The sequence below is a fragment of the Micromonospora sp. NPDC049274 genome, assembly GCF_040678875.1.
Classification (GTDB): domain Bacteria; phylum Actinomycetota; class Actinomycetes; order Mycobacteriales; family Micromonosporaceae; genus Micromonospora.
Map to the genome: position 1 here is coordinate 58498 of NZ_JBFAQS010000008.1, position 230686 is coordinate 289183.

Consider the following 230686-nt stretch of genomic DNA (forward strand, 5'->3'; position numbering starts at 1 on the left):
CATGGTGCTCCTCGACGGTGGTCCGGCGGACGCGGCAGGCGCGCGTGCGCCGTGCCGGGACGGGCACCGAGCTTACGGGAAGAACGATGACGATCGCTCGGTGCCGGTCCGAATACTGCCCGAGTTGGAGTCTCGTCCATGGGACAGTTTGTGCGGTCAGTCAGTGGTTTCCGGCCCCTGGCGTACTACTCTCGGGTAGCGCGACTTCCCCGTGCACAGCCGGGAGGGACAGACAGATCGGGATGGGTTCGGCAGACGTATCACCGCAGATGGCTTTCGCCCGCTTCGTCCGGCGTGCCATCGATGACGCTCGCGACGAGCGCGGATGGACCGTGACCGATCTCGCCTCGCACACGGGCGTGGGCCGTTCCACCGTGTTCCGCTGGCTCGCCGGTGACTGGCAGGATTACCCCGAGCTGGCCAAGGTCCGCGGCTTCTGCGCCGCACTGGATCTGCCGGTGGCTGCCGCGTTCCGAGCGCTCGGGCTGCCCGACACCGGCTCGGTGACCAGGCGTCGCAGCGACGACGGCCCGGTCGAGGCCGACGTGCGGGCCATCCTGGACCGGCTGGCCGATCCCGCCGTTCCGGCCGAGGAGAAGCACCACATCCGCGACCTGCTGCGCTACCTGGCCCGCCGCCCCACCCGCCGCGCCAGCTAACCCCTAACCCCCCACCCCCACCCCCCCGGCGCGTTGATCATGAAGTTATTGCCCCGACACGCCGCGGGCAGTGGCAATAACTTCATGATCAACGCAGCGAGCGCGGGGGTCTACCAGCCGGTCAGGGGACTGTGAGGGTGAATTCGGCGGTGTGCACCTTGTTGGCTACCTGGAAGTCGAGGTAGAGGCGGTAACGGCCCGGCCCCGGGGTGGCCAGCCAGAACTTCACCTGGCCGTCGGCCAACTCAGGTTCCGGATGTACGTGCAGGTAGCCGAGGTCGCCCTCGCGCAGCGCGACCAGGTGCCCGTACGCCCCGAGGTAGCGCTGCAGCACCGCGCCACCGGCCGCGCCGTCGATCCGGAAGGTGAGCGGCACCGTGACGCCGGCCTGTGGACTGCCCTGGTAACCGACTGTGAACCCGTCCACGGTCGTCGAGGTGGCTGCCGCCGGCAGGGGACGAGGCTCGTATCGGCCCGGCACGACCAGGTCCACGCCGAGGGTCAGCGCGCTCTGGGCGCCGTTGTCGGCGACCACCGTGAAGTCGGCGTACGCCCGCCACGCGCCCGGCTGCGCGAGGGTCACCGGCACCGTCCAGGTGCCGTCCGGTGACATGGTGGGGTGCAGGTGCTGGTAGCCCGTCAGGTCCCGACGGACCACGATGAGGTGCATCGGCTTGTCGTGCACGACGGCGAACCGGGTGACCGGGCGTCGCTGCACGTCGCGGACCTGGAAGCGGAGTTGCCCGGGGCGGCCAGCCGGAAACTCGGTGGCCAGCGGGACGAACGTGTATCCGCCCGAGCTGACCGACAGGCCGCCCGGCTCGGCGGCAGCGCCCTGGTCGGCGCCCGTGACGGACCCGTGGTCATGGGCCCCGGTGCCGGGCGGATGGGTGTGGTCGGCGGTCAGCGCCGCTGCGCCGCCGCTGCTACCGCCGGTGGTGGTGCTGCCGTTCATGCGGCCGAGGCCGAAGCCGAGCAGCACGGCGAGCACCAGCCCGCCGACCACCAGCGCCAGCCGGACGGTGCTCCGGTCCGGCGTGACGGCGATCTGCTCAGGCACCGCCAGCGTCCAGCACGTAGCCGGCCTCGTCGACGGCCGCCCGCACCGACTCGTCGGACAGCGGGTTGTCGCTGGTCACCGTCGCGGTGCCGGACGCCAGGTCGACCTGGACCTGGCGCACACCGGGCAGCGCCGACAGCTCATCGGTGACCGCACGCACACAGTGCGCGCAGGTCATGCCAGTGACGGCGTACGCGCGGGTCACGGGCTGCTGATCGGTCATGCCGCCACCGTACCGCCGCGCCCGGCCAGCCCCGCCCGACGCCGGGACGGCGTGGCGACCGTCGCAATCCGCACAGCCGGGGAACTTTCCGCCCGGCGGCCGAACCGCTGGGCCGCTGGCTCCCGCCGCCCACCCCGCGCCAGTCCACGAGGCCCGGCCCGCCAGCACTCTCTGGCCCGGAGGCCGGCCCGCCGCCGGGCCACGAGCGCCACGAGCGCCACGAGCGCCACGAGCGCCACGAGCGCCACGAGCGCCACGAGCGCCACGAGCAGCGGATCAGCCGGCCACGGCGAGAGCCAGCGGCAGCACATCCGGAGCGCCGGACCGCCGCAGCGCACGGGCCACCATCGTCATCGTCCAACCCGAGTCGACCAGGTCGTCGACGAGCAGCACCGGCCCCTCCAGGGTGGCCAGCGCGTCGGCCAGGTCTGCCGGTACCGAGAAGGCGTCGTGCAGCGCGCGGACCCGCTGGGCGCTGTTGCCGCGCGGCCCGCCGGGACCGGTCGAGGTGACCGCGCCGAGCAGCGGCAGCCGACCCACGGCGGCGATCCGCTCGGCCAGCGAGCCGACCAGCCGGGGCCGCTGGCGGGAGCCCACCGCGACCACCCCGACCGGACGGCGGGGCCACGGGTCGTCGCCGTGCGCCCACGCCTTCAGCACCTCGACCACCGCGCCGGCGACGTCGTCGGGCACCGGCACGTCCGGTGCCTCCGGGCCGACCAGGTCGCGCAGCCGGCCACCCCAGCCCAGGTCGGAGAGGCGCCCGACCGCGCGGCCGGGCAGCGCCTGGTCCGCCGGGGCGATCCGGCCCTTCAGCGGTACGCCCACCGCGTCCAGCCCGGTCGGCCAGAGCTTCTTGGGGGCGATCTCCACGCCGGGGCGGCCCAGGAAGGTCTGTGCGGCCGCGAGCGCTGCCGTCGACACGTCGGCGGCGAAGAGCGGGTCGGCGCACCTGTCGCACCGGCCGCAGTCGGTCGCCTCGGTGTCGTCCAGGCGTTCCCGTAGATACCGCATTCGGCAGTCGGACGTGGTCGCGTACTCCCGCATGGCCTGTTGCTCGACGGTGCGCGCCTCGGCGACGCGGCGCAACCGGGCCTCGTCATAGACCCAGGGCTCGCCGGTGGCGAGCCAACCACCGCGCACCCGGCGGACCGCGCCGTCCACGTCGAGCACCTTGAGCATCAGCTCGAGGCGGGCCCGGCGCAGGTCGACGAGGGGTTCGAGGGCCTGGGTGGAGAGCGGGCGGTCGGTGTGCAGGGCGGCCAGCACGGCACGGACCTGCTGCTCCGGTGGGAACGCCAGGGAGGCGAAGTAGCGCCAGATGGCGGCGTCCTCGATGCCGGGCAGGAGCAGCACCTCGGCGTGCTCGACGGCGCGGCCGGCGCGGCCGACCTGCTGGTAGTAGGCGATCGGCGACGGCGGCGCGCCGAGGTGGACGACGAAGCCCAGGTCGGGCTTGTCGAAGCCCATGCCGAGCGCGCTGGTGGCGACCAGCGCCTTGATCTTGTTGTCGAGCAGGTCCTGCTCGGCGGCCCGCCGGTCGGCGTCGTCGGTCTGCCCGCTGTAGGAGGAGACCGGGTAGCCCCGGGAGCGCAGGAACTCGGCCGTCTCCCCCGCTGCCGCGACTGTGAGCGTGTAGACGATGCCCGAGCCGGGGAGCTGATCCAGGTGGTCGGCGAGCCAGGCCAGCCGGTGCGCCGGGCTGGGCAGGTCGAGCACACCGAGGCGCAGCGACTCGCGGTCCAGCGTGCCGCGCAGGACGAGGGCGTCGCCCAACTGCTCGGCCACGTCCTGCGTGACCCGGGCGTTGGCGGTCGCGGTGGTGGCCAGCACGGGGGTGCGCTCGGGCAGCTCGGCGAGGAACGTCCGCAGTCTGCGGTAGTCGGGCCGGAAGTCGTGCCCCCAGTCGGAGACGCAGTGCGCCTCGTCGACCACCAGCAGGCCGGTGGTCGCGGCCAACTTCGGCAGGACGCCGTCGCGGAAGTCCGGGTTGTTGAGCCGCTCGGGGCTGATCAGCAGCACGTCCACCGCGCCGGTCTGGATCTCTGCGGTGATCTCGGCCCACTCGTCGAGGTTCGCCGAGTTGATCGTGCGAGCCCGGATGCCGGCCCGAGCGGCCGCCTCGACCTGGTTGCGCATCAGCGCCAGCAGCGGCGACACGATGACCGTCGGCCCGGCCTGGTCGGCCTGCCCGCTGTCGCGCAGCAGGGCGGTGGCCACGAAGTAGACAGCCGACTTGCCCCAACCGGTCCGCTGCACGCAGAGCACCCGTCGCCTGTCGACGACAAGCGCCTCGATGGCCCGCCACTGATCCTCGCGCAGTCGGGCGTGCTCACCGGCCAGCCGGCGCAGCACCGCCTCGGCCCGCTCCCGTACCGCCGCCCGCTCGTCGCCCATCCGGCATTTCTACCAGCGCCGTACGTCAGAACCCCGGGCCGCGCGGGAGGTTCCGGTCACGATCCGGCCGTGCGCGCCTCGTCGGGCTGGGACGCCGGGGGTAGGAAGAGCAACAGGTCGCGAAGTGGCTCGGTGGCGTGCGGAGGCAGCAGGCAGCGCGCCGCGAGTTCTTCCATCGACGCGTACGGGCCGCGCAGCCACCGGTCCATCACGATCAACCGGCCCTGCTCGGGTGTCAGCCCGGGCAGCCCGGCGAGCGCCTGCTCCGGAACCGCGTTGACGTCGATCAGACCGCCGTCGTCGAAGGTACGGGGCAGGTCAGGCCGTCCGAGGCGCAACTCCCCGCGAGCGGCCGGGTAGTGGTAGAGCAGGTACCTGGCGTGTTCCCGACGAAGGCGTCGCTCCTCGCCGACACGATCCCGTGCGCTGCCCGGGCGGTCGATGATCGCCGTCCAGAGCGCACTGCCGAGCAGGGCCACCTGCGCCGCCCCGAACAGCCAGGTGATGAAGGCCAGGCCCAGGAACGACGCCGCGACCGGGCCGGACACCTCCTCCTCGGGGGCGTCGAGCTCGAGTAGGGCGATCTCGGCGACGAGCACGACGAGGTACCCGACGCCGGCCAAGGCGAGCCGCCAACTCCGCCGCCAGGCGGCGTAGGCCAGGACCACCAGCCAGGTCAGGCAGCCGAAGGAGAGCAGGACGAGCGCCGTACCGAGGATCCGGACGGTCTTGTTCGACAAGGGGGGCGCGTCCGGGCGGGCGGGCGCCGACGGTGGTGCTGTGGCGGACAGGTCCGCCAGGAGCGACGGGGGGACACCGGACGTGCCGCCGGTCCGCGGAGACGGCACCGGCGCCCCACCTGACGTCGGCGGTTCGGACGCGAGCCCGGTGGTCGGCGGCGACGTGCCCGGCCCGGCTTCGGGCGGCGTCGGAGTCAGCGTCGGCGTCGGCGTCGGCGTCGGCGTCGGCGTCGGCGTCGGTTTGGCAGGTGTCAGCCTGGGGTCCGAGCGGAGGATGCGCCGGTGCAGTTCCTGTAATGCCTCGCCCGGCTCGATGCCGTACTCCTCGCGGAGCAGCTCGCCGAACTCCCGGTAGGCGGCGAGAGCCTCCGCCTGCCGCCCACTGCGGTAGAGCGCCAGCATGAGCTGGTGCCGCAGCCGTTCCCGGACGGGGAACTCGGACACCAGTTCCACCAGCTCACCGACCGTCTCGCGGTGCCGCCCGAGGTCCAACGTCAGCTCGGCCCGGGTCTCCAGCGCCACGGCCCGCAACTCCACCAGCCGCTGCCGGGCCGCCTCGAAGATCGGCCCGGTGAAGCCGGTGAACGGCTCCCCCTGCCAGAGGTCCAGGGCGGTGGCAAGCTCACTCAGCGCCTGCTCCGTACGCCCTGTCGCGTGCCGCTGGCGGGCGGCCTGCACGCCCCGTTCGAAGCGGACCGCGTCCACGGCCTCGGGGTCCACCCGCAGCAGATAGCCGGCGTCGGTCAGGCTGAGCACCTGTCCCGGCGTACGCGGCGACCGGTCCGGTTCCAGTACCCGGCGCAGTCCGGCCACGTACTTCTGCACGACGTTCGGGCCGTTCGCGGGCGGCTCCTCCGGCCAGACCGCGTCGACGATCTGCCCGGTGGACACCGGACGGCCGGCGGAGAGCAGCAGTACGGCGAACACCGCGCGCTGCTTACCGGGACCGAGGTCGATCTCCCGGTCTGCGTACCAGGCCCGCTGAGGCCCGAGGATCTCGAAACGCAGCTGTCCTGACATGCGAGTTTCCGCTCCTGACACCCCCGGGAGCGCCGGACGGCAGTGCCCGGCAGCCGGACGGCAGCATATCGGCAGCCGATCCGCCGTGCCGGCCGGCAGCATCGTCGTCGGCAGAAGCCAGGCAGCGAGAAAGAGAAGTGTGATGACACAGGCAACGGGCACCCCCGGCACCATCCGACGGACGGTCGGTACGGCCGCCGCCGTGCTGGCCGCGACCACCCTGCTCGCGGGTTGCGGGCCGAAGAGCGAACCGGCTGCGGCACCGCAGAGCAGCCCGTCCGCCAGCCCGAGCGCCAGCCCGAAGGAGGCGCTCCTGGAGGCCGTTCCGGATGGCACCGAGGGGGCGTTCCGGTTCAGCGGCAAGGACGCGACGAGCACGATCAGCGGCCGGATCGACCCGGCGGCCAAGGGGTTCGAGCTCAACATGGCCATGCCGGCGGACTCCGACGGCATCGTCGTGAAGATGTCGTTCCTGGTGATCGAGGATCAGAACTGGGTGAAGGCGAAGTTCAGCGGCCGCCCCGGCCTCCCGAAGTTCCCCGACAAGTGGATGAAGCTGGACCCGAAGAAGCTGACCGGCGCCGTTGACATTCCCGCCTACGACGGCGTGGACCAGGGCAACGCCGGGCCGCTCATTCAGGCGGCCACCTCGGTCGAGGAGAAGAGTCCCGGCCAGTACGTCGGGTTCATCGACGTGAGCGAGACGGAGGCGGCGAAGGCGCTGGAGGACGGCGAGGCGGCCGCCCTCGGCGAGGCCGCCAAGAAGGTGCCGTTCACCGCCGTCGTCGGCGCGGACAAGCACCTGGCCTCGCTGACGCTGAAGATGCCCGCCGCCGGCAAGGCGAAGGCGTACGACTACGTCGTCAAGTACGCCGAATACGGCAGCGCGCCGAAGATCAGCGTGCCGACCGGCGCCGCCGCCACGAAGGCGCCGGCGATGGCGTACGAGATGCTGAACGGCTGACCCACGACACAGGAGGGCGGCGGCCGCACGGGGGGCCGCCGCCCTCCTCAGTGTCGCGGACAGCGGAGAACCCCGTCGATCATGAAGTTATCGCCATCCGATACGGCGTGTCGTGGCAATAACTCCATGATCGACGGGGGTGGGGGTGGGGTGGGGTGGGGTGGGGTGGGGTGGGGGTCAGCGTGGGGGGCGGAGGGTTCTGGTCAGGTGGGACAGGCGGGGGGCGAGGCGGGGGGCCAGGCTGGTTATGCCTCCGGGGAAGAAGTACACCGCCAGGATGAAGACCGTGCCCAGGACGAACAGGGGCTGGCTCAGCGGACGGCTGAGAAAGGCCGGGAGGTTGTCGACCGCGTCGCTCGTGCCGAAGGCGGTAAGCCGGTGGTCCAGGTACATGTAGAGGACGCCGCCGAGCACCGGCCCCCACCGGGTGCCCGGCCCGCCGAGCACCACCATGACCAGCAGCGACAGGGTCAGCTCGGAGGACGTGATGTGCGGTGACGCGCCGCCGACGATGAGGACGTAGACCACCCCACCCGCCGAGGCCAGCCCGCCGGCCAGGGTGAACGCCACCAGCTTGTAGCGGTACGGGTCCAGCCCGAGCACGCCGATCCGCCGCTCGTCGTCGCGCAGCCCGGCGAGCACCCGACCGGTAGGTGACCCGCTCACCCGGTGCACCACGAAGACCACGAGCGTCAGGTACGCGAGCGCGAGCCAGTACAGGTTGACCGTGTTGGTCACCCCCACCAGGCCGGCGGGCAGCCCGGACACGTCCAGCGGCAGGCCCTCCTCGCCGCCGGTGAGGCCGCCGAAGTCCCGGGCCACCAGGATCGCCCCGACCTGCGCGAAGGCGAGCGTCACCATGGCGAACGCGATGCCCACGGTCCGCAGGGCCACCGCGCCGAGCAGCGCGGCGAGGATCGTGCCGCCGGTGATGGTCAGCAGCGCCGCCTGCCACAGCGGCAGGCCGGCCCGGGTGACGAGGATGTCGGTGCCGTACACCCCGGCCGCGAAGTACAGCGCGTGCCCGAAGGACAGCATGCCGGTCCGGCCGAAGAGGAGGTCGTACCCGGCCGCCAGGCCGCCGAAGATCAGGCAGATGGCGAGCAGTTGCAGGGTGCCGGGTGAGTTGACCGGCCCCTCGAAGATCCCCGGCAGGGACATCGTCGAGTACGGCAGGATCGCCAGCACCGCCAGCGCGACGAGCGGCAGGAACGGGCGGATCCGGTGCCACCGCCCCCGCTGCGGACTCAGTTCGTCAGGCACCTGTGCGGGAGGCGCGTCGATCACCGTCATGCCGTTGCCACCTTTCCGGCGATGCCCTGCGGGCGCAGCAGCAGCACGACGGCCAGCAACCCGACCACGCAGATGTCGCCCAGCCCGGACGTGCCGTAGTAGTTGACGAACTGCTGCACCAGGCCCACGACGACCGCGGCGTACGCGGAGCCGACCACCGAGCCCATCCCGCCGATCACCACCACGATGAACGCGAAGATCAGCAGCGAGCCGCCCTGGCCGGGCGAGACGGTGCCGAAGTAGACCCCGCCGAGCGCACCGGCGAGCGCTGCTGCCGCCCCGCCGATGGCGAAGACAAGCGTGAACGCCTTGCGCACGTCGATGCCGAGCGCGGTCACCATCTCCCGGTTCTCCACACCGGCCCGGATCACCAGGCCGTACCGGGTCCAGCGCAGGAACGCCAGGATCGCGCCGAGCACCAGCACCGCCGCGACGATCAGCAGCAGGCCACCGTTGGGCACCTGCGCGCCGAGGATCCCGGTGACCTGCCGGGTCCAGTCGGGGCGGGGGAAGGTGCGCGCGTCCGCACCCCACGTGGCCTGCAGCAGCGCCACCCCGGCCAGGGACAGGCCGACGGTCACCAGCACCTGCTCGATCGTGCGGGAGTAGAGCGGGCGGATCAGCACCAACTCCACAAGGATCGCCACAAGCGTGCCGGCGGCCACCCCGAAGGCGACAGCGAACACGAAGCCGAACCCGTCCGGGCCGGCACCCGGCAGGTTGCCCGCAGCCCACCAGGTGCCGTACGCGCCGACGCCGAGGAACAGACCGTGCGCGAAGTTGAGCACGTCGGCCAGGCCGAAGACCAGGGACAGGCCCGACGCGACGAGGAAGTACAGCGCCGCCAGACCGAGCCCGGTCAACGCCAACAGGATCACGGTCCCCATCAGAGTCGGTCCTTCCTCGCGACTGCGGGGCTCGCAAGCTCACTCCTCGCGCTCGGCGAGCTCACCTCCGCCGAGCCGACACCCAGCAGCGACTTCGTCAACGCGGTCTCCAGCAGCAGCTCGTGGGCGTCGCCGGTCCAGGCCACCCTGCCGGCGGCCAGCACCACCGCGTCGCGGGCCAGTCGACGTACGACTGCCAGGTTCTGCTCGACGAGCAGCACCGGCACCGACTCCGCGACCCGTTCCAACACCTCGGCCACCTCGGTCACCACCTTTGGCGCCAACCCCTTGGTCGGCTCGTCGACAAGCAGCAGCCGGTTGTCGTTGAGCAGCACCCGCCCGATCGCGAGCATCTGCTGCTGCCCACCGGAGAGCGAGCCCGCCCGTTGCCGTCCGCGCCGGTCCAGCTCCGGGAAGAGCGCGAAAACCTTGTCGTACGCCGGGGTGGTGCCGCGCCGCTCGGCGAGCCGCAGGTTCTCGGCGACGGTGAGGCCGGCGAACACGCAACGGTCCTCGGGCACGTAGCCGAGCCCACCACGGACCAGCCGGTGCGTGGGCCGGGCCAGCAGGCTCTGCGCGCCCATGCGGATGGTGCCGCGGACCTCCCCGGCGGGCGGGGTGAGGCCGACGATCGCCCGCAGCGTGGTGGTCTTGCCGACCCCGTTGCGACCGAGCAGGACTGTCACGCCGGTCGGCGCGACGGTGAACGACACCCCCTGGAGAATGTGCAGCCCGGAGATCCGGACCGACAGGTCCTCCACGGTGAGAACGGGTTCGCTCACAGCGCCTCCCCGAGGTAGGCCTCTTGCACGGTGGGGTTCGCCATCACCGTCTCCGGGGTGTCGCAGGCCAGCAGCGCGCCGTGGTGCATGACGGCGATCCGGTCGGCCAGCTCCAGGATGACGTCCATGTGGTGCTCGACCATCAGCACCGCCCGGCCGCTGTCGCCGGTCAACGACTTGATGACGGCGACCAGCTCGGGCACGTCCTCGGCGCTGACGCCGGCCATCGGCTCGTCGAGCAGCATCACCCGCGGCTCACCGGCGAGCAGCAGGGCGATCTCCAGCTTGCGCTTCTCGCCGTGGGCCAGGGTGCCGGCCAGTGCCGTACCCCGGTGGGCGAGGCCGACCCGGTCGAGCGCCGCGTCGGCGGCGGCGGCGACCTCCCGGTCGGCCGCCGCCCGCCGCCACAGCGCCATCGAGCCCCCGCGGTGCGCCTGCACGGCGAGCCGGACGTTCTCCCGCACGCTCAGCGAGCCGAAGACCGAGGACGCCTGGAAGGTACGGCCCAGACCGAGGCGGGCCCGCCGGTGCGGCGGGAGCTCCCCGATGTCCTGCCCGTCCAGGACGACCCGGCCCTCCGTGGCCCGGCGCAGGCCGGTGATCAGGTTGAACAGTGAGGTCTTGCCGGCGCCGTTCGGCCCGATGACGCCCAGGAACTCCCCGGGCGCCAGGTCGAGGTAGACGCTGTCGACGATGGCGACCTCACCGATCCGCCAGGTCAGACCGCGGGTGGCGAGCATGGTCAGCCCTTCATGGCCACGGCCGGCGGCGCGGTCTCGTCACCGGTGAGGCTCTTCTGCGCGGTAGCCGTGAAGGCCGTGCCGCTTCCGGTCAGCTTCGCCTGGAACATCGGCTGGAGCAGCGCGTGGTCGGCCGCGCGGATGGTCATCTTTCCCTTGACCCCGTCGAAGCTCCAGCCCTCCAGCGCGGTGACCATCTTGTCGACGTCGTCGCCTCCCTCCTGCACCGCGCGGACCACCATCTGGGCTGCGGCGAAACCGTCCGGGTGGAAGAGGTCGATGGTGTTCACCTTGGCCTTGAGCGCCTTGCTGGCCTCGGTGTCCGACGCGCCGTCGAAGTAGTGCGACAGGAAGGAGATCTTCGCGCCGGCTGCCCCGAACGTCGGCCAGGAGGCCCGGATGTCCAGGCCGGTGACGACAGTGGTGGAGGAGAGCACGCCCTGCTGGTCGAGCGTCTGCCACATGGCCGGGGCGGTGGTGCCGGCCCAGGCGACGAAGAGCAGGTCCGGCTTGGCGGTCTTGATCTGGCTGGCGAACGGCGTGAACTCGGTGGCGCTCGCCGGCGCCCGGACGCTGCTCACGGTGGCGCCCGCGCTGCCGATGACGGCCTTGACGGCCGCCTCGTTGGCGTCGCCGAACGCGCCGTCCTGGGCGAAGACCACTACCTTCTTGCCGGCCGGGTCGCCGATGAACGACTTGGCGGTCACCACGTCCTGGTAGGACTGCCGCCCGGAACGGAACGTGTACTTGTTCGCCCCGGTCACCGCGTCGGTCGCGGCCGGGCCGGAGATGAACAGGACCTTGTTCTGCGCCGCGATCGGCGCGACCTGGAGCGCCACACCGGACGCGGTCGAGCCGGCAATGATCTTCGTACCCTTGCCGATCAGGTCCTTCGCCGCCGAGACGGCCTTGGCCGGGTCGCCCGCGTCGTCGACCTCGGTCAACTCGATCTTCCGGTCACCCACCTTGCCGGTGCCCTTGGTGGCGAAGTCCAGCCCCGCCTTGAACCCCTCCATGTACTGCTTTCCGTAGCTGGCCAGGGCTCCCGACTGGGAGTACACCAGGCCGACCTTGACCGGAGCGGCGCTGTCGCCGCCGCCGGTGGCGGTGTCCTGCGGGCTACCACAGGCCGTGGCGGCCAACGCCGCGGCCATCATCGTGGCGGCGGAGAGGAACGCCCGCCGCGTGTGCCGGACCGTCATCGCGACTCCAGGTGAGGACAGGATGCTGTGTTGTCGGCTCACGCTAGAAGTGACGTCACCCACGGGCTATGTGGCGGAAACACACAAGTAACGGGAGGGGGATGGCCGGCGGTTACAGCGGGCCGCACCGTCACCCGGTGACCCGCGCCCCCGATGGCCCGAACCCCCACGGACCGCCCGAGCCGTGTGTCGCCTCGCGCCATCCGGCCCGCCCGCTCAATCGCAGGGCCCGTCGTGGTCGGCCGGTCGCGGACACCGCCGACGTCCGCCGAGCAACCGGTCACAGAAAACCCGATGCCGTACGCCCTGAGCATCCTCTTCCGACACCGTCGTCTCGGCACGGTCCACGTCGGCGAGGAAACCCAGCGCCCTCGTGATCGCCCGAGCGAAGCGCACCGCCCCCGACAGGTCCTCCGCGACCACCGGCAGGTGCACCACGAACCGTTCCCGCCCCGCGCCCATCTTCACCTCGTCCACCCTCGCCTCGTCTGCTCCTCGTCGGCTTGGTGGGCGGTCCGGTGTGCGGGTAGGGGACGCCCACCGGACCGCCCGGCCCCACGCCCGCAGCCCATAACGGCGGTACGAACGCGGAGCCCATCTCACGCCCGCACCCCGAGGGTTTGCCGAACCAACCGGAGCCGGACACCAGCAACCTACACCAAATACTTGTGTAGGTCGACGGTATGAAGCAGCAACACCACAACCTGTTGCAGTAACTGGTGCAGGCCGGCATGATCGAAGACGCCGAACCGACCGGAGTCCTCACCATGCCCACCGCAGAAGCCCCATATCGTCGCATCGCCAACGAGCTCGCCGCGAAGATCAAGAGCGGTGAGCTGAAGCCGGGCGACAAGCTGCCCTCCACTCGGGAACTCGCCGAGAGCTACGCCGTGCACATGAACACCGCCTCGCGGGCGCTCTCACTGCTGCACGACCGCGAACTGATCACCGGCCAGCCCGGTCGCGGCACCTACGTAGCCGAGCACCCCGGCAGCTGACACTCCCACCCGGGCGCTCCCACCGGAGCGCACCCCCCTCGGACGCCCATTAGGCAAAGATCGCCGCAACATCGGCGAAGTTGCTGCCTTGATCGGCGAGGAGACAGCAACTTCGCCGATGTTGCTGCCTCAACCGGCCCCGATCCAGCAACGTCGGCGAAGTTGCGGTTCCGAACCCCGCTTCGCCCGATCAAGATCGTGCTCGATCGTGGATGTAGTGGCCTTGGGGCGTCGGCGATACCACTCGATCCAGGATCGAGCGTGACCTTGGACAGGCACACGTGCGTGGGCGTGGGGCGAGCGTGGGGGTCGGTGTCGGCGGACATAGGCGGACGTAGGCGGACGTAGGCGGACGTAGGCGGACGTAGGCGGACGTAGGCGGCGCGATTCGTTTACGGCATCAGCTCCATAGCGTCCGCGAGGTGCTGCCCGCGCCCGCGAAGCCACCTGCCCACGCCCGCGAGGCCACCTGACCGGGCACCTCAGCGGGTGCCTGGGCGGGCCGGATGTGTCGCTGGCCCGTCGTCCGGGTGGCGGACGACGGGCCAGCGGGTGGGCCGGGCGTGATCGGCCCGGCGGTCGACTCGGAGCGGATCAGCTCCGGGCCGAGGTCAGCTCGGCGGAGACACCCGCCGGGGATCGGACTGGGTCAGAGGCCGGCGCGGGCGGCGACGGCGGTGTCCGGGTGGTCGCTGAAGACGCCGTCCAGACCCAGGCCGAGGAAGAGTTCGTACTCGGCCGTGATGTCGCCGCGCGCGTTCGGGTCGGTGCCGATGCGGAAGTCCACGGGGAGGAACTGGTTCTCCGCGCGGAACGTCCAGGAGTGCACGAGCAGCCCGTCGCGGTGCGCGTCGCGTACCACGTTGGTCGGGGCGAGCAGAGCGCCGGCGGCGTCCCGGGGCACGATCAGGTTCTTGTTCGCCCCGATGCCGTCGGCGTACCCGGCGATCCACTTCAGGCCGGCCGCCGTGGCGAGGTCCTGGTAGCTGCGGGTGTCGCCGGCGGCTGTGAAGTCGTACGGGCGGCCGGTGGCGTCGAGCAGCTGGACGAGCTTCACGTCGGTCAGCCGGCTGAGGCGACGCAGGTTGGCCGTCTCGAACGACTGGATGAAGACCGGCGACTTCTTGTGGTCCAGCTTGTTCTGTCGCAGCACCTTCAGCAGCGGCTCCTCCAGCGGCAGGCCGATCGACGTGAAGTAGGTCGGGTGCTTGGTCTCCGGGTAGATGCCGATGGTGCGGCCCCGTGTCCGCCCCTCGGTCCGTGCCAGGTCGATGACCTCCTGGAGGGTGGGCACCTCGAAACGTCCGTCGAAGGCGGTGTTCGCGACGCGTACCTGCGGCAGCCGCTCCTTGGCCCGCAGCGTCTTCAGCTCGGCCAGGGTGAAGTCCTCGGTGAACCAGCCGGTCACGGCGGCGCCGTCGATGGTCTTCGTCGTCTTGCGGGCGGCGAACTCCGGGTGCGCCGACACGTCGGTGGTGCCGGAGATCTCGTTCTCGTGCCGGGCGACCAGAACACCGTCGGAGGTGGACACCAGGTCCGGCTCGATGTAGTCGGCACCCATCCGGATCGCCAGCCGGTACGCCTCCAGGGTGTGCTCCGGGCGGTAGCCGCTGGCGCCCCGATGACCGATCACGATCGGCCGGTCGATGCCTCGGGCGCGGGCCGCCCCGGTCGAGGGGTCGGCGGCGGCCATCGTGGGCACGGCCACTGCCGCCGCGAGCAGCACGCCGGCCACACCGAGGGTCGAGAGGGTACGTCGCAACGCCGTCTCCTGTCCTTGGGGGATGTCGCAGACAGCAGACCGCCCGCGATTGACCGGGAGTTGGTCGATGGCTGGACGGCAGGTGAATCTCCGGAATGGGCGTTCCCACTCGGGCGGGCACCCGGAAAAGGAAGATTGTCTGGTGCGCCGGTTACTCCGCAACCCCGTGCGGCTGGTGCCGCTAGGGTTCCTGGTGCCGATCCTGCTCGGCACCGGGCTGCTGCTGGCACGTTGGTCGACAGTCCAGCACCAGCGTCCACCCCTGATCACGGCCCTGTTCACCGCCACCTCGGCGCTGTCCGTCACCGGCATGGCCGTCACCGACACCCCCAACTACTGGTCCGGCTGGGGCCTGTTGGTGATCACCCTGCTCACCCAGCTCGGCGGTCTCGGCATCCTCACCGTCGCGGCGCTCGTCATCCTCGTCGTCTCGCGCCAGCTCGGTCTGCGTAACCGGCTGTTGGTGCAGGCCGAGACCGCGGAGTTCGGCATCGGCGACGTGGCCCGGTTGCTGCGCCGGATCGCGATCACCGTCTTCGCCTGCGAGGCGGTGATGACCGCGGTGGTCGCCGGCCGGCTCCGGTGGGCGTACGACTACACGCCCGGTCGGGCCCTCTGGTCGGGCGTGTTCCACGCCGTCCAAGCGTTCAACAACGGCGGTTTCTCGCTCTACACCGACGGCCTGTTGGCGTTCGATCGTGACCCGTGGGTGTCGCTGCCGCTGGCGTTCGGTGCCATCGTCGGCGGGCTCGGGTTTCCCGCCCTGTTCGAGGCCGTACGCGAGTGGCGTAGGCCGGCGGGCTGGGCGGTGGCCACCAAGCTGACCATCTGGGGCAGCGTGGCGCTGGTGCTGCTCGGTGTCGCCGGCCTGCTCGCCGCCGAGTGGACAAACGTCAGCACCATCGGCTCGTACGACGCCGAGGGCAAGGTGCTCGCGTCGTTCACCCAGATCGCGTTGAGCCGTACCGGCGGCTTCAACGTGCTGAACATCGCGGACCTGCAGGAGGAGAGCTACCCCCTGCTGATCGTGCTGATGTTCATCGGCGGCGGCAGCGCCAGCACGGCCGGTGGCATCAAGGTGTCCACGTTCTTCCTGCTGGCGTTCACCATCTGGGCCGAGTTGCGCGGCGAACCCGACGTGACGGTCGGGCACCGCCGGGTGGCCAACGCCAGCCAGCGGCAGGCCGTCACCGTGGCCCTGCTCAGCGTCGCGCTGGTCACGGCCGGAACGATGGTCCTGCTGCTGCTCACCGAGGGCGTGCGGTTCGTCGCCGCCCTGTTCGAGGTCACCTCCGCGTTCAGCACCACCGGGCTGACCATCGGTCTGGCCGCCGAGCTGCCGGCCAGCGGCCAGGTGGTGTTGACCGTGCTGATGTTCATCGGCCGGGTCGGGCCGCTCACCCTCGGGTCGGCGATCGCCCTGAACACCAGGCACAAGCTCTACCGCTATCCACAGGAACAACCCATTGTCGGCTGACGAGGAGGGTCGAGGTGTCGGCGAGACGATCGGACGGCAGCGGCATCGTGGTGATCGGGCTGGGTCGGTTCGGCTGCCACCTGGCCGGTGCTCTCACCCGGATGGACCGTGAGGTGCTGGCCATCGACCGCGACCCGGATCAGGTGCAGCGCTTCTCGACCCAGCTCGACCGGGTGGTCCAGGCGGACGCGACCGAGGAGAACGCCCTGCGGCAGCTCGGCGTTCCCGGCTTCGGCCGGGCGGTGGTGGCCATCGGGGCATCGGTGGAAGCGAGCGTGCTCACCGTGCTGGCGCTTGTCGAGCTGGGTCTGCCGCAGATCTGGGCCCGCGCCACCTCGCAGAAGCACGCGAAGATCCTGTCGTCGGTCGGCGCGCACCACGTGATCTTCCCGGAGGCGGAGACCGGGGATCGGGTGGCACACCTGATCGTCAGCCGGCTGCTCGACTTCATCGAGTTCGACGACGACTTCGCTATCGCCACCGTCCGGGTGCCGCAGTCGCTTGTCGGCCGTACGCTGCTCGACCTGCGCCCGGACGAGCGCTACGGGGTCCGGGTGATCGGCGCGAAGGTGCCGGGTGAGCGTTTCCGGTACGCCTCGGACGACACCGAACTGCCGGAGGGTGGGGTGCTGGTCGTGGAGGGCGGGATCGAGCAGGTGCAGCGGTTCGCGGGGCGGCGCTGACCCATCACTTCCGGTGCGCGCCGTGCCCCGCGGGGGCCTTCACCCTTTTCCCGGACCACCCGGCCCCTTCCCCTTGCCGGGCTTCTCAGGCTTGGGTGCGGCCTTCGCCGGTGCCTTCGGTGCGGTCGGCGCCTTGGGCGCCATCTTCGTCGTCTTCTTCGCCGGGGCCTTCGGCGGGGCCGCCTTGCTCGGCGGAGCCGTGATCGGGGCCGTCCCCGCCACCCCCGAGACGCGTACTCCGCAGGTGGCCTCGCCGAGCCGGAACTCCACCGGCAGCGGGTTCGCCCCGCTGTACGTCCCGGCCAGGGTGAGCTTCTCGGCCGCGCCGGGCGCCAGGCTCGTCCGCTGTGCCGCGGGCCGGATCTGCACCGTGCCGCCCTGCTGCTGCACCGGAGCGGGCTGCGCCTTCGTCACCTTCTGCTGGCCGGGGAACGTGAAGTGCATCGTCCAGTCGCGCAGCTCGCGGCCGCTGGTGTTGGTCAGGGTCAGCTCGGCCGTGAAGTCCTTGCCGGAGTCGGTACGCAGCGCGTACGCCACCTCGCAGGGCGCGGTCTCGGGCAGGCCCATCCGTGCCTCGGTCGTGGGCCGGTCCTCCCCGCTGGCCGGGCTGCGGGAGGTGAACCCCCACATCGCCCCGGTGACCGCGATCAGCCCGACGGCTGCCACTCCGGCCTCCACCCGTCGCCGCCGGTTCACCCGTCCGGCGCGGCTACGCCGGGTACGCGACAGCGGAAGCGCGTCCGTCTCGGCCGACCAGGGCAGGATCGTGGTGCCGGCGTTGGCCAGGGCGGCGGGGTCCAGCGGACCGCCCGCCGGCGAGACCGGCACCGCCGCCAGCATTCCGGCCGCCTCGGCGAGGGTCCGGGCCAGTTCGGCGGTGGCCGGTCGGTCGGCGGGACGCTTGGCCAGGCAGCGCCGCACCAGGTCGGTCACCTCGTCGGGCAGCCCGGGTACCGCCGGCATCGGGTCCGGCTCGCTGTACATGTGCGCCCGCAGCATCTGCGTGGTCGTGTTCGCCTCCCACGGCAGCCGACCGGTGAGCATCCGGTAGAGCAGCAGCCCCACGGCGTACACGTCGGTGGCCGGCGAGACCTGCCCGTTGTCCAGCCGTTCCGGCGCGAGGTACGCGGGCGTGCCCAGCAACGCGCCGTCCGGCCCCTTCTCGCTCTCCCCGACCAGCGCGGAGATGCCGAAGTCGACAACCTTCACCCCGGTCGAGGTGAGCATGACGTTGCCCGGGGTGACGTCGCGGTGCACGACCCCGCGACCGTGCGCGGTGGCCAGCGCGGAGCTGACCTCCGCGCCGATCGTCACCGCCTCACGCCACGGCAGCCGCACCTCCCGGCCGAGTCGACCGGCGAGCGAACCACCGTCGACCAGCTCCATCACCACGTACGGCACGGTCAGGCCGACCTGGTGGGACTCGCCGTAGTCGTACACGTTGGTGATGTTGGGGTGGCAGAGGCGCGCGGCGGCCTGCGCCTCGACGCGGATCCGGTGCCGGAAGGCCCGGTCGCTGGCCAGCCGCGAGGCCAGCACCTTCACCGCGACCTGGCGGCCCAGCACCTCGTCGTAACCGCGCCAGACCACCGACATGCCGCCCGCGCCGAGCTGCTCGATGAGCCTGTACCGCTCATCGAGCAGTTGCGCGCCGTTCCGGTCCCCACCGCCCATGGTGGCCGTTGTTGCCCGCAGGCGACCGGGCTACACCTCAAGGATCGGAATCGGTCAGGAATTTCACCCGATCAGGCGGTCGCCAGCAGTTGGTCCACCGGCGCGTAGTCGTCGGTCAGCACCATTGCCGTACCGACGAAGTCCGTGAGGTCCGCGCCGGAGAGCAGGCTGACGCTCCTGTCGACCTCGTCGAGGCGGGCACGGATCGCGGCCAGCGGCAGCGGCGCGTCGGAGCCGACGATGAGGAAGTTGCTGCCCCGTTCCTCGGCGAGCGCCTCCGGCGGGGCGATCAGCGCGACGTGGGTGAATTCGGCGGCCACCGTGGCCAGCTCGGCGCGGATGAACCGCAGCGGCGGGTAGTCGATGACGTTCTGCACGTAGACACCGCCGGGGCGGGTCACCCGCCGGATGTCGGCGGCCATCTCCCGGGTCGCCAGGTGCCAGGGCACCACCAGGTGACCGAACGCGTCACCGACGACCAGGTCCCGGCTGTCCGCCGGCTCACCGGCGACAAGCATCCGGGCGTCACCCACCACCACCCGCAACCCCGGCCCCGGGCGTACGCCCAGCTCCCGCTCGTCCAGCTCGACGAGCCCGCCGTCGATCTCGAACACCAGGTTGTCGGTGCCCGGCCGGGTGGCGGTCAGGTACGTCGGCACGGTGAACCCGCCGCCGCCCAGGTGCAGCGCGTCCAACCGCTGCCCGGCCGGCGCGGCCACGTCGGCGACCGCGCCGATCCACTTGGTGTACGCGTACTCCAGGTGTTTCGGGTCGGCCAGGTCGACGTACGAGTGCTGGGCCGAGTTGAGCAGCAGCGTCCGGCCGCTGGGCCGGGCCGGATCGGTGGTGACCCGGGCGCAGTGGTACGCGGTCTCGATGTCGCACGGGTTCGGCGCGACTGTGGACAGCCCCGCCCCGACCAGGCCCAGCACGGCCAGCGCCGCCCGGGTGCGGGCCGGACCAGGCAGCTCAGTGGACGCCTGGCGGCGCAGATACCAGCCGAGGCCGAGGCCGACCAGCCCGAGTGCCACCGCCAGGGCCAGCACGATGACAGTGCTGGGTAGGGCGACGACCAGCACGAAGCCGGTGAGCAGGGTGGCCGTGATGCCGCCCAGGGTGCCGATGCCGGACAGCCGGCCGACCACCTGGCCGGTGCGGCGCAGGTCGGCGAGTTGCAGCTTCACCACAAGCGGCGTGACCGCGGCCAGCAGCGCCGCCGGCACGAACACGGCGAGCGCCACCAGCAGCAGGATGGCGCTTGCCGCCCCACCCCGCAGGACCTCCCCGGCGTAGCGCACCACGGGCAGGGTCACCGCCGTGGCGATCCCGGCCAGCACCAGCGCGGGTGCCAGCAGACCGCGCGGGTCGCGCCGGTCGGCGAGCCAGCCGCCGGACCACGCCCCGTACGCGATCGCGGCCAACGCGATGCCGATGACCGAGCTGGTCACCTGGAGCGTCACCCCCACGTACGGGCCGACCAGGCGCAGCGCGACAGTCTCCAGCACCAGCACGGCGCCGCTTGCGAAGAAGACCAGGAAGGCGGCCAGGCCGCCCGGCAACGCCCGGCCGGTGACCGGCGTGGACGGGTCCGAGGCGACCGTCGTGGTCGCGACGTCGGACGGTGAGGTGCTCATCGTCGCGATGGTACGCAGCGAAGCTGACGTCGCGGGTCAGTACATCGAGAGATGAACATGGTTCGTGTGGCTGGCGGCCGGGCTGCCGCTGCCGCTGTACGACCGCCACCCGGTGCCCGGATGCCAGATCTGCCGATACCAGATCACGTAGAGCACACCCAGCCGGTCGGCGTTGCGCACGTGCCAGGCGGCCAGGCTGTCCCCGTACGCCCTGTCGCCGCCTGTCGCGTTCTTGTCCTGGAAGCCGCCCGCGGCGGCCGAGAAGTCGCAGGCCCGGCCCTTGGGGTGCTCGCCTCCGCCACCGCTGCGCTTGCAGGAGACGTACCGCTTGTAGCCGGCGGCCTGGGTCTGCTTGAGCGCGTTGAGGGTGCGCGGGGTGATGCAGCCGGACGTCGTCGGATCCTTCACGGAGCAGGACTCCGAGGGCCAGGACCCGTCGGAGTTGCGCGGGGCCGGCTTCGCCGACGCGGAGCTGCCGCCGCTGAACCCGTTGCTGGTGCCCGAGCTGACCTCGGCGAGCGCCGCCTCGGCCTCCTTCTTCTTCTTCGCCATCACGGCGAGCTGCTTCTGCTGCTCACGAACCTCGGTGTCGATGGCGATCTTGGCCTGCTGGGCCTCCTGCCGGGCCTCGGTGAGATCGCGCAGCCGCTTGCTGTCCCGCTGGGCCATCAGGTCGAGGTCGGCGGCGCGTTGCAGGAGCGCCTGCGGCGTGGCCGTGTTGAGCAGCATCGCCGCCGGGGTGAGCCGACCGACCCGGTAGGACTGCGCGGCCACCTCGCCCACCTGGGCGCTGAGCACGACCAGCCGACCCTCGACGGCCTTCAGCTCCCCGGTCAACGCCGTCTGCCGGCGCTTGGAGTTGTCCAGCTTGGCCTTGGCCTCGATGTGGCCCTTGGCGGTCAGCTCCAGCGCGTCCTGCAACTTCTTGGTGCCACCCTCACCGGGCTCCGCGTACGCGGGCACTCCACCGGCGAGCACCAGCGCGACGGCGGTGAGTAGAGGGAGCAGTACGCGGCGAACGCGCCGCTGGCTGAGCCTGGTCCTGGGCACGACAGCGTCCTTCCGTCGACCGCCGGCCCCCGGTGAACTCTGCGCGGCGGCGTCCCCGCCGGCGCCGGTCGGCGGCCTGCTGGCGGGGACCGCCGGTCACGATACCGGAACGCGCGCCGGTGACCAGTCCCGTGACGGCCCGCCGGCCCCGGTGTCGACGCAGCGTGCCGCCTCCGTCGCACGCTGCGCGAAAACGCCGCGCCGTCGTCGTCGCGGTGCGCGGATCAGACGCCGAGCAGAGCGTCGTGCACCTCGGTCCAGACCTGTTCGTTGACCGCGACGAGCAGCCCGCGACCCTCGTCGGCGGGGTGGTAGTCGACGCCGTCGAACCGGCGGGCGACACCGCCCGCGGCGCGGACCAGCAGGGTTCCCGGCGCGTGGTCCCACGGCAGGGTGCGCCAGAAGAGGGCGAACTGCTGCTCGCCGGTGAGGATGTCCAGGTACTCCCGGCCGGCACAGTGCTGGCCGGGCAGCAATTCGCCGAGCCGCCGACCGCCGGCGCGGACCCGGTCGCGGGCCTCCGGCGGCAGGAACCGGGTCATCGCCACGCCACGCAGGTCACCCAGCGACGGCACCGCGTCGGCGGCGTCGACCCGCTGGCCGTTGAGCAGGGCTCCCTCGTCGGCCCAACCGGCGGCCAACGTCTCGGCCAGCGGGTCGAGGATCCATCCGGCGGTCGGACGCCCATCGGTCAGCAGTGCCACCATCAGGGCGAACGGCCGGCGGCCGGCCGCGAAGTTGGCGGTGCCGTCGACCGGGTCGACCAACCACACGTCGCCGCTGTCGCTCAGGTGCCGCAGCAGACCCGGGTCGTCGGCGACGCCCTCCTCGCCCACCACCACTGAGCCCGGCCGCAGCCTGCGCAGCCCGGCGGAGATCAGCTCCTCGGCCCGGCGGTCGGCGACGGTGACCACCTCACCGGGCGCCTTCTCCGACACGTCGGCGTCGTCGAGCTTGCGGAACAGCGGCACCACGACCTGGCCGGCGGCCTCCAGGAGCAGGTCACCGACGTCGTCGAGCAGGGTGTCAGCCACGCGGCGGCAACTTGACCACGCTGACGAAGAACTCGTCGATCTGTCGGACTACGGCGATGAAGCGCTCGAAGTCCACCGGCTTGGTCACGTAGGCGTTGGCGTGCAGCTGATAGCTGCGCAGGATGTCCTCGTCGGCCTGGGAGGTGGTGAGCACGACCACCGGGATCCGGCGCAGCTCCGGGTCGTTCTTGATCTCTTCCAGCACCTCCCGGCCGTCCCGGCGGGGCAGGTTGAGGTCGAGCAGGATCAGGTCGGGTGCCACCGCGTCGGCGTACTGGCCCTCCCGCCGCAGGTAGGCGAGCGCCTCGGCGCCGTCGGAGACGACTGTCAGCCGATTGCGCAGCTTGTGCTCCTCGAACGCCTCCTGGGTCATCAACACGTCACCCGGATCGTCCTCCACGAGCAGGACCTCGATCGGGCTCTTGCCGTCCGCCGGCGCGGTCATCCCACCGTCTCCCTCATGTCACCCGTTCTACCGCTTTCCGACGCCCCGTCGGCCCGGTCCGGCTGGTCCGCCCCGGCGGAGTGCTCCGGCAGCGCGGACGACACCTCGTCCGCGGGCGTCGGCTCCCCCGCGTCGGCCGGCTGCGGCTGCTCGGCGGGGTCGGCGGTGGTGGCGGCCGCCGCCTCCACGTCCTCCGGGCGAGCCGGAAGGGTGAACCTGATCGCGGTGCCCTCCGGCACGTCGGTGTCCACCCAGACCCGGCCGCCGTGATATTCCACGATCTTCTTGACGATCGCCAATCCGATGCCGGTGCCCGGGTACGCGTCCTTCGAGTGCAGACGCTGGAAGATCACGAAGATCTTGTCGGCGAACTCCGACTCGATCCCGATGCCGTTGTCCTGGCAGGTGATCTCCCACTCGGCGCCGACAAGCCGGGCCGAGATGTGCACCTTCGGCGGCGCGTCCGGACGACGGAACTTGATCGAGTTGCTGACCAGGTTGGCCAGCAGGTTGGTGAGCAGCGGCTCCTCGCCACGGATCACCGGCAGGCCGGTCCAGGTCAGCTCCGCATCGGCGTACTGCCGGGCGGCCTCGGTCTGACCCGCCACGTCGCCCATCACCTTGTTGAGGTCGACGTCGACGAAGCCGGTGGTGAGGCGGCCGATCCGGGAGAACGCGAGCAGGTCGTTGATCAGGCGCTGCATCCGCTGCGCGCCGTCCACCGCGAAGGCGATGTACTGGTCGGCCCGCTCGTCGAGCTGCCCGGCGTAGCGGCGCTGGAGCAGCTGACAGAAGCTGGCCACCTTGCGCAGCGGCTCCTGCAGGTCGTGGGAGGCCACGTACGCGAACTGCTCCAGGTCGCGGTTGGACCGGGTCAGCTCCTCGGCCTGCTTCTGGAGCTGGCTGTTGACCCACTCGATGCGCTCGCGAGCCTCCCGCACCTCGGCCAGGTCGGAGGCGATCTTCTGGCGCATCGCGTCCACGTCGTCGCCGAGCCGGATGAACTCCGGCGGGCCGACGGTGGCGATGCGGTGCTGGTAGTCGCCCTCGGCGACCTCGCGGACCTGGGTGGCCAGCCCGGTCAGCGGCCGGATCACCATCCGGTCCAGCGAGAGCAGCAGCACCGTGCCGGCCACGACCACCACCAGGGCCGCGATGATCAGCAGCAGGACCAGCAGGTTGCTGCTGTTGCGGACGTTCGCCGCGGACTGTTCCCGGGCTGCCAGGATCTCCTGCTGGAGGTCGTTGACTGCCGACCGCACCTCGTCGAACCGCTGCCGGGCCTGCTCGGTGACCAACGCCTGGCCGGCGCGGGTGCCGTCCTGTTCCGTCGTGGTGATCACCGGCTCGGCGACCGACACCCGCCACTGCTCGGCGCGTTCCTCGACGATCCGCAGTTCCTGCCCGATCTGCGGGTAGTCGTGGAGCAGCGCCCGCATCGCGGAGACGGTGGCCTTCTCCTGGTCGAGCCCCGCCTCGTACGGGCCCAGATCGGCCGGGTCACCGCTCACCGCGTACCCGCGAACCGCCGTCTCCTGGTCGAGCACCGCGTTGAGCAGTTCCTGCGACTGCACCCGCAGCGGGCCGGTCTCGTTGAGGATGGCGTCGATCTGGGTGCGGTTGCGCGCGGCCATCGCGGCCTCCGCGGTGGCCAGACCGATCAGCAGCACGCCCACGACTGTGAGCAGCGTGATGACCCGGCGGCGCAGACTCCAGCCGCCGACCACCGGCTTCACCGGCCACCGCCCCGGCTGACCAGCAGCATGGCCACGTCGTCCGCGAGCGGGCCGCCGTTGATCTGCTCGGCCCGACCGACCAGCCAGGCCGGCAGATCGGGCAGCGACACCTCCCGGTTGGCCGGCTCGTCGAGCAGCCCGCTCAGGCCCGGCACGTCGAGCCGTTCGTTGCCGGCGCCCACCCGCCCCTCGATCAGGCCGTCGGTGTACATCAGCAGGGACCAGTCATCGGTGTCGAACTCCAGGTCGTAGGCGATCGGCCGGCGAGGTCGTACGCCCAGCAGCAGGCCGCCGGGCGCGGGCACCGGGACGACCCGGCCGCCGGAGAGCAGCAGCGGTGGCGGATGCCCGGCGAGTCGGACGGTGGCCCGGTTGGCGTCCAGGTCGAGTCGGGTGGTGGCCACCGTCGCGAAGATCTCCTGAAGTCGGCGCTCACTCATGAGCACCTGCTCCAGCGCGGGCAGCACCTCGTCGTCCGGCACCCCGGCGAGCACAAGCGCCCGCCAGGCCACCCGCAGTTCCACACCGAGCGCGGCCTCGTCCACCCCGTGCCCGCAGACGTCCCCGACGATCAGGTCGAGACGGTCCGGACGGGTCTGCACCACGTCGAAGAAGTCCCCGCCGATCAGGGCGGCGTGCCGACCCGGGCGGTAGAAGGTGTGCACGGCCACCTGGTCGGTGGTCATCAGCGGTTGCGGCAGCAGGCCGCGTTCGAGGCGGGCCGACTCGGCCTGGCGCAACTCGACCTCACGCAGCCGGCGGGCGTTCTCGTCGGCGCGCTTGCGCTCGACCGCGTAGCGCAGCGCCCGCGTCAGCAGCACGCCGTCGACCTGGCCCTTGACCAGGTAGTCCTGTGCGCCCTCGGCGACGGCCACGACACCCAGGTGCTCGTCCGAGCGCCCGGTCAGCACGCACACCGCCGCCCCGCTCGACATCTCCAGCACCAGGCGCAGCCCGTCCAGCCCCTGCGCGTCGGGCAGACCCAGGTCGAGCAGGACGCAGTCGACGCCGGTGATCCGCTGCCGCGCCTCGCGGAGGCTTGTGGCGACCACCAGGTCGATCATCGAGTTCGTCTCGGCGAGCAGCTCACCGACGAGGAAGGCGTCGCCCTCGTCGTCCTCCACCAGCAGCACCCGCAACCGCTCGCCGGGCGGCAGGTTGCCGTGCCGCGCCAGGCCACCATGCGGGTACGGCACGACGGGGGAACCGGCCAGGCCGCTTCCCCGGTACGGCCGGGTCACCGCCGCGAGACGCGGGAGTTCGCTGGTGATGTCGGGCTCCTTTCGAGTGCCCTGCTGATCCTGTATTAGACAACGGTCGCACACAACACGATGGGCGCGGCACGGGCGGGCATGGGCCGGGTCACTGCTCGTCGGGGGACAAACCGGGCGGTCACTCGGTGCCCGGGCGGCCAATCGCTCCGGCCGACGGGCGGAAGATCGGTGGACGCCCGGCCATCCCATCCCGTTTCGCCGGAGGGCAGGATGGTGCCACCCCAGGCCCCACCACCCCCGAGGAGTTCGGATGGGCGCACCCCCCACCCCCGTCACGGCGGGCGTACCGCTCCGGCCGGGTCCGGGCGTACCCCCGGCCGACCGTGCGCTGACCCGACCGCGCCGGCGGCTCCTGGCCGCCGCCGCGGCGCTTGTCGCGCTGGCGGCCGTCGGCGCCGGCAGCCTGCTCGACCTGCGCACCCCGACGCCGCGACCGGCGGACGCGCCGGCGGGCGATTTCAGCGCCACCCGGGCGTACGAGGACGTGCAGGTGATCGCGGCCCGATCGCACGTCGCCGGCAGCACCGCCAACGACCAGGTTCGCGCTCACCTTGAGCAGAAATTGCGCGGCCTGGGCCTGGAGACGGAGGTGCAGGACACCGTCGCCCCGGAGGCCGGCCAGCTCAGTGGAGCGGCCGGCGGGGCGACACTGGCCCGGGTACGCAACGTGGTGGCCCGACTGCCCGGCACCGACCCGACGGGGCGAGTGTTCCTGGTCGCGCACTACGACTCGGTGCAGACCGGGCCGGGCGGCAACGACGACGCGGCCGGCACGTCGGCCATCCTGGAGGTTGCCCGCGCGCTGACCACCGGCGCGCGGCCCCGCAACGACATCGTCTTCGTGCTGACCGACGCCGAGGAGGCGTGCCTCTGCGGCGCCGCGGCGTTCGCCGCGAGTCATCCGCTCGCCGCCGACGGCGGTGTGGTGCTCAATCTGGAGGCGCGCGGCGCCACCGGTCCGGTGATCATGTTCGAGACGTCGAAGAACAACGCGAAGCTCGTGGACGTCTTCGGCCGGGCCGCCCCGCACCCCGTCGGCACCTCGTTCGCGGTGGAGATCTACCGGGCACTGCCCAACGACACCGACTTCACCGCCTTTCTCGATCAGAAGTTCGTCGGGCTGAACTCGGCGTACATCGACGGCGGCGCGATCTACCACACGCCGCTGGACACCCCGGCGGCGATGGATCGGGGCAGCCTCCAGCAGCACGGGGACAACGCGCTGGGCATGGCTCGGGAGTTCGGCCGCACCGACCTCACCGACCTGCGCTCCGGATACGACGCGACCTACTTCCCCGTCCCGGGTGGGCTGGTCCGCTACCCGGGCTGGCTCGTCCTGCCGCTGGCCCTGCTCGCGGTGCTGGCCGTCGTGGCACTGGGCTGGCTGACCCGCCGCAGCGGCCGGGCCAGCACCGGACGGCTGGCCGCCGGATTCGGCCTCGCTCTCGTGCCGATCGTCGTCGCGCCGGTCGCCGCGCAACTGCTCTGGCTGGCGATCACCGCGATCCGTCCCGGGTACGCGGAACTGCTCGACCCGTACCGGCCGATCTGGTACCGGTTGGCAGTGCTGGCGCTCGCCACCGCCATCCTGTTCGCCTGGTACGCGCTGCTCCGCCGCCGGATCGGCCCGGCGGCGCTCGCCGTCGGCGGGTTGGCCTGGCTGGCCCTGCTCGGAGTGCTGCTCGCCGTGGCGGTGCCCGGCGGGGCGTACCTCACCACAGTGCCGGCCCTGGCCGGCGCCCTCGGCGGGCTGGTCGCGCTGCGGACCCGGCGGACCGGGCCGTGGCCGGTGGTGGCGGTGACGGCCGCCGCCGCGGTCGGCGTGGTGATCCTGCTGCCGACGGTGGTGCTGCTCTTCCCCGCCCTGGGCATGGCGATGGGTGGGGTGGCCGCGCTTGTCGCGGTGCTGCTCGGCCTGACCGCGCTGCCGGTGGTCGACCTGCTGCACCCGCAGGCCGGCGGCCAGCGGGGCATGCTGGCGCTGCGGGCCCGCCGGCTGGGCGTGCTGCCGGCGGCAGTCGCCGCCGTGGCGACGGTGGTGCTCGCCGGGGTCGGGCTGCGCGTCGACCGGTTCGACGCCGCCCACCCCGCGCCCACCCACCTGATGTACGCCCTGGACGCCGGCACCGGGCAGGCCCGCTGGCTGAGCCACGAGACCGACCCGCAGCCGTGGACGGACGGCTACGTCGGCGGGGTGGCCGACGTCGGCGACGACTTCCCCGGGCTCGGCGACGGTGAGCTGCGGTCCGGGCCGGCGCAGGCAGCGAACCTGCCGGCGCCGAAGCTCGACGTGCTGGCCGACACCAGCGCCGGCGGTGAGCGCACGCTGCGGCTTCGGCTCACCCCGCAGCGGGCGGTCCGACTCGCCACCCTGCACGTCGACACGGCGACCGCCACCGTGCTGCGCGCCGAGGTGTCCGGCCGTCAGGTGCCGGTGGAGCCCCGCGCGGGCAGGTGGGGGTTCGGACTGGTCTTCCACGCCCCGCCGTCGGAGGGTGTCGAGGTCACGTTGACGCTGCGGCCGATCGCCACGCCTGTGGCGCTGCGGGCGATGGACGCCAGTGACGGGTTGGACGCGCTGCCCGGCTTCCGGCCCCGACCGCCGGCCGTCGGAGTGGTCGGATCGCACAGCTCCGAGATGCTGGCGGTCGCCCGCACCTATCCCCTCTGAGAAGACGAACCGTGGGTCCGGCGGCGCACATCAGTCGCCGGACCCACCTGTCAGTGCGGCGCCGCCGGGCCCAGGTCGCTCGGGTCGGTGTTGCCACCGCAGACGATCAGCGCCACCCGCTCGCCCGCCTGCGGCACGTACGCGCCGCCGACCAGGGCGGCCAGCGCCGCGGCGCCGCCGAACTCGGCGGCGACCCGCAGCTCCGACCAGAGCAGCCTCCGCGCCCGCGCCAGATCCTCGTCGCGCACCAGCACGGAGACCACGCCGGTACGACGGGCAGTCTCGAAGGCGATGTCGCCGATGCGGCGCGCACCCAGCGAGTCCGTGGCGATGCCGCCCACCTCGATGTCGACCGGCCGACCCGCCTTGAGGGCGGCGTGCAGGGTGGGGATCTGCTCCGGCTCGACGCCGACGACGCGCACCGACCCGTCGAACCAGGTCGCGATGCCCGACACCAACCCACCACCGCCGACCGCCACCAGCACTGTGTCGATCCCGTCGAGCTGGCGCTCCAACTCCCGACCCACGGTGCCCTGACCGGCCACCACCTCCGGCTGGTCGTACGCGTGCACCACAAGCGCGCCGGTCTCGTCTGCCCGCTGGGTGCTGGCGGCCAACGCCTCGGCGTAGTGCTGGCCCACCTGCCGCACCTGCGCGCCCAGCCCGGCCAGGCGCTGCACCTTCACCGGCGAGGCGGTGACCGGCACGAAGACCTCCGCCGGCACGCCCAGCGACCGGGCCGCGTACGCGACCGCGAGGCCGTGGTTGCCCCCCGACGCGGCGATCACCCCCGCCGACGGCAGCGCACCCTGGAGCATCCGGTTGAACGCGCCGCGTGTCTTGAACGAACCGGTGTGCTGGTGCAGCTCCAGCTTGAGGCTGAGCAGCCCGGGCACCCCGAGGTCGGCGCCGTCGACGGTGATGACAGGCGTCTGACGGACCCGCCCCTCGACCAGCGCCGCAGCGGCCTCGACGTCGTTTCTGTCCACCATGGGAAAACGCCCTTCACTACGACCAGAGAGCCAGTCGACAGTCGTCGGTGGGCCCGACGAAGCATCCTATGGAGATGGGCCGGCCATCCGTCGCCGGGCGACGTCGAAACCCACCTGGGGCCGGCCTTGATCTCGCGGACGATGCCGACGTGCATGTCCCGCCGCTGCCGCCGCCCCGGCGCCACGTCCAGCCCGGGTGCGAGGTGAACACCGCCGTGCGGCGCTACTTCCTGCGTAACGAGCCGGCCGGATGGTCGACCGTCGCCCGGACCACGTCGGGTGGGTGCGACGTGATTCGCAAGGCCGCCCCTGTCTTCCCCCGGAAACTCTGTACCCACCTGAAACCGACGGCCCGGTTCGTCACCGTGGCACCACCGCTGCCGTCCGGCCGGCCCGGCGGATGATGCGAGTAGTTCGCATGTGGACGTCACCCGTACGCGGATCCTCGCCGACCTAATCCACGCTCTTGCCGAGGGAGAGACCCGCGTCGGTGTAGCCGTGCCGGCTGTAGAAGCGCACGGCATCGATGTTGCGGTGGTAGATGCCAGCCGACAGATACGTGATCCCTCGGCCGCCTGCCCAGTGCTCGGCCGCTGCCAGCAACGCTGATCCCACGCCAAGCCCTCTGGCTTCCGGCAGCACAACCGTGTGCACCTGGGCCGAAGGCTCAGGGCGCAGGATCTGATGCTCAGGCGGATCGGGATGCCGCAGCACCTCGACCATCCCGACAACCTTGCCATCATGGGCCTCAGCGACGAGGAGGCCATCTTGTCCGGCTTCGTCGCTAAGCATCGCCACGAAGTGGCGCATTACCGCGTCATGCCGCGGAACGCGGTAGATGGAGGCGTCGAGGGCAAGGTGCGCTCGGGCGTTGGCCAGGCGCAACTCCACCAACGAAGCGACGTCCGACAAGCGCGCTGGCCGAACCTCCGGAGATGCCTCCCGCATCCTCCCGATCCTAGGACCGAGGCGTCCAGCGCTACGGGCCGTCGAGCCGGTCAAACTACCCTCGTCGTCATGCCGCACCTGGACGCCGCCGATCCCCTGCCGCGCCGTCCCCGCCGCGTACTCGTCGCCGGGACCTCGGGCTCCGGAAAGACGACCCTCGCCGCCCGCATCGCCGCGTTGTTGCAGGCGCCGCACGTGGAGATCGACGGCCTCTTCCACGGCCCCTCGTGGACCAGGCGTCCCTCCTTCGAAGACGACGTACGCCTCTTCAGCGCAGGCCCCTCCTGGGTGACCGAATGGCAGTACAAGGCGGTCCGCACCCACCTCGCGGACCTCGCCGACCTGATGGTGTGGCTCGATCTGCCAAAGATCACCGTCATGCGCCAGGTCGTCCGGCGGACCGTCGTACGCCGCCTTCGACGGCAGCGGCTGTGGAACGGCAACGTCGAGCCGCCGCTCTGGACCCTGCTCACCGACCCCGAGCACATCGTCCGCTGGGCATGGAACACGCATCCCCAGACGGCCGCGCGCATCGAGGCCCTGGCGGCCCGGCGTCCGGACCTTCCCGTGGTCCACCTCCGCAGTCACGTCGCCGCCGATCACTGGCTGCACGGCCCACTGAAGCAGGCTCAAGGCAATGAGAAGTAAGCGCGCTACCGGCTGATCGGTGGGGCTACGACCAGTTCGGTTTCCGGGTCGTGGTCAATCGCCGAAGGGCCGGCGACGATCAGGGTGGCTCGGGACCACGGTCGTTCGCGCAGCATGAAGGGCAGTTCCTCCCGCAGCCAGTTCGTCACGTGTTCCTGTTGTTCGGGGGAGTCGCCGTCGCGAGCGACCAGCAAGCGCTCCTGCTGATCAAGATCGCCTTGTAGGTACACCGAGGCGTCCAACCACGGCTCAAGTTCGTCCCGGATGATGCCGGTGCCTTCGATCCAGACGAAGTCGGTGCCGGCAGGAATGGTGATCGACCCAGCCCGATCGTGGCTGATCCAGGCATCGGGACGGAAGTTCACCGACTCCCCTCGGTGCAGGGGTTGCAGGATGTTCTCGGCGAGTACGGCGCCCCAGTCGAAGTAGGCATGGTTCCAGGCGACGTCGTCGGTGTGCACGATGGCGGAGTTGGGCTCCACCCTGTGCAGCCTCTCCGCCAGGGTCGTCTTACCCGCACCACCCCGGCCGTCGATCGCGATCACCCGCGGGCGTCCGGTGACGTCCGGTGCTGCATCGCGGAGCTGCCGGACGGCGTCGAACACGGTCACCACCCGCCAGCCAACGGCTTCGGTCTCGCCGGGATGTAAGCGCATCGACGGTTCGTACCCCCAGCGCCCGCCGACGATGCCGCGCCACGGCCTGCCCTCCGCCCGATGCTCACCTGGACGAGTAGGTCCTAACCCTGGCTGGGGCCGGACGGCGGTGACCGTCAGTCACCCCCGTGCGGGCGGATGGTCAGCGCCCTTCGCCGCAACCCCAGCTACTTCCAGCGGAAGTGCACGAAGAGGCGGCCGAAGTTCTTCGAGTCCTTCTCCACGCGGTGGTAGAGCTGCTTGACGTCCTTCTGGTCGAGGAACCGCAGCACCCGCTTCTTGAGCTGACCCGACCCCTTGCCCGGAATGATCTCCACGAGGGTGGCCTTTTTCGCCACCGCCTCGTCTATGATCCCGCGCAGCGCGCGGTCGATGTCCTGCCCCTTGTTGAAGATCTCGTGCAGGTCCAGCTTGAGCTTCATGCCGCAGCCCCCGGCCGGTCAGGTCCCATGTCCGCCATCCTAGGCACGCCCGTCGGCTCCCCCGCAGGACGACGAAGGGGCGGCCCGCAGGACCGCCCCTCGCTCGTCACCGGGTTCACGCTCAGCGCGTGCCGCCCACGCGGGCCTCGACCCGCTGCAACGCGATCCGGTAGTCGTCGTTGGCCGCGTACATCGCCGCGGCGATCCGCAGGTGCCGCAGCGCGTCGGTGTGCCGGTTCAGCCGCTCAAGCGTCCGGCCCAGCACGTGGTGCGCGTAGTGGTCGCTCGGGTTCCGGTCGACCAACTCCCGTAGCTGCTCCTCAGCCCGGGTGAGCTGGGCCGACTGGAAGTACGCCCGGGCGAGCAGCTGCCGGACGGCCGCGTTGCCGGGTTCTGCGTCCAGGATCGGCTCCAGCAGTCGGGCCGCTCCGCTCGGGTCACCGGTTTCGAAGAACATGGTCGCCCGCCGGTAGTCCGCCAGAAGATCCATCTGCCCACCTCCTCGGGTCGCGCCGTCACCTGTTCCGACGCTGGCACAACGCTCGGCGTTTGGCGACTGTTCCCCGGGTGGAAATAGGGTCAGGTGCGGGCGTCGCGGCGGCCGGCGGCCAGTTCCCAGGCGCGGACGCCGCCGACGATCCCGGCCGTGTTCGGCACCACCACCACGTCGTCGCCCATCCGGGCCAGTTGCTCCGGCCGGATCAGCCGGGAGTTGCCCCCGCCCAGGTAGAGCCGGTCCCACCGGAACACCGGGCGCAGTCCGTCCACCACCTGTCGGATCCGCCGGGACCAGAAGGCGTCGCCGAGCCGCCGACGCTCCGGCTCACCCACGTACGTGTCGTAGGTGGTGCCCCAGCGCACCGGCGCGTGCGACAGCTCCAGGTGTGGTGCGAGCACCCCGCCGTCGAAGAGGGCGCTGCCCAGGCCGGTCCCCAGGGTCAACACCAGTTCACAGCCGGTACCCGCCACCACACCGGCACCGTGCACCTCGGCGTCGTTGAGCACCAGCGCGGGCACCCCGAACGCGTCGGCCAGCGCGCCCCGCGCGTCCCAGCCGGACCACTCGGCCTGCAGGTCCGGGTCGACGCGTGAGCGGGGCCCACTGCGGGTGACGTAGTGCGGGGTGGCCACCACCACCCCGTGCCGGATCATGCCGGGCACGCCGACCGTCAGCCGGTCCGCCGGAGGCAGCCGCCCACCCAGCTCCCGCAGCGTCTGGACGAACAGGGCGGGAGGCAGCGGGTACGGGGTCGGCACCCGCAGCGGCCGGGCCCGCATCGTGCCGGCCTCGTCGAGGACCGACGCCTTGATGCCGCCGCCACCGCAGTCGATCGCGAGAGTGGTCACCACGTCGTTGAGTCTGCCCGCTGCCGTCGGCTCTTATGCGAGCAGCCGGATAGGCTGCCGTCCTGATGAGCGCCACGATGATCGTCAAGGACCTGGCCGCCGGGCACGGGGACCGCCCACTCTTCTCCGGGCTGGACCTGGTCGTCGCCCCGGGCGACGTGATCGGCCTGGTCGGGCCGAACGGGGCCGGCAAGTCGACGCTGCTGCGTACCCTCGCCGGTTTGTTGCCGGTCGAGGCCGGCAGCGTGCGACTCAGCCCGCCCACCGCGAGCGTCGGGCACCTGCCGCAGGAGCCGGAACGGCGGCCGGGCGAGACGGTACGCGACTTCCTGGCCCGCCGGACCGGGGTGACCGCCGCGCAGGCGGCGCTGGACGCGGCGACCGAGGCGCTGACCGCCGGGGCGGCGGGTGCCGACGACGCGTACGCCGACGCGTTGGAGCGCTGGCTCGCCCTCGGCGGCGCGGACCTGGACGAGCGCGCCGAGCAGGTGAGCGCGGACCTGGGGCTCGCGGTCGACCTGGACCACCCGACGACCGGGCTCTCCGGCGGCCAGGCCGCCCGCGCCGGGCTCGCGTCGCTGCTGCTCAGCCGGTACGACGTGTTCCTGCTCGACGAGCCGACAAACGACCTGGACCTGGCCGGCCTGGAGCGGCTGGAGGAGTTCGTCACCGGGCTGCGCGCCGGCACGGTGCTGGTCAGCCACGACCGGGAGTTCCTCACCCGCACGGTGACCCGGGTGGTCGAGCTGGACCTGCCGCAGCAGCAGGTCAATCACTTCGGCGGCGGCTACGCGGCCTACCTGGAGGAGCGCGATGTCGCCCGGCGGCACGCCCGCGCGGACTTCGAGGAGTACGCCGACACCAAGGCCGGCCTGGAGGCGCGGGCTCGTACCCAGCGTGGCTGGATGGAGAAGGGCGTGAAGAACGCCCGCCGCAAGGCCACCGACAACGACAAGATCGGCCGCAAGTTCCGCAGCGAGTCGAGCGAGAAGCAGGCCGCCAAGGCCAAGCAGACCGAACGGCTGATCGAACGGCTCGACGTGGTCGAGGAGCCTCGCAAGGAGTGGGAGCTGCGGATGGAGATCGCCGCCGCCCCCCGCGCCGGCGCCGTCGTGGCCACGCTGCGCTCCGCTGTGGTACGCCGGGGAGGGTTCACCCTCGGGCCGGTCGACCTCCAGATCGACTGGGCGGACCGGGTCGCGGTGACCGGGGCGAACGGTTCGGGCAAGTCCACCCTGCTGGCCGCGCTGCTCGGGCGGCTGCCGCTGGACGAGGGCACCGCCTCGCTCGGGCCGGGCGTGGTGGTCGGCGAGGTGGACCAGGCGCGGGGACTGTTCCTCGGTGACGCGCCGCTTATCGACGCGTTCCACGCGGCCGTACCGCACCTGTCGCCGGCGGACGCGCGGACCCTGCTGGCCAAGTTCGGGCTGCGCGCGGCGCACGTTCCGCGACCGGCGGCCACCCTGTCCCCCGGCGAGCGGACCCGCGCGGCGCTGGCGCTGCTCCAGGGTCGCGGGGTCAACCTGCTGGTGCTCGACGAGCCCACCAACCACCTGGACCTGCCCGCCATCGAGCAGCTCGAATCGGCGCTGGCCAGCTACCCCGGCACGCTGCTGCTGGTCACCCACGACCGGCGGATGCTGGCGGCCATCGAGACGAACCGTCGGCTGCGGGTCGACGCCGGGCGGATCGCCGAGGACTGATCCGTGCCCCCGGGCCGACGCGGGGTGAGAATGACGCCATGCTCAAGTGGGAGTACGCCCTGCTGGTCCGCCGCCGCCAGGCTGCGACCAACGACCTCGGCTGGGAGGTCGTCTTCGTCTGGTACGGCCCGGACGGCTCGATGGTCGACGTGACGCCGTACGGCGACACCTCACTGGCCCACCTGAACCGGGCCGGTGACCAGGGCTGGGAGTTGGTCGCGATGAGCGAGGACCCGTCCCTGCCCGGCAACAACGAACTGCACCGCTACCACCTCAAGCGGCCGAAGGCAGCCGCTCCCCCGCCCCGGCAGCGGATGCGCGGCGGGGGCCGGCCGGGCCGCCGTACCCTCTCGGGCTGATCCCGACTCGCTCCCCGAACGGGGCATACCGGGCGCGAATGCGGGTAACGCGCGGCGGGAGGTGGCCCGAATGGTCGCTTTGGCACAGACTCCACCGTCGGCCGACCGGCTGCGGTTGATCGACGAAGCCCTCGCGCAGGCGTGGGCGGACCAGGTCCGGCACGACGACCGACTGCGCGCTCTGGCGGTCGAGGTGCGCTTCGACCGGGGGGTCGCCCATCTCAACGGCGAGGTGGCCGAGCCCGGGGAACTCCGGCTGGTACGCGACCTGGTGGGACGGCTGGCCGGCGTCTACGGCGTCTGGTGCCGGGTCGGCGTCGGTGGGCGGGAGCCGGTGGTGGTGGACCTCGGCTGCGGGCCGACCAAGCAGTGGTCCGGCAACCTGGGGTTGGACATCTACCCGGCGCCGGGGGTAAACGCGGTGGCGGACCTCTCCGGCTCGCTACCGCTTGCCGACAACTCGGTGGACGTCCTGTTCGCCGTGCACATCCTGGAGCACCTGATCGACTTCCTGCCCCTGGTGGACGAGTGTCACCGGGTGCTTCGCCCGGGCGGCGTCCTCCACGTCATGAGCCCCTGGTGGGGCCATGTCAACGCGGTGGCGGACCCGACCCACGTCCGGCTGATGGACGTGCAGACGTTCAAGGGGATCTGCCAGCTCCGCCCGCCGGGCACCCCGCGCTGGTACCCGCTGCACGCCGGCTGCGACGGCGCCTCCATCTTCGCCGACCTGACCCCCCTCCCTCCAGACGCGGACCCGGCACCCCCCACCCACCTGGCCCGCTTCTTCGACTAGGGGTTCCGGGTTGATTCGCGTAGTTCCAGGTGGTGGGGGGCCTTGAGTTCCCTGGCGGGGGCGGCGCGGTCGCCGTCGAGGCGGTTGGCGAGGAGTTCCACCGCCAGCCGTGCGATCTGCTCCTTGTCCGGGGCGACGGTGCTTAGGGTCGGAATCGAGAACCGGCCGTCCTCGATGTCGTCGAAGCCGACCACCGCCACGTCCTCGGGCACCCGCAGGCCGGCCTCGTGCAGGGCGCGCAGGGCACCGAGGGCGAGCGTGTCGTTGAAGCAGAAGACGGCGTCGGGGCGTACCCCCGTGGTGAGCAGGCCGCGCATCGCGGCCGCGCCGTCGGCGCGATGCCAGGCCGGCGCGGGCGCCACGAGGTTTTCGTCGTAGGCCAGGCCGGCGGCGCGCAGTGCCTCCGCGTAGCCGGCCAGGCGTAGGCGGGCGCTGGCGCCCTCGTCGGTACGCTGCGAGCCGATGGCCGCGATCCGGCGGTGGCCGAGCTGGATCAGGTGCTCGGTGATCTGGCGGGCGGCACTCACGTTGTCGATCACCACGCGGTCGGCCGGGCCGTGGTCGACGCGCTCGCCGAGCAGCACCATCGGGGTGCCGTCCAGGCCGGCCAGGTCCTCCGCGGTGAGTGCCAGCGGGCTGAAGATGAGCCCGTCGATGAGATGGTCGGTGATGCCGGAGGCGACCACCCGTTCCTGCTCACGCCGGCCGCCGGTCTGGTCGATGAGCACCGTCCAGCCGTAGTCGGCGGCGGCGGTGACCACGTAGCGGGCGAGTTCGGCGAAGTACGGGATGTCCAGTTCCGGCACCGCCAGGGCGATCACCCCGGTACGCCCCTTGCGCAGGTGGCGGGCGGAGAGGTTGGGCCGGTAGTTCAGCTCGGCGATGGCCTCCTCGACCCGGGCCCGGGTGTCCGGACGGACGTGCACGTACCCGTTCACCACGTTCGAGACGGTCTTCACCGAGACGCCCGCCCGTTCGGCCACGTCCTTGAGCCTGTGTCGCACGCCGCAACCTCCCCGATGTAACCCAGCGCACCATACCTCGTCACCAGCTCTTTACAACGTTGCCTACAACGTTGTACAAACGAGGGACGCCGGGTGGGCGGTGACTGCGGTCACCCGGTTTCCAGCACCGAGGAAAGGTGGCATCCCTTGCGGACCGCGCAGCTGACGATCGACCCGGCCTTCTCGATCGGGCCGGCCGACCGACGTCTCTTCGGCTCGTTCGTCGAGCACATGGGGCGGTGCGTCTACGGCGGCATCTACGAGCCCGGCCACCCCAACGCCGACTCCCGCGGCCTGCGCCGCGACGTGCTGGACCTGACCCGCGAGCTGGGCGTCTCGGTGGTCCGCTACCCGGGAGGCAACTTCGTCTCCGGCTACCGGTGGGAGGACGGCGTCGGTCCGGTCGGCGACCGGCCGCGCCGGCTCGACCTGGCGTGGAAGACGATCGAGACCAACGCGTTCGGGCTGGACGAGTTCATGACCTGGGCCGCCGAGGCCGGTGTCGAGCCGATGATGGCCGTCAACCTGGGCACCCGGGGCGTCCAGGAGGCACTCGACCTGCTGGAGTACGCGAACCACCCGGGCGGGACCGCACTGTCCGACCTGCGGCGCAAGCACGGCGCGGAGAACCCGTACGGCGTCCAGCTGTGGTGCCTGGGCAACGAGATGGACGGCCCGTGGCAGGTGGGCCACAAGACCGCCGACGAGTACGGGCGGCTGGCCGCCGAGGCCGCTCGCGCCATGAAGATGATCGACCCGTCGATCAGCCTGGTCGCCTGCGGCAGCTCCAACCGGCGGATGCCCACGTTCGCCGCGTGGGAGGCGACGGTGCTGGAGCACACCTACGAGCACGTCGACTACATCTCGGCGCACACCTACTACGACCCGTCCGACGGCGACCAGGCCAGCATCCTGGCCTCGGCCGTCGACATGGACAACTTCATCACCGAGGTCGTGGCGACCGCCGACCACGTGGCCGCCAAGCAGCGCCAGAAGCGCAAGCTGAAGATCTCGTTCGACGAGTGGAACGTCTGGTACGAGTCCCGCCTCCAGGCCGACCTGGACCGGCGTGGCTGGGTCGAGGCGCCCGCGCTCATCGAGGACGACTTCACGGCGGTGGACGCCGTGGTGGTCGGTGACCTGCTGATCACCCTGCTCCGGCACGCCGACCGGGTCGGGGTCGCCGCCCAGGCCCAGCTGGCCAACGTGATCGCGCCGATCCGCACCCGCAACGGTGGCCCCGCCTGGCGGCAGAGCATCTTCCACCCGTTCGCGCTCACCGCCCGGTACGCCCGGGGCACCGTGCTGCGCACCGAGCCGGTGTCGCCGCGCTACGACACGAAGAAGTACGGGGACGTGCCGGTGCTCGACACGGTCGCCGTGCACGACGAGGAGACCGGCGAGCTGACCGTCTTCGCGGTCAACCGCGGCTCCGAGGACCTCCCCCTCGACCTGGACCTGCGCGGCTTGCCGGGTATGTCCGGTCTGTCGTTCCAAAGCATCGCTGCCGGGTCTGACCCGTCGGCGACGAACACCGAGGCCGAGCCCGACCGGGTGACGCCACGGGAACTGCCCACCCCCACCCCCGACGGCGGCCGGTGCACCGTGCGCCTGCCCGCCGTGTCGTGGAGCGTGCTGCGCTTCGGCCCGACCGGCGCCTGATGTCGTACCGGTTCTGAGCAGGCACAATTCATCCCGTCCCCCTCCAAGGAGAGATAAAGCATGATCCAGAACGACATGAGCCGGCGGCGCCTGCTCGGCCTCGGTCTCGGAATCGGTGCCGCGGCCTCGCTGACCCTCGCCGGCTGCGGCGGCGGCGACAGCACCTCCGGGCCGGCCGCCGGTAACGGCGGCAAGGAGTACACCGGCCCGAAGGTCGACCTGAAGCTGTGGAACGGGTTCACCGGCGGCGACGGCGACATCTTCAAGGCGCTTGTCAACCAGTTCAACACCGAGCACAAGAACATCGCGGTGTCGGTGGCCACGTACCAGTGGGAGGACTACTACAACAAGCTCCCCGGTGCGGCCTCCAGCGGCAACGGCCCGGACATCGCGGTCATGCACATGGACCAGCTCGCCACCTTCGCCGCCCGCGGCGTGATCACCGAGCTGGACGACGTGGCCAAGAACCTGGAGCTCTCCGAGGGGGACTTCGCCCCGACCGTCTGGAAGGGCGGGATCTACAACAACAAGCGGTACGGCATTCCGCTGGACATGCACCCGCTGGGCTTCTACTACAACAAGTCCGTCATGCAGAAGGCCGGTCTCGACCCGAACAAGCCGCCGACGACGAAGGACGAGTACACGTCGGCCCTGGTCGAGCTGAAGAAGGCCGGTGTGCAGGGCTTCTGGGTCAGCCCGTTCCAGTTCACCGGCGGCATGACGTTCTACTCCCTGCTCAACCAGTGGGGCGCCACCCTCTTCGACGCCGAGGTCGCCAAGGCGACGTTCAACTCCGACCCCGCGATCGAGGCGTGCACCTGGCTGGTCGACATGATCAAGCAGGGCTACTCGCCGGCCAACGTCGGCCAGGACGCCGACTACCTGTCGTTCAAGAGCGGCAAGAACGCCTTCACCTGGAACGGCATCTGGCAGATCAACGACCTCAAGAAGAGCCCCGAGGTGCAGTGGGGCGTCGCCCCGCTCCCCCAGATCGGCAGCAAGCCGGCCGCCTGGGCCAACTCGCACAACTTCACGATCGTGAAGCAGCGGGCCAACGACGCCAACAAGGTCTCCGGGGCGAAGGTCTTCATCAACTGGCTGAGCCAGCACTCGCTGGACTGGGCCAAGGGCGGGCAGATCCCGGCCCGCAAGGAGGTCCGTGAGGGCGCCGAGTTCAAGGCGCTGCCGGAGATCTCGTCGCTCGCCCCCGAGCTGGAGTACGCGGCCTTCCCGCCGGCGGCGCCGGGCCTGGGCGAGGTCATGACGACCTTCTACAACTCGTTCAACGAGGCCGCGCTGGGCAAGAAGACGCCCAAGCAGGCTCTCGACGACGGTGTGGCGAAGGCCAACAGGCAGCTCGAGGACAACCGCAAGAAGTACGGGAGCTGATAACCCGTGGCGGACGTGATCGAGGTCGGGGCGGCGCGCGGTGACGCGCCGCCCCCGGCGGCCAACGCAGCCCGCCGCCGGGGCGCCTCGGCGCGCCGGACCGGCCGGGCGACGCCATACCTGTTCCTCGCCCCGTACCTGGTCCTGTTCGGGGTCTTCGGCCTCCTGCCGATCATCCTCGGCCTCTGGCTGAGCGTGCACCAGTGGGACTTCCAGCTGCCCAACCGACCCTTCGTCGGGCTGGACAACTACAAGCAGCTGTTCTCCAGCGACTCCGCCGTCTACGGCGACTGGTGGCAGAGCATCCGGGCCACCGCCATCTTCACTGTGCTGTCGGTGCCGCTGCTGGTGGTCGTACCACTCGGGCTGGCGCTGCTGTTGAACCGCTCATTTCCGGGCCGGACGTTCTTCCGGGCGGTCTACTTCGCCCCGTACGTGCTGGGCGTGGCAGTGATCGGCCTGCTCTGGCGGTTCCTGCTCGACGCCAACCTGGGCCTGGTCAACAGGCTTCTCGGAGTCGTCGGGCTGCCCTCGGACACCCCCTGGGTGACGAACATGCCGTGGGCGTGGATCTCGCTGGTCGGGGTGACCGTGTGGTGGACCTCCGGCTTCAACGCGGTGATCTACCTGGCCGGGCTGCAGGACATCTCGCCGGAGCTGTACGAGGCGGCCCGGATGGACGGGGCCAGCGCGTGGCAGCGGTTCCGCAACGTCACACTGCCCGGGCTGCGGCCGGTGCTGCTCTTCGTGATCACGACGACGGTGCTCGCCTCGGCGAACATGTTCGGCCAGTCGTTCCTGATCACCCAGGGGACGCCCGGCACGGAGACCCGCACGGTGGTGTGGTTCATCGTCGAGGAGGGCCTGCGGAACAACAACGCAGGTCGCGCCGCCGCGATGAGCATCGTGTTCGCCCTGCTGCTGGCGGTCGTGAGCATCGCCAACTTCCGCCTCTTCCGCTACAAGGAAGACTGAGGGGACCGCCATGACGACGCCCACGCCGACCACCAACGGCTCCGGATCGGGGCTACGCCGGGTCGGGCTCTACGCCATCCTGGTCGCGCTGACCCTGGTCTTCCTGGTTCCGCTGGTGTGGATGGTCATCACCTCGCTGAAGACCTACACGGCCGCCCAGGAGATCCCACCGAGTTGGCTGCCGAATCCGCTCGCGGGTTACGGCTACGAGCAGGTCCTCAACAACTCGGCGAACCCGGTGCTGCGCTGGTTCCTCAACAGCATGGTGGCCGCGACGCTGCACTCGCTGCTGGTGCTGGTGACGGCCTCGATGGCCGCGTACTCCCTGGCCCGGCTGCGGTTCCGCGGACGCGGGGTGACCTTCGCGTTGATCGTCGGGACGCTGTTCATCCCGCCGACCTCGCTGATCATCCCGAACTTCCTGATCGTCGACCAGCTCAACTGGATCGACACCCTCGCCGTGGTGGTCGTGCCCGGCGCGGCCAGCGCGTTCGGGGTCTTCTTCCTGCGGCAGTTCTTCCTCTCGCTGCCGAGCGAGCTGGAGGAGGCCGCCACCCTCGACGGCGCCAACCAGTGGCAGATCTTCTACAAGGTGGTGCTGCCGCTGTCCAAGCCTGCGCTGGCCACCCTGGCCGTGCTGTCGTTCCTAACCAACTGGAACGACTTCCTGTGGCCGATCTTCGTGCTGTTCAGCCCGGAGAAGTTGACGCTGCCTCCGGGTCTGGGCCTGCTCCAGGGCTCGTACGTCACCGACTATCCGGTGATCATGGCGGGCGCGGTGCTCGCGAGTCTGCCGGTGCTGATCCTGTTCGTGCTGGCGCAGCGACACATCATCCAGGGCGTCTCCCGCAGCGGTCTGAAGGGATGACGCGGGCGATCACCCGACGGGTCGGCGCGGCGGCGGTCATTCTCGCCGCCGCGCTGCTCGTTGCGGGCTGCACCGGCGACAGCCAACCCACCCCCACGAGCAGCGGGAGCGACTCCAGCATGTTCACCAACCCGGTGGTGCGCACCGACGCCCCCGACCCGCAGGCGATCCAGGTGGGCGACACCTGGTACCTGTTCCACACCAACTCCGGCGGCCGCAACGTCCCGGTGCTGACCTCGACGGATCTGGTCGACTGGACCGAGGCCGGGGACGCCCTGCCGACGCTGCCGGACTGGGCGGACGCCGGCAAGACCTGGGCGCCGGAGGCCATCCTGCTGGCACCCGACCGCTTCCTGCTCTACTACACGGTCGCGGGCCGGGAGTCCGGTCGGCAGTGCGTCGGGCGGGCCGTGGCCAGCGCGCCGCAGGGGCCGTACTCCGACGACACCGACGGGCCGCTGATCTGCCAGGCCGACCTCGGCGGGGCGATCGACGCCAGCCCGTTCCGGGACACCGACGGCAGCCTCTGGCTGCTGTGGAAGAACGACGGCAACGCCATCGGGATGGACACCTGGCTCTGGTCGCAGCGCCTCGCCGACGACGGCCTGACCCTCCTCGGTGAGCCGACGAAGCTGCTCAAGCAGACCGAGCCGTGGGAGGGCACCCTGATCGAGGGGCCGTTCTTCCATCGCCAGGACGGTCGGCTGCTGCTCTTCTTCGCCGCAAACGCCTACGACCGGGCCGAGTACGCGGAGGGCTACGCGGTCTGCGAGAGCCCTACCGGCCCGTGCGTGAAGGCCGCCGAGAACCCGATCCTGACGAGCAACGCGGCCGCCTCCGGCCCGGGCCACGCATCGATGGTGGTCAAGGATGGGCGCACCTGGCTGCTGTACCACGCCTGGCCTCCCGGCCAGGAGGGCAGCACCGACCCGGGCCGTCAGGTGTGGCTCGACGAGGTGACGTGGATCGACGGCAAGCCTGTCGTCAAGGGCCCGACGGCGGAGCCGCAGCCCCGCCCCTGAGCTGACGAGTGCGGAGGGGTGCGCGGCCCCTCCGCACCTCGGTCAGGCGCTCGGCTCGCGCGGCGCCGGGGCGACCGCCGGTTCGTGCCGGGCCAGGCGGTTGCGGCGGTAGCCGTAGCCGAAGTAGATGATTCCGCCGAGCAGCATCCAGGCCAGGAACCGCAGCCAGGTCTCCACCGACAGGTTGAGCATCAGGTAGAAGCAGGCCAGCGCCGAGACGATCGGCAGCACCGGGGAGAACGGCACCCGGAACGGGCGCTCCAGGTCCGGCCGCTTGCGGCGCAGGATCGGCACCGCGATCGACACCAGCACGAACGCGCAGAGCGCACCGATGCTGACCAGGTCGGCAAGCGCGGAGAGCGGCAGGAAGCCGGCCAGCAGCGCGACCGCCACCGTCATGATCGCCGAGATCCGGTACGGGGTGCCCCAGCGCGGGTGCACTGCCGCGATCGCGGGCGGGATCAGGCCGTCCCGAGCGATGGCGAAACCGATCCGGCCCATCGCCACCAGGTCGACAAGGATGACGCTTGTCAGGCCGGCGACGGCGGCGATGGACACGAGCGTCGCCGCCCAGCCGGCGCCCACCGACTCGAACGCCGACGCGATGGGGGCGCCCCTGTCGATCTCGGTGTACGGCACCATGCCGACGACCACCAGGGAGACGCCGATGTAGAGCACTGTGGAGATCAGTAACGTGCCGAGCAGACCCAGCGTGAGGTCCCGCTTGGGCTTACGCGTCTCCTCGCCCAGGTTGGCCACGGCCTCGAAGCCCGTGTACGCGAAGAAGACCACGGCGGCGGCGCTGAGCACCCCGACGAAGCCGAAGACCGACGGCTCCAACCCGAAGAGCGCCTGCGTGACCGGCTGCTTGATGCCGTCGTCGCCGCTGCCGGCGGGCTCGGCCGCCGGGATGAACGGGCTGAGGTTTGCCGCCTTGACGAAGAACAGGCCGGCGACCACCACGAACACGCAGATCGCCACCTTGACCAGCACCAGCAGGTTGGTGACCCGGGCGGACTCCCGGATGCCGACGATCGCCACGATGCCGAGGATCAGCACGATGGCGATAGCGCCGATGTTGACGGTGCTGCCCTCCTCACCGAACCACCGGGTCGGCAGGTCGAGCAGCTCGGCGAGGTAGCCGGACCAGCCGCGGGCCACCACCGCCGCGCCGAGTGCGAACTCCAGCAGCAGGTCCCACCCGATGATCCAGGCGACGATCTCGCCCATCGTCGCGTACGCGTAGGTGTAGGCGCTGCCGGCGGTCGGCACGCTGGACGCCAGCTCGGCGTAGCAGAGGGCGGCGAGCAGGGCGACCACGCCGGCGATGGCGAAGGAGATCACCACGCCCGGACCGGCGCTGTCGCGGGCCTCGATGCCGGTGAGCGTGAAGATGCCGGTGCCGATCACGATGCCGATGCCGAACCCGGTGAGGTCGATGGCACCGAGTCGCCGCTTGAGCCCGAGCCGGCCGTCGCTGCCGTCGGCATCACCCTGGGCTATGACGTCCTTGATCGGTTTGGTTCGCAGCACGGACATGCGCTCACCCCTCCCCACCGTGCGGCCACCACCGCAGCGGCCGGCGATCGGGGTTGCTACCCAGCGGCGGGTTGGGCCAATCGCGCTGGCGCAACAACGAGGTGTGCGAGACCGGTCACGGGGAGCAATCCGACGATCGGCCCGGTAGCCGACTGCCGCGTCGATCTGGTGCCAGACCCTTGCGGCGAGGACCCGGAGTATGAAAATTTCCTTCTAGGCGCAGATAGGCAGCGGCGAATCTTGCCGGCTCCTGTCGTCCCTGCGCACCGGGAGCCCCACCGAAGGGACACACCGCATGAAGGCACCTCGACTCGGAGCGGCCGGGCTGGTCGCAGCCCTGCTCGGCACGCTTGTCGCCGCCGCGCCCGCCAACCCCGCGAGCGCCGCGACCGATGCCGCCACCACCACCTGCGTCACCGACCCGGCCACGCCGAAACGACAGTTCCGGGCGATGTGGATCTCGTCGGTGGTCAACATCGACTGGCCCAGCAAGGCGTCCCAGACCAGCCCGGACCGCGTCGCCGCCCAGCAGGCCGAGTACTCCGAACTGCTCGACCTCGCCGAACGGCTGCACCACAACGCCGTCGTCGTACAGGTCCGACCGACCGCCGACGCGCTCTGGCCCTCGCCGTACGAGCCGTGGTCGGAGTACCTGACCGGCGTACGCGGCCAGGACCCGGGCTGGGATCCGCTGGCCTTCCTCGTCGACGAGTCGCACAAGCGCAACCTGGAGTTCCACGCCTGGTTCAACCCGTACCGCGTCTCCATGCCGGCCCCCGGCGGCGCCGGCGCGGACCTCGCCCAACTCGCCCCCGGCCACCCGGCCCGGCAGCACCCCGACTGGACCTTCGCCTACCCGCCGGCCGGCGTGGCCGGTAGCCGGCTCTACTACAACCCCGGCATTCCCGAGGTCCGCGAGTTCGTCCAGACCGCGATGATGGACGCGGTCAAGCGGTACGACATCGACGGCGTGCACTTCGACGACTACTTCTACCCCTACCCCAGCGGCACCTACCAGGTGCCCGACGACGCCACCTTCGCGGCGTACAACCGGGGCTTCACGGATCGGGCCGACTGGCGGCGGGACAACATCAACCTGCTGATCCAGGAGATGAGCGGCAAGATCAAGGCGGCGAAGCCGTGGGTGAAGTTCGGCGTCAGCCCGTTCGGCATCTGGCGCAACCAGACCGCCGACCCGCTCGGCTCGGACACCACCGGCAGCCAGTCGTACGACATCATCTCCGCCGACACCCGAAAGTGGATCAAGCAGGAGTGGATCGACTACGTGGTGCCGCAGCTCTACTGGTACATCGGCCAGTACCCGGCGGCCGACTACGCGCGGCTGGTCCCGTGGTGGGCCGAGACCGTGCGCGGCACCCGTGTCCAGCTCTACATCGGCCAGGCCGACTACAAGAGCGGCGATCCGGCGTACGGGCCGTACTGGCAGAACCCGCGTGAGCTGTCCGACCACCTGACGCTCAACCGGTCGTACCCCGAGGTGCAGGGCAACGTGCACTTCTCGGCCGTCCAGGTGCGGGCCAACCGGCTCGGCGCCACCGACATCTACGCGGCCGAGCACTACTCCCGCCCGGCCCTCGTGCCGACCATGCCGCACCTGCCGGCCAAGCCGCTGCTCTTCCCGGTGGTCACCAGGGCGGCCCGACAGGCCGACGGAGTACGGCTGACCTGGCGTCAGCCCGCCGACGGCGTGGGCCCGCTGGGCACCGCCACGTCGTACGCGATCTACCGGTTCGACGGCACTACCCTGCCCGGGCAGTGCGCCAGCGCGGACGCCACGCACCTGGTGGACACCGTCCGGGCCACCCCCGGCGGCACCCAGTCCTGGGTGGACACATCGGCCGAGCCCGGCCGGCGCTACACCTATCGGGTGACCGCGCTGGACCGTACCGCAAACGAGAGCCCGGCCAGCCCGCCGGCGTTCGTTCTGCGCTGACCCGCGCATCCGAGTGCCCCGGACGTCCCGCGCGTCCGGGGCATTCGCCTGTTTCGACACATGTCACAAATAGTTCGCGAGGCGCATTCCCGCTGGTCGACCCCTTGATCGAAACTTGTCGACATCCGGTAACCCGCCGGTAACTTCCGTCCCACCGCTCACCCTGCGGAGGTCACCCGTGCCCCGACGTATCGCCACCCTGTTCGCCTCGGGCGCGCTCGCGCTGCTCGCCACCCTCACCGTCGCCTCCCCCGCCGCCGCCGTCACCCCCGCAGAGAAACTGTCCGTGCTGTCGAGCTGGACCCAGACCAGCGCGTCCAGCTACAACTCGTGGAACAACGCCCGCGTCAACCGGGCGCCCTGGGCCGAGTACGCCTTCAACTGGTCCACCGACTACTGCTCGTCCAGCCCGGACAACCCGCTCGGGTTCACCTTCAACCTGGGCTGCTACCGGCACGACTTCGGCTACCGCAACTACAAGGCGGCCGGCCAGTTCTCCGCCAACAAGGCCCGCCTGGACAACGCCTTCTACGCAGACCTGAAGCGGGTCTGCGTCACGTACAACGCGGTCGTCCGCCCGGCCTGCTACAGCCTGGCCTGGACGTACTACCAGGCGGTCCACATCTTCGGCTCGGTAGCGGCGGTCCAACAGGCCGACATAGACCGAGCCGCCCGCCTAAAGACCGAAGCAGAAGCCAAAGCCCACTAACCCCAACCCCCACCCCCCCCCGCGGTGATCATGAAGTTATTGCCCGTCCGCCCGGCGTGTCGCGGCAATAACTTCATGATCAACGGCGAGAGGTCAGGCGCGTTCCGTTCGGGTTGCGGGGTGGGCGGGGTGGGCGGGAGGTTGTGCGTGGTGGGGGGACAGGTCGGTGCTGAAGCGAGTCGAATCCGCCGCCAGATCCGGGTGTTCCACGTCGAGCGCCAGCGCCACGGCCTCGTCCAGGCCCATCTCGGCGCCCTCCCCGTACGCGTCGTCGAACGCCGCGTCACCCGCCATCGACCGCAGCTCCGCCTGCTGTTCGGCCCAGTAGCCGCCGTAGATGCCCGGCGTCGCGCGCATGCTCGCCCGGGTGGCCTGCGCCGCCCCGAACAGCCGCGCGGCTGTCAACCGGTCCCCGCCGAGAGCGCAGCGCACCGCGATCGCGTTGAGCGTGTCGCATGCCCGGCCGTGGTAGCCGTGACCCATCCGCGAGCGCAGCGCCACCAGCAGGTGCTCGTGCGCGGCGATCACGTCGCCCCGGGCCAGCGCGACCATCCCGAGCAGCATGTCCACCGAACGCCGGCCCCGCTCGACCGGCCGGGCGGCCTCCACCGGACGCGCCGCTCCCAGCAACTCCGCCGCCTCGTCCAACGCGCCACGCCGCCACAGCAGCTCGGCCAGGCTGAACACCGCGAACAGCGCCTCACCGACCACGTCCTGCCCGTGCGCCCAGTCGATGACCTCCCGACAGACCCGCTCGGCCTCGAAGAACTGGCCCATGTCCACAAGCGGCGCAGCCCGGCCAGCGAGCACCCGAGCCAGCAGCCCGGAGTCGCCCGCCTGCCGCGCGGCCGCCTCCGCCCGCTGCGAGTAGCGCAACTCCTCGGCGAACTCGCCGTCGGCGCCGGCGTGCAGCGAGTGCATGTGGTACGCCGCCGCCAGCTCGGCGTCCGGGATGCGCTCGCCGGTCTCGGCGATCCGCCCGTACAGCCGGAACAGCCAGAGCCGGCCCTCCCGGGCGAGCCCGCGCTCGCGCCACCACTGGTCCAACCCACCGGCCAGACGGAGACCGGCACGGGCGCTGCCACCCGTGGCGCACCACCGCAGCGCCGCCCGCAGCTCGTCGGCCAGCGGGTCGAGGGAGTAGAGGGACAACGTCACCGGACGGCCGTCCGGGCCCAGGTGCGCCCGTTCCAGCGCGTGCGCCGACCAGGCCACGTGCCGGTTACGGGCAGCCTGCTCCTCACCCGCCTCGGCCAGCCGCCGCGCCGCGTACGCCCGGATCGGGTCGAGCATCCGGTACGAGCTGCCAGCGGCGCGCGGCTCGGCCAACACCATCGACTTGTCCACCAGCACCGACAGCGGATCCAGCGGATCGTCGCCCAGCAACCACTCCACCGTCGGCAGATCCACTGGCCCCGCGAAGACCGCCAGCCAGCGCAACAGCCGCGCGGCCCGCGGCCCCAACGTCCGGTACGACCAGGTGACGGTGGCCTGCATGGTCAGATGCCGTTCGGTGGCCGAGCGCTGCACGGCCCTGCTCGCCGGGGTGGGCGGCGGTGTCCCGATCGCCGCGGCCACCAGGTCCACGGTGTCCTGCTGGTTGCCGGACCAACCCCGCTCCACCGGCGGCGGATCCGGATCCTCACGACCCGCGTCCAGCGTGCCGAGGACGTCGTCCAACCGCTCGGCGAGCTGACCCACGGAGAGCACCCGCAGCCGGGCGGCCGCCAACTCGATGGCGAGAGGCAGCCCGTCCAGCCGCTGCACCACACGACGCAGGTCGGCCGACTCGGACGGGTCCGGCCGTCGACCGCCACGGGCGGCGGCCGTACGGTCCAGCAGCAGCGCGACCGCGTCACTCTCCGCGCCGTCCGGGAAGGGGTCGACCGAGAGCGGCGGGATCCGCCACACCACCTCGCCGGGCAGGCTGAAGGACTCGCGGCTCGTCGCCAACACCCGCACACCGCCCCCGCCGGAGAGGAGCCGCGAGATGACCTCGCCGCAGGCCGCCGGTTGCGTGTCGCAGGTGTCCAGCACGACAAGCATCCGGCGGGCGGCCGCGTACTCGACCAGGGTGTCCAGCATCGGGCGGCCCGGCTCGGGTCGCAGCCCGAGCACCGCGGCGATGGCGAACGCCACCAACCCCGGGTCGGTCACCGCGGCGATGTCGACGAACCACACCCCATCCGGGTACGCCTCGACCACGCCACCGGCCAACTCCACAGCGAGCCGGGTCTTGCCGGCGCCGCCCGCGCCCAGCACGGTGACCAACCGGTGCTGCTCCAGCAGTCGGCCCAGCTCGGCGCGCTCGACGTGCCGCCCGACGAACGACGTCACCTGGGTCGGCAGGTTGTGCGCCACCGCGTCGGCGGTGCGGGGGCGGGGGAACTGTCGCTCCAGGCCGGGGGCGACCAGTTGGAACAGCCGCTCCCGGTCGTCGAAGCCGCGCAGCCGGTGCAGGCCCAGGTCCAGCAGGGTGGCACCCGGTGGCAGCGGATCGGCCCGGCGGGCAGTGGACGCCGAACAGAGCACCTGCCCGCCGTGCGCGGCCGCGGCGACCCGCGCCGCCCGGTGCACCTCGGGGCTCGCGTACTCCCCGTCGCGGGGCTCGGCGTAACCGGTGTGCAGGCCCATCCGTACCCGGGGCGCGGCCTCGGCGGTGGGCCAGTCATGGCTCGCCAACGCCCGCTGGGCCGTCAGGCAGGCGGTCAGCGCCGCCGCCGCGTCGTCGAAGGCCAGGAAGAACGAGTCGCCCTCGGTCAGCAGCTCCGCCCCACCGGTGGCCGCCAGGGTGCGGCGCAGCAACCGGCGGTGCTCGGCGAGCACCGGGCGGTAGTCCGCACCGAGCAGTTGGGCCAGCCGGGTCGAGCCCTCGATGTCGGTGAACACGAAGGTCACCCAACCGCTCGGGAGCTGGATCCGTGGCGACATGCGTGGAACCTCCGCCCGTGACGTCGGGTTCATGCTGCCTGACTCCGGGCGGTCACGCATCGTGAGAACGGCCGGGCACGTGCCGCCTCAAGGTGCCACTCGAACCCGCTCCCGGCAAGGCCAGCCCACCAGCTGGCCACCGGAACGACCGGCTCAGCAGCCGCAGGCGCCACCGCAGCAGCCGCCGCCCGCGGGAGCTTGCGCGCCACCCGCGCTCCGGCCGCCGACCGACACCGCCGAGAGGAGCTTGACCGTGTCGACGTGGCCCTGCGGGCAGGTGGCCGGCGCGCCGGCCTCCGCCATCGGACGGTTGACCTCAAACGTGTCGCCGCAGGCGCGGCAGCGGAACTCGTACCGGGGCATGGCGACCAGGGTACGTGGGCCTGACGCCCGCCGGGGAGATGAGTGATACTCGACGGGTGGTGGACGGCGAGGACAAGACGCGTGTGCGACCGCTTCGACCGGCCGCGCCGCTGGACGGGCCGCTGGCCGAGTCGGGCGCCGCGCCGGATCCGGTGCCCTCGGCCGTGCCCCGCCCCCGCCGGCCGTGGCTCGGCGGCCGCACACCCGACGCGAAGACCGGGGCGCCCGCGGCGTCCGTGACCACCACGCCGGCCGTCTCGCCGAGCCTCGATGCCGCGACCGGTGACCGGCCGGAAGATTCCGCCACTGGCGATCTCGCCGCAGCGAGGACCTCTTCGGACACCACCGCCGCGCCAACCGCGACCGCGGACGCCTCAACCGTTGACGCCGACGACGCCGAAGCTGGCAGCGCCGAAGCTGACAGCTCCGACGCGGCAGCCGACGACCCAAAGGCCGGGAGCCCGAAACGCGCCGACGCCGAGGGCGACAACGCGAAGACCGACAACGCGAAGACCGACAACGCGAAGGTCGACGACGCGACAGCCGCGAGCGCGGCGGGCGCCACCGCTAAGACCGACCCCGCCAAGACCGACACCGCGACAGCCCCGGGCGCGGTGGGCGCCGCCGCCGCCGACCTGACGGCGACCAGGGTGGACGGTGTCGCCGTGGTGCCGACAGCCGAGCGTGGCCGGCGACGGCGAATGCCGTTCGCGCACGCCGTACGCCTGCCACCGCCACGTCAGGCGGCAGTGACCGCCGCGCGGGCGACCCGCGCCTGGTCCCGCCGGCCCAGCGGTCGGCTCACGGTCCCGGGGGTCTTCCTGCTGGCCCTGGTGGCCGCGACCGCCGCGGCGGGGGCGTTGCTCGTCCCGGCGACCATCCGCGGGTCCCGACCGGCGGCGGCCGACGTCACGACCGCGCCGACCGTGGCCGTACCGTCGGCGTTGCCGCTCGACCCGCGTCCGACCGGCCCCCTGCCGACCGGGCCGCTTCCCACCGGAGCGTTCCCGAGCGGCGGCATGCCGACCGGGCCGACCGTCGGCGGTCGTCCCTCGGACGCCCTGGCCGCTTGGGCGCAGCAGGTCGGGGCCAGGCTCAACATTCCCGCGACGGCCGTGCAGGCGTACGGGTACGCCGAGCTGGTGCTCGCCCAGACCAACCGCAGTTGCGCGTTGAGCTGGACGACGTTGGCCGCGATCGGCCAGGTCGAGTCCGGGCACGGCTCGGTCAACGGCGCACGGTTGGGATCGGACGGCAAGGCGCTGCCCCAGATCTTCGGGCCGCCGTTGGACGGCAACGGCGGCCGGATGCGGATCATCGACACCGATCGCGGGGCCCTCGACAATGACAGCGTCTTCGACCGCGCGATCGGGCCGATGCAGTTCATCCCGACGACCTGGCAGGAGATCGGCGCGGACGCCGACAACGACGGCCGCAAGGACCCGCACGACCTGGACGACGCCGCTCTGGCGGCCGGCAACTACCTGTGCAAGGGCGGCCGTAACCTCAGCATCCCGGGCGACTGGTGGAACGCGATCCTGTCGTACAACGACGTGCGCCGGTACGCCCAGGCCGTCTACGACACCGCTGACCGGTACGGACGGGCCAGCCGCACGTGATGTGATCGTCCGCGTACTTTGGAGAACTGGACACTTCCCCCAAGCAGCCGTTAGCGGCAAGCTAGACGGGTGATGGTGCGCGAGTGGGACCCCAGGACCGCCTCGTCCGCCGAGATCGCGTCGCTGCTGACCGCGCTGAACGCGGTGCTGGCGGCAGATCTACCGCAGGACCCACCATGGCGGGAGACCTCCCTGCGGGAGTATCTCGCCGAGGTGATGCCCGGTGAGCGGCGGATCTCCTGGCTCGCCCAGGCGGAGGCGAGCGATCCCGGCGAGCCGGGCACCGTTCTCGGGCAGGTCCACGTGCTGCTCCTGGGCGACATCGGGGTGCTCGAGGTGCTGGTGCATCCCTCCGTCCGACGCAGCGGCCTCGGCCGTGAACTGGTGCTGCGCGCCGCCCGCCGCGTCTACCAGGAGGGTTTCCAGTCGATCGGGGTCGAGGTGGTCGGCGACACGCCGGCGGTGGGCTTCTACGAGTCGCTCGGCTTCAGCCGGGAGTACGTGGAGACTCGCAGCGTGCTCGACCTGACCTCGGTGGACTGGGCCGAGCTGACCGACATGGCCAGCGGGATCGGCGCGGGCTACCACCTGGAGTTCTACCCCGGTGGGCCACCGGACGACCTGATCGAGTCGTACGCGCGGGCCAAGGCCGAGGTGCGTGACGTCGACGACGGCGAGTTGCGTCCCAGCTCGTACGACCCGGAGCGGCTGCGGGACAGCCTGGACACCCTGCATCGGCGGGGCATGAAGCCGTACATCGTCCTGGCCCGGCACGAGCAGAGCGGCGAGGTGGCCGGCCTGACCGAGGTCGTGGTGCCGGCGCAGCATCCGACCCGCGCCGACCAGTACGACACGATCGTCGCGCAGGACCACAGGGGTTACGGCATCGACCGGGCCATCAAGGCGCGGATGCTGCTGGAGCTGCGCTCCGCCGAGCCGGAGCTGGCCGAGGTGCAGACCTGGAACGCTCAGGCCAACGAGGCGATGCTCAAGGTCAACGCGGAGCTGGGCTACCGGCCCGACCGCGACTGGTGCGAATACAGCGTCGACGTCGCCGAGCTGGTACACCGCCTCGACCAGTCGCGCTGAGGAATTCACGAAACTGTCCGGTGGGGGATGGACGATGGACGGTTACGCACCTTAACGTGCGTTGACTCCCATCCACCCATCGTGGAGGCCCTATGCGCCCGCGCCGCACCACCGCAGCGCTCGCGATCGCCACCGCCGCAGTGACCGTCACGGCCCTCGGCGTCACACCCACCGCGGCGAGCGCCGCGCCCACCGACCTGTTCATCTCGGAGTACGTCGAAGGCTCGTCGAACAACAAGGCGATCGAGCTGTTCAACGGCACCGGCGCCGCCGTCGACCTCACCGCGGGCGGCTACCACCTCCAGCTCTACTTCAACGGCGCCACCACGGCGACCACCATCGCGCTGACCGGGAACGTGGCCGCCGGGGACGCGTTCGTGTTCGCCAGCGCCTCGGCGGGGGCGGCCATCCTCGCCCAGGCCGACCAGACCACCGGGGCGAGCCTGTTCAACGGCGACGACGCGATCGTGCTGCGCCGGGGCACCACAGTGCTCGACTCGATCGGCCAGGTGGGCGTCGACCCGGGTGCCGAGTGGGGCGCCGGGGCGACCAGCACGGCCGACAACACGCTGCGCCGGCTGCCCTCGGTGACGGCGGGCGACACCGACCCGTCGGACGCGTTCGACCCCGCCGCGCAGTGGGCCGGTCTCCCGGTCGACACCTTCGACGGGCTCGGCACGCACACCGTGGACGGCGGTGGGCCGACCGACGTGCCGGCCACGCTGACCTGCGGCGGGCCCCTGGTCACCGCCGCTGGAACGGCGGCGAGCCGCGAGGTGACCGCCACCGACCCCGACGACACGATCGTCGACCTGGCGGTGACCGCGGTCAGCCCGAACCCCACCTCCGGCTCGATCACCCGTACCGCCCTCACCCCCGCCGAGCAGGTGGGCGGCACCGCTCGCGCCACGATCGGCGCGAGCGCCGACCTCGCCGCCGGGGCGTACACCGTCACCGTGACCGCGACCGACGCGGGCGGTGGCACCGCCACCTGCGCGCTTGCGGTTCAGGTCACCCGGGAGCTGACCGTCGGCGAGGTGCAGGGTCCGACCACCGACACCGAGGCCGGCCCCGCCGACCGGTCGCCGCTCGCACCGGCGAGCGGCAACGGCACCAGCAGCATGATGTACGACGTCCGTGGCGTGATCACCCAGTTGACGCTGGCCCGTACGTCGGCCGGCGCGGAGCAGCACGGGTTCTTCCTGCAGAGCCGCAGCGGTGACACCGACGGTGACCCGACCAGCTCCGACGGCATCTTCGTGTTCATGGGCGCGTTCACCTCGCTGATCGGCGGCTACGTCCCGACGGTCGGCGACGAGGTCGTGCTGCGGGCCCGGGTGTCGGAGTACTACACCTTCACCCAGCTCTCCGGGGCGTCGCTGGTCCGCCGGATCGCCACCGGTCTGGACGTGGACACGACGGTCGTGGTGACCGAGGCGGTGCCGCCGGTCGAGCTGGCCGACGCGCAGCGCTTCTGGGAGCGGCACGAGGGCGCCCGGCTGCGCGTACGCGCAGGCAGCGGCGCGGTGAGTGGCCGGGACGTCTTCTCGTCCACGGCCGACGCAGAGCTGTGGGTCGTCGACCGGGACGATCCGCTGCTGGACCGCGCCGACCCGTACGCCCGGCGGGTCTTCCGGGACTCGCACCCGTTGGACAACGACCCGACCCGCCGCTTCGACGACGGCAACGGTCAGCGTGTGCTGCTCGGCAGCATGGGCGTGAAGGGCACCACCGGGGACAGCACCGCGCTGCTCCCGCCGGCGCACACCTTCGACACGCTGCGCGCGGACGCGGTGGGCGGCGTCTACTACTCGTTCGAGAAGTACGGCGTGCAGGTCGAGGGGGCCGAGTTCGACGCCGGGGCCGACCCGTCGAAGAACAACCCGCCGAAGCCGGCCGACCGTTCCCAGGAGGTCGCGGTCGCCACGTACAACGTGGAGAACCTGTACGACTACCGTGACGACCCGTTCGACGGCTGCGACTTCACCGGTAACGCCGGCTGCCCGGGTGTCGACCCCCCGTTCGACTACGTGCCGAGCAGCGAGGCGGACTACCGGGAGCACCTGACGTCGCTCGCCGACCAGATCGTCTCCGATCTGCATGCGCCCGATCTGGTCCTGGTGCAGGAGGCCGAGGACCAGGACATCTGCACGGTGTCCGGGGCGGCGCTGGCCTGCGGCGAGACCAACAACGCCGACGGCGCTCCGGACAGCATCCAGGAGTTGGCGCTCGCGGTGGCGGCGGCCGGCGGGCCGGCGTACGCCGCTGCCTATGACCGCACCGGCGCGGACGTCCGCGGTATCACCGCCGCGTTCCTGTACCGCACCGACCGGCTGTCGTTGGCGGCCGCGACGGCTGGCGACCCGCTGCTGGGCTCGGCGCCGACGGTCCAGTACCGGGCTGCGGGGCTGCCGGGCAACACCGACGTGCAGAACCCGAAGGCCCTCAACGCGGTGCTGCCGGCCGACGTGGACACGTCGACAGGCAAGGACGGGAACAACGTCTTCACCCGCGCACCCCAGTTGGGCAAGTTCTCGGTGGCCGCGGCACCCGGCTCGACCGAGCGGTTCACGCTGTACGCGCTGAGCAACCACTACTCCTCCGGCCCCGACGGTCGGATCGGGCAGCGGCGGGAGCAGGCGGCGTACGGCGCGGCGATCGTGACAGCGATCGAGGCGACCGACCAGAGCGCCCGGGTGGTCTACGGCGGGGACCTGAACGTCTTCCCCCGCCCGGACGATCCCATCGCCACCGGCAGCCAGCCGACGCCGTCGGACCAACTCGCCCCGCTCTACGAGGCCGGCCTGCACAACCTGTGGGACACCCTCGTCGCCCAGGTGCCGGCGTCGGCCTACTCGTACAGCTTCGAGGGGCAGGCGCAGACGCTCGACCACCTGTTCGTCAACGACGCGCTCTACGGTGACCTGGTGCAGGTGCGGGCGGCGCACGTCAACGCCGACTGGCCGGCCGAGTTCACAGGTGACGGGTCGCGGGGGTCCAGCGACCACGACCCGCAGGTGGCGCGTTTCCGGTCCCGGGCGTCGTTGACCGTCGCCGATGCCACAGTCGTCGAGGGCGACCAGGGCACCCGGCAGCTCACCTTCACGGCGACCGTGTCCCGGCCGCTGTCCCAGCCCGTGCTGCTCTGCGCCGCAACCGTCGGGCTCACGGCGCAGGCGGGCTCGGACTTCGACTCGTACACCGGTTGCAAGGTGTTGGCCGCCGGTCAGACGTCGGTGGCGTTCCCGGTGACGGTGCGGGGTGACCGCAGGCGCGAGTCGGACGAGAAGCTGACCCTGCTGGTGGCCGGAGTGCCCGGCCTGCGGCTGACCGATCCGCTGGCGGTCGGCACGATCGGCAACGACGACTGAGGTCCCGCTCGTGCTCGGATGATCGTGCTCGATCCAGGATGTAGTGGCTTCCGGCGACCAGGAGGCCACTACATCCATGTTTGGGCACGATCTTGCCGTGTGGCCCCGGGCGATCTTGCCGTGGGCCGCGGCACCAGGGGGTCAGAGGTCGCAGAGGCGGCGGCCGGAGCCGATGTCGTCAAGTGCCGCGTGCAGGTCGCGGATGCGCCGCTCGGCCTCGGCGGTCAGCCGATCGTGCAGACCCTGCCAGTCGGCCGGCTGGGGGTCGGGTGGCAGGGCCGCGAGCAGGTCGCGGATGTCGTTGACGGTCAGGCCGACGCGCTGGGCCACTCGCGCCACCCTGATCCGGCAGGCCGCGTCGGAGTCGAAACGCCGCTGGTTGCCGCCGGTGCGCCCAGCGGTGATCAGGCCCTGCCGCTCGTAGAACCGCACCGCGGAGCCGCTGACCCCGCTCTCGCGGGCCACCTCGCCCACCGTCAACGTGCCCATCGCCACTCCCCCGCCGCCATTGACTTCACCATTACTTCAAGTCCTAGCGTCCGAGGCATGACTACGCAAGAGGACACCGCTCCGCCGACCGTCGCCGTGCTCGTCGGGAGCGTCCGTCAACCTCGGCTGGGCCGCTCGATCGCCGACTGGTTCGTCGCCCACGCGGGCCGCCGCGCGGACCTCGACCTGGACCTCGTCGACCTCGCCGAGGTGCCGCTGCCCTTCGCCGACACCCCTCCGGGCGGCAATACGGCCAGCCCGATAAGCGCCCGGTTGGCCGCCGCGGACGCGTTCGTGGTGGTGACGCCGGAATACAACCACAGCTTCCCGGCCGCCCTGAAGAACGCCATCGACTGGCACTACCGGGAGTGGGCCCGCAAGCCGGTGGCCTTCGTGTCGTACGGCGCCGGTTCCGGCGGCATCCGCGCGGTCGAGCAGCTCCGCCTGGTCTTCGCCGAGGTGCAGGCCGCCACGACCCGCTCCGGGGTGGTGCTCCGGGCGCCCTGGGAACGGCTCGACGCCCGCGGTCGGCTGGTCGACGACGAGCCGCTGCGGCAGGCCGCCGACGCCACCCTGAGCGAGCTGGCCTGGTGGGCCGAGGCGCTGCGCGCCGCCCGCCGGGTCCGGCCCTGAGCCGCGACATGGACGCGTCCGCGCGACGGCTCGGCTGGTACCTGACCCTGGGTGGCCTGCTCGCGGTGATCGACACCACTGTCACGGTGGTGGCGCTGCCGAACCTGGTCGACGACCTCGACACCGACCTCACGACGATCGGCTGGGTCACCAGCGGCTACGCGCTCGCCCTCGTCGCGGTGATGCCCACCGCCGCCTGGGCGATCGGCCGCTTCGGCGCCCGCCGCACCTACCTGACCGCGCTGCTGCTGTTCACCGCCGGCTCCGTGCTGGCCGGGGCCGCCTGGAACGTCGAGTCGCTTATCGCGTTCCGGGTGCTCCAGGGGCTGGGTGGCGGACTGCTCAACCCGGTCGGGATGGCCGTCGCGCTCGCTGCGGTGCCGCCCGGGCGGCGCGGACGGATGATGAGCCTGCTCGGCCTTCCGGTGTTGATCGGGCCCCTGATCGGGCCGGTGCTGGGTGGGCTGCTGCTCGATCACGCGTCCTGGCGGTGGATCTTCTGGATCAACCTGCCGGTGGGGCTGTTGGCGGTGTGGCTCGGCCGGTCGGTGCTGCCGGTCGCCGACCCGCGACGCCCACCGGTCCGGCTGGACGTCGTCGGGCTCCTGCTGCTCAGCCCCGGCCTGGCGCTGGCGGTCTACGGGCTCAGCGTCACCGGCGAGCGGGGCGGGGTCGTCACCGCGTCCGTGCTGCTGCCGCTCGCCCTCGGCGCCGCGCTGGTGGTCACCTTCGCCTGGCGGGCCGGCCGGATCCGGCAGCCACTGCTGCGCCTGACCGTGCTGCGCTTCCCGGGGATGGCCGCGGGCGCCGCGACGGTGGCCCTCTTCGCGGCCGGATACTTCGGCTCGTTCCTGATCATCCCGGCGTACGTGCAGGTGGTACGCGGTGACTCGGCCACTCTCGCCGGGGTGATCGGCATCCCGCAGGCGCTGACCACCGGGCTGATGCTCCAGGTCGCGACCCGGCTCGTCGACCGCGTGTCGGCGCGACGGGTCGTCGGGCTCGGCATCGCCACCGCGGTGGCCGGCACGGTGGCCCGGGTGCTGGTGCTCGACGCCGACACGTCGTACCCGCTGCTGGCCACGCTCGGTGCGGTCATCGGCCTGGGCATGGGTGCGACGCTGATGCCGACGATGACAGCGGCCAGCCGGTCGCTTCCGCCCGACGACCTGCCGTCCGGCTCCACGCTGCTCACCACCGTGTCGCACACCTCGGTGGCGGCCGGCACCGCCCTGATCGCCGCAACCCTGTCCTGGCTGACGGACCGGCTCGCCCCGAGCCTCGGCGGCGGGGGCATCACGGCCGCCAACCGGCTCGACCCGGCCAGCCGGCTCGACCTCGCCCCGGAGCTGGCGCAGGCCACCCGACTCGCGCTGGCGGTGTCGGCAGTGCTGTTGGCGCTCGCCTGGCTGACCAGCCGGCGACTTCCGGCCGCCGTCGCGGGTGCCGACGGGTCGGTCGACCCGGCGGGACCCGTCGAGTCGGTCAGTAGCGCTGGCGGAGCAGGCCGGCGGCCTCGACCGCCCAGTAGGTGAGGATGATCTGCGCGCCGGCCCGCTTGATCGAGGTGAGCGTCTCCAACATGACCCGATCCCGGTCGATCCAGCCGTTCGCGGCGGCCGCCTCGACCATGGCGTACTCCCCGGAGACCTGGTAGGCGGCGACCGGGACGTCCACCGCGGCCCGCACCGCCGACACCACGTCGAGGTAGGGCAGCGCCGGCTTGACCATCACCAGGTCGGCGCCCTCGGCGACGTCGAGCTCCACCTCGCGCAGCGACTCCCGCAGGTTGGCCGGGTCCTGCTGGTAGGCGCGCCGGTCACCCTCCAGCGCCGACTCCACCGCGTCCCGGAACGGGCCGAAGAACGCCGACGCGTACTTCACCGCGTACGCCAGCACCGACACATCCTGGTGGCCTGCGGCGTCGAGCGCCCGGCGGACCACGCCGACCTGGCCGTCCATCATCCCGGACGGCCCGACCATGTGGACCCCGGCGGCGGCCTGGGCCACCGCCATCTCGGCGTACGCGGCCAGCGTGGCGTCGTTGTCCACCTCACCGCCGGGGGTGAGCACACCGCAGTGCCCGTGCGAGGTGAACTCGTCCAGGCACAGGTCGCTCATCACGACCGTGCTGTCGCCCACCTCGGCCACCACGTCGCGGATGGCGACGTTCAGGATGCCGTTCGGGTCGATGCCGCCGGACCCGGTCGGGTCACGCCGCTCGGGCACCCCGAAGAGCATGATCCCGCCGACGCCCGCCTGGACCGCCTCGGTGGCCGCCTTGCGCAGCGAGTCCCGGGAGTGCTGGAGCACCCCCGGGAGCGACCCGATGGCCCGGGGCTCGGTGAGCCCCTCCTTGACGAACATCGGCACGACCAGCTCGGCCGGGTCGACCCGGGTCTCGGACACCAGCCGACGAATCGCCGGGGTGCGGCGCAGGCGGCGGGGCCGGATCTCGGGGTACGACATGGAAGGGCCCTCCTGAAGACGACTACCGGAAGCGGAGGGCGGTCGGCCCCTGCACCTTCGAGCCGCGGCGCTGCTTGGCCGGCATGGCGGCCAGCTTCTCGCGCAGCTCGACGGCGTAGGCGGCGAGCGCCTCCACCAGGTCGGGCACCGAGGCGTGCGGCGGCTGGACGTCGACCCGAAGGCCGAACTCCGTCGCGGTCTCCGCCGTCTTGGGCCCAATCACGGCAACAACAGTCCGCGCGTGCGGCTTCCCGGCGATGCCGACCAGGTTCCGCACTGTGGAAGAAGACGTGAAGAGGACCGCGTCGAACCCGCCCGACTTGATCGCGTCCCGGATCTCGGCGGGCGGCGGCGCGGCCCGCACCGTCCGGTACGCGGTCACGTCGTCGACCTCCCAGCCGCGCTCGGTGAGCCCGGCGGCGAGCGTCTCGGTGGCGATGTCGGCGCGCGGCAGCAGCACCCGGCCGACCGGGTCGAGGATCTCGTCGTGCGGCGAGAACTCGGCCAGCAGGCCCTCGGAGGACTGCTCCCCGGCGGGGATCAGCTCCGGCTGGATGCCGAACGCGCGCACCGCGTCCGCGGTCGCCTCGCCGATGCAGGCGATCTTGACGCCGCCGAAGTGCCGGGCGTCCAAGCCGTGCTCGGCGAACTTCTCCCAGACGGCGCGGACAGCGTTCACCGAGGTGAAGATCACCCAGGCGTACCGGCCGTCGACCAGGCCCTTGACGGCCCGCTCCATCTGCGCCGGGGTGCGCGGAGGCTCGACCGCGATGGTCGGCACCTCGCACGGGATCGCCCCGTACGCCCGCAGTCGCGCGCTCATCGCGCCGGCCTGCTCCTTGGTGCGGGGCACCAGCACCTTCCAGCCGTACAGCGGGCGGTTCTCCCACCAGCTCATCTTGTCGCGCTGGCCCACGGCCGCGCCGACGGTGAGCACCACCCGGCCGGTGAAGCCGAGCGCGGCGGCCACGAAGCTGTCCACGGTCGACGTGGTCGTGTACTGGGTCTCGCCGGTGCCGTCGCCGGTCACCCCGACACCCGTGGTGCCGTCCACGCCGGCGGCCAGCAGGCCGTCCCGGACGGCGGCGAGGTCACCGGCGTCCACCGCGAGCGCGAGCGAACCCCGGCCCACGGCCGCGGCCAGCGCGTCGAAGTCCAGCGTGCTGACGTCCTCGACGTCGGCGGCGGTACGCACACCCGGCAGCGGAACCCCCGCGTAGGTGGCGACGCCCTCGGCCTGGCCGACGCCGGGCACCACCTCGAAGTGGGCGGCGGTGCGGGCCACCGCCTGCACCTCCTTGACCACGGAGTCGTGGCCGAACGGGTCACCGGCAACCAGGTGCACCGCGTTCAGCCCGGACCGGGCAGCGGAGATCAGCACCTTCGCCACATCCCCCGGCGCGCCTTCGGCCGGGGTGAACTCGGCGTCGTCTCTGGCCTCGGCGCGGACGACGGAGAGCAACGACTCCGGGACTCCCCGGTCGTAGATCACCTGGTCGGCGTCGACCAGGGCGTCGTGCGCCCGGCGGGTCAGCAGGCCCGGGTCGCCGGGGCCCGCCCCGACGAACGCGATACGGCCGACGGGCTTACGGGTGCGGGTCATTCTGTGCTCCCAAATTGCTGGGTCCCCGGGCCGGTGTGTCCTTCGTGGCCGAGGATCGAGTCGGCGCCGAGTTCGAGGAGTTCGGCGGCGAGTGCCTTACCGATCTCCGCCGCGTCGGCGGGCGTTCCGGTGCGGGACAGCCGGAGGTCACGAGTGCCGTCCGGGCTGATCACCGCCCCGCGCAGGTAGATCTCATCGCCGTCCTCGCCTTCTGCGAGTTCGGCATAGGCGGCGACGGGTGCGCTGCACCCGGCCTCCAGGGTTGCCAGCAACGCGCGCTCCGCGATGACCGCGGTGTGCGACGGTGCGTGGTCCAGCACCGCGAGCAGCTCGACCAGATCCTGGTCGTCGATCCGGCACTCCACGGCCAGGGCGCCCTGGGCGGGCGCGGGCAGCATGAGCATCGGGTCCAGCGTCTCGGTGATCACATCGGCCCGGCCGAGCCGGGCCAGGCCGGCCCGGGCCAGTACGACGGCGTCCAGGTCGGCCTCGGGGCCGAGCACCCGCCCCAGCCGGGTGTCCACGTTGCCGCGGATCGGGGTGACCTCCAGCTGCAGGCCGAGCGCGTGCAGCTGGGCGATGCGGCGCAGCGCGCCGGTGCCGATGGTGGCTCCCGGTGGCAGCTCGGCGAGCGTGCGGCCACCCCGGGCGATCAGCGCGTCGCGCGGGTCCTGACGGGCCGGCACGGCCGCGATGTGCAGCCCGGCGGCCGCGGCCGTGGGCAGATCCTTGTAGGAGTGCACCGCGAAGTCGATGGTCCGGGCGGTCAGCGCGTCGCGCAGCGCGGAGACGAAGACCCCGACGCCGAGCCGGTGCACCGGAGCGCTGGAGCGGTCACCGGCGGTGACCACCTCGACCAGCTCGACCGGGCGGCCGGTGGCGGTGGTCAACGCCTCGGCGATCTGGCCGGACTGGGCCATCGCCAGGGCGCTGCCTCGGGTGCCGAGGCGCAGGGGGGTGGTCATCGCGCACCTCCGGCGGGCGGGGTCGGCTCGACGGTGTCGGCGTCGGACGGCGGCTCGGCGCCGGGCAGTGCCATGCCGAGGTCGGGGCTCAACACGTCGGGGACGGTGTCCACCGGCGAGGTCTGCGGCACCTGGAGGTCGAACAGCTCGCGCAGCAGGGCCGCGTACTGGTCGCCGCCGGGCTCGGCCGCGAGCTGGCGGACCTTGACGGTGGGCTGGTGCAGCAGTCGCTGCACCACGCGGTGCACCGTACGGGCCACCTCGGCTCGCAGGTCGTCGCCGAGGTCGGGGCGGCGCTGGGCCAGGCGACGCAGCTCGGCGGCCACGACGTCGTCCGCGCGACCGCGCAGCGCCGCCACGGTGGGTGCCACGTCGGCGCCACGCAGCCAGGTGAGGAAACCCTCCACCTCGCCGAGCACGATCCGCTCGACGGCGGCCGCGTCGGCCGCGGCCGGACCGTCGGCGAGCAGCGCCGCCATCCGGTCGATGTCGATCACCTCGACGCCGGGCAGGTCGGCGACGCCCTCCTCGACGTCGCGGGGAACGGCCAGGTCGAGCAGGACCAGCGGCCCCCGCGAGGGACCCCGCTCGGCGAGCGCGGCGCTGACCACCGCCCGGGTGAGGACCGGTTCGGTGGACGCGGTGGCGGCCACTACGATGTCCACTGTGGAGAGCGTGGCGGCCAGCTCGGTCATCGGCGCGGCGGCCGCCCCGTACGACTCGGCGAGCCGGACGGCACGGTCGGCGCCCCGGTTGGTGACGGTGAGCGGCCCGGCGCCCTGTCGGGAGAGCGTGGCCACTCCGAGCGACCCCATCGCGCCGGCCCCGATCACCAGGGCGGGGTGGCCGGCGAGGTCGCCGTCGAGGTGCCCGGCGGCCAGCTCCAGCGCGGCGGTGACGACGCTCTGGCCGGCCCGGTCGATGCCGGTCTCGGCGTGGGCTCGCTTGCCGACGCGCAGCGCCTGCTGCATCAGCTCGTGCAGCAGACGGCCGGCCGAGTCGGCGCCGGTGGCCCAGTGGTACGCGTCGCGCAGCTGGCCGAGGATCTGCGCCTCGCCCACGACCATCGAGTCCAGCCCGGTGGCGACCCGGAAGACGTGGTCCACGGCGGCGGTGTCGTAGTGCACGTAGAGGTGGCTGGCGAGCGACGCCGGCGAGCTGCCGGCCTGCTCGGCCAGGACGGCGCAGATGTCACCGAGCCCGCCGTGGAAACCGGACACGGCGGCGTAGACCTCCACCCGGTTGCAGGTGGAGACGAGCGCCGCCTCGCTCACGTACGGCTGGGCGACCAGGCGGTCCAGGGTGCGGGTGAGGTCGGCGGGGGGCACGGCCAGCTGCTCCAGCGTGGCGACCGGGGCGGTCCGGTAGGACGCGCCGACGACGAGCAGTTTCACGTGCCGATCGCCTCCTGGGTGTCGGTGGCCGAGAGCCCGCCGGGCAGGGCGGTGAGAGCGGACCCGCCGGTGGCGGGCAGCGCGGTCAGCGACGCCTTGCGGTGCTCGTGGAAGGACAGGATCTGCAGCTCGATGGCGAGGTCGACCTTGCGCACGTCGACCCCCTCCGGAACAGAGAGTACGCACGGCGCGAAGTTGAGGATGCTCGTCACGCCGACCGCGACCAGCTGATCGGCGACCCGCTGGGCCGCGGCGGCCGGGGTGGCGATCACGCCGATCGCGATGGATTCCTCCGTGGCGACCGCCGGCAGCTCGTCGACATGCCTGACAACCAGGCCGTTGATCTCTTCACCGACCCGGGAGGCATCGGCGTCGAGCAGTGCGGCGATCCGGAAGCCCCGGCTGGCGAAGCCGTCGTAGCCGGCCAGAGCGTGACCGAGATTACCCACGCCCACCAGGGCGACAGCGCGACGCTGAGTGAGCCCGAGCACGTACTCGATCTGCTCGATCAGCAGCGCGACGTCGTAGCCGACACCCCTGGTGCCGTACGAGCCGAGGTGGGAGAGGTCCTTGCGGAGCTTGGCGGAGTTGACCCCGGCGGCGGCCGAAAGACCCTCGCTGGAGATCGTCTCGTGCCCGGCGTCGGCGAGGTTGTGCAGCGCGCGCAGGTATTCCGGGAGCCGAGCGACGGTCGCCTCGGGAAGATCCGGGAGCGCCGGTACGGCACCGGCGCGGCCGGGCGCACCTGGCTGACGGTGCTGACTCATGAGACTCCGTGCGGTGCGATCCTCGGCCAACTCCGCTGGTCGGCCGCTTATGGACTCCCGCTGGCGACCGAGGTTGCCGGCTGTGCTAGCAGGGCGCGTCGGAACTACAGAGTAGGCGCTTGTGAAGACGTGCACAAATCGCGATCTTGTCGCTCCGGGACGCGACCCCACCAGCCCCTCCATTCCACAAGATCGATTGAGCGGCCCTGTGCGCCCGCCGCCCGGGCGATTATTGCTCAATCCCGACTTCTCTGACCAATCCCGCGTCGGCCGGTCCCGACAGCGGTGAGCCCTGGTCACGACGGCGGTAGGGACAGCACTACGGGCGAGAGGCGGGGCTTCGGGATGGGGACATCGGGCCCGGCTGCCTAGCCTGTGGCTATGACCGCCGTTGCCGCCAGCGACCATCCGACGCTGGCACCGAGCATCCCCCGCCAGCTCTTCGTCGACTCCGGCTACGTGCTGCTCGGCCTCCCCCTGGCGGTGGCCAGCTTCGTCGTCCTCGCCGTGGGCCTCGTGGCAGGTGTCGGCCTGGTGGTCACCGTGATCGGCCTGCCGATCCTCAGCGGCACCCTGTACGCCGCCCGGGGGCTGGCCGACATCGAGCGACTGCGGCTGCCCGCCGTGCTGCGACAACCCCGGATCCGACCGCACTACCGACTCCCGGAGGCGGGCGCGAACGCCTGGCGGCGGATCTTCCTGCCGATGCGCGACGCCCAGTCCTGGCTCGACCTGGCGCACGGCATCCTGCGGGTGATCGTGGCGCTGGTCACCTTCGTGCTGACGCTGGCCTGGTGGATCGCCGCTGCCGCCGGCTCCCTCTACTGGGTGTACGACTGGGCGCTGCCGCACGGCAGGGACGACAGCGACCTGGCCCAGCTGCTCGGCCTGGGCGACTCGACCACGGCCCGGATCGGGGTGACCACCGCGATCGGGGTGTTCTTCCTGATTACGCTGCCGATCGTGGCCCGGGGCTGCGCGCTCCTGCAGGGCAGCTTCGCCAAGGCCCTGCTGACCGGAGTGGCCGAGATGCGGGACCGGATCACCGTGCTGGAGGAGCAGAAGCGGGCTGCGGTGTCCGCCGAGGCTTCCGCGCTGCGCCGGTTGGAACGCGACATCCACGACGGCCCGCAGCAGCGCCTGGTCCGGCTCGCGATGGACCTCAGCCGGGCCCGGATGCAGCTCGCCTCCGACCCGGAGGCCGCCGGCCGGACCATCGACGAGGCGGTCACCCAGACCCGGGAGACGCTGGCCGAGCTGCGGGCGCTGTCCCGGGGCATCGCCCCACCGATCCTTGTCGACCGGGGTCTGCCCAGTGCCCTGGCGGCGCTCGCCGGCCGCGGGTTGATCCCCATCGAGCTCCAGGTGGACCGGCAGCTCGGTACACCTGGCGGACGGCTCGATCCGGCGGTGGAGAACACCGCGTACTTCGTGGTGGCCGAGGCGCTGACGAACATCGCCAAGCACAGTCGGGCCACCGAGGCCGTGGTCGCCGTGGCCCGCCAGGAGACCCAGCTCCAGGTGCGGGTGGGCGACGACGGGCAGGGTGGCGCCCACCTCGCCAAGGGCCACGGGCTGGCCGGCATCGCCGACCGGGTCCGGGCGGCCGGCGGGGAGCTGGCAGTGGTGAGCCCGACCGGCGGGCCCACCGAGATCCGCGCGGAGCTTCCGCTGTGAGCCGTCGAACACCGCGCCGAGCCCGGACGGCGGGCCGGACGTGGTAGACACCACAGCCATGCGCATTGTGATCGCGGACGACGCCGTCCTGCTCCGGGAGGGGCTGGTGCGGCTGCTGACCGAGAGCGGGCACCAGGTGGTGGCCGCCGTCGGGGACGGTGACGCGCTGGTCGAGGCGGTGGTGGAGCACCGGCCGGACGTGTCGATCGTCGACGTCCGGATGCCGCCGTCACACACCGACGAGGGACTGCGGGCGGCGGTGGAGGCACGGCGGCTGGTGCCGCGTACGCCGATCCTGGTGCTCTCCCAGTACGTCGAGGTGTCGTACGCCGATGACCTGCTGGCGACCACCGGCGGCGCCGGCGGTGGCATCGGCTACCTGCTCAAGGACCGGGTGGCCGCGATCGACGAGTTCCTGGACGCGCTGCGCCGGGTGGCCGGCGGCGGCACGGTGCTCGACCCGGAGGTGGTCGGCCAGCTCTTCGCCCGCCGCCGCCGCGACGACCCGCTGCGCGAGCTGACCCCACGCGAACGGGAGGTGCTCGCCCTGATGGCCGAGGGCCGGTCCAACACGGCCATCGCCCGCGCCCTGGTGGTCAGCGACGGCGCGGTGGAGAAGCACGTGCGCAACATCTTCACCAAGCTCACCCTCCCGCCGGACACCGAGCAGCACCGGCGGGTGCTCGCCGTCCTCACCTACCTGCGGAACTGACCTCCCGGGCGGCCAGGGCCACCGCGTCGGTGAGGGTGTCGGCGACCGGGTGGCCGGAGGCGCGCAGCCGGGCCGGGTCGGTGAAGCCGCCGGTGTAGAGGACCGCCCGGCCGCCCACGGCGAGGGCCGCGTCCGCGTCGTCGATGGAGTCGCCGATCAGCACCACAGCGCTGCCGTCCACGCCCAGCTCGGCCAGGTGCCGCCGGAGCGACTCGGCCTTGCGGTCACCGCCGACGGTGGCCCGCAGCCCGTCGACGCGGGTGAAGTGGCCGGTCAGCCCGTAGGTGTGCACGGTGGGCACCAGCTCCTCGTGGAACCACATGGAGAGCAGACTCTGGCTGCCCTCCCAGGCGGCCATCGCGGTCTGCGCATCCGAGGCCAGCTCGCAGGTGGTCAACCCGTCGCGGTACGCGTCGTGGAAGATCCGGTCCAGGCGGCCGAACGCGTCGTCGTCCACGGCCTGGCCGAGCACCTCGGCGTAGTAGTCGGCGATCGGCCGACGGAACCGCGTCCGGTGCTCGTCGAGCGTGACCACCGGCCCGCCCACGCTGGCGAACGCGGCGTTGGTGGCGGCCACCACCAGGCTGAGGTCGTTGAGCAGGGTGCCGTTCCAGTCCCAGACGAGGTGGGGGTGCGCAGGGGTCATCGGAGCACCATAGGCACCGCTCAGAGCTGCGGGGTGGTCAGGTCCCGCAGCAGCCGGTCCTCCTCCACCCGCCAGTAGCCGTGCTCCTTGCCGTCGAGCAGCACCACCGGGAGGCGGTCGCCGTACTCCCGTTCCAGCCCCTCGTCGCCTGTGACGTCCCACTCGACCCACTTGTCGCCGGTGACCGCGACCACCCGGTCGAGCGCCGCCTTGGCGTCGTCGCACAGGTGGCAGCCGGGTCGGGTGATCAGGGCGAGTCGGGCGTCACTGGCCATCGGTTACCTCCGTGCGGTCGGTCGGCGTCGCCGACCGGAGCTGGGTCTTGCGTACCTTGCCGATCGACGAGTGCGGCAGCGCGTCGACGAACTCGACTGCGGTCGGGCACTTGAACCGGGCCAGGTTGCGTGCGCAGTGGGCGAGCAGCTCCTCGCTGGTCACCGGTCGGCCCTGTGCCGGCACCACGTACGCCCGCACAGTCTCGCCGGTTCGTGGGTGCGGCACACCCGGTACCGCCGACTCGACCACCCCGGGGTGCCCGGCGAGCACCAGCCCGACCTCGTGCGGACAGGCGTCGAGTCCGCGTACGTGGTTGGCCAGCAGCGCACGGTGGGAGAGCATCGCGCCCTTCGGACGCCCCTCGGTCCCGGATGTATAGAGCAGTACGGCGAGGTCGTCGCCGCCCCGGCGCGGAAGGGGACGCGCGTCGGCGGTCGGCGGTACGGCGGCGGCCAGGCCGTCTGCGGCGGCGGTCACGGCGACGTCCAGTTCGGACCAGCTGACGCGCGCCTCCCGCCAATGCAGCGCGGGCCGGTCACCACTGTCGAGAGCCGCCCGACGGACCCGGTCGGCGAGGTTCGGCGCGGGGTCTGCCGAGTGGTCCTGCACGGTGGTCGAGTCTGGCACAGCGGCGGTCGACAGGCCACGTCCGACGGTCGGGCGACGAGGACTGTCGGGTGTCCCGTCAACGGGACAGTCGCCGTGCCGCGGGTGATCCGATCCGGTCCGGTCGGCGGGACGACCGGCGTGCGCGACGGACGCTTCGGACCGGCTCGCCCGGCGGCCGGCCGAGGCGGCGCACCCGATCGGCCAAACTGGCCCCGACCTGGGGATCCATCCTGGAACACCGGCCCAGGCGAATGTCAAACGCACACGACGGACAACCGGTCCGCCACAGGTGCGACACAGCGGGAAATACTTCCGCCCTGTGTAACGGACTTGCCACGCGCGGGTGACGTTGGCCCTATTATCACTCGGGTCGGCTCACCCCATTTGCCGTGAGTCGACACCCCTCAGCCCGAGGAGGCCCCCGTGCCTGTCAGCGCATTGGACCAGCACCTCAAGGGGAACTGCCGCCCGTCGGCACACCCCGGAACCGTCCTGCCCGACCGGTTGCCCGGTCGGTCCGCACCGACGACCCGTAAACCGGCCCGCCCGGTGACCAACGGGACGGGGGCCGCGCGGTGACCACCTTCGGATACGCGGACCGCCCGGTCGGCCTGACCGGCCAGACGCCCCGCTCCCCCGTCAACGAACGACAGGCGGCCCGCGCGCCGCTGGGCGACCCGCAGGGCGCTACGCGCGGTGACAACGCCGCCCAGCGCACCCGCAATCGCCCGCACACCAACGAGCCCCCACCAAGACCGGCGGCCCCCGGTGGCAACGCGATGCCGACCGGTGGCCGTGTCGCCGCACCGGCCCGGCCGACCATGCCCTCCCAGGGCCGTCGGGTCGGCGACGCGCCGGCGCCCGTCACCGATCCGGCGGCGGGCGAGACGGCGGTGATCCCGGCGGTCCCGGCGGACACCCCGACCACCCCGATCACCCCGACCGGCTTCCCCAGCCGCCCGGACCCGTCCGACCCGGCCACCGAGGTCTGGACGCTTGTCGAGCGGGCACAGGCAGGCGAGTCCGAGGCGTTCGGCCTCATCTACGACAGGTACGTCGACACCGTCTTCCGGTTCGTCTACTTCCGGGTCGGTAACCGCCAGCTCGCCGAGGACCTCACCTCGGACACGTTCCTGCGCGCCCTCAAGCGGATCGGCAGCTTCACCTGGCAGGGCCGCGATCTCGGCGCCTGGCTGGTGACCATCGCCCGCAACCTGGTGGCGGACCACTTCAAGTCCGGCCGGTACCGGCTGGAGGTCACCACCGGCGACGTGCTCGACGCCGACCGCGAGGACCGGGGCCCGGAGGGCAGCCCGGAAGCCGCGGTGGTCGAACACATCACAAACGTCGCCCTGCTCACCGCCGTCAAGCAGCTCAACCCGGAGCAGCAGGAGTGCATCGTGCTCCGGTTCCTCCAGGGCTTCTCGGTCGCCGAGACCGCCCGGACGATGGGCAAGAACGAGGGTGCCATCAAGGCCCTGCAGTACCGGGCTGTTCGCGCGCTCGCCCGGCTCCTGCCCGACGGCTTCCAACCGTGATTCTCGCTGCGGGAACCGACGGGCGTCGATCAATGTCCGGGCAGCTCAGGGTGGGTGCTGCCCGGTGACGTCGATCACTTTGTGTGATTTCCGCCCCGCCAGGCCCGTAACCCGTGCCCGGTCCGCCGCGTTTCTCCGGGTGCGACCGGTGGTTGTCCCGGCAGGCCCGGGGCACCGAGGTCCGACCGGCACGCCGGGCGGGGCCTCACCTCCGTGGTGTCACAGAGCCGCCCGGTCGCTGGCAACGATGGCGGCCGACCGGCCGTGACCAGCGAGAGGAGGTGCCTGCGGTGGACGACATCCTCTTCTCCCGCCGGCGCGCCGAGCGCTTCGCGCAGCTTCTCGACGAGGCCAACGGCGGCCGGCGGCACCACGTGCGGTCCCGAGTGGACAGCCAGCTGGCACCGCTCGTCGCAGTAGGCCAGCGACTCAGCGTCGATCCCCCCACGGTCGAGGTGAACCCCGACTTCCGCACCGGCCTGCGAGCGATGCTGCTCGCCACCGCCGAGCGCGAGGGGATGGGCACCACCCCGGCGACCGCCGAGCCGGCTGCCCCGCGGGTCGCAGCAACGAGCCGCGGCTCGCTGCTACCCGCGGTCACCGCCCGACGGGCCCGCGCCCGAGGCGCGATCCTGGTCGGCATCGCTGCCGGTGCCATCGCCGTCTCGGGGATCTCCGCCGCCAGCGAGAACGCCGTCCCCGGCGACGCGCTGTACGGCATGAAGCGCTCCACCGAGCGAGCCCAGCTCGCCCTGGCCAGCTCGGACATCAGCCGCGGCCAACTGTTCCTGGACTTCGCCCGGACCAGGCTCGGCGAAGCCGCCGAGCTGCGCGGTGACCGCATCGGCTACAGCGCCGTCCTCGACGACATGGACGCCGACACCCGGCAGGGCATTCGCCTGCTCACCGCCGCCGCTGTCCAGCGGGCCGAACCGGCCAGCCTGGACACCGTCAACACCTTCGTCACCAGCCAGCGTCGGGCGGTGACCAACCTGCTCGACGGCGCCAGCCGAGCCGACCGGGAACGGACCCGGCGTTCCCTGGCCCTGCTGGACACCATCCGGGAGCGCTCGGATTCGGTGCGGGCGGCGATCGCCTGCGGCCTGCCCGCTCCGACCGGCAGCGACGCGCTCGGACCCACACCGACCACCTGCCCCGGCGACCGCTGAGCCGCCCGCCCGGCACTCCCCATACCGCACGCCTGACCGGCCGGACCACAGTTCCCTGTGGCCCGGCCGTTCGACCGTGCGCTCCGGCTACCCTCGCTGGAGGCATCCGTCGTACCTGGTGAGAAGGGAGTCGCGTGAGCCGCAAGGTGACGGTCAGCACCGACGCCCTGGGTCACACCGCCGGGTGGGCGGAGACCGAGCTCGCGCCAGTGACCCCACCCGCGCCGGACCGGGCCGCCGCGGCGTTCTTCGACGTCGACAACACGATGATGCAGGGCGCGTCGATCTACTGGTTCGCTCGCGGGCTCGCCGCCCGGAACTACCTCACAACCGGCGACCTGGCCCGCTTCGCCTGGCAGCAGCTCCGGTTCCGGCTGCTCGCCCGCGAGCACGCCGGCGACATGTCACAGGCGAAGGAGACCGCGCTGGCCTTCGTCGAAGGCTGGCGGGTGGATGACGTGGAACGCCTCTCGGAGGAGATCTTCGACGAGCTGATGGCGCCCCGGATCTGGGCCGGCACCAGGCAGCTCGCCCAACGCCACCTCGACGCCGGTCAGCGCGTGTGGCTGGTCAGCGCCGCCCCGGTGGAGATCGGGCGGGTGATCGCCACCCGACTCGGCCTGACCGGTGCGATAGGCACGGTGGCCGAGGTGCGGGCCGGGGCGTACACCGGGCGGTTGGTGGGCGACCTCATGCACGGGCCGGCGAAGGCCGAGGCGGTCACGCAGCTCGCCGCCGTGGAAGGGCTGGACCTGAGCCGCTGCGCGGCCTACAGCGACTCGGCCAACGATCTGCCGCTGCTCTCCGCCGTGGGCCGGGCGGTGGCGGTCAACCCGGACGGCGCCCTGCTGCGCCAGGCCCGCCAGCACGGCTGGGAGGTACGGGACTTTCGCACCGGCCGTCGGGCCGTCAAGATCGCCGTACCGTCGACGGCGGCGGCCGGCCTGGTCGCCGGCGCGGTCACCGCCGGCCTGGCGTTGCAACGCCGCCGCCGCGCCGGCTGACTCATGGGCCGAACGGGTCCGGTCGCCGTTCCAGCAGCGAGTGCAGGGTCTGCTGGATGGTTTCCCGCACCTGGTCGGCCAGGTTGAAGACCACGAGCGGATCGTCCGCCGAGTCGGTCAGGTGCGCGGTGGGAATCGGCGGGCAGAACTCGATGAGCCACTTGCTGGGCAGCGGCACCATGCCCAGCGGCCCGAGCCAGGGGAACGTCGGCGTGACCGGGAAGTATGGCAGCTTGAGCAGCCGCGCCAGGGGCTTGATGTCGGCGAGCATCGGATAGATCTCCTCGCCGCCGACGATGGCGACCGGGACGATCGGCGTGCCGGTGCGCAGCGCCGCCGAGACGAAGCCGCCCCGGCCGAACCGTTGCAGCTTGTACCGGTCGGCGTAGAGCTTGCCGATCCCCTTGAACCCCTCGGGGAACACGCCGACCAGGTCGCCACCGCCGAGCAGCCGCTCGGCGTCCGGATTGCAGGCCACCGTGCCGCCGGTCTTGCGGGCGATCTCCGACACCACAGGCATCCGGAAGACCAGGTCGGCGCCGAGCAGGCGCAGGTAGCGGTGGGCGGGGTGCTTGTCGTGCAAGGCTGCCGAGAGGATCAACGCGTCCAGGGCCACGGTGCCCGAATGGTTGCCGACCACAAGCGCGGGCCCGTCGACGGGGACGTGCTCGACCCCGCTGACCTCGGTGCGGAACCAGTCCCGGTAGAGCAGCCGCAGCAGCGGATGGAAGACGGCGTCGGTCAGCTCCGGGTCGAACCCGAACTCGTCGACCTCGTAGTCACCGGCCAACCGCCGACGCAGGAACGCCAGCCCGTTCGCGACCCGGCGGTCCCACTGGTCCCCGGGCCGATCCGGCACCGCCGGACCGCCGCCGGTGTGCGGGACGGCCGCGCTCGCCGGCTCGCCGGTCGGGGGGGCCTCGTCGGCGGTCGGGTCGCCGCCCGCGCGCACCGGGTCGTCGGTCGCGGTGTCGACCTCGTCGCCCGACGTCGCGGCGGGCGCGAGCCGGCTCGCCGGTCGATGGCCGTTGCGCCGCGCCGGCTCCGCGTCCGGCACGGGCGGCTCCGGCGGTACGTCGAACGGCCCCAGACCCGCTGGTTCACGTCCGTGCGCCGGCCCGGTCACGACGGCACCTCGGCGACGCGCACGACAGGCGTACGCCTCGCGCTCATGACGTCCGCTCCCGCACGGCTGCTCGGACCTGCCGGATGCCGTCCAGGACCAACTGCTCGGCGGCGGCCAACTGACCCCGGCTGAGCACCACCCCACCGTGGTGGGCGCGGATGAAGTCGTCGAACGCGGCGGCGGTGGAGCGGGGTGTGAAGCCGTACTCCTGCTCCAGGCGGGTGGTGTCGACGACCCGCCCGTGCACGAAAAGATCGACCTGGTCCAGGCCGTAGCGGCCGAAACCCATGGTGCGGGCCAGCGCCGCGGCCCCGGAGAGACCCGGCTCCAGCACCGGCACGGCCACCCGACCGGCCCGCCGGATCGCCTGGGACAGCGACAGCACCCCCGGACCGGCGACGTTGTAGGTGCCCGGGTGATCCTCCACGATCGACAGGTGCAGCACCTCCAACGCGTCGTCGAAGTGCAGGAACTGCAATCGGGGATCGCGGCCGAAGACGGTCGGCACGAACGGCTGCGCGAAGTAGCGCGTCAACGTCGTGTCGGCTGTCGAACCGATGAACGGGGCGAAGCGCAGCACCGTCGCGGTCACGTCGGACCGGCGACGGCGGAAGCCGCGAACGTACCCCTCGACGTCGAGGATGTCGCGGCCGAAACCGCCGCGCGGCACCTCGCGTGGCTCGGTCTCCTCGGTGAACACCGCCGGATCGCGGAACGACACCCCGTACGCGGCGGTCGACGACCGGACCACCAGCTTGCGCAGGCGGGGCGCCCGCTGGCAGGCGGCGAGCAGTTGCATGGTGCCGATGACGTTCTGGTCCTTCATGGCCGACCGGCCGCCGTGCTGCTGGTCGGGGGCGCTGACCAACGCGAGGTGGACCACCGCGTCGACCTCCAGGTCGGCGAGGAGCCCGCCGAGCGACCCCGGGTCGACGCGGATCCGCTCGACCCGGTCCAGCAGATCGGTGAACTCGGCGCCCGGCTCCGGCGCGTCCACGCCGATGACCCGTTCGATGCGGGGGTCGGCGGCCAGCCGGGCCGCCACGTGCGCGCCCAGGTACCGGCCGACCCCGGTGACGACGACGACCCCCGGAGCACCTGAGGTGCTACCGGGGGTCATCTGACGCACCTACGCCGACAGGAGGGATCGAGCCGGGAGAACCACGGCCTGATCACCTGAGCCTCCGGAGGTCGACTGTTTTGGCAAGTGACGTCGAAGTGCCGGGCTGTGCGCCCGGCGACGATCACTTGCCGAGACGGCGACGCTGGACGCGGGTCTTGCGCAGCAGCTTGCGGTGCTTCTTCTTAGCCATGCGCTTACGGCGCTTCTTGACCACCGAGCCCATACGACAGCCTTTCGATACAACGTGCGGGGCGGGCCGGATGACACCACGCAGGTGGCGACGGCGACCGCATGCGGACAACGGACCGGACCGGTCTGGGTGGCGGGGCGCACCGGTGGGGTCTCGGTCGGGCTCCAGGGTAGCCGGAGAGCGTCAGCAGGACCAACGCGCCCCCGTCCATGCCGCCTACGTGGCATTCGAGCGGCGGACGGGTGGCTCAGGCGGTTTCCTGAAACGCGCCCCGCAGGTATTCGTGCACCGCGTGCTCGGGCACCCGGAACGACCGCCCCACCCGGACAGCGGTGAGCTCACCGCTGTGCACGAGGCGATAGACGGTCATCTTCGACACCCGCATGACCGTCGCCACCTCCGCGACGGTCAGGAACTTGACCTCCGACAGCCGTCCGTCGGACTGCGACCCGGCCATGGCTCACCGACCCATCCCATGCCCGGCGCGTGCCAACCCGACGGATGCTCCGGGTCGGGCGGCGACGCGCGTGTTACCAGTACGGTAGCGGGGCGGCTGTGACCGGCGCGATCCCTTCGTACAACTGATCATGCCGGGATCGTCGGTTCACCCGATCCGTGCTCCCGCTATCTCCCCGCCTGCGCCGGTCGTCCGGTTGGCCGGCCGGTCTCACTCGGCGCGAAGCGCCACCACCGGGTCGAGGCGGCCGGCGCGCTGCGCGGGAACCACCCCGAAGATGATTCCCACCGCGGCCGACACACCGAAGGCCAGCGCCAACGACCACCAGGTGATCGCCGCCGGGATCGGGGACAGCGCGTCCACCAGCAGGGCGGTGCCCACGCCCAGCGCCATCCCGGTCAGCCCGCCGATCGTGGTGAGCAGTACGGCCTCCAGCAGGAACTGCACGCTGATGTCGCGGGGGCGGGCGCCGACGGCCTTGCGCAGCCCGATCTCCCGGGTCCGCTCCCGGACGCTCACCAGCATGATGTTGGAGACGCCGACGCCGCCGACGAGCAGCGAGATTCCGGCGATGGCGGCCAGCACACCGGTGAGCACACCGAGGATGTCGCCGAGCACACCGAGGATCTGCTGCTGCGTGACCGCGCTGAACTCGGTGTCCGGGTGGCGGCGGTTCAGCTCGGCGACGATGCGCTCGCCCAGCTCGTCGATCCGCTCCCGGTCCGGCGCCTTCACGGCGATGCCGTCGACCCGCTGGGTGCCCCACAGCCGCTGCGCGGCGGTGACCGGCACGTGCACCTCGTCGTCCCGGTCGACGCCGAGGCTCTGCCCGAGGGGCGCGAACACGCCGATGACCCGGAACCGCACCCCGGCGAGGGTCACCTGCTGGCCCAGCGGATCACGGTCGGGAAACAACGCGCGGGCCACCGAGTCACCGAGGACCGCGACCCGCCGGCTGGTGTCCACGTCCGTGCCGGTGAGGTAGCGGCCCCGGGCCAGCGACCGGGTGAACACCGTCGGGGTGGTCTCCAGCACGCCCTGCACGGTGGTGAAGTCGGAGCGGGCGCCGGCCCGTGCGGTCGCCCCGGAGGCGACGGTGACCGCGACCCGCTGGGGATCGCCGACGACCCGGGAGACCGCGTCCACGTCCTTGAGCGTCAACGGCGAGACGACGGGCGCGGTGCCCACCTCGATCTTGCCGGGGACGACCAGGAGCAGGTTGGAGCCGAGCCCCTCGACCTGCTGCTCCACCTTCTGTTTGGTGCCGGTGCCGATCGCTACCAGCAGCACCACCGAGGCCACCCCGATGATCACGCCGAGCATGGTGAGCGAGCTGCGCAGCCGGTTGGCCCGTAGCGCGTCCAACGCGACCCGCCACGCCTCGGCGACCCTCACGACTCGCTCCGGTTGTCGGCCGCCGACTGTTGCACGGCCTCGGCACTGGTCGGCTCGTGCGTCGCGTTGGCGTCGACGGCCTGATCGGAGGTGCCGTCGCCGGTCGGCGGCTGCGGAAGGCGCCCGGTGGCTCCGGCGGCGCCACCGGAGCCACCGGACGGGTGCCCCGGGCCGCTTCCGGAAACGGACCGGGGCTCCGCGCTGGGAGCGGGGACAAGTGTCTCAGGTCGACCGTGATCGACGGACAGCGGTCGATCATGAGGGTCGGTGGCGCTGTCCGCCACCACCACACCGTCGCGCATGGTGATCCGCCGGGCGGCCCGAGCCGCCACCTCCTGGTCATGGGTGACCATCACCAATGCCACCCCGGATTCCGCGTTCAACCGCTCCAGCAGTTCCAGGACCGCCGCGCCTGTCACGCTGTCCAGGTTGCCGGTCGGCTCGTCGGCCAGCAGCACCGTCGGCTCGGTGACCAGCGCGCGGGCGATGGCGACCCGCTGCTGCTCGCCACCGGACATCTGGTTGGGCCGGTGGTCCAGCCGGTGCCCGAGACCGACCCGACCCAGCATCGCCGCCGCCCGCTCCCGGCGCTGCCGGGCCGACACACCCCGGTAGACCAGGGGCAACGCCACGTTCTCCACCGCCGACGTACGCGGCAGCAGGTGGAACGCCTGGAAGACGAAACCGATCGTCTCGTTGCGCAGGGCGGCCATCTCCGGCGGCGAGAGGGCGTTGACGTCCCGCCCGCCGATCACCAACCGGCCACCTGTCGGGCGGTCGAGACCCCCCAGCAGGTGCATGAGCGTGGACTTGCCCGAGCCGGACGGCCCCACCAGCGCCACGTAGTCACCCGGCTGCACGGTCAACGACACCCCGCGCAGCGCCTCGACCGACACCCCGTCCAACTCATACGTCCGCGACACGTCCACCGCCTCGATGGCCGGCGGGGTGTCGGTCACCGGACCTCCTGGCCGTCGCGCACCTGGTCCGTGCCGCGCACCACGACCCGGTCGCCGGCCTGGACGCCGTTGAGGATCTGCACCAGGTCGGCCCCCTGGACGCCCACTGTCACCGGCGCCCGGTCCGCCTTCCCGTCGCGGACCACCCACACGGCGTCCCGGCCGTCGGCGGAGAACACCGCGGAGGCGGGGACGGTCACCGCGTCGGAGGCCTCGCGTACGCGCAGGTGCACGATCGCGTTCATGCCGGGGCGGGGCGTCGGGGCGGGCGCGTCCTCGACCAGCTTTCCCGCACCCAGCGTGAGGCGTACCCGATAGGTGACGCCGCCCTGCGCGGAGCTGGTGGGAAGCACGTCGACGGACCGGACGGTGGCGTCGTAGCTGGCGCCAGTCACCGCGTCCAGCTCGACGGTGGCGCTCACACCGGCCTTGACCAGCAGCACGTCGGTCTCGTCCACGTCGGCGAGCAGCCCCAACTGCCCGGTGTCCACCACGGTCAGCACCGGCGTGCCGGCGGTGACCTGACCGCCGACCGCGACGGCGTCGTCGACCCCGGCGGGCGGGCCGCCCTGGGCGGGGGCCAGCGCGGACGGGTCAATCCCGGCCCCACCGGCCTGCTCCAACAGCCCGGCCAGCCCACCGTTGGCGCCGCTGGCGGCCCGCGTGCCGCCGGGTTGCACCACGCCGGCGATCGGAGCGCGCAGGGTCAGCGCGTCGACCGTCGCCTTCGCCAGGTCGTACGCCTGCTGGGCCTGGAGCCGTTGCGCCGCGGCGAGCGAGCCGACGGCGGAGCTCAACCCGTTGATCCCCCGCTGCACCGCGCGGACCGCCTGGTCGGCGCTGCGCGCGGCGGCGGCGTACTGCCGCTGCGCGGACGTCACCTGGGTCAGCAGCGCGTCGCGCAACTGCGGGTCGGCGATCTTCTCGGCGGCCTTGCGGGCGGCGTCGAACGCCTCCTCGGCGGCCTTGTCGGTGCCCCGCCGGCTGCTGCTCAGGTTGCCCGCTCCGACGCCGCGGCCGGCGCGCTTCGCGGCGGTCAGCGCCTCCTTCGCCTGACGGAGACGCTGCTGGGCACTCGGCGAGTTGACCACAGCGAGCACCTGACCGCGCTTCACCCGCTGTCCAGGTTGGACGCGCAGGCTGGCCAGGGTGCCGTCGGCGGGCGCGGTGAGGGTGGCGGCTGCGCGGGCGGTAACCGTGGCCGGGGCGTCGATCACCTCGCTGACCGGGTTGCGGGCCACCGAGGCGAGCGCGACCGGCGGCTGGTCGTCGCCGCAGGACGCGGCGGTGGTGGCGGTGAGGACGGCGACGGCGGTCAGGGCGATGAGCAGGCGGGGCCGCGTGGCGCTTGCGGGCCGCGGCGGGTGAGGGCGGCGCACCCATCGATCGTACGGGCGTTGGCACAGTCGCGAGCTGAGGCGTGTCGACGGCAAGGCGCCGGCACCGGTGCTGGAACTAGCCGAAGCACCGACTGATTTCTGCGGATTGAATCGGGCGACGGGACCGAGGTCCCGCCGCCCGCAAACAAGAAATTGATTCCTCACCAGCGACTACGTATGGCCATTCTCAGGAGCAGCAGACTGCCCACCACCAGTCATAGACTCTCGAATACCAGGTCGCGAATCTCTCTTGCGGCTGTCTTTAACGTCTCATCATGATCATCACTCGTGAAACGCTCTGCCAAACCCTTCAATCTTGCAGTCTTTCCCGAATCCAAGCTCGCGACGTACATTGCACTATTCAAGCAGCTGTACAAATGATCGACGTAATTCGTCATACTGGACCGCTGGGTGGCAACGGCCCAGCCGCGAACAAACATTCGCCACGAGGCGAGATCAGCCCGAGCCAACAGCGCATTAGCCGTAGCAACAGTGACAGCGGTGTCTCTCTCGTCCAGCAGCAGCCGAAGAATGGCGGCATCCACAGTTGGCTCACCCACATGGGCCACGAGTCCTGACCCAGCCTTGCCGCGATCGCTCCAGCTGGCAGACTCCGAAAGCGAGAGCAAGGTTTCCAACTCAGTCACGGCAGCGCCACCTTCACGAGCATGGAGCGGTTGTCAAGTCGCAGAAGTACAATACCGACACCTCAATGGCAGCTACTAGAAACCACACGGTGGCTCACCCGCTGGACCCGCGCCCGGGAACGCATCACCTGTTTCTTGAACGAAAGCCTTTCCCTTGGGATTGACGTTCTCCTGATAGGTCTGCCAGTGAGGGGTTTCGACACCTCCATGGGCAGCTCCAAAGAGATCCGTCCTGTATTTAAGGTTCCCCTTGCTGTCATATACACCCCAGTCGACGATGGCGCCACCAGCGCCACGCCGGTAGAGCACCCCATCTGACGGACCACCACTCGTCGGTACGCGACCTTGCTTCCATTCTTGTGAGTTGCCCCACGGGTTGGAGCCATTGGAATTGTGGACCAGGACCAGAGCTTTCCCTGCTGCGACGTAGTACGTGTGGAGGCCGTCGACGCTCAGGTTATAGGCATCGCCCGAGTGGACGGTGTTCGGGCGGATTCCCAGGACGGATAGGGTGCGGCCGCCTGCCAGCAGCACGAGGTCGCCTGGATCAAACTCATCAGCCCGCTGCCACTCCCGATCGGTCTGATTCCAAAAAGGGTGATCCTCTGTCGTCCGGACCACAGAACCGAAGAGTTGAAGATCAACGAGATCATCCTTGTGGACCCAGACATGCGTGACGACTCGTGGCCCCTGCTCACCCACTTCCGGATCTGAGGCCATAACCTCATCTCCGACCTCAATCTCCTCGAGGCTCTTGGTGGTCCCGTCGGCCATGAGGACCTCGGTGTCACCGCTGAAGCTCTTGCAGCCACAGTTGCAGCCACCGCCGCCGGCAGGACGCCCACCCTTCAGCGCCGCACCTGCCGCGCCGCTGGCCGCGGCGATCGCACCGCTCTGGAACATCTCGTCTGCCGGCAGGGTCGCTGCCAAAGTATCGATGTAAGGGCTGTAGAGCTGCTCGATCCACTCCTGGCAACCGCCCGGCCGCCCCATCTCGTGACAGATGTTCATGGCGAGGGCGCGTTCGTCCTGGGCCTCAAGTAGGTCGTTGCTGAAGGCCGACGCCGAGAGCCACTCGGCGCGCTGGTCGTTCCACCGACGGGTGAACTCCTCCAGCGGCACCGTCTCGGGGACAAAGATCACGTTCCCGAGGATCCGCGGGTGAGTCCGCTTCCCGTTCCTGGTGGTCGTCTTGCCGTTCTTCTTGCCCCAGTCCTTGTTCGCCTCGGTGCCACAGCCGCCCGGGCAGCCGCCGGCACCACGGCCGTCGCCCTCCTTGAGGGGCCGCGGATCGTAGCCGTAGCAGTCATACTCCATGCAGTCGGCCGGAATCAGGCCGTCCGGGTCGCTCATCGTGACCGGGGAGTTGTTGGCGTACGAGTAGCCATTCCACTGCTGCGGATCGGTCAGGTCCTGCAACGGGTCGACCGAGACGAACCGCCCGATGGCCGGGTCGTAGTTCCGGGCGCTGACCTGGGTCAGGCCGGTGTTGGTGTTGAGCGGCTGATTGAGGAAGCCGCGGTTGTCGGGTGCCGTCACGGTGGAACCGCGCGGCGCGCCGTACGGGGTGTACTGCCGCCAGGTCGGCACCTGGGCCGTGTTGTTCAGGTAGAGGCTGGGCGTGCCCTGGTGGTCCGGAATGGTGAACCCGTACGCGGTGCCACTCCCCGTGCGATAGGCCATCGCGCCGCTGGGCAGCGGGTAGTAGCGGGTGCCGCTCAGTGCCTGGGTGGCGGTGTTGAGGGTGATCTGCTGACCGGGCAGGTAGAGGGTGGTGACCCCCGGGTCCTTCTGAATCAGCAGGTTGCCGTCGGCGTCGTACAGGAACGAGCTGTTCCCGTCCGTGCCGCCGGTGACCGAGGTCAGCTCGCCGCTGTCGTCCCAGTTCAGGGTCTGGGTGCCCTGCCCGGCCTTGCGGGTGGTCGTGTTGCCCGCGTCGTCGTAGGTGTACGAGGTGCTGCCGGTGAGGCCACCGGAGGTGGTCGTACCCGTCAACGTGTGCGGCTGGCCCTTCCCGTTGCCGTCGTAGGCGTAGGTGGTGGTGGTGTCGGTCCCACCGGTCGTGGAGTACTGGGTCTGGCTCTTCCGGTTGCCGAGCGAGTCGACGTCCCACTCGGTCCAGTAGGCGCTGGTGGCGCCGATGCCGCTGCCGACCATGGCGCGGTTACCGACGGTCGGGGCGACCGCGCACGCGTCTTTCGCCGTCCATGCCTTGGTGAGTCGCCGCAGTGAGTCGTACCGGTAGCACTCTGTCTCGGACACCGTCGTCGGCTCGTACCGGGTGTTGACCGTCTTGGTGATGTTGCCGTAGACGTCGTACTCGTACTCCTGCTTGTCGACGTCCGTCGTGGTGGCCGTCGTCTTGGTAACCAGCTGCTGCTTGCGTCGCCCGTCGTGGTCGTCGTAGATGTTGACGATCGAGGCCAGGCTCGTCGGCGAACCGACGACGTTGCGGGTGATCCGACCCCACGCGTCGTAGTCGACGGACGCGCTGTAGCCGGCAAGTCCACCGACGATCGTCGGCAGGTCCAGCACTCCGCCGTAGCTGTGGATAACGGTCTCGGCGGGCAGGTTACCGCGCGCCGGATACGTGTCGCTGAGGAGAATTCCGGTCGTCGCCGAGTAGGTGTGCCCGAACGCGTACGTGTTGCCGAGGGCCCCCTCCGCGGCGGGGATGGTGATCGTCTCGCCCTTCGAGTTGCCGTAGGCGTCGAAGTTGATCCACTGGGTGCTGTATGCGGCACCGTTGCGGAAGGCGGTCGCGGTGGTCAGCTTGCCAATCGCATTCGTGATCGGCGCGACGTTGTTGTCGTTGTCGTAGACCCACGCGGCCAACTGGTTGCTGGTCGACTGCCCCGAGGTCGACGCGGCGAAGCTCGCCGTGCGACGGTTGATCTTGTCGAAGGTCGACGAGAGGGTCTTGCCGCGGCCGTCCGTCGACTCGATGACGTTGCCCGCGCCGTCGTAGCGGATGGTGCTGGTTCCGGCGTCCGGGTCGTCCTTGCCGACCACCTGTCCCAGCAGGTTGAACGTGCTGGTCCAGACATTGCCGGCAGTGTCGGTCAGGGTCGACTGGTTGTCATGGCCGTCGTAGCCGTAGCTGCTGTCCACCGTGGTGCCGCCGGTCAGCCGGTAGATGCCGGTGAACGGGTTGGACGGCGAGACCAGCGTCGGTGCCGCGGTGTACTGGAGCTGCTTCTCCAGCCGACCCATCGGGTCACTGACCGTCGCGGTCACGGTGCCGCCGGTCGGTGGGATGACCGTCGTCCGGTCACCGTTGTACACCGTCCTGGTCGACGACTTGACCACGCCGTCGCGGGCGCTCTCGGCCAGGATGACCCGGCCCAGCCCGTCGTAGGTGTTGAACGTCTGGTTCAGGGCCTTCTTGAGCAGCGTGTCGGTGTAGACGGGAGTGGTGTTCGGTCCGCTGGCGGCGTCCCACCAGCCGTTGTAGGTCGCCCGCACCCACCCCCGGCTGTCGTAGAACGAGTCGGTGACCATCCGGCCACCCAGGTTGGTGTCCGCCTGGGTCTGCCGCACCCGGTAGAGGGCGTCGTAGATGGTGGTCGAGGTTCTGTACGAGTTGTTCTTGTTGAGGGTCTCGGTCGTCGTGGCGGTGATTCCGGTCTTCGACACCGTGTAGCTGTGCTTGACGTTCGCCAGACCGCTGGTGGGCCGGGACGCCACCCAGGCCGCCGTCAGCCGACCGAGCGCGTCGTACTGGGTGCTGGTGACCACGCTGTTGGCGTCGGTGCTGCTCACCGGCAGATTGCGCAGCGTGGTCATGGTCGTGGAGGTGGCGTGGCCCTCCGCATTCTCCAACGTCATCCCGGTGGTCAGGCCGGCGGCGTTGTCGGTGTACCTGGTGATGGACTTGTTGCCGTTGCCGTCCCAGCTGCCGGTCACGCGCCCGTACGGGTCGAACTCGGCCCGGTCGGTGGTCTGGTAGACGTAAGCGCCGGAGACCCAGTCGGACGCCTTGCGGACCATGGTGACGTTGCCCCTGGTCGGGGGCGTCTGCGGGAACGTGGTCGCGAACTGCGTGTCGTCGTAGTAGGTCCGAACGTGCGACACAACTTGCCCCGGCCGGCTGACCGTGCTCGGAGCGGTAAGCGTGTTCGTGCTGCCCGGCACAGACGTCGGCGAGCCGGCGCGGAAACCAGCGCAGGCAACCGACACGGTCTCGACCTGGCTGGTCAGGCCGACCAGGTTGAGATCGGTGTTGGCCGGAGCGTACGTCGTGCTGGTGCACCGGTCATAGGTGGTGTTCGCCGGCACGGTGTGGTCGTACGAGTGCTGCAACAGACCGAAGGTCGGCGAGGTGATCGATGCGTCGTACGACATGTCGGTCTGGCTGTAGCGCCAGGTGGTGCTGGCGCCGGATGTGACCGCCTGTCGTCGCCAGGTCTGTACCGGCGCCGTGAAGGTCGCGGTCAGCGCCGGCAGGCCCGTGCGGGTACGGGTCGCGGTCGCGTCCGACACCCAGTACGAGGTGATCGACGAACCGTCGATCGGGCCGCCGTCGCCCAGGTAGGAGGTTGCCTCCAGGGCACGCCCGGCGAGTTGGTCCACATCCTCGTGGACCCCGCCGGCGCTGTCGGTGACGTTGACGACCGTGGTGCTGTTGTTCCTGCTCATGCCCCGGTAGTAGGTGGTCTCCGCCAGCGTGCGAGGGTCGTTCGCGCCGTCGCCGTTGCGCACCCGGACCTTGCCGTAACCGCGGAACTGGCCGTAGGTGCGGTACTTGGCCTTGACCACCTCGTTGTCGTCGTAGTGCCAGGCGGCACCGTCGAGGTACTGGTAACTGGTGGACGTGGCCGGCGCGCCACCTGTCGGGTCGGTCGCGGTGACCCGGGTGACCGCGTACTTGTGGAACCAGTCGCGGATCTGGTCCGGCACCCCTTCGGGCGTCCAGTAGACCGGGAAGCAGGACTTGGTGTTGGACGCGGGATTGAGCGCCACCGGCGCGGTGCAGGGTTCCGGCAGCTCGTAGCTGGGCGAGATGACCGAGCCGGTCTCGGTGGTGATCGTCGCGATGCGTTGCCGGTAGAACGAGGGGTAGCCACCCCTCACGTCCACCCTGTTGGGCAGCTTGATGCCGGTGAACGACACCGAGGGCAGGGTGATGGCGCTGGCCGAGCCCCCGGAGGTGGTGTCGTGCCCGGTGCGGGTGATCGAGTTCAGCCACAGCGTCGGCGCGGTGCCGTCCCCGGTCGCCGGCATGGTCTGGCCGAGAACGTAGGAGTCGACCTTCTTGTACGGGGTGCTGCTGGTGTCGTACTGCTGGGTCTCGATGGAGGTCAGCCGTACGGTGGAGAAGAAGGACGGGCTCCACGCCTTGCAGTCGGTGCCGGAGTTGCACACCAGGTCGAACGGCACGTCCGGCCAGTTGGCCTTGTTCGCGTCGTTGAGCGGTTTGCAGGTGCCGGAGAGGCAGCGGTCGTCGGTGTTGAAGACCACCTGGTTGGGGACGATGCCGTACGCGCCGTTGTCGCGGAAGCCGTAGTCGATCCGGGCGAGGTTGCTGTCCCGGATGTACATCACGTCAGTCGCGCCCTCGTTGCGCCCGTAGTAGTTGGTGGCCTGGTTGTAGTAGTAGGCCATGGCGTTGCCGTGGACGTCCTTGACGTAGTCGAGGTTCCACCGGTACGCCATCGTGCAGACCGAGGAGCTGAAACCTGCCGAGTTGTAGCAGGGGTCTCCCGAGTGCGCCGAGTAGACCGGGATGTGGTCGACCGACTTGGTCTCCGGCTTGTTCGTCGTCCACCCGGGCAGGCGGTTGCGGCCGAACTCGTAGACCGTGCCGTCCCGCTCGGTCACCCGCCAGTAGTCGGTGTCCTTGGTTCCGCTGCCATTGCCCGAGTTCATTTCCCGGGTGACCACGGCGCCGGTGTCGTTCTGCGCCTTCCAGGTCTTCTTGCCGGCGTCCCAGATGAGCGAGCTCGACGATCCGTTCAGCGCGAGGGTGAGGATCGGACCGGCGTAGCAGCGGTCGTTCGTCTTGACCGGGGACGGGCTGCCGCCCGGGTCGTCCGAGCAGGAGACGAAGGTCTGCTCGACGTACGACTTCGGCGTGGTCCAGCCGTCGCCCACCCAGGACGCCTGCGCGTTGGTCGCGACGGTCTGACCGTCGACGCCGCCGGAGTCGTAGGAAAGGGCCAGTTGCGGCACGAGCTTCGACCGGGACGGCGGCACGGTCAACGGGTACGAATAGGCGAAGGACCCGGTGCTGCCGCCCGCGGTCCAGGAGCCGGAGGGCTTCAGATCGGTCGCCGCGTAGGTGCCGGCCTTGCCGCCCTCGTCGCCGACGCCGGCCACGGTGGCGAGCACCATCGCCGAGCCGGCCGACCGGCTGTCGGCGGCTGCCGTCAGCGGCACCTCGGCCGACACGGAGTTGGCGGCCGTGTCGTTGGTGGAGGGCACCGGGATCGGTGTCCGGCAGGCGGCGAGCGTCGGCGTGGTGAGCGCGCATGCCGGCAGCTGCACGAGCCGCAGGCGGGAACCGTAGTTGCCGCCGTACGCCTCGGCGAACTCGGCGTAGTCGAGGCCGACCCGTACCGAGCCGCTGGCGCTTCCACCCGCCGACGGCGTCACGGACAGCAGTACGCCGTCCACGCCGGCCGCTTCGGCAGCCGCCCGGTCCGCGACACGGACCCGCATCTGCTGCGGGCCGGTGTAGCGGCCGCCCTTGGCGACCGGCGCCACCCAGACCGGGGTGCCCGCGGCGCGGGTCTTCGCCGGTGCCGCAGCCCGGGCCGTGGCCGCCGAGCCGGTCAGCTCCACGGTCGCCGACGCGGCCTTCGGCCATGCCGTCCGTGACGGCCGGTAGGTCGACTTCGCCTGGTCGGGCGGAGTCACGAAGTTCGTCGGCAAGGGCTTGACACCGGTCACCGACCGTCCGGGCGACATGGGCGGCAGCTTGGACAACCCGCCGTCTTCCGGCTTCGCCACCGCCGGCGTACCCGTCAGCAGGCTCGCCACCAGCGACGTTGCCGCAGTTAACGCCACCAGACGTCTGGGACGTTTCAGCAGACGCAATCCCCCGTGCCTGGCCATGTCACCCTCACCTCTGCGAGATCCAGAAAAAACCACGCAGGGTGTTCAATCGTGCACCCCCGTGGCGCGAACAATGTTTCATGTTCACCTCCCCGGAAGGTCACGGGAGGCTAACGAATGACCAAGATCACGGCCGACATATGCATCGCAGATGGTCCCAAAGGGACAACCTCGCGTGACGTCCGACGTTCCACGATGGCCGGCTGTGCTGGTTCACTTGCCGCCCTACGGACGTACTCCGCGTCCGCCGGTCAGACTCACGGGGGAAGCCACCTTCATGCCCAGAATCGGTCCACCACTTCGGACCTGGAAACCAGGACGCGCATTCGCCAGCGGCGTCGCCGCCAGCATCGTCCTGAGCGGCTCGGCCACGTTCCTACCCGCCGTCGCGGCCACCGCCGCGCCCAGCAGGCCCGCTCCCAAGCCGGCCGCAGGATCATTAAGCGTCGATCGGGCGATGGCCGACGCGCGGCGCACCGGCAAGCCCGTCGAGGCCACCGGCGCCGGCACCTCGACGTCCACCTACACGGCCCGACCGGACGGGACGATCGAGCTGACCCAGTCGGCCGTACCCACTCGCACCAGGGTGAACGGTGCCTGGAAGAACCTCGACCCGACGCTGGTCCGAAACGCCGACGGCACCATCAGCGCGGCCGTGACCACCAACCCGATCCGCGTCTCCGCCGGAGGCAGTGCCCCACTCGCCGAGATGACAAGCGGCGATCGCGCACTCTCCGTCACCGCACCGCTGCCCCTGCCGGCACCGACCCTCTCCGGGCCGACCGCCACCTATGCCGAGGTGCTGCCCGGGGTCGACCTGACCGTCCGGGTCACCACCGAGGGCTCGTTCTCGCACGTCTTCGTGGTCAAGAACCGACAGGCGGCAGCCGATCCACGGCTCGCCGCCCTCGACCTCGGCACCGCCACGAAGGGCGTCACCCTGGCGGCCGACCCGGCGGGCAACATCACCGGCCGCGACCGCGCCGGCCGGACGGTGCTCACCGCCTCGGCCCCCGCGATGTGGGATTCCGCCCGCGGCGCGAGCACCAGGACGGGCACGGGCGAACGGCAGTCCGCGTCCACCCCTGGCGGCCCCGGACGTGGGGCGCGTACCGCCGCGATCGGTGTCCAGGTTGGTGCCGGGAAGCTACGACTCACCCCCGACCGGGCGATGCTGAGTGACCCGGCAGCGGTGTACCCCGTCTACATCGACCCCACGTTCAACTGGAGCTCCGTCGGCCCGAAGATGAGCGGTTGGGCCTCGATCTCCTACCAGCACCAGTCGACCAACTACTGGAAGAACACCCCGGACCCCATCGGCCGGATGCAGGTCGGCAACTCGGGCAGCCAGCGGTCGAACACTCTGATCAACTTCCCGGTGCCGTACTCGACGTTGGCCGGTGCCACGATCGCGGACGCATATTTCAAGATCACGAACACCCGGTCGTGGAACTGCACCGACAAGACGGTCTACATCTACGGCCCAGGCACCACGTTGAGCTCCAGCAACGCCACCTGGAACTACTGGGAGGGTGTGAGCAAGGGCAGCGCCATCGCCAGCAAGAGCTTCGCGTACGGCTACAGCGGTTGCGACGCCGACGGTGTCTCGTTCGACATCACCGGCCAGATCAAGACCGACGTCACCAACAAGAAGTCGACCCGAACTTTGTGGATGGTCGCCGCCAACGAGGCCAGCGACACCCAGAGCTGGAAGGAATTCCTGGAAACCAGCCCCACCCTGACCATCCGGTACAACCACGCACCCGCCGCGCCGACCGGGCTCAGCACCTCCCCCACGACCGCCTGCACCGCCGCCAATCCCACGGTGGTCGGTGATACAGCTGTGTCGCTGTACGCCCCGGTCTCCGACCCGGACAAGGGAGCCCTCGGGGTCACCTTCAAGGTGTGGAAGAACAGCGATCCCGCCCAGACGGCCATCGCCACCACCAACCCCAACCTGCTGACGTACTCCTCCGGCACCACAGCGGTGTACGTCGTGCCGAGAGCGACGCTGGCAGCCGCCGCCGGTGTCACCGGCACCAGCACGGGGACGCCCACGACGTTCGCCTGGAAGGTCCAGACGACCGATTTCCAGACTTCCAGCAGTTGGTCGACCACCTGCCGGTTCACCTTCGACTCCACCCGAGCCGGGCCACCCAACATCCCGGAACTCACTCAGCAGGCAACGATCGGGCAGCCGATCACCATTGCGGTCAAGCCGCCGTCCACCGGAACCGTGCCCACCAACTACGTCTACCAACTGAATGCGGCACCCCCGCAGAGCGTCACCCCCGACGCGAGCGGCAACGCCACCATCCAGGTCACTCCCAACCGCTTCACCAACACCATCTCGGTGACCAGCGTCACTGCGGCCGGTAAGAACTTCGGCGAGACCGCGACGTTGCCGTTCAACGCGAATCCGTCACCCGTCGTCGCACCGGACGGCGACCTGACCGGCGACGGCAAGGCCGACCTGCTCACTGGCGGCTCGGTCAACGGTCTCAAGGCCGGCCTGTGGCTGGCAGAGAACGACGGCTCAGCCGGGGTCAACCCGAGCATCAGCAACATGGGCTCGCGAGGCAACGGTGTCACCGGTGAGAACTCTCCTGCCGACTTCAACGGCGCTCAGGTCCTCACGGGTCGATTCACCGGCGGCAACCTGCAGGACGTCCTGGTCTACTACCCGGCCGGCAACAACGCCGGCGGTGGCGGAATCCTTGCCGGCAACGGCGACGGCTCCACGTTGATCCCGGAGCGCAGCGGCGTCCAGACCAGCCTCATGGCCGAATACCTTCTCGACGAGTTTGGCCGATCGCCGATCCAACTGGCCAACGCCGGTGACAGCCGGGGCATCGGTTCGGACTTCCCCGACCTGATCGGCACCAGCGGGGACGCCACCAACGGTTACCAGCTCACCTACTACCCCAGCTTCCCCGGAACCAGCCTGTTCTTCGGAGCGGTCTCCACCGGGGCGTCAACTCCGACCGGCGGCGCCGACTGGAACAACTGGACGATCACCACCGCACAGACCAGCACCGGAACTGCGATGTTCCTCTGGAACAAGACGACTGGAGCCCTGTACCTCTGGTCGAACCTGGCCTACAACCAGGACACCGGGCAACTCACCTACACCGCCCGTACCCTGGCCGCCACCGGCTGGAACACCGGAGCGACGCTCAGCCTGCGCGCCGGGGACATCAACGCCGACGGCACCCCCGACCTGTGGACCGTCGGCGCCGGCGCGGTCGCGACAGCCTGGCTGGTCACCAATGTCCAGGCCGGCAGTGCCACCATCACCGCCCGGCCCCGGCAGGCGCTGATCACCTCCGACCACACCTGGCAGTTCGACGACGAGTTCGCGGACGAGGGGGACGGCGTCCTCAGCACGGCCACCGACATCTCCGGGGGTAAGTCACTCGGCGTCGAGGTGACCGAGCCGTCACCGACCGCGCCCGGCGTGAGCGCGAAATGGCGCAGCGGTGAACTCTTCCCACAGGTCGTCGTGCTGAACACGGACGCGACCGCGACCCAGGTCGACCTCACCAACAAGACCGCGCTCACCAGTCCCGAGCGGCTGATCGACACGAGCAAGTCGTTCAGCATCTCGGTGTGGGCCAAGCCCACCGCCGCCGGTGGCGTCATCGCCAGTGAGGACGGCGCGAACGCGTCGCGCTTCCTGCTCTGGAACAACCAGAGCGACAACACCTGGCGGTTCGGGCTCGGCAACGCCGACAGCGGTTGGTCGTACACCCAGGTGGTGGCACCTGCCGGTACGGCGCTGGGGGTCTGGACGCACCTGGTCGGCACCTACAACGCCGAGACTCGGACGATCGCGCTCTACGTCAACGGGGTGGTCAAGGGAAGCGCCCAGTACACCGCCACGCCCACGTGGCCGAGCACCGGCAAGTTCGTGGTCGGCCGCTACAAGTACCAGGGCGCACCGACGGCGCACTACTCCGGGATGCTCAGCAATCTGCAGGTGTGGAAGCGGGCACTCACCCCCATCCAGGTCGGGGCGACCAACGTCACGAAGAGCGGCTCGCTCACCTCGGTCGGCGCCATCACCTGGACACCACCGGGCACTGGAACGAAGCAGACCGACATCTACGCGACGGACACCATCGGCACCTTGTGGAGATACCGCAGGGTGAACACCCAACTCTCCGCACCACGGCTGATCTCGTCGGGGTGGAACCAGTTCACCGCGTTCGGCATCGCGGACATGGACCACGACGGCTACCCGGATGTGGTCGTCCGTGACAACGTCACCTGCAACCTGCAGGTGTTCCTGGGAACCGCCGATGATGTGAGCCCCACGCCCACGTTCTTCGGCTCTCAGTGGTGCAGCTACCGGCCGTTCGGGGTGGCCGACTACAACCGGGACGGCTACCAGGACGTCTTCACCGCCGGCACAACCAACGACCTGTGGGTCTACCCGGGCGATCTGGCGGGCGGCAAGCTGACCCGGATCGACGTCGGCGACGGCTGGAGCACCCAGTTCACCGGGTTCGGGGTGGCCAACGTCGTGGGTGACACCACGCCGGAGTTGTACGGGCGGGAGAGCGACACCGGTCTCCTCCGGGTGTACGACCTACAGGCGAGGACCATCACCCAGGTCGGCATCGGTTGGGCCAACTACACCTCCTTCGGGATGACCGACTTCAACGGGGATGGCAAGCCCGACATCCTCGCCCGGGAGAACGTGACAGGCATTCTCTGGATGTACCCGGGGGCCGCCAACGGCACCCTCGGCACCCGGGCGGCGATCGCTGCCGGCTGGTGAACCACGGCGGTGGGTCGGGTGTCCACCCGGCCCACCGCCGCACGCCATTGGCCCGGCCGGTGTCAGGCGGCGGTGGCGCGGACGTACGCCACGCACTCGTCGTGCAAGGTGGACCACTGCTCGCCGAACGCCTGTTCGGCGGCGACCTCGAGGGTTCTGCGCTCGTGCACCACGGCCTTGAAGAAGGTCAGCAGCCGCTCCGGCCCGAACCGGTCGACGAGGTGGCGGACGGCCAGGTAGCCGATGCCGTAGCTGCCACCGACCCGCTCGGCGGGGGCGTCGTCGGCGGGCGTGACGCCCTCCAGTCGACCGTCCCAACCGCCCCGGACCAGCTTGCGCACCTCCGCGAGCCCCTCGTACCTGTCGACCGGCTGACCACCCGAGCCGGCGAACTCGGCCAGCCCTTCGACCAGCCACCAGGTCGTCTTGCCCGGGTAACCGCGCTCGGGCAGCGAGGCGGCGTGGGTCAGCTCGTGCCGGAGCAGGTCGTCGGTGCCGCTGCTGGGCAGCCCGTCGGCGTTGAGCACCACCTCGTGGTGGCCGCCGCCCACGGTCACCGCGTAGCCGCCGGTCCACTGTGGGCGCCCGCCGCCGTACCAGCGTTGCCATTCCGTCCGACCGGCGTAGAAGATCCGGTAGCGGTCCGGCGGCGAGCCGGTCACCGCGTAGGTGTCGGCGACCGTGGCCGCCGCCTCCGCCTGAGCCAGCAGGGTGGGTAGCTTGCCGCGCAGCGCCGGCGTGGTGGCGACGATGGTCCGCGCGCCGACCGCCACGGCCAGTTCGCTGATCTCCCACGGTCGGGTGCCGGTCTCGGCGGACTTGGACTCCTCCAGGGCGACCAGTCGGGGCTGGTCGCCGTTCTCCCGCCAGCGGGTGCCGATCAGCACCGGGCTCGGTCGGCAGCCTGGCGAGGCGAAGCAGTACTGGAAGCGCACCAGCAGCCGCCACTCGCCCGGCCTGCCGACGACAGGTACGGGCAGGCCGCTCGGCTCGGCCCGCCACACCGTCACCCGAAGGGCGCGCAGCGCGGCGTAGCGACGGCGCAGGTCGGGGTGTGTGGTGGGGTCGGCGACGGCGAGGAAGGCGGCCCGGTCGCCGCCGAGCAGCGCCGTGGACTGCCGCTGGAGCTGCGCGGTCATCCGGTCGGACAGCCCACGGGCGACGGCGGTGGCCGGGTCGTCGGCCGCGGTGGCGCCGGCCCGGCTGAGCGTGGCCCGGCCGCCGGCCTCGCGGATCGCACCGACGACCAGCGCCGCCGGAAGGCCGCAGCCCAGCAGCAGGACCACCACGACGAGCACGGTCCACAGCGGCCAGAGCCGCCGCGGTGTCGGCTGCTGCACCCCGTCAGTCACCCGCCGAAGGGTACGACCAAATGCCGGATCGGGCGAGGCCGACCCGGGCCGATCGGGCCGGGTCAGGCTCCGCGAGCCGGCCAGGAGCGTAATGCCACGTCCAGGCCGGCGACCAACTGGTGGTACGAGCGGTCGACCTCGCGCGGCAGGCCGAAGCCACCGGCGGCCTCCAGGGCGACGAAACCGTGCAGTGCGCTGCGCAGCGCCCGGGCGGCGTCCACCGCGTCGTCGCCGGTGAGTCCGTAGCCGCGCAGCACCGCGAAGATGGCGCCGACCGCGCGTTCGCCCGCCTCGACGTGTTCCGGGTCGGAGGGGTCGGGCACCCGCTGGGTGGCGGGGTAGCGCCCGGGGTGCCGATGGGCGTAGGCGCGGTACGCGTCCGCCATCGCCCGCAGCGCGTCCCCTCCCGAGCGACCGGCGGCCGCCGTGGTCAGCTCGGTGGCCAGTTCGGCGCTGGCAAGCGCGGCGAGCTTCTGGCTCAGCGCATCCGCCCCGCGGATGTGCTTGTAGAGGCTGGGCAGCGCGACGCCGAGCCGGCTGGCCAGCGCGGCGAGTGTGAGCTGCTGGTAGCCGACCTCGTCGGCCAGCCGGGCGGCCTCCCGCACCACGGTCTGCTGGTTGAGCCCTGCCCTAGGCACCCGCGCACACCGCCAGGAAACCCGCGAGCTCGTCGGCGGTGGCCTGCGGCCGGTCGGCGTGCGGGTAGTGCCCGGCCTCCTCGATCATCCGGGCCTCGGCGACGCGGAAGAGCCGGCGGGCCGCCCGCGCCTCGGCGCCCGGGTCGGGGAAGTCCGGGTCCTTGGTGCCCATCAGCACCAGCACCGGTTGGCGTACCTGCGGCGCGCGGGCGGTCCAGTGCGGCTCGACAGGAGCGATCACGCCGCGCGTCGCGGCCATCCGGCCGGGTTCGCGCAGGTTGGCCACCATCGACAGGCGGTACGCCGCGTCGTCGGTCGGCCGGTGCACCGGGAACAGCGTGTTGTGGAACATCCCGAACAGTCGTGGACTGCGCAGCAGAGCTCCCATCGCCGCCCGCAGCAGCGGGTTGAGTTTCGGCTGACCGACGAACGCGCCGATCTGCACGATGCCGGAGACCAGCTCGGGTGCGTCGGTCGCGGCGAAGACCACCGCCGCGGCGGCGGACGAGCTGCCGACAAGCACGGCCGGCCCGGCGTCGAGGTCACGGACGACGGCCAGCAGGTCGCCGCCGACCTCCGCCGGGGCGTACGAGGGCCAGCCGGCGCTGGACTCCCCGTGCCCGCGTACGTCGACCGAGGCGACCCGGTGACCGGCCGCCACCAGCAGGGGCACGAGGTGCCGGAAGCTCGCCCGGTTCTCGCCCATGCCGTGCGCGAGGACGACAAGTGGGCCGTCGCCATGCACCTCGTAGGCGATGTGTCCGCCGTCCCGCCGCACCTGGCTAGCTGTCATAGCTATAAAGCTAAGCGAACTAGCCAACCCCGTCAAGCCCGACTACTTCTTGGAGACCAGCGCACGGCCGAAGAAGACCAGGTTCGCCGGGCGCTCGGCGAGCCGACGCATCAGGTAGCCGTACCACTCGTCGCCGTACGGGACGTAGGTGCGGACGGTGTAGCCCTCGCCGGCCAACCGGGCCTGCTCCTCGGGGCGGATGCCGTAGAGCATCTGGAACTCGAAGCGCTCCGGCCCCCTGTCGAACCAGCGGGCCCGGTCCTCGCCGATCGCGATCATCCGCGGATCGTGGGTCGCCAGCATCGGGTACCCGTCGCCGGACATCAGGATGTTCAGGCAGCGGACGTAGGACTTGTCCACCTCGCGGGCCGACTGGTACGCCACCGACTCCGGCTCCCGGTACGCGCCCTTGCACAGACGCACCCGCGACCCTGCGGAGGACAGCTCCCGGCAGTCCGACTCGGTCCGGCGCAGGTACGCCTGAAGCACCGCGCCTGTCGACGGGAAGTCCTTGCGCAGCTTGGCCAGCACCTCCAGCGTCGAGTCCGTGGTGGTGTGGTCCTCCATGTCCAGGGTGACAGTGGTGCCCGCCGCGTCGGCGGCCGCGCAGATCGCCCGGACGTTGTCGTACGCCAACTGCTCGTCGAACATCTGACCGAGCGCGGAGAGCTTCACGCTCACCTCGGCCGCCGGGGTGAGCCCCGCGCCGGAGAGCATCTTCAGCAGCTTCAGGTATTCGTCCCGGGTGGCCGTGGCCTGCTCGGGACGGACGGTGTCCTCGCCCAGGTGGTCGAGGGTGACGGCCAGACCGTCGTCGACGAGCCCGCGGGTCGCGCGCAACGCGTCGTCGGTGGAGGCGCCGGCGACGAACCGGCGAACGACGTCCCGGGTGTACGGGGCGGTCGCGACGAGCCGCTCGACCTGGGATGACCGGGAGGCGGCGAGGATGACGGAACGGAGCATGAGCCGAGCGTATCGCCCCTGCCAGGACCCCCGCCGGGGGGCGGCCGGGGCTGCGGTGCTGGCGTCGATCGGCTACAACGATCCCGTGGACCAACGCCCCCGCCGCCGCCTCCGGTCGGCCTCCGTGCAGCTCGGCGCGCTCACCGCTCTCGCGCTCGCCCTCTCCGGCTGCAACATGACCTCGGACGACGACGATGACGACTGCGCCCTCGGGCCCGTCGGTGGCGGTGACACGGTCGCGCTGGCGATGCGGGTGCCCGCCCCCGTCGCGGGGCGCGCCGCCGGCGAGCCGACGACCGCCGCCCTGCCCGAGCGCGGCGGGTTCGGCACGCACCTCGCCTCCTGCGGCGGCTGACGTGCGCCGCGAGTCCGTGCCGCCCCGGCCCGACTGGGACGCCACGATCCGCGCGCAGGGGCTGGTGTACGTCGACACCGAGCTGCCCGACGGCGGGATCATGTCGTACTGGGACGAGACCGCCGCGTACGCCTTCGACCTCGACGAGGTACTGCGGCTGGAAGAGGCCACCGAGGAGTTGCACCGGATGTCCGTGGCAGCCGCCGAGCACGTGGTGGCGCACGGCCGGTACGCCGAGTTCGGCATTCCCGCCTGGGCGGCCGAGGCGGTGGCCCGGTCGCTGCGGGAGGCGCCACCCACCCTCTACGGGCGCTTCGACCTGGCGTACGACGGCACCTGGCCGCCGAAGATGCTGGAGTACAACGCGGACACGCCTACGGCGCTTGTCGAGGCGAGCATCATCCAGTGGTACTGGCTGGAGCAGACCCGCCCCGAGCTGGACCAGTGGAACAGCCTGCACGAGCGGCTGGTCGGCGCCTGGGCCAAGATCGGCGCCGGGCTGCACGACCCCCGGGTGCACGTGCTCTGGTCGAACGAGGAGGAGTCCGGCGAGGACCACATGACGGCCGGCTACCTCGCCGAGACCGCCCGGCAGGCCGGCCTGAGCGTCGAGCTGCAACCCATCCAGAAGATCGGCTGGGACGGCCGGCGCTTCGTCGACGCCGCCGGCCAGCCGGTGACCACCTGCTTCAAGCTCTACCCGTGGGAGTGGATGCTGGCCGAGCCGTACGGGCCGCCCGCGCTGGCCCCGGGCACCCCGACCACCTGGATCGAACCGGCGTGGAAGCTCCTGCTGTCCAACAAGGCGCTGCTCGCGATCCTCTGGGAGCTCTACCCCGACCACGAGTACCTGCTCCCGGCGTACCTCGACTCGCCGCGCGGCATGCCCGAGTACGTGGCCAAGCCGCTGCTCGGCCGGGAGGGTGGCTCGGTACGCATCGTCACCGCCGAGCAGGAGATCACCAACCCGGGGATCTACGGCGACGAGGGCTGGTGCTACCAGGAGTTCCGGGCGTTGCCGCAGTTCGCCGGCTACCGGACGGTGCTGGGCAGCTGGATCGTCGACGGCGAGTCGGCCGGAGTGGGCGTGCGGGAGAGCGCGAGTCTGATCACCGACGGCTACGCGCGGTTCCTGCCGCACTACATCGACGCGCCGCGCACCCCGTGAGTCGTCTACCGTTGGGGGCGTGAACTTCGACGCGTACGCCCGGACCGGCGTTGACCTGGTCAACGCCCGCCTGGACGACCTCGACGACCTGCGGGCCCTCTTTCCCGACGACAACGCCTGGATGCGCGACGAGGTCGCCGATCGCGACATCGCGATCTTCCGGCGTGCGCAGAAGCGGCTCCGCGACGTCTTCGAGTACGGCACCTCGGGGCGTGACGCCCAGGCGGTGACCGAGCTGAACGCGCTGCTCGAGGCGTTCCCGGTCCAGCCGCGCATCTCCGGGCACGACTCCAGCGACTGGCACATGCACGTGACCAGCCGGGGCGCGTCGGTAAGCGCCGAATACCTGGCCGGCGCGGTCTGGGGGCTGTCGGTGTGGCTCTGCGAGTACGGCAGCGCACGCTTCGGGGTCTGCGCCGACGAGCGGTGCGGCAATGTCTACCTGGACACGTCGTCCAACTGCTGCCGGCGGTTCTGCTCCGAGCGTTGCGCCACCCGCTCCCACGTGGCGGCGCACCGGGCCCGCAAGCGGGCCGCCATCGGCGAACAGCTGCCGGTCGCCCCGCAGCCGACGGCGACCACCGAGTCGCTGACCCCGGTCAGCTGACGGCGGGCCCTGCGGGGTCAGACGTCGACAGGTGACTGCGCGGGCAGGTGCTGCCGGGCGAACTCCAGCGCGGCGCGCAGGTCCGCCTCGCGCACCGCGCGGCTCTTCGCGCCCCGGGTCGCCACCTCGACGGCCACCGCGCCGGTGAAGCCCCGCGCCGCCAGCGAGGAGAGCAGCTCCCCGCAGGGCTGGGTGCCGCGACCGGGCACCAGATGCTCGTCGCGGCCCTCGCCGGTGCCGTCGCCCAGGTGCACGTGGGCCAGGCCCGCGCCCATCCGGTCGGCCATGTCCAGGGGGTCGCTGTGCGAGGCCGCGCAGTGCGACAGATCGAGGGTGTACGACGGGTAGCCCGCGTCGGTGGGATCCCACCCGGGGACGTACGGGACGAACTGCCGGCCCGCCATCCGCACCGGGTACATGTTCTCCACAGCGAAGCGCAGGCCGTTGAAGCGGTCCGCGATCGTGGCCAGCCCCTCGGCGAAGTTACGCGCGTAGTCGCGCTGCCAGGAGAACGGCGGGTGCACCACGACCGTCGGCGCTCCCAGCGTCTCGGCCAGCTCGGCGGCCCGGCGCAGCCGCTGCCACGGGTCCGGGCTCCACACCCGCTGGGTGACCAGCAGGCAGGGCGCGTGCACAGACAGCACCGGCACGTCGTAGTGCGCCGACAGGCCGCGCAGCGCGCCGGCGTCCTGGCTGACCACGTCGGTCCAGACCATCACCTCGACGCCGTCGTAGCCGAGCGCCGCGGCCAGTTGGAACGCCGCCGCAGTCGGCTCGGGGAAGACCGACGAGCTGGACAGGAGCACCGGAACGCGGGAAGTCACATCAGCCAGCGTAGCCCGGCTGTCGTAGGGCCATCAGGACGAGCGCCGGCAAACCGACCGTAACCGGCAGCCCGGTCAGATCGGTTCGAGTTGGTCGAGTCGGCGGAGGATGACCCCCTCCCGCAGGGCCCACGGGCAGATGTCCAGCGAGTCCAGGTCGAGCCTGCGCATCACCGCCTCGGCGACCACCGCGCCCGCCAGCAGCTGGTGGGCCCGACCCGAGCTGACCCCCTCCAGCTCCATCAACTGGGTAGGCGGAATGTGCCGGATGAAGCCGATGACCTGCCGCAGACCGGCACGGGTCAGGCTGCGCCGGGCCCAGAGCCCGGCCCCGGAGGGCGCCGCGCCGGCCAGTCGCGCCAGGGTGCGGAACGTCTTCGAGGTGGCCACCGCCCGACCCCAGCCCACCTCGGTCATCTGGTCGACCACCTTGTCCAGCCGGCCGTCCACGTACTCCCGCAGCTTCTCGACGGCCTCGGCGGACGGCGGCGTCGCGCTGTCCGGGTCGACCCGCAGCCGCTCCCGGGTCAGGCGGCCCGCGCCGAGCGGAAGCGAGATCGCGGCGTCCGGGTCCTCGTCGATCCCGGCGGCGATCTCCAGCGAGCCGCCACCGATGTCGAGCACCAGCAGACGCCCCGCGGACCAGCCGAACCAGCGCCGCACCGCCAGGAACGTCATCCGCGCCTCGTCCGCGCCGGAGAGCACCTCCAGGCGTACGCCTGTCTCGTCGCGGACGCGGGCGAGCACCTCGGCCGCATTGGTGGCGTCGCGGACCGCCGAGGTGGCGAACGCGATCAGGTCGTCGGCCTCCAACCCCGTGGCCGCCGCCTTGGCCATGCCGACCGCCTTGACCAGGCCGTCCGAGCCGGCCTCGGTCAACGCGCCGTCCGGGCCGATCTGCTCGGCGAGACGCAGGACGACCTTCTCCGAGTGCGCCGGCCAGGGGTGCGCGCCGTGGTGCGCGTCGACCACCAGCAGGTGCACCGTGTTGGATCCGACGTCGAGGACACCCAGTCGCATGGTGAAGACCCTAGGTGCAACACGTTCGTGCGGCGCGCCGGCCTGCCGACGTCACCGCGCGTAGGCTGGTCCGGGTGACGATGGAGCTCCGCGTGCTGGTGGACGATCCGGGCGACCCGCGCAGCCGCGAGGTGGCGCTGGACTTTCCCCGGGAGTGGATCGAGTTCGCCGACCCGGCGGACGAGACCCACCTGATCCGGGCCGACCTGACCTGGCTGCTCTCCCGCTGGACCTGCATCTTCGGGCGGGGTTGCCACGGCATCATCGCCGGCCGGTCGGCCGACGGCTGCTGCTCGCACGGGGCGTTCTTCACCGACTCGGACGACGAGAAGCGCGTCCGCACCGCCGTCAAACGGCTCACCCCGTCGACGTGGCAGCACTTCCGGCGCGGTTTCAAGAACTGGACCGACGAGGACACGATCGACGGCAAGAACCCGGCGCGCCGCACCGCCACCCAGGGCGCCGACGGGCCGTGCGTCTTCCTCAACGACGCCGACTTCGCCGGCGGAGGAGGTTGCGCGTTGCACGCCCAGGCGCTGCGCGACGGGGTGCACCCGCTGGAATACAAGCCGGACGTCTGCTGGCAGCTGCCGATCCGGCGGGACCAGGACTGGGTGAAGCGCCCCGACAACTCCAAGGTGCTGGTCTCCACACTGTCCGAGTTCGACAGGCGCGGCTGGGGTGCCGGCGGACACGATCTGGACTGGTGGTGCACCTCCTCGACGGACGCCCACGTGGGCACCGAGCCGATGTACCTGTCCTACGGGCCGGAGCTGACCGCCCTGATCGGCGCCGCGGCGTACGAGCGGCTGGCCGAGCTGTGCGCGGCCCGGGTGAAGCAGGGCATGGTCGCCCCGCACCCCGCCGACAATCTCTAGCTGATACCCGTCAGCGCAACGCCGCGTCGACGAGGGTGCGGGCGCTGCGCCGGGCCGCTTCGGCGATCACCGGGTCGCCGTCCAGCACACCGCCGGCGAGCCCGCCGTCGAGCAGCAGGGTGAGCTGCCGGGCGAGCAGTTCCGGGTCGGCCGCGCCGGCCTGCCGGGCCAGCTCCGTCACCCAGGCCCGGACCACCGTCTTGTGCTCGACCGTGCGGGCGTGCACCGCGCCGCCGGCCGGTGACTCGGCGGCCGTGTTGATGAACGCGCAGCCGTGGTAGCCGTCCCGCCGGCAGGCGCCGGCCAGCGCGTCGAACATCCCGACCAACTGGTCGCGCGGCTCGTCGCCGGCATCCCGGGCCGCGGCGCGCAGCGCGCCGAACCACGCCTGGTCGACCCGGTCGAGGTACGCCAGCACCAGGTCGTCCTTGCGCGGGAAGTGCTTGTAGAGCGTCGCCTTGGCCACGCCCGACTCGGCGATGACCGTGTCCACCCCGACGCCGCGCGGCCCGTGGGCGTAGAAGAGCCGGAACGCGGTCTCCAGGATCCGGTCCCGGGCCGAGCCGGCCGGTGTGCGCTGGGCAGGCATCGGTACTCCCTCGACGTGCTGGTGGCGGGCCGATTCTACAGACAGCTCCGTCTACCATCTCCGCCAGATGCGCCGTTCACGCAAACCCGGGCCATGGCGCCGCCGGTCTCCCGACACGTTGGCCCGTTGGGCTACTAGATCGCCGACCAGCCAGGACTGCCGGACCGCTGGGCCGGCCAGGACCGCCGGGGTAGCCAGGACCGCCGGGGTGGCCAGGACCGCCGGGGTGGCCAGGACCGCCAGGGTGGAAGACCTCGCCGCCGCCAGGGGCCTGACACCTCTTCGCACCCTGTAGAGCTGCCCCAGATGTGGGGCGGCACCTCCGGCTCTCGTAGGCAGCCTCCCGCCCACCCAGTCTCTGGGGCGGGCGCGACATGTGTCAGCCCCACATCTGGGGCAGCTCTACAGGCAGCGAGAGACAGCGCCACTGCTGATCCGACCCACCCCGGACGCCTGGATTGGCGTGCTCGACGCGGCGCCCGACTACGCAGACCATGCCGGCACGCCGGGCCGCAGCGGGGGCACGCCGCCGGCGCACAGCCGGGCACGCCACCGGGCACGGGCATCGAGCGCCGAGCGCCGAGCGCAGCGGACCACTCAGGGCACACCGGGCCACGGATCGTCATGGGGGCAGACAGTAGACAGACCTGTCTGTTAGCCTGCTCGCAACCGGCGCGACGCCACTCCGCGCCCGAGTGGAGGATCGATCGACATGCGCATCGCAGTTCTCGGCACCGGCTCGGTCGGCCGGACCATCAGCGCCCGCGCTGCGGAGCTGGGCCACCAGATCACCATCGGCACGCGGGATGTCGCGACCACCCTGGCCGGCGATTACGCCGCCTGGGCCGCGGAGCACCCCGAGGTAGGCCTGGCAACCCAGGCAGACGCGGCCGCAGACGCCGAGCTGGTGGTCAACGCCACCAGTGGCAGCGGCTCCCTGCCGGCGCTCACCGCGGCCGGCGCGGCGAACCTGGCCGGCAAGGTTCTGCTCGACATCGCCAACCCGCTCGACTTCAGCGCAGGCTTTCCGCCCACCCTGACCGTGCCGGACACCGACTCCCTCGCCGAGCAGATCCAGCGGGAGTTCCCGCAGGCCAAGGTGGTCAAGTCACTCAACACGCTGACCGCCGAGCTGATGGTGCGCCCGCGCCAGCTCGCCGACGGCGCGCACAGCGTGTTCGTCTCCGGCGACGACGCGGAGGCGAAGCGGATCGTCACCGAGCTGCTCGTCAGCTTCGGCCACACCGACGTGATCGACCTCGGTGACCTCTCCACCGCCCGGGGCACCGAGATGCTGATGCCACTCTGGCTGCGGCTCTACGGCCGGCTCGGCACCGCCGACTTCAATTTCAAGGTCGTCCGCTGAGCGGACCCCGACAGCCCGAAGGGGGCCCACGCCGAGCGTGGACCCCCTTCGGGTTGGGCCGATCACGGCTCGAACTTGTACCCCAGACCGCGTACGGTGACGATGAAGCGCGGCGCCGACGGCTCCGGCTCGATCTTGGAACGCAGCCGCTTGACGTGCACGTCCAGCGTCTTGGTGTCGCCGACGTAGTCGGCGCCCCAGACCCGGTCGATGAGCTGGCCTCGGGTCAGCACCCGGCCCGCGTTGCGCAGCAGCAGCTCCAGCAGCTCGAACTCCTTGAGCGGCAGTTGCACCGCCCCACCCTCGACGGTCACCACGTGCCGCTCGATGTCCATCCGGACCGGGCCGGCTGCCAACGTCGGAGCGCCCGCCTCGGCCACCTCCGGGCTCTGCCGGCGCAGCACCGCGCGGATCCGCGCGACCAGTTCCCGGGGAGAGTACGGCTTGGTGACGTAGTCGTCGGCGCCGATCTCCAGGCCGACCACCTTGTCGATCTCACTGTCCCGCGCGGTGACCATGATGATCGGTACGGCCGAGCGCTGCCGGAGCTGCCGGCACACCTCGGTCCCCGACATCTCGGGCAACATCAGGTCGAGCAGCACGATGTCGGCGCCGGTTCGGTCGAACTCGGTGAGGGCATCGGTGCCGGTCGCGGCGACCGAGACCTCGAAGCCCTCCTTGCGGAGCATGTACGACAGGGCGTCGGAGAACGACTCCTCGTCCTCGACCACCAGAACGCGGCTCAAGGGGGATTTCCTTTCCATTGCTGTCAGACCTGCCGAAGCTCGGCCGGACCGGCCTCGATCCCAACCGGCGGCAGTGTCGCCAGCAGGTCGTCAGGGGGGCTGGCGGGCAACCGTAGGGTGAACGTCGATCCACCCCCAAGAGTGCTCGACACCTCCACCCGACCGCCATGGTTGCTCGCGATGTGTTTGACGATGGCCAGGCCGAGCCCGGTGCCACCGGTGGCGCGCGAGCGGGCCTGGTCGGCCCGGTAGAACCGCTCGAAGATCCGGTCCACGTCCGTCGGGGCGATGCCGATGCCCTGGTCGGCGACCGCGACCTCGACATGTTCACCGTCCCCACGGAGGGTGACCCGTACCGCGGTGTCCTCGCCCGAGTAGTTGATGGCGTTCTCCACCAGGTTCGCCACCGCCGTGGCGAGCTGACTGTCGCTGCCGTACGCGGTGAGACCGCGCTGGCCGTCGACAGTCACCTCGACCCCACGGGCGGCAGCCGTGGTGCGGGTGCGGTCGACCACCTCGGCGATCACCCAGTCGAGTGCGACGGGCTCCGGCGGCGGCTGCGGCTCGGCGCCCTGGAGCCGGGTCAGCTCCAGCAACTCCTGCACCAGCCGGCCCAGCCGGGTCGACTCGTGCTGGATCCGTTCGGCGAACCGGCGGGCGGCGACCAGATCCTCGGAGAGGTCAGGCACCGCGGCGTCGGCCGGCTCGGTGGCGTCCAGCAGCGCCTCGGCGAGCAGTTGGAGCGCGCCGATCGGTGTCTTGAGCTCGTGGCTCACGTTCGCCACGAAGTCACGTCGGACCCGGGTGAGCCGGTGCGACTCGGTCACGTCGACCGCTTCCACGGCGATGAAGCCGTTCCCGAGGCCCATGGCCCGCAGGTGCACGCCCAGCGGGTTCTCCCCCGCGCTGTCGCGACCCCGCGGCAGGTCCAGCTCGATCTCGCGCCGCACGCCGGTGCGCCGCACCTGGCCCGCGAGGGTACGGATCAACGGGTGCGCGGCGATCGAGCCCGGGGTGCTGCCGGTACGCAGCAGACCCATCGCGCGGGCGGCCGGGTTGATCAGTACGGGCACGTCGTCGTCGTCCAGTACGACGACACCGGCCCGGAGCGAATCGATCGTCCGGCGGCCGAGCCCGGCCTGCTGCTCGTCAGCTATCGGGGGCCTCCCCCTGCTCCAGCGGGAGCTCGCGCTGCCCGTCGACGTGGAGCGGCCGCGCGCCGGCAGGAACCGGGGCAGCAGGAGGCCGACGACCAGTCCGGTCGCCAACGCCACGGCCACCACGACCGCCACCGCCCACTCCACCCGGCGATCGTAGGGTCATTGTTAACCTGGCTACCACACAGAACGGGACGAACCACCCGCACTTTCGGAAGTGTTCACCCCCACGTCTGACGTCGTTCACCGTGGTTCATCCGGGATCCGTTCACGCGCCCTACCGTTGGCGTCGCACCTGCTCAACCCTGCGCCGGCACCCGTCGGCGGCGACCGACCACAGGACGTGATGATGCGCGACGAGTTCCGGGCCGACCTCCAGATCGTCAGCCAACTGCTGGTGGACATGGCGGAGGGCGTCCGCGCTGCCATGCGCCAGGCCACCCGGGCCCTGCTCACCGCCGACCGGCAGGCCGCCGAGACGGTCATCGAGCGGGACGCCGAGATCGACGACCTTTACCGGCACGTCGAGGAGCGGGTGTGTGACCTGCTCGCCAGGCAGGCGCCGGTCGCCTCCGACCTGCGTGCCATGATCACCGCGCTGCACGTGGCGGCCGACCTGGAGCGGATGGGCGACCTGGCCGACCACGTGGCCAAGACGGCGCTGCGCCGCCACCCCTCGCCCGCCGTACCGGCCGAGCTGCGCACGATCTTCACCGAGATGTCGGACATCGCCGACCGGATGGCCGTGAAGATCGGTTCGGTGCTGGCCAAGCCCGACGCCGACCTGGCCGGCGAGCTGGACCGGGACGACGACGCCATGGACGAGCTGCACAAGAGCCTGTTCTCGGTGCTGCTCGGCGACGACTGGCCGTACGGGGTGGAGACCGCTATCGACGCCACCCTGCTGGGCCGCTTCTACGAGCGCTTCGCCGACCACGCGGTCAACGCCGGCGAGCACGTGATCTACCTGATCACCGGGGAGAGCACGCCCACCGGCAACTGACACACGGCAGAAAAGGGGGCCCCTGTGTCGCAGGGGCCCCCTTCTCTCTACTCTCAGCGGCCCTGGTTGGCGACCGCGGCGGCGGCTTCCTTCGCCGCCGTCGGGTCGAGGTAGGTGCCGCCCAGGGTGAGCGGGCGCAGCTGCGGGTCGAGGTCGTAGCGCAGCGGGATGCCGGTCGGGATGTTGAGCTTGGCGATCGCCTCGTCGGAGATCTGGTCGAGGTGCTTCACGAGGGCGCGCAGCGAGTTGCCGTGCGCGGCCACCAGCACCGTCCGGCCGGCCAGGATGTCCGGCACGATCGAGTCGTACCAGTAGGGCAGCATCCGCTCGACGACGTCCTTGAGGCACTCGGTGCGCGGCATGAGCTCGGTCGGCAGCAGCGCGTACCGCGGGTCGCCCACCTGCGACCACTCGTCGTCGTCCGCGATCGGCGGCGGAGGGGTGTCGTACGACCGGCGCCAGAGCATGAACTGCTCCTCGCCGTACTCGTCGAGGGTCTGCTTCTTGTTCTTGCCCTGTAGGGCGCCGTAGTGGCGCTCGTTGAGCCGCCACGACCGACGCACCGCGATCCAGTGCCGGTCGGCGGCGTTCAGCGCCAACTCGGCGGTGCGGATCGCCCGGCGCATCACGCTGGTGTGGACGACGTCCGGCAGCAGGCTGTGCTCGCGCAGCAGCTCGCCGCCGCGCCGTGCCTCGCCCTCGCCCTTCTCGGTCAGGTCGACGTCCACCCAGCCGGTGAAGAGATTCTTGGCGTTCCAGTCACTCTCGCCGTGCCGCAGCAGGACCAGCGTCCCGATGGTGGGCCCCTCGCTCGCAGTCATGCGGATCATCCTGCCTCAACCCCGTAGCGGACACGCGGGCACCCGTCGTGACGACCACCACGTGAAAAAGCGAGTGACCTGCGAATCCGGCCGCTACTAGGGTTGTAAGGCGCTGTAGTCACATCGGTCATTACTTGCAAGCGGGGGCACCACGTGCGGACAATGCGGAGCTGGTTCCGGGACACCACAGGCGGCCTGCCGGCCACCTTCTGGTACCTGTGGTCGGGCACCCTGATCAACCGGCTCGGCTCGTTCGTGCTCGTCTTCCTCGCCATCTACCTGACCCAGGAACGGGGCTTCTCGGCCTCGCAGGCCGGTCTGGTGATCGGCCTGTGGGGTGTCGGCGGGGCGGTCGGCACCACCGCCGGCGGCACCCTGGCCGACCGGTGGGGCCGACGGCCGACGCTGCTCACCGCGCACGTCGGCGCGGCGACCATGATGCTCGCCCTCGGGCTGGCCCGTGACCTCTGGGCAGTGGCGCTGGGTGCGCTGCTGCTGGGCATGTTCGCCGAGGCGGCCCGGCCGGCGTTCGGCGCCATGATGATCGACGTGGTGCCGGCCAGGGACCGGCTGCGCGCCTTCTCGCTCAACTACTGGGCGATCAACCTGGGCTTCGCCTGCGCCGCCGTCCTCGCCGGTCTGGCCGCGCAGGCCGACTACCTGCTGCTGTTCGTGGTCGACGCGGGAGCGATGCTGATCACCGCTTTGATCATCTTCGTCCGGGTGCCGGAGACCCGCCGCGGCGGGTACGCGGTCGCGGCGACCACCGCCCCGCGCGGCGCGCTGCGCACGATCCTCACCGACCGGGTCTTCCTCGGCTTCGTGGCGCTGAACCTGTTCGCCGCGATGGTCTTCCTCCAGCACATCTCGATGCTGCCGATCGCCATGGGCGACTCGGGCCTGAGCCCGGCCACCTACGGCTCGGTGATCGCGCTCAACGGCCTCCTCATCGTCGTCGGCCAACTCTTCGTGCCCCGGCTGATCCGGGGTCGGAACCGCTCGCACGTGCTCGCGCTCGCCGCCGTGGTGATGGGGGTCGGGTTCGGGCTTACCGCGTTCGCCGGCAGCGCCTGGTTCTACGGGCTGACGGTGCTGATCTGGACGCTCGGCGAGATGCTGAACTCGCCGTCCAACTCCACGTTGATCGCCGAGCTCTCCCCGGCCGAGCTACGCGGTCGCTACCAGGGCGTGTTCGGGCTCTCCTGGCAGATCGCCGGGGCGAGCGCGCCGATCCTCGGCGGCCTGGTGCGGGAACACGTCGGCAACGCCGCGCTCTGGTTCGGCTGTGCCGTGATCGGCGTACTGACGGCGGTGGCCCACCTCGCGTCCGGTCCCGCCCGGGAACGGCGGGCCGTCGCGCTGCGTCACGACGCCGACGCGTCCGCGTCGGCCGGTACCCGCCCCGCGGCGGCGCAGCCCGCCGAGGCGGCAGCCTGAGCCGGGCGTGACCCCTGAGACGTACGGCTCATGATCGGGGACACGACTGGCGCGAATCGGCCCGACTTCCTACCGTCCTGGAGAAACGGTTAAGAAACTGAACTGTCGGGAGGTCTGATGCACGCCCTGCGGCGCGGGTGGCACGACACCGCGGGCGGGCTACCCGCCACGTTCTGGTACCTCTGGGCGGGGCTGCTGATCAACCGCGCCGGCGCGTTCGCCATGCTCTTCCTGTCGCTCTACCTCACCGACGCCCGGGGAGCCAGCGAGTCGGTGGCCGGCACGGTGGTCGGGGCGTACGGGGCCGGTGGGGCGGCCGGCGTGCTGCTCGGCGGGGTGCTGGCCGACCGGTGGGGCCGACGGGCCACCCTGCTCGCCGCCCACCTGGCCACCGTCGCCCTGATGGTGGCGCTGGCCTTCAGCCGGCCCCTGCTGCTGATCGCGGCACTGTCCGCACTTGTCGGCGTGGTGCACTCGATGCCCAGCCCCGCCTTCGTGGCGGCGATCGTCGACGTGGTGCCCGCCGAGCGCCGGTCACGCGCGTTCAACCTCCAGTTCTGGGCGTTCAACCTGGGCATGGCGGTCGCGTCGCTGCTCGCCGGGGTGCTGGCCGAGGCGAGCTTCACCGCGCTGTTCCTGGTCGACGCCGCCGCCACGCTGACCGCCGCCGCCGTCATCGGCTGGAAGGTGCCGGAGACCCTGCGACGGGCCACCACTGTCGCGCCGGCCGACTCCCCGAAGGTCGGCAGCTCTCGCCGACAGGGGCTGCACACCGCGCTCACCGATCGGACCTTCCTGGTCTTCGTCGGGCTCACCTTCGTCCTGGCCGTACTCACCCTCCAGACCTCGACGATCATGCCGCTGGCGATGCGCGCCGACGGTCTGGGACCGTCCGCGTACGGGGTGGTGGTGGCACTCGGGGGCGCGCTGATCGTGCTGGGGCAACTGTTCGTGCCCCGGCTGATCGACAGGCACCGCAAGGACGTCGTGCTGGCAGTCTCCACGGCCCTGCTGGCGATCGGGTTCGGCGTGCTCGCCGTCGCGGACGACCTGGGCGTCTACCTCGGTGCGGCGGTGATCTGGACGGTCGGCTCGATGCTCGCCGCGCCGCCCAACGCGCAGATCAACGCGGATCTGGCACCGCCGCACCTGCGCGCGCGGTACCAGTCGGTCTTCTACCTGACGTTCCCGGCTGCGGCGTTCGTCGCACCCACGCTGGGCGGGGTGAGCCTGCAGCACCTCGGCGACCGGCACTGGCTGATCGTGGGCGGGCTGGGCCTGCTGGCCGCGTTCGGGCACCTGCTGGCCGGGCCGCCCCGCGACCGGCACGTCGCCGCGCTGCGCCGGGCCGCCGGCCGGGAGCCGGCACCGCGCGTGGACCGCGTCCAGACGGGCTGATCGACCGTACGACGGCAAAGCGCCCACCGTGTCCCGAAGGTCATGGTGGGCGCTCGCCGGTGGGGCCGGCGGCGGCGGGCAACACTCACCCCCGTAAGCATCGCCCGCTCGCGCCGCCGGTCCAAACAGGTGGGCACCGTCCCCCAACGGTTGGTCCACCCGTCCCATCGCGCCTCGCCTGGTGCGCGGATCTGATCGATCCGCCGCTCCCCCGAACGTTTCCAAGCTTGGCGCGGTGCAATAAAGCTAGTTCGGCCGGATTCTGGATTCAACCCAGATGGGCTGTCTCGCCGGTCACAACTGGCGAGTATCCCCAGCTCGGGCCTCGGTCTGTGGCAACAGCCGGGTACCCGTCGGGCATTCCCGCAAACACCTCAGCCGTCCTCACGATCGGGTGACTCGGTCCGGAAGAAGCTGCTCTGCCGGCCGTTGCGCAACTGCTCCTGATAGATCAGGTTGAGCCGGCGCAGATCAAACGTGTAGAACCACTCATCCCAGGTGATCTCACGAATCCGGCTGCTTTCCCGGTAACCGGGGATGTTGAAGGTCAGCACTCCTGCCCGGCCGTCCCGCTCGGTGCCCGCGATGGTCGCGGGCTTCGCGCCGCGCTCCGCCGCCCAACGCTGGATCACCTCGTGATTCGCGGTGATCAAGCTTCGTCCCGGCCGCTCCGGCCGATCCGCGATCGACGAGATCACCTGCGAGCTGCGGACCGACCGTCCGGTGCCCCGTCCGGTCCGGATCCCACCGGCCGCCATCCCACCGGCCGCCGGCTGGCTCGCCGTGGCCCTCTTGGCCGGCGCCTGCTTGGTGGTGGCCCGCTTGGCGGGCGCCGACCGCTTCGCCGGCGCCGCCTTGGCCGTGGCCCGCTTGGCCGGCGCCGACCGCTTGGCGGCCGGCCGGGACGGCGCCTTCTTCGCGGGCGCCTTTCGCGCCGGCGCGGTACGCGCGGTCGCCGACGTCCTGCGTGCGGTGGTCGACTTCGCCGCCGCTGTCGTCTTCTTCGTCGCGGCCGCCTTCCGGGCCCCGGTCGACTTGTTCGCGGCGGTCGTCCGCTTCGCGGCGGTCGCCTTGGTCGCGGCGGTGGTCCGCTTCGCGGCGGTGGTCTTCGTCGCTGCGGTCGTCCGCTTCGCGGCGGTCGCCTTGGTCGCGGCGGTGGTCCGCTTCGCTGCGGTCGTCTTCTTCGCTGCGGCCCGCTTCGCGGGAGCGCTCTTGTTCGCGGGCGCGGCCTTCGCGCGACCCGGTGCCGCCCTCGACGCCGACTTCTTCGTCGCGGCGGCCCGACCGGCCGACGCCCTGGTGCCGGTCGCCCGACCAGCAGGTCCGGTGCTGCGCCGACCCGCGCCACCCGCGTCCGAACGCATCGAACGCACCAGCTGCTTCACCAGGTCGGGCTTGCGCAGCGTGGAGATCCCGGAGACCCCGCGCTTGCGCAACTGCCCGCGGATGTCGTCCACCCGCATCCGGGAGATCTCCGACTCGGAAACCCCTGGAGTAGCCGGACTCTGATTGCCGGCCTGTCGTTTGGTCCTGGTCGCAGTCCCGCCGCGACCTGAGCTGTTCCGCTGAGCCATGGGACGCTCACGCTCCTCGACACTCCGTCCTCGGCGCGCGGGGGTCCCTCTGCCGCACCGCGCGGTGCGGCATACCCGTCAGGAGCAGTCCGAACCTCCAGCAACCAACCAGCTCGAACCACGCCTCTAGCCGACCGGAGGCGGGAGGGCTGGCGGGCGTCAGGCGGGGTCGGGGGCGGGGTCCGCCCCGGACGGCTCGAAGAGGTGGGCGAAGGCGGCCAGGTTCGCGGTGGACTCGCCGCGCTTGACCCGCCACTCGTACTCGCGCCGGATCGAGCTGCCGAAGCCGATCTCCAGCATCGTGTCGAAGGACTCGTCGGAGTAGGTCAGCACCGAGCCGAGCAGCCGGTCCAGCTCGTCGGCGTCCACGCCGGCCGGGTTGACCCGCCCGGTCAGGTACACGTCGCCGACTGCGTCCGTGGAGAAGGAGACCCCGTACATGCGGGCGTTGCGCTGGAGCAGCCAGGCCCACAGCTCCTCCCGCCGCTCGTCGGGCTGGCGCATGACGAACGCCTCGATCCGCAGCGCGTGCTCACCGACGAACAGGTTGCAGATCGTCTTGAGCTTGTGGGTGCCCGGCAGGGTGATCGCGTACGAGCCGGGCCCGGTCGACTCCCAGGCCAGGTCACGGTCGGCGCACACCGACTCGATCAGGGTCGCAAGATCGCTCTTCGGGCTCACCGGACCCACTCTACGACCGCCCCGGCCCACGCACCGGGTGACGACCGGCGCACGGCCACCACCGGCACGACCCGCGCGCGTCACCACCGGCACGACCCGCGCGGGCGGTCACCAGGAGCAGGAGAGGGCGGGGCCTCCGGCAAGGTCGGCGGTGAGGCGGGCCCGGCGCGCGGCGATCGCCTCGCCGTAGACGTCGAGCAGACCCGAGACGGTGCGCTCCCAGGAGAAGTGTCGGGCGTGCTGCGCGGCACCTCGGGACAGCCTCGCCCGCAGCGCGCGGTCCGGCAACAGGCGGCCCAGTGCTCGGGCCCAGTCCACCGGGTCGTGCCCGTCGATCAGCACCCCACTGGTCTGGTCCCGGACGGCGGTGACCAGGCCGCCGACGGCGGCGGCCAGCACCGGCGTACCGCAGGCCTGGGCCTCCAGGGCGACGAGCCCGAAGGATTCGTTGTGCGACGGCACCGCGACCAGGTCGGCGGCCCGGTACAGGGCCGGCAGGTCGTCGCCGGTACGCGGCGGCAGGAAGCGGACCCGGTCGGCGACCCCGAGCGTCGCGGCCAGCTCGATCAGGGCGGTCGGCCGGTCCAGGCCACTGCCGCTGGGACCGCCGCAGATCACGACCGTCACCTCGTCGGCGAGGGCCGGATCACGCTCGCGCAGGGCGGCGATCGCGCGGATGAGCACGTCCGGCGCCTTGAGTGGTTGGATCCGACCGACGAAGGCCACCACGTACCCGTCGACAGGCAGTCCCAGCCGGCGGCGGGCGGCACGGGCGGCCACGAACCGGTCGCCCGGCGGGGGCCGGAACCGGGCCAGGTCGACGCCCGGCTGTACGACGGAGACCTGGTCGGGGTCGGCGTCGTACCGCTCCACGAGGTCGCGGGCCTCCACCCGGGTGTTGGCGACCAGCCGGTCGGCCTCGGCGACTACCTGCTCCTCGCCGATAACCCGGGCCTTGGGTTCCGGCCTGTCGTCGGCGGCGAGTTGGGCGTTCTTGACCTTCGCCAGGGTGTGCGCGGTGTGCACCAGCGGCACGCCCCAACGCTCCTTGGCCAGCCAGCCGACCTGGCCGGACAGCCAGTAGTGGGAGTGGATGAGGTCGTAGTGCCCGGGTGGGCGGGACGCTTCGGCGCGCAGCACCCCGGCCGTGAAGGCGCAGAGCTGGCCGGGCAGTTCCTCCTTGGTCAGCCCTTCGAGGGGGCCGGAGGTGATGTGCCGGACCTGCACGCCGGGGGCCATCTCGACCACCGGGGGGAGGTCACCCGAGGTGGCCCGGGTGAAGATCTCCACCTCGACGTCGGCCTCGGCGAGCCGCCGGGCGACCTCCAGGATGTAGACGTTCATCCCACCGGCGTCGCCGGTGCCGGGCTGGTGCAGTGGTGAGGTGTGCACCGAGAGGGTGGCGATGCGGCGGGGCCGGGGCCACGGTCGGGCACCTCGCTGACGACCAACGCCGGTGTGCAGTTCCGCCACGTCCGCTCCTTCAGTCACGGTTAATGCCGTCTCGCACGACCGGCGCTTCTCGCTCAACCTGTACGCCGGATGTCATCTTCCCCATCGGGCAACGGAAATGCCTCGGCGCGGCCGGCCGGGGTGACGGACCTCATCAACCGTCGGCCCGAATCGGCGAAGCCCACGCCCGATCGGAAGGCTCCGGACGACCGGGGCGACAATGACGCAATGACAGCTGTCGCCATCGTCACCGGAGCGTCCAGCGGGATCGGGGCGGCCACCGCCCGCCGGCTGGCCGCCGAGGGTTTCCATGTGCTCGCCGCCGCCCGCCGCGCCGACCGTCTCGCCGAGCTGGTCGCCGAGATCACCGCCGCCGGCGGGCAGGCCACTGCCGTGACCTGCGACATCACCTCGGACGAGTCGGTCGCGGGGCTCGCCGAGGCTGCCGCGCGGGCTCCCGGGCCGGTCACGCTGCTTGTCAACAACGCCGGCGGCGCGCGGGGCCTGGACCCGGTGGAGTCCGGCTCGGTCGCCGACTGGCAGTGGATGTACGACGTGAACGTGCTCGGCACGCTGCGGGTCACCCAGGCGCTGCTGCCGGCGCTGGAAGCCTCCGGTTCCGGCACCGTCGTGGTGGTCTCCTCCACCGCCGGCCTCACCGTGTACGAGGGCGGCGGCGGCTACACCGCCGCGAAGCACGCGCAGACCGCCATCGCCGGCACGCTCCGCCTGGAGCTGTGTGGCCGCCCGCTGCGGGTCATCGAGATCGACCCGGGGATGGTGAAGACCGACGAGTTCGGGCTGGTCCGCTTCGAGGGCGACGCCGAGCGGGCGGCCGCCGTCTACGCCGGAGTGCCCGGGCCGCTGGTCGCCGAGGACGTGGCGGACTGCATCGCCTGGTGCGCCACCCGTCCCGAACACGTCAACATCGACCGGCTGGTGGTCCGGCCACGGGCGCAGGCGGCGCAGCACAAGGTGCACCGGGTCTCCTGAGTCGGGAGCAGGATCATGAGCGGGGCTCCACGACGCCGGCCGCTCGGCGTGGTCACCCGGGGCACCACCAACCCGAACCGGCTGCGCCGGGTGGACAACTGGATCGTCGCGACCTGCGCCGACCGGTTGCGGGCGGCGGCCGACCCGCTGGTGGTGGACCTCGGGTACGGTGCCACGCCGGTGACAGCCGTGGAGTTGCGGGCCCGGCTGGCCGCCGGGGTCCGTCGGGACGTACGCCTGGTCGGGCTGGAGATCGACCCGGCGCGGGTGGCGGCCGCGACACCGGCCGCCGACCCGCCCGGCCTGACCTTCGCCCGGGGTGGCTTCGAGTTGGCCGGGCTCCGGCCGGTGCTGGTCCGCGCGTTAAACGTCCTGCGGCAGTACGACGAGAGCGAGGTGCCCGACGCCTGGCGGACGATGACCGCCGCGCTCGCCCCGGGTGGGGCGCTCATCGAGGGCACCTGCGACGAGCTGGGCCGGTTGGCGAGCTGGCTGCTTGTCGACGTGGACGGTCCACGGACGCTGACCCTGGCCGCGAAGCTCACCACGCTGGGCAGTCCCGCCGAGTTGGCCGAGAGGCTGCCCAAGGCGCTGATCCACCGCAACGTCCCGGGCGAGGCGGTGCACGACCTGATCCGGGCCCTGGACAACGCCTGGCACGCCGCGGCCCCCTACGCCACCTTCGGCCCGCGTCAACGTTGGCTGCGGGCAGTGGGCAGGCTCAGAGACGACGGCTGGCCCGTGCTCGACGGCCCGCGCCGCTGGCGGCACGGCGAACTGACCCTCCGCTGGCCGCTGCCCTGACCGGGGTGGGGATCAGAGGACGCAGTTGATGAGGACCGGCTCGGGGTGCAGGGTCACGCCGAGGCGGGCGTGCACGGTGTCGCGGATGGTGCTGGCGAGGGTCAGCAGGTCGCTGGTGCTGGCCGTGCCGCTGCGGTTGGTGAGGGCGAGGGTGTGCTTGCTGGAGATGGCCACACCGTCCGGGCCGGGGTGGCCCTTGGCGAAGCCCGCCTTGTCGATGAGCCAGGCCGCGCTCACCTTGACCAGGCCGTCCGCCCCGGGCCAGGCCGGGGGCTCACCCAGGTCGGCGGAGCGCTCCCGCAGCAGCTCGTACGTCGCCCGGTCGAGCACGGGGTTGGTGAAGAAGGAGCCGACCGAGCGGGTGTCCGGGTCGGCGGCGTCGAGCACCATGCCCTTGCCGGCGCGCAGCCGCAGCACCGCCGCCCGCGCGTCGGCCAGCGGCACCCGCTCGCCCACCTCGACGCCGAGCGCCCGGGCCAGCTCGGCGTAGCGCACCGGGCCGGACAGCGGCGAGCGGGTGAGCCGGAAGTCGACCGAGAGCACCACCCAGCGGTCCTGGTACTTGAAGATGCTGCCCCGGTAGGCGAAGCCACATTCTGCCGCGGGAATGATCCGACGGGTGCCGTCGAGGCGGTCGTACACCTCGACGCCGGTGATCGTCTCGGCGACTTCCTGGCCGTAGGCGCCGACGTTCTGGATCGGGGTGGCGCCCGTCGAGCCGGGGATGCCGGAGAGGCATTCCAGACCGGCCCAGCCGTTGCCAATCGTCGCGGCGACCAGGTCGTCCCACGGCTCGCCGGCCTCGACGCGTACGGTGACCGACCCGGCGTCCTCGGAGACGATCCGCAGCCCGCGGGAGCGCACCAGCACGACCGTGCCGGGGAAGCCTGTGTCGCCGATCACCACGTTGCTGCCGCCGGCCAGGATCAGGATCGGCCCGTCGGTGGTCTGGACCGCCCGGATGATCTCGTCGGCGCTGGTCGAGGCCACGATCCGCCCGGCCGGCCCGCCCATCCGTAGCGTGGTGTAGCCAGCTAGTGGACCCGGGATGGCACGATCGGCCTCGGTTGTCGGCTGGGCGTAGGCGTCTGACACGTCTTTCACCTTAGGCTGATGGGCAGCCGTGGCACCTACTGGTGGCCCGGCACCCCCGGGAGGATGGCGATGAGCAGACTGCAGGGCAGCAAGGACTTCTGGATTGGGGCGCTCCGGGCCGAGGGCCCGGCGTTCGCTGCGGCGGTCGCCGAGGCGCCGCCCGAGACACCCGTGCTGTCCTGTCCGGGCTGGACAGTCAATGATCTCACCCTGCACCTCGCGGGGATCTACCACTGGGTTTATTCGTTCGCCGGGTCCGGGCGGACGGAGGTGCCGGCCCGCCCGGCCGCGTCCGGACCGCCCTCGGGCCTGACCGCGCTCCAGCTCTGGCAGCAGGGGTACGACCAGCTGATGACCCTCTTCGACGGCCTCGACCCGGAGGCGCCGGCGTGGAACTGGGCGCCGCAGCCGAAGAAGGCCGGTTTCTGGCCGCGCCGGATGGCGCACGAGACGGCGGTGCACCGCTGGGACGCCCAGCTCGCCATCGCCGCCGGTGAGCCGGTCGAGGCCAAGCTCGCCGCCGACGGGGTGAGCGAGGTGCTGGACACCTGGTTGCCGGCCGGCCGGCGGCAGGTGAAGGGCGACTGGCACGGGGTGGTGCAGCTCGCCGCGACGGACGCGGATCAGGAGTGGTATCTGCGGTTGCGCGGCGAGGGCGTGGCGCTGCTGGACACGGCGACCATCTTCGACCACGACGATCATCACGCCCGCGCGCAGGTCAGCGGCACCGCGAGCGATCTGCTGCTGGCGCTCTGGGGCCGGGTCAGCTTCGAGACCCTCGACGTCACGGGCGACCGCGCGTTGCTCGACGGCCTGCGTACCGGCTGATCTGGGCACCGGGTGCGCCCCGGCCGACCTGACGAGTGCGTCACCCCGTCCGGGGTGACGCACTCGTTGTCGGCCCGGTGGTGGCGCGGGGATTCGAGAGAGCGCTCTCTTGACAGTGCCCGCGGAATCTTCCACGCTGACGTGAGAACGCTGGTCTTCGTGCTGTTCGGCCGCCAGATCATCGGCGAGATCATGGAAGGTGCGGTCAAGGCGTGAATGAGATCCGTTTTCCTGAACACTTCCTCTGGGGAGCGGCCACCGCCGCGTACCAGATCGAGGGCGCGGCCCGCGACGACGGTCGCGGGCCGTCCATCTGGGACACCTTCTGCCGTACGCCGGGAAAGGTGTACCAGGGCCACACCGGCGACGTCGCCTGCGACCACTACCACCGGTACGCCGACGACGTGACGCTGATGGCCGAGCTGGGCCTGCGGGCGTACCGGTTCTCGGTCGCCTGGCCCCGGATCCAGCCCGACGGCAGCGGCCCGGTCAACCCGCGCGGTCTGGACTTCTACGACCGGCTCACCGACACCCTGCTCGCCCGGGGCATCGACCCGATCGTCACCCTCTACCACTGGGACCTGCCGCAGAGCCTGGCTGACCGGGGTGGCTGGACCAACCGGGAGACCGCCGAGCACTTCGCCACGTACGCCACCGCCGTGTACGCCCGCCTCGGCGACCGGATCGACGTCTGGACCACACTGAACGAACCGTGGTGCTCGGCCTACCTCGGCTACGCCAACGGGGTGCACGCGCCGGGCGAGCGGGACGCGGCGGCGGCCTTCACCGCCGTACACCATCTGCTGCTCGGGCACGGCCTGGCGGCGCGGGCGCTGCGCGCGGCCGGCGCGCGCAGCGTCGGCATCACCGTCAACCCGGCCGACGTCCGACCGGCGGACCCGCAGAGCGCGGCCGACGCCGCCGCCGTCCGCCTAGTCGACGGCCTGCACAACCGGATCTTCCTCGACCCGCTGCTGGCCGGCGGCTACCCCGACGACGTCCGCGAGCACGTGGCCCGCATCGTCGAGCCGACGTTCGTCCGCGACGGCGACGAGAAGCTGATCGCCGCCCCGATCGACCTGCTCGGGATCAACTACTACGCGCCCACCTACGTCGCCGGCCGACCCGACGGCGACGGCGACGGCGCCTATCCGGGCACCGAGGGCGCGGTGCACTTCCTGCCGCCGGCCGGGCCGCTCACCGACATGGGTTGGATGATCGAGCCGGCCGGGCTGACCCGGCTGTTGGAGCGGATCGCCGCCGACTACCCCGGCGTGCCGCTGCTGATCACGGAGAACGGCGCGGCGTTCCCCGACAAGGCGGGCGTCGACTCGCCTCACGGGCCGGCACAGGTGATCGACAACGACCGGATCGCCTACCTCGACGGGCACCTGCGGGCCGCGCACGAGGCGATCTCCCGGGGCGTGGATCTGCGCGGCTATCTCGTATGGTCATTCCTGGACAACTTCGAGTGGGCGGAGGGTTACCGCAAGCGGTTCGGGATCGTGCACGTCGACTACCTGACCCAGCGGCGCACTCCGAAGGCCAGCGCCCGGTGGTACCAGGAGGTGATCTCCCGGAACGGGCTGTGACGAGCGGGGGAAGTCGCGATGACGACGGCGCAGCGACCGACGCTCGAGGCGGTGGCGGCCCGGGCCGGCGTGTCCCGGGCCACCGTCTCCCGAGTGGTCAACGGTTCCACCACCGTCGCCGAGCCCATCCGCGAGGCAGTCAACCGGGCGGTCGCCGAACTGGGGTACGTGCCCAACCTGGCCGCCCGCAGCCTCGTCACCCAGCGCACCGACTCGATCGCCCTGGTCATGCCGGAGGCCGCCACCCGGGTCTTCTCCGACGATCAGGTCTTTCCCGGCATCATCCGCGGCGTCAGCCAGGAGTTGGAGGCCGCCGACAAGCAACTGGTGCTGATGCTGGCCGGCTCACCGGCCGGGCACCAGCGGGTCGAGCGGTACACCACAGGTCGCCACGTCGACGGGGTGCTCTTCGCCTCGCTGCACGGCGCCGACCCGCTGCCCGGGACACTGGCCCGGCTCGGCATCCCCGTGGTGGTGAGCGGCCGGCCGCTCGGCGACGTGCCCGTGCCGTACGTCGACGTGGACCACGTCGGCGGGGTCACCGCCGCCGTCCGGCACCTGATCGACGGCGGTCGTCGGCGGATCGCCACCATCGCCGGCCCGCAGGACATGGTCGCCGGGATCGAACGGCTGATCGGCTACCGGGAGACGATGGCCGCCGCCGGGCTGCCCGAGCTGATCGCCGTCGGCGACTTCACCCGGGAGTCCGGTGCGGCGGCGATGGACCGCCTGCTCACCGACCATCCCGACCTGGACGGGGTGTTCGCCGCCTCCGACCTGATGGCACACGCCGCCCTGCGCACCCTGCGCGCGGCCGGCCGGCGGGTGCCGGAGGACGTCGCGGTGATCGGCTTCGACGACATCGAGACCGCCGCCTACACCGAGCCGCCGCTGACCACCGTCCGGCAACCGATCGTGGAACTCGGCAGGCGGATGACCCAGCAACTGCTCCGGCTGGCCGCCGGGGAGACCATCGAGCCGGCGGTGATGCTCCCCACCGAGCTGATCCGTCGCGCCTCCGCCTGAGGGGTCCGGCTCAGCGCTCGGGGTTTCCCCGGTGGGTCGCCCACTCGGGCGCGAGGATCGACATCACCTTCGCGTCGATCCAGTCGTCGCCGTCGCGCAGGACCTGCCGCAGCACACCCTCAACGACGAAGCCGACCTTCTCGTACACGCGCCGGGCCCGCGGGTTGAACGAGAACACCTCAAGCGCGATGCGGTGCAGGCCGAGGCTCTCGAAGCCGTAGCCGACGACCAGGCGTACCGCCTCGGTGCCCAGACCGCGGTCGCGGCCCGCAGCCGTGAGCAGGGTACGGAAGTTGCAGCTCCGGTTGTCCGGATCCCAGTCGTTGAGGACCACCTCGCCGACGCAGGCCCCGGTTGCCCGATCCACGACGGCCAGGTCGAGTCGGTCGGTCTGGGCGTTGCGGCTGCCGTACCAGGAACGCGTCATCTCCTCGTCGGGAGCGTCGTCTGCCGGGCTGCCGGTCAGCCGAGCCACTTCCGGGTCGGCCACTGCCGCCAGGAAGGTGGCCACGTCGTCGACGACGAAGGGACGCAGGATCACCCGCTCTCCGGTGAGGGTCGGCTTGATCGAGAAATCACCGGTCTGCTGGTCGCTGGGCATCGACTGATCTTCGACAGGACGTCGGCCACAGTCAATGCGGTTTTCGGTCCCGACCAGCGGCGTCGAGGTCCGGCGCGCGTTAATGCGTCGCTCCGGCGGGCGATCTTGGCTAGCCTCGCCGGCATGCCGGATCCTGTCGCGTTACTGCACGTCCCCGCCCTGTCCGACGTGGCCGAGTACGCGTACGCGGCCACTGTCGAGCCACCCGCCCGGCTGGTCTTCACCGCGGGCGCGTGCCCGCTGGACGCCGAGGGCCGTACGGTCGCGCCGGGCGATCACGCCGCCCAGGCCCGGCAGGTGATGGCGAACCTGGAGACGGCGCTCGGCGCCGCCGGCGCTCGACTGACCGACGTCGTCAAGACCACCGTGTACGTGGCGTCGTCCCGGCAGGCCGACCTGGTGACCGTCTGGGAGGTGGTACGGGACTTCTTCGGCGACCACGATCCGCCCAGCACCCTGCTCGGGGTGGCCGTCCTCGGCTACTCCGACCAGCTCGTCGAGGTCGAGGCCGTCGCCGCCGTAGGGATGGGGGCCTGACATGCGGATCCGAGTAGCGCGGCCGGATGACGCCCCGGGTGTGGTGGCCCTGCGGGCGATCGTCTACCCGTACCTGGTGCGCGGCGTCGAGTCGACCCGGAAGATGATCGCCGAGCCGATACCGGGAAGGGGATGGGCCGCCTTCGTGGCCGAGGTCGACGCCCAGGTCGTCGGTTGGGTGACGGCCCAACGCAACGCCTCGACCTCGACGCCGGACTTCGGTGACATCACCCTCCTGCACGTCCACCCGGAGTACCGGCGGCGCGGCATCGGCGCCGCGCTGCTGTCGACCGCTACGGATCACCTCGCCCCCATGGGGATCCACCGGCTCCGGGGCTTCGCGCAGCCGGAGGCGCTGCCGTTCGCCCGTCGGCGCGGCTTCGAACCCAGCCGCGAGTTGCGCTTCTCGGCACTCGACCTGATTCCGGCACCCGCGCTGCCCGACCCGCCGCCGGGCGTACGGCTGCGCCCGCTGGCGGACCTGGACCCGCACCTCCTGTACGAGGCGGACGTCGCCTCCGCGGTCGACGAGCCGGGCGATGTCCCGGTCGACGCGATGAGCTACGAGAGCTGGCTGTACGACGTCTGGGAGAACCTCGGCCTCGACAAGACGGCCAGCACCGCCGCCGAGGTCGACGGTGAGGTGGCCGCGTACAGCGTGGTGAAGCGGGACGGCGACCGAATGTGGTCGGACTACACCTGCAGCGTTCCGGCGTACCGGGGCCGAGGGCTGGCCCGACTGGCCAAAACGGCAGCACTGCACCGGGCCGCCGCCAACGGCGTACGCATCGCGTACACCTCGAACGACGAGGCGAACGCGCCGATGCTCGCGATCAACGCCCGGCTGGGCTATCGCCCGGTCGCGGCCGAGTGGTCCTGCCTGGCCGACCTGACCTGACGGCGGTGCCGTCGAACACCTGGCGCGCTGTGGCGTGGGTGTCCGCGCCGAAGAGGACCAGGCGGGCCTCGGTGACACTGGTCGGGGTGGCCGCTCGCAGTACCGTCAGCGCCTGGCGAACCGCGTCGTCGACCGGCCAGCCGTAGATGCCGGCGGAGATCAACGGGAAGGCCACTGTCGTCGCGCCCAGCTCGTCGGCCACCCGGAGGCTGTTGGCGTAGCAGTCCCGCAGCAGCGCCGACCGGTCCTCCCCGGCAGACCAGACCGGCCCGACGGTGTGGATGACCCAGCGGGCCGGTAGTTCCCCGGCCGTGGTCGCCGCCGCCTGGCCGGTGGGCAGGCCCCGGCCGTAGCGGGACGCCCGCAGCGCCCGACACTCGGCGAGGATCGCCGGTCCGCCCCGCCGGTGGATCGCACCGTCGACACCGCCGCCACCCAGCAGGGACGAGTTCGCGGCGTCAACCACGGCGTCGACCCGCTGGGCGGTGATGTCCCCCTCGACCAGGGTGATCTCCATGTCAGCTCTCCTCGATCGACTGGCCGAGCGAACGGCGGGCCAGCAGGGTGGCACCGGCGACCGCAGCCGGCATGACCAGCACCGCGCCGAGCGGGATGAGGAAGCACAGGAAGACCGCCACCCCGAAACCGAGCGCCATGGGCCGGTCCGCCCTGAGGATCGTCCGGCGCTGCGGCAGGCGCATCCCACGCCTGTAGAACGGCGCCCCGACCAGCTCCACGGCGAGGAACCAGCCACCCACCGCCGCCCCGATCACCGGGACGACCGTCTGGCCGACCACCGGGATGAAGCCGGCGAGGAAGAGTGGGATGCCGACCAGCGCCGTGAGGGCCAGCAGACGTACCGAGTCGGCGAGGCTGCGGCGCAGGGACGACCAGAACGGCACGTCCACGGTGTCCGGGGTGCCGCCGAGCCGTTCCTCGACCCGCTCGGAGATCTTCTCGTAGAACGGATCGCCGATGACCAGGGTGACCGCGGTGAACCCGAGGACACCGAGCAGGCCACCGAGCCCCAGGAAGGCCAGGCCGGCGATGACGCGGACCAGGCTGCGCGCGCTGCTCGACCAGTCGTCGGCGAACGGGGTGACAAGCGCGGCGAGGTCGTCCACGAAGTACACCAGGGTGGCGAGCGCGGCCACGAAGAGCGCACCGGAGATCAGCGCCGGTATCAGGCCGAGCAGCATCAGCCCGGGGCTGCGGACGTAGAGGCCCAGCCCACGCAGGAGCAGCCTGACCCCGAGGAAGAAACGTCCGACGGCCCCGGTCACCGGGCTGGCGATTCTGCTGGCGTCCACGATCCAGCAGCCTAACCAGCGTTGATCGAATCCGCCGGGCAGCGCGCGGCACCGGGCAGGATGGGCGGGTGCGCGCGTCCCGGCTGATCTCTCTGCTGCTGCTGTTGCAGTCGCGCGGGTCGATGACGGCGGGCGAGCTGGCACGGGAGCTGGAAGTCTCCGAGCGGACCGTCTACCGGGACGTGCTGGCGCTCTCCGCCGCCGGGGTGCCGGTGTACGCCGACCGGGGCCGCGCCGGCGGCTACCGGTTGCTCGGCGGCTACCGGACCCGGTTGACCGGGCTCACCCGCGACGAGGCGGAGGCGCTCTTCCTCGCCGGACTGCCCGGCCCGGCCGGCGACATGGGCCTGGCCGATGCGGTGGCCGCCGCCGAGTTGAAGGTGCTCGCCGCGCTGCCCCCGGCGCTGCGCGACGCGCCGGTCCGCGCGGGGCAACGGTTCCACCTGGACGTGCCGGGCTGGTTCCGGGAGGCCGGGCCGCCGCCGTGTCTGGCCGAGCTGGCCCGTGCGGTCTGGGCAGACCGGGTGGTGGAGTTGCGCTACCGACGCGGCGACCGGGAGGTGACCCGCCGGGTTCAGCCGTACGGGCTGGTGCTCAAGAACGGGGTCTGGTATCTGGTCGGCCGGATCGGCGACGACGCGCGCACCTACCGGGTGGACCGGGTGACAGGTGTCGAGGTGGGCGCGGAGCACTTCGAGCGGAACGAGGGCTTCGACCTGGCGGGGCACTGGCGGGAGCAGGCCACCGCGTTCCTGCGGACCATGCTGCGGGCCGAGGTGACCGTCCGGCTCAGCGCCGCCGGCCTGCGCCAGCTCCGACACCTGGTCGATGCCCCCTATGTGTACGACGAGGTGGTCGCCGCCGCGAGCGAACCGGACGAGCAGGGCTGGGTGGTGGCCCAGCTGCCCGTCGAGTCGGTCGACGTCGCGTACGCCCAGTTGCTGGCGCTGGGCCCGGAGGTGGAGGCGCTCGACCCGCCGGAGCTGCGCGCACGGATGGCGGACGCGGCCCGCCGGGCCGCCGCACGCTACGGCGGCCCGGCCGTGCCGTGACACCGCCCGCCGGCCTGCCGGCAGGTCAACGGGTCAGCGGTAGCCCGTGACGTCGGCGGGCTTGCCGGCGTCGACCACCTCGGTGATGTAGCGGAAGCCTTCGGGTTGGCTGCCGTCGACGTCGGTGAACCCGTACACCTTCGACAGCGTGCCGGCGTCGACGGATTTGCCGTTCCAGCGGGCCCTGTCCTCGTCGGCGGCGAGCGCGGCCACCGCGCGGCCGACGAAGGCCGGCGTCTCGGAGATGAGGAAGTTCGGGTCGGTGGCGGCGCCGTCGCGCCAGGTCTCCTCGGTCACGCCGAAGTGCTCCAGCATCGCCTCGGAGCGGATCCAGCCGGGCGTGAGCGCCACGGCCGTGCCGCCGTGCGGCTTCAGCTCGTGCGCCTGGGTGAAGGCGAGTCGGTTGACCGAGACCTTGGCCAGGTCGTAGAAGACCGAGAGGCGGTAGTTCTCGTCGTTGTACGCCTTGGTGCCGTCACCGATCTCCACGACCAGGCCACCGGGCTGACGGATCAGCAGCGGCAGGGCGAAGTGGCTGGTGATGATGTGCGTGTCGACGGCCAGCCGCAGGGTGCGGAAACCCGCGTCCAGCGGCTGCTCCCAGACCGGCTTGTCCCAGGTCACCAGGGGGTCGCCGCCCCAGATGTCGTTGACCAGCACGTCGAGTCGGCCCTGCTCGGCGTCTATCCGGGCGACCAGGTCACGGACCTGGTCGGGAACCAGGTGGTCGACCCGTACGGCGATGCCGGTGCCGCCGGCCGCGGTGACCAGCTCGGCGGTCTCCTCGATGGTCTCCGGGCGGTCCATCTCCGAACGGCCGGCGCGGCTGCTGCGACCGGTGGCGTACACGGTGGCGCCGGCGGCACCCAACTGGACCGCGATCTGTCGACCGGCACCCCGCGTGGCGCCGGCGACGAGCGCGATCTTTCCTGCGAGCGGTTGTGTCATGCCTCGAAGGCTGTCAGCGATACCTGACAACCGTCGTCCGAATTCGTCAGTCCACCAACCGGACGCGGACCCGACGGTTGGCCCGGCCCTTGCTCTCCACCTTGATCACCTGCACCTTGCCGATCTGGGCGGTGGACGCGACATGGGTGCCGCCGTCGGCCTGGACGTCCAACCCGACGATGTCGACGATTCGGACCTCCTGCTCGTCCGGCGGGATGAGGTTGGACTGGGTGCGGATGATGTCCGGAAGGGCAAGCGCCTCGGTGCGCGGCAGCACCCGGGTGGCGACCGAGCGGTCGGCTGCGACCTCGGCGTTGACCAGCTCCTCGATGCGGCTCTTGAAGTCCGGGGGAACCTCGGGGAGGTTGAAGTCCATCCGGGCCTCGCCCGGTTCCATCGAATTGCCGGTGACAAGCGCGCCGAAGTCGCGGAACACCACACCGCAGAGCACGTGCAGCCCCGAGTGCGTACGCATCAGGCGGGTGCGGCGCTCGTCCTCCACCGCGCCGACGACAGCGGTGCCGACCGGCGGCAGCGGGTCACCCTCGGCGGGGATCAGGTACGGGTCGTCGCCCTTGCGGGTGCCGACGATCCGGGTCTGCACGCCCTGCCAGAGCAGCACGCCGTGATCCGGCGGTTGGCCGCCGCCGCCCGGGTAGAACGCCGAGCGGTCCAACACGATGCCCTGCTCCGGGTCGGCGTGCAGGACCGTGCAGGTCCACTCGCGCAGGGTCGGGTCGGCGAGGTCCAGCCGGTGCGTCCGGCCATGCTGTGTGACGCCCATGACAGGGCAGATTACTCGTTCAGGAAGCCGGAGATGCGCTCCCGCAGGTCGGCGCGTTCCGACCAGAGCACCCCCGGCCGGTCGTACACGTGCAGGGTGGCCTGGGGCAGCGCGGCGGCGAGCTGCTCGGCGACCTCGACCGGGTGCAGGTCGTCGCCCGCGCAGCCGATCACCAGGGCCGGCGCGGTGACCGCCGCCAGGGCGGACGCGTCGCGCAGCGGCGCCTGCTCCGCGAGCGTGGCCAACCCGTCGGCCAGACCGTCGCGGAGCAGTTGGTCGAGCCGCTGTCGCAGGTACGCCCAACCGGCCGGCGTGTTACGGACCGCGGTCGGGAGCTCCAACGAGACGACGTCGGCGACAGCCGAGGCCTCGCCGCTCTCGACGGCCTCCAGCAGGGCGGTGATACGGCCGTGGGCGACCGGGCCGCGGGGCTGGTCGAGGACCGCCGGCAGGAAGAACACCAGTTTCTCGAAGCGCTCCGGGCTCTCGGCCAGCAGGCGGCACAGTGCGCCCGCGCCGAGGCTCGCCCCGAACGCCCGGCTGGCACCGCCGAGATCCGCGATGGCCCGTAGGTCCCGAGCGAGGTCGAGGTAGGTCCACGGGCCGGCCGGAGCCTCCGAGCGGCCGTGACCTCGGAACTGGAAGAACACCCGGCGACCGGTCACCCCGCTGCCGAACGGACGTGTCGTGGCGATCCCGTTGCCCAGCCCGTGCGCGAACACGGTGACCGGGTCACCGATGCCGGTGACCAGGCGCTCCAACTCCACACCGTGCGGGGTGGCGACCAGCTCGGTCTCCGGCTCGGGCAGCGCGGGCCGGCCGGTACGCGGCCCGCCCGGGCCCGGCCCCCAGGTGCGGGGGCCACTGTCGGGTGGAGGCGGCCAGCGGAAACCTCTCACCAGAAGCCTTTGCCGTCACTGAGGTCGCGGAGACCGACCCGGACGTCGAGCAGATAGATGAGCGCGGCGGCGATGCCGATCAGTCCGAAGAAGCTGATCGGGCCACGGCTGAGCAGGATCAGCACGAGGCAGACCGCCAGGATGGCGATCCAGCCACCCTTGGGCAGCGTGCCGATGGCGGAGAATGCGTCGGAGCGCTGCGTGATGGCGTGCACCAGCGCGACACCCTGAATGATCAGCGCGAAGACGAGCAGGATCAGCTCGATCACGTAACGGACTTCGAACGCGAAGATCGGCGCGGCGATGGCCATGCCGGCAAGTTTATGTCGACGACCCCGACTACGTCCGACAAGGACGCCGTCGGGATCGTCGACACGCCGAACTACTCGGCCGCCGGGCGGGTCCGCTTGGTGGCCCGGGGCAGCTTCGCCGACGGGGTCTCGGCCGGCGTGGCGGCCTTCACCCGCGCTGCCTTCTTGACGGCGGCCGGCTTGGCCTCGGCGATCTCGGCGACCTCGGCCGGGCTCGGCACCTCCGCCGGGGCCGTCGTCGCAGCCGGGGCCGTCGTCGCGGCGGGCGCGCCCTGGGTGGCCTCGATGTCGGCGTTGACCGTCTCGGCGGCCTCCAGCACGCCGGCACCGACGACCCGCTCGCCACGGGCCACCAGCGCGCCGTACGCGGCGAATGCCCGCTCCTGCGCGGCCTGGGCACCGGCGACCACCACGGCGGCGTTGCGGGTCGCGGCGGCCCGCAGCTTGTCGATGTCGGCGACCTCGCGGAGCTTGGCCAGGTCGGCCGACTCGCGCAGCTTGGTCAGGTCCAGCTCGGCCTGCGCGCGGCCGCGCAGGGTGCCGGCGGTCTCGTTGGCGGTACGCAGCGTCTCGGTGGCCTTCTGGCGCAGCTCGAAGCCGGTCAGCACGGCCCGACCGCCCAGGTCGGCAACGACCCGGGTGCCGTGCACACCGACGACCGCAGGCAGCTTGCGCAACTGCTCGAGGGCCAGTTCGGCGGCACCGGCGGCGGCGTAGATCGGGGCGGGGATGCGGTTGGTCTTCGGCTCGGTCATGACGTCTCCTCCTCGGCCGCCTCGGCGGCCTTCCGGACCGCCGGTCCGGCGGCCTTCTTCTCGGGGGTGCTGGTGCTGCTCTTCTCGGGGGTGCGGGTGCTGCTCGGGGCGGGGGCGCCGCCCGCCTCGGTGACGGCGACCGACTCGAGCACGGCCTCGGTGGGAGTGCCGCCAGCGGTGGTGGGGCCGGTCGCGGCCAGGTTGGCCACGTCGGCCGGCTCGTCGGCGACGTCGGTCGGGGTGGTCACCCCGGCCGCTCCGCCGGCGGCCGGACTGTCGGTGGCCGGGCTTCCAGCGGCGGCGCCCTCGGCGGCGGCCTGGGCTTCGAAGAGCCGGGCGTTCTCCCGGCGGAACGTCTCGTAGATCTGGCTCAGTGACTGCTTCTGGGCCATGGTGAGGTCGGCGTCCACCGCGATGGCGGCGAGCACGCCGTGGCCCTCCTTGTCGTCGAGCAGCCCGGCCCGCAGGTACATCGCCGGGGTCGAGACCCGCAGCGCGCTGGCCAGTTGCTGGAGCACCTCGGCGCTGGGCTTGCGCAGCCCGCGCTCGATCTGGCTGAGGTACGGGTTGCTGACCCCCGCCTGCTCGGCGAGCTGCCGCAGCGAGATCTTGGCGTTGTGCCGCAGATCGCGGATGAACCCGCCGACGTCGGGAAGGTCCTTGGGTGTGGCCATGCCGCCGACGCTAGTGCGCTCTGCTAGCTCCTGCAAGCGAAACGCTTGCCAGAGTTAGCAAGGTCTCAGCATCCCGTTTGCGTGCCGCTCGCCGGATCCGTACGGTCCGTTGGTGCACAAGATCACAGTCAACGGAGCACTTCTCGCCTACGACGAGGCCGGCACCGGTTCGCCCGTCGTGCTGCTGCACGCCGGCATCGCGGACCGGCGGATGTGGCGGGGCGTCGTGCCGGCGCTCGCCGCCCGACACCGGGTGATCGTCCCGGACCTGCGCGGGTACGGAGACTCCGAGCTGCCCCCGGCACCATTCGCGCACCACGACGACGTGACCGGCCTGCTGGACGCCCTCGACGTGCCCCGGGCCGCGCTGGTCGGCTGCTCCTTCGGCGGGTCGGTCGCCGTCGACACCGCGCTCGCGCACCCGGACCGGGTGACCACGCTCGCCCTCTTCGACACGGCGGTCTCCGGCAACGAGTGGTCCGAAGAGGCCAACGACCTCTGGGACGACCTGGTCGGCGAGGTCGACCCGGACGACTTCGTCGCCGGGGCGGCAGGTGAGGTGCGGTTCTGGGTGGTCGGCCCAGGCCGCCAGCCGGCCGACGTCGACCCCGAACTGCTGGCGTTCGCGCAGGAGATGGACCAGCGCGCCCTGGCCGCCGAACTGGCGCTGGGCGCGGTCGAGGTGGAAGAGCTGACACCACCGGCGATCGGCCGCCTCGGCGAGCTGACGATGCCGGTCCTGGTCACCGCGGGTGCCGCCGACGTACCGGACATCAGCCGGCTCGCCGACCGGATCGCCGCCGAGGCCCCTCACGCGACGCGGCTGCCCGACGTGCCGGACGCCGCGCACCTGCTGCCACTGGAGCGTCCCGAAGCGGTCGCCACTGCCCTGCTCGACTTTCTGAGCTGAACGCAGGGCCGTCCGAGCTGGACGCGGGGCCGCCCTCGCGCCTCGGGCCGTCCCTGATCCCGCTGCCGCCCATGGAGCTCAGGCCACCGCCGGCCGACCCGTGGCAGTTGGGCAGACCCGCCGGCCCCGAGTAGCTGCCGCCCCGACGAGCGATATACCTCAGAGTCATATTTATGCCTGTGTGGTATATCGCTCGATCAGTCATTGGCAGTCGGGTGGAGCCGAGCCGGTGCGGTCAGGCGGGCGGCCTGGTCACCAGAGTGGGCGGACAGCCCCGACCGGGACGCCACCGCCGAAGAGTGGCACCTCGGCGTATTCGGCCAGCACCGGCGCGTCCACGCCGAGCCGGCGCAGCGCGGAGACCAGCACCGGCATCCGGGCCCGGTCGGCCCCATCGTCGATCTTCAGGGCCACCGCGCCGACTCCCGGCAGCGCCACCGCGATCACGCCCTCGGCACCGACCTTGGCCAGCAGGCCCGGCACACCGCGCATGAGCCGGGTGTCGTCGGCCTGGGTACCACCGACGATCTCCGGGTGGGCCCGCATGGCGTCCGCCACGGCGCGCGGCGCCGAGCCGGGCTCGGCGTCGACAAGCCGGAGGTACGCCCCGGCCAGGCCGGTCAGCGACACCGCGAGCACCGGAGCGCCGCAACCGTCCACGCCCACCGCCGCGGCCTGCTCGCCGGTGAACTCCTCGATGGCCGCCCGCAACCCCTGCTGCAACGGATGCTCCGGCCGCCAGTAGCCGTCCCGTGGCCAGCCGGCGGCCTCGCAGGTCAGCAGCATCCCGCTGTGCTTGCCGGAGCAGTTCATCTGCACCCGGCTCGGCCCGCCCCCGGCCCGTAGCACCGCCTCCCGGGCCGCCGTGCCCACCGGCAGGTCGGGCGGGCAGTGCAATGCCGAGGCGTCCAGCCCGGCCCGGTGCAGGAGCGCGCCGACCCGAGCCAGGTGGAAGTCCTCCCCGGCGTGGCTCGCTGACACCAACGCCAGGTCGGCCGGATCGGTGAGCGTCAGGCCGGCGCGGAGCATCCCGATCGCCTGCATCGGCTTGCTGGCCGAACGCGGAAAGATCGGCGCGGTCACGTCGCCAGCGGTGGCCAGCGGCTCCCCGGTGGCGTCCAGCACCACCACCGAGCCGCGGTGGCCGCCCTCCACGAACCCGGACCGGACCACCTCGGCGAGCGGCACGCCGCCCTCGTACGTCTTCGTCACGCGCTGGACGGTACCGACGGTCCGGGGGTGCCCGACGGCGGGGTGACCAGGGGGTCCACCGCCCGGGTGACAGGAGCGCGGAACCGACCCGGCCTTACAGCCCGAGCAGCGCGCGGGCCTCGGTGGTGGTCAGCGGCGGGCGCTGGGCGAGTTGGGCGAAACCGACCGCGCGGGCGACCAACTGCATGTTGGACTCGACCGGGCGGCCCTTGGCGTACGTCACCGTGTCCTCCATGCCGACCCGCAGGTGCCCGCCGGCCGACAGCGAGGCCAGCAGCACCGGGATCGTGCTGCGGCCGATGCCGGTGGCCGAGAAGGTGGTGCCCGCGGGCAGGTCCGCAAGCATCCGGTGGGCGGCGACAAGCGTCTCGGTGGTGCCCGGCATGCCGCCCGGCACCCCCATCACGAAGTCGACGTGCACGTGCCCGCCGGCCGGCAGCCCGTACTTGCCGAGCAGCCGCTGCAACGCGGACAGGTGGCCGAGGTCGAAGATCTCGTACTCCGGCACGATGCCGCGCTCCTGCATCCGGGTGTGCAGGTCGACGATGAACTCCCAGCGGTTGAGGAAGACGTCGTCGCCGAAGTTGACAGTGCCCATCGTGCAGGAGGCCATGTCCGGACCGGCGTCGAGCACAGCGAGACGGGACGCCTCCGGGTCGGTCACCGCGCCGCCGGAGGAGAGCTGCACGATCAGGTCCGTGCTCTCCCGCAGTGCCGCCACCGTCTCGGCCAGTCGGGCCGGGTCGAGGGTCGGCCGTGCCTCGTCGTCGCGGATGTGGACGTGGATCACGGCGGCGCCGAGCGCCTCGCACTCCTTGGCGGTGAGCAGCAGCTCATCCAGGGTCACCGGCAGCGCCGGCACCTCCGCCTTGGCCGACTCCGCGCCGGTCGGGGCCACCGTGATCAACGTCCCTGTCGTCATGCCGGCGATCCTAGACGCCGCGCTCAGGACGGGTCGATCGCCGCCGCGGTCTCGCCGATCATCAGCCCAGCGTCGTCCGGGACGTTCCGCTTCAGGACAGCGAGGGCCACCTGGCCCAGCTCGTGGTGCAGCACTGCGGTGCCGACGAAGCCCACCGCCCGGCCGTCGAGGGTCACCGGCGTACCGGCGACCGGCGGCTGGTCGGTGGTGATCCCGTCCAGGTGCAGCAGTACGAGGCGACGCGGCGGCCGGCCCATGTTGTGCACGCGGGCGATCGTCTCCTGACCTCGGTAACAGCCCTTGTCCAGGTGCACCGCCGGGCCGATGAGGTCCACCTCGGCCGGGATGGTCCGGTGGTCGGTGTCCACCCCGACCCGGGGCTGTCGGGCGGCAACCCGGATCGCCTCGTACGCCCAGAGGCCGGCGACCGGCACGCCCGCGCGGCGCAGCTCCGCCACCACCTGCTCCATCGCCGAGCGGGGGACCAGCAGGTCAACCCCGAGGACGCCACGTCGCGCCCAGCCGCCGATCGGCAGCGGTTTGACGTCGTACCGGATGCTCGCTCGGGGCGGCACGGCCCCGGCGGCGAACTTCGGACCCGGCACCGCGATCAGGTCCGGTGCGGCCAGCCCGGTCACGCCGAGCGTGCCCAGCGCCTCCGTCGCCGCCGGGCCGACCAACGACAACAGCGCCCGCTCGGCGGTCGCGTCGCGCGGGTCGACCTTGGTGAAGAACCGCATCCTCTCCAGGTACGCGAGCAGACCCTCGGTCGCCCCCGGCTCGGTGTCCAGCCAGGTGGTCTCGCCGTCCTCGGCGACCAGGGCGTGCTGCTCGACGTGCCCGTGCGGGGAGAGAACCAGCAGCTCGGTGCCCTCGCCGGCGGCCAGCGCGCTCAGGTGCTGCGAAGTGATCGTGTGCAGCCAGCTGGCCCGTTCCTCGCCGGGCACCGCGATGATCCCCCGGTGCGACCGGTCGACCAGGCCGACCTCGGTGTCCAGGATGCGCTGCTCCCGCAGCGGGTCGCCGTAGTGCGCGGCCACCCCCCGCACCCCGGCCGCGACGTGCGCCGGGTCCGGCTGGTCGCGGCTGGCCTCGTCGATGCTCTCGACGGCCACCGCGCCCGCGATGTCGATCATTTGTGATCCCCGTTCTCGCAGCGGTCGCAGACGCCGAAGAGTGACACGTGCCCGATGTCCACCCGGAAGCCCCGCTGCGCGGCCAACTGGTCGGCGAGTGGCCGGAGCAGCTCCGGATCGATCTCGTCGATCGCGCCGCACTCCCGACAGACCAGGTGGACGTGTTGGTGCTCACCCGCCGCGTGGTAGGTCGGCGAACCATGCGAGAGGTGGGTGTGGGTCACCAGGCCGAGCCGTTCCAGCAGCTCCAGCGTGCGGTAGATGGTGGTGATGTTGACGCCGGCGGCGACCTCCCGGACGGCGGTGTGCACCTGCTCCGGGGTGGCGTGACCCAGATCGAGCACGGCCTGGAGGACGAGCTGCCGCTGGGCCGTCAGCCGCAGCCCACGGGCCCGGAGCATTTCCGCGAGGGAGGATTCGGACACCGTCCGATCATAGTTCGGCCGCCGTGGCTGCCTCCGCCGTGCGACGGCCGTCGCTACCCTCGACCCTCATGGCGACGTCCTTCACCGGGCCGGCCCCGGTCGGCCCGACCGCGCGGATCGCCGTGCTCGGGCACGGCCCGGTCCCGGCCACCGAGCCGGTGGTACGCGGCGACGACCGTGGCGTCCTGCACGGCGACGGACTCTTCGAGAGCATGCACCTGCGCCAGCGCCGACCGTGGCTGCGTGACGAGCACCTGGCCCGGCTGACCGCGTCGGCCGCCGCCATCGACCTGCCCCTGCCCCCCACGGCCGCGCTTACCGAGCTGCTCGACGCAATCTGCGCCGACTGGCCGGCACGGGTCGAGGGGGCCCTGCGACTGGTCTGCACCCGGGGCCCGGAGGCCGGCGAGCCGACGGTCTACGCCACGCTGAGCGAGGTGCCGGCGGCAGCGCGGAGGGCACGACGGGACGGGATCAGCGTGGCCACCCTGCCGCTGGGGGTGCCCGCCACCGCCCGCGCGGAGTTGACCTGGCTGCCTGCCGGGATCAAGTCCACCTCGTACGCCGTCAACAGCGCCGCCCGCCGCTGGGCGCGCGGCAACGGGGTGGACGACGTGCTCTGGGTCTCCTCCGACGGGTACGCCCTGGAGGGGCCCACGGCCAACGTGGTGTGGCTCACCGGCGACACGCTCGGCACGGTGCCGGCCGCCACCACCGGCATCCTGCCCGGCACGACCGTCGCCTGGCTGCTCGCTCACGCCGACGAGCTGGGCCTGAGCGCCGCCGAACGGATGATCACCCCTGCCGAGCTGCACGCGGCCGACGGGGTGTGGTTCGCCTCGTCGGTACGCGGGCTCACCGAGGTCCACACCCTGAACGGGGTGCGCCGGGACCGTTGCCCGCGCACCCCCGACCTGCAAACGCTGCTGGGTTTCCCCGTCGTCTGAGCCTCAGCCGCCGACCCGGACGGTGCGCGTCAGCCGCCGACCCGGACGAGCCGGGCCGAGAGGTGCGGGCTGAGTGGGTGACCCATCGCCGCCATATCCTGGGCGTAGAGCAGCGCGCCCTCGACGATGCCGAAGAGGCGGCGCCCACCGGTGACCTCCTTGGCGGTCGCCGTCCGGACCACCGCGTCGGTGGCGAACTCGACCTGGGTGCCGGTGCGCTTGCCGAGGTGCAGCTCCATCACCCCGGTGGGCGTCGTGAGCAGGGCCTCCAGCTCGTCGGTAGCGCGACCGTCCACCAGCACCGGTCGCCACCAGCCGACCTCACGCCCGGCCGGGCGGACCGGCCTGCTCTGCTCGTCGAGGATCCAGGCGCGCGACTCGTAGTGCAGGAACGGTCGGCCGTCGTGGCTGATCCGGATCTCCTGCGCGTAGTCGAAGTCCTCGATGGTGGGGAAGCCACCCTTGCCCCGGCCGCGCCACAGACCGATGTACGGCAGCAGGCCGTCCAGCGCCGGGTGCAGCTTCGGGCCGACCCGCAGGTCGTGACTCTCCTCGAACGGGTACTCCTCGACCGGCGGCGCGTTCAGCCACGGTGGTTGCAGCGGGTTTTCGTCGCTCACCGGCTCACTCCTCGCGCTCACCAACGTCCCCTCGAAATGCGTACGGCCAGGTAGACCAGGCCACCGGCGAGTCCGCCCAGGCCGGCGACCAGCAGGCTGACGAACCCGATCTCGGTAACCATCGTGACCATCCTATGCTGGGCCTCATGGCCCGCTCACTCGTCGTCAAGGTCACCGCCGGGGCGGACGCCCCGGAGCGGTGCGCGCAGGCGTTCACTGTCGCCGCCACGGCGGTCGCGGCCGGCGTGGACGTCTCGCTCTGGCTGACCGGGGAGTCGACCTGGTTCGCGTTGCCCGGCCGCGCCCAGGAGTTCGAGCTACCGCACTCCGCACCGCTGGCCGAGCTGCTGCACGTCATCCTGACCAGCGGTCGGGTGACCGCCTGCACCCAGTGCGCGGCCCGGCGGGACATCGGCCCGGACGACGTACTGCCCGGTGTGCGGATCGCGGGCGCCGCGGCCTTCGTCGAGGAGGCGTTGGCCGAGGGCGCACAGGCGCTGGTCTACTGACCTCCGGGACACCTCCGGGCGACGGCGGGCGCGGAGTGCGGATACTGACCCGACATCTCGGGCGGCTGCCTACGATTCGGATGTGACCGAGGCGACGGAGAGGTTCTTCGAATCACTGCCGACGCGTGCCCCCGCCGTCCTGGGCGGCCTGGTCACCGGGACCCTCCAGATCGATCTCGGCACCGACCACCGGACCGAGCACTGGCTGGTCCGGATGCGGCCGGGGGCGGTGCAGGCCAGCCGCGAGCGGGGCCCGGCCGACGCCATCTGGTACAGCAGCTCCACCCTGTTCGACAGGCTGATCAGCGGAGAAGCTCAAGCGCTCGCGGCGACGCTGCGCAACGAGAGCACCTTCAGCGGTGACGTGGCGCTCTTCCTGGCCTTCCGCCGATTCTTCCCGAGCCCGCCCGGCACCCGCGACCCCCGCGAGGTGGCCCGGGAGGCAGTCGGGCGGCCGACGTGAAGGACCTCGTCAGCATCCTGGACGGCAACACCTTCCTGGTCAGTGACCGTCGCGGAGACATCGAGCCGTCCTTCGCCTTCCCGACCGGCCTGTTCTCCTTCGACACGCGTTTCCTGTCCAGTTGGGTGCTCACCCTCAACGGCGAGCGCCTGCACGCCCTCTCCGTCGACGACAGCGAGTCGTACCGGACGACGTTCTTCCTCGCCCCCGGAGAACCCACCCACTACCTGGACGCCAAGGTGTCGGTGATCCGCAGCCGAGCGATCGGGGGCAGCTTCGACGAGGAGCTGACCGTGCTCAACCACGCCGGCGAGGAGGTCGACTTCACCGTCCGGCTCGAGATGGGAAGCGACTTCGCCGACCTGTTCGAGATCAAGCACGCCCGGGAGAAGGTGGGCCGGACGACCGTCACGGTGACCGACAACGAGCTGCGGTTGACGTACCGGCGGGAGGCGTTCCATCGGGAGACGCTGGTCCGCTCCACGGTGCCGGCGCAGGTCGACACCGCGGGGATGACCTTCCGGGTCCGGATCGGCAGCAACAGCGAATGGACCACCCGGCTGCACATCTCCACAGTCGTCTACGGCGCGCGGGGCGAGGACATCCGGGCCACCCTGCCGTACGCGGGCAGCCGTGGCGCGGACGCCATCCGCGCCGAACAGCAGCAGCTGATCAACCGGGCGCCGAAGCTCGGCTGTGACTGCGAGCCGCTGGCCGGGGCGTACCGGCGAAGCCTCAGCGACCTGGCCGCGCTCCGCTACGAGTCGATCACCCTGGGCGTACGGCTGATCGCCGCCGGGCTGCCGTGGTTCATGACCCTGTTCGGTCGGGACAGCATCATCACCTCGTTGCAGGTGCTGCCGTTCCTGCCGGAAATGATCCCGCCGACGCTCCTCATGCTGGCCGGTCTCCAGGGGCACCGGGTGGACGACTTCCGGGACGAGGAACCCGGCAAGATCCTGCACGAGCTGCGGTACGGCGAGACCGCAGGCTTCGAGGAGCAGCCGCACTCGCCGTACTACGGAGCGGCCGACTCGACGCCGCTGTTCGTCATCCTGATCGACGAGTACGAGCGGTGGACCGGCGACACCGCGCTGGTCAAGCGGCTGGAGCCGCACGTCCGAGCCGCGCTGGAGTGGATCGACACGTACGGCGACCTGCTCGGCACCGGCTACCTCTGGTATCGGACGCGCAACCCGGAGACCGGGTTGCAGAACCAGTGCTGGAAAGACTCCTGGGATTCCATCTCGTACGCCGACGGCCGGATGCCGGGCTTCCCCCGGGCCACCTGCGAGTTGCAGGGCTACGCGTACGACGCGAAGGTCCGGGCCGCCCGGCTGGCCCGGAAGGTCTGGAACGACCCGGCGTACGCCGACCGGTTGGAGCGGGAGGCGGCGGCGCTCAAGCAGCGGTTCAACCACGACTTCTGGATCGCCGACCGGGAGTACTACGCGCTCGCCCTGGACGCCGACGGTCGACAGGTGGACGCGCTGACATCGAACATCGGGCACCTGCTGTGGAGCGGGATCGTGGACGAGTCCCGGGCCGGCGCGGTGGTCGACCACCTGCTCGGGCCACGGCTCTTCTCCGGCTGGGGGGTGCGGACCCTCGCCGAGGGCGAGGGTCGGTACAACCCGATCGGCTACCACGTGGGCACCGTCTGGCCGTTCGACAACTCGATCATCGCCTGGGGCCTGGGCCGGTACGGCTACCGGGACGAGGCCGGGCGGATCTGCGATGCGATGCTCGCGGCGTCCCGATACTTCGGCGGGCGGCTACCGGAGGCGTTCGCCGGCTACGCCCGCAGCCGCACCGGCTACCCGGTGGAGTATCCGACCGCGTGCAGCCCGCAGGCCTGGTCGAGCGGCACTCCGCTGCTGTTGTTGCGGGTGATGCTCGGGTTGGAGCCGCAGGGCGAGCACCTGATCATCGATCCGGCCGTGCCACCGGGCATGGGCCGGGTGGAGCTGCTGGACATTCCCGGTCGGTGGGGCCACGTGGACGCGTTGGGTCGCAGCCGCGGTCCGCAGGATCAGGAGGCGGAGGGCTGACCTCGACGCGACGGCCGGCTCAACCGGGGCAGCCGACGGTGGCGGCCACCCGTGCGGAGTCCGGGCCGATTTCGGCAAGCACTGTGACGTCGCCCGCGCGGTAGGCGTACACCGGGGGGTTGTCCAGCAGTGGGGCGCCGCCGGCCAGCGGGGCGAGCGCGTCGGTCGCGGCCGGGCCGGACCCGGGAGCGGACCGTGCGGTACGGGCCAGAGCGCCGTCCGGACACGGCGCGGTGACCAGCTCCGGCGCGGCATCGGTTGGGCGGCCGAGCGCGGTGAGGGCAGCCGTCAGGGCGGCGGCCTCCGGGCCGGCGCCGGTGGCCGGCTTCCGGTCGTAGCCGGCGCCCGGCGGACGGCAGCCGGTGTCGACTGTCAACCGGAGCCGACCGTCCCCGGTCGGTCGGCCCTCGACGGCGACGAAGTCCCCGGCGTCGGCGCGCAGTTCCGGGCCGTCCAGGCCGGGGCCGACCCCGGCCCGCCAGGTCGCCGGCAGTCGATCGGCGATGCCTCTCAGCACGGCGCGCTCGGTGCCCGCAGGCGCGAGCACGCCCACCTCGCGGCGCAGCGCCGCGCCGTCGGCGAACGGCGTGACGCGACAGCCGGCGTCGACCCGCACCGGGCCCAGCTCCAGCAGCCCGGCCGCGCCGGCGGCCCGGGCCAGCTCACCGACCGCCCGGTCGACCACCGGGGCCGCCTCGTCGAGGGAGCGCTGCTCGCGCACGGTCGGCGGGTCGTCGCGGACCGACATCCAGGTGAGCCCGGCCAGCAGTACTGCCCACAGCGTGGTCGCGACCAGCAACCAGCGCCGCCCACGCCGGGCAGGCGCCGGCGCGGCGGGATCGCTCGACGTGGCCCGACCCGTCTGGACAGCACCGCTCACCCGGCCATGGTGTCACGGGCGGTCCGCCGCACCGGAGGCAGCGGTCGGCAGCCGAGGTGCCGGGGATCAGGCCGGCCGGGGTGGCGGATCGAGCCGGTAGCCGACGCCGCGCACGGTGTGCACCCGCGGCCCTCCCGGCAGGCCGCGCAGCTTGCGCCGGAGCCGCTTGATCGCGGAGTGCAGGATCGCCGTGTCGCCGAGGTACGCGCCGGTCCAGACGGCGGCGAAGAGCTGCTCGTAGCTCCACACCACAAGCGGCGGACAGACGAGCCGAGCGAGCAGTTCCCGTTCGGTACGGGTGAGCGGGAGTGGATCGCCGCGCCAGGTGACCACGTGCCCAGCCCGGTCGACGACCAGCTCGCCCCAGCTGACGCGCCCCTGCGGCGGCGGGGTGGTCGGCCTGTCGGCCGGTGTCGAGCCTCCCGACGGCGGGAACAGCATCGCCCGAAGCTGGGTCAGGTCGGCGCAGGTCACGACCGGTCCGATCCCGTCCAGCTGTCGCAGCACCCGCTCGCGCACCGAAACGTCCGCGCTGACACAGACGACGATCGGGACCTCCTGCGCACCACCCGCGATCACCACCCGATGATAGTGACGTATGCCGATGTATCTCGTGGTCCCGTCCATCGTCGGAATGACGCCACGTCACTGACCAGGCACTGATCGGCGTTATTCACTGAGGACCGTCCGAGTACGCCAGAGCAGGACTGTCAGCGGACGTGGGGCTCCACCCCACCCCAACCGCCCGCTGCGCGGCCGTCCCGGCGTTGCGCCCGTCCCGAACCCGTCGGGACCCAATGTGGGGAGGAACAGTGCTCCGACCATCAACCCTGAGGTCCGCTCTCTGGCGGACGGCCGTCGCGTGCGGCGCCGCCCTGCTGGCACTCACCGCCCAGCCCGCGGTCGCCGCCCGCCCCGCGCCCGCGCCGGCCCGCGTGGATCAGCGACTGCTGCGCCAGCTCGGCACGACGGGCAGCGCGAGTTTCCTGGTCTACCTGCGGGACACCGCACCGGTGGCGCGGACCGCGAAGCTGCCCGACCCGGACGACCGGGCCCGCGAGGTGCACCGGCTGCTCACGAGGACCGCCACGCGCACCCAGAAGGGTCTGCGCTCGCTGCTCACGACCCGCAGGGCGCCGCACACCGCCTACTGGATCGCCAACGCAGTGCGCGTGACAGGCAACCGCGCGCTGCTCGACGAGATCGCCAAGCGGCCCGAGGTGGCCCGGATCGAGCCCACCCGCAGCTACCGCCTGGTGCGCCCGACACCGGCCACCGGCAGCCGCGTCGACGCCACCGGCGCCGAGTGGGGCCTCACCAACATCAACGCGCCGCAGGTGTGGAACGAGCTCGGCGACCACGGCGAGGGCGTGGTGGTCGCCACCATCGACAGCGGCGTCCAGTACGACCACCCGGCGCTGGTCGGGGCGTACCGGGGCAACCTCGGCGGCGGCGCGTTCGACCACAACCACAACTGGTACGACCCGGGCGGCGTGTGCCCGAGCGCCGCGCCCTGCGACAACTCTGCCCACGGCACACACACCATGGGCACGATGGTCGGCGACGACCACGCCGGCAACCAGATCGGCGTCGCCCCCGGCGCGAAGTGGATCGCCGCGAAGGGCTGTGAGACCGACTCGTGCACCGACGCCTCGCTGCTCGCGGCCGGTCAGTGGGTGCTGGCCCCGACCGACCTGAACGGGCAGAACCCGCGACCTGACCTGCGCCCCGACGTGGTCAACAACTCCTGGGGCGGCGCCGGCGGCGACCCGTGGTTCCAGCAGACCATCGCGGCCTGGCGGGCGGCCGGCATCTTCGGGGTCTTCTCCGCGGGCAACGACGGCCCGGACTGCGGCAGCGCCGGCTCGCCCGGCGACAACGCCAACGCGTACGCGGTCGGCTCGTACGACGTGCACGACGCGATCTCCGACTTCTCCGGCCGGGGCGACGGCACCGACGCGCGGTCGTACAAGCCGAACATCGCCGCTCCGGGCAGCAACGTGCGCTCCAGCGTTCCCGGCAACTCCTACGCCGCCTTCGACGGCACCTCGATGGCCGCGCCGCACGTCTCCGGCACAGTCGCGCTGATCTGGTCCGGGGCGCCGGGCCTCAAGGGTGACGTCACGGCCACCGAGGAGCTGCTGGACCGGACCGCCCGCGATGTCGACGCCACCGCCTGCGGAGGCACCGCCGCCGACAACAACGTCTTCGGCGAGGGTCGGCTGGACGCGTACGCGGCGGTGCGGGCCGCACCCCGCGGCGCACTCGGCCGCATCATCGGCACGGTCACCGCCACCGGGAACGGCGACCCGATCGCCGGCGCGACAGTCGGCGACGGCACCCGCAGCGTCACCACAGGCGCGGACGGCCGGTACGCGCTCACCCTGCCGGCCGGCCAGGCCACTGTCACCGTCCGCGCCTACGGATACGCCGGGCAGACGGCCACCGTCACCGTCACCGAGGACGGCACAACCACCGAGGACTTCGCCCTGGCGGCGAACCCGACGGTCACCGTGCGCGGCCGTGTCACCGACGGCTCGGGTCACGGCTGGCCGCTGTACGCCCGGATCGAGGTCGCCGGGCGACCCGGTGGACCGGTGTTCACCGACCCGGTCACCGGGCGATACTCGTTCACCGTGCCGGGCGACACCACGTACCGGCTGACCGTCACCGCCCGCTACCCCGGCTACCGCATGGTCACCCGGGACGTGGTCACCGGCGCCGGGCCGGCGACGGCCGACGTCGCCGTACCCGTCGAGGCCGTCTGCACGGCTGCCGGCTACACAGGCAGCTTCGGCACGCCGGTGCTGGACGAGAGCTTCGACGGCGGCACAGCGCCGGACGGCTGGTCGGTACGCGACCGCACCGACGGCGGTGGCTGGGCCTTCACCGACCCCGGTGAGCGGGGCAACCTCACCGGAGGCAGCGGCGCCTTCGCCATCGTCGACAGCGACCGCCTCGGCTCGGACAGAACCCAGGACACCGACCTGGTGACCCCGACCGTCGACCTGCGCGACACACCGGCGCCGCTGCTGCGTTTCCGCAGCGACTGGCGGGCGGTCGGCGTGACCGACGCCGCCGACGTGGACGTCTCCACCGACGGCGGCGCCACCTGGGCCACGGTCTGGCACCAGACCAGCAGTCGGCGTGGACCGCTGCTCGAGGAGGTGCCCCTGGACCCGGCGGCCGGGGCCTCCGCCGTGCGGGTCCGCTTCCGCTTCCACGGCACCTTCGCCTGGTGGTGGCAGGTGGACGACGTGCAGGTGGTCAACCGCGACTGCGTGCCGGCCGCCGGTGGCCTGCTGCTGGGCGTGACCACCGACCGCAACACCGGCAACCCCCTCAACGGGGTCGCGGTGGTCAGTGCCGACCGACAGGCGGACCGTGGAACGTCGGCGTCGACACCTGACGACCCGACTCTGCCGGACGGCTTCTACTGGCTCTTCTCCGGGCTGACCGGGGTCCACCCGTTCGCCGCCGGCCGTACCCCGTACCAGGCGAGCACGAAGACGGCGACGGTGGTTGCCGACGACGCCCGACGGCTGGACGTCGCCCTGGCCGCCGGTCGACTCACCGTCACCCCGTCGAGCGTCCAGTCGTACCAGCCGTACGCCAGCAGCCGGACCACGAAGGTGACGGTCCGCAACACCGGCACCGCGCCGGCCGCCGTCAACCTGGTGGAGCGCGGTGGCCGGTTCGACAGGTTGTCCAGGGCCGGCGCGCCGCTGCGGGAGCAGAAGGTGAAGGGGATCAGCAAAACCCGCGCGGGCACCGCGTACGGCGGGGCGGGGACCACGGCCGAGCCCCGGGCGCAGGACGCCTGGACCGGGATCGCCGACCTGCCGGCGGCGGTCTACGACAACGCGGCGGCCACCCTCGACGGCAAGGTCTACTCCGTCGGCGGTGGCGGCGGCAGCGGCCAGGAGGGCAAGGCCTGGCGCTACGACCCCGACACGGACACCTGGACCGCGCTGCCCGACCTGCCGACCGCCCGGGCCAAGCCGGTCGCGGCGGCCGTCGGCGGCAAGCTGTACGTCCTCGGCGGATGGGGCGCCGACGACGAGACGGTCGCCTCGGTGGACGTGTTCGACCCGGCCACCGGAGGTTGGGGCACGGTGGCCGGGGCGACCAACCCGTTCCCGGCGGCGGCGGCCGGCGGCGCGGTGAACGGTGGAAAGGTCTACCTGGTCGGAGGCTGCCTGGACGACGACTGCACCGACTCGGACCGGCTCGTCGTCTTCGACCCGGCGACCGGCGCGTTCCACACCGGCGCGACCTACCCGCATCCGGTCTCCTGGCTCTCCTGCGGCGGGATCGGCAGCGCGCTCTACTGTGCCGGCGGCACCGGTGGCGCCGAGTACACCGACGCCTACCGCTACGACCCGGCGGCGGACGCGTGGCACCCGCTGCCCAACCTGCCGGTGGACCTCTGGGGTTCCCAGTACACGGCGGCCGGTGACCTCCTGGTCCTGGCCGGAGGGGTCACGGCGGCGTCGACCACTGTCACCAACCGGACCATCGCGTACGACCCGGTGGCCGGGAGCTGGAGGGACCTGCCCAACGTCCAGTTCGGCAGGTACCGGGGCGCCGCCGCCTGCGGCGCGTACAAGATCGGTGGTTCGCCGTCGTCCTTCGTGGGTTCTGCCGAGAGTGAGCGACTGAGCGGCCTGGACCTGTGCGGCGGGGAGGCGGATCTGCCCTGGCTCACCACCACGCCCGGCACCTTCACCCTGGCCCCGGGCGCGTCCCGGACGGTGACCGTCAAGCTGACCGCCACGGTGACGGCCGGCGTGGCCCAGCCGGGGACCTACTCCGGGGAGGTGGCCGTCGCCTCCGACACGCCGTACCCGGTGGCGGCGGTGCCGGTACGGATGAACGTGTCGCCGCCGGCCAGTTGGGGCAGGATCCAGGGCACCGTCACCGGTGTCACCTGCGCAGGGGTCACCGTCGGGGTCGCGGCGACGGTCCGGGTGAACCTGCTGGGTACGACGACCGGCTACACCCTGACCGCGGACGATCAGGGCCGGTACGTCTGGTGGCTGCCGAAGGGCCGCTACGAGGTGATCGTCGCCAAGGACGGCTGGGTGCCGCAGACGCAGCGCACGCGGATCGAGGCGGGCATCGTCGACACGCGCGACTTCACACTCGACACGGCCTCGTCCTGCACGAGAGCCACGGGCATCTGACCGCTGGTGGCCGGCGACGTGTTGGTCCCCGGCCACCGGCGGTGGCGACGATCGGGGCCGGCCACCCGGGAGGGTGACCGGCCCCGATCGATCAGAGCGGTGGGTCAGGCGACGGTGACGGAGACCTCGTTGATGCCCCGGCCGGCGGTGACGGCCGCGTCGCCGTTGCCGTGCCGGGACAGCGCCCGCAGCGTCCAGGAACCCGGCGCGGCGAAGAACCGGAACTGACCGGCCGCCGAGGTGACCACCTCGGCGGTGAACTCACCTGTCGAGTCAAGCAGCCGGACGTACGCGCCCGGCACGACCTCTTCCGCCTCCGAGCGGACGATGCCGGTGATGACGGTTTCCTTCTCCAGGTCCAGGCTGGCCGGCAGCGGCGCGGCCTGGTCGGGTGCGGCGCAACCCGCAGCGGTGGGAGCAGTCATGGCGGATCAGGCCTCCCCAGGCTCGTCGCCGAGCGCGACCGGCACGCCGACGAGCGAGCCGTACTCGGTCCAGGAACCGTCGTAGTTCTTCACGTTGCGGTGGCCGAGCAGCTCCTGCAGCACGAACCAGGTGTGCGAGGAACGCTCGCCGATCCGGCAGTACGCGATGGTCTCCTTGCCGTCGTCCAGCCCGGCGTCGCCGTAGATCTTGCGCAGCTCGTCGTCGGACCGGAAGGTGCCGTCCTCGTTGGCGGCCTTGGACCACGGGACGCTGATCGCGGTCGGGATGTGACCGGCCCGCTGCGCCTGCTCCTGCGGCAGGTGCGCCGGGGCGAGCAGCCGACCGGCGAACTCGTCGGGGCTACGCACGTCGACCAGGTTCTTGGTGCCGATCGCGGCGACCACCTCGTCGCGGAAGGCTCGGATGGAGGTGTCCGGCTCCTGCGCGACGTACTGGGTCGCCGGGCGGGTCGCCGTCTCGGTGACCAGCGGACGGGCGTCCAGCTCCCACTTCTTGCGACCGCCGTCGAGCAGCTTGACGTCTCGGTGGCCGTAGAGCTTGAAGTACCAGTAGGCGTACGCGGCGAACCAGTTGTTGTTGCCGCCGTACAGGATGACGGTGTCGTCGTTGCTGATGCCCCGCTCGGAGAGCAGCGCCTCGAACTGGGTCTTGTTGACGAAGTCCCGGCGGACCTGGTCCTGGAGGTCGGTCTTCCAGTCGATCTTGATGGCGCCGGCGATGTGGCCGGTCTCGTAGGCCGAGGTGTCCTCGTCGACCTCGACGAAGACGACGCCCGGGGCGTCAAGGTTCTTCTCGGCCCACTCGACCGAGACGAGTGCGGTGTCGCGACTCATCGAATCACTCCCTGGTGAGGATGGATGGTGAGCCAACGCGCGAGTATCGATGGGTTGAACTGTCGCACCGCGCGCGGGACCCAGCGGAAGGACGGGATCACGGGTTCGTGCGACGGCGCCGCTGCCGGGCGTTCGGTGGGATCACCGGAAAGGGTCGAGGACCCTGCGTGCCGGTGGCCGCCGTCAGGCGGCCGAAAACAGCCCCGCCGTCAGATGACAGGGCGACACAGGCAGGTGGCCACGCGGCACAGGTCGACCGCGCGCCGTTTGGTGAGGTGGGTCCCCATGAGCACGGAGCCTACCAGCCAGTGACCGGGCTGCCACTGGACCGACCACCATCCGGGATCGCCCGGGCTGCGGGACCGTTGCGGTGTCTCGGCAGCCCGGACGATTGACGCGTGGCTCAGCCGGCGGAGTTGATGGGGACGTTCTTCGCGTCGGCGGTGACCGCCAGCCCCTCGGGCAACGGCCGGACCTCCCGGACCGCGAGCTGGAACGGCAGGTCGGGCAGCGGCACGTCGATCGAGATGCTCTTGGCGTAGTTGCTCAGGAGGGTGCGGGCCAACGGCAGGTTCGGCAGGCCCGCGGCGTCCAGGTCGTTGAAGCGCAGGGCTACGGCGCCGTTCTTGGCGACTGTGACGTCGGCGGTGCCGGCCACTGTGAACTTCTTGCCGAAGATGTCGACCGGGGCGGTGACGGCGAGCTTGCCGCCCTGCTCGCCGAGGGTGAGCCCGGGTCGCTTCAGCAGCGCGGCGAGGCTCTCGTAGCTGATCGTGCCGGTGCCGTTCACCGTGTCGGCGACGACGTCGCCCTGCCCGGACCGCAGCGTGTCCAGCGAGGCCCGCACGTTACGGGCGTCCACATCGAGCACCGGCAGCCGTACGGCGTCACCCTCGACCGACGCCTGCACATCGCGCAGCGTGATGGAGATCCGCTCGTACCGCCCGTCCAGCACCTGGGTGAGGAACGGCATCCCACCGACCTCGACCTCGGGCTTGGAGGACTGCGCGCCCTGCTTGCTGATCTCCTGGCTGACCCGTTCGGCGATGAGCCGCTGGGCCACGCCGACCGCCACCCGGTCGGCGACCACCAGCAGACCCGCCACCACGAGGAGCAGGACGACCAGGCCGATCAGCAGCTTGCGGCCGCGCCGTCGGGGCCGGGTCTCGCCAGCCGGAAACTCCTGGGCCACGCCGCCTCCTGTCTTCGCCCGCCGCGATGCGGCGGGACGTCCGAACCGGTGCCGCAGCGCGGCGCACCCGTAGGTACCCGACCGACACCGGCCTCAACCGTTGGCTCAGAGGAACAGCATGCACATGGCGTACGCGGCCGGCGCGGCCAGGGCGAAGCCGCCGAGCGGACCCTGCATGTGCCGGGCGACCCACATGGTGGGCGGTTCGCCGGCCATCAGACGACCCGCCTCCGCGTACCCCACGGCGAGATCGGAGAGGACGGCGGTGACGGCCGCGACCAGGCCGAGCACCGCGGCCCGGGTCGGCGTGAAGGGGGCCACCAGGTAGCTGCCGAGGATCGCGCTGCCCAGCGTGCCCACCATCGCGCCGGCGACGACGCCGGCCGCGCCCCGGGGCACCTGCGGGGCCAGCCGGGGCCATGGCAGCACCGAGTCGGTGAGCCGGGCGACGGTAAGCGCGACCCCACTCGCGGTCAGGCAGACGGTGATCGCCTGGGTGCCGGCCGGAATGCGGCTGAGCACGATCAGGGTGCCGAAGGCCACGACCCCGACCACGATGAGCAGTGTGGCGCCGAGTGAGTCGGTCACCCGGACCCGGTCGACCCGGCGGACCAGCTGGCCGAGCACGGCGGCGAGGAAGCCGCCGACGGCCAGGTAGCCCAGCGGCGCCAGACCGGCGACGTCGCTCTGGACGGCGGCGATGTCGGCGGCGGCGGCCACTGCGGCGCTGATCCCGCCGACCAGCAGCAGCGCGGGTGGGCGCATGGCCATCGTCCAGGCGAGCACGAACAGCAGTTGGACGCCGAAGACGATGAAGGCGAACGGCAGGCGGTGGCCCGGCCCGGACGTCTGCGCGCCGAGCACCAGGCCCACCCCGAGCAGCGCGGCGAAGCCGGCGATCGTCAACGCCAGCGGGCGGTGCACCTCTACCGGAACGACGGCCTCTTCCTCCGGCTCGTCGACCTCGTCCTCGGCACGCCGGGCCGGTTCCCCGGCACGGCGGGCCCGGCGCGGCTTACCCCGTTCACGGCGTTCGCCGTCGGCGACGGCCGGCCCGGTGCGCGGCGCGGGCGGATGGCCACGGGTCGGAGCGGCCGGACCCGGGCGGGGACCGTCGGACCACGATTCGCGGCCGGCGTCGGGCGAGGTGGAGGGAAACACGCCCCGATCGTGCCAGATGGGCTGCCCGACGCGGCGGTCACGGGTTTCCGCAACGTTAAAACCTGCGCCACGATCAGGGGCAAGCTAGACAAACGGGAAATGGCCTGACGGCGCGGCCGAGGCGATCGGTTACGCTCAACGCGTTACCCGCCCGTCAGCGACGCCGGGACCACGCAATTTCTCAGCGCACTCTGCCACGAGTGTGTCTGGTCGCGTGCGGCCTCGCGCCGCCGGGACGGAGGTGATCGTGGAGATCCTGCTGCTGGTGACCGCACGCGCAGGGGAACCGTCGGCTGTGCTGCCGGCGCTCGACCTGTTGCCACACTCGGTTCGCACCGCGCCGCGCGACGTCCGCACCCTGGTTGCGGGGCCCAGTCCCGACGCGGTGCTCGTCGACGCCCGCTCGGAGCTGAGTGAGGCCCGAGCGACCTGCCGGATGCTGCACGCCACCGGGCTCGGGGTGCCGCTGGTCGCGGTGGTGACCGAGGCCGGCCTGATCGCGCTCAACGCGGACTGGGGCGTCGACGACGTCATCCTCGCGTCGGCCGGCCCCGCCGAGGTCGAGGCCCGACTGCGACTCGCGGTCGGCCGCCTGAGCAACGCGACCGCCGGCGCCGGCGGCTCGATCCGGGCCGGCGAGCTGAACATCGACCCCGACACGTACGCCGCCAAGCTGAAGGGTCGCCCGCTCGACCTCACCTACAAGGAGTTCGAGCTGCTGAAGTTCCTGGCCCAGCACCCGGGCCGGGTGTTCACCCGCGATCAGCTGCTGCGCGAGGTCTGGGGCTACGACTACTTCGGCGGCACTCGGACGGTGGACGTGCACGTCCGCCGGCTGCGCGCCAAGCTCGGCTCGGAGTACGAGTCGATGATCGGCACGGTCCGCCAGGTGGGTTACAAGTTCGTCGTGCCGCCGTCGCGGTCCCTGCCCGAGGCGGAGCACGCGCCGCTGCCCGTCTAGCTTCAGCCGGGCGATTTCCCATATGCCCCTTTTGCGCAGCTCGCCAGTCCTATTCTGACTGCCGGGTTTGTCGTAAAAGGGGGCGGCGGTGCGCGCAGGTAGCACGGGGGCGAGGGGCCGGCACGACCGGCCAGCCGGGCGGAAGCCGTGACGCGGGTCAGCTCGACCGCGCGGGCGGCGGGGATCGTGACGGTGGTGGTGGCCGCGCTGCTCGGCTCGGCGTACGTGCTGGGCCGCAGCCTCGTCCCCGACCAGACCCGGCAGCACGCAACGGGTGTCACCACCGAAGGCGACGGGCCGCACTACGCCGATCAGCCTGCCGAAAAGCCCTCGACCGGCTCCTCGGCCGGCGCCCCGACCGACATTCCGACCACGAGCCAGAACGCCGGTCCCAGCGAGGCCGGCCAGGACGGCTCGGGGCAGGACACCACTGACGGCGGGCTGTTCGGCGCCCACACCAGCACCGGCAGCGGCCGGGTCGCGCTGACCTTCGACGACGGGCCGGACCCGCGCTACACCCCGCAGGTCCTCGCGGCGCTGCGCGAGTACGACGTCAAGGCCACGTTCTGCGTGGTGGGCGAGAACGCCCAGGACCATCCCGACCTGATCCAGGCGATCGTGGCCGACGGCCACACCCTCTGCAACCACTCCTGGCACCACGACGTCTCTCTCGGCAACCGTTCCACCGATCAGATCCGCGCCGACCTGGTACGCACCAACGAGGCGATCCGGGCGGCAGTGCCGGACGCGCCGATCGTCTGGTACCGCCAACCCGGTGGGGCCTGGACCGCTCCGGTGGTGTCGGTGTGCACGGGGCTCGGCATGACGCCGCTGCACTGGTCGGTGGACCCGTCGGATTGGCAGGCGCCCGGTGCCAGCAAGATCGCCACGACGGTCCTCACGCAGGCGCGACCCGGTGGGGTGGTCCTCATGCACGACGCCGGCGGAAACCGGCAGGGCACTGTCGACGCGCTGAGCCGGATCCTGCCCGAGCTCAGCACGCGGTTCGAGCTGGAGGCCCTGCCGACCAACCCGACGTGACCCACGGCCCGTTACTCGGCGACCCTCCGGGGCGTACGAGGCGCAGCCGCTACGGTGACGGAATGAGCAGCGCGGAGCCGACCAGCGACCAGGTGACCCGGACCGACCGACTGGCCCCGGCGGAGATCGCCGGTGTGCTGGCCCTGGCCCGCACGGCGGGCGACACCGACGGCGCGGACCCGCTCGACGAGCACGTCCTGCTCCGCCTGCGCGATCCGGAGGCGCCCGCCGTGCACCTGCTGGCCCGCGCCGACGACGACACCCTCACCGGGTACGCCCACCTGGACACCAGCGACCCGGTGGACGGCATCGGGGTGGAGTTGGTGGTGCACCCCGCGTACCGGCGGAGGGGCACCGGTCGGGCGCTGGCCCGGGGCGTGCTCGCCTCGGCCACCGGGCCGCTGCGGGCGTGGGCGCACGGCGACCACCCGTCGGCGGCAGCGCTCGCCGTGGATCTCGGGTTCACCCGGGCACGCGTGCTCTGGCAGCTCCGCCGCCCGTTGGCGGCCCCGCTGGGCGAGCCACGCCTGCCCGACGGTGTGGCGCTGCGCGCGTTCCGGCCCGGTGCCGACGACGCGGCCTGGCTGACCCTGAACGCGCGGGCCTTCGCCGAGCATCCCGAGCAGGGGCGGTGGACGTCGGACGACCTGCGGGTCCGCCTCGCCGAGCCGTGGTTCGACCCGGCCGGTTTCCTGCTCGCCGAGGAGACCTCGACCGGCCGGCTGCTCGGCTTCCACTGGACGAAGGTGCACGAGCAGCCCGGGTCGGCCCGCATCGGCGAGGTGTACGTGCTCGGCGTGGAGCCGACCGCGCACGGTGGTGGGCTCGGTCGGGCGCTGACCACCGCGGGGCTCGCGTACCTGCGGGACAAGCGCGGTCTCGACCGGGTGATGCTCTACGTGGACGACTCGAACAGCGGGGCGGTCGCGCTCTACGAGCGGTTGGGCTTCGCCCGCTGGTCCGCACACATCAACTACCACCTGGGCTGACGCGCGGGCACGCGACGGCCGGGTCACCGGCGGGTAACGGCCGAGCCTCGGCGGCATAACGGCGAACCGGAAATATACCCATACTTCCGACAGGTGTACCCCGGTTCACTTAACGGACAACTCACCCTCAGCAAGCGGTCATCCAGGGGGCCGTACGTGTTCACCTTGCGTTCACTTGCGACCGGCGAACCGGCTACCTGGCCCTCCTAACTTTCGTGTCAGCCGGTCAGTGCCGGTCCTCGGGCCCCGGTATCGGGGCACCAAGTCAGACGCGAAGGGAAACCCCTCAGGTGAAGCTCCAGCGGTACGGCACTATTGCCTGCCTCGCTCTTGCCGCGACGCTCGGCCTCAGTGCATGCGGCTCGGACAACAACGAGCCCACTTCCGGCGCCAGCGCCTCGGGCTCCGCCGCCGCGGTCGACTGCGGTACCGGCACGGTCAACGCCCAGGGCTCCTCGGCCCAGAAGAACGCCATGGCCGAATGGATCAAGGCGTACCAGCAGAAGTGCGCTGGCACCACGATCAACTACGAGGGCACCGGCTCGGGCGCCGGCATCCAGGCGTTCATCGCCGGCACCGCCGACTTCGCCGGTTCCGACTCCGCGCTCAAGCCGGAGGAGCAGCCGCAGGCCGACGCCAAGTGCGCCGGTGGCAAGGCCCTCAACCTCCCGATGGTGATCGGCCCCGTCGCGGTCGTATACAACGCCGGCAGCGGCGTGGACAACCTCCAGTTCAAGCCGGCCACCCTGGCGAAGATCTTCGCCGGCAAGGTCACCAAGTGGGACGACGCGGCGATCAAGGCGGACAACCCGGACGCCAAGCTCCCGTCGGCCCCGATCCAGGCCGTGCACCGCTCGGACGAGTCGGGCACGACCGACAACTTCACCAAGTACCTGTCGAAGACCGCCGAGTCGGACTGGACCTTCGGCAACGCCAAGGCCTGGAAGGCCCCGGGTGGCGTCGGTGCCGCCAAGTCCGACGGCGTGGCCAGCAAGGTCAAGAGCACGGTCGGCACGATCAGCTACGTCGAGTGGTCGTACGCCGAGAACTCCGGCCTGAACAAGGCCAAGGTGCAGAACGGTGCCGGCGAGTGGGCCGAGCTGACCGCCGACTCGGCTGGCAAGACCATCGCCGGAGCGAAGATCGAGGGCCAGGGCGACGACCTCAAGCTGTCGATCGACTACAACACCAAGGAGGCCGGGGCCTACCCGATCGTCCTGACCACGTACGAGATCGTCTGCAGCAAGGGCCTCGCCGCCGACAAGCTCAAGCTGGTCAAGGGCCTCCTGGGCTACGCCGCCAGCACCGAGGGCCAGACCTCGCTGACCGACCTGGGCTACGCCCCGCTGCCGGAGACGGTTCGCACCAAGGTCGAAGCCGCGGTCAAGAACCTCTCCTGATCCGACCCCACCACCTCAGCAACGGAATCGAGCGAGCAGATGGGTGAAACCCCTCACCGCTCGGCCGACGCCGGCACCGGCGGGACGCGCGTGACCCAGAGTCACGCGTGGCCCGCCGGTGCCTCGGCGCGTGTGGCCGAGGCACCAGTCAGCGCGCCTTCCCCCGATGGCAATGGGCTGGGAGGCGGCGGCGCGCTGCCGAGAAACCGGAAGTTCGGCGCCGAGCGGGCCTTCCACGGCCTCACCATGGCAGCCGGCACGATGGTGCTGATCATCATCGTGGCCATCGCGGCCTTCCTGATCGCGAAGGCGATCCCGGCCCTACGTGCCAACACGGCGAACTTCTGGACCTTCGAGGGCTGGTTCCCGAACGACAACCCGCCCACGTTCGGCATCGGCGCGCTCGCCTTCGGCACCGTCCTCAGCGCCGCCCTGGCTCTGCTGATGGCCGTGCCGGTGGCCATGGGCATCGCGCTGTACCTGTCCCACTACGCTCCCCGGCGGCTCGGCAACAGCCTCGGCTTCCTGATCGACCTACTGGCCGCCGTGCCCAGCGTGGTGTTCGGCCTGTGGGGTCGCGACTATCTCATCGGCCCGGTCACCGACCTCTCGGGCTGGCTGAACAAGTACTTCAGCTGGATCCCGATCTTCGGCGGCGACGGCCCGTACGGCAATTCCATCCTGCTCGGATCGCTGGTCCTGGCGATCATGGTGCTGCCGATCGTCACCTCGCTCACCCGCGAGGTGTTCCTGCAGACGCCTACCGCCAACGAGGAAGCGGCCATCGCCCTGGGCGCCACCCGGTGGGAGATGCTGCGCACCGCGGTGCTGCCGTACGGCCGCCCCGGCATCATCGCCGCGGTGATGCTCGGCCTGGGCCGGGCGCTGGGTGAGACCATCGCGCTCGCGCTGACCCTCGGATCCACGTACGCCATCTCGTTCAACGTGCTGGAGAGCGGCGGCAACACCATCGCCGCCAACATCGCCAACCGCTTCGCCGAGGCGAACGACACCGGCCGGGGCGCCCTGATCGCATCCGGTCTGGTGCTCTTCGCGATCACCCTCGTCGTCAACATCGTCGCGCGGGCGATCATCTACCGCCGCCGGGAGTTCACGGAGTCCGCCGCATGAGCGCCACGGTCACCTCACACCGCCCTCGGCCGCCGGCACAGCCGGAGACGCTGCGGGCTCGGCGGTTGCCCGCGTACGCCGCACCTGTCATCGCCGTGGCGGCGCTGGCGCTCGCCGCCGCGATCGTCTACGGCGCGGGCATCGGCGGGCCGGTCCTCGTCATCGTCCTCGGCGCGGTGCTCTACCTGGTCGGGCTCTTCGCGGCGTCCAACGCCGTCGAGGGCCGGCGGTCGGCCCGTAACCGCACCTGGAGCGCGCTGATCCACTCCGCGTTCGTGCTGGCCGTGGTGCCGCTCGCCTCGGTGGTCTGGACGCTTGTCAGCAAGGGCACCGAACGGCTCGACGCGAACTTCTTCAACACCTCGATGAACAACATCGGCGCCCGCGACCCGAACGGCGGCGCGTACCACGCGATCGTCGGCACGCTGGAGCAGGTCGGCATCGCCGCCCTGATCACCGTGCCGCTGGGCATCCTCTGCGCCATCTACATCGTCGAGTACGGCCGGGGCCGGTTCGCCTTCGCGATCCGGTTCTTCGTCGACGTGATGACAGGCATCCCGTCGATCGTCACCGGCCTGTTCGTGCTGGCGTTCTGGGTGCTGATCGTGTCGCCGTGGTTCAACGACGGCCGGCCGAGCTTCTCCGGCTTCGCCGCGGCGCTCGCGCTCAGTGTGCTCATGCTGCCGACCATCGTCCGATCGACCGAGGAGATGCTCCGCCTCGTTCCGCCGCCGCTACGCGAGGGGGCGTACGCGCTCGGCGTGCCGAAGTGGAAGACCATCTTGCGGGTGGTGGTGCCGACGGCGCTGCCCGGCATCGTCACCGGCGTCATGCTCTCCATCGCCCGCGCGGCAGGCGAGACGGCCCCGGTGCTCCTGGTCGCCGGCGGTGGCGCCGCGATCAACTTCAACCCGTTCGAGAACAACCAGTCGTCGTTGGCCCTCTACGTCTACCAGCAGGCCGGCGAGGCCTCGAAGTACTCGCCGGCACGGGCGTGGACCGCGGCACTCACCCTGGTCGCCCTCGTGCTCATCCTGACGATCGCGGCGAAGTTGCTGGCCCGTCGCAACAGGCTCAGCCGATGAACCCCGGAGGTACCACCATGGCCAAGCGCGTCTCCGCCTCGAACGTCACCGCCTACTACGGCGGGTTCAAGGCGATCGAGAACATCAACCTGACTGTCGAGCCGAAGACTGTCACCGCTCTCATCGGGCCGTCCGGCTGCGGCAAGTCCACCTTCCTGCGGTCGATCAACCGGATGCACGAGGTGCTGCCGGGTGCCCGGGTCGAGGGCAGCCTGACCATCGACGACCAGGACATCTACCACCGGGACGTGGACGTCACGGCCGTCCGGCGCACCATCGGCATGGTCTTCCAGCGGCCGAATCCGTTCCCCACCATGAGCATCTTCGAGAACGTGGTGGCCGGGCTGAAGCTCAACGGCGTCCGGAAGAAGTCGATCCTCGACGAGGCGGCCGAGAAGGCTCTGCGCTCGGCGAACCTGTGGGACGAGGTGAAGGACCGGCTGGGCAAGCCCGGCGCGGGCCTCTCCGGCGGTCAGCAGCAGCGGCTCTGCATCGCCCGGACCATCGCGGTCGAGCCGCAGGTCGTCCTGATGGACGAGCCGTGCTCGGCGCTGGACCCGATCTCCACGCTGGCGATCGAGGACCTGATGTTCCAGCTCAAGGACAAGTTCACGATCATCATCGTGACGCACAACATGCAGCAGGCCGCACGCGTGTCGGACCGGACCGCCTTCTTCTCGATCGAGAAGACCGGCGACCCGGGCAGGCTGATCGAGTACGACAACACCCAGAAGATCTTCAGCAACCCGAGCGTGAAGAAGACCGAGGACTACATCACCGGCCGCTTCGGCTGACCCGCTGGTCTCCTCCGCTCTCCGCGACACAGGCGGTCCGTCTCCGGACGGACCGCTTCGTCGTTCCCGCGGCCGATGACCGTCGCCCCGTGCGCTGCCTACGATCACCTGGTGCGTACGCCCGGCGGACTCCTGCGCGGATGCCGGCCCGACCTGCGGGTCGCCGTCGGCCTGTTCGCCGTGCTCGCGACCCTGATCGTGGTCACACCGAACGGCCCACACCAGCCCATCGGGTACGCGGCCGCGCTCGCCCTGGCGGCGGTGCAGGCAAGCACCATCGCGATGCTGCGGCACCACCCCGAGGGCGCGATGACGGCGGCCGTCCTCGCCGGGATCGGCATCGAGTTCCTCAGCCCGGCCATCGGCTGGCTCGGCCAGGTCGCCGCGGTGCTGGCCGCCTACGCGCGGCTGCGGTCGCCGTCGCGGTCACTGTGGGTGCTCGCCCTGCTGCTGGCCGGTACGCCATGGAAGCTGGCGCACGGCGACTGGCGCAACGTGCTGCTCGCGATCGCCGGCCCGGCGCTCGGCTGGACCCTCGGTGAGCTGGGCCGGACCCGCGCGCTGCGGCGGCAGGACTCCGAGCGCCGCATCGTCACCCAGGAACGCGAACGGATCGCCCGCGAGCTGCACGACGTGCTGGCCCACACGGTGTCGGTGATCATCGTGCAGGCCGGGGCGGCGCAGGACGTTTTCGACCGCCGGCCCGACCTGGCCCGGGCGGCGCTCACCTCGATCGATCTGGCCGCCCGGTCCACCCTGTCCGAACTGCGGGTGCTGCTGCAGACGATGAGCGCCGACGCCGGGCCCGACCCGGCAACCCCGCAGCCCGGTCTGGCACAACTGGACACCCTCGCGGCGTCGCTGCGGGCCACCGGGCTGATCGTCGAGCTGGATCGGGAACCGGCCGTGTCGCCGTTGCCGGCGGCGGTCGACCTGTCGTCGTACCGGATCGTGCAGGAGTCGCTCACCAACACGCTGCGGCACAGTCAGGCCACCCTGGCCCGGGTGACGGTGCGGTGCTCGCCGCGGTCGGTGCGGCTGGAGATCCGCGACGACGGGCCGGCCCGTCCGAGCGGCCGGGTCGACCGTTCCTCCCACCGGGGGATCGTGGGGATGCGGGAACGGGCCCGGTTACTGGGCGGGACGCTGGACGCCGGGCCGGCGCCGGGCGGGGGCTTTCGGGTGCGAGCGGACCTGCCGCTCACCTCGGCATGACGACGGCTGCCATCCGGGTGTTGATCGCCGACGACCAGGCCCTCGTCCGAGCCGGGTTCACGATGATCATCGGGAGCCGCGAGGACCTCGAGGTAATCGGCGAGGCGGGCGACGGTCTGGAGGCCGTCGCGCTCGCGGAGCACCTGCGACCGGACGTGATCCTGATGGACGTGCGGATGCCCCGGCTGGACGGCATCGAGGCGACCCGTCGGCTGGTCGCCTCCGGCCAGCCGGCGCGGATCATCATGCTGACCACGTTCGACCTGGACGAACCGGTGTTCGCGGCGCTGCGGGCCGGCGCCAGCGGCTTCCTGCTCAAGGACATCCGCCCCGACGAACTGGCCGAGGCGGTACGGGTGGTGGCGCGCGGTGAGGCACTGCTCGCGCCGACTGTCACCCGGCGGCTGCTCGACCGGTTCGCCAGCGAACTGCCCGGCGGCACGTCCCCGCCGGCGCTCGACGCGCTCAGCGCCCGGGAGATCGAGGTGCTCACGCTCGTCGCCCGGGCGCTCTCCAACGACGAGATCGCGGAGCGCCTGGTCCTCAGCAGGGCCACCGTGAAGACCCACCTGTCGGCGATCCTGCTCAAGCTCGGCCTGCGCGACCGGGTGCAGGCGGCCGTGCTCGCCTACGAGTGCGGCCTGGTCCGGCCGGGCACCGCTCCGCCTCGGGGATGACCGGCATTCCCGTCCCGGGACCGATCCGGCAGACCCGCCGGCCCGCCTAACCTCCCTCCAAAGAGGAGGGAAGCATGATCCGTTCATTGCTGGCACTGCTGACCGCCGTACCCCTGATCGTCACGCCCGGAGCCGCCACCGACCCGCCCGCCGACCGGTGCGCGGGGTTGGCCGGGGCGCGCATCCCGCAGGTGTCGGTGGCCTCGGCGGAGCGCGAAACGAACGACGAGGGCCAGGAGTTCTGCGTGGTGCAGGGGGTGATCCGGCCGCAGACACGGTTCACCGTCAAGCTGCCCGTCTCCGGATGGACGGGGCAGTACGTACAGCAGGGCTGCGGCGGGCTGTGTGGCGAGGTGCCCGACCTGACCCTGCCGCTCTTCGGGTTCCAGTGCGCGGTCGCCCGGGACGGCAAACTGGTGTTGGCCGCCGACGACACCGGCCACACCGGCGACCCGATGACAAGCGAGCCGGCGACCTGGGGTGCCGACCCACGGGCCCGACTGGAGTTCGGGCTGCTGTCCGAGCACCGGCTGCGGCGGGTGGCCGACGCGGTGATGGTCGCGTACTACGGGCACGGCCCGACGTACCGGTACTTCGACGGCTGCTCGACCGGCGGCCGGCAGGGGTTGATGCTGGCGCAGCGCTTCCCGGCCGACTTCGACGGCATCCTGGCCGGCGCGCCGGTGCACAACCTGGCGCCGCTGGCGCTGCTCAACGCCTGGGTGGTGCTCCGCAACACCGACGCGTCGGGCCGGCAGATCCTCGGCCCGGAGAAGATTCCCGCGCTGCACGAGGCTGTCGTCGAGAAGTGCGGTGAGGTCATCGACGATCCACGGCGGTGCGGGTTCCAGCCGTCGTCGCTGCGCTGCCCGCGGGGCGCGGACCGGCCGGACTGCCTCACGCCGGCCCAGGTGGCGGCCGTGGTGGCGTTCTACCGGGGCCCGAACGGCCTCTACCCCGGAGGCATGCCGTACGGGTCGGAGCTGGGCTGGATCGACGAGTTCGTGGTGCGCTCCGGCTCCCCGGCGGACGGCAACACCGGGAGGATCGCGCTCAACTACCTGCGGTACCTCGCGTACCCGCAGAACCCGCCCGCCGACTTCCAACTGACCGACGTGCGGTTCACCCGGGCCACGTTCGACAGGCTCAACGTGCTGGGTGACGCCATCTACAACGCCACCGACGCGGACCTGTCCGAGTTCCGCGCACGGGGCGGCAAGCTGATCCTCTACCACGGCTGGGCGGACCCGTCCGTCCCCCCGTTCTCGACTGTCGACTACTACGCGGCCGTGCAGCGTCGCGGCGGCAGCGAGGCGTTCACGCGGCTGTACATGGTGCCGGCCGGCTACCACTGCCTGTTCGGGCCGGAGCCGACCGAGCACCCGTCGGAGATCGGCATCCCGGAGTTCCTCCAGCCGCTGATGGACTGGGTCGAACGCGACGTGGCTCCGGGCGACATCGACGTCCTCACCTACGCGCCCAACGAGGAGCCGGACCAGCAGTTCGTCCGCTTCCTCACGGTGTCGCCGTTCGACGCGCTGGCGCCGGCGCACGCCGCACCGGGCAGCCTCAACGCCAACTACCGGTACGTCGGCCACTACTGACGGACGGACCGCCGGTCCGCCGTACCCACGGGATACGGCGGACCGCCGGTCAGCCGAGCACGAAGCGGGGCTCGCCGTCGGCCGGGAGGTCCAGGCGCGGGGTGATCGGGGTGGCGGCATCCCGCTCGGCCGCCGCGCGGGCCACGCCGGCCAGGTCCCCGGCAGCCGCCACCTGGGCCAACGTGACAAGGGTCGGCGGCAGCATGGTCAGCTCGCCCGCCTCGGCGCGGGCCAGCGCGTCCGCCGGGCGGATCCACATGGTGTGGTCGGCCTCCCCGGAGACGTCCCGGGTCCGCTGCCCCGCCGGCAGCAGGGCCACGAAGAAGTACGTGTCGAAGCGGCGCGGCTCGAACTCCGGGGTGACCCACCGGCTCCACGGCAGCAGCAGGTCCGATCGCAGCGTGAGGCGCCGGTCGGCGAGCAGCGCCGCGAAGCCCAGCCGGCGTCCCTCCAGGTCCTGCCGGGCGGCCTCCCAGTCGTCGCCGCTGACGTCACCCACCACTGTCGCCCGGTCCGGCCCGGCGAGCAGGACACCGGCCTCCTCGAAGACCTCCCGGGCGGCGGCGCAGACCACCGCCTGGGCGGCGTCCGGGGCAACCCCGAGCCGGCCCGCCCACTCGGTCGGCGTGGGACCGGCCCAGTCGAGGTGCGCCGCCGAGTCGGAGCGGTCCACCCCACCGCCGGGGAAGGCGTACATCCCGCCGAAGGTCATCGCGGCGACGCGGCGGATGACGTACACCTCGAAGTCGGTGTCGGTCGGACGCAGCAGCAGCACGGTGGCGGCGACCCGCGGTGTGGCCGGGGTGCCGCCCTCGGCACGGAAGCGGCGGGCGTGCTCGACCAGGGCGGCCGGGGCGGCGAAGCCGTCACTGTCGATCGTCATGCCGCGAGCCTAGTTCCCGACGGTGGCGCTCTTCTTCGTGGCTTGATCGACTCAAGATCGGCGAGGTGGGGGCACCCGACGCGGGGAGATACCGCGACATCGCCGACCTCGTGCTGGTCAAGCAAGGGTCGGCGGGCCGTTGGTTCACCCGGCTCGGCTAGCGTGCCGAGCATGACTCGTTGGGGCATCCTGGCCACCGGCCACATCGCCAGCCGTTTCGCCGAAGACCTCCGGCTGGTGCCGGACGCCGAACTGGTCGCGGTCGGCTCCCGCGCCGCCGACAGCGCGCAGCGCTTCGCCGAGACGTACGGCGCGAAGCGCGCGTACGGCTCGTGGGTGGAGCTGGCCGCCGATCCGGAGGTCGACGTGATCTACGTGGCGACGCCGCACGCCGCGCACCACGAGGCGGCGCTGACCTGCCTGACCGCCGGTCGGGCGGTGCTGCTGGAGAAGCCGTTCACCCTCGACCTGGCCAGCAGCACCGAACTGGTGGAAACTGCCCGCGCCGCCGGGGTCTTCCTCATGGAGGCCATGTGGATGCGACTGAACCCGATCATCCGGCGGGTGGTCGAGCTGGTCGAGCAGGGGGCGATCGGCACGCTCCGCAACGTCCGGGCCGACTTCGGGGTGGCCGGGCCGTTCCCGCCGGAGCACCGGATGCGCAACCCGGCGCTGGGCGGGGGCGCGCTGCTCGACCTCGGGATCTACCCGATCAGCCTGGCCCACCTGCTGCTGGGCGTGCCACAGCACGTCCGTTCCTGGGCGCACCTGGGCCCGGAGGGGACCGACGAGAACACAGGCATCCTGTTCGGGTACGACACCGGGGCGGTGGCCACGCTGAGCTGCGGCATGGTCGGGGCGAGCGCGCTGTCGGCCTCGATCACCGGCAGCACGGGCCGCATCGACCTGCCGGAGCCGTTCTTCCGGCCGGGTTCGGTGACCCTGCACCGGGACGGGTTCGCGCCCGAGACGATCTCCGCCGAGGAGGCCGGTAACGGCTACCAGTACGAGGCGATCGAGGTGCAGCGCTGCCTGGCCGCCGGGCTGACCGAGAGCCCGCTGGTGCCGCACACCACGACGCTTGAGGTGATGACCCTGCTGGACACGGTCCGCGAGCAGATCGGCGTGCGGTACGAGTGAACGCAGGAAGGCCCCCGAACCGGGGGCCTTCCTGCGTGCGGGGACCTGTCAGCCGAAGATCGGCCGGACCAGCAGGTAGGCGACGCAGGCGATAAGCGCGGCCGCAGGGAAGGTGATGATCCAGGCGATCACGATGTTGCCGGCGACGTTCCAACGAACCGCGGAGAGGCGCTTGGTCGCGCCAACGCCCATGATCGCCGAAGTGATCGTGTGGGTCGTGGAGATCGGCGCCTTCAGCACCAGGGCGTTGAAGTAGAGCACCGCGCTGGCAACCGTCTCGGCGGCGAAGCCCTCCGGAGGCCCGAGATCGATGATCTTGCGGCCGAGGGTACGGATGATCCGCCAGCCACCCGAGTAGGTGCCGAGCGCCAACATCGTCGCCGAGGTCCAGAACACCCAGCCCGGGATGTGCGTCTTGTCGGTCTGGAAGTGGCCGGTGTAGAGCGCCAACACGATGATGCCCATGGTCTTGGCGGCGTCCTGCATGCCGTGGCCGACGGACATGGCCGCCGCCGACACGGTCTGCGCCCAGCGGAAACCCCTGTTGAGCTTGCCCGGCTGCCCCTTCCGGAACAGCCAGAGGATGGCAAGCATCAGCAGGTAGCCGAGGGTGAGACCGACGATCGGGGAGAGCACCATCGGCAGGATGACCTTCTCGCCGATGGTGGCCCACTGCACGACGCCGCCCGCGGACAGCAGGGTCGCGCCGACCAGGCCACCGAAGAGGGCGTGCGAGGAGGACGACGGCAGGCCGAAGTACCAGGTGATCAGGTTCCAGGCGATGGCGCCCAGCACACCGGCGAAGACCACGCCGAGGCTGCTCACGCCGGTCGGGAGCGTGACCAGCCCGTCACCGACGGTCTTGGCCACCCCGGCGCCGAAGTGTGCGCCGATGAAGTTGCCGACCGCGGCCAGCAGCAGGGCGAGCCGGGGTGTCAGCGCCCGGGTGGAGACGCTCGTGGCGATCGCGTTCGCCGCGTCATGGAAGCCGTTCGTGTAGTCGAACGCCATGGCGGCGACGATCACCGCCAGCACGGCGATGAGTTCGGGTGTCACCGGCTCAGGACTCCTTGACCGCGATGGTCTCGACCGTGTTGGCCACGTGCTCGAAGGCGTCGCAGGCGGCTTCCAGCTCGTCCGCGACCTCCTTCATCTTCAGCACCGTCAACGCGTCGTACTCACCCGAGAAGAGGCGGACGAGCAGCTGCCGGTTGATCCGGTCGCCCTCGTTCTCCAGCCGGTTGCACTCGATCCAGTAGTCCTCGAGGTCCTTCATCGACTGCAGCCGGGGCATCGCCTCGGCCGTCAGCTTGGCCTGCTGGTCCAGCACGTTGACCATCTCGTGCAGCTCCCGGGGCAGCGCCGGCAGCTCGGTCAGCCCGTACAGGTAGAGCAGGTCACCGACCGCCTCCAGGTGGTCCATCACGTCGTCGAGCAGCGAGCCGAGCCGGTAGATGTCCTCCCGGTCGAACGGCGTGATGAAGGTCGAGTTGATCTTCTTGTAGAGATCATGCGTGATCTGGTCGCTGTCGTGCTCGACCTCGGTCAGCCGCTCACTTACCGACTGCACGTCGACACCGGGCAGGGCCAGCTCGTTCAACAGCGCGGTGCCCCGGACCAGGTTCTGCGCGGCCCTGGTGAAGAGCTCGTAGAAGGCGCCCTCGGTGGGGCGGAAGGAAAACTTCACAGCACAGACCTCGTCGCGTCGGTGGAAGGGTGGCGGCGTCCGTGGGCGTCCGCTCGGTGAATGCTAGGAAACGCCAGAACCGTGAATTCGCCGGCCCACCCCTGGCCAGGCGACATTCACCGCTCGTTCACCTGCTGTTCATCTCGGGCGTCCCAACCGTCCCCGCTCCCCCAGCGGCCAACCGCTCGCGCTCGCGCGCCACGTCGAAATCGGCAGGCGGATACCCCAGATCGAGCGTGTCGAACGTCTCTCGCAGCAGGTGGGACACCGCCCAGTCCCGATACCATTTGCGGTCCGCCGGCACCACGAACCACGGCGCGGCGTCCGTCGTGCATCGGCTCAGCGCCTCGGCGTACGCGGCCTGGTAGTCGTCCCAGTGCGAGCGGGAGTCGATGTCCGACGGGTTGTACTTCCAGTGCTTCCGCGGATCGGTGAGCCGGTCCAGCAGCCGCTCGCCCTGCTCGGCGTAGGAGATGTGCAGCATCACCTTCACCACTGTCACGCCGTCGTCGACCAGCTCCCGCTCGAAGGAGTTGATCTGGTCGTAGCGGGCCCGCCAGGTCGCCTTCGGCACCAACGACCCGACCCGGGCGATCAACACGTCCTCGTAGTGCGAGCGGTTGAACATCCCCACGTACCCGGGCGGCGGCAGCGCCCGGCGGATCCGCCACAGGAAGTCGTGCCGCAGCTCCTGCGGGGTCGGCGGACCGAACGAGCGGATGTGCAGACCCAGCGGGTTCATCGCGCCGGCCACCCGCTTGATCGTGCCGTCCTTGCCGCCGCAGTCCATCGCCTGGAGCACCAGCAGCACCCGGTGCGGCGGCCGCGCCGAGCCGGCCTTGGCCATCGCGAAGAGCATCTCCTGCTGCCGGCCCAGCTCCTCCCCGACCAGCTCCACCTGCGCACGGGCCCAGGCCTTGCGGCGCTCCCCGCCCATCTCCTTCGCGGGCAGGCCGGGCGTGGACCGGGGATCGATCGCGGCGAGATCCACCGGCGCGGCGACCCGCAACAGGTCCCGCACGGACCCGCCCTCCGGCGCCACGACCCGCTCGCTCTGCCCCTGCCGGGTTTCGCTCATCCTCGGATCATCGCCCACCCGTCGGCCATCCGCCCGCCGAGGCCCCCAAGGCCCGCCCAGCCCGCCGAGGCCCGTCCAGGGCGCTGAGCCCGCCGAAACCGCCGAGCCCGCCCAGCCCGGCGAGCCCGCCCACTCCGCCGTCACGTCCGGGGCCGCCGGCGCGTCCGGTTGGTTGGAGGATGTACGCCAGGGCGCGGTGGCAGCACGGGGGAGGGTGGTGAGGTCGTGCAGGACCTGGTGACGGAGTTCGAGGCCGAGCGGGGCCGGCTGCTCGCGGTGGCCCACCGGATGCTGGGCAGCCGCAGCGAGGCCGAGGACGCGGTGCAGGAGACCTGGCTGCGCTACGCCGGGGCGCTCACCGACCCGGACGCCCGCGCTGAGATCCGCGATCTCTCCGCGTGGTTGACCACCACCTGCGCCCGGATCTGCCTGGACGTCCTGCGCTCGGCGCGGGTCCGCCGCGAGGCGTACCCCGGGCAGTGGCTCCCGGAGCCGGTCGTGGGCCCGCTGGACGGCGGGCCGCCCAGCGGCGGGTACGCTCCCGACCCGGCCGAACGCGCGGTCCGCACCGACCAGGTCGGCACGGCGCTGCGGGTGCTGCTGGAACGGCTCGCGCCCGAGCAGCGGCTCGCGCTCGTGCTGCACGACGTCTTCGCGGTGCCGTTCGCCCGGGTGGCGGACGTCCTGGGCACCAGCGAGGTGGCCGCCCGGCAGCTCGCCTCCCGGGCCCGGCGGGCCGTCACCGCACCGGACGCGCCCCGGCACACCGCCGACCCGGCCGAGCAGCGGCGCGTCCTCGCGGCGTTCGTGGCCGCCACCGAGTCCGGCGAGCTGGATCCGCTGCTGCGGGTGCTCGCCCCGGACGTGGTCCTCGTCGGCGACTCGGGCGGGCACTTCCCGACGGCACGCCGGCCGGTCGTCGGCGCGGACACGGTGGGTCGCTTCACGCTCGGCCTCTTCGGCCGGACCGGGCGGTACGCGCAACGGATGCGGGCCCGTCCGGTGCTTGTCGACGGCGCCCTCGGCCTGCACCTGGAGATGACACACAGCGACGGCCGGCCGATCCGGCTGGTCACCGCCTTCGCGGTCGACGGCGGCCTGATCACCGGCATCTTCAACCAGCTCAACCCGGAGAAGCTGGCCGACCTGCCGCCGCTGGGCGACGACGACTGGTGGCCGCCGCGCTGGTGAGCCCGCGCCGGCTCAGACCACCAGGGCCAACAACTTGCGGTACGACGTGGCGAACGGCTCGGTGCCGTCGCCGAGCGCGCCGTACAGCCACCGGGCCGCCGCCTCGGCCTCGACCACCACGTCCTCCGGGTAGCCGAAACGGGCCCGGTGCTCGGCGAACTCGTCCTCGTCGAGCAGCTCCACGAGACCGGTCGCCCGTCGCCGGACCACGTCCAGGTCGAGGTCGATCAGGTGGACGGTGTCGTCGGACTCCCAACGGGCCGGGGTGGCGATGTCGCAGTAGACCTCGCTGGTGCGCGGCGGCGGGTTGAACATCCCCGTCCACCAGGCGTGGTGCGGCACCAGAAGGACAAAGGGGATCTTCTCCACCGACGGTCGGCCGTGGTAGACCGACTCGGTGCCGAACGGGACGCCGAGCCAGACGCCGAGGTCGTCCTCCGCGAGGCGACGGGCCGGGTAGTCACGGTGCGCGCTGCCGTCGTACTTGCGGTAGATCACTCGGACCACGTCGCTCGGCATGATTCGCACCCTAACCGATACTGCCCACGCGTCGTAGCACAGCCGTAACCGGACGGGGTGGACCAGCGGGGTCGATGGGTGGTCCGCGCCACGCGGGCGGATGGGCGCGGTCGCTGTCGGCGGCGGCGGGTACCGTCGCACGGTGACTCCGCCCCGCACCGCCACCGGTTCCGCCACCCCGTCGGCCCGTGGTGGAAGCCGGCGGCGGGGTGCCCGGCCCAGCGGCACGGACCTGCTCGCGGCGGCGGTCGGCGCGGTCCCCGGCGGCACGGCGCGGCCCGGCCAGCAGCAGATGACGACAGCCATTGAGGAGTGCGTGACAAGCGGCGAGCACCTGCTCGTGCAGGCGGGCACCGGCACCGGCAAGTCACTGGCGTACCTCGCGCCGGCCCTGACCGTGGACGGCCCGGTGGTCGTCTCCACGGCCACGCTGGCGTTGCAGTCCCAGCTCGTCGACCACGACCTGCCCCGGCTGGCCGACGCCGTCGAGCCGCTGCTCGGCCGCCGGCCCACGTTCGCGGTGCTGAAGGGCCGGCACCACTATCTCTGCCTGGCCCGGCTGGACAACTCCACAGCTGACGAGCCGGAGGACACCCTCTTCGACACCCCGGCCGCCCGCCCCGGCGGCGGGACGAAGTGGCTCGGCGAGGCGGGCCGGCTGGGCAAGCAGGTCGAGCGGCTGCGCGACTGGGCCGAGAAGACCGACACCGGCGACCGCGACGAACTGGACCCGGGCGTCGACGACCAGGCCTGGCGGCTGGTCTCCATGCCGTCGCGGGAGTGCGTCGGCGCGGCCCGCTGCCCGTTCGGCGCGGAGTGCTTCGCCGAGGCGTCCCGGGCCCGCGCCCGCGAGGCCGACATCGTGGTGACCAACCACAGCCTCCTGGCGGTCGACATGCTGGCCGACAGGCACATCGTCCCGCCGCACAAGCTGCTCATCGTCGACGAGGCGCACGAACTGGCCGACCGGGTCTCCTCGGCCGCCCAGGCCGAGCTGGTGCCGGAGCTGATCGACCGGACCACCCGGCGGGCCCGTACGCTGCTGCGGCCGGAGACCGCCGACGCGCTCACCGCCGCCGGTGACGCCCTCGCCGTCGGGCTGGCCGAGGCCCCGGCCGGTCGACTCACCGCCGGCCTGCCGTCGCCGCTGCGAGAGGCGTGCACGCTGCTCGACGCGGCGACCCGCACCGCTTTGGACGCGATCGGCGAGGTCAAGTCCGACGATCCCGACCCGGTCCGCAAGCAGCAGGCCAAGGCCGCGCTGGACGACCTCTCCACGACCGCCCAGCGGCTCCTCGAAGAGGCCGACCACGACGTGGCCTGGGTGGAGAAGAACGACAGCGGCAGCCGGCGGGCCCTCGTGGTCGCGCCCCTGTCGGTGGCCGGCACCCTCGCCACCCACCTGTACGACGAACGCACAGTGGTCGCCACCTCGGCCACCCTGGCGCTCGGCGGCCGGTTCGACACGGTGGCCCGCGCCCTCGGCCTGGACGCGCCGCCGCCCGCGCCGCCGTCCCCGGCCGCCGCCGCGCAGGCCGCCCGCACCGCCCCGGGCCGCCCGGCCGCCGAGGCGCCCGGCCGCCGGCTCGCCGGCGACACCAACCCGGGGTCCGTCGTGCCGGCGACCGAGGGCCCGGGCTGGCGCTCGCTGGACGTGGGCTCCCCGTTCGACTACGCCCGGCAGGGCATCCTGTACGTCGCCGCGCACCTGCCCCGGCCCAGCGTCTCCGGGCTGCCCGACGCCGCCGGGGAGGAGCTGCTCGGGCTCGTCGAGGCGCTCGGTGGTCGTACTCTGGGGCTCTTCTCCTCCCGGCGGGCCGCGACGCAGGCGGCGGAGCTGCTGCGCGCGCGGACCGACCTGCCGGTGTTGCTCCAGGGCGAGGAGGCACTGCCGCTGCTGGTCCGCCGTTTTCGCGAGGAGCGGTCGAGCTGCCTGTTCGGGGTGATGTCGCTCTGGCAGGGGGTGGACGTGCCGGGCGACGCCTGTCAGCTCGTGGTCATCGATCGGCTGCCCTTTCCCCGGCCGGACGAACCCCTCGCGGCGGCGCGCGCCGCGGCCGTGGACGCGGGCGGCGGCTCGGGTTTCGCCGCGGTCAGCGTGCCGATCGCGGCGGTCCGGCTGGCGCAGGGCGTGGGGCGGCTGATCCGGGCCACCGGCGACAAGGGGGTCGTCGCGGTGCTCGACTCACGGCTGGAGACGGCCCGCGGCTACGGGCCGTTCCTGCGCCGCTCGCTGCCGCCTTTCTGGTACACGACACGCCCCGAGGTCGCCCGGGGCGCCCTGCAGCGCCTCGCCGGCTCCTGACCCCCGGGGGGTCGCGCCGCCGCGCCAAGATCGCGCAACAACACGGAAATAGTGGCCTCCCCGTCGGGGGAGGCCACTATTTCCAGGATCGTGCGCGATCAAGTGCGGCGCGGTGGCGGTCAAGGGGCCTGCGAGGCGACGACCACGGCGTCGGGCGGAGTGTCCGGGACCGCACGGGCGGCCAGTCGGCGTACGGCGGTGTTCAACACCGCGATCAGCGGCACCGAGACCAGCGCGCCGGTGATGCCCGCGAGCACCACACCGGCCGCGATCCCGATGATCACCCCGAGCGGGTGGATGGCCACCGCCCGGCCCATGATGAGGGGCTGGAGGATGTGCCCCTCGACCTGCTGCACGACGATCACCGCGCCCAGGATGATCAACGCGGTGACCGGGCCGCTGTCGACGAGCGCCACCAGCACCGCCACGCCGCCGGAGAGCGCCGCGCCGACGATCGGGATGAACGCGCCGAGGAACACGAGCGCGGCCAGCGGGAACGCGAACGGGATCTTGAAGACGACCAGGGCGATGCCGATGCCTACCGCGTCGATGAAGGCGACAAGCACCGTCGCCCGGACGTAGGCGCCCAGCGTGTGCCAGGAGGCACGGCCGGCGTCGTCGACCTTCCACCGGGCGGCCACCGGCAGCAGCCGGACCAGGAAGCGCCAGATCCGGGCACCGTCACGCAGGAAGAAGAACGTCGCGAAGAGCACCAGGAGAGTGCCGGTCAGCACCTCCGCCAGCGTCGCGGCTGTGCTCAGCGCGCCGCTGGTGAACCGCGAGGTGTTGTCGTTGATCCAGGCCTGAGCCTCGTCGATGTAGCGGTCGAGCTGGGTGTCGGAGAGGTGCAGCGGGCCGGTCTTGAGCCAGTCCTGGATCTGCCGGACACCCTGCGACGACTTCTCGCTCAGCTCCGGCACGCCCTGGATGAACTCGTTGACGACGAGGGTCAGCGTGCCGATGACGCTCACCAGGCCGCCGACCAGCACCACGGCCGTCGCCAGCGACCGGGGCAGTCGGGCCCGCAGCAGCCAGCCCACCGCCGGCGCGAGCAGCGCCGAGAGCAGCAGCGCGATGGCCAGCGGGATGATCACGATACTGATCGTGCCGACGATCCGGAGCAGCGCCCAGGCCACCACGCCGATCACGATCAGCCGCCAGCACCACGCGGCGGCGATCCGCAGCCCGTGCGGCACGTCCGCGTCGTCCCGGCTGGATGTCGAGGTGTGCAGGTCCGCCTGAGGTTCGGCACCGACGACAGTGGCGCTCGGCGGGGCGCTCGGCCCCGGAACGGCGGGCGAGGCCAGGCCCGGCGGCTCCGGCACGTCGCTCGGCGTCTCCTCGGCGGCGTGAACCGACTCCTGTCCTGACCGGTAGGCGCGGCGCAGCCGCCCGCGTACCCGCTCGAAGCGGCTCAAGCGCACCTCCTGGCAGAAGAGTCGTCGGCCCACGGCGACAGGTCGGACAGCATACGTCCGTTCCCGACACCGTAGGGCAGTTCCGCCACACAATGCCCAGACCACCCCGGGCGTAACCACCGGCGGACGGTCGCCGGCGACACGGTAGCGTCTGCCCCGTGACCGCCGACCAGGATTTCGACTCCGGCCTGCCGATCCGCCTGCTGCACGACCGCGTGCTGGTACGGATGGACGGCAGCGAGGGCGAGCGCCGCTCCACCGCGGGCATCGTCATCCCGGCGACGGCCCAGGTCGGCAAGCGCCTCGCGTGGGCCACCGCCGTCGGCGTGGGGCCGAACGTCCGGGCCATCGTCTCCGGCGACCGGGTGCTCTTCGACCCGGACGACCGTTCCGAGGTCGAGCTGCACGGCCGCGGGTACGTGCTGCTGCGGGAGCGCGACGTGCACGCCGTGGCCGCCGAACGGGTCGACAACGACTCCACAGGCCTCTATCTCTGACGCACCTCCCCGGCTCTGACACACCCGGCGGGCGCCATCGCGCCGTTTGCCAGCCCGTGGCGCGGGAAGCCAGCCGGCGACCGTGGCCCTGGGGAGGGACGATGCCGGTATTCGTGAAGAAGCTGCTCACCTGGGGAAGCGTCGCGTTCCTGATCTACTTCGTGGCATTCCGGCCGGACGGCGCCGCGCAGATGTTCAAGGCGATCGGAGCGGCGCTGATGGCGATGTTCCAGGGCCTCGGCGACTTTCTCACCACCCTGATGACCTGAGCACCGCCGACCGCCGTCAGGAGTGACCGGGCGGCCAGGGCGCCGCGGGGCGCAGGCCGGGCCAGCCGGGCGGCGCGTAGCCCACTGGAGGCGGAGGCGGGCCCAGCACCACAGGAATCGGCACCACCGGCTCGTCGGGCGCGGCCACCGGCCGAGACGTACCGTCCGGGAAGCGCAGGTGGTACTGACTGCCGTCCCAGACGCCGACCGGCGCCTGCGGGTCACGACCCACGAAGAACGACCGGTGCGCGGTGATCGCCTCCAGCAGTTGCCGTTCCTCGGCGACGGCCCGCTCCCGGTCGGCCGGCTGACGGTCCAGACCACGCAGCGTCCCGTCGCGCAGCAGGGCCAGCCGCGTCGCGGCGAGCTGATATCCGCGCATCGCCCGTACTCCTGCGTCGCCGGCGACCCGGCGTGCCCAGCTGCGGGCCGCGTGCCGGCGACCGAGGCTGCTCAGCGCGGCCACCTCGGGCGGGCTCAGCCAGCCGGCACGCACGTAGTCGGGCAGGGTCCGCTCGGTGAGCCGCCCCTCCCAGGCGCGCAGCCACAGCGCCAGCCCGACCGTGCCGAAGAACACGGGCACCATCAGGCCCAGGAAGCCGTACAGCATGATCACCGCTTCGCCGGTGGCCTGGGTCAGCGTCGGCAGCAGGTTCCACGTGCCGTGCAGCATCATCGCCAACAGCAGGCCGGCGATGGGGGCGAGCACGCGGACCCGCCGGTCGGCAGAACGTGAGGCGACACCGAGCCCCACGCCTGTCATCGAGGTGAAGAGCGGATGGGCGAACCCGAACAGGAGGATCCGCACGATGAAGATGGCGATCACCTGCTGGGCGCCGGTCGCCGGGCCGTACCTGTCGGCGCCTGCCGCGTAGCCGTACCCGCCCAGGTAGAGGATGTTCTCCACCATGGCGAAGCCGACCGCGGAGAGCCCGCAGTAGACCAGACCGTCGGTGATCCCGGACCACTCCCGACGCCTGAACACCAGCAGCAGGATCGGCCCGAGGGCCTTGGTCAGCTCCTCGATGAACGGCGCCACCAGCACCCCGGTGAGCGCGGACGGCAGCCCCCAGTCGGCGAACCGCCCGGCGGCGAACTCGTTCACGTTGAGGGAGGCGGCGGTGGCGACGAACGCGCCCCAGGCGAAGCAGAAGATCAGGTACTTCAGCGGTTCCGGCTCGTAGCGGTCGAGCCACAGGAAGCAGGCGATCAGCACCGGCACCGGCAGGATCGCGGCGCCCACCCCGACCAGCAGGGCCTGCACGCCGAGCGACTCGCCGAGCTTGAAGACCATGAAGACCGCGCACGCGGCGATGAACAGCACCACCCCGGCCAGCACCAGGAACCGCAGCCAGTTCGGTCGGCGCGGCGGCATCCGGGGCGCCGCGACGACAGCCGGATCGGCGGGCGCGGGCGACGACGACGGCAGGGGTGCACCGGGCGGGGTGTCGGCCATGCGGTCAGCGTAGCCATCCCCCGCCGGCTGGTCCGGTCGCATCCACAGCCGCTATGCTGCGAGCAGGTCACGAGTGCCAGCGTTCAGCCCCGGCTTGCTGGCCGGCAACCCTCGTCGAGTTCGCGGTGGGGTGCCCCGGGTGATGACCGGGCCCAGCCCGATAGGCGTGCTGGGCAAGCGCGGACCCCGTCCCGACACCACACCCGGGGTCCCTGACCCCGGAGGTTCCGGCGTGTCCGTCACCCTCGTACCCTCGCTGCCCGCCCTGCCCACCGTCGCGCCCGCACCGTCGGGGGCGCTCGACGTGCTCGGCGTACCCGGAGAGATCAACCTCGACTACGCGGCCACCGCGCCGTGCGCGCGGGCCGCGGCCGACGCGGTGACCGAACTGCTCCCCTGGTACGCGAGCGTGCACCGTGGCGCGGGAGCGCTGTCGCGGCGCTGCACGCTGGCCTACGAGCGGGCCCGGCAGACGGTCGGCGACTTCTTCGGCGCCCGCGCCGACGATCACGTGATCTTCACGCGGAACACCACCGACGCCCTCAACCTGCTGGCCCGGTCACTGCCCGCCGGCACGGCAGTCGTCACCTTCGCGGGCGAGCACCACGCCAACCTGCTGCCCTGGCCACGCGGCTCGGTGCGCCTGCCGGTGCCCGCCGACCCCGCCGGGGCGGTACGCGCTCTCGCCGCCGCCCTCACCGAGCTGCGCCGCGACAGCAACCCCGCGCTGCCGGTGCTCGTCGCGGTGACCGGGGCCAGCAACGTGACAGGCGAGCTGTGGCCGGTCGCCGAGCTGGCCCGGGTGGCCCACCGGCACGGCGCGCGGATCGCCCTCGACGCCGCGCAACTCGCCCCGCACGCGCCCGTCGACATGCGCACGCTCGACGTGGACTACCTGGCCGTCTCCGGCCACAAGCTGTACGCCCCGTTCGGCGCGGGTGTGCTCATCGGCCGCGCGGACTGGCTGGACGCCGCCACGCCGTACCTGGCCGGTGGCGGCGCCACCAGCCACGTCGGGCCGGCCACCCACGACGTGACCTGGGCGAGCGGCCCGGCTCGACACGAGGGCGGCACCCCGAACCTGCTGGGCGCGGTGGCGCTGGCGGCGGTGTGCGCGGCGCTGGCCGACGCCGACCGGGTCGCGCTGGCCGCCCGCGAGCAGGCGTTGCTGGCCCGGCTGCGCGCCGGCCTCGCCGCCCTGCCGCACGTGGTGGAGCTGCGCACCTTCGGCCCGGCCGCGCCCCGGGTCGGCATCGTCTCGTTCGTGGTGGCCGGCTGGGACTCCGCCGCGGTGGCCGCCCGGCTGGCCACGGAGCACCGGATCGGCGTACGGGACGGGCTGTTCTGCGCCCACCCGCTGGCCCGGCGGCTCCTCGCTGAGGCGGCCGGGCGTACCGGCCGGCGTGATCTTCCGCCGACCGCGTTGCGCGCCAGCATCGGTCTGGGCAGCACCGCCGCCCAGGTCGACAGGCTGCTCGCCGCGCTCGCCGAGCTGGGCTGAGCTGAGCTGGCGGCCATGTCGGCCGTCCGCGCTCAGCCGACGGGCGGGGCGGTGGGTGGCTTCGGCGCCTCGCCCGGCTCGGCCGGTTCGCCGACCGGCCGCTCCTGCTCCCCGAAGGACGTCCGGATCCACCGGTTCGCCTCCTCCTGCTCGACGCCTGAGGCCACCAGCAGGTCACTCGCCGTGGTCCGGATCTGGGCGATCACCACACTCCCGGAGAAGCCGACCCCGGCCCCGTACGCCCGGCCGGCCTCACTGACGGCCCGCAGTGACCGCTCCCGCGCCTTCTGCGGCTCCTCGCCGGCCGCGAACTCGTGCTTGAGCAGGCGGACCGACTCGGCGAGGTGACCTATCGAGTCCGGCATCGTGTCCGGTACCGGCTCGTCGTCCTCGATCAGGGTGACGGACCGGCGGATCAGCGTGCCGCTGTTGCGCATCGCGCGGTCGATCGGGTCGGCCGCCTCCGCGTAGTGGATCAGCTCGCCGCGGCGGTGCCAGCGGGCCGGCGACAGGGTGGCCGTCTCCTTTGCGCCCTCGATCGCCTCGGCCAGGGTGGCCAGCTCGTCCTTGTTGTTGCGCAACCGTTCCAGCGCCCGTTGGATGGCGGCCCGGTCCCGGCCGCGCAGCCCGTCGGCGGTGGCGTCGAGCTGGGCGGCGAGCAGATCCAGCGCCGGTCGGGCGGCCCGGTTGATCACCCGGAGCGGATTCAGTGGCAACAGCACCGCCGTCACCAGCAAGGCGACGCCACCACCGAGGAAGGCGTCGACGAAGCGGGGGATCTCCAGATTCTGGGTGGACGGGCTCAACGTCACGATCAGCACCGCCGTGGCCGCCGCCTGGATGACGATGGCGACGCTTGCCCCGGCGAAGATGGTGAGCAGGATCGCCACCGTGACCACCAGCCCGAGCTGCCACGCGCCGGTGCCGAGCAGGTAGATCAGGAAGTCGCCGACGGCCACCCCGACGCCCACGCCGATGATCAGCTCCATGGTGCGGCGGAACCGCTGCCCGACCGACGCGGCCAACGTGCCCACCGCGGAGATCGGCGCGAAGACCGGCTGCGGGTTGCCCAGCACCTTGTGCGAGATGAGGTACGCCAGCCCGGCCGCCAACCCGGCCTGGACTGCCAGCCCACCCGCCATCCGTACCCGGTGCAGCCGGTCGTGCAGGGTGGCACGGCCACGGTGCCGCAGCTGCTCGGTGGCCTCCGCGATGCGCGCCCCGTCGACGTCCACCAAACCTTCGCGCAACGGGGCACGACGCACCACCGGAGGTCTTCTGTCCCGGGCCACCGCCATGGGCGCGACTACCCGTGGCGGGCGCGCTGAATCCTCCCGCCCGCGTGGCGCCCACCATGCGGCAGACTCGGGCGGTGGCCGATCTGCTGGACCGGTGGCGGGCAGCGGCCCGCGGTGCCGGAGCGAAACCCGACGAGCGCTGCACCCGGGCCGGGGAGGAACTGCTCGCCCGGTGGCGGGAGCCGCACCGGCAATACCACACGGTGGCGCACCTGAGCGTCGTCCTCGATGTGGTGGACCGGCATGCCGCACTGGCCGACCGGCCGGACCTGGTCCGGTTGGCCGCCTGGTGCCACGACGCGATCTACGACCCCCGCGCCCCGGGCGACACCAACGAACGGGACAGCGCCGCGCTGGCCGGACGCCTGCTCACCGGGCTCGGGGTGCCGGCGACCGCGGTGGCCGAGGTACGCCGGCTCGTCCTGCTCACCGCCGGGCACGCGGTGGCGCCCGGTGACGCCGACGGCGCCCTGCTCTGCGACGCGGACCTCGCCGTGCTGGCCGGGCCGCCGGCCGCCTACGACCGCTACGCGGCGGCCATCAGGCGGGAGTACGCACACGTGCCCGAGCCGGCCTTCCGGACCGGACGGGCCGCCGTGCTCACCGGCCTGCTGGCGTTGCCCGCGCTGTTCCGGCTGCCGCCGCTGGCCGACCGGTGGGAGCAGCCGGCCCGGGACAACCTGCGCCGTGAGCTGGCCGCACTCACCGGGCCGCCGACGATCCCGGGTTGACCAGGTGCTTCGGTCGACGCAGTCCGGCGTCCCGGAGCAACCGGACCAGTTCCCGGCTCGGCACCACCCGGGCTCCGAGCCACACCGCCGCCGCGAACCGGTCGGCCGGGATGTCGTAGTGGTCCCGGTCGAAGCCGCGCCGGGGTGCGCCCAGCGCCTCGGCGAAGGCGTGCAACTCGGCGTAGGAGACGTCGCTGATCAGGTGCGACCAGAGTCGACCGCGCCACGGCCAGGCCGGCCGGTCCAGGTAGAGCATGGTGCCCAAGTTAGCCCGCGTTGATGATCGGTGGTCGGCGACCTAGCCTCGGCGGCATGGCCCCCACCGGACTCCTCGACGACCTGCGCGCCGCCCTGGGCGAGAACGCCGTGCTCACCGACCCGGACCTGCTGCGCGTGCACCAGCGCGACGAGGCCGACCTCTGCGCCGCCGGCGTGCCCCTCGTGGTGACCCGCCCGCGCACCACGGAAGAGGTGGTGGCGGTGGTGCGGGCGGCGGCGCGGCACGGCGTACCGCTGGTGCCGCAGGGCGCGCGGACCGGGCTGGCCGGCGCGGCGAACGCGGTGGACGGCGCGGTGGTGGTCAGCACCGTCGCGATGGACGAGATCCGGGAGATCGACCCGGTGAGCCGGATCGCGGTGGTCCAGCCCGGCGTGGTCAACGCCGCGCTCGCCGCGGCGGTCGCCAGGCAGGGCCTCTGGTACCCGCCGGACCCCGGCTCCTGGGAGTCGTCCACGATCGGCGGCAACGTGGCCACCAACGCCGGCGGAATGTGCTGCGTGAAGTACGGCGTGACCACCGAGTACGTGCTCGGCCTGGAGGTGGTGCTCGCCTCCGGCGAGGTGCTGCGCACCGGGCGGCGGACGGCCAAGGGGGTGGCCGGTTACGACCTGACGCGACTGTTCGTCGGCTCGGAGGGCACCCTCGGCGTGATCACCGAGGTGACGGTGGCGCTGCGGCCCGCCCCGGCCGACTCGCTGACCCTGGTGGCGGTCTTCGGCTCCACTGCGGCGGCCGGCGCGGCGGTGGCCCAGATCGCCGCGCGGGGCCTCACGCCCAGCCTGCTGGAACTGCTGGACCAGACCCACCTGCGGGCGATCGAGGCGTACCAGCCGATGGGGCTGCGGACCGACGCACAGGCCCTGTTGCTGGCCGCCGCCGACACCGGCAGCCGGGCCGGCGACGACCTGGCCGCCCTGGCCGAGGTGTGCGAGTCGGCGGGCGCCGAGGAGGTCTACGCGGCCACCGACGCGGTGGAGGCGGCGGCGTTGTTGCAGGCACGCCGGCTCGCCCATCCGGCGATGGAGAAGTTCGCCGCCGACACCCACCCGGACGGCAGCGGCGGCCTGGTGATCGACGACGTGGCGGTGCCGCGGGGCGCGCTCGCCGCGCTGCTGGACGGGGTGGCCCGGATCGCGGCGGACTGCGACGTGCCGATCGGCGTGGTGGGCCACGCCGGGGACGGCAACATGCACCCGAACATCGTCGTCGACCGGGCCGACCCGGCCAGCGTGCAGCGGGGCCGGCGGGCGTTCGACGAGATCATGCGTCTCGGCCTGGAACTGGGCGGCACCTGCACCGGCGAGCACGGGGTGGGGCTGCTCAAGCGGGACTGGTTGGCGCGGGAGATCGGCCCGGTCGGCGTACGCGTGCACCAGGCCATCAAGGCGGCGCTGGACCCGGCCGGCCTGCTCAACCCCGGCAAGGTGCTCTGACCGGGGTCAGCCCTTGACCTCGGCCGGTGTCGCCTGGGTGAGCAGCAGCAGGATCTCCCCCGCCACCGTCGGGCGTTCCTCACCCGGGCAGTCCTGCGAGGTGATCAGCCCGGACGAGGTGAGCAGGCTGGACGTCAGCGCGTCGATGCAGGTGGTCCGGTAGTGCCGGACCTGGTCGGTCTCCTCGGTGAGCCGGGGGTCGGCGAGCAGCACCTGGAGGCGTTCGGTCTGCTCGGGAGCCAGCCGGCCCCGGGAGGTGACTCCGTCGCCGGCGCAGTCGAGGCACTGCCAGGAGCCGTCGCGCTCGACGCTCAACGTCCGCAGCGGGGCGTCGGCGCCGAGCCGTTGGATCAGGCTGACCTGGCCCTTGGCGACAGTCGTCGGGATCTCGGGTGTCGATCCGCCGGCTGCCGAGCCGGCCGGAGGTGGGGCGACAGGCGTGTCTGCGTCATCGCGGCCGAACAGCGAGCACCCGGCCAGGGCGGCGGCGAGCACCACGGCAAGGAGGGGTGTGACCAGACGGGGGCGCGCGCGGTACAGCACGCGCGGAAACCTACCCCACCGTAGGTAGCGTTAGAAACCACCATCCGGGCCGGTATCGATAGTTACCACTCGGTAACGTCGCTTTCCGGTCATCTCGCCGTCGGGCGCAGCTCAGCCTGGTCGTCGTCACCGCGGTCCGCCGCGTAACCCCGTACGTCCGGCGCGCCGAGTCGGGCCGCGTCCGCACCGGCGTCGTCCGGCATCAGCTGGGACTGCCGCTCCGCCTCCACCCGTGCGCGGTAGTGCTCGACCTCGCGGGCTCTCCTCGCCGCGTCCCACCCGAGCACCGCACCCATCAGCTCGGCGGTGTGCTCGGCCGACTCCAGGCCACGGTGGCTGGTCTCGAAGGAGATCCGGGTCCGACGGGTCAGCACGTCCTCCAGGTGCAGCGCGCCCTCGGCCCGCGCGGCGTAGGTGACCTCCGCCGCCAGGTACTCCGGAGCGCCGGCCAGCGGCGACGCCAGCAACGGATCGGCATCGATGAGCGCCAGCAGGTCGAGCGCGAGGGTGCCGTACCGCTCCAGCAGGTGCTCCACCACACCCACCGGCACCCCGTGTCGGCGGGCCAGGTCGGCACGGTCCCGCCACATCGCCGGGTAGCCGTCGGCGCCGAGCAGCGGCAGATCGGCGGTACGCGACGCACGGCCGCCACCCAACCGGCGTACGGCCCGGTCGACCACGTCGGACGCCATCACCCGGTACGTCGTGTACTTGCCGCCGGCGACCAGCAGCAGCCCGAGCATCGGCTCGAACACCGCGTGCTCACGGGAGAGCTTCGAGGTGGAGTCGGCCTCGCCGGCCAGCAGCGGGCGCAAACCGGCGTAGACACCCTCGATGTCGGCGATGGTCAGCGGCCGGTCCAGCACGGTGTTCACCTGCTGCAACAGGTAGTCGATGTCGCGGGCCGAGGCCGCCGGGTGGGACCGGTCCAGTCGCCAGTCGGTGTCCGTGGTGCCGATGATCCAGTGCCCGCCCCACGGGATGACGAAGAGCACCGAGCTGGCCGTCCGCAGGATGAGCCCCGTCTCGCCGGTGATCGCCGAGCGGGGCACCACCAGGTGCACCCCCTTCGAGGCGCGCACCCGGACGCCGGGCCGTAGACCCACGTCGTTGAGCATTCGGGACATGTCGTCGCTCCACACGCCGGTGGCCGCGATGACGGTGCGGGCGTGCACCTCGAACTCGGCGTCCGGGGAGCCGGCAGGCGCCTCCAGGTCGCGGACCCGGACGCCTGTCACCTCCCGCGCCTGCCGGATCAGCCCGACGGCGCGGGCACTGCTCACCACCGTGGCGCCGAGGCTGGCCGCGGTACGGGCCAGGGTGACGACCAGCCGGGCGTCGTCGACCTGCCCGTCGTAGTAGCGGATCGCCCCGGCCAGGGCATCGGCCCGCAGGCTCGGGAAGATCCGCCGCGCCCCCTCCCGGGTCAGGTGCCGGTGCAGCGGCATGCCCCGGCCACCGCCGAAGAGACCGGCGAAGGCGTCGTACGCGGCCACGCCCGCCCCGTAGTACGAGCGGCGGAAGATCCGGGCGGGCAGGTCCCGCAGGCCCCGGCCGGCCGGCAGCGGCACCAGGAACGGCACCGGGCGGACCAGGTGCGGCGCGAGCCGGGTCGCCAGCAGGCCCCGCTCGGTCAACGCCTCGTGGACCAGGTGGAACTCCAACTGCTCCAGGTAGCGCAACCCGCCATGGATGAGCTTGCTGGATCGGCTCGACGTGCCCGAGGCGAGATCGCGCGCCTCGACCAGGGCCACCTTCAGGCCGCGCGACGCCGCGTCCAGGGCGGCGCCCGCACCTGTCACCCCACCCCCGATGACCAGCACGTCGAAGCGCTCGGCGCGGAGTCGGCGCAGGTCGGCCGTACGGCGGATCGGCGAGAGCTGCCCGGCGACGGATCGGGAGATGTTGGGGTCACGCACCCATCCACCGTAACCGGCACGCGAGCGAGCCGACATTCAGCGCCGCACCCGCCCCACGGCTGCGCTCTCAGATCTTGGACAGTTTCCGTTCTCGCCTGACGGAAACTGTCCAAGATCTGCGCCGTCCTTCGATTCGAGACTGCTGGAGGTGGTCGTAAGGTTCTCGGATGCACGGTCAACCTGCGTCACCCGGCCTCAGCGACCGCAGCTCCCCATGGTCGGTGGTCGCCGCCGTGCTGGTCGGCTGCTGGACGGTTGCGGTCACCGCGGCCACCCAGGCCGGCGGCTGGGTCACCGACCAGGTGCTGCTCGGCTTCGGACGGGACCGGGTCGGCTGGCTCTGGCCGGTGCTCGGCCTGACCGTCGTCGTGTTGGTCGGTACGCCCGCCCTGCTGCTTGCCGTACTCCCCCGGTCGACCACGGTCCGGGCCGTCGGACGGGTCTGGGTGATCGGGGCACTCGTCCTCGGGGTGCTCACACTGCTGCGAGCCCTGCCGCCGGTGCACCACGAGGCGTACCTCGCCGGGCTGACCGCCGCCGCGTCGCTCAGCGCGCTCGCCGTGGCCCGATCGGCGCGACGATGGTCCGGCCCGGACGTCGACGCCGCCTCGTCGGCCGCCGGGATCCCGGGGCCGGTCGGGGGCCGGCGTGGATCGCGCCGGCCCGGGCCGGTGCCGCTGCTCGCGATCGCCACCGGTCTGGCGCTGCTGCTGCCGTGGGTCTGGCTGGGCGCGCTCGGCGGGCTCCTGGAGACAACTCTCGCGCTGCTCGCGGCGGCCGCGCTCGGGGTGCTGGCCGCGACGCTGTTGGACGCCACCTTCTGGGCCCGGTTCGCGGTCGGCCGACCGCCCCGGCCGGCCCGGCTGGTCCTGCTCGGGGGCCTGGTCGCCGGGGTGGCACTGCTGCTCCTCGCGGCCGGCACCGGCCAGTCGGGCGCGCAGTTGCCCGCCCTGCTGACCCTGCCACCGACGGGCTTCGCGCTCGCCGCGCTGTGGGCCGCGGCCTGGCGGCCCACAGCCGACCCGGCCGACGCCGCACGGGCCGGCCGGACGGCGACCGGCTGGCTGGTGGGCCTGGCCGCGCTGGGACCGCTGGCCTTCACCGACCCGGAGGAGATCACGCTCCTGCTGATCGGCACCCGGGACGTCCCGTTCTGGGTGGCGGCCGCCGCCGGCGCCGGTCTCGCCGTCGCGGTAGTGCTCGCCATCGGGTACGCGGTGCTGCTGGCCCGGCCGGCGGCGCGTACCCCGAGTCGCCGGACAGCGGCGCTGGCGGCGGCGGTCCTGCTGGTGACCGTCGGTGTCGTCGACGTCGGGCCCGGCCAACCCGGCCTGTACGGGGAGCGGCTGCTGGTGGTGCTGCGCGAGCAGGCCGACCTGACCGGCATCCCGGCCGGCGCCCCCGGGCAGGCCGGCCGGGACGCCCGGGCGGCGGAGGTCTACCGACGGCTGGTGACCACCGCCGAGAGCAGCCAGACCGACCTGCGTCGCACGGCGAAGCGGCTACGGCTGGACCCGGTGTCGTACTACCTGGTCAACGCGGTCGAGGTGGATGGCGGCCCGGTGGTACGGGCCTGGCTCGCGCGGCGACCCGAGGTGGCCCGGGTGCTGGTCAGCCAGCGACTGCGGCCTCTGCCGGCCCCGGCGGGGCAGACCCGGGGCACCGCGCCCGCGCCCCGCGGCCCGGAGTGGAACATCCGTCAGCTCGGGGCGGACCGCGTCTGGTCCCAGCTGGGGGTGACCGGCAGGGGCATCGTGGTCGGCAGCTCCGACTCCGGCGTGGACGGCGGCCATCCGGCGCTGCGGGCAGGCTTCCGTGGCGGGGACGACTCCTGGTACGACCCGTGGGACGGCACGCGGGCACCGAACGACCAGGGCGGGCACGGCACCCACACGGTGGGCAGCGCGGTCGGGCGGAACGGCATCGGAGTGGCGCCGGACGCACAGTGGGTGGGCTGCGTCAACCTGGACCGCAACCTGGGCAGCCCGGGGCACTACCTGGACTGCCTCCAGTTCATGCTGGCGCCCTTCCCGGCTGGCGGTGACCCGTTCACCGACGGCCGGCCGGAGCGCGCCCCGCAGGTGCTGACCAACTCGTGGGGGTGCCCGGCGATCGAGGGCTGCGACCCGGGGGCGCTGCTCCCGGCCACGACGGCGCTGGACGCCGCCGGGATCTTCGTGGTCGCCGCGGCCGGCAACACCGGCCCGTGGTGCGCGTCGATCGACGACCCGCCCGCTCCGTACCCGAACGTGCTGACCGTGGGCGCGGTGGACGCGCAGCGGCGGGTGGCCGACTTCTCCTCACGCGGGCCGGTGCCGGGCGGCACGGGCAAACCGGACGTCCTCGCGCCCGGGGTGGGCGTCGTGTCGGCCATGCCCGGCGGCGGGTACGCGGCGCTCGACGGCACGTCGATGGCGACCCCGCAGGTGGCGGGCGTGGTTGCGCTCATGTGGTCGGCGAACCCGGCGCTGGTCGGCGACCTGACCCGGACCCGGCAGATCCTGCGGGACACCGCCACGCCGGCCGAGCCGACGTACCGCTCCGACAAACCCACCGACGCCTGCGGCGACCCGGCGAACGTCACAGGCGCCGGCCAGGTCGACGCGTACGCCGCAGTCCGCGCCGCCCAGGGATGAACGAGGGCGGAGCCGGCCACCGCCAGCAGGTGATCTAGGGTCGGCGACCATGGACGCCGAGATCACCGTCACCGAGCTCAGCTCCGACCTCGCGCCCGCCGTGGCACGGTTCTGCGCGCAGGCGCTCGACCTGCCCGAGGACGCCGCCGAGGCGGCCGCCATCGTGGACGTGTTGTGGACCCGGGCAGCCGCAGATCGTCAGATGGTCGGATTGGGCGCGTACCGGGGAAGCGACCTGGTCGGGGTGCTGCTCTGCTCGGTGTCGCCGACCGAGGTGGGCATCGGGCACGTGGACCTGGTCGCGGTGCTCCCCGAGCAGCGCCGTCGCGGGGTGGGCCGCACGCTGTTGGCGCGGGCCGAGCAGGCACTCGGCCAGCGCGGCGTCACCGAGGTGCTGCTGGCTGGAAACCCGCCGTACTACGCCTGGCCGGGCATCGACGTGCGCTACACGCCAGCGGTGTGCGCCGCCCTGGCGCTCGGCTACCACCAGGACCGGACCGCGTGGAACATGACCGCTGACCTGTCGTACGACGAGTCGCCGGCGCTGCGGTCCACGGAGGCCGCGGAGCGGCGACTGGCCGGGCAGGGCATCTCGGTACGCCCGGCGGAGCCCGCGGACCTGCCGGCGCTGGAGGCGTTCGCCCGGTCCACCTTCGGCGGCACCTGGGACGGTGAGCTGGCCGGGTCGGTGGGCCGCGCGGGGGCCGGCTGCCACCTGGCGGAGCGGGCCGGCGAGGTGCTGGGCTTCGCGGCCTACGGGTCGTCCCGGCCGAGCTGGTTCGGGCCGATGGGCACCGCGCCCTCCGCCGAGGGTTCCGGCATCGGCGGGGTGCTGCTGCGACGCTGCCTGCGCGACCAGCGGGCGGCGGGGGTGGACCGGGCGCAGATCGGCTGGGTGGGGCCGGTGCCGTTCTACTCCGGCAGCGCTGGCGCCCGGATCGAGCGGGTCTTCTTCCTGTACCGGCGGACCCTACCGGTGACGTGAGAGGGCAAATGGGACATGAAGCCATTTGCCCGCATGACCCATCGACGCCCCTTACCGTTTCGGTAGAGGAGGCAGCCATGACCACGGATGACGACCAGACCGAGGACGGCCCGCCGATCACCTGGAAACCGGTCGGCGAGCTGCCCGGCCAGCTGCCGTTCGACCGGCTCGACTACGGCGACGCAGAGCAACTGGCCGAGATGACCACCGACGGCGAGCCGCTGGCCGAGGATCCGCAGGAGATGGTGGACGCGCCGATCCAACTGCTGCCGCCGTACGACCGGGCGCAGAAACGCCGCAACCAACGCCCGCTGCCCACCTGACGACGAACGGGGCGGACCGCGTCAGCGGCCCGCCCCGTTCGGTGTGTCGGAACTGGACTCAGAAGTCCATGTCCCCGCCACCCGGGCCAGCCGGGGCAGCCGGGGTCTTCTCCGGCTTGTCCGCGACAACGGCCTCGGTGGTGAGGAAGAGCGCCGCGATCGAGGCGGCGTTCTGCAGCGCCGAGCGCGTCACCTTGGCCGGGTCGATGATGCCCGCGGCCAGCAGGTCGACGTACTCGCCGTTGGCGGCGTTCAGGCCGTGACCCGCTTCGAGGTTACGGACCTTCTCCACCACGACGCCGCCCTCGAGGCCGGCGTTGACGGCGATCTGCCGCAGCGGGGCGTCCAGCGCGACCTTGACGATGTTGGCACCGGTCGCCTCGTCGCCGACCAGGTCCAGCTTGTCGAACGCGGTCTTGCCGGCCTGCACCAGCGCGACGCCACCACCCGGGACGATGCCCTCCTCGACGGCCGCCTTCGCGTTGCGAACGGCGTCCTCGATGCGGTGCTTGCGCTCCTTGAGCTCGACCTCGGTGGCCGCACCGACCTTGATGACCGCAACGCCGCCGGCCAGCTTGGCCAGCCGCTCCTGCAGCTTCTCGCGGTCGTAGTCGGAGTCGCTCTTGTCGATCTCGGCCCGGATCTGGTTGACCCGGCCCTGGATCTGCTCGGCGTCACCGGCACCGTCGACGATGGTGGTCTCGTCCTTGGTCACCACGACCTTGCGGGCACGGCCCAGCATGTCGACGCTGACGGCGTCCAGCTTGAGGCCGACCTCCTCGCTGATGACCTGACCACCGGTGAGGATGGCGATGTCGCCCAGCATGGCCTTGCGGCGGTCACCGAAGCCCGGCGCCTTGACGGCGACCGACTTGAAGGTGCCCCGGACCTTGTTGACGACCAGGGTGGCCAGGGCCTCGCCCTCGATGTCCTCGGCGATGATCAGCAGCGGCTTGCCGCCCTGCATGACCTTCTCGAGGATCGGGAGCAGGTCCTTGACCGACGAGATCTTGCTGTTGACGATCAGGATGTAGGGGTCGTCGAAGACGGCCTCCATACGCTCCGGGTCGGTCATGAAGTAGGCCGAGATGTAGCCCTTGTCGAAGCGCATACCCTCGGTGAGCTCCAGCTCCAGCCCGAAGGTGTTGCTCTCCTCGACGGTGATGACGCCTTCCTTGCCGACCTTGTCCATCGCCTCGGCGATGATCTCGCCGACGGTGCTGTCGCCAGCGGAGATGGAGGCGGTGGAGGCGATCTGCTCCTTGGTCTCGACGTCCTTGGCGAGCTTGGACAGCTCCTCCGAGACGCTCGCGACAGCGGCCTCGATGCCCCGCTTCAGGGCCATCGGGTTGGCGCCGGCGGCCACGTTGCGCAGGCCCTCGCGAACCAGGGCCTGGGCCAGGACGGTCGCCGTCGTCGTGCCGTCACCGGCAACGTCGTCGGTCTTCTTGGCGACCTCCTTGACCAGCTCGGCGCCGATCTTCTCGTACGGGTCCTCGAGCTCGATCTCCTTGGCGATGCTCACACCATCGTTGGTGATGGTGGGGGCACCCCACTTCTTCTCGAGCACGACGTTGCGGCCCTTGGGGCCGAGGGTCACCTTTACGGCGTCGGCGAGCTGGTTCATGCCCCGCTCGAGGCCGCGGCGCGCCTCTTCGTCGAACGCGATCATCTTGGCCATACGGCGTTGTCCTCCTGGACACTCACGGGCCACCCGAGATGTGTGCCCCGGATGGGCCGCCTGGTGTACGCACCTTGGGACGTCGCCACCTGGCGACGACGACGTCCTTCGGCCGGGCCGGATAGCCCGCGACGACCGGCCATGTGCCACCCCGGCGTCTCCACGCCTGGGCAACCTGGCCCCACCGTCCCGACCATTGGCACTCACGGTATGCGAGTGCCAATGACTTGTTTAGCACTCTCACCTGTCGAGTGCAAGCACGATGGGCCCGCTCAGCCGAGTTCCGCCGCCAGTGCGGCCCCGTTCACCGGCGCCTCATGGGCGCGTTGCTCCGCGTACGTGACCAGCAGACCGATCAACTGGGCGAGGTGGGCCGGCAGCGCCAGCACCGCCGTGACACCGATCACCACCACCACCCCGGCCGCCGAACCCGGGGAGGCGAACGGATCCGTACCGATCGCGGTGGTGCCCGCCGACTCCAGGAAGCCGGGAACCGCGGTGCCGACGATCACGGCCGCGCCCACCAGTGCCACCCGACCGAGCATCAGCCCGAGCCGGGCGTGGAACATTTCGAACGACCGGCCGATCGGGTTCTGCCGTTCGAAGAGGTAGATCGGGCCTGCCATGCTCAACGCGAACGCCAGATAGATGCCCGGCAGGACGCAGAAGCAGATACCGATGCCGACGAGCAGGCTGACCAGCAGCGTCCAACCCCACAGGCCGAGCGCCCGGCGCAGGCCGTACCGCAGTGCCGAGCCGAGGTCGCCGGGCCGACCGGTCGCCTGCTGGGTGATCACCCAACTGCCCGCGGCCCACCCCAGCGCCTGCACCAGACCGATCAGCAGGCTGCCGCCGGCCAGCACGGCGACGAGGGTTGCCAGGGTGGCGAGGAAGTTGTCCGGCAGTCCGGCGGCCGGATCCATCTCGGCCCGCGCCTCCCAGCCGGGCGACGGGTCCAGACCGAGCGAGATGACCGAGAGCACCGCCGCCGGCAACACCTGCGTGAGCAGCATGATCGGCACCAACTGCCGCCAGCCCCGGCGCAGCGCGCCCCCACACCGCTCGAACCATGCCCCGATGCCGGCGCCGGGCGGAGTGACCAGGGCGTCGTGCGGGTCGAGCCCGTGACCCGCCGGGTACCAGCCGACCGGCGCCCCCGGATACCACGGCTGCCCACCGTAGGGGCCCACCCCGGGCGGATAGCCGCCGGCGGGCGGATAGGCCCAACCCTGCGGCGGCGGGCTCCCGCCACCCTGGGCGGGATCCCAGCCGGGAGGCGGACCAGCGGGTGGCGCCCAGGCACCCGGCACGGGGTCCCAGCCGGGAGGCGGACCGGCCGGCGGCTGCCAGCCGCCCTGCACAGTGGGATCCGGCGGACCCGCCGGGGCGCCGGAGGCGGGTGAGGTGGGGTCGGACGGGCTCGGTTCACCCGGCCCGGAGGGCGTGGTGGGCGGGGGCGACTGGTCGGTCATGAACCCTCCTCAGCATCGGCTGGAACGGTTCACGATCTTCCCGGGTGGGTGTCCACACCGCAGCACCGACCCGCCAGCCGATCGGGGCGATCCGCGAGCGAGGAGATTGAGGAGATCGCTCAGGCGATGACGCGTACGTGTTCCGCCTGCGGGCCCTTCTGGCCCTGGGCGATCTCGAACTCCACCCGCTGGCCGTCGTCCAGCGCCTTGTAGCCGTCCATCTCGATCGCGGAGAAGTGGACGAATACGTCCTGACCGCCGTCGACGGCGATGAAGCCGTAGCCCTTCTCGGCGTTGAACCACTTCACGGTGCCCTGTGCCACGGTGCACTTCCCTCACTCTTGCGGGGCGTTGCCTGCCCGGGCGCTCGGCACGGCCGGACGCCCTCGACCACCGCCCCAGCGATCGACGACGGCCGCTGAAAGCGGTGACCGAAATCGCACGCTACACGAGGAGTGACGGCCGCGCACGACCCCAAATCGGGCATATTCCTGGGTGGCCGACCAGGTGCGGGGCGGCGTCGGAACCAGTCGCGGACGACCGGTCCGGAGGGGCACCGGCTCGTCGACCGAGCGGCCGGCGGCAGCCCGGTCCACCGGCCCATCCGGCCGATCGACGGCGGCCCCTGGCACTCCCGAAGCCGCTCCCGCCCTGTGGTAGGCATGCAGACATGACCACCGATATCGGCTCAGCCGCGGCTCGGCAGGCCGAGATCCACCGGGTTCGACCCGAGGACGCCGCCCGGATGCGGGCGCTACGTCTGGAGATGCTCGCCGACGCGCCGTTGGCCTTCCTGGAGACCCTGGCGGACGCGGCGGCCCGGCCGCACCGCGAGTACGCCGCCCGGGTCGCCTACACCTCGGCCGGCCCGAACAACGCGCAGTTCGTCGCGGATCCGGGCGGTCGGCTGGTCGGCCACGCCGGCGGCACTGTCGCTCCGAACGAGCCGGGGGTGACTGTCATCTACGCCGTGTACGTCACGCCGGCCTGGCGGGGCAGCGGGCTGCTCGGCGAGCTGATCGACGGGGTGGCCGCCTGGTCGCGAGCCTGCGGCCGGCCGGAGCTGCTGCTGGAGGTCGTGGTCGGCAACGACCGCGCCTACCGGGCCTACCAGCGGCTGGGCTTCACCGACACCGGCGTACGAGTCCCCCACCCCACGATCCCCAAGCTGAACGAACTACAAATGCGCCGAACCGCCTAAACAGAGAACCCTCCCAAGGCAGAACCACTGAGATGCCCCAAAAAGCTGGATGCGTCAGCGACAACGCTGCTCACGGGGGGTTTCCGGGGCAGCCCGACCCGCGCAGGGATCAAGCCTGACCGCCCGAAGCGGGTCGGGCTGCCCCGGAAACCCCCACCGCAACCACTACACGTGACGCCGAGACTGCACGATCCGGAACCGGTTAGCCACGTAAGCCCCGTCCGTCAACGCCGAGTTCGCCGCCGCGTTCGCCCCGCTGCCGTGGAAGTCGGAGAACGCCGCCGACTGGTTGACGAAAACACCGCCGGTGAGGTTGCAGGACAGGTGCACCCCGACCTCGACCGCCACCGCCTCGGTGGCGTCCAGGACCGCCTCGTCGGTGGAGTAGACCGCCGCCGTGAGCGCGCCCTTCTCCCCCACCGTCCGGCGCAGCAGCTCCAGGCTGTGCGCGGTGGAGTCGGTGGCGATGGCGAACGAGATCGGCCCGAACCACTCCCGGCCGTACGTCTCCGCGTCGCCCGCGGTCAGCTTCACGATCGTCGGAGTACGCACCACAGCGTCGGCGTACGACGGGTGCGCCACGGACCGGGACTCCAGCACCGGCTCACCCACCTTGGTGACCTCGGCCAGCCGCTCCAGCACCCCGTCGTTGACGATGGCGCCGGTCAGCTCGACGCCCCGGGCCGGGTCGGCGGTGAGCTTGCCGACCGCCGCGGCGATCCCACCGGCCACCTCGTCGAAGCTCTTTTGGCCCTGGTCGGTCTCGATGCCACCGGCGGGGATGAGGATGTTCTGCGAGGTGGTGCACATCTGCCCGCTGTAGAGGGTCAGCGTGAAGCCGAGGTTGCGGCACAGTCCGGCGAAGTCGTCGGTGGAGTCGATGACGACAGTGTTCAGCCCTGCCTTCTCGGTGTAGACCGACGCCTGCCGGGCGTGCGTCTCCAGCCAGTCGCCGTACTCGGTGGAGCCGGTGAAGTCGACGATCTTGACGGAGCGGTGCAGGGCCAGGTCGCTGGCGAGCTTCTCGCCGGGCGCCTCGGCCGCCAGCATGATCAGGTTCGGGTCGAAACCGGCCTCGGCGAGCACCTCCCGGGCGTACTTCACGGTGATCGCCAGCGGCAGCACCGCGCGCGGGTGCGGCTTCACGATCACCGGGTTGCCGGTGACAAGCGAGGCGAACAGACCCGGGTACGAGTTCCAGGTCGGGAAGGTGTTGCAGCCGATCACCAGCGCCACCCCACGCGGCACCACGTGGAACGTCTTGGTCATCCGCAGCGGATCGCCCTTGCCGGCGGCCTTCTCCCAGCCGGCAGTGCCCGGGTGCCGGGTCATCTCGGCGTACGCGTACGCCACCGCCTCCAGCGCCCGGTCCAACGCGTGCGCGCCGCCGGCCTGGAAGGCCATCACGAACGCCTGCCCGCTGGTGAACTGCACCGCGTTGGCCAGCTCGAAGATGTGCTTGTGCAGCCGGTCGAGGATCTCCAGGCAGACGCCCACCCGGGCCTGGGGGCCGGCGTCGCGCCAGGCCGGCAGCGCGGCGGAGGCGGCGGCGATCAGCTCGTCGGTGCCGGCGTGCGGGTAACGCACCGCCAGCTCGACCCCGAACGGGCTCGTCTCGGTGGCGATCCGCTCGCCGGTGCCCGGCTGATCGAGGGGGAAATCACCACCCAGGTACGCCTCGAAGGCGGCCTTGCCGTCGGCGGCGGCGGTCTCGCCGTACACGCGGGGGCTGGGGGATTCGGGGTACGCGGACCAGTAGCCCCGCTCCGTGATCGCGGTCAGCGCACGGTTGAGGGTGTCGGCGTGCCTGTCGTACAGGGGATGCGGGGTCTCCGTCATGCCCGCCATCATGCAACAGCCGGGTCCACGAGCAGTAGGGGCGGATGCCCGACGCGACGCGTGCGGCTGGCACGCCCGCGCGGCAGCGCGTGGCCCGGCCCGGGATTGGTCGTGACGCCGACGGGTACCCGCCGTCCTCGGGCCAGGAGAGGACAACGGGTGAGGATCACGGAGATCCGTGTGCACGGGGTCGCCGACAAGGGTCCGGAGACGATCCTCGACCGGCCGGTGGTGTCGCGGGTCGCGGGGGACGACGAGGCCGGCTTCTACCGACCCCGGCCGGGCTTCGGCGATCCGGAGGGTCCGGGCGGCCCGACGCTTGAGGCGTACCGCTGGAGCAGGCTTACCGGCGGCACCGCGACCCGGACGTTCTCGCTGGTCCTGCTGCTGCCGTTCATGCTCAGCAACATCGCGGTCTGGATGCTGCCGGTGGCCGGTCGGCCCGGCGGCGTGGCTCGGGCGCTCTGCCGTCTGCTTGCCGCGTCGATGACCGCGATGTACGTGCTCTCCGCGGTCGGCGCGTCCCTGGACCTGATCGCCTGGCAGTGCGCGGCGTACCCGCGGTGTCTGGAGGGACGTCGGGAGATCTCCTGGCTGGGCGGCGTGCCGCCGGGTCAGCGCCTCGCCCTGCTGGCCGTGCTGCCGATCATCGCGGTCGCCCTCATCTGGCGGGCCGGCGCCCGTACCTCGCAGCTACCCGAGGACGGCGTGCGTACGCCCGGGGTGGGCGCGGACCGGCTCGACACCCCCGCCTTCTGGGACAACCGGGCGCTGCTACGCCGGCTGCGCTCGGTGCACGTGGCCGTGGCGCTGGGCACGCTCGACGCCACGCTGCTTGCGGTCCTGGCGCCGCACGACGCCGCCCCGCCCGGCTATCTGCTGCTGGTCGCCGACGGGCTGCTGCTCGTCGCCGCGCTTGTCGCGCTCTGCCGGTCGGCGATGGACGGGCACGGCGAGCAGGGCCTGCTCACCGCCCGGCGGCTGCGGTGGACGGCGATCGCGCTCACGGCGCTGACCCTGGGCTACGCGTTGTGGCCCCGGCCGCCGTGGTCGGCCACCGGCACGCTGCCCGGTTTCGGTCCCCTGGTCTCGCTGCTCTTCGCCGCGCAGGTCGTCCTGCTCGCGGTGCTGGGACTGGTGGTCCTGGCCCAACGTCACCACCTGCCGCGCCCGCGTTTTGTGATCAGCGGGCTGGGCGCCCCGCTGATGAGTTCGATCGCGATCGGGCTCGCCGTGTCGTACTCGTCCGGACTGACCTACACCCTCGCCGAATACCTGGACCGGGGCTCCAGCCCCACACCGGTCCGGCCGCTGCCGCCCGGCGCGCCACCGCTCTCGCCTCCCGTCGCGTACCGCTGGGCCACGCTCGGCTTCTCCCTGGCGGTGCTGGTGGTGGTCCTGGTGGCGGTGCTGGGCAGCCGGATCGGTCGGGCGCGGCAGCTCCGGGCAGCCGAGGAGCTCGTCCGGCGGGACTTCCCCGAGGCGTCCCGGGTGCCGCCGGAGCGGGTGCGGGCCGTCCGGGACGCCATCGCCCGTGCCGCCCGGACGGACCGGCTCTGGCCGCTGCTCCCGACGGCGTACGCGGTGCTGGCGGTGCTCACCCTGACGGCGGCGGGGTTGTCGGTACGAGGGCAGGGGCCGGGTGCGCTCGCGCTGCGGCTGGGTGGCCTGTCGCTGGCCCGCCCGGTGATCTTCGTGACCGATCTGGGCGCCCTGCTGATCGGCCTGTTCGCCCTGTTCCTGGCCGGGGCGGGACTCGTCGCCTACCGGTCCGGCCCGATCCGGCTGGTCGGGGTGCTCTGGGACCTCGCCACCTTCTGGCCACGCGCCGCCCATCCCCTCGCCCCGCCCTGTTACGCCGAACGGGCGGTTCCCGAGCTGACCCGCCGGATCGGGCAACTCACCGCCGACGGGGGCGGGGTGGTGCTCTCCGGCCAGAGCCACGGCAGTGTGCTGATCGCGGCGACGGTGCTGCAACTTCCCGACGACTCCCGCCGTCGGGTCGCGCTGCTCACCTACGCCGCACCGCTGGGCAACAGGTACACCCGGCACTTCCCCGCGTACGTCAACGACAACGTGCTACGCGAGGTGGGTGCGGGCCTGTCCTGGCGGTGGATCAACCTGTGGCGGTACACCGACCCGATCGGCGGGCGGATCTTCCAGCCTGGCGAGGCGGAAGCGCCCGACGATCCGGCGAGCCATGTCGACCGCTGGGTACGCGACCCGAAGACCTTGCTGGTGCCGCCGACCGACACCGTGCCGCCCCCGGTTCAGGCGCACCGGTTCATCCCGGACGAGGACTTCCACGCCGCGGTCCGCGAGCTGGCCCGGCGGCTGGAGGAGCCGGGGGCCGGGCCGCCAACCGTCAGAGGGTGAGCTGCCAGTCGGTCCAGGCGTCCACCGGGCGGAACCCGAGCTGCTCGTTGATCGCCACCATGTAGCTGTTGCTGGCCGCGTTCCAGGTGTCGATGACGCGTACCGCCGGCTCGTGGGTGAGCAGGTGGTGCAGGTTCTCCGCCTTGGCGATCAGGCCGAGCCGGTGCCCACGGTGGGCCGGGTCGACGAGGGTGATCTGCTGGTACGCGTGCCAGTCGGCGGAGGCGCCCACATCGAGCAGCGTCCAGGCCACCAACCGGCCGGACTCCTCGTGGAGCATCCCGAGGTGGTAGCGCCGCCGGCCCTTCGCGTCCAACGCCCGCTCGTTGCCCCGGATGCGTTCGGCGTCCACCTGCTCCGGCTCCCACTGCACGTCACCCAGAGGCGCGTCCATCATCAGCCGGCCGTCCAGGTAGGCGACGTCCGCCACGTACTCCTGCGGGGTGTTCCCCTGCCAGCAGACCGACCGGTAGCCCTCGGCCCGCGGCTGGGCCTCGGCCAGGGCCGCCCGCAGCGCGACGCGGTCGATGTCGGCGATCTCCAGCCGGCGTCGCACCTCGGCGAGTGCGGGCTGGGCGCCGGTCGAGGCGGCGAAGGCGTCGCCCGCCACCGATCGGGCCGGCCCGTCGGGCAGCGCGGAGACGGTCACCGCAACCACCCGCTTGCGGCCGTGCTCACGCAGCAGGCGCACGCCGTACTCGTGCAGTGCCCGGCCGACGCCCCGCCGCCGCAGCTCGGGATGCACCGTCAGCTCGGCGGTGGCGTTCTCGGGGTTGTCGAGCTGCGGGAGGTCGAGCTGGAGGTAGCCGGCCGGCACCCCGTCCAGCCGGGCCAGCGCCCAGAGCGATCGGGTGCCGGGGGCCGGCGTGTGGAACTGCGCGTCGAAGCGCCGCCGGCAGAAGGGCGGAAGGTCCGGAAGGTCGACCTCGCTGGCCGCCACCCCGACCCGGTACGCCTCGTCGACCGCGACCCGGTCGGTGCCGTCGAAGGACGTGATCGTGATGCTCATGCCGGGAGCCTGACAGCCGGAAAAGCGATGGGGCCAGCGAATTAATCGCTGGCCCCATCGGACGTGGTCGGGAGGGACACTCGCACAACGCCTCCGGCGTTGGGTCGCAAGAACTTCAAAAGTCTCCGGCGAAATGCCCTCCCGCACGGAGCATCTTGCGCCGTCCGGTTCCTGCCGTCAAGTCCAGAGCGGCGGGTTTTCCACACTCACAGCGAAAACCCAGTTACCGGACGACTCGCGGGTCAGCCGAGGAGGCCGGCATCCCGCGCGGCGCGCAGGCTGGGCTTGATGTGGTGGGTCGGGCCGACCTGACCGGCCACCGCGTCGATGGTCTTCAGACCCTCGCCGGTGTTGAAGACGACCGTCTCCGCAGTGGGATCGAGCCGACCCGACTCGACGAGCTTGCGCAGCACCGCTGCGGTCACCCCGCCCGCCGTCTCGGCGAAGACGCCTGTGGTGCGGGCGAGCTGACGGATGCCGGCGCGGATCTCGTCGTCGTCGGCGTACTCCATCCAACCGCCGGTGCGGCGGACCGCCTCCAGGGCGTAGAGGCCGGCGGCCGGGTCGCCGATGTTGAGCGACTTGGCGATGCCTGTGGGCTTGACCGGGATGATCGTGTCGGTGTCGGCGTGCAGCGCGGTGGCGATCGGGTTACAGCCGGCCGACTGGGCGCCGAAGACCTTCCAGCCGCCGGCCGGCGCCTCGACCAGGCCGATTTCGACCAGCTCGGAGAACGCCTTGTCAATCTTGGTGAGCAGCTCACCGCTTGCCATCGGGATGACCACCTGGGCCGGGATGCGCCAGCCGAGCTGCTCGGCCACCTCGTAGCCGAGGGTCTTGGAGCCCTCCGCGTAGTACGGCCGGACGTTCACGTTGACGAACGCCGTGTCCTCGAATTCGTCGGTCTCCACCAGCTCACCGCAGAGCCGGTTGACGTCGTCGTACGAGCCGTCGATGGCGACCAGCTCGCCGCCGTAGACGGCGGTGGTGATGACCTTGCCCTGCTCCAGGTCGCTGGGGATGAAGACGACCGAGGGCACGCCGGCGCGGGCGGCGTGCGCGGCCACCGAGTTGGCCAGGTTGCCGGTGGACGCGCAGGCGAACCGCGTGAAACCGAGCGCCTTCGCGGCGGTCAGCGCCACCGAGACGACCCGGTCCTTGAACGAGTGGGTCGGGTTGGCGCTGTCGTCCTTGACCCAGAGCGGCGCGGTGATGCCCAGCTCGGCGGCGAGGTGCGGGGCCGCCACCAGCGGGGTCAGCCCCGGGTCGAGGGTGACCCGGGTGGCCGGGTCCTGACCGGCGGGCAGCAGCGCGGCGTACCGCCAGATGTTGTTCGGGCCGGCCTCGATCTGCTCCCGGGTGACCGTGGCCAGGGCGGCGGTGTCGTAGTCCACCTCGAGGGGGCCGAAACACTCGTAACAGGCGTGCTGCGCGGCGAGCGGGTAGCGCGCCGAACAGGCGCGGCAGACCAGGGCGCGGGCGGGGCTGGCGGAGGTGTCGATCCCGGAGGCGGCGAGCGTCGACGTCATGTCGAGTCCTCTCATCTTTCCCCGCATCGCACGGTGCGGCGGGGACGGAATTGGCACCTGCCCCGCCTGTCGCTCAGCGATGAGCGCGCGGGGTGGTTGCCGGGGCGTCGTCGGGCCGTATCCCTCAGCCCCTCTGGATGAGGTATGCAGTTGTGTCGTCGAGTCTAGGCAACGTTGCCGGTGGCCTCCACCTGGTATCCCAGGGAGTGGGTCAGCGGGCGGCCACCGCCACCGGGTCGACCACCGCGGCCGGGTCGGTGACCGCGCTGGACTGCGGCAGGGACGACGACCGGGTCCGCGCCCTGGTGGCGAGATTCGCGGCGACCAGAGCGGCGATGGTGATCGCGGCGCCGACCAGCTCGATCGCCTCCGGCCGGTAACCCCGGGCGATCTGCACGACGAACGTGGTGACCGGGACCAGGTTCATGAACAGGGCGGCGTTGGCAGCGCCCAGCCGCTGCACACCCGTGTTCCAGGCCAGCACCGCGACGACGGCGGCGACGATCACGGCGTACGCCAGCTGCGGGGTGACCGCCACGAGGTCGGCGGCGGCCGGCGCGTGCTGCCACCCGAAGGCGTCGGCGCCGATGCTCGCGGCCAGCATGGCGGCCGTGCCGGCGAGCGCGGTGAGCGTGGTGAAGCGCAGCGGCGACCAGGCGCCGAACCGGCTGGCGCCGTGGGTGTAGATGCCCCAACCGAGCACCGCGCCGATCATCATGAGCCCGCCGAGACCGAACTGGCCGAGCCCGGCCAGGCTCCCGCGGGTGATCACCAGGCCGACGCCGAGGAGCGCCACCAGGGAGAGGGCCAGCAGGAGCGGCTTCGGTCGTACGCCGTCCCGGGCCCACCGGACCAGCTGGGTGACGACCGGCGTGGTGGCCACGAAGAGGGAGATCTGCTGCGGGGCGGCGTGTTCGAGCGCCAGGTTCGTGAGCAGGTTGAAGCCGGCGAAGCCGACGACGCCGAGCACCACGACCTCCACCCCCCGCCCGCCGAGCCGCAGCGCGGCCGAGCCTTCGCGGAGCAGCAGGATGGCGACCAGGATGACGGCGGCGAGCAGGTAGCGGGCGGTGGTCAGGTTGAGCGGGTCGACCCGGCTCAGCGCGCTGGCCAGGATCGGGAACATCGCGCCCCAGGCGAGCACGGCGAGCAGCGGATAGGCGGCGGCGCGGGATCGCATCGTCAGCTCCAATGTTCGAGTATCTTCGAACCAACGACACCGACCATAGGGTGTTGTTCGATAGTTGTCGAACAAGGGTTAGACTGGTCACATGGAGCCGCACGAACCCGACCTGACCGCCGTACCGGTCACCGCCGTGTTGGCCGCACTCGCCGACGACGTGCGGCTGCAGATCGTGCGGGCGCTCGCCGAGGGCGGCGAGGCCGCCTGCGGCAGCTTCGACTTCGGCGTCTCCAAGGCGACCCGCAGTCACCACCTCAAGGTGCTGCGCGAGGCGGGCCTGACCCGCACCCGGGCCGCCGGCACCAGCAGGCTGGTCCGACTCCGCCGCGACGAGGTCGACAAGCGGTATCCGGGCCTGCTGGACGCGGTCCTCACCCCGCGCCCTCCAGCCTGACGCCGCCACGCGGGCGCGCCGCCGAAGCCGCCTCGTCGAGGCTCCGGCGGCGCGCGGTACGGGGCGGTCAGGCAGAGACGGGACTGGGCTCGGCCACCGCCGCCGGCGGAGCGTCGGCGCGACGCCGGGCGAACAGCGCGTCGAGCGCCCAGGGGCCCGAGCCGAGTGCCGCGACCAGCAGGAACGACCAGCAGAAGAGCGCCGACAGCTCACCGCCGTTGTGCAGCGGAAGCAGGTCCTCGGGCTGGTGGACCACGAAATAGGCGTACGCCATCGAGCCGGAGGCGAGGAGCGCGGCGGGCCGGGTGAAGAGCCCGGCCAGCACCAGCGCGCCGCAGACCAGTTGGATCAGCGCGGCCCACCAGCCCGGCCAGGAGCCGAAGGGTATGGCCGCGCCGGTCATCGGGTTGCCGCCGAACAACCCGAAGACCGAGGACAGGCCGTGGAGCATGAACAGCAGGCCGGTCACGATGCGGAACAGGGACAGGGTCGGCCCGCCGAGCCGAGAGACGTTCATGGAGACCTCCATCGAAGGGGATAGATGTCTTCAATGGTGAGGCACGAATGTATCCAGGATAATAAATTCCTTGCCAGTGGGAAAATCCCCGACCGAAATATTTCGGGACCCGTGCTCGGCGGTGCGCGCCCGCCAGAGTGGACAGCGCCACGCGAGCTGCACCTCCGTGCCCGCAGGCCCCGAGCGGGGCGCCAGCCGACCTCGCCGAGGGACCGCCCCCGACCTGAACGCACTGCCCCTGCCATGCAGGCCGCGCAGCCTGTCGAGCTGTCTGTACAGCCTGTCGAGCTGCCCCGCGAATGGGGCAGCGGTGACGCCGCCCCGGATGTGGGGCAGCTCTACAGGCTTCGAACAGCGGTACACGTGCGGGACGCGCTTCGCTGCACGGGGCTGCGCGGGTGGCACGCGGGCAACGCGCGAGGGCCGGACGGACGGCGCGCCGGCCGCACGCGAGGGCGACCCGCACGGGCCGGACGGACGGCGCGTGCGGGGGGGCGGGCGGCGGGGGACGCTCTCGTGGGCGAGGATCAGCGCATGATCACCCAGACGGCAGCACGGCGACGGGCCTGCGCGGCGGTCGCGGCGGCTCTCCTGCTCAGCGCCTGCACCATCGACGATCATCATCGCAACCAGGGCGGGGACCCCCCGGGCCCGCCGCCGCCCCCGCGCGCGACCGCGACCCCGTCGGCGAGCGTCGACCCGCTGGCCAACTGCCCGGCCTCCGGCGTACGGATCCGGTCCACCGGAGGGGACGCGGCGATGGGCCTGCGCGCCCTCGGCGTGGAACTGATCAACTGCGGTGGGCGCCCCTACCAGCTCAACGGCTACCCCGTGCTGTGGGTCCTGGACGAGCAGCGCAAGCCGATCATCCTGAGTGTGGTCAACGGTGCAAAGGAGATCACGTCGGGCTTCGACCAGCCGCCGAAGCCGGTGACGCTACAGAGGGGCGAGCGGGCCGTCGCCACCGTCCTGTGGCGCAACCTGGTCACCGATTCCGAAGTGGTGGCCACCGCCGGGGCGTACCTGACTGTCGCGCCCGCCGCCGGGCAGCCGGCCCAGGAGATCGACCCGGATGGGCCCGTCGACGTGGGCAACACCGGCCGGATCGGCGTCAGCGCCTGGAGGGCGGCTACGACGTGATGTCCTTGCGGGTGAACCGCCAGAACGCCAATCCCCAGAACAGCGTGGCGTAGCTGATCGCCGAGATGCAGCCCCGGACGACATCGTCGGTCTGCACCGGCGTGGACAGCAGTCCCAGCCAGGCGGTGCTGAAGTGGGTCGGCAGGAAGTCGCGCAGCGCGCCCAGGGCGGTGATCTGGTCCAGGATGCTGGACAGGATCCAGAGCAGGACCGCTCCGCCGACCGCGCCCAGTGCGGCGTCCGTCGTCACCGACAGCAGGAACGCAAGACCGGCCACCACCAGGAGTACGACCGCCAGGTAGCCGAGCACGGCCAGCAGCCGGAGCAGCCCCTCGCCCGGCTCCAGCTCGGCGGCGACGGTGCTGCGTAGCGGCGACCAGCCGTAGCGCAGGGTGCCGGCCAGCAGGGCGGTGCCGGCCAACAGCAGCAGGGCCAGACCCGAGTACGCGAGCGCGACCACCAGCTTCACCGTCAGCAGGCGGGCCCGGGGCACCGGAACGGCAAGCAGGTAGCGCAGGCTGCCCCAGCTCGCCTCGCTGGCCACCGTGTCGCCGCAGAACAGCGCGACGACGACCACCAGCAGGAACGACGCCGACACGAAGATGGAGAAGAGGGTGAAGTTGAGCCCTCCAGAGGTGGCCAGGTCGACCAGGCTGGCGAACTCGTTGTTGCCGTTGTCGTCGTCACCGCCGGAGTTGAACTGGAAGGCGACCAGGATGATCAGCGGCAGCAGCACCATGAACCCGAGTGCGAGCTGGGTCCGCCGCCGGGACGCCTGCCGGCGGAACTCCGCCGCGAAGGGCATGGTGGCCGAGGGCCGGTAGCCCCGGGCCGCACCGGCCGGGTCGGTGACGCCCACCGGTGCCTCGACGGGAGATCCAACCATCACCTGTCACCGCTTCCCCGTGAGTTGTCGCCCACCAGGGCGAGGAACGCGTCCTCCAGGCGTCGCCGGGGCACCACCCGGTCCACGCCGATGCCGGCGCGCACCAGCTCGGCCACCACTTCGCTGCGGGCGGTGCCGTTGGTGTCCACCACGAGCTGCCCGTCGCTCTCCGGCAGCACGCGTACGCCGTGCAGCCGGTCCAGTACCGCCCGCGCCGCCACCGGGTCGGAGACGTCGAACAGCACGCTCGGCGACTCGCCCACGATCTCCTGCACCGGCCCGGACGCCACGATCCGGCCCTTGTTCACGACCACGGCGTGCGTGCAGGTCTGCTCGACCTCGGCCAGCAAATGGCTGGAGACCAGCACCGCCCGACCATCGGTGGCGTAGCGCTGGAGGACGCGGCGCATCTCGGCGATCTGCGGCGGGTCGAGCCCGTCGGTCGGCTCGTCCAGCACCAGCAGCTCGGGAAGGCCCAGCATGGCCTGGGCGATGGCGAGCCGCTGACGCATGCCGTGGCTGTAGTTCTTGATCTTTCGGTGCACCGAGTCGCCCAGCCCGGCGATCTCCAGGGCCGCGTCGAAGTGCGCGTCCTCCCAGGGCCGGCCGGTGGCCCGCCAGTACGCCTTCAGGTTGTCCAGACCCGACAGGTGCGGCAGGAATCCGGGCCCCTCCACCAGCGCCCCGATCCGGGACAGCACCGGCGAGCCGGGCACCAGCCGTCGGCCGAACACGTAGATCTCCCCGGCGGTCGGCTGGGTCAGCCCCATCAGCACCCGCAGGGTGGTGGTCTTGCCGGCGCCGTTCGGCCCGAGCAGACCCACCACCTGACCCGGGTGCACCTCGAAGTCCACGTTCGACACGGCGACGAAGCCGTCCGCGTACTCCTTGCGCAGCGCGCGCACGGCCAACGGGGTGTCCGCGTACTCCTGATGCACGGAGCGGTCCTGGCGTCGGTGCCGGCGGCGGACCACGGCGACGACCACGACGAGCCCGATCACGATGGCGGCCAGCAGGCCGGCCAGCACCCAGCGCCAGATCGTCGCCGCGGTGGGGATCGGCTCGCCGGCGACTGTGGGCAGGCTGACCGCGCCGTCCGCTGCCACCGTGTAGACGGTGGGCGCGGCCGGGGTGGTGTACGCCTGGTCGGAGCTGGCGATCACCAGTCGCAGCCGGTGCCCGGCCTCGACCCGGCGGACGATCCCGGGCAGCGTCACGGTGACCGGGCGGGCGTCCTGGACCTGTTTCGGCAGGCCGGTGAGCCGAATGGGGGCCACCAGCCCGTTCGGGAGCGTCGCCGTACCGTCGGGGTCGACGTCGTAGAGCTTGACGAAGAGCACCGCCTCCCCGGTCGGCGAGGCGGCCCGGACGGCCACCGTGGGCGCTCCCGCCACGTCGACCGCCTCGGTAAGCGGCGCCGACTCGAAGCGTGCGTGCTGGCCGGGCACGTCACCGGCCACCCCGTCCAGCAGCGAGGCGAGGCCACCGGCGAACGGGATCGAGGAGATGGCGGCCGGGTTGCCGTTCGGCGGATTGGCGATCGGCTGTGCCGGGCCGGCGACCGTGACGTCGCGGCGGGCGTTGCCGGCCAGGCCCGGATAGTCGGCGCGGCGGAAACCGGTGGCTACCAGACCCCGGTCGAGCGCGTCGAAGCCGGCGATCCGCGACCAGGTGAAGTCGTCGCCCGGCGCGTTCCCCTCGCCCTTGACGTAGTGGTCGAGCCACTGGACGGTCAGGAACTTCACCCGGTCCTCGTCGGAGCGGGGTCCGCTGCCGCCGTCGTGTCCGCCGGTGAACCAGGCGACGCGTACCGGGGTGCCGGTGGCGGCGATGCCCTTCGCGTTCGCGTCCGCCTCGTCGAGGGGAAAGAGGGTGTCCGCCTCGCCCTGCACCAACAGGGTGGGGGCCTTGATCCGATCCAGGACACCCGCCGGGCTGGAGCGGCGCAGCAGGTCCACGGCCGCCTGGTCGGCGCGGCCGGCGGTGGCGATCCGCAGGTACGCGGCGCACACGTCGGCGGCGAACCGTCCGCAGGACGGATCGGCGGCGGCGGCCGGGGCGCCCCCGGAACCGGTGCCCGGACCCTGGCCCGGCCCCGGGCTGGGCGGGCCGGCCGACGCCGGCGCCCCCTGCGGCTGGGCGGCTGTCGCACCGGAGAGCCCGGCCGGGCCGGAGCCCACGTTGCCGCCCCCACCGAAGAAGAGACCCGCCCAGCCCTTCTTGAACACGCCCTCGGTGGGCGCTCCGCCGGTGCTCTCCGGCAGGAACGCCCGGGACAGGTCGTTCCAGGTGATCATGGGCACGATCGCGTCCACCCGGCGATCCTGGGCGGCCAGCAGCAGCGCCAACCCGCCGCCGTACGAGCCGCCGACCACGCCTACCTTCGGGTCGCCGGGGGCGTCGGTGCGCACCTCGGGCCGGGCGGCCAGCCAGTCCAGCAGCCGCTGGGCGTCGCGCACCTCGTAGTCCGGGTTGTCCAGGTGGATCTCGCCGCCGCTGCGACCGAAACCCCGCGCGGTCCAGGTGAGCACCGCGTAGCCGCGCCCCGCGAACTCCTCGGCGTCGGAACGCACCGACTCCTTGGTCCCGCCGAACCCGTGCGCCAGCAGCACCGCCGGGACCTTCCGACCGGACGACGCGCCATCCGGCAGGTAGAGGGTGGTGTCCAGGTCGACGGCCTGGTCACCGGACGGTCCGGAGCGGACGGTGAGCATCGCGCTCTGGGTGCGTACGTCCGATCCCTGCGGCCACACCGCCCAGGTCACGGCGACCGCCAGCAGCACGACGACCGCCGCCGCGGCGATCACGCGACGGCGGGTGGGCAGGGCACGCCGGAACCACGCGGCCGGCGACGGCGCTCTCATGCGGCACACGGTACGGCTCGCAGCCTGAGCGTTGGCTGAGATCCGCCGTACGTCCGTCCGGTTGCCCCGATCGGTGCTCCGGGCCGGTGCAATCGCGCATCGTCCGTGGCGGGCCAGTGAGTTGAGTTCGGATCCCGTGAATTCCGATCTAACGCGGATATCACCCTCGATCCCTTCATGTCACACCCACGGGCGGGACAGAGCGTGCGCGCAACCGTGACGAACGGTGACATCGCTCGAACTGACGCAAACCTGACTCACCGGCAACCAACCGGCCCACGCGGGGTTCGGTTAGTTTTCCGGTCCGGTGGACGGGACCTGTCGGCGAGCCCGACACCGCGCCGATCCCCCGCCCGACGCCGGAGGAGACACACCATGACAGTCCCCGCGCCGCGGGCCCGTCGACGGACGTCCGTGCTGGGCCGGTCGCTGCCGCTGCTGCTCATCGTCGCGCTGCTGGCGCCGGTGGGGCTGCTCTTCGCCTCCAGCTGGCGGCAGACCGGCGACGACCGGAGCCTCGCCGACTCCGAACGGCTCGGCGTGCAGTACCTGCGCGCCCTGGCTCCGGTCACCGAGGCGCTGGTGGAGGCCCAGTCCGCGGCTGTCGCCGGACGCCCCGTCCCCGGCGAGCCGCTGACCCGTGCGGTCGAGCAGGCCGCTGCGGTGGACGCCCGCATCGGCGGGCAACTGCGCAGCCAGGAGCGATGGGCCGGGCTCCGGGCCAAGGTGGAGGCGCTGCGCGGCCGCAGCCCCGCCGACCCGGAAGCCGCCTACACCGCGTACGGCGAGGTCACCGACCTGCTGCTCGCCCTGCACGGCAAGGTCCGGGAGAGCTCGGGGCTGGGCCGGGACCCGGGCGCCGACTCGTTCTTCCTCCAGGACAGCGCCGGCCAGAAGCTGCCCGAGGCGGTGGTGGCCGCCGGCCGACTCGCCGACCTGGGCGCGCTCGCCACCCGACGACCGGCCGCCGAACGGACCCGCGGCCTCATGGAGCTGACCGGTCTGCGGGTGGCCGCCCTGGCCCCCGCGGGAGACGTGGTCGACAACCTGCGCTCCGCCGTGGACAGCTCGGAGAGCACCGACCTGGGCGCCAACGTGCTGACCCCACTGGACTCCTATCAGCGGTCCGTGGAGACGCTGGCCCTGTACTCGACCCCGAGCGCCACCGGCACCATCGACCAGGTTCAACTGACCGCCGCCGCACTCAACTCGCGAAACGCCGCGCGGCAGCTCCAGCCGGTCATCCTCGGCGAACTGGACGCGCTGCTCACCGAGCGGATCGACGGACTGGCCCGGGACCGCTGGCTGGCCGGCGGGGCGGGCGTGGCAGCCGCGCTGCTGCTGGCCTGGCTCGCCGGGCTGCTGATCACCGCCGGTCGACGCGCACGTCGGCGGGCCGCCACGCCGGACGCCGGCAGCCCTGCCGCCCCGCCCCCCGGCGACCCCTGGCAACCGCCGGTCCCGACCGGTCCACCGGCCGACCCTCGACCGCTGCAACCGGTCGGCGCGGCCCAGGAGCCGATCCTCGCGCAGTGGGGGCCGTTCGATGCTTCTCGGTAGGCTTCGGATCCGCGGCAAGCTCGCGCTACTCGTGGTGATCCCGCTGCTCAGCATGGTCGGCCTCGCGGTGCCCGTGGTGCTGGAGCGGGTGGCCGCCGCGCAACGCGCCGCCGACATCACCGAACAGGTACGGCTCGCCAGCCGGGTCGGCAGCCTCGTCCAGGACCTGCAACAGGAACGCATCCTGTCGGTCGGTTTCCTCCTCGGCCGGGTCGAACGCTCCGAACTGATCCGCAAGGCCGCCGACGTGGACGACCGGGTGGCCGACCTGCGGGCCGACGGCAGCGACGCGCTGACCGAGCGGGTCGACCACGCGCTCAACGGGGTGTCCAGCCTCGTCGACCTGCGGACGGCAGTGCTGGCCGGCGCCGCGAACCCCGGTCAGGTGATGGACGCGTTCGGCCCGGTCAACAGGGGGTTGATCGAGTCGCTGCGGCTGGTCTACAGCGTGGACACCGAGACGTTGCCCGGCCGCCAGGTGCTCGCCCTGGACGGGCTGCTGCGCGCCGACGAGGGGCTGGGCGCGTGCGCCACCCTGAGCATCCTGGTCAAGGCGATCGGCAGCCCGGACACCACCGCCGGGTACGTGGCGTGCATCGCCGCCCTCCAGGTCGACAACCTGCGCTTCCGTACCCTGATCACGCCCGAGCAGCTCAAGGTGGCCCAGCTCAACGACGCGGCGGTGGCCGCGCGTACCAGCCCCGACTTCCTGATCACCAGTGCTCGGGACCCAGCAGGCGCGGTCCGCGACGTGCCGATGGACGCGCTGTTCCCGGCCGTCCGCACGATGATCCGGCTCGGCCAGTTCGTCGAGAAGAAGCTCGTCGCCGACGTTCTCGCCGAGGTGAAGGCCGACCAGCGGCGCGCGCTGACCGCCGCGTACCTGGTGGGTGCCGCCGCGGTGCTGATCCTGGCGCTTGTGGTGCTGCTCAGCGCGGCGGTCGCGCGGACGGTGGCCCGACCGCTGACGCAGCTCACCCGCTCCGCGGACCGGGTCGCCCGGGTCGCCGAGGCGGAGTTGGTCCGGGTCACCGACGACGAGACGGAGCACGTCCAGTCGGTCCGGTTGGAGCCGGTGGTCATCCGGTCCAACGACGAGATCGGTGACCTGGCCAAGGCGTTCGACCGGGTGCAGAACACGGCGGCTCAGCTCGTCGAGCGGCAGGTCGCCGGCCGGCGCAACGTGGCGCAGATGTTCGGCCACGTCGGGCGGCGTACGCAGAATCTGGTGAGCCGGCAGCTCGCGCTCATCGACCGGCTGGAGCAGCAGGAGGCCGACGCGGGTCGCCTGGAGCACCTGTACCGGCTCGACCACATCTCCAGCCGACTGCGGCGCAACGCCGGCAGCCTTGTGGTGCTCTCCGGCTCGGCCGGCGCCGACGCGCACACCGCGCCGGTGCCGCTGGCGGACGTGGTCCGGCTGGCGCTCGGCGAGATCGAGGACTACACCCGCGTCGAGGTGCAGGTACCGGCGGGCATCGCCGCCGCTCCCGCGGTCATCGGTGACCTCGTCCTGGCGCTGGCCGAGCTGATGGAGAACGCGACGGTCTTCTCCCCGCCGCACACCCGGGTGCTGGTGGCCGGCGAGACCTCCGGGCGGGGCGCCCGGATCACGGTCATCGACAACGGCATCGGCATGAGCGAGCAGCGGATGGCCGAGGAGAACGCCCGGCTCACCCGGCGCGAACGTCTCGACCTGGCGCCGACCGAGGTGCTCGGTCTCTTCGTGGTGGGCCGGCTGGCCCGTCGTCACGGCTGGGAGGTGAGCCTGGCCGCAACGGTGGGCGGCGGGGTGACCGCACAGGTGGAGATCCCGCAGACGTCGCTTGTGGTGCGCCGCGCGGACCGGGCCGGGGTGACTGTTGCCCGGGCCGCCGTACCGGACCGGGGGCGACGGCCGGCTCTCGACTCCACCCGCGAAGCCCGCTCCCGTACCGCCGTCGCGGCGCCTGCCGGATTCGACACGGACCTGCTCAGCCGGGCCACCCGCAGCCTGGAGTCGGGCCAGTCCTGGGACGCGTTCGGCGCTCGGGAACCGGTGGACACAGGCGTTCCCGTCGCTACGGCACAGGCGCCGGCCACCGTCGTGGACAGCCCCGCAACCGCAGCCGCGACCCCGACGACGGCGACCCCGACGACGGCGGCGGGTGCGGCTTCCGGCCCCCGCGTGCGGCAGCGGGTGCCCGGGGCCAGCCTTCCCGCCTCCGCCGCGCCGGCCCGGCCGGTCGACGCCACAGGCGCCGACCCGGACGCCGCCCGCGCACTTGTCGAGGCGTTCCAGTCCGGTGTACGCCGGGCGGAGCTGAGCGTCCCGCCGGTCGCCGGCCGGCCCGTCGGATCGTGGTCGATGCGGCCGGCCACGGAGCCGGCCACCAGCGCCGGCCCCACGGTGGCGGACCCGGGCGCGACAGTCGACCTGCCCGCCACCCCGGGCGGCCTCGGCCCCACGGTGGCGGACACCGCCGGAGTCACCAGGGGTCGTCCCCGGTTGAGCCGCCGGGTGCCCGGCGCCAACCTCACGGTCTCCCCGCCCTGCCAGCCGCCCAGCACGCACCTGGGGGACCCGGCCGAGGTACGCGACCTCATCACCGAGTTCGAGGCGGGCGTCGCCCGTGCTCTCCTCGAAGTCAGCCCAGACCGTCGGAACGAAGAAGGATCATCACGGTGACCAGCCCCTTCCTGCACGACAACGTCGACCACCAGAGCCAGCCCGGCGTCGGGGACCTCAGTCCCGAGGCGCGCACGTTCAACTGGCTGCTGGACTCCTTCACCTCCAGCACGGCGGGGGTGGTGGAGGCGATCGCGGTCTCCTCGGACGGGCTGCTGATGGCCATGTCGGCGATCAAGGACCGGTCCAACGCGGAGCGGCTGGCCGCCGTGGTCTCCGGCATGACCAGCCTCGCCGGCGGGGCGGCCAGCTGGTACGCGCTCGGCGGCCTGAACCGGGTGATCGTGGACATGGCCGACGGCTACCTGCTGATCAGTGCTATCAGCAGTGGTTCCGTGCTCGGCGTCGTCGCCGACCGGTCGGCGAACCTGGGCACAGTCGCGTACGAGATGACGCTCTTCGCCGGTCGGGCTGGTGGCGCGCTGACCCCGCGACTGATCGTCGAGCTGAAGAACGCCGTCCAGCAGTGACGCCCGACGTCGCCGGCGAGGATCCGGACCCGGAGCCCGGGACCCGGATCCGCCCCTACCTGCGCACGCCGCACCCGGGTGGGGGCGGCGCGCCGGCGGCGCCGGAGCCGGAGCAGGGCGGTGACGGCCCGACAGGTCCGCGACCGTTCGTGCTCACCTCCGGACGGGTGGCCGGCGCGGATCCGGCGATCGGGCTGGAGACGCAGGTGACCCTGCGCCCGGACGGCGGCCGGTGGACCGAACCGCCGATCGGCCTGCTGGCGCCGGAGCTCCAGGCGATCATCGCGCTCTGCGCCGAGCCGATCTCGGTGGCCGAACTCTCCGCCCGGACCCGGCTGCAGTTCGGCGTTACCCGGGTCCTCGTCGGCGACCTGCGGGCCGCCGGGCACCTGGACGTACACGTCACCGACGCCAACGACGCCTTCGACCCCGACCTCATCCTGCGAGTGATTGATGGACTTCGTGCGATCTCCTGAATGGCCTGTCGTCCCGATCGGAGGACTCGCCGGCAACAGCGCCACTGCCCGCTACAGCACGGCCCCGGGCACTCCGGGAGCGGTCGGGCGTGCCACGCCGCCGCCGGCCGGGCCGCCACCGCCGTACCGGCCGCCGGCCGGCGCCGGGCCGACCAACAGGTCACCGGCGGCGCCGCCCGTGCCGGTCAAGATTCTCGTCGCCGGCGGGTTCGGGGTGGGCAAGACCACCACGGTCGGGGCGATCTCCGAGATCGCGCCGCTGACCACCGAGGCCGAGATGACAAGCGCCGGGATCGGCGTGGACGACCCGGGCGTGCGGTCGACCAAGACCACCACGACTGTGGCGATGGACTTCGGTTGCGTGACCATCGACCGCAGCCTGAAGCTCTACCTGTTCGGCACTCCTGGGCAGGCACGGTTCGGGTTCATGTGGGACGACCTGGCCCGGGGTGCGCTCGGCGCGCTGGTGGTGGTGGACAGCGCCCGGCTGGACGACTGTTTCCCGGCGATCGACTTCTTCGAGCGGGCCGGGTTGCCGTTCGTGGTCGGGGTGAACGCGTTCGACGGGCGACTGGCCCTGGAACTCGGCGAGATCCGGTGGGCGCTCGCCATCGGTGATCACGTGCCCCTGGTGCAGTTCGACGCTCGGGACCGGCTCTCGGTGCGGGACGCCCTGCTGGTCGTCCTGGATCGCGCGTTGGAGCGGGCCACCCGGGACAGGAAGGCCTGAGCCGACCGGCTCCGGCCGTGGCGGGAAGGGGTGATCTGGTGAGGGGCGACCTGGACGAGACGCTGGCCCGGCTGGCCCGGCGCGAGGAGGCGCTGCGCCGGCGGGTCACCGATCGTGACGACACCGCGCCACCGCCCGGCCCGACCGCTGGGCAGGGCCCCGCCACGGGTGGGCGCAACGCCGGGCCCGCCCGACACGACGGTCGGCACGCGGAACGGGAGAGCGTCGGCGACGTCGGATGGGGTCCGGTCGAGGAGGTCGCCGAGGCGGTCCGCCAGGTCGTCGGCGTCCATCCGGGCCTGGCGGTGACCGTCCGCGTCGAGTACGACGGTCGGACGTACCCGATGCGGGTGTCCTGGAACGGCGCGGACGTCACGGTCGGCCCGGAACCGCCGGCGGCCCCGCTGCAACCCCCGCCGTCCTGGCCGCTGTCCGGTCGGACGGTGCCCGCGTGGGCACCCGGCCCGGACGGTTTGACCCCGGACCCGGCGGCCCGCCTGGCGGAGCTGATCCGGCGGGACCCGTCGCTGCTGGACGAGTTGGATCCGCGGCGCTGATCGCCTCGCCCGGCGGACGGCGGCTACGGTCGGGCGGTGGCCCAACCCGACCTGACCCTGACGGCGAGCCTGCGGCCCGCGGCGCTGGACGCCCGACGGGGCGTCGTGCGGCTGCACCCGGAGGCGCTGACTGCCCTGGGGCTGCGCCCCGGCGACCCGGTACGTCTGGCGGGTCGCCGGGAGACCGCCGGGATCGTCGCGGCGGCCGGGGGCGACGCGAGCAGCGCCCTGCTGTACGCCGACGACCTGACGCTGGGCAACCTGGGCCTGCGGGACGGCGCCTCGGTGCGGGTGTCGCCGCTGCCGCTGACCCCGGCGGGTCGGGTCACGCTGACCGGGCCGGTGGAGGTGGTGGCGGCGGTCAGCCCCGAGATGCTCCGGCTCGCCCTGCTCGGCAAGGTGGTCACGGCGGGCGACGACGTGTCGCTGCTGCCGCAGGACGTGCTGCCGGACGCCTCGACGCGCAGCCTCGTCGAGGCGGCCCGGCGCAGCCTCGCCACCACCGTCGGCTTCGCCTGGACCAGCACTCTGCTCACCGTGGTCACCGTCGACCCGTCCGCCGGTTCGCTCGTCACCATGGACACGGTGGTCGCCTGGGAGCACGGCCCGGCCACCCACGGTGAGCCCGTCCCCGCCCGGCCGGCCGCGGCGGTGGATGCGGCCCCGACGGCCGACTCGACGCCCGACGCACCCGACGCTCCCGACGTGGACGAGCTGCCCGGGCTGCGGGCCCAGGCCGAGGAGCTGACCGAGCTGTTCGATCTCGGCTTCCACCATCGGGAGGTGCTGGGCCGGCTGGGCACCACCATCTCGCTGGGTGTGCTGCTGTCCGGGCCAGCCGGATCCGGGAAGTCGGCGCTGGTGCGAGCGGTCGCGGCCCGGGTGGGCGCCCGCGTCCACCCGCTGTGGGGGCCCGAGGTGGCAGCGCTCACCAACCAGGCCGCCGCCGACCGGCTGCGCGCCGCGGCGACGGCGGCCCGGGCGGGCGGACCGGCGGTGCTGCTGGTCACCGATGTGGAGGCGCTGGCCCCGGCGGACGAGCCCGGCCCGCTGGCCACCGTGTTCCGACAGGTGCTCGCGGAGACCGTCCGGGTCGGCGTCGCCGTGGTCTGCACCACCGGTCGGCCCGAGGCTGTCGACCCGGCACTGCGCGCACCGGACCTGCTGTCGCTGCGGATCAGCGTCCCGCTGCCCGACCCGGCCCTGCGCCGCGAACAGCTCACCGTGCTGACCCGGCAGGTACCGCTCGCCGACGACGTCCGGCTGGACGAGGTGGCCGCGCGTACCCCCGGGTTCGTGGCGGCGGACCTGGCCGCGCTGGTCCGGGAGGCCGGGGTACGCGCGGCTCTGCGCCAGAAGTCCGCGCGGACGCCGACGGTGGCGATGGCCGACTTCACCGCTGCCCTGGAGGTGGTCCGACCGACGACGATGGCCGCGTCCACCCTGGAGCTGGCGTCGGTGACCCTGGACGACGTCGGCGGCCTGACCGAGGTCAAGCAGACGCTCACCGAGTCGGTGCTGTGGCCGCTGACCTACCCGGACACCTTCGCCCGCCTCGGCGTGCAGCCACCGCGTGGCGTGCTGCTCTACGGGCCACCCGGCTGCGGCAAGACGTACCTGGTCACCGCGCTCGCCGGGTCGGGGCGGGCGAACGTGCTCTCGGTGAAGGGCGCGGAGCTGCTCTCCAAGTGGGTGGGCGAGAGCGAGCGGGCCGTACGCGAGCTGTTCCGCCGGGCCCGGGAGGCCGCGCCGACGCTGATCTTCCTGGACGAGATGGACGCGTTGGCGCCGGTACGCGGGCAGGCCAACGACGGGGGCACCACGGATCGGGTGGTCGCCGCGCTGCTCACCGAACTGGACGGGGTGGAGACGCTGCGCAATGTGGTGGTGGTCGGGGCCACGAACCGGCCGGACCTGGTCGACCCGGCGCTGCTGCGACCCGGCCGGTTGGGACGACTGGTCTACGTACCGCCGCCGGACGGGCCGGCCCGCGCGGAGATCCTGCGGGCCGCGTCCCGGCATGTGCCGCTGGCGCCGGACGTCGACCTGGCGGCCCTCGGCGCGGAGCTGACCGGCTTCTCGGCGGCGGACTGCGCGGCGGTGGTCCGGGAGGCGGCGCTCGCGGCGATGCGGGAGTCCCTGGCCGCCGCCACCGTCACCGCCGCGCACGTGGCGGTAGCGCGGGAACGGGTCCGCCCGTCGCTGGACCCGACCCAGGTCGCGTGGCTCGCCGCGTACGCCGCCGGCCGGGACTGAACATCGACCCAACCTTTTGCCGTAGCCGGAGCGTTAGCAGAGCGACACGATCCTCAGTGGAGAGATCCACTCTACGACAGGCGGTGTTCCTCTTGCGCAGGCTGCTCACTCTTCTCGTCGTCCCCCTGGTGGCGGCGGCCACCCTCAGCACTGTCGGTTCGGCGGCGACCGCGCACCCGACGACGCCGTTCCCGTCCCGGATCGCCCTCCCCGACGGGTTCTCCCCCGAAGGGTTGACGATCGGCCGGGGCACGACCGTCTACGTCGGGTCCGTCGGGAACGGCGCGGTCTGGCGGGGCGATCTGCGTACCGGGCGCGGCTCGGTGCTCATCCCGGGCGCGCCGGGCCGGGAGAAGGCCGGCCTCAAGCTCGACGAGCGGGGCCGGCTGTGGAGCGCCGACTTCTCTGCCGGCGCGGCAAGCGTCCACGACGGCGAGACCGGCGCCCAACTGGCCCACTACCAGTTCACCGACGAGCCGGGCAGCATCGTCAACGACCTCGTGATCACCGGACGCGCCGTCTACTTCACCGACTCGGCCCGTCCGGTGCTGTACGTCGTACCGCTGCTCCCGGGTGGGCGGCTGCCCGCCGCCGGCGCGGCGCGAACCCTGCCACTCAGCGGCCCGGCTGCGACGCCCGACGCGTTCAACAACGGGATCGTGGCGCTGCCCGACGGTGACCTGCTGGTCGCGCAGATGCTGACCGGCCGGCTGGTACGCGTCGACCCGCGCACCGGCGCGAGCAGTGTCTTCGACCTCGGCGGCTACTCGGTGGACCGGGCCGACGGGCTGGTGCTGCGGGGCCACACCCTCTACGTGATCCGCAACCTGACAAACGTCGTCGCGGTCGTCGGGCTGAACGCCCGCTACACCGCCGGGGTGGTGCGGCGGGAGATCACCGGCCCGGCCCTGCGGTCGCCGGCCACCGGTGACCTGCTCGGCTCGGCGCTGTACGTGGTGAACGGCCGGTTCGACGTCGAGCCCGGCCCGGACGTCGACTACGACGTCGTCCGGCTCCCGGCCTGATCGCACGGTCGGCGGTGGCCCTACCGGTCACCGCCGACCGTCGGCGTGGGGTCGGTTCGGGGAACGCCAGCAACGACGAAAGGCTGGCGCAGTATTCAGAGGGCGGGAGGCGTCGAATCCAGGCAGATTTCGGCGTGCACCTTTGCGCCGTCCTCACGCAGCTTCGCACCGCACTTTTCGAGGACGGTCACCGCGCCGATATTGTCCGGCGTCGTCTCGGCGACCACGGCCCGCATCCCGGCCCGGGCTGCCACGTTGAGCAACTCCCGCAGGGCGGCTGCCCCGACTCCCTGCCCACGCGCCGAGAGGCCGAGCCACATGCCCGTCTCCACCGTGCCGGGCTCGTCACAGCGCGTCATCCGGATCATGCCGACCACCTCGCCGCCGACGAGGATCGCGTACATCTGGGAGCCGGTCGGGCCGTCCAGGCCGGCGAAGCTCGCCCGGTGGAACTCGCGGAACGCTTCCCGGCGGGCGAGCGACCAGCCGGCGGGAGCCTCGACAGGGGGCATCACCTCACCAGGCTCGGCCTCGGCAGCCGCTACGGAGAGCAACGGCTCCAGATTCCGCTCGTCCACCGGCTCCAGCCGGACCGCACCCGCCACGTGCCGCAGTCTGCCGCCCCCATCGGCCGAAGTCCACCCCATTGGACATCCACTGGCGGTCCGGCCAGCGGTACCGGCCGGTCGGGCGGCCCGGGTGTTCCTCATCACGCTCCGTTGTCATCCGGCTGGTTCGAACTCGCAGAACACGACCGAGGCGTCGTCGGTGGGCTTGTGCCGGCGCAGCCGGTCGGGGTGATCGCGTTCGGCGTCCCGGACCCGGCCGAGCAGGGCGGCCGGCCCGTCGGCGCTCAGCAGGTCCAGCAGTCCCGTCCAGTCGGTCAGCCCGAACTGCTCAACCGCGCTGGACGCGCCGTCGCTGAGCAGCGCCGCCCGGCGCAGGGCCGCCGGACCTCGGCGGGGCGCCGTCCCGGTCACCGCGTGGAAGGCCGCGTCCGGGTCGGCCGCCGCAACCCAGTAGCCGTGGGTACGGTTCATCCGCTCCCGTTGGACGCCCACCGCGTGCCGGAAGCGCGCGACCGGGTCGGCCGTACCGGCCGGCACGGTGGCGACCGTCTGCCGCAGTTCGACCATCGCCGTGTCCAGTCGGTCGTCGGTCACCACGCTGACCTGCCCGCCGACGTCCAGCACCAGAGGGCTGTCGCAGAGCACGAGGTAGTCCACCTGGTCGCCGCAGTCGCGCAGCAGGCAGACGGTGCTGGACGGGGTGCCCGGGTGGTCGAGGTCGCACTGCCCACCGTGATCGGCACGTACGGCGAGGATGGCCGCGGCCAGATTGCTGGTCAGGCGGGCCGCCGGACGGACCGCCTCGGCCACACCGAGCCGAGCGGCCAGGTGCCGGACGTACCACTCCGGCCCGTGGACGCAGCCGGTGTCGAAGCCGTCCGGCACTGTCGCGCCGTCCAGGACACCGACCAGCGGGCCGAACTGGAAGACCAGGTCCTCGTTGACCGACCGGCCCGGGGCCGGCGCGGACGCAGAGCACACCCGCATCAACGCCGCGGCCCCCGTCGGGTTGCTGCCCCTCATCGCCCGCTCCCTCCGTCGGCCCGCGCCGCACGACGGCGGCCGGGACGGGACGTCGTGTACCCCCGGGGCCTTGCCGCATTCCTGCGCCGGCCTGGTATCGCGGCAACCGGCGTTCGTGCGGCGGCCCCGGCGGTAGCGTGACAGATGTCTGGCCTCCGTGGTGTTCCTCCGCAGGTGGGAGGGCACGTCGGGGCCGCCGTCGGCGACAGGGGGATCGCGTGTTGAAGCGGTTGCACGAATCAGGGCTCAAGGCGGATCACATGTACATGGCGGGCTTCGCCAGCATCGGTCTCTCGTTCGCCAGCTGGTTCCTCTCCAGGCACCTGGAGAAGGCCGGCGTGGCGCGCGCCGACCGGTGGGGCATCTTCATCGGCGAGTGGGCGCCGACGTTCTTCGCCATCGGCAACGGCCTGCAGGGGTACGAGAAGAGGTAGCGCCGGCGGCGGTCAGCGGCGGCGGTTGCGGGCCCGCGAGGAGCGCAGCCGGCGGAGCCGGCCGATGAGCACGGGATCGGCGGCCAGCGCCGCCGGATTGTCCAGCAGTCCGTTGAGCAGTTGGTAGTACCGGGTCGAGGAGATGCCGAAGGTGTCCCGGACGGCCTGCTCCTTGGCGCCGGCGTGCCGCCACCACTGCTGCTCGAAGGCGAGGATGGCCCGTTCGCGGGTGGTCAGGCCGACCGCCGGCGCGGCGGGCTGCGCCTCGTCGTCGGCCGCTGCGGTGTCCTCGGCCGGCGGGGCGTCGTCGGTGCTCTCGACGGGCGGTGCCGGTCGGGGGGTCGGGACGCTCGGTGTGCCGGCGCCGGCCAGGTCGCCCGGACGAGCGTCGGTGGACGGCTCGGGAGCGGTCGGGGCGGCGTCGGCGGGCATGGCGTTCAGCCTAGCCAGGGCCGCCCACTGGCGCAGTAGCCGGCACGGCCGGCACCGCACGTCGGGAACACCCGACGGTCGGGCCGGCCGTACCGCTGTCGTCGTACGTCAGGTGATGTCTCGCCGCCGCATGCTCCAGACCGCGGCACCGAGGATCACGACCGTCCCGACCACGAGCAGCACCGAGGACTGCTGCCAGGTGATGTCCAGGGTCGGCGGGTTGCACTCCCCGCTGTAGTTGAAGTTGCAGGAGTCGTAGTCCTGCAGGGTCACCTTCTTGGTCATCCAGGCCAGCATGTAGGTGGGGAGCAGCCACGCCTGGGCCCACTGCACGCTTGCCATCTCCAGCAGGATGCCCAGGCCGAACTGGAAGACCACCATCACGGCGACCACGCCGCCGAGGGCCATCGCGGTGTGCCGGCCCAGGGAGGCCAGCGCGAACCCGATGGTGGTGAGCACCAGCACCAGTGCCACGCCGCGCAGCCCGGTCAGGGCGAACGACTGCCAGGCCCCCGAGGTCATCTTCTCGGTGCTGCCCCGGAAGCTGGCCACCGCCCAGAACCCGGCGAACCACAGCACCGCGGCGGGCAGCGTCACCGCCAGGATGCCGGTGAGCAGCGCGGCCAGCTTGGTGAACAGCACGGTGAGCCGCTTCGGACGCCAGAGCAGGAGGTTCATCATGCCGCCGGTGCTCCACTCGGCACCGACGAAGGACGCGCCGATGATGAACCCGACCAGGGCGAGGATCGCCGCGAACGGGATGAGCGTCTCGTCGAACGTCTCCCGGAAGTTGAACGTCGAGGGCAGGAACCACTTCGCGTCGATCTGGTCCCGGGACGGGGGCGAGATCACCGAGCAGTCGTCCGGGTAGCGGCCGTCGTTCGGCGTGCCGGCCGTCTTGGCCTGCTCGCAGTTGACCCGTTCCTGCTCGGCCCAGCGCACCTGATCCTGGTACTGCTGGTCGGCCTGACGCTCGGCCTTGGCGAGCTGACCGGCGTCGATCTTCTGGTTGGTGAAGAACACACCGACCACCACAGCGGCCAGCACCAGCAGGCCGAGCAGCGTCATGTAGCGGGTGAAGCGCCGCTTGGTGAGCCGGCGCAGCTCCGTCCGAAAGAGGCTCACGCGCCCCACCCTCCCGCGGTGGAACCGGACTGACCCGGCCCACCGACCTTCGTGGACTCGTCGACCTGGCGGGCCTGGCCGGGGACCGGCGCGGTGGCGGTCAGTTCGAGGAAGACGCTCTCCAGGTCGACCGCGATCGGGGCCAGCTCGCTGACGTACAGGTTCTGCTCGGCGAGCAGCCGGGTCACCGTGGCCGGCTTGTCGACGCCGGTCAGCATCAGGTGGTCCGGGTGCCCGGCGACCCGGACCCCGGCCCGGGTGAGGGCCTCGGTGGCGGCCGGCAGGTCGCTTACCGCCTCCAGGCGGACCCGGACCGCGCCGGACGAGTGCTGGGCGAGCACCTCGTCGACCGGGCCGAAGGCGACCCGGCGGCCCAGCGAGATGATCGTGACCGAGTCGCAGATCAGCTGGATCTCGCCGAGGATGTGGCTGGACAGCAGCACCGTCATCCCGGATTCGGCGAGCGTCCGCATCAGCGTCCGCATCTCCCGGATGCCGCCCGGGTCGAGGCCGTTGGCCGGCTCGTCGAGGATGAGCAGCTTCGGGTTCTTCAACAGGGCGGACGCGACGGCGAGCCGCTGCTTCATGCCCAGCGAGTACGTCTTGACGCGCTCACCGGCCCGGTCGCGCAGCCCGACCAGCTCCAGCACCTCGTCGACGCGCGCGGCGGGCACCTCGCCCGCCCCGGCCAGCAGGGACAACGTGTCCCGTGCCGAGAAGTGCGGGAAGAACTGCGGGCTCTCCACGATCGCGCCGACCTGGCCGGCAACTGTGGGCAGCGCGGCGGGCACCTCGTGCCCGAGCAGCGTCATCCGACCGCCGTCTGGCCGGATGAGGCCGAGCAGCGTACGCAGCGTGGTGGTCTTGCCGGAGCCGTTGGGACCCAGGAAGCCGTGCACCTGCCCCGCGTCGACCCGCATGTCGAAGCCGTCGAGCGCGTTGCGGGTGCCGCGTCGACGACTCTTGTACGTCTTACGTAGACCTTCGATCTCCAGGACAGCTGGCAAGCTGCACCTCCCCCGATGGGTGGGCGTGACAGCCGACACCATACGCGGTATGCAGCGCTGCGCAATACGCGGTATGCATCGACGCGCCGATCGATGCGTTTCATCGACGGAGCGTGACCGCTCAGGCGCAGACGACCTGCACGCCGGCCGCCCGGAAGGCGTCCACCACCTCCGGGTCGGCGCCGGAGTCGGTCACCAGCGTCTCGACGCGCTCGACCGGGCAGATCCGGGCGAAGGCGTGACCACCCAACTTGGACGAGTCCGCGATGATCACGACCCGCTTGGCGCGGGCCACCATCAGGTTGTTCATGGCCGCCTCGCCCTCGTGGTGGGCGGCGGCTCCGAGCTGCGGGTCGATCGCGTCCACGCCGAGCAGCGCGACGTCCAGGGTGACCTCACGCAGCAGCGCACCACCCAGCGGGCCGACCAGCTCGAACGACTTCGGGCGCACCACCCCGCCCGCCACCACCACCTTCATCCGGGACCGCACCAGCAGCTCGTTGGCGATGTTCAGCGCGTTGGTCACGATGGTGAGCTGGGCGCCCTCGGCGCTGGTGTTCAGATCCGGACGGACGGCCAGGGCCCGGGCCACCTCCGTGCTGGTGGTGCCACCGTTGAGGCCGACCACGGTGCCGGGCGCGACGAGCGCCGCTGCGGCGGCGCCGATCCGCTGCTTCTCCGCCGAGTGCTTGGCCGTCTTGTAGCGCAGCGGCAGGTCGTACGACACACCGTTGGCGACCGCGCCACCCCGGGTCCTGGTGATCATCTGCTGCTGGGCGAGCTGGTCGAAGTCGCGCCGGATGGTGGCCTGGGAGACGTCCAGACGCTCGGCGGCCGCCTCGACGCTGACCCGGCCGTTGTCGGTGAGCATCTCCAGCAGGGCGTTCCACCTGGCGTACCGGTCCACCTCGGGGGCCCTCCCAATGACTGCACGATCGGTGATTGATTGCGTGCACACTAGTGCGCGAAACTAGCCTGGCGCAAAAGGCTGTTCTGCGCGATCGGCCGGTCGGTTGCCACGGCCACCCCGCTTCGCGCAGAATAACGCGCGAAATACGGGTGTAACGCGCCGTATTGCGCAGACAGGTCGGCCCGGCGAGGAGTTTCCCATGGCGTACGTGGACGCGGAGATCGCGAGCCAGCCCGACTGCTGGCGGGAGGCCGCCGAGCTGTCCGGCGTCGTCCGCGACGACCTCCCGCGCCCCGGCGAGCGGGTCGCCGTCGTCGGTTGCGGCACGTCGTGGTTCATGGCGATGGCGTACGCCGCCCGCCGCGAACAGGCCGGCCAGGGCGAGACCGACGCGTTCCAGGCGTCCGAGTTCCCCGCCGGCCGCCACTACGACCGACTCATCGCGATCACCCGCTCCGGCACCACCACCGAGGTGCTGGAGCTGCTCGCCGCGCTGCGCGGTCGTACGCCCACCACAGTCATCGTCGGCGACCCCGCTTCCCCGGCGGTCGAGCTGGCCACCACCACCATCGCCATGCCCTTCGCCGACGAGCGGTCGGTGGTGCAGACCCGCTTCGCGACGACCGCGCTGGCCCTGCTCCGGGCACACCTCGGCGACCCGGTGGCCGCGCTCGCCGCCGACGCCGAGGTTGCGGTGCGCTCACCGCTGCCGATCGACCCGGCCACCATCGGACAGGTCACCTTCCTCGGTCGGGGTTGGACGGTGGGCCTCGCCCAGGAGGCAGCGCTGAAGTGCCGCGAGGCGGCCACCTTCTGGGCCGAGGCGTACCCGGCGATGGACTACCGGCACGGTCCCATCTCGATCGCCGCGCCGGGCCGGCTGGTCTGGGCGTTCGGCGAGCTGCCCGACGGGCTGCCCGAGGACGTGGCCGCCACCGGCGCGGCCTTCGTGCACAGCCGTACGCACGGCTGGCGCACGGTGCTCGGCAGCTGGTCGGCCGGTCGTACCCCGGTCGACCCGATGGCCGACCTGATCCTGGCGCAGCGCTTCGCGGTCGCGCTGGCGACCAGCCGGGGCCTCGACCCGGACGCGCCCCGACACGTCAGCCGGTCCGTGGTGCTGGCGTGAGCGCGAGGAGTGAGCCGGGTTTGCGAGCCCCACAGTCGCGAACCGAGGTAGCACCGTGAGCGACCGGGTGGTCGTGGCGCTGGACGTCGGCGGCACCGGCATGAAGTGCGCCCTGGTGCGGCCGGACGGCGTCGTCGTACACAGCGAGCGACACCCCACCGACGCCGCACGCGGCCCGGCCGCCGTGGTCGACACCATCCTGAACGTCGCGGAGGGGCTGGCCGCAACGGCCCGCGCCGACGGCCTCACTCCGGTCGCGATCGGCATCGCCGTCCCCGGAGTGGTGGACGAGGCGCGCGGGGTCGCGGTCTGGTCGGCGAACGTGGGCTTCCGGGACGTACCCCTGCGGGACCTGGCGGTGGCGCGGCTCGGGCTGCCCACCGCGCTCGGCCACGACGTGCGTGTCGGTGGCCTCGCCGAGGCCCGGCTCGGCGCCGGGCGCGGCGCCGAGCATGTGCTCTTCGTGGCGATCGGGACCGGCATCGCCGCCGCGCACGTCGTCGACGGCGTGGCCCGAGTCGGCGCGCACGGCGCCGCCGGGGAGATCGGCCACATCATGGTCCGTCCCGACGGCCCGCGCTGTGGCTGTGGACGGCCCGGTTGCCTGGAGGCGGTCGCGTCGGCGGCCGCGATCGGCCGCCGCTACGCCGAACTGGCTGGCGATGGGCGGGCGGGTGCGGCGTCCTCGACCCCGGGCGCCGAGCAGTCACCAGGCGGTGCCGTGACGGCCGCCGTCGTGGCCGAGCGGGCCGCCGCCGGTGAACCCCTCGCCGCCCGCGTCTGGCAGGAGGCCGTCGATGCCCTCGCCGACGGCCTCGCCACCGGGCAGGCGCTGTTCGACGTGTCGACGATCGTGCTCGGCGGTGGCCTGGCCCAGGCAGGGGACGGGCTGCTCGGCCCGCTGCGGGCGGCGCTGCACGAGCGGATGACCTTCCACCGGGAGCCGCGGCTGGTCGCGGCGGCCCTGGGCGACGAGGCCGGCTGCCTCGGCGCCGCCCTGCTCGCGCTGGACGCCGCGGGCGTCCGGGACACGGACGCCGCCCGCGTCCCCGACCATCAGGAGGAGCGATGACCGTACGGGTGAACGGCCGAGTGGTGACCCCGACCGGTGTCGTCCGGCAGGGCTGCGTCGAGTGGGACGGCGACCGGATCACGGCCGTGGCCGAATATCCGTCGGTCCGCGACGGGCACTGGATCCTGCCGGGCTTCGTCGACATGCACACTCACGGCGGCGGCGGGCACACCTTCACCACAGGCGACGCCGACCAGGCCCGCGCGGCGGCCGGCTTCCACCTGGCGCACGGCACCACCACGCTGCTGGCCAGCCTGGTCAGTGCACCTTTTCCGGTGATGCGCGCGGCCACCGAGGCGTTCGCGCCGCTCGTCGACGAGGGCGTGCTGGCGGGCGTCCACTTCGAGGGCCCCTACCTCTCCGCTGCCCGTTGCGGCGCGCAGAACCCGGAGTACCTGCGCGACCCGTCCACTGACGAACTGACCGAGCTGATCGAGTTGGGGCGGGGCGCGATCCGCATGGTCACCCTCGCCCCGGAACGCGACGGCGCGCTGGAGGCGATCAAGCTGCTCACCACCCACCGCGTGGTGGCGGCCGTGGGCCACACCGACGCCACCTACGAGCAGACCCGCGCCGCGATCGCGGCCGGCGCGAGCGTGGGTACGCACCTGTTCAACGGCATGCGGCCGGTACACCATCGCGAGCCCGGCCCGGTGGTGGCCCTGTTGGACGCGCCCACCGTGATCTGCGAACTGGTCGCCGACGGGGTGCACCTGCACGACGGCATCCTGACCTTCACCACCGCCACCGCCGGCCCCGACCGGGCCGCGCTGATCACCGACGCGATGGCCGCCGCCGGAATGGCCGACGGTGAGTACGAGTTGGGCGGTCAGGCCGTCACGGTGACCGACGGCGTGGCCCGACTCGCCCGCGACGGCGCGATCGCCGGCAGCACGCTGACCATGGACGCGGCGCTGCGGCACGCCGTACACGCAGGGATCCCGATGGCCGACGCGGCCCGGATGGTGGCTACCACCCCGGCCCGTGCCATCGGTCTGGGCGACCAGGTCGGCGCCCTCCAGGTCGGCCTCCGCGCCGACCTGGTCGTGCTCGACGACGACCTCAACGTGGTACGGGTGCTGCGCGGAGGCTCCTGGGTGGAGTGAAGCGCCCGATCACCGTGCACCAGTTCGGACGCTGTAGAGCCCCGGCGGTCGGGTCAGCCCAGGGCGGGGACGTCGACGCCGAGCACGGCCTGCTCGTCGGGGCGATGCACCAGCACGTCGGCCAGGTACGACTGCACGGCGGGCGCCATTCCCACGTCCCGGCCGGCCTGCTCGGAGAGCAGCCACTTGTGCTCGATGATCTGCGCGAACAGCTCCTGCGGTTCCAGCTTGCGGCGCAGGTGCGCGGGCACGGCCCGGACCACCGGCTCGAAGACCTCGGTGAGCCAGCGGTGTGCCGCCTGCTGCTCGTCGGTCAGGTCGCTCTCCGCCCGGTACGCGTCCAGGTCGTTGAGCAGCTTGCGGGCCTGGTTCTCCTCGGCGTCCAGACCGGTGAGCCGCAGCAGCCGCCGGGTGTGGTAGCCGGCGTCGACCACCTTCGGCCGCACCAGGTAGCGCCCGTCGTCGATCGTCGACATGGCCACCTCGGCCACGTCGAAGCCCAGCTCGTTGAGCCGGCGGATGCGGCCCTCGATGTCGTGCCGGGCCTCCCGCTCGACCCTCTGCTCGTAGGTGATCTCGTGCCAGAGCCGCTCGTAGCGCTGCACGACCTCCTCGCAGACCACCTCCGGGTCGATGGACTCGTGCAGCAGGCCGGCGGCCTGCAGGTCCAGCGCCTCACCGAAGATGTTCACCCGGGCGATCTCCAGGTCCTCCCCGCGCTGCCCGTTGGAGAGCGAGTTGTGCAGAGCGCCCGTCTCGGCGTCCACCAGGTAGGCGGCGAACGCGCCCGCGTCCCGGCGGAACAGCGTGTTCGACAGCGAGCAGTCGCCCCAGAAGAAGCCGGTCAGGTGCATCCGGACGATCAGGGCGGCGAGCGCGTCGAGCAGCCGGCTCATCGTCTCCGGGCGGAGGGTGTGCGAGAAGAGCGCCCGGTACGGCAGCGAGAACTGCAGGTGCCTGGTGATCAGCACCGATTCGAGGGGCTCGCCGTCCTCGGTCTGCCGGTCGGCGACGACCGCCACCGCCTCGACCGACGGGAAGTCGATCCGCTCCAGGGCTCGGAGCAGGTCGTACTCCCGCTCGGCGATCCGCTCGCGGGTCTCCTTGAACGCGTACACGTAGTCGCCCAAGCGGACAAAGCGGACGATGTGCCGGGAGATGCCCTGTGGCAGGGCCACCAGGTGCTGGGCAGGCCACTCCTCCAGCGGTGTCGACCAGGGCAGGTCGAGCAGCGCCGGGTCCACGAGGGCAGACGTGATCCGCACGGGCACAAGCATGACTGGTCGCCCCCCGTATCCGCCGCACATCGTGGCTTGGCCCACAGCGCCGCACACCCCGACCTCGCGTCGGCCCGGTAGCGTGGTCGCGTGCTCAAACCCTCGGCGGTACGACGTGACCTGCGGCTACGGCCCGTCCGCCCGACCGGTTGGTGGTTCGACGCCCTCCTGCTGGTCGGCCTGGTCGGGTTGACAGTGGCACTCGCCGCCGACCAGCTCTTCGGGCTGGACCGGGCGGTCGCCGACTGGGCCGACGCGCATCGGCCAACCGTCGCCTACTGGGTCGCCTGGGTGTTCAACCACCTCGGCCAGGGCACCCCGCTGACGTTGATCGCCGCCGGGCTGGGCGTGCTGCTGGCCGTCCGGGTGCGGTCGGTGCGGCCGATCCTGCCGCCGGTGGTCGGGTTCGTGCTGACCTACCTGACGATCGGTCCGCTCAAGGTCTGGACCGCGCGGGCGGCACCGAGCGCAAGCGTCAAGGAGCCGAACCTGTCGCCCGAGCAGACCCTGCCCCTGTTCCACGACGACCTGCCGGTGCGATTCGCCCAGTCCTACCCGTCGGGGCACGTCGCCAACGCCATCGTCTGGTACGGCGTGATCGCGCTGCTGCTGGCCCCGCTGGCCCGCAGCTTCGGCCGCCACCTCTCGGCCCGGCTGGTCACAGTGATCCGCGTCGTGCCGCCGCTTGTCGTGCTCACCACCACCACGTACCTGGGTTGGCACTGGCTCACCGACTCGGTGGCCGGGCTGCTGCTCGGCCTGCTCCTGGACCGGCTGCTGCACCGGGTGCCCTGGGACGATCTGCCGCTCCCCGGCCGGCTACGGGAGTGGGATCGGCCGTTCACCTCGTACCCCTAGGGTCGGTTCGTGGATCAGCTGGCGCGGCGGCTCGGCGTACCCGATGCGGTGGTCATCGGGTTGGGCTCGATGCTCGGCGCGGGCGTCTTCGTGGTCTTCGGCCCGGCCGCCGCGTCGGCCGGCGGCGCCGGGCTGCTGCCGGCCCTGGTGCTCGCCGGTTTCATCGCCTTCTGCAACGCGACCAGCTCGGCGCGGCTGGCGGCCCGTTACCCGGAGTCCGGCGGCACCTACGTCTACGGCCGGGAACGCCTCGGACCGCTCGCCGGCTTCGTGGCCGGCTGGGGTTTCGTGGTGGGCAAGACGGCGAGCTGCGCGGCGATGGCGTTGACCATCGGGGCGTACCTGTGGCCGGGGCAGGCGCGGTTGGTCGCGGTCGGCGCGGTGCTCGCGGTGACGGCGGTGAACCTGCGCGGCATCGGCAAGACGGCCACCGCCACGAAGGCCCTGGTCGGCCTGGTGCTCGCGGTGCTGACCCTGGTCGCTGTCGTCGGCGTGGTGGGCGGGCCGGTGCACCTGGATCGGCTCGGCGACCCCGGTGGCTCCGCCCGGGGTGTGCTCACCGCTGCCGGGCTGCTGTTCTTCGCCTTCGCCGGGTACGCGCGGATCGCCACGCTCGGCGAGGAGGTCCGCGACCCGCAGCGGACCATTCCCCGCGCGGTGCCGCTGGCGCTCGGGGTGGTGCTCGCGATCTACCTGGTGCTGGCCGTGGTCACGCTCGGCGTGCTCGGCGCCGACCGGCTGGCCGGTTCGGCAGCACCCCTGGTCGACGTGGTGACCGCCGCCGGGCTGCCCGGCCTGGCCTGGGTGGTGCGCGCCGGGGCCACCATCGCCGTCGTCGGGGTGCTGCTGTCCCTGGTCGCCGGAGTCGGCCGGACCACCCTCGCGATGGCCCGCCGACGTGACCTCCCCGGCGCGCTGGCCGCCGTGCACCAGGTGCACCGGGTGCCGCACCGCGCCGAGCTGGCCGTCGCCGCCGTGGTGATCGTGGTGGTGCTGCTCGGTGACGTCCGCGACGCGATCGGCTTCTCCAGCTGCACGGTGCTCGTCTACTACGCGATCACCAACGCGGCGGCGCTCACCCTGGGTCGGGAACAGGAACGGAAGCTACCGGTGCAGGTGCTCGCCGGCCTGGGGCTCATCGGCTGCCTGCTGCTCGCGGTCAACCTGCCGACCGGCAGCGTCCTCGTCGGGTTCGGCGTGCTCGCCGCCGGCGTCGCCTGGTACGCGCTACGTGCCGCCCGCCGGTGACCTGGGCAGGCCACCGGCGGGCAGGGGTCAGCGGCTCAGCCGCCGGTACCGGCGCACCGCGAGCGGCGCGAACGTCGCGATCAGCAGCACCGGCCACACCACCGCCAACAGCATGGCGTGCTCCGCCGGCCACGAGTCGCCACCCAGGCCGGGGTTGCCGAACAGTTCACGGATCGCCGCGACGGTGGCCGACAACGGGTTCCACTGCGAGATCGTCCCGATGACAGCTGGCATCAGCTCGGGCGACACGAAGACGTTGGAGATCGCGGTGAACGGAAACGCCGCCGGGAAGACGATCACGCCGACCGTGTCCGGGTTGCGGACCAGCAGCGCCAGGTAGATCCCGACCCAGGTGATCGCGACCCGGAGCAGCAGGAGGAGCCCGACGGCGAGCAACGCCTTGCCGACACCCTGTCGCCACTGCCACCCGACGAGCAGGCCACAGACCAGCAGGGTGGACATCTCCAACAGGGCGCGGAGCAGGTCGGCGGCGCTGCGGCCGGTCATCAGGGCGGACCGGGCCATCGGCATCGACCGGAACCGGTCCACGACACCCCGGCTGAGATCCAGCGCCACGCCGCTCGCGGTGGCGCCGAGGCCGTAGAGCATCGTCATCACGAAGACCCCGGGGAGCAGGAACTCCCGGTAGTTGCCGCCACCGGACACCTGCATGCCGCTGCCGAACACGTACCCGAAGACCAGCACGAACATGATCGGCAGCGAGAAGTAGAGGATCAGCTCCTCCGGCGCGCGGATCACGTGGATCATGTTCCGCCTGGTCATCGTCCAGCCGTCGACCACCGCCGCCGTCATGCCACGTCCGCCTCTCGTCCAACGCCGACGGGCTCGCGGGCCTCGTCCGGTCGGTGCCCGGTCAGATGCAGGAACGCCTCGTCCAACGTCGCGCGCCGCAGGCCGATGTCCTCCACCGCGATCCCGGCGTCGTCCAGCGCCCGCACCACGTCGACAAGCCCGGCGACCCGGTCGGCCACCGACACGCTGAGTCGCCGCACCTCCGGATCGCGCTCCGGCTGCGCGGCACAGATCGACGCGACGATGCGGGCAGCCTGGTTCAGGTCGGCCGCGTCGCGCACCACCACCTCGATCCGGTCACCGCCGGTCATCGACTTCAGCTCGTCCGGCGACCCCTCGGCCACCACCCGACCGGCGTCGATCACCGAGATCCGGTGGGCGAGCTGATCGGCCTCCTCCAGGTACTGCGTGGTGAGGAGGACTGTGGTCCCGCCCGCCACGAGACCGCGGACCAGGTCCCACACCTGGTTGCGGCTACGCGGGTCCAGGCCGGTGGTCGGCTCGTCGAGAAAGAGCACGCGCGGCGTACGGATCAGGCTGGCGGCGAGGTCCAGTCGGCGGCGCATCCCACCCGAATACTCGACGGCGGACCGCCCCGCCGCCTCGGCGAGCCCGAACCGTTCCAGCAGTTCGTCGGCGCGTTGGCGGGCCGCCCGTCGACCCAGCTGGAACAGCCGGCCGAACAACTCCAGGTTCTGCCGCCCGCTGAGGGTCTCGTCGACCGCCGCGTACTGGCCGGTCAACGCGATCCGGGCCCGCACCTCGTCCGGCTGACGCCGCACGTCGTACCCGGCCACGGTGGCCCGGCCGGCGTCGAAGCGCAGCAGCGTGGTGAGGATCCGTACGGCAGTCGTCTTCCCGGCCCCGTTCGGTCCCAGCAGTCCATGCACCGTGCCGGTCGGCACGGTCAGGTCGAAGGTGTCCAGTGCCCGGGTGGGGCCGTACCGCTTGCCCAGCCCTTCGGCTGTCACGTCGAATGTCGTCATGCCGCCAGAGTGCGGGCGGGCGCTGACGGGTCACGCACCGTCCGCTGACGGCGGCGCACCAGGCCCGCTCGCGGCCCCGGCCTTCTCCTCCTCGGTGATCTGCTGAAGAAGAATGATGATCTCCGAGCGCGTCGCCTCGCCGACGTACCAGCCGGTGAGCCCGCCGGCCAACGCCGCTTCGCAGAGCCGCCTCGTCTCGGTGAGATCACCACGCAGCCGTGCCACCTGGGCGAGGCCGAGTCGGGCGGCGGACACGAACTCCGGCGCGCCACTGCCCTGCGCCAGAAGCAGCGCACCGGCGAAGTCGTCGCGGGCCGCCGCGAGGTCACCGGCACGCAGCCTTATCTCACCCCGGGTACGCAGCATGTCGGCCTGGTCGACGGCCGAGCCGAGCTCCTCGGCCAACCCCATGGCCTGGTTCATGTGCTCGCCCGCCGCCTCCGGGTCACCGTGCCGGGCGGCCAGTTCGCCGAGCGCGCCGAGTGTGATCATGGAACCCCACCGGTCTCCGGTGCTCCGGAAACCGTCGAGAGCGGTGGCCAGCGCGGCCCCGGCACGGTCCGACTGGCCACCCCACATCTGCGCCGTGCCGTGTCCCATCGCACCGAGCGCGTTGATCCAGGTGTCCGGCCCGACCAGCCGCCGCAGCTCCCGCATCAGCTCTTCGACGTCCTCGGCCCCGCCGGGTGGGGGTCCGGTCGAGATCCCCGACAGATAGAGCAGGAACGGTTGTCGAGGGGGCCGGTCGAGGCTGCGGATCACCGACCCCTGCGTGCCGAGCGACGGCAGGTGCCCGGAACCGGCGAGCGAGGCGTTGTAGACGCAGAGGGCGAACTCCTCGCCCAACCCGGGCGGCGCCTCGGCACCGAGCACGTCGAGGACGTCGGCGGCCAGCCGGGCCCCCTCCCCACGCATGCCGCGTAACCACCAGTAGAACGACAGTGCGGCGACCAACCCGGCGGCCTCGGACGCGTCACCCGCCGCGGTGGCACGACGCAACGCCGCGTGCAGGTTGTCCCGCTCCGCGTCGAGCCGCCGCAGCCAGTGCAACTGTTCGGCCTGACGGAGGTGGTCGCTGGCGGTCCAGGCGAACTCCAGGAAGTAAGCGGTGTGCGCGCGGCGCAGTTCGTCGGCCTCACCGGCTTCGGCGAGACGCTCCGCGCAGAAGGCACGCACCGTCTCCAGCATCCGGTAACGGCCGCCGGTCCGTTCCACGAAGGACTTGTCGGCCAGACCGCTCAGCGCGTCAACGAACTCGGCGCTGGACAGGCCGGAGACCCGCCCGGCGGCCTCCAGCGTCGCGCCGCCCGCGAAGACGGTGAGGCGGCGGGCCAGGGTGCGCTCGGCATCGTCGAGCAGGTCCCAGCTCCACTCCACAACAGCCCGGAGCGTGCGGTGTCGGGGCGACGCGGCCCGGCTTCCCATGGACAGCAGTCGGAACCTGTCGTCGAGACGGGCGGCCACCTCGGCCACGGGCAACGCTCGCAGCCGAGCGGCGGCCAGCTCGATCGCCAACGGCAGGCCGTCGAGGGTACGGCAGATCCGCAGCACCACGTCGACGTTGGCCGGCGTGACGGTGAAGCCGGGTGCGACGTCGGCAGCCCGTTGGACGAAGAGGCGGACCGCCGCGTAGTCGTCGGCATCCTCCGTCGACCTGTCCGGCGGCGGCAGGGTGAGCCCGGACAACGGGCACAACGCCTCGCCGGCCAGCCCGAGCGGCTCGCGACTCGTGGCGAGCACCCGCAGCGCCGGACAGGTGCCCAGCAGTCGTGCGGCCAGCCGAGCCACGTCGGCGATGACGTGCTCACAGTTGTCGAGCACGAGCAGCAACCGCCGCTCGGCAAGTGCCTCGACCAGTCGGTCGATGGCCTGTCGGCCCGGCTCGGCCGGGGCCCGCAGGCCCGCGTCCCGCAGGCCGAGCGCGCTCAGCACCGCCTGCGGTACGTCCGACCCGTCGGCAAGCCCGGCCAGCTCGACCAGACGGACCTCGCCGTCCGAACGGCCCGCCGCCTCGATGGCCAACCGGGTTTTGCCCGCTCCCCCGGGGCCGGTGAGGGTGACCAGCCTGCGCTCGCCGAGCAAAGCTCCAACACGTGCGAGCTCCTCCTCCCGCCCGACGAACGTGGTGAGCTGGCTCGGCAGCGCCTGCTCGGTCGTCGGGCGCACGGCGGAGCTGCCCCCGCCGCTCAGCACGGCCCTGCTGCCCTCGCCACGCGGCACGGCGGCACTCCCGTCGCCACGCAGCACCGCGAGGTGAACCGCGGCCAGCGCCGCCGACGGGTCGACCCCGAGCTGCTCGGCCAGGGTGCGCCGAGCATCCTCGAACTCGGCCAGCGCCTCGGCCGTCCTGCCCTGCGTGGCCAGGGCACGCATGAGGTGACCTCGCGGGCGCTCCCGGAGCGGATGCGCCACGACCAGTTGCCGCAGCTCGGGAACCAGTTTCGCGTGTCCGCCCAACGCCAGCTCCGCCTCGATCCGATCCTCGGTGGCGGCCAGCCGCAGCTCATCCAGCCGGGCCGCCCGCGCGGGTACGCCTGCCACGTCGATGACGTCGGCCAGGGCGGGACCACGCCACAGCTCCAGCGCCTCGTGCAACACGGCCGCCGCGCGGTGCCAGTCGCCGCCCACGAGCGCGCGACGCCCAGCCTCGGCGAGCCGCTCGAACCGGTACGCGTCGACGTCCGCAGGGTCCACGGCGAGGCGGTAGCCGGCCGGGTGGAACTCGACCGGGGTGTGCTCGGCGGGCAGGGCCTGACGCAGGCGCGACACCAGGGACTGAAGCGCGTTGGCGGCGCCCCGCGGAGGGTGTTCGCCGTACAGACCGTCGATCAGCCGCTCGGCGGACACCACCCGGCCCGCGTCGAGCAGCAGGAGCACCAGCAGCGCACGAAGCCGTGGACCGCCCACGGCGATCTCACGCCCGTCGGCCAGCAGCACCTGGGTCGGCCCCAGGACGCGGAAACGCATGGCACCGATTGTCACTCAGTGGCAACGACCACACGAAGCCGTTGATCGTCGAAGTTCGGGGCAAGCCCGCCTCTGCCCGCTCAACCGTGTACCTGGGGGGCACCGGTCGAGTAGTCGTCTGTCGCTGTCGGCTCGGCCCCCGCGCCTCGGGCCGGAGGCACCGGATCGTCGCTCGGCGACGGCGGGGTCGGCACCGGGTGGGCCGCGCCGGGGGCCGAGGCGGCGACCTCCTGGTCGGTCGGCGTCCGCGGCGTCCCGGGAACCACCGCTGGCGCGGACGACTCCCCACCGACGGCGAGACCAGCCGGGACGGCACCGGACGGGGTGGGCACGCCGCGGGGCATCGAACCGACGTGACCCGATGGCACAGGCACCCTCCCCGTGGCGGGCGGGGCGCACTGGGTGGTCAGCCAGTCCAGCCCGCGCCGCCGGGCGACCACTGTCAACCGGTCACCGGCGAAGATCACCTGTCGCGGGTCGAGGTCTTTCCACCAGATCGTCTTCGCCCCGCCGGCCGGGGTCCGGGCGATCAGCCGGACCTGCCCGTCCCGATTGACCAGCTCCAGGGGTCGACCGTCCAGCTCGGAGCCGGCGGCGACCGGCACCTCGGCCACCGGCAGCGCGTGCCTGTCGACGGGGATCGTGGTGATCACCGCGCGTTCGGTGAGCGCCCCGATGAAGGCCGGCGCGGCCAGGTAGGAGACCGACCGGGACACCCCCAGGGCGAAGGTCTCCTCCACCCGCTCGGCGAAGTCGCCGTCGAACAGCCGCAGCACCACCCGCAGGTCGTTGCGGAGATCCCGCGCGGCCAGCGCCGCCTCCAGGTTGGCCACGTCGTCGGTGGACGCCACCACCAGCGCCTGACAGTCGGCCACCGAGGCGGAGGCCAGCGTCTCCGGCAGCGCGGCGTCGCCGACGATCAGCGGCACCTCCAGCTGACGGGCCAGGGCGGCGCCGCGCGGCTCCGGATTCTTGTCGATGGCCACGACCTCGACGTCGTACTCGCGGAGCTGTGCCATGACGCGGGTGCCGACGTTGCCCAGGCCGATCACCACGACGTGCCCGGCGCGGGCGGGTTGCAGGCGGCCGGTGTGCAGGGCCAGCCGGGCGTTGACGATGCCGTCCACCACCACGGCGGTGATCAGCGGGATCAGCGCCAACCCGGCCAGGTTGAGCACCACCTGCATGATCTGCGCGTCCGCCGCCTTGTCGGTGTCCGGGTCGGCTCCGCTGAGCGTGGTGACGAGCGTCAGGTAGAGCGCCTCCAGCGGAGAGACATCCTCGGCGCGAGAGATCAGCGCACCGAGCACCGCGATCAGCGCGAGCACCACCATCACCGCGATGCCGATCTTGCGGGTGGCGAAGCCGCGGACCGCTCCCATCAGCACCGTGACCGGGCGACGCCGCCGACGCGCGCGGACCAGCCGCCGGGCGGCGACCTGAGTGCCCGGCGGTTGGCCGGTCGCCTCGGCGAGCACCAGGTCGGCGCCGGCCTGCTCGGCGGGCAGCAGCTCCACCCCCTGCGCCTCGCTGAGGTGGGCCAGCGCGCAGACCACGTCCTGCGGTCGGACGTCGGCCCGCCGCGCCACCCGCAGCGTCTTCTCCCGATGTTGGAAGGAGCTGGGGTCGACCTCGTTGAGCGCGGCGGCCACGAAGGCCGGCGCGGCCATCTCGGCGTCGGAGAGCACCTCGACGGGCGCCTTGAGCAGTTTGCGTACGCCGTCGGCGAGGGTGCCGTTGAACATCCTCAGCACCTGGCGGACCCGCTGGTCGACGGCCTGGGCGCAGAGCGCGGCGTGCAGGTTGCCGACGTCGTCCTGGTGCAGCAGGGCCAGCCCGGTCGCCCCGGCCAGCCCGGCGGCCTCGAAGGTCTCCACGTCCAGCCGGTCCGAGCGGACCACCCGGAGCCCGCGCAGCCCGGCCACGTCCGGCCCGTTGCTGCGGTAACGCTCCGGCACGACGACTGTCACCCGGGCCCCACCCGCCGGCAGCTCGGATTCGAGCATCGCCCGGGCCACGTAGTAGGCGAGCGCGTCCTTCCCGCAGATCACGTAGTGCGGGCGTGGATCACCGACGGACCGCAGCCGCCAGTTCCACTCGACCGCCCGTCGCGCCCGGTCCCGCCACGGCTCCGCCATGCCCGGATCGTAACCAGCACGACCACACTGGGCGACCCCGCCCGGATCATCCCGTGGCCAGGTATGTCCGCCCCGGCGCCGGGTAGAGCAGCGCCATGCAGACGTTCCTCCCGTACCCGGATTTTCTGGCCAGTGCCCGTGCGCTGGACCAGAAGCGGCTGGGCAAGCAGCGGGTGGAGGCCATCCAGGTGCTGCGTGGCCTGACCCGACCCGGGTACGGCTGGCGCAACCATCCGGCGGTGAAGATGTGGGCCGGGTACGAGGAGGCGCTCGTCCGCTACGGGCTGGACATGTGCGCGGTCTGGACCGAGCCGGGACGCGCCGACACCTGCGCCACCACGCTTACCGTCGACCTCGCCGACGCCTGCGGGGCCGGTGTCGTACGGACCCAGGACGAGCTGGCCCGCGCCGGTGACCTGCCGCCCTGGCTGGGCCGCGACGACCTGCACCTGAGTCACCGCTCGTCACTGCTGCGCAAGGACCCGACGCACTACCGCCCGCTGTTCGGCGACGACGTGCCGGGGGATCTGGAGTACGTCTGGCCGGCCTCCGACCGCCCCCGCCGCTGCCTGCCAGCCGACTGAACCGAGGTGGGGCAGACTGGGCCAATGGCGCTGTCGCAAGTGGTAGGTCGGCTGATCGGCGTACGGCAGCACCAGGTGGACCCGGGCGGCGGTGGCGCCGACCGCGTGCCGCGACCCACCACGGCGCTGGTGGTTGGGGGTGGGATCGCCGGCATGTCGGCGGCGGTGGTGCTGGCCGAGCGGGGGGTGGCGGTCACGGTGCTGGAGGCGGCTCCGACGCTCGGCGGTCGGCTGGGCGCCTGGCCGGAGGCCCTCTCCGACGGCAGCCAGCAGAACGAGCACGGCTTCCACGCGTTCTTCCGGCAGTACTACAACTGGCGGTCCATCCTCCGCCGGATCGACAGTGACCTGCGCTTCCTCAAACCGATCCCGGGCTATCCGATCCTCAGCGCCCAGTGGCCGACCGAGGAGTTCGGCAAGCTGCCGCCCGCGCCGCCGGCGAACCTGCTGGCGCTGCTGTTACGCAGCCCGAGCCTGCGTCTGGCCGATCTGCGGTCGATGGACCGGGACGCGGCGTTGCCGCTGCTCACCTACGACCCGGCCCGCACCTACGCGGAGTTGGACGACACCACCGCCGACGAGCTGTTGGCGTCGCTGCGGCTGCCGGACCGGGCGCGGGCGATGCTGTTCGAGGTCTTCTCGCACTCGTTCTTCAACCACGAGGCGGAGATGTCGGCCGCCGAGATGGTCGCCCAGTTCCACTTCTACCTGCTCGGCAACCCGGAAGGGCTGGCCTTCGACTGCCCCGACGAGGACTACGCGACGGCGATCTGGGAGCCCCTGACCCGGCACGTGGAGAAGCACGGCGGCCGCGTTCTCACCAGCAGCGCCGCCACCGGGGTGCGCCGCGACGGCGACGGATGGCGGGTGACGACCACCGACGGGGGCAGCCATCCGGCGGGTCACGTCGTGCTCGCCGTCGACCCGCCCGCGCTCGCCGCGCTGGTCGCGGCCTCGCCGGACCTGGCCGGGCGGGCACCCGAGCTGGCCGCGCGGATGTCGGCCTTCGGCACCCCCGGCCCCCCGTACGCGGTGGCGCGGTACTGGTGTGACGGGGACGTGGCCGCCGAGCGGGCGGTGTTCAACGGGGTGTCCCGCCAGCCCACTCTGGACTCGGTGACGCTCTATCACAGGCTGGAGAACGAGCCGCGGCGCTGGGCGCAGCGGACCGGCGGGTCGGTCATCGAGCTGCACGCGTACGCCTGCGAGCCCGACGTGCCGGCCGAGGAGTTGGCCGAGCGGATGCGCCGCGAGCTGGTCGAACTGTGGCCGGAGGCCGGCGACCTGCGGGTCCGCGAGCTGCGCGCCCGGGTGGAGGCGCAGGCGCCGGCGTTCTCGCCGGGCAGCCACGCCTGGCGTCCGGGGGTCCGCACCGGGGCGCCCGGCGTCTATCTGGCCGGCGACGGAATCGCCACGGACTTCCCGAGCGCCCTGATGGAACGCTCTGCGGCCACCGGGATCATCGCGGCGAACCACATCCTGCGCGCGGAGGGTGCCGCGGCCGAGCCGGTGCGCTCGATCCGACC

202 protein-coding genes, 3 pseudogenes and 2 riboswitches (1 of these 207 cut by a window edge) are annotated in these 230686 nt (G+C 72.1%); of the genes and pseudogenes, 91 read left to right on the top strand and 114 right to left on the bottom strand.

From position 1 onward, the window contains the following. The first annotated feature begins 242 nt into the window (after positions 1-242). Positions 243-659 (top strand): helix-turn-helix transcriptional regulator, encoded by a 417-nt coding sequence (locus tag AB0K10_RS16970; protein WP_363684363.1) that lies wholly within the window; start codon positions 243-245, stop codon positions 657-659. 121 nt (positions 660-780) lie between these two features. On the opposite strand, the gene AB0K10_RS16975 is transcribed toward AB0K10_RS16970, so the two are convergent. From AB0K10_RS16975 to AB0K10_RS16990, 4 genes are all read right to left on the bottom strand, one after another. After that, positions 781-1719, bottom strand: coding sequence for a hypothetical protein (locus AB0K10_RS16975; RefSeq protein ID WP_363684365.1), 939 nt, complete (start codon positions 1717-1719; stop codon positions 781-783). Next, entirely contained in the window at positions 1712-1942 is a 231-nt protein-coding gene (locus AB0K10_RS16980) for a heavy metal-associated domain-containing protein (RefSeq protein ID WP_363684367.1), read from the bottom strand. Before AB0K10_RS16980 ends, AB0K10_RS16975 begins: the two co-directional genes overlap by 8 nt. Positions 1943-2218: 276 nt before the next feature. Further along, positions 2219-4339 carry a DEAD/DEAH box helicase gene (locus AB0K10_RS16985; protein WP_363684369.1) on the bottom strand — a complete coding sequence of 707 codons (2121 nt, stop codon included), beginning with the start codon at positions 4337-4339 and terminating at the stop codon, positions 2219-2221. A 56-nt stretch (positions 4340-4395) separates the two neighbouring features. Beyond that, positions 4396-6099, bottom strand: coding sequence for a BTAD domain-containing putative transcriptional regulator (locus AB0K10_RS16990; protein ID WP_363684371.1), 1704 nt, complete (start codon positions 6097-6099; stop codon positions 4396-4398). A gap of 142 nt (positions 6100-6241) precedes the next feature. On the opposite strand from AB0K10_RS16990, the gene AB0K10_RS16995 reads away from it, so the two are divergent. Next, a complete protein-coding gene (locus tag AB0K10_RS16995) occupies positions 6242-7063 on the top strand; it encodes a hypothetical protein (protein ID WP_363684373.1) in 822 nt (273 codons plus the stop codon). 177 nt (positions 7064-7240) lie between these two features. On the opposite strand, the gene AB0K10_RS17000 is transcribed toward AB0K10_RS16995, so the two are convergent. From AB0K10_RS17000 to AB0K10_RS17025, 6 genes are all read right to left on the bottom strand, one after another. After that, on the bottom strand, positions 7241-8356 hold the full coding sequence (locus AB0K10_RS17000; protein ID WP_363684375.1) for a branched-chain amino acid ABC transporter permease: 1116 nt from the start codon (positions 8354-8356) through the stop codon (positions 7241-7243). Next, positions 8353-9243 (bottom strand): branched-chain amino acid ABC transporter permease, encoded by an 891-nt coding sequence (locus AB0K10_RS17005; protein WP_363684377.1) that lies wholly within the window; start codon positions 9241-9243, stop codon positions 8353-8355. Before AB0K10_RS17005 ends, AB0K10_RS17000 begins: the two co-directional genes overlap by 4 nt. After that, the gene (locus AB0K10_RS17010; RefSeq protein WP_363684379.1) at positions 9243-10025 is read right to left on the bottom strand and encodes an ABC transporter ATP-binding protein; all 783 of its coding nucleotides are present in this window, start codon (positions 10023-10025) and stop codon (positions 9243-9245) included. The genes AB0K10_RS17005 and AB0K10_RS17010 overlap by 1 nt, the downstream gene beginning before the upstream one ends. Beyond that, positions 10022-10765: an ABC transporter ATP-binding protein gene (locus AB0K10_RS17015; protein WP_363684381.1), complete on the bottom strand. Its 744-nt coding sequence runs from the start codon at positions 10763-10765 to the stop codon at positions 10022-10024. The genes AB0K10_RS17010 and AB0K10_RS17015 overlap by 4 nt, the downstream gene beginning before the upstream one ends. A gap of 2 nt (positions 10766-10767) precedes the next feature. Beyond that, entirely contained in the window at positions 10768-11967 is a 1200-nt protein-coding gene (locus AB0K10_RS17020) for a substrate-binding domain-containing protein (protein ID WP_363684383.1), read from the bottom strand. Positions 11968-12183: 216 nt separating this feature from the next. Beyond that, entirely contained in the window at positions 12184-12429 is a 246-nt protein-coding gene (locus AB0K10_RS17025) for a hypothetical protein (RefSeq protein WP_363684769.1), read from the bottom strand. Between the two features lie 269 nt (positions 12430-12698). Between AB0K10_RS17025 and AB0K10_RS17030 the strand changes: the two genes are divergently transcribed. Continuing rightward, complete coding sequence (locus AB0K10_RS17030; protein ID WP_363684385.1) at positions 12699-12965, top strand: winged helix-turn-helix domain-containing protein; 267 nt, start codon at positions 12699-12701, stop codon at positions 12963-12965. Between the two features lie 649 nt (positions 12966-13614). Here the strand turns inward: AB0K10_RS17030 and AB0K10_RS17035 are convergent. Further along, entirely contained in the window at positions 13615-14727 is a 1113-nt protein-coding gene (locus AB0K10_RS17035) for a glycerophosphodiester phosphodiesterase (protein ID WP_363684387.1), read from the bottom strand. Between the two features lie 142 nt (positions 14728-14869). Between AB0K10_RS17035 and AB0K10_RS17040 the strand changes: the two genes are divergently transcribed. Together AB0K10_RS17040 and AB0K10_RS17045 are read left to right on the top strand one after the other, a co-directional pair. Beyond that, entirely contained in the window at positions 14870-16204 is a 1335-nt protein-coding gene (locus AB0K10_RS17040) for a potassium transporter TrkG (protein ID WP_363684389.1), read from the top strand. Between the two features lie 14 nt (positions 16205-16218). Further along, the gene (locus AB0K10_RS17045) at positions 16219-16887 is read left to right on the top strand and encodes a TrkA family potassium uptake protein (RefSeq protein WP_363684391.1); all 669 of its coding nucleotides are present in this window, start codon (positions 16219-16221) and stop codon (positions 16885-16887) included. A 39-nt stretch (positions 16888-16926) separates the two neighbouring features. Here the strand turns inward: AB0K10_RS17045 and AB0K10_RS17050 are convergent, their stop codons facing one another. The 7 genes from AB0K10_RS17050 to AB0K10_RS17080 form a co-directional block, all read right to left on the bottom strand. Beyond that, positions 16927-18561, bottom strand: coding sequence for a serine/threonine-protein kinase (locus AB0K10_RS17050; RefSeq protein WP_363684393.1), 1635 nt, complete (start codon positions 18559-18561; stop codon positions 16927-16929). 71 nt (positions 18562-18632) lie between these two features. Beyond that, complete coding sequence (locus AB0K10_RS17055; RefSeq protein ID WP_363684395.1) at positions 18633-20195, bottom strand: fused MFS/spermidine synthase; 1563 nt, start codon at positions 20193-20195, stop codon at positions 18633-18635. A gap of 36 nt (positions 20196-20231) precedes the next feature. Next, a complete protein-coding gene (locus AB0K10_RS17060; RefSeq protein ID WP_363684397.1) occupies positions 20232-21245 on the bottom strand; it encodes a hypothetical protein in 1014 nt (337 codons plus the stop codon). Between the two features lie 224 nt (positions 21246-21469). Continuing rightward, positions 21470-22279 carry an inositol monophosphatase gene (locus AB0K10_RS17065; protein ID WP_363684399.1) on the bottom strand — a complete coding sequence of 270 codons (810 nt, stop codon included), beginning with the start codon at positions 22277-22279 and terminating at the stop codon, positions 21470-21472. Further along, entirely contained in the window at positions 22272-22724 is a 453-nt protein-coding gene (locus AB0K10_RS17070) for a response regulator (RefSeq protein WP_358109695.1), read from the bottom strand. The genes AB0K10_RS17065 and AB0K10_RS17070 overlap by 8 nt, the downstream gene beginning before the upstream one ends. Further along, entirely contained in the window at positions 22721-24460 is a 1740-nt protein-coding gene (locus AB0K10_RS17075; RefSeq protein ID WP_363684401.1) for an ATP-binding protein, read from the bottom strand. Before AB0K10_RS17075 ends, AB0K10_RS17070 begins: the two co-directional genes overlap by 4 nt. Beyond that, positions 24457-25656 carry a fused response regulator/phosphatase gene (locus AB0K10_RS17080; RefSeq protein WP_363684403.1) on the bottom strand — a complete coding sequence of 400 codons (1200 nt, stop codon included), beginning with the start codon at positions 25654-25656 and terminating at the stop codon, positions 24457-24459. Before AB0K10_RS17080 ends, AB0K10_RS17075 begins: the two co-directional genes overlap by 4 nt. Before the next feature lie 328 nt (positions 25657-25984). Here AB0K10_RS17080 and AB0K10_RS17085 point away from each other — a divergent pair, with 328 nt between their 5' ends. Further along, on the top strand, positions 25985-28405 hold the full coding sequence (locus AB0K10_RS17085) for a M28 family peptidase (RefSeq protein WP_363684405.1): 2421 nt from the start codon (positions 25985-25987) through the stop codon (positions 28403-28405). 50 nt (positions 28406-28455) lie between these two features. On the opposite strand, the gene AB0K10_RS17090 is transcribed toward AB0K10_RS17085, so the two are convergent. Then, entirely contained in the window at positions 28456-29397 is a 942-nt protein-coding gene (locus AB0K10_RS17090; RefSeq protein ID WP_363684407.1) for a threonine/serine dehydratase, read from the bottom strand. Between the two features lie 453 nt (positions 29398-29850). Continuing rightward, the gene (locus AB0K10_RS17095; protein ID WP_363684409.1) at positions 29851-30345 is read right to left on the bottom strand and encodes a GNAT family N-acetyltransferase; all 495 of its coding nucleotides are present in this window, start codon (positions 30343-30345) and stop codon (positions 29851-29853) included. A gap of 69 nt (positions 30346-30414) precedes the next feature. Here AB0K10_RS17095 and AB0K10_RS17100 point away from each other — a divergent pair, with 69 nt between their 5' ends. After that, positions 30415-30993, top strand: a complete 579-nt coding sequence (locus AB0K10_RS17100) for an AAA family ATPase (RefSeq protein WP_363684411.1) — start codon at positions 30415-30417, stop codon at positions 30991-30993. 5 nt (positions 30994-30998) lie between these two features. On the opposite strand, the gene AB0K10_RS17105 is transcribed toward AB0K10_RS17100, so the two are convergent. The 4 genes from AB0K10_RS17105 to AB0K10_RS17120 all read right to left on the bottom strand — a co-directional run bounded on the left by AB0K10_RS17105 (position 30999) and on the right by AB0K10_RS17120 (position 33421). Further along, positions 30999-31598, bottom strand: a complete 600-nt coding sequence (locus AB0K10_RS17105) for a hypothetical protein (protein ID WP_363684413.1) — start codon at positions 31596-31598, stop codon at positions 30999-31001. A 218-nt stretch (positions 31599-31816) separates the two neighbouring features. Further along, positions 31817-32071, bottom strand: a complete 255-nt coding sequence (locus AB0K10_RS17110; protein ID WP_363684415.1) for a Smr/MutS family protein — start codon at positions 32069-32071, stop codon at positions 31817-31819. 121 nt (positions 32072-32192) lie between these two features. Then, positions 32193-32561, bottom strand: coding sequence for a tetratricopeptide repeat protein (locus AB0K10_RS17115; protein ID WP_363684417.1), 369 nt, complete (start codon positions 32559-32561; stop codon positions 32193-32195). 89 nt (positions 32562-32650) lie between these two features. Further along, positions 32651-33421, bottom strand: a complete 771-nt coding sequence (locus AB0K10_RS17120) for an ROK family protein (protein ID WP_363684419.1) — start codon at positions 33419-33421, stop codon at positions 32651-32653. A 62-nt stretch (positions 33422-33483) separates the two neighbouring features. Here AB0K10_RS17120 and AB0K10_RS17125 point away from each other — a divergent pair, with 62 nt between their 5' ends. The 3 genes and pseudogenes from AB0K10_RS17125 to AB0K10_RS17135 all read left to right on the top strand — a co-directional run bounded on the left by AB0K10_RS17125 (position 33484) and on the right by AB0K10_RS17135 (position 36276). Further along, the gene (locus tag AB0K10_RS17125) at positions 33484-35121 is read left to right on the top strand and encodes an ABC-F family ATP-binding cassette domain-containing protein (protein ID WP_363684421.1); all 1638 of its coding nucleotides are present in this window, start codon (positions 33484-33486) and stop codon (positions 35119-35121) included. A 38-nt stretch (positions 35122-35159) separates the two neighbouring features. Further along, positions 35160-35411 (top strand): annotated as a pseudogene (locus AB0K10_RS17130) (hypothetical protein); the annotation flags it as partial. A gap of 139 nt (positions 35412-35550) precedes the next feature. Next, positions 35551-36276, top strand: a complete 726-nt coding sequence (locus AB0K10_RS17135) for a methyltransferase domain-containing protein (RefSeq protein WP_363684422.1) — start codon at positions 35551-35553, stop codon at positions 36274-36276. Here AB0K10_RS17135 and AB0K10_RS17140 read toward each other — a convergent pair. Further along, positions 36273-37280 (bottom strand): LacI family DNA-binding transcriptional regulator, encoded by a 1008-nt coding sequence (locus tag AB0K10_RS17140; protein ID WP_363684424.1) that lies wholly within the window; start codon positions 37278-37280, stop codon positions 36273-36275. The two genes, AB0K10_RS17135 and AB0K10_RS17140, sit on opposite strands and share 4 nt — an antisense overlap. A gap of 147 nt (positions 37281-37427) precedes the next feature. Here AB0K10_RS17140 and AB0K10_RS17145 point away from each other — a divergent pair, with 147 nt between their 5' ends. Genes AB0K10_RS17145 through AB0K10_RS17165 form a run of 5 tightly spaced genes read left to right on the top strand, consistent with a single transcriptional unit; the run spans position 37428 to position 43196 of the window. Continuing rightward, positions 37428-38942: an alpha-N-arabinofuranosidase gene (locus AB0K10_RS17145; protein ID WP_363684426.1), complete on the top strand. Its 1515-nt coding sequence runs from the start codon at positions 37428-37430 to the stop codon at positions 38940-38942. 60 nt (positions 38943-39002) lie between these two features. Then, the gene (locus AB0K10_RS17150) at positions 39003-40331 is read left to right on the top strand and encodes an ABC transporter substrate-binding protein (protein ID WP_363684428.1); all 1329 of its coding nucleotides are present in this window, start codon (positions 39003-39005) and stop codon (positions 40329-40331) included. A gap of 6 nt (positions 40332-40337) precedes the next feature. After that, positions 40338-41306 carry a sugar ABC transporter permease gene (locus tag AB0K10_RS17155; RefSeq protein WP_363684430.1) on the top strand — a complete coding sequence of 323 codons (969 nt, stop codon included), beginning with the start codon at positions 40338-40340 and terminating at the stop codon, positions 41304-41306. A 10-nt stretch (positions 41307-41316) separates the two neighbouring features. Continuing rightward, complete coding sequence (locus tag AB0K10_RS17160; protein ID WP_363684432.1) at positions 41317-42174, top strand: carbohydrate ABC transporter permease; 858 nt, start codon at positions 41317-41319, stop codon at positions 42172-42174. Continuing rightward, positions 42171-43196: a glycoside hydrolase family 43 protein gene (locus tag AB0K10_RS17165; RefSeq protein ID WP_363684434.1), complete on the top strand. Its 1026-nt coding sequence runs from the start codon at positions 42171-42173 to the stop codon at positions 43194-43196. Before AB0K10_RS17160 ends, AB0K10_RS17165 begins: the two co-directional genes overlap by 4 nt. 42 nt (positions 43197-43238) lie before the next feature. Here the strand turns inward: AB0K10_RS17165 and AB0K10_RS17170 are convergent, their stop codons facing one another. Then, complete coding sequence (locus tag AB0K10_RS17170; protein ID WP_363684436.1) at positions 43239-44735, bottom strand: amino acid permease; 1497 nt, start codon at positions 44733-44735, stop codon at positions 43239-43241. 295 nt (positions 44736-45030) lie between these two features. Between AB0K10_RS17170 and AB0K10_RS17175 the strand changes: the two genes are divergently transcribed. Together AB0K10_RS17175 and AB0K10_RS17180 are read left to right on the top strand one after the other, a co-directional pair. After that, the gene (locus tag AB0K10_RS17175) at positions 45031-46689 is read left to right on the top strand and encodes a family 10 glycosylhydrolase (RefSeq protein WP_363684438.1); all 1659 of its coding nucleotides are present in this window, start codon (positions 45031-45033) and stop codon (positions 46687-46689) included. A gap of 178 nt (positions 46690-46867) precedes the next feature. Continuing rightward, entirely contained in the window at positions 46868-47398 is a 531-nt protein-coding gene (locus tag AB0K10_RS17180; protein WP_363684440.1) for a phospholipase, read from the top strand. Between the two features lie 93 nt (positions 47399-47491). On the opposite strand, the gene AB0K10_RS17185 is transcribed toward AB0K10_RS17180, so the two are convergent. Further along, the gene (locus AB0K10_RS17185; RefSeq protein ID WP_363684442.1) at positions 47492-50329 is read right to left on the bottom strand and encodes an adenylate/guanylate cyclase domain-containing protein; all 2838 of its coding nucleotides are present in this window, start codon (positions 50327-50329) and stop codon (positions 47492-47494) included. Between the two features lie 153 nt (positions 50330-50482). Further along, the gene (locus AB0K10_RS17190; RefSeq protein WP_363684443.1) at positions 50483-50692 is read right to left on the bottom strand and encodes a zinc ribbon domain-containing protein; all 210 of its coding nucleotides are present in this window, start codon (positions 50690-50692) and stop codon (positions 50483-50485) included. A gap of 38 nt (positions 50693-50730) precedes the next feature. On the opposite strand from AB0K10_RS17190, the gene AB0K10_RS17195 reads away from it, so the two are divergent. The 3 genes from AB0K10_RS17195 to AB0K10_RS17205 all read left to right on the top strand — a co-directional run bounded on the left by AB0K10_RS17195 (position 50731) and on the right by AB0K10_RS17205 (position 56771). Then, entirely contained in the window at positions 50731-52311 is a 1581-nt protein-coding gene (locus tag AB0K10_RS17195; RefSeq protein ID WP_363684445.1) for a lytic murein transglycosylase, read from the top strand. 72 nt (positions 52312-52383) lie between these two features. Next, positions 52384-53400, top strand: coding sequence for a GNAT family N-acetyltransferase (locus AB0K10_RS17200; protein ID WP_363684771.1), 1017 nt, complete (start codon positions 52384-52386; stop codon positions 53398-53400). 92 nt (positions 53401-53492) lie between these two features. Then, the gene (locus AB0K10_RS17205) at positions 53493-56771 is read left to right on the top strand and encodes a lamin tail domain-containing protein (RefSeq protein WP_363684447.1); all 3279 of its coding nucleotides are present in this window, start codon (positions 53493-53495) and stop codon (positions 56769-56771) included. A gap of 141 nt (positions 56772-56912) precedes the next feature. Here the strand turns inward: AB0K10_RS17205 and AB0K10_RS17210 are convergent, their stop codons facing one another. Further along, on the bottom strand, positions 56913-57260 hold the full coding sequence (locus AB0K10_RS17210) for a MerR family transcriptional regulator (RefSeq protein ID WP_363684449.1): 348 nt from the start codon (positions 57258-57260) through the stop codon (positions 56913-56915). Positions 57261-57317: 57 nt separating this feature from the next. Between AB0K10_RS17210 and AB0K10_RS17215 the strand changes: the two genes are divergently transcribed. Together AB0K10_RS17215 and AB0K10_RS17220 are read left to right on the top strand one after the other, a co-directional pair. Further along, complete coding sequence (locus tag AB0K10_RS17215; protein WP_363684451.1) at positions 57318-57893, top strand: NAD(P)H-dependent oxidoreductase; 576 nt, start codon at positions 57318-57320, stop codon at positions 57891-57893. A gap of 8 nt (positions 57894-57901) precedes the next feature. Continuing rightward, a complete protein-coding gene (locus AB0K10_RS17220; RefSeq protein ID WP_363684453.1) occupies positions 57902-59428 on the top strand; it encodes a DHA2 family efflux MFS transporter permease subunit in 1527 nt (508 codons plus the stop codon). Here the strand turns inward: AB0K10_RS17220 and hemB are convergent. From hemB to AB0K10_RS17245, 5 genes are read right to left on the bottom strand one after another with little or no spacing between them, the layout of a single operon-like run. Continuing rightward, a complete protein-coding gene (hemB, locus tag AB0K10_RS17225) occupies positions 59379-60362 on the bottom strand; it encodes a porphobilinogen synthase (protein ID WP_363684455.1) in 984 nt (327 codons plus the stop codon). The genes AB0K10_RS17220 and hemB overlap by 50 nt on opposite strands. 22 nt (positions 60363-60384) lie before the next feature. Next, on the bottom strand, positions 60385-61965 hold the full coding sequence (locus tag AB0K10_RS17230) for a uroporphyrinogen-III synthase (RefSeq protein WP_363684457.1): 1581 nt from the start codon (positions 61963-61965) through the stop codon (positions 60385-60387). Then, positions 61962-62930, bottom strand: a complete 969-nt coding sequence (gene hemC, locus AB0K10_RS17235; protein WP_363684459.1) for a hydroxymethylbilane synthase — start codon at positions 62928-62930, stop codon at positions 61962-61964. The genes AB0K10_RS17230 and hemC overlap by 4 nt, the downstream gene beginning before the upstream one ends. Continuing rightward, positions 62927-64324 carry a glutamyl-tRNA reductase gene (locus tag AB0K10_RS17240; RefSeq protein ID WP_363684461.1) on the bottom strand — a complete coding sequence of 466 codons (1398 nt, stop codon included), beginning with the start codon at positions 64322-64324 and terminating at the stop codon, positions 62927-62929. Before AB0K10_RS17240 ends, hemC begins: the two co-directional genes overlap by 4 nt. Further along, a complete protein-coding gene (locus tag AB0K10_RS17245) occupies positions 64321-65091 on the bottom strand; it encodes a redox-sensing transcriptional repressor Rex (protein ID WP_363684463.1) in 771 nt (256 codons plus the stop codon). Before AB0K10_RS17245 ends, AB0K10_RS17240 begins: the two co-directional genes overlap by 4 nt. A 381-nt stretch (positions 65092-65472) precedes the next feature. Here AB0K10_RS17245 and AB0K10_RS17250 point away from each other — a divergent pair, with 381 nt between their 5' ends. Both AB0K10_RS17250 and AB0K10_RS17255 read left to right on the top strand, forming a co-directional pair. Continuing rightward, on the top strand, positions 65473-66768 hold the full coding sequence (locus AB0K10_RS17250) for a sensor histidine kinase (protein ID WP_363684465.1): 1296 nt from the start codon (positions 65473-65475) through the stop codon (positions 66766-66768). A gap of 58 nt (positions 66769-66826) precedes the next feature. Next, entirely contained in the window at positions 66827-67480 is a 654-nt protein-coding gene (locus AB0K10_RS17255) for a response regulator transcription factor (RefSeq protein WP_030329744.1), read from the top strand. Here AB0K10_RS17255 and AB0K10_RS17260 read toward each other — a convergent pair. From AB0K10_RS17260 to AB0K10_RS17270, 3 genes are read right to left on the bottom strand one after another with little or no spacing between them, the layout of a single operon-like run. Then, positions 67461-68126, bottom strand: a complete 666-nt coding sequence (locus AB0K10_RS17260; protein WP_363684467.1) for an HAD hydrolase-like protein — start codon at positions 68124-68126, stop codon at positions 67461-67463. The two genes, AB0K10_RS17255 and AB0K10_RS17260, sit on opposite strands and share 20 nt — an antisense overlap. 20 nt (positions 68127-68146) lie before the next feature. After that, positions 68147-68401 carry a glutaredoxin family protein gene (locus tag AB0K10_RS17265; protein WP_234582371.1) on the bottom strand — a complete coding sequence of 85 codons (255 nt, stop codon included), beginning with the start codon at positions 68399-68401 and terminating at the stop codon, positions 68147-68149. Continuing rightward, positions 68391-69011 carry an AMP-binding protein gene (locus AB0K10_RS17270; RefSeq protein ID WP_363684469.1) on the bottom strand — a complete coding sequence of 207 codons (621 nt, stop codon included), beginning with the start codon at positions 69009-69011 and terminating at the stop codon, positions 68391-68393. The genes AB0K10_RS17265 and AB0K10_RS17270 overlap by 11 nt, the downstream gene beginning before the upstream one ends. 575 nt (positions 69012-69586) lie before the next feature. Here AB0K10_RS17270 and AB0K10_RS17275 point away from each other — a divergent pair. From AB0K10_RS17275 to AB0K10_RS17285, 3 genes are all read left to right on the top strand, one after another. Beyond that, on the top strand, positions 69587-70549 hold the full coding sequence (locus tag AB0K10_RS17275; protein ID WP_363684471.1) for an ECF subfamily RNA polymerase sigma factor, BldN family: 963 nt from the start codon (positions 69587-69589) through the stop codon (positions 70547-70549). A gap of 281 nt (positions 70550-70830) precedes the next feature. Continuing rightward, the gene (locus AB0K10_RS17280) at positions 70831-71718 is read left to right on the top strand and encodes a DUF5667 domain-containing protein (RefSeq protein ID WP_363684473.1); all 888 of its coding nucleotides are present in this window, start codon (positions 70831-70833) and stop codon (positions 71716-71718) included. 134 nt (positions 71719-71852) lie between these two features. Then, positions 71853-72722 (top strand): HAD-IB family hydrolase, encoded by an 870-nt coding sequence (locus AB0K10_RS17285; protein WP_363684475.1) that lies wholly within the window; start codon positions 71853-71855, stop codon positions 72720-72722. Between the two features lies 1 nt (position 72723). Here the strand turns inward: AB0K10_RS17285 and AB0K10_RS17290 are convergent, their stop codons facing one another. From AB0K10_RS17290 to AB0K10_RS17330, 9 genes and pseudogenes are all read right to left on the bottom strand, one after another. Then, positions 72724-73581 (bottom strand): lysophospholipid acyltransferase family protein, encoded by an 858-nt coding sequence (locus AB0K10_RS17290; RefSeq protein WP_007465609.1) that lies wholly within the window; start codon positions 73579-73581, stop codon positions 72724-72726. 310 nt (positions 73582-73891) lie between these two features. Beyond that, a complete protein-coding gene (locus AB0K10_RS17295) occupies positions 73892-74968 on the bottom strand; it encodes an NAD-dependent epimerase/dehydratase family protein (RefSeq protein ID WP_363684477.1) in 1077 nt (358 codons plus the stop codon). A gap of 124 nt (positions 74969-75092) precedes the next feature. Continuing rightward, the gene (locus tag AB0K10_RS17300) at positions 75093-75194 is read right to left on the bottom strand and encodes an AURKAIP1/COX24 domain-containing protein (RefSeq protein ID WP_007465623.1); all 102 of its coding nucleotides are present in this window, start codon (positions 75192-75194) and stop codon (positions 75093-75095) included. 214 nt (positions 75195-75408) lie between these two features. After that, positions 75409-75618, bottom strand: a complete 210-nt coding sequence (locus tag AB0K10_RS17305; protein WP_007465625.1) for a helix-turn-helix domain-containing protein — start codon at positions 75616-75618, stop codon at positions 75409-75411. A gap of 210 nt (positions 75619-75828) precedes the next feature. Continuing rightward, positions 75829-77013: an ABC transporter permease gene (locus AB0K10_RS17310; protein ID WP_363684479.1), complete on the bottom strand. Its 1185-nt coding sequence runs from the start codon at positions 77011-77013 to the stop codon at positions 75829-75831. Between the two features lie 119 nt (positions 77014-77132). After that, a pseudogene (locus tag AB0K10_RS17315) lies at positions 77133-77972 on the bottom strand (ABC transporter ATP-binding protein); the annotation flags it as partial. Next, positions 77969-79351: an efflux RND transporter periplasmic adaptor subunit gene (locus tag AB0K10_RS17320; protein ID WP_363684481.1), complete on the bottom strand. Its 1383-nt coding sequence runs from the start codon at positions 79349-79351 to the stop codon at positions 77969-77971. The pseudogene AB0K10_RS17315 and the gene AB0K10_RS17320, both read right to left, overlap by 4 nt. Before the next feature lie 215 nt (positions 79352-79566). Continuing rightward, positions 79567-79998: a hypothetical protein gene (locus AB0K10_RS17325; RefSeq protein ID WP_363684483.1), complete on the bottom strand. Its 432-nt coding sequence runs from the start codon at positions 79996-79998 to the stop codon at positions 79567-79569. Positions 79999-80073: 75 nt separating this feature from the next. Continuing rightward, the gene (locus AB0K10_RS17330; protein WP_363684485.1) at positions 80074-86979 is read right to left on the bottom strand and encodes a polymorphic toxin type 24 domain-containing protein; all 6906 of its coding nucleotides are present in this window, start codon (positions 86977-86979) and stop codon (positions 80074-80076) included. A gap of 352 nt (positions 86980-87331) precedes the next feature. Here AB0K10_RS17330 and AB0K10_RS17335 point away from each other — a divergent pair, with 352 nt between their 5' ends. Continuing rightward, positions 87332-91837: a LamG-like jellyroll fold domain-containing protein gene (locus AB0K10_RS17335; protein ID WP_363684487.1), complete on the top strand. Its 4506-nt coding sequence runs from the start codon at positions 87332-87334 to the stop codon at positions 91835-91837. A 62-nt stretch (positions 91838-91899) separates the two neighbouring features. On the opposite strand, the gene AB0K10_RS17340 is transcribed toward AB0K10_RS17335, so the two are convergent. From AB0K10_RS17340 to AB0K10_RS17355, 4 genes are all read right to left on the bottom strand, one after another. After that, positions 91900-93189: a hypothetical protein gene (locus tag AB0K10_RS17340; RefSeq protein ID WP_363684489.1), complete on the bottom strand. Its 1290-nt coding sequence runs from the start codon at positions 93187-93189 to the stop codon at positions 91900-91902. A gap of 62 nt (positions 93190-93251) precedes the next feature. Next, the gene (locus tag AB0K10_RS17345; protein ID WP_363684490.1) at positions 93252-93827 is read right to left on the bottom strand and encodes a WHG domain-containing protein; all 576 of its coding nucleotides are present in this window, start codon (positions 93825-93827) and stop codon (positions 93252-93254) included. Further along, positions 93820-94620 (bottom strand): alpha/beta hydrolase, encoded by an 801-nt coding sequence (locus tag AB0K10_RS17350; RefSeq protein ID WP_363684492.1) that lies wholly within the window; start codon positions 94618-94620, stop codon positions 93820-93822. The genes AB0K10_RS17345 and AB0K10_RS17350 overlap by 8 nt, the downstream gene beginning before the upstream one ends. Before the next feature lie 42 nt (positions 94621-94662). Then, on the bottom strand, positions 94663-95583 hold the full coding sequence (locus AB0K10_RS17355; RefSeq protein ID WP_363684494.1) for a proline dehydrogenase family protein: 921 nt from the start codon (positions 95581-95583) through the stop codon (positions 94663-94665). Between AB0K10_RS17355 and AB0K10_RS17360 the strand changes: the two genes are divergently transcribed. From AB0K10_RS17360 to AB0K10_RS17370, 3 genes are read left to right on the top strand one after another with little or no spacing between them, the layout of a single operon-like run. Next, complete coding sequence (locus AB0K10_RS17360) at positions 95582-95938, top strand: hypothetical protein (protein ID WP_363684496.1); 357 nt, start codon at positions 95582-95584, stop codon at positions 95936-95938. The two genes, AB0K10_RS17355 and AB0K10_RS17360, sit on opposite strands and share 2 nt — an antisense overlap. A gap of 1 nt (position 95939) precedes the next feature. Next, entirely contained in the window at positions 95940-97106 is a 1167-nt protein-coding gene (locus AB0K10_RS17365; RefSeq protein WP_363684498.1) for a glutathionylspermidine synthase family protein, read from the top strand. A gap of 19 nt (positions 97107-97125) precedes the next feature. Beyond that, positions 97126-97713, top strand: coding sequence for a CGNR zinc finger domain-containing protein (locus AB0K10_RS17370; RefSeq protein ID WP_363684500.1), 588 nt, complete (start codon positions 97126-97128; stop codon positions 97711-97713). Between the two features lie 17 nt (positions 97714-97730). On the opposite strand, the gene AB0K10_RS17375 is transcribed toward AB0K10_RS17370, so the two are convergent. Both AB0K10_RS17375 and AB0K10_RS17380 read right to left on the bottom strand, forming a co-directional pair. Next, complete coding sequence (locus tag AB0K10_RS17375; RefSeq protein WP_363684502.1) at positions 97731-98537, bottom strand: sugar phosphate isomerase/epimerase; 807 nt, start codon at positions 98535-98537, stop codon at positions 97731-97733. A gap of 75 nt (positions 98538-98612) precedes the next feature. Beyond that, a complete protein-coding gene (locus AB0K10_RS17380) occupies positions 98613-99557 on the bottom strand; it encodes a Ppx/GppA phosphatase family protein (protein ID WP_363684504.1) in 945 nt (314 codons plus the stop codon). 80 nt (positions 99558-99637) lie between these two features. Here AB0K10_RS17380 and AB0K10_RS17385 point away from each other — a divergent pair, with 80 nt between their 5' ends. After that, positions 99638-100435 carry a hypothetical protein gene (locus tag AB0K10_RS17385; protein WP_363684773.1) on the top strand — a complete coding sequence of 266 codons (798 nt, stop codon included), beginning with the start codon at positions 99638-99640 and terminating at the stop codon, positions 100433-100435. Between the two features lie 10 nt (positions 100436-100445). Here AB0K10_RS17385 and AB0K10_RS17390 read toward each other — a convergent pair whose 3' ends face one another. Then, positions 100446-101024 carry a TetR/AcrR family transcriptional regulator gene (locus AB0K10_RS17390; RefSeq protein ID WP_363684506.1) on the bottom strand — a complete coding sequence of 193 codons (579 nt, stop codon included), beginning with the start codon at positions 101022-101024 and terminating at the stop codon, positions 100446-100448. Positions 101025-101736: 712 nt separating this feature from the next. On the opposite strand from AB0K10_RS17390, the gene AB0K10_RS17395 reads away from it, so the two are divergent. Beyond that, positions 101737-102390, top strand: a complete 654-nt coding sequence (locus tag AB0K10_RS17395) for an NAD(P)-binding domain-containing protein (protein WP_363684508.1) — start codon at positions 101737-101739, stop codon at positions 102388-102390. 62 nt (positions 102391-102452) lie between these two features. Here AB0K10_RS17395 and AB0K10_RS17400 read toward each other — a convergent pair whose 3' ends face one another. Together AB0K10_RS17400 and AB0K10_RS17405 are read right to left on the bottom strand one after the other, a co-directional pair. Continuing rightward, positions 102453-103136, bottom strand: a complete 684-nt coding sequence (locus AB0K10_RS17400; protein WP_039906992.1) for a response regulator transcription factor — start codon at positions 103134-103136, stop codon at positions 102453-102455. A gap of 23 nt (positions 103137-103159) precedes the next feature. Next, positions 103160-104440, bottom strand: coding sequence for an ATP-binding protein (locus AB0K10_RS17405; protein WP_363684510.1), 1281 nt, complete (start codon positions 104438-104440; stop codon positions 103160-103162). 202 nt (positions 104441-104642) lie between these two features. Between AB0K10_RS17405 and phoU the strand changes: the two genes are divergently transcribed. Beyond that, complete coding sequence (phoU, locus tag AB0K10_RS17410; protein WP_363684512.1) at positions 104643-105296, top strand: phosphate signaling complex protein PhoU; 654 nt, start codon at positions 104643-104645, stop codon at positions 105294-105296. Between the two features lie 53 nt (positions 105297-105349). Here the strand turns inward: phoU and AB0K10_RS17415 are convergent, their stop codons facing one another. After that, complete coding sequence (locus tag AB0K10_RS17415) at positions 105350-106117, bottom strand: phosphoglyceromutase (RefSeq protein ID WP_363684514.1); 768 nt, start codon at positions 106115-106117, stop codon at positions 105350-105352. Positions 106118-106270: 153 nt separating this feature from the next. On the opposite strand from AB0K10_RS17415, the gene AB0K10_RS17420 reads away from it, so the two are divergent. Then, a complete protein-coding gene (locus AB0K10_RS17420; RefSeq protein WP_363684516.1) occupies positions 106271-107554 on the top strand; it encodes an MFS transporter in 1284 nt (427 codons plus the stop codon). A 117-nt stretch (positions 107555-107671) separates the two neighbouring features. Further along, positions 107672-108952: an MFS transporter gene (locus AB0K10_RS17425; RefSeq protein ID WP_363684518.1), complete on the top strand. Its 1281-nt coding sequence runs from the start codon at positions 107672-107674 to the stop codon at positions 108950-108952. A gap of 374 nt (positions 108953-109326) precedes the next feature. Here AB0K10_RS17425 and AB0K10_RS17430 read toward each other — a convergent pair. The 3 genes and pseudogenes from AB0K10_RS17430 to mshA all read right to left on the bottom strand — a co-directional run. Next, positions 109327-109920 (bottom strand): annotated as a pseudogene (locus tag AB0K10_RS17430) (hypothetical protein); the annotation flags it as partial. A gap of 765 nt (positions 109921-110685) precedes the next feature. Further along, entirely contained in the window at positions 110686-111207 is a 522-nt protein-coding gene (locus AB0K10_RS17435) for a YbjN domain-containing protein (protein WP_363684520.1), read from the bottom strand. Between the two features lie 108 nt (positions 111208-111315). Continuing rightward, positions 111316-112680: a D-inositol-3-phosphate glycosyltransferase gene (mshA, locus tag AB0K10_RS17440; RefSeq protein WP_363684522.1), complete on the bottom strand. Its 1365-nt coding sequence runs from the start codon at positions 112678-112680 to the stop codon at positions 111316-111318. Between the two features lie 207 nt (positions 112681-112887). Between mshA and AB0K10_RS17445 the strand changes: the two genes are divergently transcribed. Both AB0K10_RS17445 and AB0K10_RS17450 read left to right on the top strand, forming a co-directional pair. Continuing rightward, complete coding sequence (locus tag AB0K10_RS17445) at positions 112888-113652, top strand: SDR family oxidoreductase (RefSeq protein ID WP_363684524.1); 765 nt, start codon at positions 112888-112890, stop codon at positions 113650-113652. Between the two features lie 15 nt (positions 113653-113667). Then, on the top strand, positions 113668-114456 hold the full coding sequence (locus AB0K10_RS17450) for a class I SAM-dependent methyltransferase (protein ID WP_363684526.1): 789 nt from the start codon (positions 113668-113670) through the stop codon (positions 114454-114456). A gap of 12 nt (positions 114457-114468) precedes the next feature. Here AB0K10_RS17450 and AB0K10_RS17455 read toward each other — a convergent pair whose 3' ends face one another. Then, the gene (locus AB0K10_RS17455; protein WP_363684528.1) at positions 114469-115551 is read right to left on the bottom strand and encodes a UDP-N-acetylmuramate dehydrogenase; all 1083 of its coding nucleotides are present in this window, start codon (positions 115549-115551) and stop codon (positions 114469-114471) included. A 69-nt stretch (positions 115552-115620) separates the two neighbouring features. Here AB0K10_RS17455 and AB0K10_RS17460 point away from each other — a divergent pair, with 69 nt between their 5' ends. The 3 genes from AB0K10_RS17460 to AB0K10_RS17470 all read left to right on the top strand — a co-directional run bounded on the left by AB0K10_RS17460 (position 115621) and on the right by AB0K10_RS17470 (position 118997). Next, the gene (locus tag AB0K10_RS17460; protein ID WP_363684530.1) at positions 115621-116379 is read left to right on the top strand and encodes a maleylpyruvate isomerase family mycothiol-dependent enzyme; all 759 of its coding nucleotides are present in this window, start codon (positions 115621-115623) and stop codon (positions 116377-116379) included. A gap of 212 nt (positions 116380-116591) precedes the next feature. Beyond that, entirely contained in the window at positions 116592-117971 is a 1380-nt protein-coding gene (locus tag AB0K10_RS17465; RefSeq protein ID WP_363684532.1) for a GH1 family beta-glucosidase, read from the top strand. Positions 117972-117989: 18 nt separating this feature from the next. After that, positions 117990-118997 carry a LacI family DNA-binding transcriptional regulator gene (locus tag AB0K10_RS17470; protein ID WP_363684534.1) on the top strand — a complete coding sequence of 336 codons (1008 nt, stop codon included), beginning with the start codon at positions 117990-117992 and terminating at the stop codon, positions 118995-118997. A gap of 10 nt (positions 118998-119007) precedes the next feature. Here the strand turns inward: AB0K10_RS17470 and AB0K10_RS17475 are convergent, their stop codons facing one another. Beyond that, entirely contained in the window at positions 119008-119598 is a 591-nt protein-coding gene (locus AB0K10_RS17475) for a GNAT family protein (RefSeq protein ID WP_363684536.1), read from the bottom strand. A gap of 123 nt (positions 119599-119721) precedes the next feature. On the opposite strand from AB0K10_RS17475, the gene AB0K10_RS17480 reads away from it, so the two are divergent. Beyond that, positions 119722-120135: a RidA family protein gene (locus AB0K10_RS17480; protein ID WP_363684537.1), complete on the top strand. Its 414-nt coding sequence runs from the start codon at positions 119722-119724 to the stop codon at positions 120133-120135. A gap of 1 nt (position 120136) precedes the next feature. After that, entirely contained in the window at positions 120137-121033 is an 897-nt protein-coding gene (locus tag AB0K10_RS17485) for a GNAT family N-acetyltransferase (protein WP_363684539.1), read from the top strand. Here the strand turns inward: AB0K10_RS17485 and AB0K10_RS17490 are convergent. Both AB0K10_RS17490 and AB0K10_RS17495 read right to left on the bottom strand, forming a co-directional pair. Continuing rightward, a complete protein-coding gene (locus AB0K10_RS17490) occupies positions 120969-121550 on the bottom strand; it encodes an O-acetyl-ADP-ribose deacetylase (protein ID WP_363684541.1) in 582 nt (193 codons plus the stop codon). The genes AB0K10_RS17485 and AB0K10_RS17490 overlap by 65 nt on opposite strands. Position 121551: 1 nt before the next feature. Further along, complete coding sequence (locus tag AB0K10_RS17495) at positions 121552-122343, bottom strand: EI24 domain-containing protein (RefSeq protein ID WP_363684543.1); 792 nt, start codon at positions 122341-122343, stop codon at positions 121552-121554. Between the two features lie 68 nt (positions 122344-122411). Here AB0K10_RS17495 and AB0K10_RS17500 point away from each other — a divergent pair, with 68 nt between their 5' ends. Then, entirely contained in the window at positions 122412-123395 is a 984-nt protein-coding gene (locus AB0K10_RS17500) for a WYL domain-containing protein (RefSeq protein ID WP_363684545.1), read from the top strand. Between the two features lie 33 nt (positions 123396-123428). Here AB0K10_RS17500 and AB0K10_RS17505 read toward each other — a convergent pair whose 3' ends face one another. From AB0K10_RS17505 to AB0K10_RS17530, 6 genes are all read right to left on the bottom strand, one after another. Continuing rightward, the gene (locus AB0K10_RS17505; RefSeq protein WP_363684547.1) at positions 123429-124343 is read right to left on the bottom strand and encodes an SDR family oxidoreductase; all 915 of its coding nucleotides are present in this window, start codon (positions 124341-124343) and stop codon (positions 123429-123431) included. 46 nt (positions 124344-124389) lie between these two features. Then, positions 124390-125127: an alanyl-tRNA editing protein gene (locus tag AB0K10_RS17510; RefSeq protein WP_363684549.1), complete on the bottom strand. Its 738-nt coding sequence runs from the start codon at positions 125125-125127 to the stop codon at positions 124390-124392. 11 nt (positions 125128-125138) lie between these two features. Continuing rightward, the gene (locus AB0K10_RS17515; protein ID WP_363684551.1) at positions 125139-126026 is read right to left on the bottom strand and encodes an alpha/beta hydrolase; all 888 of its coding nucleotides are present in this window, start codon (positions 126024-126026) and stop codon (positions 125139-125141) included. Continuing rightward, positions 126023-126337 (bottom strand): DUF2516 family protein, encoded by a 315-nt coding sequence (locus AB0K10_RS17520; protein WP_363684553.1) that lies wholly within the window; start codon positions 126335-126337, stop codon positions 126023-126025. The genes AB0K10_RS17515 and AB0K10_RS17520 overlap by 4 nt, the downstream gene beginning before the upstream one ends. Before the next feature lie 71 nt (positions 126338-126408). Then, on the bottom strand, positions 126409-127092 hold the full coding sequence (locus AB0K10_RS17525) for a hypothetical protein (RefSeq protein WP_363684555.1): 684 nt from the start codon (positions 127090-127092) through the stop codon (positions 126409-126411). Continuing rightward, a complete protein-coding gene (locus AB0K10_RS17530; RefSeq protein ID WP_363684557.1) occupies positions 127089-127766 on the bottom strand; it encodes a helix-turn-helix transcriptional regulator in 678 nt (225 codons plus the stop codon). The genes AB0K10_RS17525 and AB0K10_RS17530 overlap by 4 nt, the downstream gene beginning before the upstream one ends. A 112-nt stretch (positions 127767-127878) precedes the next feature. Here AB0K10_RS17530 and AB0K10_RS17535 point away from each other — a divergent pair, with 112 nt between their 5' ends. After that, the gene (locus tag AB0K10_RS17535) at positions 127879-128676 is read left to right on the top strand and encodes an alpha/beta hydrolase (RefSeq protein ID WP_363684559.1); all 798 of its coding nucleotides are present in this window, start codon (positions 127879-127881) and stop codon (positions 128674-128676) included. Positions 128677-128928: 252 nt separating this feature from the next. Here the strand turns inward: AB0K10_RS17535 and AB0K10_RS17540 are convergent, their stop codons facing one another. From AB0K10_RS17540 to AB0K10_RS17555, 4 genes are all read right to left on the bottom strand, one after another. Next, positions 128929-129888, bottom strand: coding sequence for an asparaginase (locus AB0K10_RS17540; protein ID WP_363684561.1), 960 nt, complete (start codon positions 129886-129888; stop codon positions 128929-128931). A 94-nt stretch (positions 129889-129982) separates the two neighbouring features. Then, the gene (locus AB0K10_RS17545; protein ID WP_363684563.1) at positions 129983-130810 is read right to left on the bottom strand and encodes a 3-keto-5-aminohexanoate cleavage protein; all 828 of its coding nucleotides are present in this window, start codon (positions 130808-130810) and stop codon (positions 129983-129985) included. A gap of 23 nt (positions 130811-130833) precedes the next feature. Continuing rightward, a complete protein-coding gene (locus AB0K10_RS17550; RefSeq protein WP_363684565.1) occupies positions 130834-131946 on the bottom strand; it encodes a folate-binding protein in 1113 nt (370 codons plus the stop codon). Continuing rightward, entirely contained in the window at positions 131943-132371 is a 429-nt protein-coding gene (locus tag AB0K10_RS17555; RefSeq protein WP_039907001.1) for a Fur family transcriptional regulator, read from the bottom strand. Before AB0K10_RS17555 ends, AB0K10_RS17550 begins: the two co-directional genes overlap by 4 nt. Before the next feature lie 68 nt (positions 132372-132439). On the opposite strand from AB0K10_RS17555, the gene AB0K10_RS17560 reads away from it, so the two are divergent. Beyond that, entirely contained in the window at positions 132440-133318 is an 879-nt protein-coding gene (locus AB0K10_RS17560) for an aminotransferase class IV (protein WP_363684567.1), read from the top strand. 29 nt (positions 133319-133347) lie between these two features. Here the strand turns inward: AB0K10_RS17560 and AB0K10_RS17565 are convergent, their stop codons facing one another. Together AB0K10_RS17565 and mtfM are read right to left on the bottom strand one after the other, a co-directional pair. Further along, positions 133348-133938 carry an FABP family protein gene (locus AB0K10_RS17565; protein ID WP_363684569.1) on the bottom strand — a complete coding sequence of 197 codons (591 nt, stop codon included), beginning with the start codon at positions 133936-133938 and terminating at the stop codon, positions 133348-133350. Between the two features lie 17 nt (positions 133939-133955). Continuing rightward, on the bottom strand, positions 133956-134060 hold the full coding sequence (gene mtfM, locus AB0K10_RS17570; protein ID WP_030327764.1) for a small membrane protein MtfM: 105 nt from the start codon (positions 134058-134060) through the stop codon (positions 133956-133958). Between the two features lie 12 nt (positions 134061-134072). On the opposite strand from mtfM, the gene AB0K10_RS17575 reads away from it, so the two are divergent. From AB0K10_RS17575 to AB0K10_RS17585, 3 genes are all read left to right on the top strand, one after another. After that, complete coding sequence (locus AB0K10_RS17575; RefSeq protein ID WP_363684571.1) at positions 134073-134447, top strand: DsrE family protein; 375 nt, start codon at positions 134073-134075, stop codon at positions 134445-134447. 82 nt (positions 134448-134529) lie between these two features. Then, positions 134530-134910, top strand: a complete 381-nt coding sequence (locus AB0K10_RS17580) for an SCP2 sterol-binding domain-containing protein (protein WP_363684573.1) — start codon at positions 134530-134532, stop codon at positions 134908-134910. After that, positions 134907-136961: a glycogen debranching N-terminal domain-containing protein gene (locus AB0K10_RS17585; protein ID WP_363684575.1), complete on the top strand. Its 2055-nt coding sequence runs from the start codon at positions 134907-134909 to the stop codon at positions 136959-136961. The genes AB0K10_RS17580 and AB0K10_RS17585 overlap by 4 nt, the downstream gene beginning before the upstream one ends. A 19-nt stretch (positions 136962-136980) precedes the next feature. Here the strand turns inward: AB0K10_RS17585 and AB0K10_RS17590 are convergent, their stop codons facing one another. After that, positions 136981-137841, bottom strand: a complete 861-nt coding sequence (locus tag AB0K10_RS17590) for a hypothetical protein (protein ID WP_363684577.1) — start codon at positions 137839-137841, stop codon at positions 136981-136983. 66 nt (positions 137842-137907) lie between these two features. Next, on the bottom strand, positions 137908-138441 hold the full coding sequence (locus AB0K10_RS17595; RefSeq protein WP_363684775.1) for a winged helix-turn-helix domain-containing protein: 534 nt from the start codon (positions 138439-138441) through the stop codon (positions 137908-137910). Positions 138442-138638: 197 nt separating this feature from the next. Between AB0K10_RS17595 and AB0K10_RS17600 the strand changes: the two genes are divergently transcribed. Then, entirely contained in the window at positions 138639-143027 is a 4389-nt protein-coding gene (locus AB0K10_RS17600; protein ID WP_363684579.1) for a S8 family serine peptidase, read from the top strand. Positions 143028-143131: 104 nt separating this feature from the next. On the opposite strand, the gene AB0K10_RS17605 is transcribed toward AB0K10_RS17600, so the two are convergent. The 5 genes from AB0K10_RS17605 to AB0K10_RS17625 form a co-directional block, all read right to left on the bottom strand. Next, positions 143132-143452 (bottom strand): DUF1416 domain-containing protein, encoded by a 321-nt coding sequence (locus AB0K10_RS17605; RefSeq protein ID WP_363684581.1) that lies wholly within the window; start codon positions 143450-143452, stop codon positions 143132-143134. A gap of 6 nt (positions 143453-143458) precedes the next feature. Next, the gene (locus AB0K10_RS17610) at positions 143459-144307 is read right to left on the bottom strand and encodes a sulfurtransferase (RefSeq protein WP_007465753.1); all 849 of its coding nucleotides are present in this window, start codon (positions 144305-144307) and stop codon (positions 143459-143461) included. Positions 144308-144516: 209 nt separating this feature from the next. Next, positions 144517-144594, bottom strand: coding sequence for an Ms5788A family Cys-rich leader peptide (locus AB0K10_RS17615; RefSeq protein ID WP_310503780.1), 78 nt, complete (start codon positions 144592-144594; stop codon positions 144517-144519). Between the two features lie 116 nt (positions 144595-144710). Beyond that, the gene (locus AB0K10_RS17620; protein ID WP_363684583.1) at positions 144711-145499 is read right to left on the bottom strand and encodes a DUF2993 domain-containing protein; all 789 of its coding nucleotides are present in this window, start codon (positions 145497-145499) and stop codon (positions 144711-144713) included. 105 nt (positions 145500-145604) lie between these two features. Beyond that, positions 145605-146660 (bottom strand): hypothetical protein, encoded by a 1056-nt coding sequence (locus AB0K10_RS17625; RefSeq protein ID WP_363684585.1) that lies wholly within the window; start codon positions 146658-146660, stop codon positions 145605-145607. Between the two features lie 241 nt (positions 146661-146901). Between AB0K10_RS17625 and AB0K10_RS17630 the strand changes: the two genes are divergently transcribed. From AB0K10_RS17630 to AB0K10_RS17675, 10 genes are all read left to right on the top strand, one after another. After that, positions 146902-147621, top strand: a complete 720-nt coding sequence (locus tag AB0K10_RS17630) for a response regulator transcription factor (protein ID WP_192580148.1) — start codon at positions 146902-146904, stop codon at positions 147619-147621. Positions 147622-147768: 147 nt separating this feature from the next. After that, the gene (locus AB0K10_RS17635) at positions 147769-148662 is read left to right on the top strand and encodes a polysaccharide deacetylase family protein (protein ID WP_363684587.1); all 894 of its coding nucleotides are present in this window, start codon (positions 147769-147771) and stop codon (positions 148660-148662) included. Between the two features lie 62 nt (positions 148663-148724). Then, on the top strand, positions 148725-149651 hold the full coding sequence (mshD, locus tag AB0K10_RS17640; protein WP_363684589.1) for a mycothiol synthase: 927 nt from the start codon (positions 148725-148727) through the stop codon (positions 149649-149651). A gap of 290 nt (positions 149652-149941) precedes the next feature. Further along, entirely contained in the window at positions 149942-151051 is a 1110-nt protein-coding gene (gene pstS / locus AB0K10_RS17645) for a phosphate ABC transporter substrate-binding protein PstS (protein ID WP_363684591.1), read from the top strand. A 39-nt stretch (positions 151052-151090) separates the two neighbouring features. Then, positions 151091-152182 (top strand): phosphate ABC transporter permease subunit PstC, encoded by a 1092-nt coding sequence (gene pstC, locus AB0K10_RS17650; RefSeq protein WP_363684593.1) that lies wholly within the window; start codon positions 151091-151093, stop codon positions 152180-152182. Next, on the top strand, positions 152179-153267 hold the full coding sequence (gene pstA / locus AB0K10_RS17655) for a phosphate ABC transporter permease PstA (RefSeq protein WP_363684595.1): 1089 nt from the start codon (positions 152179-152181) through the stop codon (positions 153265-153267). Before pstC ends, pstA begins: the two co-directional genes overlap by 4 nt. A gap of 17 nt (positions 153268-153284) precedes the next feature. After that, complete coding sequence (gene pstB, locus AB0K10_RS17660) at positions 153285-154061, top strand: phosphate ABC transporter ATP-binding protein PstB (RefSeq protein ID WP_088987405.1); 777 nt, start codon at positions 153285-153287, stop codon at positions 154059-154061. Between the two features lie 111 nt (positions 154062-154172). Continuing rightward, the gene (locus tag AB0K10_RS17665) at positions 154173-155276 is read left to right on the top strand and encodes a sensor histidine kinase (protein WP_363684597.1); all 1104 of its coding nucleotides are present in this window, start codon (positions 154173-154175) and stop codon (positions 155274-155276) included. After that, positions 155273-155953 (top strand): response regulator transcription factor, encoded by a 681-nt coding sequence (locus AB0K10_RS17670; protein WP_363684599.1) that lies wholly within the window; start codon positions 155273-155275, stop codon positions 155951-155953. Before AB0K10_RS17665 ends, AB0K10_RS17670 begins: the two co-directional genes overlap by 4 nt. Before the next feature lie 74 nt (positions 155954-156027). Then, positions 156028-157557, top strand: a complete 1530-nt coding sequence (locus AB0K10_RS17675) for a tannase/feruloyl esterase family alpha/beta hydrolase (protein ID WP_363684601.1) — start codon at positions 156028-156030, stop codon at positions 157555-157557. Between the two features lie 49 nt (positions 157558-157606). Here the strand turns inward: AB0K10_RS17675 and AB0K10_RS17680 are convergent, their stop codons facing one another. Further along, positions 157607-158440, bottom strand: a complete 834-nt coding sequence (locus tag AB0K10_RS17680) for an NUDIX hydrolase (RefSeq protein ID WP_363684603.1) — start codon at positions 158438-158440, stop codon at positions 157607-157609. Between the two features lie 171 nt (positions 158441-158611). Here AB0K10_RS17680 and AB0K10_RS17685 point away from each other — a divergent pair, with 171 nt between their 5' ends. Continuing rightward, positions 158612-159580 (top strand): Gfo/Idh/MocA family oxidoreductase, encoded by a 969-nt coding sequence (locus tag AB0K10_RS17685; protein WP_363684605.1) that lies wholly within the window; start codon positions 158612-158614, stop codon positions 159578-159580. 48 nt (positions 159581-159628) lie between these two features. Here AB0K10_RS17685 and AB0K10_RS17690 read toward each other — a convergent pair whose 3' ends face one another. The 3 genes from AB0K10_RS17690 to AB0K10_RS17700 form a co-directional block, all read right to left on the bottom strand. Then, entirely contained in the window at positions 159629-160636 is a 1008-nt protein-coding gene (locus AB0K10_RS17690) for an inorganic phosphate transporter (protein WP_363684607.1), read from the bottom strand. Positions 160637-160640: 4 nt separating this feature from the next. Beyond that, a complete protein-coding gene (locus AB0K10_RS17695; protein WP_007465788.1) occupies positions 160641-161267 on the bottom strand; it encodes a DUF47 family protein in 627 nt (208 codons plus the stop codon). 127 nt (positions 161268-161394) lie between these two features. Then, complete coding sequence (locus AB0K10_RS17700) at positions 161395-162345, bottom strand: PPK2 family polyphosphate kinase (RefSeq protein ID WP_363684609.1); 951 nt, start codon at positions 162343-162345, stop codon at positions 161395-161397. 225 nt (positions 162346-162570) lie between these two features. On the opposite strand from AB0K10_RS17700, the gene sigJ reads away from it, so the two are divergent. Continuing rightward, positions 162571-163536 carry an RNA polymerase sigma factor SigJ gene (gene sigJ, locus AB0K10_RS17705; RefSeq protein ID WP_363684611.1) on the top strand — a complete coding sequence of 322 codons (966 nt, stop codon included), beginning with the start codon at positions 162571-162573 and terminating at the stop codon, positions 163534-163536. Between the two features lie 12 nt (positions 163537-163548). Here sigJ and AB0K10_RS17710 read toward each other — a convergent pair whose 3' ends face one another. Further along, positions 163549-164055 (bottom strand): DUF402 domain-containing protein, encoded by a 507-nt coding sequence (locus AB0K10_RS17710; RefSeq protein ID WP_363684613.1) that lies wholly within the window; start codon positions 164053-164055, stop codon positions 163549-163551. 100 nt (positions 164056-164155) lie between these two features. Between AB0K10_RS17710 and AB0K10_RS17715 the strand changes: the two genes are divergently transcribed. Next, a complete protein-coding gene (locus AB0K10_RS17715; protein ID WP_363684615.1) occupies positions 164156-166360 on the top strand; it encodes an ATP-dependent DNA helicase in 2205 nt (734 codons plus the stop codon). A gap of 119 nt (positions 166361-166479) precedes the next feature. Here AB0K10_RS17715 and AB0K10_RS17720 read toward each other — a convergent pair whose 3' ends face one another. Next, complete coding sequence (locus tag AB0K10_RS17720; protein ID WP_363684617.1) at positions 166480-167778, bottom strand: AI-2E family transporter; 1299 nt, start codon at positions 167776-167778, stop codon at positions 166480-166482. Positions 167779-167936: 158 nt separating this feature from the next. Here AB0K10_RS17720 and AB0K10_RS17725 point away from each other — a divergent pair, with 158 nt between their 5' ends. Continuing rightward, complete coding sequence (locus AB0K10_RS17725; protein WP_363684619.1) at positions 167937-168275, top strand: co-chaperone GroES; 339 nt, start codon at positions 167937-167939, stop codon at positions 168273-168275. Between the two features lie 101 nt (positions 168276-168376). Then, positions 168377-168544, top strand: a complete 168-nt coding sequence (locus AB0K10_RS17730; protein ID WP_007465801.1) for a hypothetical protein — start codon at positions 168377-168379, stop codon at positions 168542-168544. Positions 168545-168560: 16 nt separating this feature from the next. On the opposite strand, the gene AB0K10_RS17735 is transcribed toward AB0K10_RS17730, so the two are convergent. Beyond that, a complete protein-coding gene (locus AB0K10_RS17735; protein ID WP_363684621.1) occupies positions 168561-170042 on the bottom strand; it encodes a PrsW family intramembrane metalloprotease in 1482 nt (493 codons plus the stop codon). A gap of 23 nt (positions 170043-170065) precedes the next feature. Then, a riboswitch (SAM riboswitch) is annotated at positions 170066-170186 on the top strand. 46 nt (positions 170187-170232) lie between these two features. Between AB0K10_RS17735 and AB0K10_RS17740 the strand changes: the two genes are divergently transcribed. Beyond that, positions 170233-171501 carry an aminotransferase class V-fold PLP-dependent enzyme gene (locus AB0K10_RS17740; RefSeq protein ID WP_363684623.1) on the top strand — a complete coding sequence of 423 codons (1269 nt, stop codon included), beginning with the start codon at positions 170233-170235 and terminating at the stop codon, positions 171499-171501. Positions 171502-171533: 32 nt separating this feature from the next. Here AB0K10_RS17740 and AB0K10_RS17745 read toward each other — a convergent pair whose 3' ends face one another. Further along, positions 171534-172736: an FUSC family protein gene (locus AB0K10_RS17745; protein WP_363684625.1), complete on the bottom strand. Its 1203-nt coding sequence runs from the start codon at positions 172734-172736 to the stop codon at positions 171534-171536. Positions 172737-172873: 137 nt separating this feature from the next. Here AB0K10_RS17745 and AB0K10_RS17750 point away from each other — a divergent pair, with 137 nt between their 5' ends. After that, the gene (locus AB0K10_RS17750; RefSeq protein WP_363684627.1) at positions 172874-173530 is read left to right on the top strand and encodes a metal-dependent phosphohydrolase; all 657 of its coding nucleotides are present in this window, start codon (positions 172874-172876) and stop codon (positions 173528-173530) included. On the opposite strand, the gene AB0K10_RS17755 is transcribed toward AB0K10_RS17750, so the two are convergent. Further along, complete coding sequence (locus tag AB0K10_RS17755; protein ID WP_363684629.1) at positions 173502-173786, bottom strand: DUF4031 domain-containing protein; 285 nt, start codon at positions 173784-173786, stop codon at positions 173502-173504. The two genes, AB0K10_RS17750 and AB0K10_RS17755, sit on opposite strands and share 29 nt — an antisense overlap. Before the next feature lie 56 nt (positions 173787-173842). On the opposite strand from AB0K10_RS17755, the gene AB0K10_RS17760 reads away from it, so the two are divergent. Continuing rightward, complete coding sequence (locus AB0K10_RS17760) at positions 173843-175243, top strand: FAD-linked oxidase C-terminal domain-containing protein (RefSeq protein WP_363684631.1); 1401 nt, start codon at positions 173843-173845, stop codon at positions 175241-175243. A gap of 6 nt (positions 175244-175249) precedes the next feature. On the opposite strand, the gene AB0K10_RS17765 is transcribed toward AB0K10_RS17760, so the two are convergent. Together AB0K10_RS17765 and AB0K10_RS17770 are read right to left on the bottom strand one after the other, a co-directional pair. Then, the gene (locus AB0K10_RS17765; RefSeq protein WP_363684633.1) at positions 175250-175786 is read right to left on the bottom strand and encodes a hypothetical protein; all 537 of its coding nucleotides are present in this window, start codon (positions 175784-175786) and stop codon (positions 175250-175252) included. An 89-nt stretch (positions 175787-175875) separates the two neighbouring features. Beyond that, complete coding sequence (locus AB0K10_RS17770) at positions 175876-177690, bottom strand: glycerol-3-phosphate dehydrogenase/oxidase (RefSeq protein WP_363684778.1); 1815 nt, start codon at positions 177688-177690, stop codon at positions 175876-175878. A gap of 182 nt (positions 177691-177872) precedes the next feature. Between AB0K10_RS17770 and AB0K10_RS17775 the strand changes: the two genes are divergently transcribed. The 3 genes from AB0K10_RS17775 to AB0K10_RS17785 all read left to right on the top strand — a co-directional run bounded on the left by AB0K10_RS17775 (position 177873) and on the right by AB0K10_RS17785 (position 181649). Beyond that, positions 177873-180341 (top strand): S8 family serine peptidase, encoded by a 2469-nt coding sequence (locus tag AB0K10_RS17775; RefSeq protein WP_363684635.1) that lies wholly within the window; start codon positions 177873-177875, stop codon positions 180339-180341. Between the two features lie 49 nt (positions 180342-180390). Further along, positions 180391-181326 carry a GNAT family N-acetyltransferase gene (locus AB0K10_RS17780; RefSeq protein WP_363684637.1) on the top strand — a complete coding sequence of 312 codons (936 nt, stop codon included), beginning with the start codon at positions 180391-180393 and terminating at the stop codon, positions 181324-181326. A 77-nt stretch (positions 181327-181403) separates the two neighbouring features. Then, on the top strand, positions 181404-181649 hold the full coding sequence (locus tag AB0K10_RS17785) for a hypothetical protein (protein WP_363684639.1): 246 nt from the start codon (positions 181404-181406) through the stop codon (positions 181647-181649). A gap of 58 nt (positions 181650-181707) precedes the next feature. On the opposite strand, the gene groL is transcribed toward AB0K10_RS17785, so the two are convergent. The 3 genes from groL to AB0K10_RS17800 form a co-directional block, all read right to left on the bottom strand. Then, a complete protein-coding gene (gene groL, locus AB0K10_RS17790; RefSeq protein ID WP_363684641.1) occupies positions 181708-183330 on the bottom strand; it encodes a chaperonin GroEL in 1623 nt (540 codons plus the stop codon). A gap of 272 nt (positions 183331-183602) precedes the next feature. After that, on the bottom strand, positions 183603-184802 hold the full coding sequence (locus AB0K10_RS17795; RefSeq protein ID WP_363684643.1) for a hypothetical protein: 1200 nt from the start codon (positions 184800-184802) through the stop codon (positions 183603-183605). Between the two features lie 119 nt (positions 184803-184921). After that, the gene (locus AB0K10_RS17800; RefSeq protein WP_039909088.1) at positions 184922-185125 is read right to left on the bottom strand and encodes a cold-shock protein; all 204 of its coding nucleotides are present in this window, start codon (positions 185123-185125) and stop codon (positions 184922-184924) included. A 347-nt stretch (positions 185126-185472) separates the two neighbouring features. Here AB0K10_RS17800 and AB0K10_RS17805 point away from each other — a divergent pair, with 347 nt between their 5' ends. Then, positions 185473-186003 carry a GNAT family N-acetyltransferase gene (locus AB0K10_RS17805; protein ID WP_363684645.1) on the top strand — a complete coding sequence of 177 codons (531 nt, stop codon included), beginning with the start codon at positions 185473-185475 and terminating at the stop codon, positions 186001-186003. A gap of 165 nt (positions 186004-186168) precedes the next feature. Here AB0K10_RS17805 and paaN read toward each other — a convergent pair whose 3' ends face one another. Further along, entirely contained in the window at positions 186169-187842 is a 1674-nt protein-coding gene (gene paaN / locus AB0K10_RS17810; RefSeq protein WP_363684647.1) for a phenylacetic acid degradation protein PaaN, read from the bottom strand. 159 nt (positions 187843-188001) lie between these two features. Between paaN and AB0K10_RS17815 the strand changes: the two genes are divergently transcribed. Continuing rightward, positions 188002-190218, top strand: a complete 2217-nt coding sequence (locus tag AB0K10_RS17815; protein WP_363684649.1) for a hypothetical protein — start codon at positions 188002-188004, stop codon at positions 190216-190218. On the opposite strand, the gene AB0K10_RS17820 is transcribed toward AB0K10_RS17815, so the two are convergent. From AB0K10_RS17820 to AB0K10_RS17830, 3 genes are all read right to left on the bottom strand, one after another. Continuing rightward, positions 190208-191227 (bottom strand): GNAT family N-acetyltransferase, encoded by a 1020-nt coding sequence (locus AB0K10_RS17820; protein WP_363684651.1) that lies wholly within the window; start codon positions 191225-191227, stop codon positions 190208-190210. The two genes, AB0K10_RS17815 and AB0K10_RS17820, sit on opposite strands and share 11 nt — an antisense overlap. A 242-nt stretch (positions 191228-191469) precedes the next feature. Continuing rightward, the gene (gene thrC, locus AB0K10_RS17825) at positions 191470-192756 is read right to left on the bottom strand and encodes a threonine synthase (RefSeq protein WP_363684653.1); all 1287 of its coding nucleotides are present in this window, start codon (positions 192754-192756) and stop codon (positions 191470-191472) included. A gap of 8 nt (positions 192757-192764) precedes the next feature. After that, positions 192765-192900: riboswitch (SAM riboswitch) on the bottom strand. A 67-nt stretch (positions 192901-192967) separates the two neighbouring features. Continuing rightward, entirely contained in the window at positions 192968-193936 is a 969-nt protein-coding gene (locus AB0K10_RS17830; protein ID WP_363684655.1) for a DMT family transporter, read from the bottom strand. 91 nt (positions 193937-194027) lie between these two features. Here AB0K10_RS17830 and AB0K10_RS17835 point away from each other — a divergent pair, with 91 nt between their 5' ends. Beyond that, complete coding sequence (locus AB0K10_RS17835) at positions 194028-194333, top strand: metalloregulator ArsR/SmtB family transcription factor (RefSeq protein ID WP_358103261.1); 306 nt, start codon at positions 194028-194030, stop codon at positions 194331-194333. 67 nt (positions 194334-194400) lie between these two features. Here AB0K10_RS17835 and AB0K10_RS17840 read toward each other — a convergent pair whose 3' ends face one another. Beyond that, positions 194401-194850 carry a DoxX family protein gene (locus AB0K10_RS17840; protein ID WP_363684657.1) on the bottom strand — a complete coding sequence of 150 codons (450 nt, stop codon included), beginning with the start codon at positions 194848-194850 and terminating at the stop codon, positions 194401-194403. A gap of 534 nt (positions 194851-195384) precedes the next feature. On the opposite strand from AB0K10_RS17840, the gene AB0K10_RS17845 reads away from it, so the two are divergent. Then, on the top strand, positions 195385-195990 hold the full coding sequence (locus tag AB0K10_RS17845) for a DUF4232 domain-containing protein (RefSeq protein WP_363684659.1): 606 nt from the start codon (positions 195385-195387) through the stop codon (positions 195988-195990). On the opposite strand, the gene AB0K10_RS17850 is transcribed toward AB0K10_RS17845, so the two are convergent. Beyond that, positions 195980-196876, bottom strand: a complete 897-nt coding sequence (locus tag AB0K10_RS17850) for an ABC transporter permease subunit (RefSeq protein WP_363684661.1) — start codon at positions 196874-196876, stop codon at positions 195980-195982. The genes AB0K10_RS17845 and AB0K10_RS17850 overlap by 11 nt on opposite strands. Then, positions 196876-199740, bottom strand: coding sequence for an alpha/beta fold hydrolase (locus AB0K10_RS17855; protein ID WP_363684663.1), 2865 nt, complete (start codon positions 199738-199740; stop codon positions 196876-196878). Before AB0K10_RS17855 ends, AB0K10_RS17850 begins: the two co-directional genes overlap by 1 nt. Positions 199741-200115: 375 nt before the next feature. Between AB0K10_RS17855 and AB0K10_RS17860 the strand changes: the two genes are divergently transcribed. From AB0K10_RS17860 to AB0K10_RS17895, 8 genes are all read left to right on the top strand, one after another. Further along, on the top strand, positions 200116-201300 hold the full coding sequence (locus tag AB0K10_RS17860; protein WP_363684665.1) for a hypothetical protein: 1185 nt from the start codon (positions 200116-200118) through the stop codon (positions 201298-201300). Continuing rightward, positions 201287-203968 (top strand): nitrate- and nitrite sensing domain-containing protein, encoded by a 2682-nt coding sequence (locus tag AB0K10_RS17865; RefSeq protein ID WP_363684667.1) that lies wholly within the window; start codon positions 201287-201289, stop codon positions 203966-203968. The genes AB0K10_RS17860 and AB0K10_RS17865 overlap by 14 nt, the downstream gene beginning before the upstream one ends. After that, on the top strand, positions 203965-204438 hold the full coding sequence (locus tag AB0K10_RS17870; RefSeq protein WP_363684669.1) for a roadblock/LC7 domain-containing protein: 474 nt from the start codon (positions 203965-203967) through the stop codon (positions 204436-204438). The genes AB0K10_RS17865 and AB0K10_RS17870 overlap by 4 nt, the downstream gene beginning before the upstream one ends. Next, a complete protein-coding gene (locus AB0K10_RS17875) occupies positions 204435-204914 on the top strand; it encodes a DUF742 domain-containing protein (RefSeq protein ID WP_363684671.1) in 480 nt (159 codons plus the stop codon). The genes AB0K10_RS17870 and AB0K10_RS17875 overlap by 4 nt, the downstream gene beginning before the upstream one ends. Next, a complete protein-coding gene (locus AB0K10_RS17880; protein ID WP_363684673.1) occupies positions 204892-205644 on the top strand; it encodes an ATP/GTP-binding protein in 753 nt (250 codons plus the stop codon). Before AB0K10_RS17875 ends, AB0K10_RS17880 begins: the two co-directional genes overlap by 23 nt. Before the next feature lie 38 nt (positions 205645-205682). After that, the gene (locus AB0K10_RS17885) at positions 205683-206201 is read left to right on the top strand and encodes a hypothetical protein (protein ID WP_363684675.1); all 519 of its coding nucleotides are present in this window, start codon (positions 205683-205685) and stop codon (positions 206199-206201) included. A gap of 36 nt (positions 206202-206237) precedes the next feature. Then, complete coding sequence (locus tag AB0K10_RS17890) at positions 206238-208457, top strand: AAA family ATPase (protein ID WP_363684677.1); 2220 nt, start codon at positions 206238-206240, stop codon at positions 208455-208457. Between the two features lie 83 nt (positions 208458-208540). Next, complete coding sequence (locus tag AB0K10_RS17895; RefSeq protein WP_363684679.1) at positions 208541-209482, top strand: superoxide dismutase; 942 nt, start codon at positions 208541-208543, stop codon at positions 209480-209482. Between the two features lie 95 nt (positions 209483-209577). Here the strand turns inward: AB0K10_RS17895 and AB0K10_RS17900 are convergent, their stop codons facing one another. Further along, positions 209578-210087, bottom strand: coding sequence for a GNAT family N-acetyltransferase (locus tag AB0K10_RS17900; RefSeq protein WP_363684681.1), 510 nt, complete (start codon positions 210085-210087; stop codon positions 209578-209580). Between the two features lie 117 nt (positions 210088-210204). Beyond that, a complete protein-coding gene (locus AB0K10_RS17905) occupies positions 210205-211074 on the bottom strand; it encodes a hypothetical protein (RefSeq protein WP_363684683.1) in 870 nt (289 codons plus the stop codon). A 218-nt stretch (positions 211075-211292) separates the two neighbouring features. Here AB0K10_RS17905 and AB0K10_RS17910 point away from each other — a divergent pair, with 218 nt between their 5' ends. After that, on the top strand, positions 211293-211508 hold the full coding sequence (locus AB0K10_RS17910; RefSeq protein WP_363684685.1) for a hypothetical protein: 216 nt from the start codon (positions 211293-211295) through the stop codon (positions 211506-211508). 12 nt (positions 211509-211520) lie between these two features. Here AB0K10_RS17910 and AB0K10_RS17915 read toward each other — a convergent pair whose 3' ends face one another. From AB0K10_RS17915 to AB0K10_RS17930, 4 genes are all read right to left on the bottom strand, one after another. Further along, positions 211521-211940, bottom strand: coding sequence for a DUF3263 domain-containing protein (locus tag AB0K10_RS17915; protein WP_363684687.1), 420 nt, complete (start codon positions 211938-211940; stop codon positions 211521-211523). Between the two features lie 108 nt (positions 211941-212048). Further along, a complete protein-coding gene (locus AB0K10_RS17920; RefSeq protein ID WP_363684689.1) occupies positions 212049-213065 on the bottom strand; it encodes an ABC transporter permease subunit in 1017 nt (338 codons plus the stop codon). After that, positions 213062-214072 (bottom strand): ATP-binding cassette domain-containing protein, encoded by a 1011-nt coding sequence (locus tag AB0K10_RS17925; protein ID WP_363684691.1) that lies wholly within the window; start codon positions 214070-214072, stop codon positions 213062-213064. Before AB0K10_RS17925 ends, AB0K10_RS17920 begins: the two co-directional genes overlap by 4 nt. A gap of 121 nt (positions 214073-214193) precedes the next feature. Then, positions 214194-214979 (bottom strand): DeoR/GlpR family DNA-binding transcription regulator, encoded by a 786-nt coding sequence (locus AB0K10_RS17930; RefSeq protein WP_363684693.1) that lies wholly within the window; start codon positions 214977-214979, stop codon positions 214194-214196. A gap of 202 nt (positions 214980-215181) precedes the next feature. On the opposite strand from AB0K10_RS17930, the gene AB0K10_RS17935 reads away from it, so the two are divergent. Genes AB0K10_RS17935 through nagA form a run of 3 tightly spaced genes read left to right on the top strand, consistent with a single transcriptional unit; the run spans position 215182 to position 218289 of the window. Then, the gene (locus AB0K10_RS17935; protein WP_363684695.1) at positions 215182-216111 is read left to right on the top strand and encodes an SIS domain-containing protein; all 930 of its coding nucleotides are present in this window, start codon (positions 215182-215184) and stop codon (positions 216109-216111) included. Between the two features lie 55 nt (positions 216112-216166). After that, on the top strand, positions 216167-217183 hold the full coding sequence (locus AB0K10_RS17940; RefSeq protein ID WP_363684697.1) for an ROK family protein: 1017 nt from the start codon (positions 216167-216169) through the stop codon (positions 217181-217183). Beyond that, positions 217180-218289: an N-acetylglucosamine-6-phosphate deacetylase gene (gene nagA / locus AB0K10_RS17945; protein ID WP_363684699.1), complete on the top strand. Its 1110-nt coding sequence runs from the start codon at positions 217180-217182 to the stop codon at positions 218287-218289. The genes AB0K10_RS17940 and nagA overlap by 4 nt, the downstream gene beginning before the upstream one ends. 53 nt (positions 218290-218342) lie before the next feature. On the opposite strand, the gene AB0K10_RS17950 is transcribed toward nagA, so the two are convergent. Continuing rightward, entirely contained in the window at positions 218343-219566 is a 1224-nt protein-coding gene (locus AB0K10_RS17950) for a DUF4032 domain-containing protein (RefSeq protein ID WP_363684701.1), read from the bottom strand. 120 nt (positions 219567-219686) lie between these two features. Here AB0K10_RS17950 and AB0K10_RS17955 point away from each other — a divergent pair, with 120 nt between their 5' ends. Then, positions 219687-220424 carry a phosphatase PAP2 family protein gene (locus AB0K10_RS17955; RefSeq protein WP_363684779.1) on the top strand — a complete coding sequence of 246 codons (738 nt, stop codon included), beginning with the start codon at positions 219687-219689 and terminating at the stop codon, positions 220422-220424. Between the two features lie 9 nt (positions 220425-220433). Continuing rightward, complete coding sequence (locus AB0K10_RS17960) at positions 220434-221672, top strand: APC family permease (RefSeq protein WP_363684703.1); 1239 nt, start codon at positions 220434-220436, stop codon at positions 221670-221672. Positions 221673-221699: 27 nt separating this feature from the next. Here AB0K10_RS17960 and AB0K10_RS17965 read toward each other — a convergent pair whose 3' ends face one another. The 4 genes from AB0K10_RS17965 to AB0K10_RS17980 form a co-directional block, all read right to left on the bottom strand. Then, the gene (locus AB0K10_RS17965; protein WP_363684705.1) at positions 221700-222485 is read right to left on the bottom strand and encodes an ABC transporter permease; all 786 of its coding nucleotides are present in this window, start codon (positions 222483-222485) and stop codon (positions 221700-221702) included. Beyond that, positions 222482-223471: an ATP-binding cassette domain-containing protein gene (locus AB0K10_RS17970; RefSeq protein WP_363684707.1), complete on the bottom strand. Its 990-nt coding sequence runs from the start codon at positions 223469-223471 to the stop codon at positions 222482-222484. Before AB0K10_RS17970 ends, AB0K10_RS17965 begins: the two co-directional genes overlap by 4 nt. A 30-nt stretch (positions 223472-223501) precedes the next feature. After that, entirely contained in the window at positions 223502-226438 is a 2937-nt protein-coding gene (locus AB0K10_RS17975; protein ID WP_363684709.1) for a BTAD domain-containing putative transcriptional regulator, read from the bottom strand. Between the two features lie 80 nt (positions 226439-226518). Then, positions 226519-228576, bottom strand: a complete 2058-nt coding sequence (locus AB0K10_RS17980; RefSeq protein ID WP_363684711.1) for an NAD-binding protein — start codon at positions 228574-228576, stop codon at positions 226519-226521. Positions 228577-228671: 95 nt separating this feature from the next. On the opposite strand from AB0K10_RS17980, the gene AB0K10_RS17985 reads away from it, so the two are divergent. Both AB0K10_RS17985 and AB0K10_RS17990 read left to right on the top strand, forming a co-directional pair. Then, positions 228672-229160: an MSMEG_6728 family protein gene (locus AB0K10_RS17985; RefSeq protein ID WP_363684713.1), complete on the top strand. Its 489-nt coding sequence runs from the start codon at positions 228672-228674 to the stop codon at positions 229158-229160. Positions 229161-229184: 24 nt separating this feature from the next. After that, positions 229185-230686 carry the 5' portion of an FAD-dependent oxidoreductase gene (locus AB0K10_RS17990; RefSeq protein WP_363684715.1) on the top strand. 52 nt of this gene lie beyond the right edge of the window, so 1502 of the gene's 1554 nt are visible here — the first part of the coding sequence; it begins with the start codon at positions 229185-229187; its stop codon lies off the right edge, out of view.

Excerpts from the sequence above, each read along its gene's own strand:
- AB0K10_RS17360 (WP_363684496.1), top strand. The coding sequence starts at position 95,582 with ATGAGCCGAGCGTATCGCCCCTGCCAGGACCCCCGCCGGGGGGCGGCC.
- pstA (WP_363684595.1), top strand. The coding sequence starts at position 152,179 with ATGAGCGCCACGGTCACCTCACACCGCCCTCGGCCGCCGGCACAGCCG.
- AB0K10_RS17685 (WP_363684605.1), top strand. The coding sequence starts at position 158,612 with ATGACTCGTTGGGGCATCCTGGCCACCGGCCACATCGCCAGCCGTTTC.
- AB0K10_RS17220 (WP_363684453.1), top strand. The coding sequence starts at position 57,902 with ATGGACGCGTCCGCGCGACGGCTCGGCTGGTACCTGACCCTGGGTGGC.
- AB0K10_RS17880 (WP_363684673.1), top strand. The coding sequence starts at position 204,892 with ATGGACTTCGTGCGATCTCCTGAATGGCCTGTCGTCCCGATCGGAGGA.
- pstB (WP_088987405.1), top strand. The coding sequence starts at position 153,285 with ATGGCCAAGCGCGTCTCCGCCTCGAACGTCACCGCCTACTACGGCGGG.
- AB0K10_RS17785 (WP_363684639.1), top strand. The coding sequence starts at position 181,404 with ATGACCACGGATGACGACCAGACCGAGGACGGCCCGCCGATCACCTGG.
- AB0K10_RS17830 (WP_363684655.1), bottom strand. The coding sequence starts at position 193,936 with ATGCGATCCCGCGCCGCCGCCTATCCGCTGCTCGCCGTGCTCGCCTGG.
- AB0K10_RS17970 (WP_363684707.1), bottom strand. The coding sequence starts at position 223,471 with ATGACGACATTCGACGTGACAGCCGAAGGGCTGGGCAAGCGGTACGGC.
- AB0K10_RS17125 (WP_363684421.1), top strand. The coding sequence starts at position 33,484 with ATGAGCGCCACGATGATCGTCAAGGACCTGGCCGCCGGGCACGGGGAC.
- AB0K10_RS17860 (WP_363684665.1), top strand. The coding sequence starts at position 200,116 with ATGACAGTCCCCGCGCCGCGGGCCCGTCGACGGACGTCCGTGCTGGGC.
- AB0K10_RS17395 (WP_363684508.1), top strand. The coding sequence starts at position 101,737 with ATGCGCATCGCAGTTCTCGGCACCGGCTCGGTCGGCCGGACCATCAGC.
- AB0K10_RS17005 (WP_363684377.1), bottom strand. The coding sequence starts at position 9,243 with ATGGGGACCGTGATCCTGTTGGCGTTGACCGGGCTCGGTCTGGCGGCG.
- AB0K10_RS17335 (WP_363684487.1), top strand. The coding sequence starts at position 87,332 with ATGCCCAGAATCGGTCCACCACTTCGGACCTGGAAACCAGGACGCGCA.
- AB0K10_RS17775 (WP_363684635.1), top strand. The coding sequence starts at position 177,873 with ATGCACGGTCAACCTGCGTCACCCGGCCTCAGCGACCGCAGCTCCCCA.
- AB0K10_RS17545 (WP_363684563.1), bottom strand. The coding sequence starts at position 130,810 with ATGACGACAGGGACGTTGATCACGGTGGCCCCGACCGGCGCGGAGTCG.
- AB0K10_RS17215 (WP_363684451.1), top strand. The coding sequence starts at position 57,318 with ATGACTACGCAAGAGGACACCGCTCCGCCGACCGTCGCCGTGCTCGTC.
- nagA (WP_363684699.1), top strand. The coding sequence starts at position 217,180 with ATGACCGTACGGGTGAACGGCCGAGTGGTGACCCCGACCGGTGTCGTC.
- AB0K10_RS17490 (WP_363684541.1), bottom strand. The coding sequence starts at position 121,550 with ATGGAGATCACCCTGGTCGAGGGGGACATCACCGCCCAGCGGGTCGAC.
- AB0K10_RS17965 (WP_363684705.1), bottom strand. The coding sequence starts at position 222,485 with ATGACGGCGGCGGTGGTCGACGGCTGGACGATGACCAGGCGGAACATG.
- AB0K10_RS17160 (WP_363684432.1), top strand. The coding sequence starts at position 41,317 with ATGACGACGCCCACGCCGACCACCAACGGCTCCGGATCGGGGCTACGC.
- AB0K10_RS17185 (WP_363684442.1), bottom strand. The coding sequence starts at position 50,329 with ATGTCGCCACGGATCCAGCTCCCGAGCGGTTGGGTGACCTTCGTGTTC.
- AB0K10_RS16990 (WP_363684371.1), bottom strand. The coding sequence starts at position 6,099 with ATGTCAGGACAGCTGCGTTTCGAGATCCTCGGGCCTCAGCGGGCCTGG.
- AB0K10_RS17505 (WP_363684547.1), bottom strand. The coding sequence starts at position 124,343 with ATGACACAACCGCTCGCAGGAAAGATCGCGCTCGTCGCCGGCGCCACG.
- AB0K10_RS17165 (WP_363684434.1), top strand. The coding sequence starts at position 42,171 with ATGACGCGGGCGATCACCCGACGGGTCGGCGCGGCGGCGGTCATTCTC.
- AB0K10_RS17055 (WP_363684395.1), bottom strand. The coding sequence starts at position 20,195 with ATGAGCACCTCACCGTCCGACGTCGCGACCACGACGGTCGCCTCGGAC.
- AB0K10_RS17840 (WP_363684657.1), bottom strand. The coding sequence starts at position 194,850 with ATGAACGTCTCTCGGCTCGGCGGGCCGACCCTGTCCCTGTTCCGCATC.
- AB0K10_RS17485 (WP_363684539.1), top strand. The coding sequence starts at position 120,137 with ATGCGGATCCGAGTAGCGCGGCCGGATGACGCCCCGGGTGTGGTGGCC.
- AB0K10_RS17845 (WP_363684659.1), top strand. The coding sequence starts at position 195,385 with ATGATCACCCAGACGGCAGCACGGCGACGGGCCTGCGCGGCGGTCGCG.
- AB0K10_RS17550 (WP_363684565.1), bottom strand. The coding sequence starts at position 131,946 with ATGATCGACATCGCGGGCGCGGTGGCCGTCGAGAGCATCGACGAGGCC.
- hemC (WP_363684459.1), bottom strand. The coding sequence starts at position 62,930 with ATGACCACCCCCCTGCGCCTCGGCACCCGAGGCAGCGCCCTGGCGATG.
- AB0K10_RS17175 (WP_363684438.1), top strand. The coding sequence starts at position 45,031 with ATGAAGGCACCTCGACTCGGAGCGGCCGGGCTGGTCGCAGCCCTGCTC.
- AB0K10_RS17135 (WP_363684422.1), top strand. The coding sequence starts at position 35,551 with ATGGTCGCTTTGGCACAGACTCCACCGTCGGCCGACCGGCTGCGGTTG.
- AB0K10_RS17020 (WP_363684383.1), bottom strand. The coding sequence starts at position 11,967 with ATGACGGTCCGGCACACGCGGCGGGCGTTCCTCTCCGCCGCCACGATG.
- AB0K10_RS17700 (WP_363684609.1), bottom strand. The coding sequence starts at position 162,345 with ATGAGCGAAACCCGGCAGGGGCAGAGCGAGCGGGTCGTGGCGCCGGAG.
- AB0K10_RS17730 (WP_007465801.1), top strand. The coding sequence starts at position 168,377 with ATGCCGGTATTCGTGAAGAAGCTGCTCACCTGGGGAAGCGTCGCGTTC.
- AB0K10_RS17170 (WP_363684436.1), bottom strand. The coding sequence starts at position 44,735 with ATGTCCGTGCTGCGAACCAAACCGATCAAGGACGTCATAGCCCAGGGT.
- AB0K10_RS17605 (WP_363684581.1), bottom strand. The coding sequence starts at position 143,452 with ATGACTGCTCCCACCGCTGCGGGTTGCGCCGCACCCGACCAGGCCGCG.
- AB0K10_RS17780 (WP_363684637.1), top strand. The coding sequence starts at position 180,391 with ATGGACGCCGAGATCACCGTCACCGAGCTCAGCTCCGACCTCGCGCCC.
- AB0K10_RS17850 (WP_363684661.1), bottom strand. The coding sequence starts at position 196,876 with ATGGTTGGATCTCCCGTCGAGGCACCGGTGGGCGTCACCGACCCGGCC.
- AB0K10_RS17210 (WP_363684449.1), bottom strand. The coding sequence starts at position 57,260 with ATGGGCACGTTGACGGTGGGCGAGGTGGCCCGCGAGAGCGGGGTCAGC.
- mtfM (WP_030327764.1), bottom strand. The coding sequence starts at position 134,060 with ATGGTTACCGAGATCGGGTTCGTCAGCCTGCTGGTCGCCGGCCTGGGC.
- AB0K10_RS17575 (WP_363684571.1), top strand. The coding sequence starts at position 134,073 with ATGCTGGGCCTCATGGCCCGCTCACTCGTCGTCAAGGTCACCGCCGGG.
- AB0K10_RS17100 (WP_363684411.1), top strand. The coding sequence starts at position 30,415 with ATGCCGCACCTGGACGCCGCCGATCCCCTGCCGCGCCGTCCCCGCCGC.
- mshD (WP_363684589.1), top strand. The coding sequence starts at position 148,725 with ATGAGCAGCGCGGAGCCGACCAGCGACCAGGTGACCCGGACCGACCGA.
- AB0K10_RS17305 (WP_007465625.1), bottom strand. The coding sequence starts at position 75,618 with ATGGCCGGGTCGCAGTCCGACGGACGGCTGTCGGAGGTCAAGTTCCTG.
- AB0K10_RS17380 (WP_363684504.1), bottom strand. The coding sequence starts at position 99,557 with ATGCGACTGGGTGTCCTCGACGTCGGATCCAACACGGTGCACCTGCTG.
- AB0K10_RS17110 (WP_363684415.1), bottom strand. The coding sequence starts at position 32,071 with ATGAAGCTCAAGCTGGACCTGCACGAGATCTTCAACAAGGGGCAGGAC.
- AB0K10_RS17115 (WP_363684417.1), bottom strand. The coding sequence starts at position 32,561 with ATGGATCTTCTGGCGGACTACCGGCGGGCGACCATGTTCTTCGAAACC.
- AB0K10_RS17670 (WP_363684599.1), top strand. The coding sequence starts at position 155,273 with ATGACGACGGCTGCCATCCGGGTGTTGATCGCCGACGACCAGGCCCTC.
- groL (WP_363684641.1), bottom strand. The coding sequence starts at position 183,330 with ATGGCCAAGATGATCGCGTTCGACGAAGAGGCGCGCCGCGGCCTCGAG.
- AB0K10_RS17560 (WP_363684567.1), top strand. The coding sequence starts at position 132,440 with ATGGCGACGTCCTTCACCGGGCCGGCCCCGGTCGGCCCGACCGCGCGG.
- AB0K10_RS17350 (WP_363684492.1), bottom strand. The coding sequence starts at position 94,620 with ATGACAGCTAGCCAGGTGCGGCGGGACGGCGGACACATCGCCTACGAG.
- AB0K10_RS17385 (WP_363684773.1), top strand. The coding sequence starts at position 99,638 with ATGGAGCTCCGCGTGCTGGTGGACGATCCGGGCGACCCGCGCAGCCGC.
- AB0K10_RS17600 (WP_363684579.1), top strand. The coding sequence starts at position 138,639 with ATGTGGGGAGGAACAGTGCTCCGACCATCAACCCTGAGGTCCGCTCTC.
- AB0K10_RS17260 (WP_363684467.1), bottom strand. The coding sequence starts at position 68,126 with ATGACCCCTGCGCACCCCCACCTCGTCTGGGACTGGAACGGCACCCTG.
- AB0K10_RS17760 (WP_363684631.1), top strand. The coding sequence starts at position 173,843 with ATGGCCCCCACCGGACTCCTCGACGACCTGCGCGCCGCCCTGGGCGAG.
- phoU (WP_363684512.1), top strand. The coding sequence starts at position 104,643 with ATGCGCGACGAGTTCCGGGCCGACCTCCAGATCGTCAGCCAACTGCTG.
- AB0K10_RS17265 (WP_234582371.1), bottom strand. The coding sequence starts at position 68,401 with ATGGCCAGTGACGCCCGACTCGCCCTGATCACCCGACCCGGCTGCCAC.
- AB0K10_RS17050 (WP_363684393.1), bottom strand. The coding sequence starts at position 18,561 with ATGGGCGGTGGGGACCGGAACGGCGCGCAACTGCTCGATGAGCGGTAC.
- AB0K10_RS17975 (WP_363684709.1), bottom strand. The coding sequence starts at position 226,438 with ATGCGTTTCCGCGTCCTGGGGCCGACCCAGGTGCTGCTGGCCGACGGG.
- AB0K10_RS17905 (WP_363684683.1), bottom strand. The coding sequence starts at position 211,074 with ATGAGGGGCAGCAACCCGACGGGGGCCGCGGCGTTGATGCGGGTGTGC.
- AB0K10_RS17715 (WP_363684615.1), top strand. The coding sequence starts at position 164,156 with ATGGGCGCGGTCGCTGTCGGCGGCGGCGGGTACCGTCGCACGGTGACT.
- AB0K10_RS17980 (WP_363684711.1), bottom strand. The coding sequence starts at position 228,576 with ATGGCGGAGCCGTGGCGGGACCGGGCGCGACGGGCGGTCGAGTGGAAC.
- paaN (WP_363684647.1), bottom strand. The coding sequence starts at position 187,842 with ATGACGGAGACCCCGCATCCCCTGTACGACAGGCACGCCGACACCCTC.
- AB0K10_RS17865 (WP_363684667.1), top strand. The coding sequence starts at position 201,287 with ATGCTTCTCGGTAGGCTTCGGATCCGCGGCAAGCTCGCGCTACTCGTG.
- AB0K10_RS17710 (WP_363684613.1), bottom strand. The coding sequence starts at position 164,055 with ATGCCGAGCGACGTGGTCCGAGTGATCTACCGCAAGTACGACGGCAGC.
- AB0K10_RS17245 (WP_363684463.1), bottom strand. The coding sequence starts at position 65,091 with ATGAGTCAGCACCGTCAGCCAGGTGCGCCCGGCCGCGCCGGTGCCGTA.
- AB0K10_RS17355 (WP_363684494.1), bottom strand. The coding sequence starts at position 95,583 with ATGCTCCGTTCCGTCATCCTCGCCGCCTCCCGGTCATCCCAGGTCGAG.
- AB0K10_RS17445 (WP_363684524.1), top strand. The coding sequence starts at position 112,888 with ATGACAGCTGTCGCCATCGTCACCGGAGCGTCCAGCGGGATCGGGGCG.
- AB0K10_RS17025 (WP_363684769.1), bottom strand. The coding sequence starts at position 12,429 with ATGGGCGCGGGGCGGGAACGGTTCGTGGTGCACCTGCCGGTGGTCGCG.
- AB0K10_RS17475 (WP_363684536.1), bottom strand. The coding sequence starts at position 119,598 with ATGCCCAGCGACCAGCAGACCGGTGATTTCTCGATCAAGCCGACCCTC.
- AB0K10_RS17085 (WP_363684405.1), top strand. The coding sequence starts at position 25,985 with ATGGGCGCACCCCCCACCCCCGTCACGGCGGGCGTACCGCTCCGGCCG.
- AB0K10_RS17835 (WP_358103261.1), top strand. The coding sequence starts at position 194,028 with ATGGAGCCGCACGAACCCGACCTGACCGCCGTACCGGTCACCGCCGTG.
- AB0K10_RS17915 (WP_363684687.1), bottom strand. The coding sequence starts at position 211,940 with ATGCCCGCCGACGCCGCCCCGACCGCTCCCGAGCCGTCCACCGACGCT.
- AB0K10_RS17195 (WP_363684445.1), top strand. The coding sequence starts at position 50,731 with ATGAGTGATACTCGACGGGTGGTGGACGGCGAGGACAAGACGCGTGTG.
- AB0K10_RS17230 (WP_363684457.1), bottom strand. The coding sequence starts at position 61,965 with ATGACCCGCACCCGTAAGCCCGTCGGCCGTATCGCGTTCGTCGGGGCG.
- AB0K10_RS17295 (WP_363684477.1), bottom strand. The coding sequence starts at position 74,968 with ATGACCCCCGGTAGCACCTCAGGTGCTCCGGGGGTCGTCGTCGTCACC.
- AB0K10_RS16985 (WP_363684369.1), bottom strand. The coding sequence starts at position 4,339 with ATGGGCGACGAGCGGGCGGCGGTACGGGAGCGGGCCGAGGCGGTGCTG.
- AB0K10_RS16995 (WP_363684373.1), top strand. The coding sequence starts at position 6,242 with ATGACACAGGCAACGGGCACCCCCGGCACCATCCGACGGACGGTCGGT.
- AB0K10_RS17675 (WP_363684601.1), top strand. The coding sequence starts at position 156,028 with ATGATCCGTTCATTGCTGGCACTGCTGACCGCCGTACCCCTGATCGTC.
- AB0K10_RS17480 (WP_363684537.1), top strand. The coding sequence starts at position 119,722 with ATGCCGGATCCTGTCGCGTTACTGCACGTCCCCGCCCTGTCCGACGTG.
- AB0K10_RS17425 (WP_363684518.1), top strand. The coding sequence starts at position 107,672 with ATGCACGCCCTGCGGCGCGGGTGGCACGACACCGCGGGCGGGCTACCC.
- AB0K10_RS17205 (WP_363684447.1), top strand. The coding sequence starts at position 53,493 with ATGCGCCCGCGCCGCACCACCGCAGCGCTCGCGATCGCCACCGCCGCA.
- pstC (WP_363684593.1), top strand. The coding sequence starts at position 151,091 with ATGGGTGAAACCCCTCACCGCTCGGCCGACGCCGGCACCGGCGGGACG.
- AB0K10_RS17985 (WP_363684713.1), top strand. The coding sequence starts at position 228,672 with ATGCAGACGTTCCTCCCGTACCCGGATTTTCTGGCCAGTGCCCGTGCG.
- AB0K10_RS17190 (WP_363684443.1), bottom strand. The coding sequence starts at position 50,692 with ATGCCCCGGTACGAGTTCCGCTGCCGCGCCTGCGGCGACACGTTTGAG.
- AB0K10_RS17415 (WP_363684514.1), bottom strand. The coding sequence starts at position 106,117 with ATGACTGCGAGCGAGGGGCCCACCATCGGGACGCTGGTCCTGCTGCGG.
- AB0K10_RS17015 (WP_363684381.1), bottom strand. The coding sequence starts at position 10,765 with ATGCTCGCCACCCGCGGTCTGACCTGGCGGATCGGTGAGGTCGCCATC.
- AB0K10_RS17755 (WP_363684629.1), bottom strand. The coding sequence starts at position 173,786 with ATGCTCTACCTGGACCGGCCGGCCTGGCCGTGGCGCGGTCGACTCTGG.
- AB0K10_RS17460 (WP_363684530.1), top strand. The coding sequence starts at position 115,621 with ATGAGCAGACTGCAGGGCAGCAAGGACTTCTGGATTGGGGCGCTCCGG.
- AB0K10_RS17615 (WP_310503780.1), bottom strand. The coding sequence starts at position 144,594 with ATGGGGACCCACCTCACCAAACGGCGCGCGGTCGACCTGTGCCGCGTG.
- AB0K10_RS17450 (WP_363684526.1), top strand. The coding sequence starts at position 113,668 with ATGAGCGGGGCTCCACGACGCCGGCCGCTCGGCGTGGTCACCCGGGGC.
- AB0K10_RS17090 (WP_363684407.1), bottom strand. The coding sequence starts at position 29,397 with ATGGTGGACAGAAACGACGTCGAGGCCGCTGCGGCGCTGGTCGAGGGG.
- AB0K10_RS17510 (WP_363684549.1), bottom strand. The coding sequence starts at position 125,127 with ATGGGCGTCACACAGCATGGCCGGACGCACCGGCTGGACCTCGCCGAC.
- AB0K10_RS16980 (WP_363684367.1), bottom strand. The coding sequence starts at position 1,942 with ATGACCGATCAGCAGCCCGTGACCCGCGCGTACGCCGTCACTGGCATG.
- AB0K10_RS17530 (WP_363684557.1), bottom strand. The coding sequence starts at position 127,766 with ATGGCCACACCCAAGGACCTTCCCGACGTCGGCGGGTTCATCCGCGAT.
- AB0K10_RS17150 (WP_363684428.1), top strand. The coding sequence starts at position 39,003 with ATGATCCAGAACGACATGAGCCGGCGGCGCCTGCTCGGCCTCGGTCTC.
- AB0K10_RS17000 (WP_363684375.1), bottom strand. The coding sequence starts at position 8,356 with ATGACGGTGATCGACGCGCCTCCCGCACAGGTGCCTGACGAACTGAGT.
- AB0K10_RS17255 (WP_030329744.1), top strand. The coding sequence starts at position 66,827 with ATGCGCATTGTGATCGCGGACGACGCCGTCCTGCTCCGGGAGGGGCTG.
- AB0K10_RS17070 (WP_358109695.1), bottom strand. The coding sequence starts at position 22,724 with ATGACCGCGCCGGCGGACGGCAAGAGCCCGATCGAGGTCCTGCTCGTG.
- AB0K10_RS17805 (WP_363684645.1), top strand. The coding sequence starts at position 185,473 with ATGACCACCGATATCGGCTCAGCCGCGGCTCGGCAGGCCGAGATCCAC.
- AB0K10_RS17250 (WP_363684465.1), top strand. The coding sequence starts at position 65,473 with ATGACCGCCGTTGCCGCCAGCGACCATCCGACGCTGGCACCGAGCATC.
- AB0K10_RS17300 (WP_007465623.1), bottom strand. The coding sequence starts at position 75,194 with ATGGGCTCGGTGGTCAAGAAGCGCCGTAAGCGCATGGCTAAGAAGAAG.
- AB0K10_RS17735 (WP_363684621.1), bottom strand. The coding sequence starts at position 170,042 with ATGCGACCGGACCAGCCGGCGGGGGATGGCTACGCTGACCGCATGGCC.
- AB0K10_RS17795 (WP_363684643.1), bottom strand. The coding sequence starts at position 184,802 with ATGACCGACCAGTCGCCCCCGCCCACCACGCCCTCCGGGCCGGGTGAA.
- thrC (WP_363684653.1), bottom strand. The coding sequence starts at position 192,756 with ATGACGTCGACGCTCGCCGCCTCCGGGATCGACACCTCCGCCAGCCCC.
- AB0K10_RS17680 (WP_363684603.1), bottom strand. The coding sequence starts at position 158,440 with ATGACGATCGACAGTGACGGCTTCGCCGCCCCGGCCGCCCTGGTCGAG.
- AB0K10_RS17095 (WP_363684409.1), bottom strand. The coding sequence starts at position 30,345 with ATGCGGGAGGCATCTCCGGAGGTTCGGCCAGCGCGCTTGTCGGACGTC.
- AB0K10_RS17820 (WP_363684651.1), bottom strand. The coding sequence starts at position 191,227 with ATGAGCATCACGATCACGTCCTTCGACGGCACCGACCGGGTCGCGGTC.
- AB0K10_RS17470 (WP_363684534.1), top strand. The coding sequence starts at position 117,990 with ATGACGACGGCGCAGCGACCGACGCTCGAGGCGGTGGCGGCCCGGGCC.
- hemB (WP_363684455.1), bottom strand. The coding sequence starts at position 60,362 with ATGTCGTACCCCGAGATCCGGCCCCGCCGCCTGCGCCGCACCCCGGCG.
- AB0K10_RS17030 (WP_363684385.1), top strand. The coding sequence starts at position 12,699 with ATGATCGAAGACGCCGAACCGACCGGAGTCCTCACCATGCCCACCGCA.
- AB0K10_RS17390 (WP_363684506.1), bottom strand. The coding sequence starts at position 101,024 with ATGCCTGCCCAGCGCACACCGGCCGGCTCGGCCCGGGACCGGATCCTG.
- AB0K10_RS17610 (WP_007465753.1), bottom strand. The coding sequence starts at position 144,307 with ATGAGTCGCGACACCGCACTCGTCTCGGTCGAGTGGGCCGAGAAGAAC.
- AB0K10_RS17525 (WP_363684555.1), bottom strand. The coding sequence starts at position 127,092 with ATGACCGAGCCGAAGACCAACCGCATCCCCGCCCCGATCTACGCCGCC.
- AB0K10_RS17200 (WP_363684771.1), top strand. The coding sequence starts at position 52,384 with ATGGTGCGCGAGTGGGACCCCAGGACCGCCTCGTCCGCCGAGATCGCG.
- AB0K10_RS17855 (WP_363684663.1), bottom strand. The coding sequence starts at position 199,740 with ATGAGAGCGCCGTCGCCGGCCGCGTGGTTCCGGCGTGCCCTGCCCACC.
- AB0K10_RS16970 (WP_363684363.1), top strand. The coding sequence starts at position 243 with ATGGGTTCGGCAGACGTATCACCGCAGATGGCTTTCGCCCGCTTCGTC.
- AB0K10_RS17935 (WP_363684695.1), top strand. The coding sequence starts at position 215,182 with ATGGCGTACGTGGACGCGGAGATCGCGAGCCAGCCCGACTGCTGGCGG.
- AB0K10_RS17950 (WP_363684701.1), bottom strand. The coding sequence starts at position 219,566 with ATGCTTGTGCCCGTGCGGATCACGTCTGCCCTCGTGGACCCGGCGCTG.
- AB0K10_RS17520 (WP_363684553.1), bottom strand. The coding sequence starts at position 126,337 with ATGGCCATCGCCGCGCCGATCTTCGCGTTCGAAGTCCGTTACGTGATC.